General features: G+C 63.7%; 213 protein-coding genes, 1 tRNA gene, 7 pseudogenes and 1 riboswitch (2 of these 222 running past the window's edge). Of the genes and pseudogenes, 91 read left to right on the top strand and 130 right to left on the bottom strand.

The features are described from left to right. The 4 genes from HGP13_RS16435 to HGP13_RS16420 form a co-directional block, all read right to left on the bottom strand. On the bottom strand, window positions 1-130 hold the 5' end (the start) of the coding sequence (locus HGP13_RS16435) for an ABC transporter substrate-binding protein (RefSeq protein ID WP_172227277.1). 842 nt of this gene lie to the left of the window's left edge; the window shows 130 of its 972 coding nt (coding positions 1-130); the start codon lies at window positions 128-130; the stop codon falls past the left edge of the window. Window positions 131-169: 39 nt separating this feature from the next. Beyond that, the gene (locus HGP13_RS16430; protein WP_172227275.1) at window positions 170-1,324 is read right to left on the bottom strand and encodes an ABC transporter permease; all 1,155 of its coding nucleotides are present in this window, start codon (window positions 1,322-1,324) and stop codon (window positions 170-172) included. Continuing rightward, a complete protein-coding gene (locus HGP13_RS16425) occupies window positions 1,321-2,199 on the bottom strand; it encodes an ABC transporter permease (RefSeq protein ID WP_172227273.1) in 879 nt (292 codons plus the stop codon). The genes HGP13_RS16430 and HGP13_RS16425 overlap by 4 nt, the downstream gene beginning before the upstream one ends. Window positions 2,200-2,524: 325 nt before the next feature. Next, window positions 2,525-3,316 (bottom strand): ABC transporter ATP-binding protein, encoded by a 792-nt coding sequence (locus tag HGP13_RS16420; RefSeq protein WP_172227271.1) that lies wholly within the window; start codon window positions 3,314-3,316, stop codon window positions 2,525-2,527. 130 nt (window positions 3,317-3,446) lie between these two features. On the opposite strand from HGP13_RS16420, the gene HGP13_RS16415 reads away from it, so the two are divergent. Then, entirely contained in the window at window positions 3,447-3,851 is a 405-nt protein-coding gene (locus tag HGP13_RS16415) for a cupin domain-containing protein (RefSeq protein WP_172227269.1), read from the top strand. 17 nt (window positions 3,852-3,868) lie between these two features. On the opposite strand, the gene HGP13_RS16410 is transcribed toward HGP13_RS16415, so the two are convergent. The 6 genes from HGP13_RS16410 to HGP13_RS16385 all read right to left on the bottom strand — a co-directional run bounded on the left by HGP13_RS16410 (window position 3,869) and on the right by HGP13_RS16385 (window position 9,497). After that, on the bottom strand, window positions 3,869-4,246 hold the full coding sequence (locus HGP13_RS16410; RefSeq protein ID WP_172227267.1) for a hypothetical protein: 378 nt from the start codon (window positions 4,244-4,246) through the stop codon (window positions 3,869-3,871). 39 nt (window positions 4,247-4,285) lie between these two features. Continuing rightward, window positions 4,286-4,648: a hypothetical protein gene (locus HGP13_RS16405; protein ID WP_172227265.1), complete on the bottom strand. Its 363-nt coding sequence runs from the start codon at window positions 4,646-4,648 to the stop codon at window positions 4,286-4,288. 2 nt (window positions 4,649-4,650) lie between these two features. Beyond that, window positions 4,651-6,102 carry a dihydropyrimidinase gene (gene hydA, locus HGP13_RS16400; RefSeq protein ID WP_172227263.1) on the bottom strand — a complete coding sequence of 484 codons (1,452 nt, stop codon included), beginning with the start codon at window positions 6,100-6,102 and terminating at the stop codon, window positions 4,651-4,653. Window positions 6,103-6,150: 48 nt separating this feature from the next. After that, window positions 6,151-6,843 carry a hypothetical protein gene (locus tag HGP13_RS16395; RefSeq protein WP_172227261.1) on the bottom strand — a complete coding sequence of 231 codons (693 nt, stop codon included), beginning with the start codon at window positions 6,841-6,843 and terminating at the stop codon, window positions 6,151-6,153. A 4-nt stretch (window positions 6,844-6,847) separates the two neighbouring features. Beyond that, window positions 6,848-8,098: a Zn-dependent hydrolase gene (locus tag HGP13_RS16390; protein ID WP_172227259.1), complete on the bottom strand. Its 1,251-nt coding sequence runs from the start codon at window positions 8,096-8,098 to the stop codon at window positions 6,848-6,850. 70 nt (window positions 8,099-8,168) lie between these two features. Continuing rightward, entirely contained in the window at window positions 8,169-9,497 is a 1,329-nt protein-coding gene (locus tag HGP13_RS16385) for an aspartate aminotransferase family protein (protein WP_172227257.1), read from the bottom strand. Window positions 9,498-9,739: 242 nt separating this feature from the next. Between HGP13_RS16385 and HGP13_RS16380 the strand changes: the two genes are divergently transcribed. Next, window positions 9,740-10,375, top strand: coding sequence for a TetR family transcriptional regulator C-terminal domain-containing protein (locus HGP13_RS16380; protein ID WP_172227255.1), 636 nt, complete (start codon window positions 9,740-9,742; stop codon window positions 10,373-10,375). Between the two features lie 16 nt (window positions 10,376-10,391). Here the strand turns inward: HGP13_RS16380 and HGP13_RS16375 are convergent, their stop codons facing one another. Continuing rightward, a complete protein-coding gene (locus HGP13_RS16375) occupies window positions 10,392-11,264 on the bottom strand; it encodes a helix-turn-helix transcriptional regulator (protein WP_172227253.1) in 873 nt (290 codons plus the stop codon). Between the two features lie 104 nt (window positions 11,265-11,368). Between HGP13_RS16375 and HGP13_RS16370 the strand changes: the two genes are divergently transcribed. Next, a complete protein-coding gene (locus HGP13_RS16370; protein WP_172227251.1) occupies window positions 11,369-12,208 on the top strand; it encodes an SDR family oxidoreductase in 840 nt (279 codons plus the stop codon). Next, a complete protein-coding gene (locus tag HGP13_RS16365; protein WP_172227249.1) occupies window positions 12,205-12,927 on the top strand; it encodes an SDR family oxidoreductase in 723 nt (240 codons plus the stop codon). The genes HGP13_RS16370 and HGP13_RS16365 overlap by 4 nt, the downstream gene beginning before the upstream one ends. A gap of 9 nt (window positions 12,928-12,936) precedes the next feature. On the opposite strand, the gene HGP13_RS16360 is transcribed toward HGP13_RS16365, so the two are convergent. The 7 genes from HGP13_RS16360 to HGP13_RS16330 all read right to left on the bottom strand — a co-directional run bounded on the left by HGP13_RS16360 (window position 12,937) and on the right by HGP13_RS16330 (window position 18,876). Then, complete coding sequence (locus HGP13_RS16360) at window positions 12,937-13,314, bottom strand: DoxX family protein (protein WP_172227246.1); 378 nt, start codon at window positions 13,312-13,314, stop codon at window positions 12,937-12,939. Window positions 13,315-13,381: 67 nt separating this feature from the next. Then, a complete protein-coding gene (locus HGP13_RS16355; RefSeq protein WP_172227244.1) occupies window positions 13,382-13,840 on the bottom strand; it encodes a carboxymuconolactone decarboxylase family protein in 459 nt (152 codons plus the stop codon). Window positions 13,841-13,851: 11 nt separating this feature from the next. Continuing rightward, window positions 13,852-14,382: an Rrf2 family transcriptional regulator gene (locus HGP13_RS16350; protein ID WP_172227242.1), complete on the bottom strand. Its 531-nt coding sequence runs from the start codon at window positions 14,380-14,382 to the stop codon at window positions 13,852-13,854. 108 nt (window positions 14,383-14,490) lie between these two features. Then, the gene (gene preA, locus HGP13_RS16345; protein ID WP_172227240.1) at window positions 14,491-15,804 is read right to left on the bottom strand and encodes an NAD-dependent dihydropyrimidine dehydrogenase subunit PreA; all 1,314 of its coding nucleotides are present in this window, start codon (window positions 15,802-15,804) and stop codon (window positions 14,491-14,493) included. Between the two features lie 12 nt (window positions 15,805-15,816). Further along, window positions 15,817-16,659: a methyltransferase domain-containing protein gene (locus HGP13_RS16340; RefSeq protein WP_172227238.1), complete on the bottom strand. Its 843-nt coding sequence runs from the start codon at window positions 16,657-16,659 to the stop codon at window positions 15,817-15,819. Window positions 16,660-16,664: 5 nt separating this feature from the next. After that, complete coding sequence (locus HGP13_RS16335) at window positions 16,665-18,020, bottom strand: NAD(P)-dependent oxidoreductase (protein ID WP_172227236.1); 1,356 nt, start codon at window positions 18,018-18,020, stop codon at window positions 16,665-16,667. Between the two features lie 121 nt (window positions 18,021-18,141). After that, on the bottom strand, window positions 18,142-18,876 hold the full coding sequence (locus tag HGP13_RS16330) for a gamma-glutamylcyclotransferase (RefSeq protein WP_172227234.1): 735 nt from the start codon (window positions 18,874-18,876) through the stop codon (window positions 18,142-18,144). Between the two features lie 166 nt (window positions 18,877-19,042). Here HGP13_RS16330 and HGP13_RS16325 point away from each other — a divergent pair, with 166 nt between their 5' ends. Next, complete coding sequence (locus HGP13_RS16325; RefSeq protein ID WP_172227232.1) at window positions 19,043-19,819, top strand: VOC family protein; 777 nt, start codon at window positions 19,043-19,045, stop codon at window positions 19,817-19,819. Window positions 19,820-19,861: 42 nt separating this feature from the next. Here HGP13_RS16325 and HGP13_RS16320 read toward each other — a convergent pair whose 3' ends face one another. Further along, window positions 19,862-20,365: a hypothetical protein gene (locus HGP13_RS16320; protein ID WP_172227230.1), complete on the bottom strand. Its 504-nt coding sequence runs from the start codon at window positions 20,363-20,365 to the stop codon at window positions 19,862-19,864. 187 nt (window positions 20,366-20,552) lie between these two features. Between HGP13_RS16320 and HGP13_RS16315 the strand changes: the two genes are divergently transcribed. After that, complete coding sequence (locus HGP13_RS16315) at window positions 20,553-20,945, top strand: DoxX family protein (RefSeq protein WP_172227228.1); 393 nt, start codon at window positions 20,553-20,555, stop codon at window positions 20,943-20,945. A gap of 22 nt (window positions 20,946-20,967) precedes the next feature. On the opposite strand, the gene HGP13_RS16310 is transcribed toward HGP13_RS16315, so the two are convergent. Next, the gene (locus tag HGP13_RS16310; RefSeq protein ID WP_172227226.1) at window positions 20,968-23,394 is read right to left on the bottom strand and encodes an FAD-dependent oxidoreductase; all 2,427 of its coding nucleotides are present in this window, start codon (window positions 23,392-23,394) and stop codon (window positions 20,968-20,970) included. A gap of 57 nt (window positions 23,395-23,451) precedes the next feature. Continuing rightward, on the bottom strand, window positions 23,452-24,990 hold the full coding sequence (locus HGP13_RS16305; RefSeq protein WP_172227223.1) for a trimethylamine methyltransferase family protein: 1,539 nt from the start codon (window positions 24,988-24,990) through the stop codon (window positions 23,452-23,454). Between the two features lie 221 nt (window positions 24,991-25,211). Here HGP13_RS16305 and HGP13_RS16300 point away from each other — a divergent pair, with 221 nt between their 5' ends. Then, window positions 25,212-25,802, top strand: a complete 591-nt coding sequence (locus tag HGP13_RS16300) for a transglycosylase SLT domain-containing protein (RefSeq protein WP_172227221.1) — start codon at window positions 25,212-25,214, stop codon at window positions 25,800-25,802. A 14-nt stretch (window positions 25,803-25,816) separates the two neighbouring features. Here HGP13_RS16300 and HGP13_RS16295 read toward each other — a convergent pair whose 3' ends face one another. From HGP13_RS16295 to HGP13_RS16270, 6 genes are all read right to left on the bottom strand, one after another. Next, entirely contained in the window at window positions 25,817-28,138 is a 2,322-nt protein-coding gene (locus HGP13_RS16295; RefSeq protein WP_172227219.1) for an ABC transporter ATP-binding protein, read from the bottom strand. A gap of 63 nt (window positions 28,139-28,201) precedes the next feature. After that, window positions 28,202-29,359 carry an ABC transporter permease gene (locus HGP13_RS16290; protein WP_172227217.1) on the bottom strand — a complete coding sequence of 386 codons (1,158 nt, stop codon included), beginning with the start codon at window positions 29,357-29,359 and terminating at the stop codon, window positions 28,202-28,204. Between the two features lie 12 nt (window positions 29,360-29,371). After that, on the bottom strand, window positions 29,372-30,406 hold the full coding sequence (locus HGP13_RS16285; protein WP_172227215.1) for an ABC transporter permease: 1,035 nt from the start codon (window positions 30,404-30,406) through the stop codon (window positions 29,372-29,374). Between the two features lie 227 nt (window positions 30,407-30,633). After that, window positions 30,634-32,292, bottom strand: a complete 1,659-nt coding sequence (locus HGP13_RS16280; protein ID WP_172227213.1) for an ABC transporter substrate-binding protein — start codon at window positions 32,290-32,292, stop codon at window positions 30,634-30,636. A 253-nt stretch (window positions 32,293-32,545) separates the two neighbouring features. Further along, window positions 32,546-38,599 carry a translocation/assembly module TamB domain-containing protein gene (locus HGP13_RS16275; RefSeq protein ID WP_172227211.1) on the bottom strand — a complete coding sequence of 2,018 codons (6,054 nt, stop codon included), beginning with the start codon at window positions 38,597-38,599 and terminating at the stop codon, window positions 32,546-32,548. Between the two features lie 2 nt (window positions 38,600-38,601). Continuing rightward, window positions 38,602-40,530: an autotransporter assembly complex family protein gene (locus tag HGP13_RS16270; protein ID WP_172227209.1), complete on the bottom strand. Its 1,929-nt coding sequence runs from the start codon at window positions 40,528-40,530 to the stop codon at window positions 38,602-38,604. A 280-nt stretch (window positions 40,531-40,810) separates the two neighbouring features. Between HGP13_RS16270 and HGP13_RS16265 the strand changes: the two genes are divergently transcribed. The 7 genes from HGP13_RS16265 (at window position 40,811) to HGP13_RS16235 (ending at window position 53,353) form a co-directional block, all read left to right on the top strand. Next, window positions 40,811-46,309, top strand: a complete 5,499-nt coding sequence (locus tag HGP13_RS16265) for an alpha-2-macroglobulin family protein (protein WP_172227207.1) — start codon at window positions 40,811-40,813, stop codon at window positions 46,307-46,309. A gap of 105 nt (window positions 46,310-46,414) precedes the next feature. After that, complete coding sequence (pbpC, locus tag HGP13_RS16260) at window positions 46,415-48,505, top strand: penicillin-binding protein 1C (RefSeq protein ID WP_246707411.1); 2,091 nt, start codon at window positions 46,415-46,417, stop codon at window positions 48,503-48,505. Continuing rightward, entirely contained in the window at window positions 48,498-49,229 is a 732-nt protein-coding gene (locus HGP13_RS16255) for a M15 family metallopeptidase (protein ID WP_172227202.1), read from the top strand. Before pbpC ends, HGP13_RS16255 begins: the two co-directional genes overlap by 8 nt. A 290-nt stretch (window positions 49,230-49,519) precedes the next feature. Further along, on the top strand, window positions 49,520-50,548 hold the full coding sequence (locus HGP13_RS16250) for a sulfate ABC transporter substrate-binding protein (protein ID WP_172227200.1): 1,029 nt from the start codon (window positions 49,520-49,522) through the stop codon (window positions 50,546-50,548). Window positions 50,549-50,570: 22 nt separating this feature from the next. Continuing rightward, window positions 50,571-51,422: a sulfate ABC transporter permease subunit CysT gene (gene cysT, locus HGP13_RS16245; protein ID WP_172227198.1), complete on the top strand. Its 852-nt coding sequence runs from the start codon at window positions 50,571-50,573 to the stop codon at window positions 51,420-51,422. Continuing rightward, complete coding sequence (cysW, locus tag HGP13_RS16240) at window positions 51,415-52,299, top strand: sulfate ABC transporter permease subunit CysW (RefSeq protein ID WP_172227196.1); 885 nt, start codon at window positions 51,415-51,417, stop codon at window positions 52,297-52,299. Before cysT ends, cysW begins: the two co-directional genes overlap by 8 nt. A 13-nt stretch (window positions 52,300-52,312) precedes the next feature. Next, window positions 52,313-53,353: a sulfate/molybdate ABC transporter ATP-binding protein gene (locus tag HGP13_RS16235; protein ID WP_172227193.1), complete on the top strand. Its 1,041-nt coding sequence runs from the start codon at window positions 52,313-52,315 to the stop codon at window positions 53,351-53,353. A 53-nt stretch (window positions 53,354-53,406) separates the two neighbouring features. Here HGP13_RS16235 and HGP13_RS16230 read toward each other — a convergent pair whose 3' ends face one another. Both HGP13_RS16230 and HGP13_RS16225 read right to left on the bottom strand, forming a co-directional pair. Continuing rightward, window positions 53,407-53,892: a GNAT family N-acetyltransferase gene (locus HGP13_RS16230; RefSeq protein ID WP_172234742.1), complete on the bottom strand. Its 486-nt coding sequence runs from the start codon at window positions 53,890-53,892 to the stop codon at window positions 53,407-53,409. After that, window positions 53,892-54,173, bottom strand: coding sequence for a DUF1778 domain-containing protein (locus tag HGP13_RS16225; protein ID WP_172227191.1), 282 nt, complete (start codon window positions 54,171-54,173; stop codon window positions 53,892-53,894). Before HGP13_RS16225 ends, HGP13_RS16230 begins: the two co-directional genes overlap by 1 nt. 241 nt (window positions 54,174-54,414) lie before the next feature. Between HGP13_RS16225 and HGP13_RS16220 the strand changes: the two genes are divergently transcribed. Both HGP13_RS16220 and HGP13_RS16215 read left to right on the top strand, forming a co-directional pair. After that, window positions 54,415-55,401, top strand: coding sequence for a sulfate ABC transporter substrate-binding protein (locus HGP13_RS16220; protein WP_172227189.1), 987 nt, complete (start codon window positions 54,415-54,417; stop codon window positions 55,399-55,401). A 249-nt stretch (window positions 55,402-55,650) separates the two neighbouring features. Continuing rightward, entirely contained in the window at window positions 55,651-56,100 is a 450-nt protein-coding gene (locus HGP13_RS16215; protein ID WP_172234741.1) for an Rrf2 family transcriptional regulator, read from the top strand. An 83-nt stretch (window positions 56,101-56,183) separates the two neighbouring features. Here the strand turns inward: HGP13_RS16215 and HGP13_RS37930 are convergent, their stop codons facing one another. After that, window positions 56,184-56,411 carry a hypothetical protein gene (locus HGP13_RS37930; RefSeq protein WP_246707410.1) on the bottom strand — a complete coding sequence of 76 codons (228 nt, stop codon included), beginning with the start codon at window positions 56,409-56,411 and terminating at the stop codon, window positions 56,184-56,186. Here HGP13_RS37930 and HGP13_RS16210 point away from each other — a divergent pair. Continuing rightward, window positions 56,392-57,414: a hypothetical protein gene (locus HGP13_RS16210; RefSeq protein ID WP_246707409.1), complete on the top strand. Its 1,023-nt coding sequence runs from the start codon at window positions 56,392-56,394 to the stop codon at window positions 57,412-57,414. The two genes, HGP13_RS37930 and HGP13_RS16210, sit on opposite strands and share 20 nt — an antisense overlap. Here HGP13_RS16210 and HGP13_RS16205 read toward each other — a convergent pair. From HGP13_RS16205 to HGP13_RS16165, 9 genes are all read right to left on the bottom strand, one after another. After that, entirely contained in the window at window positions 57,409-57,957 is a 549-nt protein-coding gene (locus tag HGP13_RS16205; protein ID WP_172227185.1) for a gluconokinase, read from the bottom strand. The two genes, HGP13_RS16210 and HGP13_RS16205, sit on opposite strands and share 6 nt — an antisense overlap. A gap of 2 nt (window positions 57,958-57,959) precedes the next feature. Then, window positions 57,960-58,946 carry an ABC transporter permease gene (locus HGP13_RS16200; RefSeq protein WP_172234740.1) on the bottom strand — a complete coding sequence of 329 codons (987 nt, stop codon included), beginning with the start codon at window positions 58,944-58,946 and terminating at the stop codon, window positions 57,960-57,962. 14 nt (window positions 58,947-58,960) lie between these two features. Then, window positions 58,961-59,941, bottom strand: coding sequence for an ABC transporter permease (locus HGP13_RS16195; RefSeq protein ID WP_172227183.1), 981 nt, complete (start codon window positions 59,939-59,941; stop codon window positions 58,961-58,963). Next, a complete protein-coding gene (locus tag HGP13_RS16190; protein WP_172227181.1) occupies window positions 59,938-61,485 on the bottom strand; it encodes a sugar ABC transporter ATP-binding protein in 1,548 nt (515 codons plus the stop codon). Before HGP13_RS16190 ends, HGP13_RS16195 begins: the two co-directional genes overlap by 4 nt. An 80-nt stretch (window positions 61,486-61,565) precedes the next feature. Beyond that, window positions 61,566-62,693 carry a sugar ABC transporter substrate-binding protein gene (locus tag HGP13_RS16185; RefSeq protein WP_172227179.1) on the bottom strand — a complete coding sequence of 376 codons (1,128 nt, stop codon included), beginning with the start codon at window positions 62,691-62,693 and terminating at the stop codon, window positions 61,566-61,568. 309 nt (window positions 62,694-63,002) lie between these two features. Beyond that, window positions 63,003-64,031 (bottom strand): LacI family DNA-binding transcriptional regulator, encoded by a 1,029-nt coding sequence (locus tag HGP13_RS16180; RefSeq protein ID WP_172227177.1) that lies wholly within the window; start codon window positions 64,029-64,031, stop codon window positions 63,003-63,005. 134 nt (window positions 64,032-64,165) lie between these two features. Beyond that, window positions 64,166-65,395, bottom strand: a complete 1,230-nt coding sequence (locus HGP13_RS16175; protein WP_172227175.1) for an MFS transporter — start codon at window positions 65,393-65,395, stop codon at window positions 64,166-64,168. Window positions 65,396-65,580: 185 nt separating this feature from the next. Next, window positions 65,581-66,357 carry a FadR/GntR family transcriptional regulator gene (locus HGP13_RS16170; protein ID WP_172227172.1) on the bottom strand — a complete coding sequence of 259 codons (777 nt, stop codon included), beginning with the start codon at window positions 66,355-66,357 and terminating at the stop codon, window positions 65,581-65,583. Between the two features lie 103 nt (window positions 66,358-66,460). Beyond that, window positions 66,461-67,357: an NAD(P)-dependent oxidoreductase gene (locus HGP13_RS16165; RefSeq protein WP_172227170.1), complete on the bottom strand. Its 897-nt coding sequence runs from the start codon at window positions 67,355-67,357 to the stop codon at window positions 66,461-66,463. A 68-nt stretch (window positions 67,358-67,425) separates the two neighbouring features. On the opposite strand from HGP13_RS16165, the gene HGP13_RS16160 reads away from it, so the two are divergent. Next, entirely contained in the window at window positions 67,426-68,415 is a 990-nt protein-coding gene (locus HGP13_RS16160) for an NAD(P)-dependent oxidoreductase (protein ID WP_348647137.1), read from the top strand. A gap of 20 nt (window positions 68,416-68,435) precedes the next feature. Here HGP13_RS16160 and HGP13_RS16155 read toward each other — a convergent pair whose 3' ends face one another. Both HGP13_RS16155 and HGP13_RS16150 read right to left on the bottom strand, forming a co-directional pair. Continuing rightward, window positions 68,436-69,218: a FadR/GntR family transcriptional regulator gene (locus HGP13_RS16155; protein WP_172227167.1), complete on the bottom strand. Its 783-nt coding sequence runs from the start codon at window positions 69,216-69,218 to the stop codon at window positions 68,436-68,438. 182 nt (window positions 69,219-69,400) lie between these two features. Further along, window positions 69,401-70,390: a substrate-binding domain-containing protein gene (locus HGP13_RS16150; protein WP_172227165.1), complete on the bottom strand. Its 990-nt coding sequence runs from the start codon at window positions 70,388-70,390 to the stop codon at window positions 69,401-69,403. A 487-nt stretch (window positions 70,391-70,877) separates the two neighbouring features. On the opposite strand from HGP13_RS16150, the gene HGP13_RS16145 reads away from it, so the two are divergent. From HGP13_RS16145 to HGP13_RS16095, 11 genes are all read left to right on the top strand, one after another. Beyond that, window positions 70,878-71,618 carry an ATP-binding cassette domain-containing protein gene (locus HGP13_RS16145; protein ID WP_172234739.1) on the top strand — a complete coding sequence of 247 codons (741 nt, stop codon included), beginning with the start codon at window positions 70,878-70,880 and terminating at the stop codon, window positions 71,616-71,618. A 36-nt stretch (window positions 71,619-71,654) separates the two neighbouring features. Then, the gene (locus tag HGP13_RS16140; RefSeq protein WP_172227163.1) at window positions 71,655-72,653 is read left to right on the top strand and encodes an ABC transporter permease; all 999 of its coding nucleotides are present in this window, start codon (window positions 71,655-71,657) and stop codon (window positions 72,651-72,653) included. A 179-nt stretch (window positions 72,654-72,832) separates the two neighbouring features. After that, entirely contained in the window at window positions 72,833-73,660 is an 828-nt protein-coding gene (locus HGP13_RS16135; RefSeq protein ID WP_172227161.1) for an AraC family transcriptional regulator, read from the top strand. A 120-nt stretch (window positions 73,661-73,780) separates the two neighbouring features. Further along, complete coding sequence (locus HGP13_RS16130) at window positions 73,781-74,224, top strand: SRPBCC family protein (protein ID WP_172227159.1); 444 nt, start codon at window positions 73,781-73,783, stop codon at window positions 74,222-74,224. Between the two features lie 11 nt (window positions 74,225-74,235). Continuing rightward, window positions 74,236-75,030 carry an FAD binding domain-containing protein gene (locus HGP13_RS16125; RefSeq protein ID WP_172227157.1) on the top strand — a complete coding sequence of 265 codons (795 nt, stop codon included), beginning with the start codon at window positions 74,236-74,238 and terminating at the stop codon, window positions 75,028-75,030. Between the two features lie 61 nt (window positions 75,031-75,091). Further along, the gene (locus HGP13_RS16120; protein ID WP_172227155.1) at window positions 75,092-75,574 is read left to right on the top strand and encodes a (2Fe-2S)-binding protein; all 483 of its coding nucleotides are present in this window, start codon (window positions 75,092-75,094) and stop codon (window positions 75,572-75,574) included. An 11-nt stretch (window positions 75,575-75,585) separates the two neighbouring features. Then, window positions 75,586-76,953, top strand: coding sequence for a xanthine dehydrogenase family protein molybdopterin-binding subunit (locus tag HGP13_RS38570; RefSeq protein ID WP_172227153.1), 1,368 nt, complete (start codon window positions 75,586-75,588; stop codon window positions 76,951-76,953). 1 nt (window position 76,954) lies between these two features. Beyond that, window positions 76,955-77,959, top strand: a complete 1,005-nt coding sequence (locus tag HGP13_RS38565) for a molybdopterin cofactor-binding domain-containing protein (protein ID WP_172227151.1) — start codon at window positions 76,955-76,957, stop codon at window positions 77,957-77,959. Window positions 77,960-77,967: 8 nt separating this feature from the next. Beyond that, window positions 77,968-78,849: a MoxR family ATPase gene (locus HGP13_RS16105; RefSeq protein WP_172227149.1), complete on the top strand. Its 882-nt coding sequence runs from the start codon at window positions 77,968-77,970 to the stop codon at window positions 78,847-78,849. Between the two features lie 5 nt (window positions 78,850-78,854). Next, on the top strand, window positions 78,855-79,973 hold the full coding sequence (locus HGP13_RS16100; protein ID WP_246707455.1) for a VWA domain-containing protein: 1,119 nt from the start codon (window positions 78,855-78,857) through the stop codon (window positions 79,971-79,973). Beyond that, complete coding sequence (locus HGP13_RS16095; protein WP_172234737.1) at window positions 79,973-80,860, top strand: amidohydrolase; 888 nt, start codon at window positions 79,973-79,975, stop codon at window positions 80,858-80,860. Before HGP13_RS16100 ends, HGP13_RS16095 begins: the two co-directional genes overlap by 1 nt. A 47-nt stretch (window positions 80,861-80,907) precedes the next feature. Here the strand turns inward: HGP13_RS16095 and HGP13_RS16090 are convergent, their stop codons facing one another. From HGP13_RS16090 to HGP13_RS16030, 13 genes and pseudogenes are all read right to left on the bottom strand, one after another. Continuing rightward, window positions 80,908-82,173 carry an ABC transporter substrate-binding protein gene (locus HGP13_RS16090; protein ID WP_172227146.1) on the bottom strand — a complete coding sequence of 422 codons (1,266 nt, stop codon included), beginning with the start codon at window positions 82,171-82,173 and terminating at the stop codon, window positions 80,908-80,910. 40 nt (window positions 82,174-82,213) lie between these two features. Further along, the gene (locus tag HGP13_RS16085; RefSeq protein ID WP_172227143.1) at window positions 82,214-83,050 is read right to left on the bottom strand and encodes a carbohydrate ABC transporter permease; all 837 of its coding nucleotides are present in this window, start codon (window positions 83,048-83,050) and stop codon (window positions 82,214-82,216) included. Continuing rightward, window positions 83,047-83,970, bottom strand: a complete 924-nt coding sequence (locus HGP13_RS16080; RefSeq protein WP_172227140.1) for a sugar ABC transporter permease — start codon at window positions 83,968-83,970, stop codon at window positions 83,047-83,049. Before HGP13_RS16080 ends, HGP13_RS16085 begins: the two co-directional genes overlap by 4 nt. Then, window positions 83,963-85,120, bottom strand: a complete 1,158-nt coding sequence (locus tag HGP13_RS16075; protein ID WP_172227137.1) for an ABC transporter ATP-binding protein — start codon at window positions 85,118-85,120, stop codon at window positions 83,963-83,965. The genes HGP13_RS16080 and HGP13_RS16075 overlap by 8 nt, the downstream gene beginning before the upstream one ends. Then, window positions 85,117-85,952, bottom strand: a pseudogene (locus tag HGP13_RS16070) (metallophosphoesterase). The gene HGP13_RS16075 and the pseudogene HGP13_RS16070 overlap by 4 nt, the downstream one beginning before the upstream one ends. Before the next feature lie 208 nt (window positions 85,953-86,160). Next, window positions 86,161-86,691 carry a GNAT family N-acetyltransferase gene (locus tag HGP13_RS16065; RefSeq protein WP_172227134.1) on the bottom strand — a complete coding sequence of 177 codons (531 nt, stop codon included), beginning with the start codon at window positions 86,689-86,691 and terminating at the stop codon, window positions 86,161-86,163. A 26-nt stretch (window positions 86,692-86,717) separates the two neighbouring features. Continuing rightward, window positions 86,718-87,125 (bottom strand): carboxymuconolactone decarboxylase family protein, encoded by a 408-nt coding sequence (locus tag HGP13_RS16060; protein WP_172227131.1) that lies wholly within the window; start codon window positions 87,123-87,125, stop codon window positions 86,718-86,720. A 326-nt stretch (window positions 87,126-87,451) separates the two neighbouring features. Further along, on the bottom strand, window positions 87,452-88,948 hold the full coding sequence (locus HGP13_RS16055) for a sugar ABC transporter ATP-binding protein (protein WP_172227128.1): 1,497 nt from the start codon (window positions 88,946-88,948) through the stop codon (window positions 87,452-87,454). After that, window positions 88,948-89,997: a hypothetical protein gene (locus tag HGP13_RS16050; RefSeq protein WP_172227125.1), complete on the bottom strand. Its 1,050-nt coding sequence runs from the start codon at window positions 89,995-89,997 to the stop codon at window positions 88,948-88,950. Before HGP13_RS16050 ends, HGP13_RS16055 begins: the two co-directional genes overlap by 1 nt. Next, window positions 89,994-92,117, bottom strand: a complete 2,124-nt coding sequence (locus HGP13_RS16045) for an SMP-30/gluconolactonase/LRE family protein (RefSeq protein WP_172227122.1) — start codon at window positions 92,115-92,117, stop codon at window positions 89,994-89,996. Before HGP13_RS16045 ends, HGP13_RS16050 begins: the two co-directional genes overlap by 4 nt. Before the next feature lie 75 nt (window positions 92,118-92,192). After that, window positions 92,193-93,218: a sugar ABC transporter substrate-binding protein gene (locus HGP13_RS16040; RefSeq protein WP_172227119.1), complete on the bottom strand. Its 1,026-nt coding sequence runs from the start codon at window positions 93,216-93,218 to the stop codon at window positions 92,193-92,195. A gap of 87 nt (window positions 93,219-93,305) precedes the next feature. After that, a complete protein-coding gene (locus HGP13_RS16035; protein WP_140892781.1) occupies window positions 93,306-94,292 on the bottom strand; it encodes an ABC transporter permease in 987 nt (328 codons plus the stop codon). A 268-nt stretch (window positions 94,293-94,560) separates the two neighbouring features. Continuing rightward, on the bottom strand, window positions 94,561-95,994 hold the full coding sequence (locus tag HGP13_RS16030) for a DHA2 family efflux MFS transporter permease subunit (protein ID WP_172227116.1): 1,434 nt from the start codon (window positions 95,992-95,994) through the stop codon (window positions 94,561-94,563). Window positions 95,995-96,115: 121 nt separating this feature from the next. On the opposite strand from HGP13_RS16030, the gene HGP13_RS16025 reads away from it, so the two are divergent. Both HGP13_RS16025 and hutH read left to right on the top strand, forming a co-directional pair. After that, window positions 96,116-97,117, top strand: a complete 1,002-nt coding sequence (locus tag HGP13_RS16025; protein WP_172227113.1) for an ornithine cyclodeaminase family protein — start codon at window positions 96,116-96,118, stop codon at window positions 97,115-97,117. Then, window positions 97,114-98,622, top strand: coding sequence for a histidine ammonia-lyase (hutH, locus tag HGP13_RS16020; protein WP_172227111.1), 1,509 nt, complete (start codon window positions 97,114-97,116; stop codon window positions 98,620-98,622). Before HGP13_RS16025 ends, hutH begins: the two co-directional genes overlap by 4 nt. Here hutH and HGP13_RS16015 read toward each other — a convergent pair whose 3' ends face one another. From HGP13_RS16015 to HGP13_RS15995, 5 genes and pseudogenes are all read right to left on the bottom strand, one after another. Continuing rightward, on the bottom strand, window positions 98,623-99,426 hold the full coding sequence (locus HGP13_RS16015) for a 3-methyl-2-oxobutanoate hydroxymethyltransferase (protein ID WP_172227108.1): 804 nt from the start codon (window positions 99,424-99,426) through the stop codon (window positions 98,623-98,625). It lies immediately after the preceding gene. 152 nt (window positions 99,427-99,578) lie between these two features. After that, window positions 99,579-99,935 (bottom strand): annotated as a pseudogene (locus HGP13_RS16010) (Gfo/Idh/MocA family oxidoreductase); the annotation flags it as partial. A gap of 95 nt (window positions 99,936-100,030) precedes the next feature. Then, window positions 100,031-100,471 carry a DUF126 domain-containing protein gene (locus HGP13_RS16005; RefSeq protein ID WP_172227105.1) on the bottom strand — a complete coding sequence of 147 codons (441 nt, stop codon included), beginning with the start codon at window positions 100,469-100,471 and terminating at the stop codon, window positions 100,031-100,033. After that, window positions 100,468-101,718: an aconitase X gene (locus HGP13_RS16000; RefSeq protein WP_172227101.1), complete on the bottom strand. Its 1,251-nt coding sequence runs from the start codon at window positions 101,716-101,718 to the stop codon at window positions 100,468-100,470. Before HGP13_RS16000 ends, HGP13_RS16005 begins: the two co-directional genes overlap by 4 nt. Continuing rightward, window positions 101,708-102,679, bottom strand: coding sequence for a LysR family transcriptional regulator (locus tag HGP13_RS15995; RefSeq protein WP_172227098.1), 972 nt, complete (start codon window positions 102,677-102,679; stop codon window positions 101,708-101,710). The genes HGP13_RS16000 and HGP13_RS15995 overlap by 11 nt, the downstream gene beginning before the upstream one ends. A 93-nt stretch (window positions 102,680-102,772) precedes the next feature. Here HGP13_RS15995 and HGP13_RS15990 point away from each other — a divergent pair, with 93 nt between their 5' ends. Continuing rightward, entirely contained in the window at window positions 102,773-103,717 is a 945-nt protein-coding gene (locus HGP13_RS15990) for a DMT family transporter (RefSeq protein WP_172227095.1), read from the top strand. 8 nt (window positions 103,718-103,725) lie between these two features. Here HGP13_RS15990 and HGP13_RS15985 read toward each other — a convergent pair whose 3' ends face one another. The 19 genes from HGP13_RS15985 to HGP13_RS15895 form a co-directional block, all read right to left on the bottom strand. Beyond that, window positions 103,726-104,793, bottom strand: coding sequence for an ABC transporter ATP-binding protein (locus HGP13_RS15985; RefSeq protein WP_172227091.1), 1,068 nt, complete (start codon window positions 104,791-104,793; stop codon window positions 103,726-103,728). Further along, window positions 104,793-105,581, bottom strand: a complete 789-nt coding sequence (locus HGP13_RS15980) for an ABC transporter permease (protein ID WP_172227088.1) — start codon at window positions 105,579-105,581, stop codon at window positions 104,793-104,795. Before HGP13_RS15980 ends, HGP13_RS15985 begins: the two co-directional genes overlap by 1 nt. Then, entirely contained in the window at window positions 105,581-106,450 is an 870-nt protein-coding gene (locus HGP13_RS15975; RefSeq protein ID WP_172227085.1) for an ABC transporter permease, read from the bottom strand. Before HGP13_RS15975 ends, HGP13_RS15980 begins: the two co-directional genes overlap by 1 nt. Before the next feature lie 68 nt (window positions 106,451-106,518). Then, complete coding sequence (locus HGP13_RS15970; protein ID WP_172227082.1) at window positions 106,519-107,580, bottom strand: ABC transporter substrate-binding protein; 1,062 nt, start codon at window positions 107,578-107,580, stop codon at window positions 106,519-106,521. A gap of 38 nt (window positions 107,581-107,618) precedes the next feature. Beyond that, window positions 107,619-108,602 carry a PfkB family carbohydrate kinase gene (locus HGP13_RS15965; protein ID WP_172227079.1) on the bottom strand — a complete coding sequence of 328 codons (984 nt, stop codon included), beginning with the start codon at window positions 108,600-108,602 and terminating at the stop codon, window positions 107,619-107,621. Continuing rightward, window positions 108,599-109,642 (bottom strand): ADP-ribosylglycohydrolase family protein, encoded by a 1,044-nt coding sequence (locus HGP13_RS15960; RefSeq protein ID WP_172227076.1) that lies wholly within the window; start codon window positions 109,640-109,642, stop codon window positions 108,599-108,601. The genes HGP13_RS15965 and HGP13_RS15960 overlap by 4 nt, the downstream gene beginning before the upstream one ends. A gap of 3 nt (window positions 109,643-109,645) precedes the next feature. After that, entirely contained in the window at window positions 109,646-110,371 is a 726-nt protein-coding gene (locus tag HGP13_RS15955; RefSeq protein ID WP_172227073.1) for a GntR family transcriptional regulator, read from the bottom strand. Window positions 110,372-110,512: 141 nt separating this feature from the next. Beyond that, window positions 110,513-110,998, bottom strand: coding sequence for a pyridoxamine 5'-phosphate oxidase family protein (locus tag HGP13_RS15950; protein ID WP_172227071.1), 486 nt, complete (start codon window positions 110,996-110,998; stop codon window positions 110,513-110,515). A gap of 17 nt (window positions 110,999-111,015) precedes the next feature. Continuing rightward, window positions 111,016-111,189, bottom strand: a complete 174-nt coding sequence (locus HGP13_RS15945) for a hypothetical protein (RefSeq protein WP_172227069.1) — start codon at window positions 111,187-111,189, stop codon at window positions 111,016-111,018. 273 nt (window positions 111,190-111,462) lie between these two features. Then, entirely contained in the window at window positions 111,463-111,627 is a 165-nt protein-coding gene (locus HGP13_RS15940) for a DUF3309 family protein (RefSeq protein ID WP_172227067.1), read from the bottom strand. A gap of 299 nt (window positions 111,628-111,926) precedes the next feature. After that, window positions 111,927-112,535 (bottom strand): hypothetical protein, encoded by a 609-nt coding sequence (locus HGP13_RS15935; RefSeq protein WP_172227065.1) that lies wholly within the window; start codon window positions 112,533-112,535, stop codon window positions 111,927-111,929. Between the two features lie 528 nt (window positions 112,536-113,063). Then, window positions 113,064-113,798 carry an isoprenylcysteine carboxylmethyltransferase family protein gene (locus tag HGP13_RS15930; protein WP_172234736.1) on the bottom strand — a complete coding sequence of 245 codons (735 nt, stop codon included), beginning with the start codon at window positions 113,796-113,798 and terminating at the stop codon, window positions 113,064-113,066. 129 nt (window positions 113,799-113,927) lie between these two features. Next, window positions 113,928-114,944, bottom strand: coding sequence for an ABC transporter substrate-binding protein (locus HGP13_RS15925; protein ID WP_172227063.1), 1,017 nt, complete (start codon window positions 114,942-114,944; stop codon window positions 113,928-113,930). Continuing rightward, on the bottom strand, window positions 114,937-115,704 hold the full coding sequence (locus HGP13_RS15920) for an ABC transporter ATP-binding protein (RefSeq protein ID WP_172227061.1): 768 nt from the start codon (window positions 115,702-115,704) through the stop codon (window positions 114,937-114,939). Before HGP13_RS15920 ends, HGP13_RS15925 begins: the two co-directional genes overlap by 8 nt. Beyond that, entirely contained in the window at window positions 115,701-116,519 is an 819-nt protein-coding gene (locus HGP13_RS15915) for an ABC transporter permease (protein WP_172227059.1), read from the bottom strand. Before HGP13_RS15915 ends, HGP13_RS15920 begins: the two co-directional genes overlap by 4 nt. 43 nt (window positions 116,520-116,562) lie before the next feature. Continuing rightward, complete coding sequence (locus HGP13_RS15910) at window positions 116,563-117,171, bottom strand: YkoF family thiamine/hydroxymethylpyrimidine-binding protein (protein ID WP_172227057.1); 609 nt, start codon at window positions 117,169-117,171, stop codon at window positions 116,563-116,565. Then, window positions 117,162-117,275, bottom strand: a riboswitch (TPP riboswitch). It overlaps the preceding gene by 10 nt. A gap of 60 nt (window positions 117,276-117,335) precedes the next feature. Beyond that, window positions 117,336-118,373, bottom strand: coding sequence for a formyltransferase family protein (locus HGP13_RS15905; protein ID WP_172227055.1), 1,038 nt, complete (start codon window positions 118,371-118,373; stop codon window positions 117,336-117,338). Between the two features lie 323 nt (window positions 118,374-118,696). Further along, window positions 118,697-119,215 carry a peptide-methionine (S)-S-oxide reductase MsrA gene (gene msrA, locus HGP13_RS15900; protein ID WP_172227052.1) on the bottom strand — a complete coding sequence of 173 codons (519 nt, stop codon included), beginning with the start codon at window positions 119,213-119,215 and terminating at the stop codon, window positions 118,697-118,699. 173 nt (window positions 119,216-119,388) lie between these two features. Then, complete coding sequence (locus HGP13_RS15895; RefSeq protein WP_172227049.1) at window positions 119,389-120,957, bottom strand: glycosyltransferase family 39 protein; 1,569 nt, start codon at window positions 120,955-120,957, stop codon at window positions 119,389-119,391. Between the two features lie 176 nt (window positions 120,958-121,133). Here HGP13_RS15895 and HGP13_RS15890 point away from each other — a divergent pair, with 176 nt between their 5' ends. Beyond that, window positions 121,134-121,841 carry a hypothetical protein gene (locus tag HGP13_RS15890; protein WP_172227046.1) on the top strand — a complete coding sequence of 236 codons (708 nt, stop codon included), beginning with the start codon at window positions 121,134-121,136 and terminating at the stop codon, window positions 121,839-121,841. A gap of 103 nt (window positions 121,842-121,944) precedes the next feature. Here the strand turns inward: HGP13_RS15890 and HGP13_RS15885 are convergent, their stop codons facing one another. The 3 genes from HGP13_RS15885 to HGP13_RS15875 form a co-directional block, all read right to left on the bottom strand. After that, window positions 121,945-122,415, bottom strand: coding sequence for a GNAT family N-acetyltransferase (locus HGP13_RS15885; RefSeq protein WP_172227043.1), 471 nt, complete (start codon window positions 122,413-122,415; stop codon window positions 121,945-121,947). Between the two features lie 161 nt (window positions 122,416-122,576). Continuing rightward, the gene (locus HGP13_RS15880) at window positions 122,577-122,906 is read right to left on the bottom strand and encodes a hypothetical protein (protein WP_246707407.1); all 330 of its coding nucleotides are present in this window, start codon (window positions 122,904-122,906) and stop codon (window positions 122,577-122,579) included. Continuing rightward, on the bottom strand, window positions 122,899-123,312 hold the full coding sequence (locus tag HGP13_RS15875) for a hypothetical protein (RefSeq protein WP_172227040.1): 414 nt from the start codon (window positions 123,310-123,312) through the stop codon (window positions 122,899-122,901). The genes HGP13_RS15880 and HGP13_RS15875 overlap by 8 nt, the downstream gene beginning before the upstream one ends. Before the next feature lie 485 nt (window positions 123,313-123,797). On the opposite strand from HGP13_RS15875, the gene HGP13_RS15870 reads away from it, so the two are divergent. The 3 genes from HGP13_RS15870 (at window position 123,798) to HGP13_RS15860 (ending at window position 124,674) form a co-directional block, all read left to right on the top strand. Next, window positions 123,798-124,067: a hypothetical protein gene (locus tag HGP13_RS15870; RefSeq protein ID WP_172227037.1), complete on the top strand. Its 270-nt coding sequence runs from the start codon at window positions 123,798-123,800 to the stop codon at window positions 124,065-124,067. Between the two features lie 50 nt (window positions 124,068-124,117). After that, the gene (locus HGP13_RS15865; RefSeq protein ID WP_172227034.1) at window positions 124,118-124,279 is read left to right on the top strand and encodes a DUF3309 family protein; all 162 of its coding nucleotides are present in this window, start codon (window positions 124,118-124,120) and stop codon (window positions 124,277-124,279) included. Window positions 124,280-124,368: 89 nt separating this feature from the next. Beyond that, on the top strand, window positions 124,369-124,674 hold the full coding sequence (locus tag HGP13_RS15860; protein ID WP_172227031.1) for a hypothetical protein: 306 nt from the start codon (window positions 124,369-124,371) through the stop codon (window positions 124,672-124,674). Between the two features lie 9 nt (window positions 124,675-124,683). Here the strand turns inward: HGP13_RS15860 and HGP13_RS15855 are convergent, their stop codons facing one another. Beyond that, entirely contained in the window at window positions 124,684-125,109 is a 426-nt protein-coding gene (locus HGP13_RS15855) for a DoxX family protein (protein WP_172227028.1), read from the bottom strand. Between the two features lie 229 nt (window positions 125,110-125,338). Here HGP13_RS15855 and HGP13_RS15850 point away from each other — a divergent pair. The 5 genes and pseudogenes from HGP13_RS15850 to HGP13_RS15830 all read left to right on the top strand — a co-directional run bounded on the left by HGP13_RS15850 (window position 125,339) and on the right by HGP13_RS15830 (window position 127,934). Continuing rightward, a pseudogene (locus HGP13_RS15850) lies at window positions 125,339-125,706 on the top strand (VOC family protein). 682 nt (window positions 125,707-126,388) lie between these two features. Continuing rightward, complete coding sequence (locus HGP13_RS15845; protein ID WP_027052489.1) at window positions 126,389-126,568, top strand: DUF3606 domain-containing protein; 180 nt, start codon at window positions 126,389-126,391, stop codon at window positions 126,566-126,568. 259 nt (window positions 126,569-126,827) lie between these two features. Continuing rightward, entirely contained in the window at window positions 126,828-127,283 is a 456-nt protein-coding gene (locus HGP13_RS15840; RefSeq protein WP_172227025.1) for a GFA family protein, read from the top strand. Between the two features lie 119 nt (window positions 127,284-127,402). Beyond that, entirely contained in the window at window positions 127,403-127,639 is a 237-nt protein-coding gene (locus HGP13_RS15835) for a DUF982 domain-containing protein (protein ID WP_172227022.1), read from the top strand. 49 nt (window positions 127,640-127,688) lie between these two features. Continuing rightward, on the top strand, window positions 127,689-127,934 hold the full coding sequence (locus tag HGP13_RS15830) for a DUF982 domain-containing protein (protein WP_172227019.1): 246 nt from the start codon (window positions 127,689-127,691) through the stop codon (window positions 127,932-127,934). 108 nt (window positions 127,935-128,042) lie between these two features. Here HGP13_RS15830 and HGP13_RS38560 read toward each other — a convergent pair whose 3' ends face one another. Beyond that, window positions 128,043-128,177 carry a hypothetical protein gene (locus HGP13_RS38560; RefSeq protein WP_281410996.1) on the bottom strand — a complete coding sequence of 45 codons (135 nt, stop codon included), beginning with the start codon at window positions 128,175-128,177 and terminating at the stop codon, window positions 128,043-128,045. Between the two features lie 91 nt (window positions 128,178-128,268). After that, entirely contained in the window at window positions 128,269-128,556 is a 288-nt protein-coding gene (locus HGP13_RS15825; protein WP_172234735.1) for a hypothetical protein, read from the bottom strand. Between the two features lie 271 nt (window positions 128,557-128,827). Between HGP13_RS15825 and HGP13_RS15820 the strand changes: the two genes are divergently transcribed. The 4 genes from HGP13_RS15820 (at window position 128,828) to HGP13_RS15805 (ending at window position 131,508) form a co-directional block, all read left to right on the top strand. After that, window positions 128,828-130,345, top strand: coding sequence for a WD40 repeat domain-containing protein (locus tag HGP13_RS15820; RefSeq protein ID WP_172227016.1), 1,518 nt, complete (start codon window positions 128,828-128,830; stop codon window positions 130,343-130,345). Then, a complete protein-coding gene (locus HGP13_RS15815) occupies window positions 130,326-130,685 on the top strand; it encodes a hypothetical protein (RefSeq protein WP_172227013.1) in 360 nt (119 codons plus the stop codon). Before HGP13_RS15820 ends, HGP13_RS15815 begins: the two co-directional genes overlap by 20 nt. A gap of 418 nt (window positions 130,686-131,103) precedes the next feature. After that, on the top strand, window positions 131,104-131,400 hold the full coding sequence (locus HGP13_RS15810) for a hypothetical protein (RefSeq protein WP_172227010.1): 297 nt from the start codon (window positions 131,104-131,106) through the stop codon (window positions 131,398-131,400). A gap of 34 nt (window positions 131,401-131,434) precedes the next feature. After that, window positions 131,435-131,508 (top strand) — tRNA-Gln (locus HGP13_RS15805). Between the two features lie 1,199 nt (window positions 131,509-132,707). Here HGP13_RS15805 and HGP13_RS15800 read toward each other — a convergent pair. Continuing rightward, window positions 132,708-132,872: a hypothetical protein gene (locus tag HGP13_RS15800; RefSeq protein WP_172227007.1), complete on the bottom strand. Its 165-nt coding sequence runs from the start codon at window positions 132,870-132,872 to the stop codon at window positions 132,708-132,710. A gap of 212 nt (window positions 132,873-133,084) precedes the next feature. Here HGP13_RS15800 and HGP13_RS15795 point away from each other — a divergent pair, with 212 nt between their 5' ends. Further along, a complete protein-coding gene (locus HGP13_RS15795) occupies window positions 133,085-133,291 on the top strand; it encodes a hypothetical protein (protein WP_172227004.1) in 207 nt (68 codons plus the stop codon). A 5-nt stretch (window positions 133,292-133,296) separates the two neighbouring features. Here the strand turns inward: HGP13_RS15795 and HGP13_RS15790 are convergent, their stop codons facing one another. Next, a complete protein-coding gene (locus HGP13_RS15790) occupies window positions 133,297-134,454 on the bottom strand; it encodes a PAS domain S-box protein (protein WP_172227001.1) in 1,158 nt (385 codons plus the stop codon). Between the two features lie 79 nt (window positions 134,455-134,533). Continuing rightward, window positions 134,534-134,773 (bottom strand): hypothetical protein, encoded by a 240-nt coding sequence (locus tag HGP13_RS15785; RefSeq protein ID WP_172226998.1) that lies wholly within the window; start codon window positions 134,771-134,773, stop codon window positions 134,534-134,536. 270 nt (window positions 134,774-135,043) lie between these two features. Between HGP13_RS15785 and HGP13_RS15780 the strand changes: the two genes are divergently transcribed. Together HGP13_RS15780 and HGP13_RS15775 are read left to right on the top strand one after the other, a co-directional pair. Beyond that, entirely contained in the window at window positions 135,044-135,349 is a 306-nt protein-coding gene (locus HGP13_RS15780; RefSeq protein WP_172226995.1) for a hypothetical protein, read from the top strand. A gap of 193 nt (window positions 135,350-135,542) precedes the next feature. Further along, window positions 135,543-136,544 carry an aldo/keto reductase gene (locus HGP13_RS15775; RefSeq protein WP_172226992.1) on the top strand — a complete coding sequence of 334 codons (1,002 nt, stop codon included), beginning with the start codon at window positions 135,543-135,545 and terminating at the stop codon, window positions 136,542-136,544. Between the two features lie 35 nt (window positions 136,545-136,579). Here HGP13_RS15775 and HGP13_RS15770 read toward each other — a convergent pair whose 3' ends face one another. Beyond that, window positions 136,580-136,822: a hypothetical protein gene (locus HGP13_RS15770; RefSeq protein ID WP_172226989.1), complete on the bottom strand. Its 243-nt coding sequence runs from the start codon at window positions 136,820-136,822 to the stop codon at window positions 136,580-136,582. A 95-nt stretch (window positions 136,823-136,917) separates the two neighbouring features. On the opposite strand from HGP13_RS15770, the gene HGP13_RS15765 reads away from it, so the two are divergent. Continuing rightward, window positions 136,918-137,904, top strand: coding sequence for an AraC family transcriptional regulator (locus HGP13_RS15765; protein WP_172226986.1), 987 nt, complete (start codon window positions 136,918-136,920; stop codon window positions 137,902-137,904). A gap of 108 nt (window positions 137,905-138,012) precedes the next feature. On the opposite strand, the gene HGP13_RS15760 is transcribed toward HGP13_RS15765, so the two are convergent. Beyond that, window positions 138,013-138,543, bottom strand: coding sequence for a dihydrofolate reductase family protein (locus HGP13_RS15760; RefSeq protein WP_172226983.1), 531 nt, complete (start codon window positions 138,541-138,543; stop codon window positions 138,013-138,015). Window positions 138,544-138,783: 240 nt separating this feature from the next. On the opposite strand from HGP13_RS15760, the gene HGP13_RS15755 reads away from it, so the two are divergent. Beyond that, window positions 138,784-138,966, top strand: coding sequence for a hypothetical protein (locus HGP13_RS15755; RefSeq protein WP_246707406.1), 183 nt, complete (start codon window positions 138,784-138,786; stop codon window positions 138,964-138,966). A gap of 175 nt (window positions 138,967-139,141) precedes the next feature. Here the strand turns inward: HGP13_RS15755 and HGP13_RS15750 are convergent, their stop codons facing one another. From HGP13_RS15750 to HGP13_RS15740, 3 genes are read right to left on the bottom strand one after another with little or no spacing between them, the layout of a single operon-like run. Beyond that, window positions 139,142-139,501: a hypothetical protein gene (locus HGP13_RS15750; protein ID WP_172226980.1), complete on the bottom strand. Its 360-nt coding sequence runs from the start codon at window positions 139,499-139,501 to the stop codon at window positions 139,142-139,144. An 11-nt stretch (window positions 139,502-139,512) separates the two neighbouring features. Next, entirely contained in the window at window positions 139,513-140,289 is a 777-nt protein-coding gene (locus HGP13_RS15745; RefSeq protein ID WP_172226977.1) for a nuclear transport factor 2 family protein, read from the bottom strand. 31 nt (window positions 140,290-140,320) lie between these two features. Then, entirely contained in the window at window positions 140,321-141,115 is a 795-nt protein-coding gene (locus HGP13_RS15740; RefSeq protein WP_172226974.1) for a VOC family protein, read from the bottom strand. Window positions 141,116-141,217: 102 nt separating this feature from the next. Here HGP13_RS15740 and HGP13_RS15735 point away from each other — a divergent pair, with 102 nt between their 5' ends. Continuing rightward, window positions 141,218-142,096 carry a LysR family transcriptional regulator gene (locus tag HGP13_RS15735; RefSeq protein ID WP_172226971.1) on the top strand — a complete coding sequence of 293 codons (879 nt, stop codon included), beginning with the start codon at window positions 141,218-141,220 and terminating at the stop codon, window positions 142,094-142,096. Between the two features lie 188 nt (window positions 142,097-142,284). Here HGP13_RS15735 and HGP13_RS15730 read toward each other — a convergent pair whose 3' ends face one another. From HGP13_RS15730 to HGP13_RS15715, 4 genes are all read right to left on the bottom strand, one after another. Then, on the bottom strand, window positions 142,285-144,279 hold the full coding sequence (locus tag HGP13_RS15730; RefSeq protein WP_172226968.1) for an AI-2E family transporter: 1,995 nt from the start codon (window positions 144,277-144,279) through the stop codon (window positions 142,285-142,287). A gap of 209 nt (window positions 144,280-144,488) precedes the next feature. After that, the gene (locus tag HGP13_RS15725) at window positions 144,489-145,562 is read right to left on the bottom strand and encodes a D-alanine--D-alanine ligase family protein (protein WP_172226965.1); all 1,074 of its coding nucleotides are present in this window, start codon (window positions 145,560-145,562) and stop codon (window positions 144,489-144,491) included. 15 nt (window positions 145,563-145,577) lie between these two features. Further along, the gene (locus HGP13_RS15720) at window positions 145,578-146,195 is read right to left on the bottom strand and encodes a C39 family peptidase (protein WP_172226961.1); all 618 of its coding nucleotides are present in this window, start codon (window positions 146,193-146,195) and stop codon (window positions 145,578-145,580) included. 105 nt (window positions 146,196-146,300) lie between these two features. Then, window positions 146,301-146,816 carry a hypothetical protein gene (locus HGP13_RS15715; protein WP_172226958.1) on the bottom strand — a complete coding sequence of 172 codons (516 nt, stop codon included), beginning with the start codon at window positions 146,814-146,816 and terminating at the stop codon, window positions 146,301-146,303. A 260-nt stretch (window positions 146,817-147,076) separates the two neighbouring features. Here HGP13_RS15715 and HGP13_RS37920 point away from each other — a divergent pair, with 260 nt between their 5' ends. Then, the gene (locus tag HGP13_RS37920; RefSeq protein ID WP_246707405.1) at window positions 147,077-147,487 is read left to right on the top strand and encodes a hypothetical protein; all 411 of its coding nucleotides are present in this window, start codon (window positions 147,077-147,079) and stop codon (window positions 147,485-147,487) included. A gap of 203 nt (window positions 147,488-147,690) precedes the next feature. Further along, a complete protein-coding gene (locus tag HGP13_RS15705) occupies window positions 147,691-148,584 on the top strand; it encodes a protein-L-isoaspartate O-methyltransferase (protein WP_246707404.1) in 894 nt (297 codons plus the stop codon). Between the two features lie 19 nt (window positions 148,585-148,603). On the opposite strand, the gene HGP13_RS15700 is transcribed toward HGP13_RS15705, so the two are convergent. From HGP13_RS15700 to HGP13_RS15690, 3 genes are all read right to left on the bottom strand, one after another. Beyond that, entirely contained in the window at window positions 148,604-149,803 is a 1,200-nt protein-coding gene (locus HGP13_RS15700; RefSeq protein WP_172234732.1) for a PLP-dependent aminotransferase family protein, read from the bottom strand. A gap of 132 nt (window positions 149,804-149,935) precedes the next feature. Beyond that, the gene (locus HGP13_RS15695; protein ID WP_172226955.1) at window positions 149,936-150,388 is read right to left on the bottom strand and encodes a GNAT family N-acetyltransferase; all 453 of its coding nucleotides are present in this window, start codon (window positions 150,386-150,388) and stop codon (window positions 149,936-149,938) included. Between the two features lie 207 nt (window positions 150,389-150,595). Further along, window positions 150,596-151,348: a pyridoxamine 5'-phosphate oxidase family protein gene (locus HGP13_RS15690; protein ID WP_172226952.1), complete on the bottom strand. Its 753-nt coding sequence runs from the start codon at window positions 151,346-151,348 to the stop codon at window positions 150,596-150,598. A gap of 35 nt (window positions 151,349-151,383) precedes the next feature. Here HGP13_RS15690 and HGP13_RS15685 point away from each other — a divergent pair, with 35 nt between their 5' ends. After that, window positions 151,384-152,820: a PLP-dependent aminotransferase family protein gene (locus tag HGP13_RS15685; protein WP_246707403.1), complete on the top strand. Its 1,437-nt coding sequence runs from the start codon at window positions 151,384-151,386 to the stop codon at window positions 152,818-152,820. A gap of 50 nt (window positions 152,821-152,870) precedes the next feature. Here HGP13_RS15685 and HGP13_RS15680 read toward each other — a convergent pair whose 3' ends face one another. Further along, complete coding sequence (locus HGP13_RS15680; protein ID WP_246707402.1) at window positions 152,871-153,365, bottom strand: hypothetical protein; 495 nt, start codon at window positions 153,363-153,365, stop codon at window positions 152,871-152,873. A 111-nt stretch (window positions 153,366-153,476) separates the two neighbouring features. Between HGP13_RS15680 and HGP13_RS15675 the strand changes: the two genes are divergently transcribed. Further along, window positions 153,477-154,076, top strand: coding sequence for a DUF922 domain-containing protein (locus tag HGP13_RS15675; RefSeq protein ID WP_172226947.1), 600 nt, complete (start codon window positions 153,477-153,479; stop codon window positions 154,074-154,076). 12 nt (window positions 154,077-154,088) lie between these two features. Here HGP13_RS15675 and HGP13_RS15670 read toward each other — a convergent pair whose 3' ends face one another. Next, complete coding sequence (locus HGP13_RS15670) at window positions 154,089-154,622, bottom strand: alpha/beta fold hydrolase (RefSeq protein WP_172226945.1); 534 nt, start codon at window positions 154,620-154,622, stop codon at window positions 154,089-154,091. A gap of 108 nt (window positions 154,623-154,730) precedes the next feature. Between HGP13_RS15670 and HGP13_RS15665 the strand changes: the two genes are divergently transcribed. Then, on the top strand, window positions 154,731-155,210 hold the full coding sequence (locus HGP13_RS15665; RefSeq protein ID WP_172226943.1) for an Lrp/AsnC family transcriptional regulator: 480 nt from the start codon (window positions 154,731-154,733) through the stop codon (window positions 155,208-155,210). A 10-nt stretch (window positions 155,211-155,220) separates the two neighbouring features. On the opposite strand, the gene HGP13_RS15660 is transcribed toward HGP13_RS15665, so the two are convergent. Beyond that, a complete protein-coding gene (locus HGP13_RS15660; RefSeq protein ID WP_172226941.1) occupies window positions 155,221-156,753 on the bottom strand; it encodes an acid phosphatase in 1,533 nt (510 codons plus the stop codon). A gap of 191 nt (window positions 156,754-156,944) precedes the next feature. Here HGP13_RS15660 and HGP13_RS15655 point away from each other — a divergent pair, with 191 nt between their 5' ends. Next, window positions 156,945-158,207, top strand: a complete 1,263-nt coding sequence (locus HGP13_RS15655) for a cytochrome-c peroxidase (protein ID WP_172226939.1) — start codon at window positions 156,945-156,947, stop codon at window positions 158,205-158,207. Between the two features lie 160 nt (window positions 158,208-158,367). Further along, entirely contained in the window at window positions 158,368-160,803 is a 2,436-nt protein-coding gene (locus tag HGP13_RS15650; protein ID WP_246707401.1) for an EAL domain-containing protein, read from the top strand. Window positions 160,804-160,856: 53 nt separating this feature from the next. Here the strand turns inward: HGP13_RS15650 and HGP13_RS15645 are convergent, their stop codons facing one another. Further along, on the bottom strand, window positions 160,857-161,306 hold the full coding sequence (locus tag HGP13_RS15645) for a hypothetical protein (RefSeq protein ID WP_172226937.1): 450 nt from the start codon (window positions 161,304-161,306) through the stop codon (window positions 160,857-160,859). A 119-nt stretch (window positions 161,307-161,425) separates the two neighbouring features. Then, a complete protein-coding gene (locus HGP13_RS15640) occupies window positions 161,426-162,130 on the bottom strand; it encodes an SDR family oxidoreductase (RefSeq protein ID WP_172226934.1) in 705 nt (234 codons plus the stop codon). Window positions 162,131-162,257: 127 nt separating this feature from the next. Here HGP13_RS15640 and gcvA point away from each other — a divergent pair, with 127 nt between their 5' ends. Both gcvA and HGP13_RS15630 read left to right on the top strand, forming a co-directional pair. Further along, window positions 162,258-163,157: a transcriptional regulator GcvA gene (gene gcvA / locus HGP13_RS15635; RefSeq protein WP_172226931.1), complete on the top strand. Its 900-nt coding sequence runs from the start codon at window positions 162,258-162,260 to the stop codon at window positions 163,155-163,157. Window positions 163,158-163,248: 91 nt separating this feature from the next. Continuing rightward, entirely contained in the window at window positions 163,249-164,379 is a 1,131-nt protein-coding gene (locus HGP13_RS15630) for an FAD-binding oxidoreductase (RefSeq protein WP_172226928.1), read from the top strand. 108 nt (window positions 164,380-164,487) lie between these two features. Here HGP13_RS15630 and HGP13_RS15625 read toward each other — a convergent pair whose 3' ends face one another. Next, window positions 164,488-165,051, bottom strand: coding sequence for a cytochrome b (locus HGP13_RS15625; protein ID WP_172226925.1), 564 nt, complete (start codon window positions 165,049-165,051; stop codon window positions 164,488-164,490). A gap of 234 nt (window positions 165,052-165,285) precedes the next feature. Here HGP13_RS15625 and HGP13_RS15620 point away from each other — a divergent pair, with 234 nt between their 5' ends. After that, complete coding sequence (locus HGP13_RS15620) at window positions 165,286-165,969, top strand: YoaK family protein (RefSeq protein WP_172226922.1); 684 nt, start codon at window positions 165,286-165,288, stop codon at window positions 165,967-165,969. 7 nt (window positions 165,970-165,976) lie between these two features. On the opposite strand, the gene HGP13_RS15615 is transcribed toward HGP13_RS15620, so the two are convergent. After that, window positions 165,977-166,474, bottom strand: a complete 498-nt coding sequence (locus tag HGP13_RS15615; RefSeq protein ID WP_246707400.1) for a MarR family transcriptional regulator — start codon at window positions 166,472-166,474, stop codon at window positions 165,977-165,979. Window positions 166,475-166,574: 100 nt separating this feature from the next. On the opposite strand from HGP13_RS15615, the gene HGP13_RS15610 reads away from it, so the two are divergent. The 3 genes from HGP13_RS15610 to HGP13_RS37910 are packed head-to-tail and all read left to right on the top strand — an operon-like array spanning window position 166,575 to window position 168,935. Further along, window positions 166,575-167,390: a p-hydroxycinnamoyl CoA hydratase/lyase gene (locus tag HGP13_RS15610; protein ID WP_210266364.1), complete on the top strand. Its 816-nt coding sequence runs from the start codon at window positions 166,575-166,577 to the stop codon at window positions 167,388-167,390. Window positions 167,391-167,421: 31 nt separating this feature from the next. Next, the gene (locus tag HGP13_RS37915) at window positions 167,422-168,318 is read left to right on the top strand and encodes an AMP-binding protein (protein ID WP_246707399.1); all 897 of its coding nucleotides are present in this window, start codon (window positions 167,422-167,424) and stop codon (window positions 168,316-168,318) included. Continuing rightward, entirely contained in the window at window positions 168,315-168,935 is a 621-nt protein-coding gene (locus tag HGP13_RS37910) for an AMP-binding protein (RefSeq protein WP_246707398.1), read from the top strand. Before HGP13_RS37915 ends, HGP13_RS37910 begins: the two co-directional genes overlap by 4 nt. A 5-nt stretch (window positions 168,936-168,940) precedes the next feature. Here the strand turns inward: HGP13_RS37910 and HGP13_RS15600 are convergent, their stop codons facing one another. Further along, the gene (locus HGP13_RS15600) at window positions 168,941-169,660 is read right to left on the bottom strand and encodes a 3-keto-5-aminohexanoate cleavage protein (RefSeq protein ID WP_172226919.1); all 720 of its coding nucleotides are present in this window, start codon (window positions 169,658-169,660) and stop codon (window positions 168,941-168,943) included. A 630-nt stretch (window positions 169,661-170,290) separates the two neighbouring features. Here HGP13_RS15600 and HGP13_RS15595 point away from each other — a divergent pair. Together HGP13_RS15595 and HGP13_RS15590 are read left to right on the top strand one after the other, a co-directional pair. After that, window positions 170,291-178,024 (top strand): autotransporter-associated beta strand repeat-containing protein, encoded by a 7,734-nt coding sequence (locus HGP13_RS15595; protein ID WP_172226916.1) that lies wholly within the window; start codon window positions 170,291-170,293, stop codon window positions 178,022-178,024. 164 nt (window positions 178,025-178,188) lie between these two features. Further along, window positions 178,189-178,383, top strand: a complete 195-nt coding sequence (locus HGP13_RS15590) for a hypothetical protein (protein WP_172226913.1) — start codon at window positions 178,189-178,191, stop codon at window positions 178,381-178,383. Here the strand turns inward: HGP13_RS15590 and HGP13_RS15585 are convergent, their stop codons facing one another. After that, on the bottom strand, window positions 178,384-180,483 hold the full coding sequence (locus HGP13_RS15585) for an EAL domain-containing protein (RefSeq protein WP_172226910.1): 2,100 nt from the start codon (window positions 180,481-180,483) through the stop codon (window positions 178,384-178,386). A gap of 251 nt (window positions 180,484-180,734) precedes the next feature. On the opposite strand from HGP13_RS15585, the gene HGP13_RS15580 reads away from it, so the two are divergent. Then, window positions 180,735-181,184: an ester cyclase gene (locus HGP13_RS15580; protein ID WP_172226905.1), complete on the top strand. Its 450-nt coding sequence runs from the start codon at window positions 180,735-180,737 to the stop codon at window positions 181,182-181,184. A gap of 287 nt (window positions 181,185-181,471) precedes the next feature. After that, the gene (locus HGP13_RS15575) at window positions 181,472-182,542 is read left to right on the top strand and encodes a phosphatase PAP2 family protein (protein ID WP_172226902.1); all 1,071 of its coding nucleotides are present in this window, start codon (window positions 181,472-181,474) and stop codon (window positions 182,540-182,542) included. Window positions 182,543-182,641: 99 nt separating this feature from the next. Here HGP13_RS15575 and HGP13_RS15570 read toward each other — a convergent pair whose 3' ends face one another. After that, on the bottom strand, window positions 182,642-183,178 hold the full coding sequence (locus tag HGP13_RS15570; protein WP_172226899.1) for a hypothetical protein: 537 nt from the start codon (window positions 183,176-183,178) through the stop codon (window positions 182,642-182,644). A gap of 115 nt (window positions 183,179-183,293) precedes the next feature. Then, window positions 183,294-183,620, bottom strand: coding sequence for a DUF1330 domain-containing protein (locus HGP13_RS15565; protein ID WP_044550660.1), 327 nt, complete (start codon window positions 183,618-183,620; stop codon window positions 183,294-183,296). Window positions 183,621-183,797: 177 nt separating this feature from the next. Between HGP13_RS15565 and HGP13_RS15560 the strand changes: the two genes are divergently transcribed. From HGP13_RS15560 to HGP13_RS15540, 5 genes are all read left to right on the top strand, one after another. Next, a complete protein-coding gene (locus HGP13_RS15560) occupies window positions 183,798-184,490 on the top strand; it encodes a helix-turn-helix domain-containing protein (protein ID WP_172226896.1) in 693 nt (230 codons plus the stop codon). 66 nt (window positions 184,491-184,556) lie between these two features. Further along, a complete protein-coding gene (gene ada / locus HGP13_RS15555; protein WP_172234727.1) occupies window positions 184,557-185,669 on the top strand; it encodes a bifunctional DNA-binding transcriptional regulator/O6-methylguanine-DNA methyltransferase Ada in 1,113 nt (370 codons plus the stop codon). 20 nt (window positions 185,670-185,689) lie between these two features. Next, window positions 185,690-185,899 carry a hypothetical protein gene (locus HGP13_RS15550; protein ID WP_246707397.1) on the top strand — a complete coding sequence of 70 codons (210 nt, stop codon included), beginning with the start codon at window positions 185,690-185,692 and terminating at the stop codon, window positions 185,897-185,899. Window positions 185,900-186,050: 151 nt separating this feature from the next. Beyond that, complete coding sequence (locus HGP13_RS15545) at window positions 186,051-186,599, top strand: methylated-DNA--[protein]-cysteine S-methyltransferase (protein WP_172226890.1); 549 nt, start codon at window positions 186,051-186,053, stop codon at window positions 186,597-186,599. Then, complete coding sequence (locus HGP13_RS15540) at window positions 186,596-187,339, top strand: 2OG-Fe(II) oxygenase (RefSeq protein WP_172226887.1); 744 nt, start codon at window positions 186,596-186,598, stop codon at window positions 187,337-187,339. Before HGP13_RS15545 ends, HGP13_RS15540 begins: the two co-directional genes overlap by 4 nt. Window positions 187,340-187,347: 8 nt before the next feature. Here HGP13_RS15540 and HGP13_RS15535 read toward each other — a convergent pair whose 3' ends face one another. After that, the gene (locus HGP13_RS15535) at window positions 187,348-188,250 is read right to left on the bottom strand and encodes a LysR family transcriptional regulator (protein WP_172226884.1); all 903 of its coding nucleotides are present in this window, start codon (window positions 188,248-188,250) and stop codon (window positions 187,348-187,350) included. A 121-nt stretch (window positions 188,251-188,371) separates the two neighbouring features. Here HGP13_RS15535 and HGP13_RS15530 point away from each other — a divergent pair, with 121 nt between their 5' ends. Beyond that, window positions 188,372-189,286 carry an alpha/beta hydrolase gene (locus HGP13_RS15530; protein ID WP_172226881.1) on the top strand — a complete coding sequence of 305 codons (915 nt, stop codon included), beginning with the start codon at window positions 188,372-188,374 and terminating at the stop codon, window positions 189,284-189,286. A gap of 72 nt (window positions 189,287-189,358) precedes the next feature. On the opposite strand, the gene HGP13_RS15525 is transcribed toward HGP13_RS15530, so the two are convergent. The 4 genes and pseudogenes from HGP13_RS15525 to HGP13_RS15515 all read right to left on the bottom strand — a co-directional run bounded on the left by HGP13_RS15525 (window position 189,359) and on the right by HGP13_RS15515 (window position 191,985). Further along, on the bottom strand, window positions 189,359-190,012 hold the full coding sequence (locus HGP13_RS15525; RefSeq protein WP_246707396.1) for a sigma factor-like helix-turn-helix DNA-binding protein: 654 nt from the start codon (window positions 190,010-190,012) through the stop codon (window positions 189,359-189,361). Between the two features lie 44 nt (window positions 190,013-190,056). Further along, window positions 190,057-190,140, bottom strand: a pseudogene (locus tag HGP13_RS37905) (hypothetical protein); the annotation flags it as partial. Window positions 190,141-190,354: 214 nt separating this feature from the next. Beyond that, the gene (locus HGP13_RS15520) at window positions 190,355-191,296 is read right to left on the bottom strand and encodes an alpha/beta hydrolase (RefSeq protein WP_172226878.1); all 942 of its coding nucleotides are present in this window, start codon (window positions 191,294-191,296) and stop codon (window positions 190,355-190,357) included. A 104-nt stretch (window positions 191,297-191,400) separates the two neighbouring features. Next, window positions 191,401-191,985 carry a dihydrofolate reductase family protein gene (locus tag HGP13_RS15515; protein ID WP_172226875.1) on the bottom strand — a complete coding sequence of 195 codons (585 nt, stop codon included), beginning with the start codon at window positions 191,983-191,985 and terminating at the stop codon, window positions 191,401-191,403. A gap of 111 nt (window positions 191,986-192,096) precedes the next feature. Between HGP13_RS15515 and HGP13_RS15510 the strand changes: the two genes are divergently transcribed. From HGP13_RS15510 to rsgA, 3 genes are all read left to right on the top strand, one after another. Beyond that, a complete protein-coding gene (locus HGP13_RS15510) occupies window positions 192,097-192,513 on the top strand; it encodes a helix-turn-helix domain-containing protein (RefSeq protein WP_172226872.1) in 417 nt (138 codons plus the stop codon). A gap of 138 nt (window positions 192,514-192,651) precedes the next feature. Further along, on the top strand, window positions 192,652-193,899 hold the full coding sequence (dinB, locus tag HGP13_RS15505; RefSeq protein WP_172226869.1) for a DNA polymerase IV: 1,248 nt from the start codon (window positions 192,652-192,654) through the stop codon (window positions 193,897-193,899). Window positions 193,900-194,305: 406 nt separating this feature from the next. Next, window positions 194,306-195,346, top strand: coding sequence for a ribosome small subunit-dependent GTPase A (rsgA, locus tag HGP13_RS15500; RefSeq protein ID WP_172226866.1), 1,041 nt, complete (start codon window positions 194,306-194,308; stop codon window positions 195,344-195,346). Window positions 195,347-195,429: 83 nt separating this feature from the next. Here rsgA and HGP13_RS15495 read toward each other — a convergent pair whose 3' ends face one another. Further along, entirely contained in the window at window positions 195,430-195,960 is a 531-nt protein-coding gene (locus HGP13_RS15495; RefSeq protein WP_172226863.1) for a sterol desaturase family protein, read from the bottom strand. Window positions 195,961-196,145: 185 nt separating this feature from the next. On the opposite strand from HGP13_RS15495, the gene HGP13_RS15490 reads away from it, so the two are divergent. Beyond that, a complete protein-coding gene (locus HGP13_RS15490; protein WP_172226861.1) occupies window positions 196,146-196,616 on the top strand; it encodes an NUDIX domain-containing protein in 471 nt (156 codons plus the stop codon). A gap of 23 nt (window positions 196,617-196,639) precedes the next feature. On the opposite strand, the gene HGP13_RS15485 is transcribed toward HGP13_RS15490, so the two are convergent. Continuing rightward, on the bottom strand, window positions 196,640-196,780 hold the full coding sequence (locus HGP13_RS15485; protein ID WP_172219733.1) for a hypothetical protein: 141 nt from the start codon (window positions 196,778-196,780) through the stop codon (window positions 196,640-196,642). Between the two features lie 44 nt (window positions 196,781-196,824). Between HGP13_RS15485 and HGP13_RS15480 the strand changes: the two are divergent. The 3 genes and pseudogenes from HGP13_RS15480 to HGP13_RS15465 form a co-directional block, all read left to right on the top strand. Beyond that, window positions 196,825-197,040, top strand: a pseudogene (locus HGP13_RS15480) (ABC transporter permease); the annotation flags it as partial. 126 nt (window positions 197,041-197,166) lie between these two features. After that, a pseudogene (locus HGP13_RS37900) lies at window positions 197,167-197,793 on the top strand (IS110 family transposase). A 461-nt stretch (window positions 197,794-198,254) separates the two neighbouring features. Next, window positions 198,255-199,271: a spore coat protein U domain-containing protein gene (locus HGP13_RS15465; protein WP_172226857.1), complete on the top strand. Its 1,017-nt coding sequence runs from the start codon at window positions 198,255-198,257 to the stop codon at window positions 199,269-199,271. 25 nt (window positions 199,272-199,296) lie between these two features. On the opposite strand, the gene HGP13_RS15460 is transcribed toward HGP13_RS15465, so the two are convergent. The 4 genes from HGP13_RS15460 to HGP13_RS15445 form a co-directional block, all read right to left on the bottom strand. Beyond that, the gene (locus HGP13_RS15460; RefSeq protein WP_172226854.1) at window positions 199,297-201,663 is read right to left on the bottom strand and encodes a fimbria/pilus outer membrane usher protein; all 2,367 of its coding nucleotides are present in this window, start codon (window positions 201,661-201,663) and stop codon (window positions 199,297-199,299) included. A gap of 20 nt (window positions 201,664-201,683) precedes the next feature. Then, on the bottom strand, window positions 201,684-202,385 hold the full coding sequence (locus HGP13_RS15455) for a fimbria/pilus periplasmic chaperone (protein WP_246707394.1): 702 nt from the start codon (window positions 202,383-202,385) through the stop codon (window positions 201,684-201,686). Between the two features lie 68 nt (window positions 202,386-202,453). Then, window positions 202,454-202,939: a spore coat U domain-containing protein gene (locus HGP13_RS15450; protein WP_172226850.1), complete on the bottom strand. Its 486-nt coding sequence runs from the start codon at window positions 202,937-202,939 to the stop codon at window positions 202,454-202,456. 337 nt (window positions 202,940-203,276) lie between these two features. Next, entirely contained in the window at window positions 203,277-204,848 is a 1,572-nt protein-coding gene (locus HGP13_RS15445; RefSeq protein WP_172226848.1) for a pilus assembly protein, read from the bottom strand. Between the two features lie 469 nt (window positions 204,849-205,317). Here HGP13_RS15445 and HGP13_RS15435 point away from each other — a divergent pair, with 469 nt between their 5' ends. The 4 genes from HGP13_RS15435 to HGP13_RS15420 all read left to right on the top strand — a co-directional run bounded on the left by HGP13_RS15435 (window position 205,318) and on the right by HGP13_RS15420 (window position 208,241). Continuing rightward, window positions 205,318-205,689: a hypothetical protein gene (locus tag HGP13_RS15435; RefSeq protein WP_172226845.1), complete on the top strand. Its 372-nt coding sequence runs from the start codon at window positions 205,318-205,320 to the stop codon at window positions 205,687-205,689. A gap of 365 nt (window positions 205,690-206,054) precedes the next feature. Further along, the gene (locus HGP13_RS15430; protein WP_172226842.1) at window positions 206,055-206,231 is read left to right on the top strand and encodes a hypothetical protein; all 177 of its coding nucleotides are present in this window, start codon (window positions 206,055-206,057) and stop codon (window positions 206,229-206,231) included. 139 nt (window positions 206,232-206,370) lie between these two features. After that, window positions 206,371-206,937 carry an OsmC family protein gene (locus tag HGP13_RS15425; protein WP_172226839.1) on the top strand — a complete coding sequence of 189 codons (567 nt, stop codon included), beginning with the start codon at window positions 206,371-206,373 and terminating at the stop codon, window positions 206,935-206,937. Beyond that, entirely contained in the window at window positions 206,937-208,241 is a 1,305-nt protein-coding gene (locus HGP13_RS15420) for an NAD(P)-binding domain-containing protein (protein WP_172226836.1), read from the top strand. The genes HGP13_RS15425 and HGP13_RS15420 overlap by 1 nt, the downstream gene beginning before the upstream one ends. Before the next feature lie 28 nt (window positions 208,242-208,269). Here HGP13_RS15420 and HGP13_RS37895 read toward each other — a convergent pair. Then, window positions 208,270-208,698 (bottom strand): annotated as a pseudogene (locus HGP13_RS37895) (hypothetical protein); the annotation flags it as partial. 185 nt (window positions 208,699-208,883) lie between these two features. Here HGP13_RS37895 and HGP13_RS15415 point away from each other — a divergent pair. Further along, the gene (locus HGP13_RS15415) at window positions 208,884-209,906 is read left to right on the top strand and encodes an aminopeptidase (protein ID WP_246707454.1); all 1,023 of its coding nucleotides are present in this window, start codon (window positions 208,884-208,886) and stop codon (window positions 209,904-209,906) included. 85 nt (window positions 209,907-209,991) lie between these two features. Here the strand turns inward: HGP13_RS15415 and HGP13_RS15410 are convergent, their stop codons facing one another. Next, entirely contained in the window at window positions 209,992-211,518 is a 1,527-nt protein-coding gene (locus tag HGP13_RS15410) for an alpha/beta fold hydrolase (RefSeq protein WP_348648970.1), read from the bottom strand. 200 nt (window positions 211,519-211,718) lie between these two features. Here HGP13_RS15410 and HGP13_RS15405 point away from each other — a divergent pair, with 200 nt between their 5' ends. Then, entirely contained in the window at window positions 211,719-212,354 is a 636-nt protein-coding gene (locus tag HGP13_RS15405) for a class I SAM-dependent methyltransferase (RefSeq protein ID WP_172226827.1), read from the top strand. Window positions 212,355-212,372: 18 nt separating this feature from the next. On the opposite strand, the gene HGP13_RS15400 is transcribed toward HGP13_RS15405, so the two are convergent. The 4 genes from HGP13_RS15400 to HGP13_RS15385 form a co-directional block, all read right to left on the bottom strand. Beyond that, complete coding sequence (locus HGP13_RS15400) at window positions 212,373-213,194, bottom strand: hypothetical protein (protein ID WP_172226824.1); 822 nt, start codon at window positions 213,192-213,194, stop codon at window positions 212,373-212,375. Further along, window positions 213,194-214,699, bottom strand: a complete 1,506-nt coding sequence (locus tag HGP13_RS15395; protein WP_172226820.1) for a glycosyltransferase — start codon at window positions 214,697-214,699, stop codon at window positions 213,194-213,196. The genes HGP13_RS15400 and HGP13_RS15395 overlap by 1 nt, the downstream gene beginning before the upstream one ends. Before the next feature lie 740 nt (window positions 214,700-215,439). Further along, entirely contained in the window at window positions 215,440-216,507 is a 1,068-nt protein-coding gene (locus tag HGP13_RS37575; protein ID WP_210267856.1) for a DUF5666 domain-containing protein, read from the bottom strand. Beyond that, window positions 216,504-217,373 carry a DUF6502 family protein gene (locus HGP13_RS15385; RefSeq protein WP_172226817.1) on the bottom strand — a complete coding sequence of 290 codons (870 nt, stop codon included), beginning with the start codon at window positions 217,371-217,373 and terminating at the stop codon, window positions 216,504-216,506. Before HGP13_RS15385 ends, HGP13_RS37575 begins: the two co-directional genes overlap by 4 nt. Window positions 217,374-217,758: 385 nt before the next feature. Here HGP13_RS15385 and HGP13_RS15380 point away from each other — a divergent pair, with 385 nt between their 5' ends. Then, window positions 217,759-218,148, top strand: coding sequence for a MucR family transcriptional regulator (locus HGP13_RS15380; RefSeq protein WP_172234724.1), 390 nt, complete (start codon window positions 217,759-217,761; stop codon window positions 218,146-218,148). Window positions 218,149-218,179: 31 nt separating this feature from the next. Here HGP13_RS15380 and HGP13_RS15375 read toward each other — a convergent pair whose 3' ends face one another. Both HGP13_RS15375 and HGP13_RS15370 read right to left on the bottom strand, forming a co-directional pair. Continuing rightward, entirely contained in the window at window positions 218,180-218,995 is an 816-nt protein-coding gene (locus HGP13_RS15375; protein ID WP_172226814.1) for a hypothetical protein, read from the bottom strand. A gap of 7 nt (window positions 218,996-219,002) precedes the next feature. Then, on the bottom strand, window positions 219,003-220,508 hold the full coding sequence (locus HGP13_RS15370) for an ATP-binding protein (RefSeq protein WP_172226811.1): 1,506 nt from the start codon (window positions 220,506-220,508) through the stop codon (window positions 219,003-219,005). Window positions 220,509-220,894: 386 nt separating this feature from the next. On the opposite strand from HGP13_RS15370, the gene HGP13_RS15365 reads away from it, so the two are divergent. Next, entirely contained in the window at window positions 220,895-223,468 is a 2,574-nt protein-coding gene (locus HGP13_RS15365; protein ID WP_172226808.1) for a caspase family protein, read from the top strand. A gap of 53 nt (window positions 223,469-223,521) precedes the next feature. Here HGP13_RS15365 and HGP13_RS15360 read toward each other — a convergent pair whose 3' ends face one another. Further along, window positions 223,522-224,163 carry a glutathione S-transferase family protein gene (locus tag HGP13_RS15360; protein ID WP_172234723.1) on the bottom strand — a complete coding sequence of 214 codons (642 nt, stop codon included), beginning with the start codon at window positions 224,161-224,163 and terminating at the stop codon, window positions 223,522-223,524. 237 nt (window positions 224,164-224,400) lie between these two features. Between HGP13_RS15360 and HGP13_RS15355 the strand changes: the two genes are divergently transcribed. Further along, window positions 224,401-224,709 carry a hypothetical protein gene (locus tag HGP13_RS15355; RefSeq protein WP_172226805.1) on the top strand — a complete coding sequence of 103 codons (309 nt, stop codon included), beginning with the start codon at window positions 224,401-224,403 and terminating at the stop codon, window positions 224,707-224,709. A gap of 55 nt (window positions 224,710-224,764) precedes the next feature. Further along, window positions 224,765-225,033 carry the 5' end (the start) of a LacI family DNA-binding transcriptional regulator gene (locus HGP13_RS15350; protein WP_172234722.1) on the top strand. It continues 739 nt past the right edge of the window, so the window shows 269 of its 1,008 coding nt (coding positions 1-269); it begins with the start codon at window positions 224,765-224,767; the stop codon falls past the right edge of the window.

The following is a 225,033-nucleotide window of genomic DNA, read 5'->3' as shown; positions in this document are numbered from 1 at the left end:
CGACATAGTAGCCGGCAAACTGGGCCTGTGTGACCCATTTCAGCTGCAACGTCACCTTGTCGGCGGCCATTGCCTGGAACGCGGCCAGCGACATCGCACCGGCCAGAACGGGAATAATCAGTCTTTTCATTTTTCTACCCTCTGAAGTTAGTGCCCTAAACCCACCGCCCTATCCACCACGGACAGAGGGATGCCAAAACGTGACGGCTCTTTCGACAAGAGCGACCACGCCATAAAAGACCGAACCCGCAAGTGCTGCAACTGCGATTTCGGCCCAGACCATGTCGATGTTCATCCGCCCGACCTCGGTCGAGATGCGGAAGCCCATGCCGACGACGGGCGTGCCGAAGAACTCGGCGACGATGGCGCCGATCAGCGCCAGCGTCGAGTTGATCTTCAGCGCGTTGAAGATGAAAGGCGCCGCGGCCGGCAGCCTGAGCTTCAGCAGCGTCTGCCAATAGCCCGACGCATAGGTGCGCATCAGGTCGCGCTCCATATGGCCTGACGCCGCAAGGCCTGCGACCGTGTTCACCAGCATCGGGAAGAAGGTCATGATGATGACGACGGCCGCCTTGGACTGCCAGTCGAAGCCGAACCACATGACCATGATCGGCGCCACGCCGATGATCGGCAGCGCCGAAACCATGTTGCCGATCGGCAAGAGCCCGCGCCGCAGGAACGGCACGCGGTCGGCGAGCACCGCGGTGATGAAGCCGGCGCCGCTGCCGACGACATAACCGAAGATCACCGCCTTGAAGATCGTCTGCCGCACATCGGCGCCGAGCACCGGCAGCGAACTGGCGATGCGCGTGCCGATGGCGCTGGGCGGCGGCAGCAGAATGAAGGGAATGCCGGCGCCCCGCGTCACCGCTTCCCAGATGATCAGGATCCAGGCGCCGAAGATGGCCGGGATGATGAGCCGAAGGGCGGTCCGTTCCCAGTTCGCCATCGGGCGAAGTCCCGACAGCACCGCGACGCAACGCCAGCCAAGCAGCCAGGCAGCCGTGAGCAGCAGGAAATACGGCGCCCGCGCCTGACCTTCGAAGCCAGCGATGCCACCGATCAGCAGCCAGGCCACGAGATGCGCGCCGATGAAAAGCACGGCAGCTTCGACGATGGACGGTATTCTGGCCATGGAGATCAGAGCAGCGAGAACCAGGGCGCCGAAAATCAGCCAGCTTGTCGCCGCATAGGGATAGATCAACGTCCCGGCAGGCTGCGCCAGCGGATCCACTTTTGGCGCGGCGATCGCGCCGAGCGCGACCGCGATCAGGCACAGCACGATCGCTAGCACCGCTTGCCAGGAAGGCTTCAGCCAGTTCATGCCGGCCTCCCGCCCATGGCGCGGTCGACGAGGCGCCCGACAATGCCGACCACCATGACCAGCAGTGCCGCCACGATCGAGCCGGCGACGAGCGCCGACCAGATGTCGATGGATTGGCTGTAATAGGCGCCGGCGAGCAGCTTGGCGCCGATGCCGGCGACCGCACCGGTCGGCAGTTCGCCGACGATGGCGCCGACCAGGCTTGCCGCCACCGCCACCTTCATCGAGGTGAACAGAAACGGCACCGAGGCCGGCACGCGCAGCTTCCAGAAGGTCTGCGAGGCGCTGGCATTGTAGGTATGCATCAGGTCGAGATGCATGATCTCGGGCGAGCGCAGGCCCTTCACCATGCCCACTGTCACCGGGAAGAACGACAGATAGGTCGAGATCATCGCCTTCGGAATCAGGCCGGTGATGCCGACTGCCGCCAAAACCACAATGATCATCGGCGCCACCGCCAGGATCGGAATGGTCTGCGAGGCGATGATCCACGGCATCAGGCTGCGGTCGAGCGTCGCCACATGCACGATCCCCACCGCAATGATGATGCCGAGCGCGGTGCCGAAGCCAAAGCCGAGCAGTGTCGACGACAGCGTGACCCAGGCATTGTAGACGAGGCTGCGGTTCGAATTGATGGGCCGCAGAAAGGTGTTCTCGAAGAAGTTCACCGCCACTTGATGCGGCGCCGGCAGCGTCGGCTTGGGCTGCGACAGCGTCTTGCCTATGAGTTGGCTGAACGTGGAGGTCTCATTGGCACGGCGGTCGAGGTCGCGCTGGAACGGCGTGTTCAGAATGACGGCGAAGACGTACCAGAGGATGACCACGCCAGCGAGGATCGAGGTGACGGGAACGAGCTTGTCGCGAAAGGTGTCCATCTAGCGCTGCCCTTCTCCTCTCCCCGCCGGGGAGAGGGTGGCCGGGGCGAAGCGAAGGCCGGTTGCCCTTCTCTTCGTCATCCTAGGGCGGAGCAAGGAGCGAAGCGACGCGGCGCAGACCCTAGGATCCATGCCGTTACCTCTGTGCTCCGCAACGGTGCAGAACACACCTCCCTGCGCCTCGCTGTGTTTGGTGCGTATTTTCAGCCGCTTGCGCCCTGCGGCTAATGTCACGGCATGGATCCTAGGGTCTGCGCAAGCCGCTGCGCGCTTGCTTCGCCCTAGGATGACGAAGGCGTGGTTAGTCGCTCGCTTGTCAGGGCCCTCAATCATCATAGCTGTGCCCTGCCCTCAAGCCATCGCGCACGCGCGCTGCGATCGCCAAAAACTCCGGCGTCTCGCGGATGTCGAGTGGCCTTTCCTTCGGCAGCGTCGATTCGATGATGTCGCTGACCCGGCCGGGCCGCGGCGACATGACGACGATGCGCGTCGACAGATAGACGGCTTCCGGGATCGAGTGGGTGACGAAGCAGATCGTCTTGTTCGTCCGCCCCCACAATTCCAGCAATTGCTCGTTGAGGTGGTCGCGCACAATCTCGTCCAGCGCGCCGAACGGCTCGTCCATCAAAAGCAGATCGGCGTCGAAGGCCAGCGCGCGGGCGATCGAGGCGCGCTGCTGCATGCCGCCGGACAGCTGCCAGGGGTATTTCTTCTCAAAGCCCGAGAGGTTGACGAGGTCGAGCGTGCGCTTGATGCGCTCCGCCTGCTCCGCCCTGGGCAGGCCCATGATCTCCAGCGGCAGGCCGACATTGCGCTCGATGGTGCGCCACGGAAACAGGGCGGCGGCCTGGAAGACATAGCCATAGGCGCGTTTCTCGCGCGCCTGTTCCGGCGTCATGCCGTTGACCGAGATCGTGCCCGAGGTCGGCTTCTCCAGATCGGCGATGACGCGCAGCAGCGTGGTCTTGCCGCAGCCGGACGGTCCGATGAAAGAGACGAACTCCCCCTTGCCGATCGTCAGGTCGACATTGGACAGCGCCTGCACCGGCCCATCATTGGTCTGGAAGGTGAGGCCCAGTTTGCTTGCCGCGACGACGGCTGGCGAAGTCCCGGTCATCGGCTACAGCCTGCCTGTTCCCGCCCCTGCGGCGCTGGCCGGATTCCGATTGCTTTTATCGCGATGTTGTTTTCCACTCGCCCAGTCCCATTGGTCTTGTTCCACTCAGATCGACGCCCGGAGTTCCCCGATGTCGCCCAAACCCACTTGTCATCTTATCCGCCCTGAAAGCACTTATGAAGGCAAGCAGGGTTTGACTTATTTCGCCGGCATCGCCACCGAGTCGGTCGGCTCTTCCGGCATCTGCATGCATGTGCTCACCATGCCGCCCGGCGCGCGCGCCAAGGCGCATCTGCACGAGAACCATGAAACGGCGATCTACGTGCTCTCCGGCGAGGTCCATACCTGGTATGGCGACCGGCTCGAGAACCACATCGTCGTCAAGGCCGGTGACCTCTTCTACATTCCGGCCGGCGTGCCGCATCTGCCGGCCAATCTGAGCAACGCCCCGTCCTCGGCCGTCATTGCCCGCACCGATCCCAACGAGCAGGAAAGCGTCGTCCTGCTGCCGGAACTGGATGCGCTGGTCGCCTGAGACTGACGGGATCGCCGTCATTTGCACCGCGAGACTTCCCCCATCACATTGCCGTCAGCATCGGTGATCGTCAGCTTCTTGGCGTTCTTGGCGCTGTGCTTGATGGTAAACGTGGTCGGCTCCTGTCCATCTTCGCCTTCCGCCTCGCATGTCGCTGTCACCACCAGCGATCCGTCAGCCTGCGCCTCCGTCTTCGAGAACGTGCAGGCGCTGGCGGCGGTGATCAATTCCTTGTCCGTCAAAAGCAGCATCTGATCGGCGGCGACTTCCTGGCCGTTGCGGTTGATGCAGCCATATTTGTCGCCATAGGGTTTCGACAGGTCGATGCCTGCGGCGGAAGCCTGACCGGCAGCCAGCACAAAAATCATCGCAACAGACAAACCAAAAGCGCGCATGCTCATCCCCAAATCCCCCAGATCCCAATGCTCAAAACGTCAAGAACATGATTGAAGCGGCCCCAGTTCCTCAAGGCCGGGAATGGTGACGAAGAAACCATCCTCTCCCTTGTTGGTGACCACGATGGTTTCGATTGTCGTCCCCGCCTCGCCCTCAGCGGAACAGGTTGCATCAAGCGATTGCGTACCCGGCGCTGTCGTCAGTTGCTGCTCGAACCGGCAACCACTACCATAGGTCTCGATGCCTTCCGCGGTCAGCAGGATATAGGCATCGCTGTCCTGATATCCGGCCTTCACCCCGGCACAGCCGACATCATTGCCCCAAGAGCCGGCTAGCACGACAGCCGCGGCCGCCGGACCACCGGCCAGGACCACCGAGATGAGCGCGGCCGAGCGCGCCAAGCTCAAACCCCGGTCGCCGGAATGCCTGACCGTTCGACCTTGCGCGGCGCGGTAATGTCTTTCCACGTCGACAGCGCCCGGTTGACTGCAGCGTTGGGCTCACGGCCGACGAACTGGCCATGGCCGGGCTTGGCCTTGACCTCGGCTTCCTCGATCGACAGCTCGCCGCGCGAGAAGACGAAGCGCGGCAGGCCGGTCACTTCGAACCCTTCGAACACGTTGTAGTCGATGACCGACTGTTGCTTCTTCGAAGAAATCGTCTTCTTCCGCTTCGGGTCCCAGACGAGGATGTCGGCGTCGGCGCCTTCGACGATGGCGCCCTTCTTCGGATACATGTTGAGGATCTTGGCGATATTGGTCGAGGTCACCGCGACGAACTCGTTCATCGTCAGCCGGCCGGTGTTGACGCCGGTCGTCCACAGCACCGGCAAACGGTCTTCCAGACCGCCGGTGCCGTTTGGGATCCTGGTGAAATCGCCGACGCCGTTGCGCTTCTGCTTGGTGGTGAAGGCGCAATGGTCGGTCGCCACCACTTGCAGCGATCCAGCCTGCAGGCCGGCCCACAGCGAATCCTGGTGCAGTTTGTTGCGGAAGGGCGGGCTCATCACGCGGCGCGCCGCATGGTCCCAGTCCTTGTTGAAATATTCGCTCTCGTCGAGCGTCAAATGCTGGACCAGCGGCTCGCCGAAGACGCGCATGCCCTTCTGCCGCGCCCGGCGGATGGCCTCGTGCGCCTGCTCGCACGAGACATGCACGACATAGAGCGGCACGCCCGCCATGTCGGCGATCATGATGGCGCGGTTGGTCGCTTCCCCTTCCACTTCCGGAGGCCGCGAATAGGCGTGCCCCTCCGGTCCGTTGTTGCCGGCGGCGAGCAGCTTCTGCGACAGCGCTGCAACCACGTCGCCATTCTCGGCATGCACCAGCGGCAGCGCACCAAGGTCGGCGCAACGCTGGAACGACGCATACATCTCGTCGTCATCCACCATCAGCGCACCCTTGTAGGCCATGAAGTGCTTGAACGAAGTGATGCCCTTGTCGACGACAGTGGCCATCTCGTCGAACACCTGCTTGCCCCACCAGGTGATGGCCATGTGGAAGGAGTAGTCACAGGCAGCCTTGGAGGTCTTGTTGTCCCACATCTGCAGGGCTTCGAGCAGCGACTGCTGCGGCGCCGGCAGGCAGAAATCGACCACCATGGTGGTGCCGCCGGCAAGGGCTGCCCGCGTGCCGGATTCGAAATCGTCGGCCGAATAGGTGCCCATGAACGGCATTTCAAGATGTGTGTGCGGGTCGATGCCGCCCGGCATGACATAGCAGCCGGTGGCGTCGTACTCATGGTCGCCATGCAGGTCCGAGCCGACGGCGACGATCTTGCCGTGGCTGAACAGCACATCGGCCTTCCAACTGCGGTCGGCGGTGACGACGGTGCCGTTCTTGATGACTTTGGTCATTTTCTTGTTCCCTTGTGCTGTCACGCTTCTTACGAGCGCTTGCTCGATTTAGATCAGGTACGGCGCTGCGGCTTCATCCAACGCCAAAGCTCGCCCCTTTTGCGATAGAGCATAGTCGTGTGCCAAGTCGAAGAAGCTGGTCGATCTCATGCGCCCTTGGGCATCAGGCCTAGCAACGTTGATGGAAACACCCTTCGCGAAATTGCCGGTCAGAAAGGATATCGCGTCGTCATATTTCTCCTCGTCCAACAAGGACAAAACCCTCGTCGTCGAAAGCATTCCGACCGAATCCTTCGCTGCCATTGTTTCCAAGATCGTCGAGAACGGTTTCAATGGCAGTTCGTGCAAGATTGACGACCTCTCGGAAGTTGCAAATTGCACAAAATCAACTGCCATCTGTTCTGGAGCCCCGCATTCAACGATTTTCTCCGCAAAGATTGGTGGTTCACAAGTAAATGTACCCCACTTCCTGAATGACAAAGGCTGCGTGTCGTTGCCCTGAGCACCTATAATCTCCCATAGTAATGGGTCCAGCGTCATCGGCTTGGCCTGCAGAAGAAACTGCAGCCTGCGCGTCGGCCAGAGCAGAACGCATTCCGCGCAGATGAACCACAGTCCATCCCGCCTTGAAATCGAACTCCAGTACTTGCGCCATCCCTTTCCCTTCATCGCCGGTCGCAGCCCGGCCTCCCAGGCCTTTCCGTACGCCTTGCGCTGACGATCGTCTTCCCGCACGCCCACAGATTCACTCCACGATGACAGCCGTCTCCACCACCGCATGGAACAGCACATCGGCGCCTGCGCTCGCCCATTCCTTGGAGATTTCCTCGGCCTCGTTGTGTGACAACCCGTCAACGCAGGGGCACATCACCATCGCGGTAGGCGCGACGCGGTTGATCCAGCAGGCGTCGTGACCGGCGCCCGAGACGATGTTGCGGTGGGAGTAGCCAAGGCGGTCTGCGGCATCGCGGATCGCCTTGACGCAACCGGCATCGAAGGTCACGGGGTCGAACGCACCTACCTGTTCGACCTTGTACTGGATGTCGAGCGCCTCGCAGATCGTGTCGATGCCTTCGCGGATGCGGCCGTCCATCGCGTCCAGCACTTCCTTCTCGGGCGAGCGGATGTCGATGGTGAAGACGGTGCGGCCGGCGATGATGTTGCGCGAATTGGGAAACACCTCCATGTGGCCGACCGCGCCGACGGCGTCCGGCTGATAGTCCATGGCGATCTCGTGCACCAGTTCGATGACGCGGGCCATGCCGAGGCCGGCATTGCGGCGCTTGGGCATCGGCGTCGAGCCGGTATGCGCCTCCTTGCCGGTCAGCGTTACCTGCAACCATTTTAGGCCCTGGCCATGGGTGACGACGCCGATGTCGATGTCTTCGTCCTCGAGGATCGGTCCCTGCTCGATATGCAGTTCGAAGAAGGCGTGGATCTTGCGATCGCCGACTTTCTCGGTTCCCTTCCAGCCGATACGCTCCAGCTCCTCGCCGAATTTCTTGCCGGCCTTGTCAACATGTTGGTAGACGTCGGCCTGGTCGAGCACACCGGCGAACACGCCGGATGCCATCATCGCCGGGGCAAAGCGCGAGCCTTCCTCATTGGTCCAGTTGGTCACGACGATCGGGTGTTTGGTCTTGATGCCGAGATCGTTGAGCGAGCGCACCACTTCCAGCCCGCCCAGCACGCCGAGCACGCCGTCATATTTGCCACCGGTCGGCTGCGTGTCGAGATGGCTGCCGACATAGACCGGCGGCAGGCTGGGATCGGTGCCTTCGCGGCGGGCAAACATCGTGCCCATCTCGTCGAGGCCCATTTCGAGCCCCGCCGCCTCGCACCAACGCTTGAACAGATGCCGGCCCTCGCCGTCCTCGTCGGTCACAGTCTGGCGATTGTTGCCGCCGGCAATGCCGGGGCCGATCTTCGCCATCTCCATCAGCGAATCCCACAAACGATCTGAATTGATTCGCAGATTCTCGCCGGGTGCGGCCATTCAACATCCTCTCACTCATGACATCGGCCCGGGGGGGGGGGCCCCCCCCCCCCCGGCCGATGGAAACAGTTTAGTCTATCGACCGCAGCACGTCGCGCACATGGTCGATCAATTCGTTGATCTGGCCCTTGGTGATGATCAGCGGCGGCGACAGCGCGATAATGTCGCCGGTGGTGCGGATCAGCGCGCCGCGCTCGAACGCCTTGACGAAGGCCGAGAAGGCACGCTTGGTCGGCTGTCCTGCGATCGGCGCCAGTTCGATCGCACCGATCAGGCCGATGTTCCTGATGTCGATGACATGCGGCTCATCCTTCAGCGAATGCAGCGCGTCTTCCCAATAGGGCGCCAGTTCCTCGCCACGGGTGAGCAGGCCCTCTTCCTTGTAGGTGTCGAGTGTGCCGAGTGCCGCAGCGCACGCAATCGGATTGCCCGAATAGGTGTAGCCGTGGAAGAACTCGATCATGTGCTCGGGGCCGGTCATGAAGGCGTCGTGGATTTCCTTCTTCACGAACACCGCGCCCATCGGGATGACGCCGTTGGAGACACCCTTGGCGGTGGTCATGATGTCGGGCGTGACCCCGAAATAGTCGGCCGCAAACGGTGCACCGAGACGACCGAAACCGGTGATGACCTCGTCGAAAATCAGCAGGATGCCGTGCTTGGTGCAGATTTCGCGCAGCTTCTGCAGATAACCCTTGGGCGGCAGGATGACGCCGGTGGAGCCGGCGACCGGCTCGACGATGACGGCAGCGATGGTCGAGGCGTCATGCAGCGCAACGATGCGCTCCAGCTCGTTGGCGAGCTCCGCGCCATATTCCGGCACGCCCTTGGAGAAGGCGTTCTCCTCCGGCAGATGCGTGTGCGGCAGGTGGTCGACGCCACCGAGCAGCGTGCCGAACATCTTGCGGTTGGTGACGATGCCGCCGACCGAGATGCCGCCGAAATTGACGCCGTGATAGCCGCGCTCGCGGCCGATCAGGCGGGTGCGCGCGCCCTCGCCCTTCACGCGGTGATAGGCGATCGCCATCTTCAGTGCGGTCTCGACCGATTCCGAACCGGAATTGGTGAAGAAGACGTGGTCCATGCCCTTGGGCGCCAGGTCGACCAGGCGGTTGGCCAGTTCGAACACGATCGGATGACCCATTTGGAAGGCCGGCGCGTAGTCGAGTTCGGCGGCCTGGTGCTGGATCGCCTCGGTGATCTTCGGCCGGCAGTGACCGGCATTGACGCACCAGAGGCCAGCGGTGCCGTCGAGCACCTTACGGCCGTCGCTGGTGGTGTAGTGCATGTCCTTGGCGGACACGAACATGCGTGGCGCCTGCTTGAATTGCCGGTTTGCCGTGAACGGCATCCAGAATGCGCTGAGATCGTTCGGCGTGACTTTCAGCCGGTTGGACATGACCAAGACTTCCCCTTGTAAACTGTTTCGGTGCGTCCAACGCTTGGCCTTTGCCGCGCTTTCATGCTACGCAAATTTTTGACCGATTGGACAAACGTTAGCACCGCCCTGTCGGCGGTCAAGGGATTACTAGCGGAAATGCGGCTCCTGAAGTGCGTTCCACAGGCTAGGGAAAAACTGGTCCAGAGAATTGGTCCAGATGATCTTGAACGCGAGATTTGGCAACACGAGGGTTCGCAAAGGTGAACACCGGCACGGAAGCCCCTCGCCGCACCCGCATCCAGCAGGAAAAGCGCGAGCTCATCCTGGAGGCGGCGCTCGAGGTGTTCTCCACCAACGGTTTTCGCGGCTCGACCATCGACCAGATCGCCGAGGCCGCCGGCATGTCGAAGCCCAACCTGCTCTATTACTTCCGCCGCAAGGAGGACATCCACGAGACATTGATGCAGCGCCTGCTCGACACCTGGCTGGCGCCGCTCAGGGAACTCGACGACATCGGCGACCCGATGACCGAACTCAGGAGCTATATCAGGCGCAAGCTTGAAATGGCGCGCGATTTCCCGCGCGAGAGCCGGCTGTTCGCCAACGAGATCCTACAAGGCGCGCCACGCATCATGCCGCTGTTGGCCGGCGATTTGAAGACGCTGGTCGACGAGAAAGCCGCCGTCATCAAGGGCTGGATGCGCGCCGGCAAGATCGCCCGCACCGACCCTTGGCACCTGATCTTCTCGATCTGGGCAACGACACAGCATTATGCCGATTTCGACGTCCAGGTCCGCGCCGTGCTCGGGCCGAACCGCGGCGGCGACGGCCGCTTCGAGGACGCTGCGAGGTTCCTCGAGCAATTGTTCCTTGAGGGGCTGAAGCCGAAGCCCTGATCGCTGCCGCGACGACTCAGGCGCTGCGCCGCTCGGCCGGCAGCGCGTCCAGCAAGGACTGCAGCTTGGCAATCGAGTTCTGCTCGGCGAGCGGCGTGTAGACGATCAGCTTCATGTCCGAGCCGTCATCGATCGACAGGCTCATATGCTCGAACACCATCGCGCCGGCGATCGGGTGGCGCAGATGCTTCATGCCGGACAGGCGGTGCACCACATCGCGCTGCGGCCACCATTCACGGAACTCGGGACTTGAGCGCATCATCAGCGCGATCAGCCGCTCGAAATCCGGATCGCCGACATATTTCGCGCTCTCAGCCCGGAACGCGGCAAGGGTTGCACGTGCCAGCTGCTCCCAGTCGACCAGCAAATGCCGCCGGTGCGGGTCGGTAAACACGCCGTGGATGATGTTGCGGGCGTCGCCCTCCAACAGACCGTAATCGCCGAAAATGGCAACGGCCCCGTCATTCCAGGCCAGCACGTCCCAACGCGGGCCGACGACATAGGCGGGCTGCAGGACAAGGCTTTGCAGCATATGCAGCAGGGGACCTTCGACCTTTCCAGCCGCGATGCGCCGCCGCTCCGGCTGCTGGCGGCCGGCAAGCGTGAACAGATGCCGCTTCTCGGCGGCGTCGAGGCGCAGCGCCCCGCACAGCGCCGTCAGCACCTCCACGGAAGGGCGCACATCCCTGCCCTGTTCCAGCCAGGTGTACCAGGTGGTGCCGACGCCGGCGATCATCGCCACCTCCTCACGACGCAGGCCCGGCGTGCGCCGCCTGAGACCAGTCGTGATTCCGGTTGCCGAGGGCGTCAGCCTTTCGCGGCGCGAGCGCAGGAAAGCACCGAGTTCGCGCCGGCGGCTGTCTTCGGCGGAATGAGAGGGAGCATCCATGATGCCTATTATAGCAGTACTGATACCAGGATAAAGTTTGAACTGCTTGAGATCCGTCAGGCGTCCCATCTTGCGTCTGGAGCAACAGACAGGAGGCTCCCGACATGGATCTGAAAGACAAGACAATCCTCATCACCGGCTCGACCGACGGCGTCGGCCGCGTCGTGGCGCAAAGGCTGGGTGCCGCTGGCGCCCGTGTGCTGGTGCACGGTCGCGATGTAACGCGCGGCAAGGCAGCGGTCGCTGAAATCGAAGCCGCCGGCGGCAAGGCCGAGTTCTTCGCCGCCGACCTCGCCTCGCTGGCCGAAATTCGCCGCCTCGCCGAGGCCGTACGCGCCCGAACGGACCGGCTCGACATCCTCATCAACAATGCCGGCATCGGCACGGCAGGCGCCAAACGGCAGATCAGCGCCGATGGCTACGAACTGCGCTTCGCCGTCAACTATCTCGCCGGTTTCCTGCTGACCTCGGAACTTCTGCCGCTGCTTAAGGCGAGCGTTCCGGCGCGCATCGTCAACGTTGCCTCGGCCGGCCAGCAGGCGATCGACTTCAGCGATGTCATGCTGACCCACGGCTATAGCGGCGTGCGCGCCTACTGCCAGAGCAAACTGGCGCAGATCCTGTTCACCGTCGATCTGGCGGAACAGTTGAAGGGCACCGGGGTCACCGTCAACGCGCTGCATCCGGCGAGCTACATGGACACCACCATGGTCCGGCAGGCCGGCGTGACGCCCTGGAGTTCGGTCGAAACCGGCGCCGCCGCCATCGTCAATCTCGCCACCTCACCCGCGCTCGAGGGACGCGCCGGCCTCTATTTCGACGGCCTGCGTGAATCCCGCGCCGACGCCCAGGCCTACGACGCCAGGGCAAGACAACAATTGCGAAGCCTGAGCCTCGACCTTGTCGGCTTGGCTTCCCCAGAACAGAAGGAACAGCATTCATGACCGACAGAACCGAACACACAGTCATCATCGGCGGCTCGTCCGGCATTGGCCTGGCGACCGCGCGCAAGCTGATTGGGCCCGGCATGAAGGTGACCATCACCGGCCGCAACCAGGACAAGCTCAACAGCGCCTGGAAGAGCCTCGGCGGCGCCGCCGACAAGGCCGCCTTCGATGCTTCGAAGCCGGATGAAGTCCGCCAATTCTTCGAGAGCCTCGGCCCGTTCGACCACCTCGTTCTGGCCGCAAGCGGCGGCAAGGGGCTCGGCCCGTTCGCGACCCTCGACCTTGCCGACATCGGCAGCGGCGTCGAAGAGAAGGTACGGCCGCAACTGTCCTGCCTGCAGGCCGCTTTGCCGACGTTAAACAAATCCGGATCGGTCACCTTCATATCGGCGGTGTCGGCTCAGGTCACCATGCCCGGCGTCGCCGGCATCGGTGCCGTCAACGGCATGCTGCTGACCGTGACGCCGATCCTGGCTGTCGAACTGAAGCCCTTGCGCGTCAACGTCGTGGCGCCCGGCGTCATCGACACGCCGTGGTGGGACTTTTTGCCGGAGGAGCAGCGGCAGGCGGTCTTTGCCGAATATGCCGGCAAGACGCCTGTAGGCAGGATTGGCCGCGCCGAGGACGTCGCCTCGGCGATAGCCTTCCTCGTCTCCAACGGCTTCATGACCGGCCAGGTGCTGACCTGCGATGGCGGCCTGCGGTTTGCGGCGTGACTCCGCCTCTCAAAGAGACTGTGCGATCAGCGTCAGGAACCCACCGCTCAGCGCGACATTGCCGACGAAGCCGTTGATGCGCGCCGCGCGGTCGAGGCCCTGATGGTCCCAGAAATTGTGGAACATCGGCATGGCGACGATCAGGAACAGCACCAGCACCGCGCAGGCGATCGCAGTCCACAGCCCAGCGATCATCAGCACGCCGGCGATGACCTGCAGGACGATGCCGGCCCACAGCGCCAGCCGCGCCTGCGGCACGCCGCGCGCGGCCATCAGCCCGGTCAGGAAGGCCGCGTTCTGGATGTTGCGCAGGCCGGCGAAGACGAAAGCGCCGCCAAGCAACAGGCGGCCGAGAAACAACAACGTCGAAGGCAAATCGACAGGCATAAAACACTCCCTTTGAAAACAATTGGAGCGCCGCCTCCTCGACGGCGCTCCCATGGCGATAGAAAAATCAGGCCGCCTTGGCGGCCGGCATCGGATGAATGGCGTGGAACGGAATGCACAGCCGGTTCCAGGTGTTGATCATGCCGAGCGCGACGGACAGCTTGACCAGTTCCTCTTCCGAGAAATGCTCGAGCGTACGGGCATAGAGTTCATCCGACACGCCATTGTTGGCGATCAGCGTCACCGCCTCGGTCCAGGCGAAGGCGGCGCGTTCACGCGGGGAAAACAGCGGCGACTCCTTCCAGGCCGCGACGAGATAGAGCCGCTGCTCGGTCTCGCCATCGCGCCTAGCCTCGCGGCTATGCATCTCGACGCAATAGGAACAGCCATTGATCTGCGATGCTCGGAGCTTGATCAGGTGCAGCAGGCTGACCTCGAGCCCGCATTCGTCGACGGCCTTGTTGAGCGCCGATACCGCCTTCATGATCTCGGGCGCCTTGGCAAAAAATTGCATCCGCTGTCTCATCTTGATGTCCTTCACTTCTGCTTTGGGGTTTGCGGGTTTGAACTGGGTTTCTGCGGCCGCTGGTGGCGCGCTACGAAGGCGCAGCTGGCGGCAAACGACCTCGGGTCGCCCTCCGCCGCGTAGTCCGCCGCGATGTCGGACAGCCTTGTTTCGGCAAGCGCCGCCCGATAGGCGCGCTCGGCTTTCAGCATCGCGACATTGATGCCGCAGGGTTTGACATAGGCCGAGGCATCGATCTTGACCGGACCGTTGCGGCGGATTTCGCCGCAGCGAAACGCCGGCTCGCGCCCTTCGACCGCCAGCACGATGTCGAGCAGCGTGATGCGTTCGGCCGGCTTTGCCAGTCTATAGCCACCCGCCGGCCCCGGCACCGATTCCAGGATACGGGCAGCGGTCAGCATGTTGAGATGCTTCAGCAGATAGCTCGGCGACAGGCCGAACGCCTCGGCGAGCGCCGCACCCGGCATGGTGCTGTTGCCCGCGACGCCTGCCAGCGTGGCCGCGCAGTGGATGGCCGCTTCAACCCCCTCGCCCAGCTTCATGGCGCCAATCTCCTATTCATGGATATACATTATCGTGGATAGTTTTTATCTGCAATAGGAAAATGAAAACCGGCGCCCTAAGGCGCCGCTTTTTGTTGAATGTCTACCCTACTCCGCCGCCACCTTGGCCATCGGGTTGTTCGGGTGCGTCGTCCAGTTGGCGTAGATCGGCGACACCGGCTTGCCGGTGCGCTGGTCCATCACGCCGACCGCCAGCGGCTCCATGGTGATGCAGTTCTCGACCGGGCAGACATTGACGCACAGATTGCAGCCGACGCATTCGGCCTCGATCACCTCGAAGTGCCTGACGCCGTCGACCATGCTGGTGATCGCCTGGTGGGAAGTGTCCTCGCAGGCGATGTGACAGCGGCCGCATTTGATGCAGGCGTCCTGGTCGATACGCGCCTTGGCGATGTAGTTGAGGTTGAGATACTGCCAGTCGGTGACGTTGGGCGTGGCGCGGCCGACGATATCATCGAGCGAGGCATGGCCCTTCTCGTCCATCCAGTTTTCAAGACCGGCAATCATCTCCTGCACGATCTTGAAGCCATAGGTCATCGCCGCCGTGCACACCTGCACATTGCCGGCTCCGAGCGCCATGAATTCGGCGGCGTCACGCCAGGTGGTGATGCCGCCAATTCCGGAGATCGACAGGCCCTGCGTTTCCGGATCACGCGCGATCTCTGCCACCATGTTCATGGCGATCGGCTTCACCGCCGGGCCGCAATAGCCGCCATGCGAACCCTTGCCGTCGATGGTCGGCTGCGGCGCGAAACTGTCGAGGTCGACGCCGGTGATCGAGTTGATGGTGTTGATCAGCGACACCGCGTCGGTGCCGCCGGCAAGCGCTGCCCTCGCCGGCTTGCGCACATCAGTGATGTTGGGCGTCAGCTTGGTGATGACAGGCATGCGGGTGTTGGCCTTGCACCAGCGCACCACCATTTCGATATATTCCGGCACCTGGCCGACGGCGGCGCCCATGCCGCGTTCAGACATGCCGTGCGGGCAGCCGAAATTGAGCTCGATGCCGTCAGCTTCCGTCTCCTCGACCACCGGCAGGATCGCCTTCCAGCTCTCCTCGACGCAGGGCACCATCAGCGAGACGACGATGGCGCGGTCGGGCCAGTCCTTCTTGACCTGCTTGATCTCGCGCAGGTTGACCTGCAGGTCGCGGTCGGTGATCAGTTCGATGTTGTTGAGGCCAAGCAGGCGCCGGTCGGCGCCCCAGATCGCGCCATAGCGCGGGCCGTTGACGTTGACGACAGGCGGCCCTTCCTCGCCGAGCGTCTTCCACACCACCCCACCCCACCCGGCCTTGAAGGCACGGATGACGTTGTAGGCCTTGTCGGTCGGCGGCGCCGAGGCCAGCCAGAACGGATTTGGCGATTTGATGCCGACGAAATTGTTGCGGATGTCAGCCATGACAGGTCCCTTTCAGCCGAGACGAAGGATCAATTCGACGGGTGCAAGAATGCCGCCTTCAAGCGCGGCGGTGATATTAGCGATCTTGGTGCGGGCACTCTCGCCCATGATGAGGCCGACGCCGGGCGGCGGTTTTTTGCCCTCTGCTTGCGCGCCGGCCATCCGGGCACGCACAGTGGCGAAGAATTCGATGGCAAAGGCGCCGCGTGGCCGCTCGGCGGTTACCGAGAACCCCGCGGCTGCAGCGGCCGCGCGATAGTCACCGGGCGTCGCGACGAAGGACATGGTTTCATCCGACGCCCATGGCAGCGGATAGGTCAGCGCGCCGGCCTTCAGCCGCATCACATCGTAGACGGCAAAGACGCCGCCCAGGCGCAACACCCGCGCGGCCTCGGTCATCAGTTTTTTCTTGTCGGGAAGGTTCATGCCCACATGCAGGATCATTGCCGCGTCAAAGCTGGCGTTTTGCAACGGCATATCCAACGCGCTGCCTTGCACGAAGCGCGTCCTGTCCGCCATTCCCGTGCGCTTCGACAGGCTGGTCGCGATGTCGACATAGCTTTGCGTGAGGTCAATGCCGGTGACATCTGCGTCGGCGCTGTTGGCGGCAAAGCGGGCCGGACCACCTATACCCGATCCGATGTCAAGAAGCCTGGCTGTCGGCTTCAAAGCCATCTGATCGACGAGTTCCCGGGTTGCTGCCACGCCGCCAATGTGGAATTCGTCGACCGCTTCGAGATCGCCAGCGCTCAGATGGGCAATGTCCACGCCGGCATCGGCGAGCACGGCAAGAATGTGCTGCTCAAGACCCGATACGTCGTAGTGACGGGCGATGCCCGATTCCACCGAGGCCATGATCTCTATCCCTGTGTCAGACTCCTGTTGATGCTCTCGGCAGCGTCGCGGCCCTGCGCCACTGCCGAGACGGTCAGGTCGTCGCCACCGAAGATACAGTCGCCGCCGGCCCAGACTTTCGTCAGCGAGGTGCGCCCTTCCGCATCGACCTTGATGCGGCCCGCTTCGAGCTCTATCGACGCTCCGCTGCCATTGAGGGCGGCCGGGACAAAACTCTGGCCGATGGCCTTGAACACCTGGTCGGCAACGAGCGTCAGCGTCTCGCCGGTGCCGGCAAGCTTGTCACCCTTCAGTGCCGTGTATTCGAGCTCGATGCCCGACACCTTGCCGCCTTCGGCGATGACCCGCTTCGGCTGCAGCCAGTGGCGGATTGTGACGCCGTTGGCGGCGGCCAGATCCTGCTCGAAGCCGGAAGCGTTCATGTGCTCCTGGCCGCGCCGGTAGCAGATCGTCACCTCCTCGGCGCCGAGCAGCTTCGACTGCACCGCGGCGTCGATCGCCGTCATGCCGCCGCCGATGACGACGACGCGGCGGCCGACCGGCAGGCCCGAAAGATCGCTGGCCTGGCGCAGTTCGGCGATGAACTGCACCGCATTGGTGACGCCGGTTGCATCCTCGCCATCGGCGCGCAGCGCGTTGACACCGCCCAGCCCCATGCCGAGGAACACCGCGTCGTAATTGCGGATCAGGTCGGAGAGCTGGTAGTCGCGGCCGAGCGCCTTGCCGTTCTGGATGTCGATGCCGCCGATCGCGGTGACATAGTCGACCTCGGCCTGGGCGAAATTGTCGACGCTCTTGTAGGCGGCAATGCCGTATTCGTTGAGGCCGCCGGCCTTCGGCCGCGCCTCCAGTATGGTGACGTCATGGCCATGACGGGCGAGCCGGTGCGCGGCGGCAAGGCCGGCCGGGCCGGCGCCGACCACGGCAACCGACTTGCCGGTCGGCTCCGGGCGCGGATAAAACTGCTTGTTCTCGGCCATCGCGACATCGGTGGCGTAACGCTGCAGGCGGCCGATCTGCACCGGCTTGCCCTCGGCGATCTCGCGCACGCAGACTTCCTCGCACAGCGTCTCGGTCGGGCAGACGCGGGCGCACATACCGCCCAGTATGTTCTGGTCGAAGATCGTCTTGGCCGAGCCGATCGGATTGCCGGTCGAGATCTGGCGGATGAACAGTGGAATGTCGATCGAGGTCGGACATGCATTCATGCACGGTGCGTCGTAGCAGAAATAGCAGCGGTCGGATTCGACCAGCGCCTCGTGATGATCGAGCGGCGGATGCAGATCGGAAAAATTGTCGGCGTACTGGTCGGCCTGGAGCCGGCCACCGACAATACCCTCTTTGAACTGGCCTTCTGGCATTGTCAGTTCCCCATGTTTTCGTTTTGGGGAAGGCTAGCACGTTTTATTTTTTTATCAATTGGTCAATTTTCGCAGCAAGCCACTGAAAAGGCTAGACAAAAACATGATTACTTTACTCATGTTATGCTGTGGATGGCTGCTCTTGCCGGGGCGGGTAGCCCTCGTCGACCGGCCGGTCATGGATAGCCCGGACCTCGTCCGCCACCAGTTGCTGCAACCGCCACAGATTGCGGTCGTGGATGCCGAATGCTTCGAGATGGCTGACCGTGTTGTAGAGATATTCGGCGCCGGAGCCGATATGGCCGCAGGCCCTGGCCAATATGCTCGCCACCTTGTCCAGCGGCTGGTTCGGTGATGTCCCCCTGCCCTTCACGCCGACCCAGAAGCCCAGCGCCCGCAGCCCGCTTTGCGCCGTATGCACCGGCAGCCACCGGACCGAGCTGATGCTCTCATGGTCGCTGATCTCGCGCCGCAGCAGCCTTTCGATCTGCGCCGGCTTTTCGCCCTCCGGCAACCGGTAGATCACTCCGTTGCAGCGTCCGCCCCGTTCGAGCGCCATCATCAGCCCCGGTTGCTCGGCACTGCCGCGCCAACGCACCATGTCGAGGCAGAAGGAGCGGTGCCAGCCGAAGGCCGTCGCAAGCCGTTGCTCGACCGATTCGAATTCCGGCTTCCAGATCAGCGACCCGTAAGCGAACACCCAGAGCGGCCCCTCATCCGCTTCAGCGGCAAGCCGCATGGCGAGGGTCCGGAAATCCGCGTCGGTCAGCTCGGTCCAGCTCGGGTCCGGGCCGGGATCGGCCTCTTGCCGATGGCACAGTGCAACAAGCTCAGGCGTGAGCGACATCTGGCGCATGAACAACCCCCTTGCCGTACAGAAATCGAAAACCGCAAGGCATGCAACCGGGGAACGCATGTCATGGGCAGACATTATTGTTTGGGCGGTTGTCGGATTTCCGTCGCCAGGATCGTCCTGCGATGGATCGAACAACGATCGATGCTGAACGGTGAGGAGACCGACCATGCCGAAATCCCCGATGCCCTTCTTCTGGTACGAACTGATGACATCCGACCTCGATGCCGCCGAGGCCTTCTACACCAAAATTGTCGGCTGGACGGCTGAACCTTTCGACAAGGCGCCGGGCATGCCGCGCTATGTCGTTGTGAACTCCGCCGAACGCGGCGTCGGCGGGCTGATGACGCTGCCCGATGACGCCGCCAAGATGGGTATGCCGCCGGCCTGGGTCGGCTATATCCACACGAGGGATGTCGATGCCTCGACGGAGGCGGTGAAGGCCGCCGGCGGGGCTGTGCACCGCCAGCCCGACGATATCCCTGGCGTCGGCCGCTTCTCCGTCGTGGCGGACCCGCAAGGTGCGACCTTCATGTTCCTGAAGCCCAATCTCCCCGACCAGCCGACCCTGCCGGCTGCGACGCCAGGCCATGTCGGCTGGCATGAGCTCTATGCCTCGGACCGGCAGGCTGCGTTCGACTTTTATTCCAGCCAGTTCGGCTGGACCAGCGCGGGTGATTTCGACATCGGCGAAATGGGTGTCTACCAGACCTTCAAGGCGGGGCCTGAATCAGGCGGCGGCATCATGAACAAACCGCCGCAGCTCGCCGTTCCCGTCTGGCTGTTCTATTTCAACGTCGCTGCCATCGACACCGCGGCCAAACGCGTCACCGACAATGGCGGCAAGCTCGTCATGGGTCCGATGGCCGTACCGACCGGCCAGTGGATCGTGCAGTGCCAGGACCCGCAAGGCGCGTATTTCGCGCTTCTGGCGCCAGCGCGATAAAGGTTCGCGCCAGTCGCGGATGTCACGCTTGCTGGCGTCGGTTCATTCCGGCGTCAGCACCGCGACCTTCAGCTCAGCCTTTTTCGCGCCACTGAACTGGACAGTGGCCGGGCCGGCCGCAAGCTTGAAACGCACGCTCTTGCGGATGCCAGGGCAGGTTTTCACGCCGCTATAGCCCGCCGACTTGATGGCCTTGCCATCCTGGATGACATCGATCCAGGCCTCGCCGGACAGGCTGATCTGAATGGCCCCTCCAGGCGGCACCTGCACGCTGGCGATGGCGCCAAACGTGCCCTCTGCCGATGCGCGTTCGGGCGGCAGCGCAAAGCCGGCTTTCTCCGCCGGGACGAGGACCAGATCCGCGGCAGCGCCCACCGTCAGCGTCGTTCCGGACGGTGTCGAGGGCGGTGCGGCAAACAGCGCCTGTTCCCGCGTCACCGGCCATTTGAAGGCCTCGCAGCCGGCGTCCTCGGCCATGGCCAAGCTGGTGCCTGCAAGGAGTGCGAACAGGCTGATGATGATTTTTTTCATGGCAAGGGAACCCATATGTTCAGAGTGTCCGTATCAATACAACCATAGCGATATAAATGCAACCCAGACGAGAACAACATCAAAGGGCATACCAGGGAACATTTCCAATCACCGATTGTTGATGGCATGCCATGGGAAGTGAGTGGTCGATGGCCGGGCGATAATTTATGGCCGGGCCGGGAGGGTGAAAATGGAGTTTCAGATGAAGCTTTTTGAAGGCCTCTCCAAATACCAGCCGCAGGCGCTCGGCGTCCTGCGCATCATGACCGCGCTGCAGTTCATCGAGCATGGCAGCCAGAAACTGTTCAACTTCCCCGTCAGCGCCGAGCCTCACACCCTCAACGGGCTGACGACGGCCGCCGGCATTCTCGAATTCGCCGGCGGCATCCTGCTGGCGCTTGGCCTGTTCACGCGGCCCGTGGCGTTCCTTCTGGCCGGCGAAATGGCGATCGCCTATTTCATGGCACACATGCCGCGCGACTTCTTCCCGGCCAACAATGGCGGCGACGCGGCAATCTCCTTTTGCTTCATCTTCCTCTATCTGGTCTTCGCCGGCGCCGGCGCCTTCGCGCTGGACAACCGCGGCAACGCCTGAGGTCGCATGCGGGGGTGAGCCCTCACCCCCGCATCCGCTCGAAATTGGCATCGAACAGCGGCGCAGCCTGGATGCGCGCCGCGTGGCGTTTGCCCAGCAGCTCGATTTCGAAGCCGTCACTCTCCTCGGCGATGTCCTTCGGCACATAACCGACGGCGACCGACTTTTTCGAGTGATGGGCGTAGCCGCCTGACGTGACCCAGCCGCGCACCGAGCCGCCGAACCAGATCGGCTCGTCGCCGATGACATCGGCGTCGTCGGCGTCGACGATGAAGCTGCGCAGTCGTAACTTGCCGCCCTGCTTGCGCTCGGCCAGTGCCGCCGCCTTGCCGATGAAGTCCGCCTCCTTGCCATAGGCGACGAAGCGGTCGAGCCCGGCTTCCAGCGGCCCGTAGATCGGCCGGTATTCGCGTCCCCATGAGCCATAATTCTTCTCCAGCCGCAGCGCGTTCAGCGCGCGCGAGCCGAACAGGCCGATGCCGAATTCTTCGCCCGCCGCCATCAGCGCCTGATAGGCCGCACGCTCATATTCCGGCGCCACCCAGATCTCGTAGCCGAGATCGCCGGTGTAGCTGACACGGCCGACCAGGCACGGCGCCATGCCGATATCCATCTTTGCCGCCGCCATGAACGGAAACGCCGCGTTGGAGACATCGGCGCGGCTGACCTTGGCCAGCACTTCCCGCGCCTTCGGGCCGGCAATCGCAAGGCCGGTGAGTTTCGCTCCCAGCGCTTCGATATGAACCGAGCCGTCGCCTGGCAGATGCGACTCGAACCAGCGCATGTGGTACTGCTCGGCAATGCCGGAGCCGGCGAGGAACCAGCCATCTGTGCCCAGATTGGCCAGCGTGAAATCGCCGATCAGCCTGCCGTCTTCTTTCAGCATCGGCGCCAGCGTCATGCGGCCGGGTTTCGGCAACTTGCAGGCAAGCATCTTATCGAGCCAGGCAGCCGCCCCCTCACCCGTCACCTTGTATTTGGCGAAGCTCGAAATCTCCGACAGGCCGACGCCATCGCGAACAGTCGCAACCTCTCCGGCAACATGGGAAAAATCGCTGGAACGCCGCCAGGAGAACTCGTCCTTGATGCCTGCCGGCGCATACCACAGCGGCACCTCCAGCCCATAAGCGACGCCAAACTGCGCGCCCTTGGCCGACAACAAATCATAGACCGGCGTCGTCTTCAGCGGCCGCCCTGCAGGCAGTTCCTCGTTGGGGAAGCGGATCGAGAAGCGCCTCGAATAATTCTCGCGCACCTTGGCGTTGGTGTAGGCCATCGTCGCCCAGTCGCCGTAGCGCGCCACGTCCATGGCCCAGATGTCGGCGCCGGGATCGCCCTCGATCATCCAGTTGGACAGCGCAAGACCGACCCCACCGCCCTGTGAGAAACCGGCCATGACACCGCAGGCGACCCAGAAACCGGGCAGGCCGCGCACCGGCCCGACCAGCGGATTTCCATCCGGCGCAAAGGTGAAGGGCCCGTTGATGATTTGCTTGATGCCTGTGTTCTGGAAGGCCGGGAAATGCCTGAACCCGACCTCCAGCGACGGCGCGATGCGATCGATGTCAGGCGCCAGCAATTCATGGCCGAAACTCCACGGCGTCTGATGCTCGGACCAAGGCTTGTTGGCCTTCTCATAGGTCCCCATCAGCATGCCGCCGCGCTCCTGGCGCAGATAGAGTTCGCCGTCGAAATCGACCGCATGGATGATCTCGGTGCCGGTCTTGGCGTTCCAGGCGGCGACCTCCGGCATGTCCTCGGTGATCAGGTACATGTGCTCCATCGCCAGCACCGGCAATTCGAGCCCGACCATGCGGCCGACCTCGCGCGCCCACAGGCCGCCGGCATTGACGACATGCTCGGCCACCACCTCGCCCTTGTTGGTGATGACGCGCCACATCCCGTCGGGCCGCCGAACGATGTCCTCGACCTTGGTGAAGCGTTCTATTTCCGCTCCAAGTTTCCGCGCCGCCTTGGCATAGGCATGGGTGACCCCCGACGGATCGAGATGGCCGTCCTCCTTGTTCCTGACGGCACCGACGAACTGCTTGGGGTCGAGCAGCGGCATCAGTTCGGCCGCCTCATTCGGCGAGATTTCCTCCAGCTCGATGCCGAGATAGCGGCCCTTGGCGACGACGCCGCGCAGCCAGTCCAGCCGCGCCTCGGTCGCCGCCAGAAGCACGCCGCCGGTCAGGTGCACGCCGGTCGCCTGGCCGGAAAGCTCCTCGATCTCCTTGTAGAGGTTGATGGTGTATTTCTGCAGCTTGGCGACGTTGGGGTCGCCATTGATCGTGTGCATGCCGCCCGCCGCGTGCCACGTCGAGCCCGATGTCAGTTCGTCACGCTCCAGCAGCACCACGTCGGTCCAGCCATGGCGGGCGAGATGGAACAGCACGGAGCATCCGACGACGCCACCGCCAATAACCACGACCTTTGCATGCGATTTCATGGATTCTTCTCTGATATCAATGGATTGGATGGGTGAGATGAATCAGGATGGGAGGCATCACGGCTCGCCCTGCCCGATCGCTTCCTTGCGCCTGGCGACATACGCCTCAAGCTCTTCACGCACGGCGACATCCATCGCCGGCTCGACATAGTCATCCAGCGCTTTCGTCCACAGCCGCGTCGCGCGCGCCGTGGCGTCGAGGCTGCCGGCCTCCTGCCAGGCCTCGTAATTCTGCCAGTTGGAGAGCATCGGCTGGTAGAAGGCGGTGGCGTAGCGCTCCAGCGTGTGCGGCTCGCCGAAGAAATGGCCGCCCGTCGGCACCGCGCCCAGCGCCTCGACGGCAAGTTCCGCCTCGTCGACCACGATCGGGCGCAGGAATTCCATCATGTGCTGGATCATCTCGACATCGATGATGAATTTTTCGAACGACGCCGTCAGCCCACCCTCCTGCCAGCCGGCGGCGTGGTAGACGAGATTGCCATGGCCAAGTATAGCGCCCCACAGCGCCATCAGCGTCTCATAGGCGCCTTGCGCATCGGCGGCGTTGGAGGCCGAGCCCGGCGTCGTGCGGTATGGCAGCCCGTAGCGCCGCGCCAACTGCCCCGAGGCGACGTTGGCCTTGGTATTCTCCGGCGTGCCGAACGCTGGCGCGCCCGACTTCATGTCGACATTGGAGGTGAAGGCGCCATACATGACCGGCGCGCCCGGCCGCACGAGCTGCGTCAGTACGACGCCGAACAGCGCCTCCGCATTCTGCTGCGCCAGGGCACCCGCCAGCGTCACCGGGCTCATCGCCCCCATCAGCGTGAACGGCGTCACCGCCACCGACTGGCCGAACTCGGCCATGGTCATCAGGCCCTCGGCCATCATCTCGTCGAAGCGGCGCGGCGAGTTGACCGAGATGATGGTTGCGATGCCGGGATCGTCGCGCAGTTGGTCCAGCGTCAGCCCGCGCGCGATCGCCATCATCTCGATGCCGTCCAGCGCCCTGCCCCGGCCGATCGCCGAGACATGGAAACTCTTGTCGGTCAGCGTCAAGTTGGTGAAGTAGGTGTCGAGATGGCGCGAGTTGGCCGGCAGCTCAACCGGTGCGCAGACCTGGTTGCCGAGCATGTGGACGCAGTTGAAATGCTGCGCCAGCCGGGTGAGATCCGCGTAGTCGCGCAGATTGCCGGCGCGGCGGCCACGTTCCATATCGTGCACATTGGGCGGCCCGGCAACGAGGGTGAAATTGATGGTGCTGCCGCCGAGATGGATCGTGTTGGCCGGGTTGCGTGGGGTCAGCGTATAAACGGACCGTGTGGTCTTCAGCGCCGCGTCGACCATGCCGCGATCGATGCGGACATTCGCCGAGGCGTGATCGACCACGGCACCCGCCTTCTCGAACAGCGACAGCGCCCGCGGACTCATCACCTCGATGCCGAAATTTTCCAATATATGCATCGATGCCTGGTGGATCGCCTCGATCTGGTCGGGCGACAGCAACGCCATCGGCGGATAGGGATTGATCACCCGCCTTTGCGGCAGCTGCGGGATCGGCACTGGGCCCCGATTGCTGGTGCGCTCGGCGCCGCGCTTGCGTCTTGGTTCGTTCATGCCAGGCATCAAAGCCTTGGCAAACAGGGCAAGCTGTCAGAAATACGCCGTTTACAGGCGTGATTTTAGCCACGGCGGCATTTATGCAGTTTCATTTTATAAAAAGCGGCAGAAAGCGTCGTAATATCAATACGGCATTTTTTCCCGAGATCGCTCGTCCCGGCGAAGCGTTAACGGATGCAGCAAGATTCCTTTTATGATTTCGGCCTATTGCTCATCCCATGCGTAGGTCGAGTTTTAGTAAAATTGTAGCGGTTGGCGTTCTGCTGGCGTTGTCGGCCTGCGCGACAGCGCCCAGCCACATCAACAATGTCTGTGCCGTCTTCGACCAGAATGACGGCTGGTTCGACAACTGGCAGTCGGCCGCCGAACGCGCCTCGCAGAAATACGGCATTCCCGTCCCCGTGCTGATGGCGACGGTGCGCAAAGAATCCGGCTTCAAGAGCAATGCCCGTCCCCCGCGCACTAAGCTGCTCGGCTTCATTCCGTGGAAGCATGTCTCGTCGGCCACCGGCTTCTCGCAGGCGCTGGACGGCACCTGGTCGCAATATCAGCGCGAGACCGGCAACTGGGCGGCGCGGCGCACCAAATTCGCCGACGCCGTCGATTTCGTCGGCTGGTATCACTCCAAGACAGCCGACACATACGGCGTGGCCCGCAACGACACCTACAATCTCTACCTCGCCTACTATCTCGGCTGGACCGCCTATGGCCGCGGCAACCGCGGCGACGCCGGCGTGCAGGGCTACGCCCGCGCCACCGACAAGATGGCGCGCGACTATGATGTGCAGCTACGGCAATGCGGGAGCTGACACTCAGCCCTGGGTCAGTGCCGCCTTGTCGTATCTTTCGGCTTTGAGACACCGGTTTCGGAAATCTCGTCGCGGACTTCGTGGCGACGGGCTCGCAAGACGGCGTCCGCGTCCTCGGCAGCCTTTCCGGCCGCATCGGCTTCCGCATTGGCGTTTTTGCCGCTCGGCCGCGCCGGCGGCGAACCGGCAAAGCCTGGACCTTCGCCATGCGGCGCGTCTTCCGGCACGCCCTCATGCGCAGCATGTTCCTTGTCGAACTTGATCACCGGCTCCATCGTCGCCAGCACGTCGTCGGCCAGCCAGCACAGGCTCATATGGCCATCGCCGAGATGCTTGACCGGTGGCACCTTGGTCTCGCACAGATTGTCCGGCACTAGCTTCTTGTAGCCGCAGCGCGTCTGGAACGGACAGCCCGACGGTGGGTTCATCGCCGACGGGATATCGCCCTCCAGCACGATATGCCGCTTCACCACGCTGGTGTCGGCGATCGGGATCGCCGACAAAAGCGCCTCGGTATAGGGGTGATAGGGCGGCGCGAAGATCTGGTCGGTCGTGCCCTGCTCGACGATGTAGCCGAGATACATGACGACGACGCGGTCGGCGATGTAGCGCACGACGGACAAATCGTGGCTGATGAACAGCATCGTCGTCTTGTTCTTGCGCTGGATATCCATCAACAGCTCGGTCACCGCCGCCTGCACCGACACGTCGAGCGCCGACACCGGCTCGTCGGCCACCACCACCTTGGCGTCGCCGGCAAAGGCGCGCGCCACGCCGATGCGCTGCTTCTGGCCGCCCGACAGCTGGCGCGGTTTGCGGGTCTCGAAGGCCCGCGGCAGCTTCACCAGGTCGAGCAGTTCCAGCATGCGCTTGCGGCGGTCGGCGACCGTCTTGCCGACGTTGAATTTCTCCAGCGTGCGGATGATCTGCGAACCGACCGAATGGCTGGGGTTGAGCGTGTCGAACGGATTCTGGAACACCATCTGGATCGACGACACGGTTTCGACACTGCGGCTCTCGATGCCGGTTGACTGGATCTCCTTGTTGCCTAGCGTCACCGTGCCGGCACTGGCAGTCTCCAGGCCAAGCAACACCTTGGCCAGTGTCGACTTTCCGCAGCCGGATTCACCGACAATGGCGACGGTCTCGGATTCGCGCGCCATGAACGAGATCGTCTCGTTGGCCTTGACGACGCGGCCTTCACTCGACCCGAACACCTCGCTGCCGCCAACCTTGTAGTATTTCCTCAGATCCTCGATCTTGAGCACCGGCGCGCCGGGCACGACGCGCTCATTGACCTTCTTGGCGCCGGGCGGCAGCGCTTCCCAGTCGATCTCGTTGAAGCGCACACAGCGCGAGAAATGGCCCTCGTGGCCAGCGACCTCGATCATCGGAATCTCGGCGGCGTTGCAGACGCCCTCGACGAAATGGTGGCAGCGCGGGCCGAAATTGCAGCCCTTCGGCCGCTCATGCGGCAGCGGCAATTGCCCCGGGATGGAGATCAGCGGCCGCGAATTCTTGTCGGCGCCCGGCAGCGGGATCGAACGGAACAGCCCTTGTGTGTAGGGATGGCGCATCCGGTCGAACACGTCCTTGATCTTGCCGGTCTCCACCGCTTCGCCCGAATACATTACCGTGATGCGATCGCAGGTCTCGAGGATGAGGCCGAGATTGTGCGACACGAAGATCATCGAGGTGCCGAACTTCTCGCCGAGCCCCTTGACCAGTTCGACGATGCCCGCCTCCACCGTGACGTCGAGCGCCGTCGTCGGCTCGTCGAGCAGAAGCAGCGCTGGCTTCGACAGCAGCGCCATGGCGATGACGATGCGCTGTTGCTGGCCGCCGGAAAGCTGGTGCGGATAGGAGCGCATCATGCGCTCGGGGTCCGGAAGCTTGACCGCGCGCACCATGTCGAGGGAGCGTTTGTAGGCCTCTTCCTTCGACACCTTGTCGTGGATCAGCGGCACTTCCATCAGTTGCTGGCCGACCTTCATCGCCGGGTTGAGGCTGGCCATCGGCTCCTGGTAGATCATGGCAATCTTGTTGCCGCGGATGGCGCGCAGCTCCTCGTCGGAGAGTTCGCCCATATCCTTGCCCTGGAACTTGATCTTGCCGCCGACGATCTTCCCGATGTTGGAGAGGTCTCGCATGATGCCGAGCGACACGGTCGACTTGCCGCAGCCGGACTCACCGACGATGCCCATCGCCTCACCCGGCATGACCGTGCAGGAAAAATCCATGACGGCCGGTATCTCGCCCTTGCGGGTGAAGAAGGAGATCGACAGATTTTCGATCTCGATGATCGGCTCTGCGGGATTTCGAACTGCCTCGTTCATGGGTCGCTCCAATCCTTGGTTCTCAGGTCCGGCTCTTCTCACTTGGGGTCGAAGGCCGCTCCATCAGTCTTTCATCGATTGCTCGCGCAGGGAATCGGCGAGCAGATTGAGCCCCAAAACGAAGCTCATCAGCGCGATCGTCGGCGGCAGCGCCGGGTGGATGAAGGAGCGCAACAAGCGGCTGGCGTCCTTGATCGCCGTGCCCCAGTCAGGACTTTCCGGCGCCAGGCCGAGGCCGAAATAGCCCAGCGTACCGAGCAGAATGGTGGTGTAGCCGATGCGCAGGCAGGCATCGACGATCAGCGGTCCGCGCGCATTGGGCAGGATTTCCCACAGCATGATGTACCAGGGCGATTCACCGCGCGTCTGCGCCGCCGCCACATAGTCGCGCGTCTTGATGTCCATAACCAGGCCGCGCACGATGCGGAACACGCCGGGGCTGGAGGCAAACACGACCGCCACGAAGATGTTGAGCTGGTTGGGATCGATGTGGACGATGTGCAGCGGGTCCCTGTCGAAGACAAGGCCGAGATAGATCCAGCCGCCTATGATCAGCGTTAGGCCGAGCAGGATGTAGATCCGGTCGGGCCGGTTCTTGTAGCGCGTCCAGAACAGCACGCTGAAGAAGATGATCGGAAACAGGAAGAACACGCCGGCCATCGCATAGGGGATTGGCGTGTCCATGATGCCCGGGGTCACCAGCAGGTAGAACAGCAGAATCACCGGGAACGCCAGCACGAGGTTGGCCAGGAACGACAGCACGGTATCGATCTTGCCGCCATAATAACCAGCCGGCAGGCCAAGCGTGATGCCGACCATGAGCGCGAAGCCGGTCGCCGCCGGCGCGATGATCAGCACGATCTGGCTGCCGTAGACCATGCGCGAAAACACGTCGCGCGCAAGCTTGTCGCCGCCGAACAGATAGACCAGACCTGACTGCGGCTCCACCGCGCCCGGCAGCACGTCCTTCATCACGGGGATCTGGGCCAGCGGATCGAAGGGCGAGATGGTCGCCGCGAAGATCGCCGTGAACAGCCAGAACAGGCAGATACCAACACCGACGATGCCGACGCCGCTGTCGAACAGCTGTCCGTAGAGCGCGAGCTTCTTCTTGTAGGCGAAGCTCGCCCCCATGACGATGATGAGCGCGATCCAGACCGGCCAGAAGCGCGACAGCACTTCGAGAACGACGGTGAAGGCACTGATATATTGGACCTGCATCCGCTTCGCCCCCTACTGAACTCTGATACGCGGATTGAGAAACGCGTAGCCGACATCGGAAATGAGCTGCGTGATCAGGACGATGAACACCGAGACCAGCGAGCAGCCCAGCAGCAGGTCGATGTCGTTGTTGCCGGCGGCCTCGACCAGCGTGTAGCCAAAACCCTGGTAGCGGAACATCACCTCGACGATGACGACGCCGGTGAGCAGCCAGGGAAACTGCAGCATGATGACGGTGAACGGCGCGATCAGCGCATTGCGCAGCGCATGTTTGACCACCACGCTGCCGAAGGAGAGACCCTTCAACCGGGCGGTGCGGATATATTGCTGCGTCATCACCTCGACCATCGAGGCGCGCGTCATGCGGGCGATATAACCGATGCCGTAGATCGCCAGCGTCATGACCGGCAGCGTGAAATTGTAGAAGGTGATGCCTTGGCTCGCCGACGCGGCCGAGCCGTTCAGCCAGCCAAGCCAGGAGGCGAAGATCACGGTGAAGATGACGCCCGACACATATTCGGGTGTCGCCGTCGAGGCTATCGAGGCCACCGACAGCACCCGGTCGGTTCGCGAGCCCTCGCGCATACCGGCCAGGATGCCGATCAAGAGCGAGATCGGCACCATCACCACCAGCACCCAGAACATCAGGATGCCGGTCGCACCAAGGGCAGGGAACAATTTCGAGGCGACCGTTGCCTTGAACTTGGTCGAGCAGCCGAAATCACCCTCGAAAACGCCGGCGAAGGTCGGCACGATCGGATCATTGCAGAACGAGAAACGCTGCGCCGGCTTGCCGGTCGCCGGATCGGTCACCGGCTGCTTGGGCATGATGCCCAGCCACTGCCCATAGCGGACGAAGAAGTTCTGCCGGTAGCCATGCCCGGCCAGCCAGCTCTCGAGCTGCTCGGCCGACGTATGCATTTCGGTCTGGCTGATCGCCAGCTTCTTCAGATTGGGTTCAAGGTTGATCAGGAAGAAGACGACCATGGTCAGGCACAGCATCGTCAATGCCATGGTGCCAAGACGCCTGATAACGAAGGAAAGCATGGCGGCCCCCTGCCGATGGGTTGGGGTTTGAGCCGGCTATGAAAGCCAACCCTGCCGTGACCGGCGAGGCTGGCTGTCAAACAGGCCTTCGGATGCGATCAACCCTGTTTTTGTTGCACGACCTCGCCCGGGAGTCCGCAACTTTTTTGGAGAAGCGCGGACCAACGGGAACAGATGATGCAAACAGCAGGGAAAGAGGCTGACGCCCCTTTCCCTTGTCTGTGCGATCAAGCCTGGTCGAGCCAGATCTTGCCGTAGTCGCGCTCGAAGGTCGGGTGCATCTTGTAGTTCTGCACCGCCTTGACCGAGTGGCTGTAGAGCTTGCGCCAGTAGGGTTGGATGATGATGCCGGAATCCTGCAGGATCTGCTCGATATCCTTCATCATTTCCTTGCGCTTGGCAGCGTCGGCAACGGCAAGCGCCGCATTGAGCTTGGCATCCCAGTCGGGGTTCGACCAGGCAGCCTCGTTCCAGGCCTCGCCGGTGCGATAGGCCAGCGCCAGAACCTGGACGCCGAGCGGCCGCATGTTCCAGTTGGTCATCGACAGCGGATACTTCAGCCAGTCGTTCCAGAACGTCGAACCCGGCAGCACGGTGCGCTTCACCTTGATACCGGCGTCGCGCAGCTGCGCGGCAATCGCATCGCCGGTGTTCTTGTGCCAGTCCTCGTCGACGGTGATCAGTTCATGTTCGAAATCGGCCTGGCCGGCTTCCGCCATCAGCGCCTTCGCCTTGGCCGGGTCACGGGCAACCTTGGGCAGCTCGTAATATTCCGGATGGATCGAGCAGACATGGTGGTTCTCGGCGACCGAACCGGCATTGCCGTAGCCGAGCTGGAGGACGACGTTGTTGTCGACTGCAAGCTGCAGCGCGTTGCGCACCTTCTTGTCGCCGTAAGGCTTGTTGTTGACGTTGGTGCGGCACACGATGGTCGAGGCGGTGACGACCTCGGACTTGACCAGGTTCATACCGTCGAGGATCGACACATAGTCGGCCGAGGTCTCGAAATTGGTGTGCACTTCGCCGGCTTCGAAAGCGCTGACCATGGCTGCCGGATCGGTGCCGTAGTCAATGAACTCCAGGCCATCGAGGAACACTTCGCCGTCCCACCATTTGTCGTCGGCGCGGCGCTTGTAGACCACTTTCTGGCCGACATCATAAGAGACGAGTTCGAACGGGCCGGTGCCGATCGGGCAGGCCTTGAAGTCGCCGCCCTTTTCGTCGAAGGACTTGTGGACGATGAGAGCAACATAGTCACAAATGCCGGGAATGATCGAGATGTCGGGCTTGGTGAGCAACAGCTTGACAGTCATGTCGTCGACCTTGGTAACCGCGCCTTCACGCAGCTTGCCCGTCTTGTCGTCGAACAGCGTGCCAAGACGGCCGGGCATGGAATTGCCTTCGGCGGCCTTCTCGCCCCAGCGGTTGAAGTTGTGTATCACGTCATCGGCGGTGAAAGCATCGCCGTTGTGCCAGGTCACGCCCTTGCGCACATGCAGCGTGTACTGCGTCGCGTCGTCGTTGACGTCCCAGCTTTCCAGCAGATAGGGGCGGAACGTGTATTCGGTGGTGTACTTGACCAGCGGCTCGAGCGCCTGGCGCTCGGCATTGGCGATTTCCGACCAGTCGGCCTTGCGTGGGTCCTTCGGATCCTTGATCCACTGGGCGATCTTGAGAGTGCCGCCCTTCTTGCCCTTTACCTCATCCGCCTTTGCCGGCGTCGGGTCGGCGAGACCGAGCAGGCCATAGGCCATCGCCGTCGAGGCGCCGAAGACGCTGGCGAGCGCCAGGAATTCGCGGCGGTCGACATTACCTGCCTTGGCTTCTTCGGCCATGGCCAGGATGTGATCCGGAACGCTGTCGCCATTACTCTTGTAGATCGTCATGACTAACTCCCATTGTTGGCTTTCCGCCGATTAACATTCCGCATCCAGGCCATGATGTCAAAGCCGGCATGGATTGGGAACATGTTAGCGAATGTGCAACTTTGGAAGGAGAGCGGTTCGCGTGATAACGACAGTCTTGGCGCAAAATTGCTAGTGTGCCCAGATTCCGCCAAAATCTCCTTGGGCGATTAAACTGAGACATTTGCACCGGTTACGACAGCGCCAGTTCCAGCCGGGATAAGGGCCAGCCTCCTCAATATTCCTTCTCGTAGAAGATGCCGCCCTTGGCCTCGCCGGCGTCCGTCGCCTCGCCGCGCAACTTGACGCCGCGCCCGACATTGAGGTCGATGGTCGCCTTGCCCGAACCCGGCTTGTCGCCCTTCTGGATGGTCACGTAGGTGCGATCGTTCAGGTACTTGCCGGCCGAGACCGCCGTGCCGCCCTTGTCGTCGGTGGTGACATCGAGATCGTCGACACCGATGGCGCTGCGCAGGTTCTCCAGCAGCGACGTCGAGCCGCCGACGCCGGCCAGTTGCCCGGCCGCTTCGGCCAGCTGCGCGATCTGCAGCGGCGACAGGTTCGACATCGAACGGCCGAAGATCAGCTGCGCCAGCACCTCGTCCTCGGGCAGCGCCGGCACCGAGAAGAAGGTGAATTTCGGATTGGTCGCCTCACCCGACACCACGATGGTGACGGTGGCGCTCGTCGTTGTCGTTGTCGCGGTCAGGTTGAGATAGGGCACCAGCGAGCCGGAGAAGCCGACGGTGCCCTCGGTGAAGGTCAGCCGTTTCCCGAGGATCGACAGCCGGCCGCGCTGCAGGGTGAAGGTGCCGACTGCCTGCGGCGACGAAGCAGGGCCGGTCAGCCTGAGCGAGCCGCCGAGCTCGGCATCGACGCCCCTGCCCTGGATGAAGATCTGGTTCGGCGCGTTGACGGTGACATCGAGCGCAAGCCCGCTGCCGCCGCTCTTGCCTGACGTCGTCGCCGGGCGCAGCGCCTTGTCCTGCGCCTTGACAGCGCCGGGCGCGTTCTTGTGCTTGACGTCGAGCGCCGAGAGCGAGCCCGGCAATTTGTCAGGAACCGTGATGACGGTCTTGGCGAGGTTGACGGTGCCGGCAATCGCCGGTGCCGATGTCAGCGGCCCCTTTATCGTCAGGTCGCCGCCGAGATTGGCGGTCACCACGCGCCCGTCCGTATAGCGGCCGTCGGTGAGCTTGATCGACAGGTCGGCCGGAAAACCTTGCGCCGGGTTGATGCCGACCGTGCCGCTGGCCGACAGGCTGCCGCGCGTCGACAAGGTTCCGGTCAGCCGGTTGATCTTGGCCACGCCGCCGCCGATCGAGACATCGGCCGTGAGATCGTTGACGGCCAGCCCCGAGCGCGCATCGACCAGCCGCGCACCCGAGGTGCTGACGCTGCCGCCGATGACGGGCGATGTCGCCGGACCACGCACCTGGACATTGACATTGGCGGTTCCCGTCAGCGCCAAGCCTTGCGCGGCCAGCTTCTGGCTGAGCATGCCGAACGGCACGGCGCCATTGAAGTCGAGCACCAGCGCCGGCGTGCCCGCCGTCGTCACCGTGCCGCCGCCCTTGAGGCCAAGGCCGGCGCCATCGCTGACATTGGCGTTGAAGGTCAGCTTGTTTCCGGCAAAGGTGCCGGACGAGGAAACATTCACCGCCCCGACACCGGCGCCTCGGGTCTGGGATGTCTGCACGCCCGCCGCGTCAATATTGAAGGCAACCGCCGGACTGGCAGGCGCGCCGGTCACCTTCACCGTGCCGGAAATCGACCCGGCGGCATCGAGACCCGGCGAGAAACTGTTGGCGAGCGACATCGGCACCTTCGCCAGCGTCGCATTGATATCGAGCGCCTGCCCGACCTTGCCGGTCACCGTCGCCGTGCCGCCGCCGAGGTTGAGCACCAGCCGGTCCAGCGTCGTCGTGCCGTTGGCGATGCTGACGGTCGAAGCCTGGGCGATGGCCGCCTTGATGCCCTGCACGGTCGCCTGGCCGGAAGCGAGTTCGATGGTGGTGGTGCCATTGGCCACCTTCACGCGGCCCGCGGCCTGCGCCGGAATGCCCTTGACCGTGGCGCCGCCGGAAAAGCCGGTCCAGTCCCCGTCGCGCTTCAAATCGACATTGATGCCGCTGATCACGGTGCCGCCCGATGTGACAGTGTCGGCGCGGATCTTGCCCGAGATCACCGGAGCGGCGAGATAGTTGGCGATCAGTGCGTCGATGGAAACCGCCCTGGCCTGCAAGTCGCCGCGCGTGATCGAACCGGTGGCCGCCTTGATGGCGACCTGGGGTGCTGCGCCGTTTTTCGAGAAGGCGATCGTGCCGCGCACATCGCCTTCGGCCTTTTCCAGCGCCAGCGCGGCGAGCGGCCCGATATCGGGCAGATCGAGCGAGATGGTGCCTACCGGCACGAACTTGTCGTCCAGCGCCAGATCGCCCGAGATCTTGTTCTTGCCCAGCGACAGGAGCAGGCCGTTGATGGCGCTCTTGCCGTCCGCCGTTGCCAGCACAGCGCTGCCTTGCAAGCCTTGTCCCGCGACATTGCCGGTCAGCTGTACATTCGCCGCCGGGTTCGCGGCATCGGCCTTGCCGGTGGCCGTCAGCTTCAGCCCGATGATCTCGCGCTCCGCCACCAGCAGCCGATCGCTGTTGATGGTCAATGACAGGTCGGGTGCGATGGCCGGCCCCTGAGCGTTCAGGGCAAAGGCAATGGCGCCCTTGGCGTCCTTGGACAACAGCGACATGTCGGTGAGAGCGCCGGTGATGTCGGCGGCCAGCTTATTGTCGGCAAGGCTCGCCTGCCCCGCCGCACTCAGCGCGCCGGAGACCAGCTTCAACCCCTCGACATTGATACCGCCCTTGGGATCGCGCTTCAGCGTGGCGCTGATCTGAGCGCGTTCGCCAAGCACGCCGCGCGCCGCCGCCGGCAAGGCCGATGACGGGGCATCCGCACTCAGCTTCAGATCTATGGCACCGTCGCGCAGCGATACCTGGCCCGCGACCTGGCTGTTCAGCGCATCGCTTTTGAGCGAGCCGCTGTCGATGGCGACAGCGTCCGATGTCAGCCGCGCGTTGAGCGCGGCCGTGACCTTGCCGGCGATCAGCGGCGCGATCGCGGCATTGTCGAGACCGACCTTGTCCACCGACACCGTGCCGGAAACCGGTCCGGCGCGGTTCTTGAGATCGAACGCGTCCGAGTGCAAGGCCAGGGCAAGCCCCTCCACCTTGGCCGGGCTGGTGGTAACCGAAGGCAGGATCGCGGAGACGTCCAGGCGGGCCTGCGTGCTCTCGCCCGCCACCTTTGCCGACAAGGACTGGACCTCGATCTTCACCGGGCTCTGAGCGCTTCCGAAGGTCAGCGGCAGGCTCGGGCCGGATGAGGTGAGATCAAGCGCAAAATCGCTGGCGCCGTTCGGATTGATCGTGCCCGTGGCCTTGCCGGAAATCTTGTCGCCGGACAGCGTGGCATGGTCGAGGGCGACGCCTCCGGCCAAAGTATAGGCGCCGGCCGCATCGACAGCGAGCGGCCCGAGCCCAGCCTGACGGGTCTGGCTGGTTTCGACGCCGGCAAGCTGCGCATTGAACCGAACCTCCGGCGCAGCCGGCGTCCCGGTGACTTGCGCTGTGCCGCCGAGCGTACCCACGGCATCGAGGCCGGGCGCAAAATCATTGGCAAGGGCCGCTGGCAGCGCCGAGAACTGTGCCGCTAGATCGAGCGTCTGGCCGGCGCTGCCCGACAGCGTCACCGCGCCGCCGCCGATGTCGAGCGCCAGCTTCTCGATGCTGGTGGTGCCATTGGCGATGGTCAGGGCCGAGGCTTCAGCGATCGCTGCCTTGATGCCGCGCACCGTCGCTTCGCCCGAGGCGATCTCGACGCTGGTGGTGCCCTGGGCGATCTTGACCCGGCCGGCCGCGGTCGCCGGAATGCCCGCAATGGTGGCGCCACCGGTGAAATTGGTCCAGTCGCCGTCGCGCTTCAGGTCGACGCCGATGCCGCTGATTCCGGTGGCGCCGGATGTGACCGAGTCAGCCTTGATGGCGCCCGAGATCGCCGGTGCCTTGAGATAGTTTGCGATCAGCGCGTTGACGGCGATGGTCTTGGCCGTCACCTCGCCACGCGCGATCGAGGTGCTCCTGGCATCGATGGTGACTGACGGCGTCTCGCCGTCCTTGGCAAAGCCGATGGTGCCGTTAATGTCGCCGGTCACCGCCTGGCCGGCGAGTGCCGCCAATTGGCCGATGGCCGGTGCGGCGAGCGTCAGCGTGCCCAGCGGCATGAACTTGTCGTCGAGCGCCAGGTCGCCCGAAACCTTGTTGTCGCCCAACGAGACCAGGAAACCGTTGATCGAGCGCTTACCCTCGCTCGTCACCAGCGCCGCCTTGATGTCGAGTGGCTGGTCGTTGACGGTCCCGGTCAGCGAAACATTGGCCGATGGGCTTGCTATGTCGGCCTTGCCGCTGGCTGTCAGCTTGATCGCCTTCACCGTCCGGCCCGAGGCCGTCAGGCTGTCGCTGTCGGCAGAGACCGTGAAATCCGGAGCTGTCCTGGCGCCATTGGCCGACAGGGCGAAATCGACGCCGCCGGCAACCGGCACGCCGACCATCGGCGACAGCACCGAAACATCGCCCAGTGTGCCCTTGATGTCGGCCTGGATGTCGCTGCCTTGCGCGCTGGCGGTGCCGCTGGCGCTGAGCGACCCGGAAGTGAACGAAATCGAATTGGCGGCGAAGGCCCCCTGCGGATCGCGCGTCGCGGCTGCCGAGAATTTCACCCGCTCACCCAGCACTGAGCTGATCTGCGGCGGCAAGGCGGTCGACACGGCATCGGCATTCATCTTGAGCTGCATCGACAGATCAGCAAGCGCCACCGTCATCGTCAGCGAGGCGTTCAGCGCATCGGAGCGCAACGTGCCTTGATCGATGGTGATGGCGTCCTTGCTCAGCGATCCCGCGAGGTCGACATCGACCTTGCCGGTGATCAGCGGCGCCAGCGTCGCCACGTCGGTCTTCAGCCCACCCGCCGTCAGCTTGACGGCAAACGGCCCGGCGCGGTTCTGAATATCGAAGCCGTCGGAATGGATCTGCGCCGCAAGATCGTTGAGCTGGGTACCGCCCGCCACCACCGAGACCAGCGAGGCACCAATGTCGATGATCGGCGCCTTGCCGTCGCCAAGGGCGCGGGCAGTGATGTTCCTGATGACCACCGTGATCGGCTGTGCCGCATTGCCCACGGTGATCGGCACAGGTGCGCCCTTGGCGGCAATTTCAACCGACAGGTCGCTGGCGCCCGCAGGGTCGGCGATGCCGGCCGCGGTGCCATGTATCGCATCGCTTTCGATGTTGGCGCGGTCGACGGTGATGCCACCGGCCGATGTGGTGGTGCCGGCGACATCGAAGCTGGTCTTGCCGGCAAACAGCGGCCTCAGATTTTCCGGCAGGAAAGGCGCGAACTCGCCGTCGCCCTTGGCCTCGACGTGATTGCCCTTGTCGGTGAGCTGATGACGGCCGGTCAGCTGGGTGACGATCTTGCCGTTGACCGTGAACGTGGCGACACCGTTCCAGTTGGCAAGCGGTCCCGTGCCCGAGACGGCTATGTCGACCGGCGGCGTGTCGGGCAGCTTGAGCAGATTGGCGATGATGCCGCCTGATGGTTCCGACGCCTTGAGATCGAGGTCGAGCCTGTTGTCGTCAGGCGCAAAGTGGATTTTGGCGTCGACATTGCCTTGCTTGCCGTCATGGCGGGTGACGTTGAGCACCGTCTCGACCGCCAGCGGCGCGGCATCGGCCTTGAGCATTCCCTTGGCGGCAAGCTCGGCGATGCCGCTGCCGGCCAGTTGCTGGCCAAGCGCGATTTCCGGCAGGTCGATCTCTCTGATGTCGATGGAGACCGGCAGCGTCGTCGTGCCGCTCTGCGCCGGCGGCTGCTGACCTGCCACCGGCAGGCGTGCCAGTTCGATGCGCTCGGCAGCTATGCGGTCTGCGCTGAAGCTTTTCGACAGCAGCGAAAGCGGCGACCAGTCGACGGCGACCTTGCGCGCCACCAGCCAGGCGCCCTGGCGGTCTTCCAGCACGACATGATCGACGCTGAGCGCGCCCGACCAGATGCCGTCAATGCCGCTGACCGTGATCTTGCGGTCGTCGGTTGAGGCCAGCTTCGAAATGATGCCGGCGAGATTGTCGCGCCCGCGCTCGGTCTTGGTCAGAACGACGAGCGCGCCGATGGCGCCCGCGACCACGATCAGCAGCGTGTAGAGAACAATGCGAAGGATGCGCCAGACCGTTTTCATCGTCAGAATGCCTGTCCGATGCCGGCATAGATGCCGAAATGCGGATCACTGGGATCACGGTTGAGCGGCACGGCCGCATCGATGCGCAACGGCCCGAACGGCGTCACATAGCGCAGGCCGACGCCGGCGCCGACCTTGACGTCGGAGAAGTTGGGAACCGCCTTGGTCGACACCGTGCCGGCGTCGACGAACGGCACGATGCCGATCGTGTCGGTGACGGCAATGCGCATTTCGACCGAGGTCTCGAAGAAGGACAGGCCGCCGATTGGCTGACGGTTGAAATCCTTGGGGCCGATGCCTTGATAGGCATAGCCGCGCACCGAACCGCCGCCGCCGGAATAGAAACGCCGGTCGGCCGGAACATTCTCCAGCCCGGTGCCGACGATCGAGCCGGCGGCGACGCGCTCGGCCAGCACGAACTTCGAGGCCGTATCCAGCGACTGATAGGCCGATCCCTCGCCCTTCAGCTTGAGGAAGGCCGCACCACTCATGATGTCGTAGCTCGGCTCGGCATAGGCCAGCACCCGGAAGCCCGTGGTCGGGTTCAGCCGGTTGTCTCTGTTATCGTAGACATATTGCAGCGGAATGCTGGCGATCAGGTATTTGTGCTTGCCGAATGCGTCGTGGATCCGAGAGTAGTCGAGCGCGACCTCGGCTGAGACGGTCTGCTTCTTGTCGAGTTCGTAGGACAGGCCGGTGCTGCCCTTGACCGAGAAATGGTCGTAGGCGTCCGGATGCTCGAGCACCGTCTTCACACTGGCAAAGAATTTCGATGCCGGCCCGATCACGCCGGGTTTCTCGAACATGATGCCGGCATTGTAGTTCAGATCGGACAGATTGTTGCTGCCGATACCGCTGATGGCGCCGTCGATGCGCAGCTTTTCGGCGTGACCAAACAGGTTCCGGTGCCCCCAATAACCTTCCAGGCCAAGGCCCTCGGTATTCGAGAAGGTGCCGCCCAGCCCGAAATAGCGCGGCTTGCGCTCGCTGACCTGGACGCCGATCGGAATGTTGCCGTCGGCGTCGAGCTTGTCGGCTTCCTTGAATGTCACGCTGTTGAAGACCTCGAGCGCCAGCAGCCTGTCGCGCGCGTCGCTGATCTCCTGCGGCGAGTACTGCTTGCCGCGCTTCAGCCCGGTCATGTATTCGGTGAAGTCGCGGTCGACCTTCTCGGTGCCTTCCACCGTCGTCGCGCCATAGCCGGCGACCGGGCCGGCGGCGACCGTCAGCGTCACGTCGAGCGTCGAGGTGGCATGGTCGGCGACAATCTGCCGGTCGGTCACCTTGGCCAGCGGCCTGCCCTGCTCCTTCAGCGTCCGCACGATCAGCGCCTCGGCCTTGAGCACCGCGCCGGATCCGGCGTCGCCACCCGATATCAAGCCATAGTCGGCGCTCATCAGCCCCGCCGCGTCACCTTCCAGCCTGATATTGCCGAGGGTGAATTTGGGGCCGGCGGCGATAGAAATCGCCACTGGAATCGGCTGTGGACCCTTGAATTCGGCGTCCGGCGGCAAATCGTCGAGCGGCTTGCCGTCGATGGTGATGGTGACCACACCTTCGTAACGGGCATCGGCATAAAGGGCCGCGACCAGCTGTTCACGGTCGCTGCGCGCTTTGGCCATCAGCCCGAGCGAGCCTGAAACCGGCCGATCCTCGTCGCCCTTCAGCGCCGAGGCGTTTTCGAGCTTCTTGACCAGATCCTTGTCGGCATCGGGCACAGCGATGGTCACAGCATAGCGCAGCGGGTCGACGATGTCGGCGTCCGCGTCGCTGGAAGAGCCCCAGAGCTTGATACCAAAGATCGAGAAGGCGGCTGCTGGCCTCGGTTCGGCGGCCAGCGCGGTCGCGCACATCATGGCCAAAAGCAGGGCGCGCGGAAGAACGCGCCCTGGCGCGGTCCTTCCTGACATCTGCTTTTCATGCGCCGGCATTAAGACAACCTAGGTTACAAAACTAAAATTGGAATGAAGTTCTGAAGCGCCCGTAAAGGGGCCACAATCCAATTGTCTGAAATAGGACGGGCTTGGAATTCACACCTTCTGCGTTTCCGCAAGAAAGCGTGATCCCCTGTCCCGTGGAGGTTACTGTTCGCATACCGGTCCTTGGCCGGGAAATAAACCGTTGGCAGGCGGCACCTGCCGCGTTCGCGCGTTGACAAGCTTGACTGAAGCTTGAACATGCCCGGACGTCTGCACTTGTCTGGAGGGTGTTATGGCAATGCGCGCGGCTCGTGGTCTGTCTATCCTGATCCTTCTTTTCTTTGCCTGGGCCAATGTCTTAGCCTGGAACGGCGTCGCGCAAGCGGCCGAGGCGCGGCGAATCGCAACATCAGACAATTCCGACTATTTCGGTTTTGATCTCAGATCCGACCAGAATGTCACCCTCGACCAGTGCAAGACGACATGCCTTGGTGATTCGGCCTGCCGCGCCTTCACCTACAACACCAAGGCCAAATGGTGCTTTCTCAAATCCGACTACAACCAGCTGAAGCCGTTCAATGGCGCGGTTGCCGGCAAGGTCGTCAACATTGACGGCGACCCCGATATCGGCGCGCCGCCGGAACTCGCCTTCTTCCCCAACTGGATGGCCGACCAGGCCCAGCAATACCGCAACCGGCTGCTCGGCCCCGCCTTTGACAAGCCAACCGAGGGCATGGCGGCCCTGATCAACGCGGCCGAACAGGCCGTTCTGACCGGCGACCATCGCTCCGCCATGCAGAAATACGAGGCCGCTGTCTCGGTGATGCCCGACGATGGCCAGCTCTGGCTCGACCTGGCGCGCGAAACGCTGGCCGTGCAGCCCACAGCCAGCACCGTGGAAGTATCCATGTTGCCGATGAACGGCACTTCGGCCGCTTTCAACGCCTACAAGCTGCTGCGCACCACCAAGACGCGCGCCGACGTGCTGGCGCTGCTCGGCAACGGCCTCGACAAGCGCGATCTCTACCGACCGGCGCTGCAGGCCTATGAGGCGAGCCTTGCGCTGGTCACTTCGCCGGCCGTGCAGGCCGACTATGCCGATCTGAAGGCCCGCAAGGGTTTCCGCGTCATCGACCACAGCGTCGATGCCGACACCAGCGCGCCGCGCATCTGCGCGCAATTCTCCGAGGAACTGGTCAAGACCGGTGTCGACTACGCGCAGTTCGTCACCGTCGACAACGCGCCGCCCAAGGGTGTCGAGGCCAAGGACAAGCAGATCTGCGTCGAAGGGCTCGAACACGGCCAGCATTACGACGTCACTTTCCGCGCCGGCCTGCCGGCCGCGATCGGCGAAGTGACCGCCGCTCCCGTGGTGCTGTCGATCTATGTGCAGGACCGCGCCCCGTCCGCCCGTTTCACCGGCGACAGCTTCGTGCTGCCGGCCGGCGCGCGCCGCGGCATTCCGGTCGTCACCGTCAACATGAACGCCGCCGAGATGAAGCTCTACCGCATCGGCGACCGTTCGCTGGCGCAGCTTCTGTCGGGCTACCAGTTCCTGCACCAGCTCGACAGCTATGACATCTCCAACATTACCGAACAGATGGGCGCTCCGGTCTGGCAAGGCCAGATCGACATCGTCAACGACCTCAACAAGGAGGTCACCACCTCCTTCCCGGTCGACCAAGCGCTGCCGCAGCGCAAGCCCGGCGTCTATGTGCTGACCGCCAAGGCGGTCAACGACAAGAGCGACGACTCCGGTCAGATGGCCACGCAGTGGTTCGTCGTCTCCGACATCGGCCTGTCGACCTATACGGGCCAGGACGGGCTCAATGTCTTTGCCCGTTCGCTGGGCTCAGCCAAGCCGATTGCCGGCGCCGAACTGACGCTGGTTGCCAGGAACAACGAGGTTCTCGGCACCGCGACGTCGGATGCCAACGGCCACGCCGTCTTCAACCCCGGCCTGACGCGCGGCGACGGCGGCATGGTGCCGGCCGTGCTGATGGCCAAGCAGGGCGACAATGATTTCGTCTTCCTCGACATGTCCAAGGCCGGCTTCGACCTGTCCGACCGCGGCGTCACCGGACGCGCCGCGCCCGGCGCGCTCGACGTCTATGCCTGGACCGAACGCGGCATCTACCGCGCCGGCGAGGATGTCCATGTCGCGGCCCTTGCCCGCGACGGCGCAGCCAAGGCGGTCGAGAACCTGCCGCTGACCTTCATCTTCTCGCGCCCTGATGGCGTCGAGGACCGCCGCATCGTCAGCGACGGCGCCTCGGCCGGCGGCCACGCCGTCGACTTGCCGCTCGAAGCCAACGCCATGCGCGGCACCTGGTCGGTGTCGATCTACACCGATCCCAAGCAGCCGGCCGTCGCCAGCCAGATGTTCCTGGTCGAGGATTTCGTGCCGGATCGCATCGAATTCGACATGAAGGCTGACAAGCAGGAAATCGAGCGCGGCGAGACCGCCAACATCAACATTGACGGCCGCTTCCTCTATGGCGCGCCTGCGGCAGGCCTGGCCCTGGAAGGCGAGTTGACGCTGTCGACGGCGCGCGACTGGGACCGCTTCCCCAACTTTTCCTTCGGCCTCGCCGACGAGCAGTCGGCGGAGCCCACCGTCACGCCGCTGACCAACCTGCCGGTGGTTGGCGATGACGGCAAGGCGACCTTCCCTGTTACCGTGGACCAATTACCCTCGACCACCAAGCTGGTCGACGGCAAGGTGACGGTGCGCATGCGCGAAACCGGTGGCCGCGCCATCGAGCGCTCGCTCAACATCGGCATCCGGCCGCAAGGCCATATGATCGGCGTCCGTCCGGACTTCGCCGATGGTGAGGTGCCGCAGGGCGGCACCGCCAAATTCAGCCTGATCGCCGTCGATCCCTCCGGCAAGCGCGAGGCGCTGAAAGGCGCGCAGTGGACGCTGGTCAAGGTCGAACGCAATTACCAGTGGTACCGCTCCAACAATTCGTGGAACTACGAGCCGGTCACCTTCACCAAGTCGATCGCCAACGGCCAGATCGACCTCGGCGCCGATGGCGATGCCACCGTCTCCGTACCGGTCGACTGGGGCCAGTACCGGCTCGAGGTCGAAACCTCGGACCCCGAGGGGCCTGCGACCAGCTATGAGTTCGACGCCGGCTGGTATGTCGCCTCGACCACCACCGAGACGCCTGACGGCCTCGAAATCGGCCTCGACAAGGACAATTACGCCGCCGGCGAAGTGGCCAAGCTGAAAGTCTCGCCGCACTTTGCCGGCGAACTTCTGATCAATATCGGCTCCGACAAGCTCTTGAAGACCATCACGGCGACTGTGCCGGCCGGCGGCAGCACCGTCGACATCCCGGTCGGCGACGACTGGGGCGCCGGCGCCTATGTCACGGCAACCCTGTTCCGGCCGGGCGATGCGCAGGAGACGCGCATGCCGGCCCGCGCCATCGGCGTGAAATGGCTGACGGTGGATCCGGGCTCGAAAAAGCTCGCGGTCACCTTGACGCCGCCGGACAAGACGATGCCGCGCCAGCAGCTGTCGATCCCGGTTTCCGTGGCCGGCGTAAAGCCAGGCACCAACGCGTACGTAATGGTTGCCGCTGTCGATGTCGGCATCCTCAACCTGACCAACTACAAGGCGCCGGACCCGGAGAACTGGTTCTTCGGCCAGCGTATGCTGGGCATGGAGATCCGCGACATCTATGGCCGCCTGATCGATGGCTCGCTCGGCACCACCGGCAAGCTCAGGACCGGCGGTGACGGCGCCAACATGCAGGCGCAAGGCAGCCCGCCCACCGAAAAGCTGGTCGCCTTCTTCTCCGGACCCGTCCAGCTCGATGCCGACGGCAAGGCACGGATCGACTTCGACATCCCGCAGTTCAACGGCACCGTGCGCGTCATGGCCGTCGCCTGGACCAAGGAAGCGGTCGGCCATGCCCAGTCGGACGTCATCGTGCGCGACCCGGTGGTGATCACCGCCGGCCTGCCGCGCTTCCTGGCACCTGGCGACAACGCCGTCATGCGGCTCGACGTCGCCGACACCGACGGCCCTGCCGGCGACTATGCCTTCTCGATCGACACGACGGGCGATCTGTCGACCGGTGACAAGCCCCTGCCCCAGAAGCTGACGCTAGCCCAGGGCAAGCGCCAGACGCTGACCGTGCCGCTGATCGCAAGAACGCCAGGCAATGCCTCGCTCACCATCAAGCTGGCGCATGCCGACGGCACCAAGGTCGAGCAGACGCTTTATGTGCCGGTGCGACCGGCGCAATTGCCGGTCACCACGCGTCTTGTGGTCGACCTCAAGGGCAATGGCGGCGCGCTGCGCGTCGACAAGGAACTGCTTGCGGCAAGCCTGCTTGACGGTGCCTCCGTCAGTGTCGGCGTTTCGCAGGCGGCTGCCTTCGACGTGCCTTCACTGCTGATGACGCTTGATCGCTACCCCTATGGTTGCGCCGAGCAGACCACCAGCCGCGCCATGCCGCTTCTCTATGTCAACGAGATGGCCTCGGGCGTCGGCATGGAAAGCGACCCCGACCTGCATGGCCGCATCCAGGATGCCATCTACAAGGTTCTGAGCTACCAGTCCTCATCTGGCAGCTTCGGCCTGTGGGGTCCGGGCTCCGGCGATCTGTGGCTCGATGCCTATGTCAGCGAGTTCCTGACCAGGGCGCGCGAGCAGAAATACGATGTGCCGGCGCTTGCCATGAACCAGGCGCTGAGCAATCTGCAGAACTCGCTCGGCTACGATCAGAGCGTACAGGACCGCGGCAGCGAGATCGCCTACGCCCTCTACGTGCTGGCCCGCAACAAGAAGGCCTCGATCGGCGATCTGCGTTACTATGCCGATACCCAGCTCGAAGCCTTCTCCAGCCCGATGGCCGTTGCCCAGCTGGCGGCGAGCCTGGCGCTCTACGGCGACACCCAGCGCTCGGAGGCGACGTTCAAGACCGCGCTGCAACTCGCCAAGTCGCAGACCGACTACGACTGGTATCGCTCCGACTACGGCTCGGCGCTGCGTGACGGCGCGGCGATGCTGTCGCTGGCGGCGGAATCGAAGCCGGTGTCGACGATCGTGCCGGAACTGATCAAGCTGGTGACCAGGGAACGCGCCGAAGTCCGCTGGACCAGCACCCAGGACGATTCCTGGATGCTGCTGGCGGCCCGCGCGCTGAAGGAAGGCAATGATTCGATCACGCTGACCGTCAATGGCGCGCCGCATTCGGGCGGCTATTCGAACCAGGTCAACGGCTCCGAGCTGGTCGACAGCCCGCTCGAAATCGCCAACACCGGCAAGACCCCGCTGCAGGCCGTCGTCACTACCGTGGCGTCGCCGATCCAGCCCTTGCCGGCCGGCGGGGACGGCTTCACCATCGACCGCACCTACTACAAGCTCGATGGCACCGAAGCCAATGTGACGGAGGCCACCCAGAACGAACGTTATGTCGTCGTGCTCAAGGTCACCGAACAAAACAGCTGGCCGTCGCGCCTGCTGGTCACCGACCTGCTGCCGGCCGGCTTCGAGATCGACAATCCCGGCCTGGTCTCCAGCGCGCAATTGACGAACTTCTCCTGGCTGGCACAGACCGACGCCGCCCATCTCGAATTCCGCGACGACCGTTTCGTCGCGGCGTTCAACCCGGCCGACGGCGATCACGACCACAATCTGACGCTCGCCTATGTCGTGCGCGCCGTGACGCCGGGCACCTACGCCCATCCGGCGGCAACGGTGGAAGACATGTACCGGCCGCAGTTTTCGGCCCGCACCGCCACCGGCATGATGGAGATCAAGGCGCCGTAAGGCGCCTGTTGTGACGATCATGCAAATGGCGGTTGCGCTCATGACAGCTCGCTTCTCCCCGTTCTACGGGGAGAAGGTGCCGGCAGGCGGATGAGGGGCAGCGCCATGCTCTCCAGAAAACTCTTTCGTCGCGCCGCCATAACCGCAGCTGCCTGCGCTGGTCTTGCGGTCCTCTCCGCAGCCTCTCTCTGGGAACTCGACCGCGCTTTCCCACCACCCTTGCCGGCGGAACTCACAGTCTCCACCGAAGTCCAGGACCGCGATGGCCAGCTGTTGCGCGCCTTCGCCACGCCGGACGGCTACTGGCGGCTCGAAACCCGGCTCGACCAGGTCGACAAGCAGTTCGTCGACATGCTGGTCACCTATGAGGACAAGCGTTTCTGGGACCATCAGGGCGTCGACGTGCTGGCGCTTGGCCGCGCCGCCGGCCAGCTCATCACCAGCGGCCACATCGTCTCCGGCGGCTCGACGCTGTCGATGCAGCTGGCCCGCCTGATCGAGCCACGCGAAAGCCGCAGCCTCGGCTCCAAGATCAAGCAGATGCTGCGCGCCATCCAGATCGAGCGGCAGCTGTCCAAACGCGAGATTCTCGAACGTTATCTGACGCTGGCGCCCTATGGCGGCAACCTTGAGGGCGTGCGCGCCGCCTCGCTTGCCTATTTCGGCAAGGAACCGAAGCGGCTCACCGTCTCCGAAGCAGCTTTGCTCGTCGCCTTGCCGCAATTGCCTGAAAAGCGCCGGCCCGACCGCAACCTCGAAATCGCGCATGCCGCCCGCGACCGCGTGCTGACCCGCATGGTTTCGTCTGGCCTGATCGGCGAACGCGAGGCCGCGCGCGCCGCACTTGACGACGTGTCGGGCCTGCGTCGCACCTTGCCGGCGCTTGCCGCGCATGCCGCCTATGCGATGCTGCCCAGGGCCGTTCCCGGTCAGCCGCTCAAGCTGACCATCCGCAAAAGCGTCCAGGAAGGGCTTGAACGGGTTGCACGCGACGCCGCCACCAAGCTTGGGCCGCGCCTGTCGGTCGCCATGGTGTTGGCCGATTCCCGCACCGGCGACATTCTGGGCGAAGTCGGCTCGGCCAATTTCTTCGATGCCAGCCGTTCCGGCTGGATCGACATGACCAAGATCGTGCGTTCGCCCGGCTCGACGCTAAAACCGTTCATCTATGGCCTCGCCTTCGAACAGGGACTGGTGGCACAGGAAACGTTGATCGAGGACAGCCCGGTCGATTTCGGCGGCTACCGGCCAAAAAATTTCGACATGGGCTACCAGGGCGATGTCAGCATCCGCCAGGCGCTGCAGCTGTCGCTCAACGTGCCGGCGATCCGCGTGCTCGACGCGGTCGGGCCGGCGCGGCTGACGGCGCGCTTCCGCCAGGCCGGCGTCAACCCGATCCTGCCGGTCAACGAGGCGCCGGGCCTGGCCATCGGCCTCGGCGGCGTCGGCGTCACGCTGCGCGATCTCGTCCAGCTCTATACGGGGCTCGCCAATGGCGGCAAGACGCACACGCTGCATGACGGCACCGAGCCGGCCAATGCCGAACGCACCACCGCCACCATCCTCAATGACCAGGCCAACTGGCAGATCATCGACATCCTCTCGGGCGTAAAACCGCCGGAAGGCGCCTTGCAGCGCGGCATCGCCTACAAGACCGGCACCTCCTACGGCTACCGCGACGCCTGGTCGGTCGGCTTCGACGGCCGCTATGTGCTTGGCGTTTGGGTCGGCCGGCCGGATGCCGGCGCGGTGCCGGGCCTTTCCGGCTATGTCTCGGCCGCTCCCATCCTGTTCGAGGGCTTTGTCCGTTCGGGTCTGGCCACCGTGCCGCTGCCGGGCAAGCCGCCAGGCGCCTTCACGCCCAAGCGCGAGGATCTGCCGGTGACGCTCGCCCGCTTCGGCGCCGGCGCCGACGGCCTGGTGCAGGCGACGCCGACCGAGCCAGCCCCAACCATCATCTTCCCGCCGGACGGCGCCCGCGTCGACCTCGCCACCAATTCGGCCGATGCCTCGCCGCTGGTGCTCAAACTGCAAGGCGGCCGTGCGCCCTTCCGCTGGCTGGCCAATGGCAAGCCGCTCTCCGGCATCGACCGCCGCCGCACCGCGACCTGGCTGCCCGACGGCGCGGGTTACTCGACGCTGACCGTGATCGACGCGGCGGGACGGGCGGCGAGCGTGAAAGTGTTCGTTGAATAGAATCCGCCAGGCGATTCTGCGCGTTGGCTTTTGTGTGCTGACGGTTGCCGCTCCCGTTCTCCCCGCTTCCGCCGATCCCCTGCCCGCCGGCTTCGTTCGTCTCGCCGATATCGCCCCGTCGATCCGCCAGGACATCCGCTACGCCGGATCGGACGATTTCCTGCACCGCAAGGTGAGCGGCTACGACGCGCCGGTCTGCATCCTCACCGAACAGGCGGCGAAAGCTCTTGCCGGCGTCCAACAGGTGATCGCAGCAAAAGGCCTGACACTGGTCGTGTTCGACTGCTATCGCCCTGCCCGCGCCGTCGCCGACATGGGCAAATGGACGCGAGAGGGCGGGCCGCCCGATTCGCAATGGTATCCCACGGTCCAACGCGGCGATCTCATCGCCAAGGGCTATATCGGCGAGCTCTCCAGCCATTCACGCGGCTCGACCGTCGACCTCGCCATCGCCGAAACAGACAAGAAGGACTCGGCGCGCCCGGCCTGCGGCGCGCCGGACGTCGGCACCGTCGATTTCGGCACCGGCTTCGACTGCTTTGATCGCAAGAGCGAAACCGCCAGTGCCTTGATCGGCACTGAGGCAGTAGCAAATCGCAAAATGCTGCTGGCAGCCATGCGTGCCGCCGGCTTCCGCAACTATGCTCGCGAATGGTGGCACTTCACGCTGAGCAAAGAGCCTTTCCCAAAACAGCGCTTCGATTTTCCGGTGACGGCAAACTAGAGCAATTCCGGAAAAGTGAGACGCGGTTTTCCGTTCGGAATTGCATGGAAGAAAGAGCTAGGGCGGTTCGCCGTTTTCATGAAACGGTGAAACGCTCTAGGCTGGCGCCTTGCCACAACCCGGACCGGTCCTACTTAGACCCGCGTGCCACTTCGCATGTTGAGGAAATTGTTTCCTCTTTTGACCCAAATCCGGCGAAAAATTGTTTCCCGAAGGCAAAAAAGGCAACATTCGATGCATCTAATTTCTATCAATTCGGTAGATTTGGCGCGGGTTCAACGGAGGCAGAAATGACCAAACCTCATTTCAGGAAACTGCTCGGCGCACTGGTCGTCACATCGGTTCTATCAGGCACGCTCGGTTTCGCGTTTGCCGACACCACTATCCTCAACGTGTCCTACGATCCGACCCGTGAACTCTACAAGGCCTATGACGAGGCCTTTGCGGCCCACTGGAAGGCCGAGACTGGCGAGACGGTGACCATCCAGCAGTCGCACGGTGGATCGGGCGCCCAGGCCCGTGCCGTGATCGACGGCCTCGACGCCGATGTGGTAACGTTGGCGCTCGAGGGCGACATCAACGCCATCGTCTCCAAGTCGAAGAAGATCAACCCCGACTGGCGCAAGAAATTCGAAAACAATTCAGCGCCTTACACCTCGACCATCATCTTCCTGGTCCGCAAGGGCAACCCCAAGGGCATCCACGACTGGAGCGACCTCGTCAAGGATGGCATCCAGGTGATCACGCCTAATCCCAAGACTTCGGGTGGCGCGCGCTGGAACTACCTCGCCGCCTGGGCCTACGCCAACGCCCATGATGGCGGCGAGGAAGCCAAGAACAAGGAGTTCGTCGGCAAGCTCTACGCCAATGCCCCGGTGCTCGACACCGGCGCGCGCGGCTCGACCGTGACCTTCGCGCAAAAGGGCATCGGCGACGTGCTGATCGGCTGGGAAAATGACGCCTATCTGGCGCTCGACGAATTCGGCGCCGACAATTTCGAGATCGTCTATCCGCCGACCTCGATCCTGGCCGAGCCGCCGGTGGCGATTGTCGATGCCAATGTCGATGCCAAGGGCACGCGCAAGGTGGCCGAAGCCTATCTCGGCTGGCTCTATTCCAAGGAAGCGCAGACGATCATCGCCAAGAATCACTATCGTCCCGCCGAGCCCGAACTCGTGGCCCCGGCGGATATTCCGAAGACCCCCGATATCAAGCTGATCTCCATCGACGACCCGCTTTTCGGCGGCTGGAAGAAGGCGCAGCCTTATCATTTCGGCGACGGTGGTATATTCGACCAGATCTACAAGCCGGCCCAGTGAGCTAAATCTAGATCAGGACGACATGACCACAGCACCCGCGCAGGCGGGGTGGCGATTCAGACAGCCGAGCGTCATTCCGGGTTTCGGATTGACGCTCGGCTTCTCGCTTGCCTACCTCACCCTCATCATCCTCATTCCGCTCTCCGGGCTGGTCTGGCGCTCGGCATCTCTCGGCTGGGTTGAATTCTGGGCGATCGCCACCGACCGCCGCACCCTCAACGCGCTGGAAATCAGCTTCGGCACCGCCTTCCTCGCGGCGATCGTCAATGTCGTCTTCGGCACGCTCGTCGCCTGGGTGCTGGTGCGTTACCGCTTTACTGGCCGTCGCATTGTCGACGCCATGGTCGACCTGCCCTTCGCCCTGCCGACGGCGGTCGCCGGCATTGCGCTGACCACGCTCTATGCGCCCAATGGCTGGATCGGCAAATTGCTGATGCCGCTCGGCATCAAGGTCGCCTACACGCCGCTCGGCATCGTCGTCGCACTCGTCTTCATCGGCCTGCCCTTCGTCGTGCGCACCGTGCAGCCGATCATGGAGGAAATCGACAAGGAGGTGGAGGAGGCAGCCGCCACGCTTGGAGCCAGCCGCTTCCAGATCATCACCCGTGTGCTGTTTCCGGGCCTGGCGCCGGCCATCATCACCGGCTTTTCGCTGGCCTTCGCGCGCGGCGTCGGTGAATACGGCTCGGTCATCTTCATTGCCGGGAACCTGCCATACAAATCCGAGATCGCGCCGCTTCTGATCGTCATCCGGCTGGAGGAATACAACTATCCGGCGGCGACCGCGATCGCGGCGATCATGCTCGCTCTGTCGTTCATCATGCTGCTGGTCGTCAATCTCGTGCAGACATGGAGCCGCAAGCGCTATGGCTGATCCCGAGATCAAATCCTACGAACCGTATCACGAGAGCCAATCGGCGGCGGTAACCGAAAGCCGTCCGGCACAAGCCGTGCTGATGGCGATCGCTTTCGCCTTCCTCGGCATCTTCCTGCTGCTGCCGCTGATCATCGTCTTCCACGAGGCGCTGGCGAAAGGCGTCAGTGCCTATACGCAAGCACTGGGTGAAGCGGACGCACGCTCGGCCATCCATCTCACGCTGCTCGTCGCGGCGATCTCGGTGCCGCTCAATGTCGTCTTCGGCATCTCCGCCGCCTGGGCCATCGCCAAGTTCGAGTTCAAGGGCAAGGCGTTTCTCACCACGCTGATCGACCTGCCCTTCTCGGTCTCGCCGGTCATTTCGGGTCTGGTCTATGTGCTGCTGTTCGGCGCTCAAGGACTGCTTGGAGCATGGCTGAAGGGACACGGCATCCAGATCCTGTTCGCCGTACCTGGCATTGTGCTGGCCACTGTCTTCGTCACCTTCCCCTTCGTCGCCCGCGAACTGATCCCGCTGATGCAGGAACAGGGCAATGGCGATGAGGAGGCAGCCCTCTCGCTCGGCGCCAATGGCTGGCAGACCTTCTGGTACGTGACGTTGCCCAACATCAAATGGGGCCTGCTCTACGGCGTGCTCCTGTGCAACGCCCGCGCCATGGGCGAATTCGGCGCGGTATCGGTGGTATCAGGCCACATACGCGGCCTGACCAACACCATGCCGCTGCATGTCGAAATCCTCTATAACGAGTACAACGCGGTCGGCGCCTTTGCCGTCGCTTCATTGCTTGCCGGGCTGGCGCTGGTAACGCTGGTCTTGAAAACACTGCTCGAGATGCGCTACGGCGCCGAGCTTGCCGCGACGCGCGGACATTAGCAGAGGGATTTGTATGGAAGTTCGCGTTGCCAACGTGCGCAAGGAGTTCGAGCGGTTTCCCGCACTCCACGACGTGTCGCTCGATATCAAGTCGGGCGAACTGATCGCGTTGCTGGGGCCGTCCGGCTCGGGCAAGACGACCTTGCTCAGGCTGATCGCAGGGCTGGAACGGCCGACCCGTGGAAAGATCTTCTTCGGCGACGAGGATGCTTCGCAGAAGTCGATCCAGGAGCGCAATGTCGGCTTCGTCTTCCAGCACTACGCGCTGTTCCGGCACATGACGGTGGCCGACAATATCGGCTTCGGTCTCAAGGTCCGGCACGGGCCGTCACGGCCGCCGGCGCAGGAAATCCGCCGCCGCGCCTCCGAGCTTCTCGACCTCGTCCAGCTTTCCGGTCTCGAAAAGCGTTACCCGGCACAGCTCTCGGGCGGCCAGCGCCAGCGCGTCGCGCTCGCCCGCGCCATGGCGATCGAACCCAGAGTGCTGCTGCTCGACGAGCCGTTCGGCGCGCTTGACGCCCAGGTGCGCCGGGAACTGCGCCGCTGGCTGCGCGAGATCCATGACCGCACCGGCCACACCACCGTCTTCGTCACCCACGACCAGGAAGAGGCGCTGGAACTTGCCGACCGCGTCGTGGTGATGAGCCAGGGCCGCATCGAGCAGGTCGGCACCGCCGACGATATCTACGACACGCCGAACTCACCCTTCGTCTACGGCTTTATCGGCGAATCGAGCTCGCTTCCCGTCAAGGTCGAGCATGGCGAGATCTGGCTCGCCGACCGTCCGATCGGTCTGTCGGCACCGCACGCGCCCGAGGGCGACGCTATACTGTATTTCCGCCCGCACGATGTCGAACTTCTCGACGGCTGCAGCGGCTGCATCGCCGGCACGGTCGCCGCCAGCCGCCGCGTCGCCGGCACACGCCGGGTGGAACTCGAGATCGGCGGCGAGCGCCAGCGGGTCGAGATCGAACTGCCGGTCGGCCATCCCGCGGCACAGAAGAGTCGCGTGGCGTTCCGACCGGGGCGTTGGAAGCTGTTTCCGGCGGCTTGAGAGCACGGTGATCCTGGTATGCCAAAGCGACATCTCGGTCCGATGGCAGTGATCTACCCTTTCACCAGGCCTTTCAACGACAGCACCAAGGTCATCGGATTTTTCGGCGAAGCCGCAAAACCGTAGCGCTGATAAAAGGCTTTCGCCTCATCCGATACGGCATGAACAAAAATGCCGCGAATCCCGAGGATCGTTGCGGCATGGCCAGCGCGCAGAACGGCGTCTTGCAGCAACGCTGCGCCCAGCCCCTTTCCCTGCCAGCCTGCATCCACGGCGAGGCGCCCGAGCACAACTATTGGGATGGGATCCGGTATGTTGCGACGGATGGGGCCAGGCGCCGACGTGAGATCAAGGCCGCCCGAAGACAGACAGTAGTAGCCGACAACGCGTGCGCCTTCCGCCACCACATAAGTTCGCGACGCGCCACCGACCTGGTTGGCCCGTGCCCTGCGGCGAAGCCATTGGTCGAGGCTTTCGGTACCACTTTGGAAAAGTTCGAGATCGTGGTTTTCAGCCAGCGGCGTGGGCGCCGATAGCATCAGTCCTGCCATGGCCTGGGCGCGTTCATAAGGCGCCCAAAACCTTCCCCGCCTGGCGGTTCATCAAGGATGTCCAGATAATGCCGGTAACTCTCGGGATCCACCTTGATCAGGGCTTGATTTAGCAACGTGTCCTCGGCTGCACGGTAAGCGGCATCGATCATGAAGTCGGAACGGGTTTTTCCGCGTAATTTCGCTGCACGGTCAATCAGTATGCGCATGTCCTCTCGGATGCGCAGATTGACGGGCTTGGCATGGGTCTCAGGTGCGGCCTTCGTCATGCAAGACTCCTTTACATCACCGTAGCACTCTGCATACACAATGTGTATCTATTTGTCACCTTCGTCAGGGGCTGAAGGCGATCGGCCGAGACTCCACTTGAAAGAAAATCCTACGATCCGCCTGTTCGGGCAACGGTTTTTCTAGCAAGGAGCGCCAAGCTCTGGAGCCCATGCCTCGCCCTGCCCCCTGCGCCACGGTTATGGTCTGGAGATAAACGCATTGCATCCGGAGCTTTTTTTCATGAAGCGATTTTTCCTCGGCGTTGCCACTGTTGCCGGCCTGTTCCTCGCGTCCTCCCAAGCCTGGTCGGCCGACAAACTGCTCAACGCCTCTTATGACGTCGGCCGCGAATTGTTCGTCCAGGTAAACAAGGCCTTCGTCGCCGGGCATCCAGGCGTGAGCATCGACCAATCGCATGCCGGCACCTCGGCGCAGGCGCGCGCCATCGCCGAGGGCCTTGGCGCCGATGTCGTCACCTTCAACCAGGTCACCGACATCGACTTCCTCGTCAAGAAGGGGTTTGTCTCGGCCGACTGGCAGAAGGATTTTGCCAACAACGCCTCGCCCTTCTATTCGCTGCCGTCCTTCCTCGTCCGCGCGGGCAACCCCAAGCACATCAAGGACTGGAACGATCTGGTACGCGACGACGTGCAGGTGATCTTCCCCAATCCGAAGACATCGGGCAATGCGCGCTACACCTATCTGGCGGCCACCGCCTACGCCAAGGAAGCCTTCAAGGGCGATGATGCCAAGGTGAAGGAGTTCATCACCAAGCTGTTCAACAATGTGCCGATCTTCGACACCGGCGGACGTGCCGCGACCACCACCTTCGTGCAGCGCGAAATCGGCGACGTGCTGATCACCTTCGAATCCGAGACGCGCGGCATCCGTAAGGAGTATGGCGACGACAAGTTCGAGCAGGTCACGCCCTCGGTCAGCCTGCTGGCGGAATTCCCGGTGGCAATCGTCGACAAGGTCGCCGACGAGCACGGCACCCGCGATCTGGCCAAGACCTATCTCGATTTCCTCTACACGCCCGAGGGCCAGGACATCCTGGCCCAGAACGGCAACCGTGTGCGCGACGCAGCCGTCGCCGCCAAATACAAGGCCGATTTCCCCGAAGTGCGCCTGCTGACGGTGGAGGACGTCTTCGGCGGCTGGGACAAGATCCAGAAAGAGCATTTCACCGCCGGCGGCCTGCTCGACCAGGCCTATGGCAGCCGCTGACGGCTTCAGCATACAAAGAACAGATGAGGGAAAGCCGGCAACAAGCCGGCTTTCTTGGTTTTTGCCATCAGCCAACCCGAATACGGCGCCATCCCTGCAAAACGTTACAAAGAATCAACGCGTTTGTGCCTAACGTGCCATTTGGCGTCTTGTTTTCGCGAAATGCCTTCGCGCGGCGAAATCGTCATTATTTGCACACAAACAGCCGCCAGATGCGGGTGGTTGGGGCTTTTATGGGTTGACTCGGGCATGCTGACAAAAAAAGGCAAATACGGCCTCAAGGCCCTCGTGCATCTTTCCGGCCTTCCGATTGGCCAATTGGCCTTCGTCAACGACATCGCGGTCGCCAACAACATCCCGAAGAAATTCCTCGATGCCATTCTGGGCGAGTTGCGCAATGCCGGCTTCGTGCAGAGCCGCAAGGGCAAGGAAGGCGGCTATCGCCTCGCTCGCCCGGCCTCCGAGATCAAGATCGGCCATGTCGTGCGCGTGCTGGACGGGCCGCTGGCGCCGATTCCCTGCGCCAGCCGCACGCAGTACCAGCGCTGCGAGGATTGCGACGAAGCCACCTGCCAGGTCCGGCACATGATGCTGGAAGTGCGCCAGGCGATCGCCGAGGTGCTGGATAACAGAAGCCTCGCCGCCATGCGCGATGCCGACAACGACGATTTCCCGGTCGAGCTGTCGTCGCAAATCTAATGCATGTCGCCCAAAAGGGACCTCGGTTTTGGGAGAACGACATGCGTAACAACAAAGATCCAAAGCGCATCGCATGACGCGCTTTAGATCCACGGCTGGCGATCGGCGCTCATCACTGTAAGATTGCGCGATGCGCGCAGGCGCATTGCAGCAACAGGAACGATGGACGCCCGCGGGATGAGGCTGTCGAAGTTCGCGAGATCCCGAAAAACTGCCCCCAGGCCAACCGCCACGGCCAGATTCCAGACTGAGATCATCGCCGACGTCCCCGTGCCGGAAAGGGCTGAGGACGTGCGCTTCTTCAGCCGCAAGGTGGTCCACCCCGGCAAGGTGCGCCGGTTCTCGAACCAGGACCTGCGCGAAAGCGCGATGGCTCTCTTCTATCTCCTGGTCGCGGCTTCAGTGCCGGTGCGCTGGTGGGCATCGATCTGCGATCGGATGTCCAGGTTTCGCCTGAAGCGCCATATGCGCAAGCAATTTCCAGGCTATGCCGCCGCGACGCACGCAGTGCTTGGCAAGGATATCGATCCGCGCGGCCTGTTCGAGGCATTGCTCGCGGCGCGCCATCGCCGCCGGCTGCAGCTTGCCGCACACCTCGCCGGCTTCCGATGGGTGCCGACAATCCGGCTGGAAGGACAGGAAGGACTGCACGCAGCGTTGCGGCGCGGCCATGGCGCCATCGTCTGGTGCGATCAGTTCACCTCCCAGACCATCTTCGGCAAGCGCGCCCTGCACGAGGCCCGCATCGAGGCACACCAGGTGAGCGTCAATTCCCACGGTGTCTCGGAATCGATGTTCGGTCTGCGTTTCCTGAACCAGCCGCTGGTCAAGGTCGAGAACCGCTACCTCAAAAGCCGCATCGTCTTCGAGCGCGACGACGCCTATCAAGTCACCATCCGAATCCAGAAGATTCTGAAGCGCAATGGCGTGGTGCTGATGACCAACACCATCCACGCAGGCTCGACCTTCACCGAGGTCGCGCTCGGCGAAAGCGGCTGGACGCATCTTGCCTCGGCGCCAGCGAATTTCGCCGCAAGGGGGAAGGCGGCGCTGTTCGCCATGTCGACCTTCGAGACCGTTCCCTTCCGCGAATACCGGGCCGTCATCAGCCCGGAGCTGTTGCCGGTTGAAGCGCAGATGGGACGGGACGGAGCCAAGGACATGGTGCTGCAGGCACGCTACATCCTGCTCAAGCGTGACCGGTTGCTCGAAGCGCTGAAACTGTTTCCCGAACAGATGCTGATCTGGTCCGGCAGCCGGCGGATGACCGAAGCCTCGGACGAGGCCCTGATCGGCGACGATACCGGCTCATGACGTGGCCCGCAGCCGCATCGCATCGCCAACGACATCGGCAACGGGTCGCGTCGCGTCGATTGTCAGGGCCCGCTCATCCCTCCCTGGCGGCTCCAGAATGGCGAATTGGCTGTCGACCAGGCTTGCCGGCATGAAATGACCCTTGCGGCTGGCAACGCGCCGTCGCGCAGTGGCAGGATCGATCTCCAGGTAGAGGAAGACGATGTCAGAGCAAAAACCGCGCAGCCGTTCGCGATAACTGCGCTTCAGCGCCGAGCAGGCCGCGACCACGCCCTGCCCTTTGCCGACCGATGCCGCGATGCGCTCGCCGATGGCGTCGAGCCAGCCTTCGCGCAACTGGTCGGTGAGCGGCTCGCCGCTGGCCATGCGCGCTACATTCTCTGGCGGATGGAGCCGGTCGCCCTCGATGAAGACGGCGTCGAGGGCGGCCGCCAGCGCGATACCGACAGCCGACTTGCCACAGCCGGCGACCCCCATCACCACGATGGCCGGAGGCACTGAACCGGGAGCGCCCGTTGGCGCTTGCGCTGCCTCTTCGTCCACTGTCAGCGGCTTGCCGGCGCGCGGCCATAGAGCAGCAGCATGGCGACGATGACGACGCCATAGATGATCTGCCGGCCCGCCTCCGGCATCTGCATGACCGACAGGATGGATTGCAAGAGCGTGATCAGGATGACGCCGGCGACGGTGCCGAGATAGGAGCCGCGCCCGCCGAGGATCGAGGTGCCGCCAAGCACCACAGCCGCGATCGACGGCAAGAGATAGGCATCGCCCATCGACTGCGCCGCCTTGGATGCATAGCCGGCCAGAAGCACGCCGCCGAAGGCGGAGAGCCCGCCGGAGACAGCGAAGGCGATCATCACCACACGCCTTGTGTCAATGCCCGATAGATAGGCGGCGCGCTCGCGGTTGCCGATGCCATAGACGGTGCGGCCGAAACCGGTGCGGGTCAGCACGAACACCATTGCCGCGCCGATGACAGCCCAGATGATGACGGCGTTGGGCACGCCCGGAATGGCAAAGCCGGTGGCAAGGTAACGCATGGCGGGGGTCGCCGAATCCTGTGGCGAGAAACCGCCGGTATAGACCACCATCAACCCTTGCGCGACGGCGTTGGTGGCGAGCGTGATGATCATCGAGGGAATGCGCAGATAGGCGACGCCGATGCCGTTGACGATGCCGATCAGGACGCCGCAGAAGATGCCGAACGGAATAGCCAACACCACCCCGGCCGGACCGTAGGCGGCCGCAGCGCAGGCCATCATCGCCCCGGCCGCCACCGACCACGGCACCGACAGGTCGATCTGGCCGAGCAGGACGACCAGCATCATGCCGGTAGCAATGACGCCGAGGAACGAAGCGACCTTGAGCTGCTGCAGCAGATATTCAGGCGACAGGAAGCTTCTGGAATAGAGACTGCCGAGGAACAGCAACAGGACGATGCAGGCAAAGGCCGTCAGCACCGCCGGATCGGCGCGGCGGATGAACTTCGGCATGCGGCCGGCAATGCCGCCGTCGCTTTTCCCAACCATCGGCGTCGTTTCGCTCACAGGAACCACTCCAGCCGGTTGCGGACCCGAAACAGGGCGAAGGCGCCGAGACTGACGGCGATCAGCAGGATAACGCCCTGGAACAGCGGCTGCCAGAGCGGATCGAAATCAAACACGAACAACAAATCACCGATGGTACGGAAGGCAAGAGCGCCGAAGATGGCGCCGATGGCGCTGCCCTTGCCGCCGAACAGCGAGACGCCGCCCAGCACCACGGCGGCGATCGAGAACAGCGTGTAGGCGTTGCCGCTGGCATAGGCCGCGTCACCCGTATAGGTGAAGAAGGTGAGGAACAGCCCGCCGATCGCGGCCAGCAGCCCGGCCAGCGTGTAGGCGGCGAACTTGCCGCGCCTTATCGGCACGCCGGACATGTAGGCCGCCGTCTCCGAAGACCCAGCCGCATAGGCAGCGCGGCCAAGCACCGAGCGGCTGAACGGCACCCAGATCACCAGCACGATGGCCAGCAGCACGACGAGGCTCGCCGGCACCACATCGAACACGCGACCGGTCATCGCATCGGCCAAATCCTCATTGACCGAACCGCCAGGGAAGGGCCGCAGCAAAAGGCCGATGCCGTAATAGACCGCCCCGGTGGCGATGGTGGCGACGATCGGCTGCAGCCGGCCGTAGATGACAATGGCGCCGTTGATGGCGCCACAGAGAAGGCCAACCGCCAGCACGGCGATGACGCCGAGCCCCGTCTGCATCGGCGTGCCCACCACCAGCCAGGAGGCCAGGCAGTTGGTGAGGAGAAAAATCATGCCGACGGACAGGTCAATGCCGGCGGTGATCACCACCAGTGTCTGCGCCATGGCGACGAAGGCGAGCAGCACGCCCTTGTTCGCCGCCGTCTGCACCACATTGGCGGTGAAACCGGCCGGATGGTTCGACGTGTAGATGACGAACATGACGATGAAGATGCCGAGCGCTAGCAGCGTTCCGCGCTGCTCGGCCAGCCAATAGCGCCAATCCTTCACGCTTCTGCTCCCAGGCCCACGGGGCTCTCCTCGCCATGGATGTTGAGGGCGCTTGAAATCAGCGCCCGCTCGGTGATCTCGGCGCCGACCAGCTCGCGCTTGACGGCGCCGTCATAGAGCACCAGCACCCGGTCGCAGCAGCCGATCAACTCGTCATAGTCGGTCGAATAGAACAGGATCGCCGCCCCGGCATCCGCCAGCTTGCGCATCAGCTGGTAGAGTTCCTGCTTGGTGCCTACATCGATGCCACGCGTCGGATCGTTGAGCAGGATGATGCGCGGCTGGCGCATCAGCCATTTGGCGATGACCACCTTCTGCTGGTTGCCGCCCGACAGCGCGCCGACCGGAATGTCGAGGCCCGCCGTCTTGATCGCCAGAAGGCCGACCATGTCGTCGATCAGCCGCTGTTCGGCGGCGCGGTCGATGATGCCGCCCCTCGACAGCCGGTCGAGCGCGGCGAAGGACAGGTTTTCGCGCACCGTCATCGGCAGCATCAACCCTTCGGTCTTGCGGTCTTCCGGGATCAGCGCCATGCCGATGCCGTCCTGCCGCGCCTTGGCCGGACTGCCGATCTTCACCGGCTTGCCGTCGATCAGCACCTCGCCGGAAAGGCCGCGCAGCACGCCGAAGAAAGCGAGCAGCAATTCACGCTGGCCCTGGCCGTCGAGACCGCCGAGGCCGACCACCTCGCCTGCCCTGACGGTCAGCGAGATCTTGTCCAGCCGATCGGTCCACGACAGCTTGCGGGCTTCAAGCCTGGGTGCAGCTGTGGCTGGCACGGTCGCCGGCTTGGGCGGGAAGATGTGACTGTATTCGCGGCCGATCATCAGTTCGACCACCTCATTGTCGCTCTTCGAGCCGGCCTTGTAGCTGGCAACGTTGCGGCCGTTGCGGAACACCGTGCACTGATCGGCGAGTTCCGCGATCTCGTTCATGCGGTGCGAGATGTAGAGCAGCGCCAGCCCTTCCGAGCGCAGCCGCTTCAGCACGCCAAAAATGTTCGAGACATCCGCCGCGGTGAGCGCGGATGTCGCCTCGTCGAGAATCAGGATGCGCGGCTTCCTGGCCAGCGCCTTGGCGATCTCAACCATCTGCCGGCGCGACAAGGGCAAGTCCTTGACCAATGCCAGCGGATGGATGTCTGCAGCCCCCGCGCGCGCCAATGCCTCCTCGGCGATGCGGCGCTGCGCCTTGCGGTCGATCATGCCGAAGCGTTTGGGCGGGTCTGATATGACGATGTTGTCGGCGACGCTGAGTTCGGGAACCAGCGACAGTTCCTGGAAGATGCAGACGATGCCTGCCTTGTTGGCGGCAGCCGGCGAAGCGAAGGTCACCTCGCGGCCATCCAGCATCATGCGGCCTTCGTCGGCCGCGACGACGCCCGCCATCACCTTGATCAGCGTCGACTTGCCGGCGCCGTTTTCGCCAAGGATGGCGTGGATGCTGCCGGACGTGACGACAAGCTCCGCCTTTTCCAGCGCTCGCACGCCGCCATAGCGTTTGGATATGCCTTCCATCTGGAAGAGCGGAACCGCACCGTCCATCGGCCCTCCCGAGGCACTTTGACGACCAGGGATTCGAGTGGCCGGCGCCGCAGGAGATCCCACGGCGCCGGGTGTGCAGCCTACTGGTCAGCCTTGGTCTGACCCATGATTTCCTGCGCCGTGAAATTGATGCCGCAGGTCGGGAAGGAATTGCCGACGAAGAAATTGTCGGACTGGTCGGGGAAGAAATCCTGACCAGCCTTGAAGTTGGGATCCTCGACGATCGCCAGCGGCAGCTTGACCGACTGTGGAACGACATTGCCTTCAAGCGCTGCGATCGCCGTCTTGATGGCAACCGCCACTTGCGCCGGGCCGGTACCGGCTGACGAGCATTTCAACCCGTCGGCCGCGTGGGCCGCGCAGAACTTGCGGAAGCCGTTCTCGGTCTCGCCGCCGAACGGCACGAACGGATGCTTGGCATCGATCATCGCCTGCACGATGCCGGTGTCACCGCCCTGTCCAGTGACGCCGTCGAAGGGGCCGTTGGTGGCGATCGCATCGGCCGAAGCCTTTTGCGCAACGCCGTCATCCCACTTGCCGACGACCTCTGTGACGGCCCATTTCTTGCCGGAGGCGTCGAGAACTTCGTGGATGCCATTGTGGCGGTCGGTGTCGACAGACGTCCCGGCAACGCCGCGCACCTCAAGCACCTTGCCGCCATTCGGCACATGCGAAACCAACCACTTGCCCCACAGCTCGCCAAGGCCTTTCTGGTCGACGTTGACGTTGATGGCGTCCTTGGTGTCGAGAATGTTGTCGAAGGCAACCAGCACGACGCCGGCCTCCTTGGCGCGCTTGATCACCGGCCCGAAGGCGGTCGGATTCTGCGCGTTGACGACGATGGCGTCATAGCCGGAATCGATGAAGTTGTTGATTGCCGAAATCTGCGCCGGCACGTCTTCGCCGGTCGAGACGACCTTGAATTCCTTCAGCTTCGCGGCGACATCCTTCTGCGCCGCATAGGCCTTCGCCGTCTGCACCATCTGGATACGCCAGGTGTTGGCGATATAACCGTTGGCGAGCGCAATGCGGTATGGGCCGGCCTTCTTGGGGAACTTGAAGAACAGCGTGTCCGCGGCCCAGGGTGAGAAGCAATCTGGCTCGGCCGCCGGGCCCTTGACGATTTCAGGGCCCGCGGCAATCGCCGAAGAGCTCAACATGACGAATGCAGTGGCGGCAACGATGCCACCAACGAGTGACTTGATCATCGATAATCCTCCCGATTGCAGTTCTGATTTGTCGGTTCAGTTTTTGTGGAATTTTCGCGTTTCTGGGCGGCTCCTCCGCCTTGCCCAGTCGCGCCTGCCAGGTGCCGAAGACCTCTGCGATCCCTCCCCTTGCCGCCCCCCTTCAGCGGCGTGAAACCTATCATATTATACATAATAAACAAGCATGAGCTGTTGCTTATGTATAATAAACAGGCTCGGCGTCTAAGCGACGATGCCAGCTCAATGAAAATGGTAGCGCTACCATGACGTTGTGTAAAGCGCCATTTGCGGGCGGTCTCGAAAGCATGTTCAGCGAGCCGTGCTCTCGCGGCGCTTGAGCTCGAAGCCAAGGTCGACGATCCGCTCTTGCGGCCTGGCGCCGGCGATTGCCGCCAGCGCCATGGCGACCGCGCGCCTGCCGATTTCGTAGCGGTAGGTGCGGATGCTGGTGATCGAGGGAAACGCCACCTGCATCATGTCGAGATCGTTGAAGCCGACGATGCCGATGGTTTTCGGCACGTCGATCGCGGCCCGATGGCATTCGAACAGCACGCCGAGCGCGATGTCGTCATTGTTGCAGAAGACACCGTCGAGCGTCGGCATCTTGGCCAGTGCGTCGCGGAACAGTTCACGCCCGAGCGGCACGCTGGACAGCACCGGCGTGGTGGTGACCAGGCGCGGGTCGAACAGGCCGGCTTTCTCCATCGCCGCGCGGTAACCGGCCAGGCGCCGCTGCGAGCGCGGGTCCATGCGCGCGCCGATAAAGCCGATGCGGCGGTAACCCGCCTCGATGAGGTGCTCGGTCGCCGTCCTGCCACCGTCGAAATGCGAGAAGCCGACCAGCATGTCGACGGGATCAGGCCCTGTCTCCATCACCTGGACCACCGGGCAACCGGCATTCTCCAGCAGTTTTCGCGAGGTCGGCGTCTGGTCGATGCCGGCCACGATGAGTGCCGCCGGCCGCTGCGAGCCGAAAAGCTGCAAGAGCCGCTCTTCCTCGAGGCCTGAATAATGCGTGTTGCCGAGCTGGATGCGGAACGGGCCGTCCGACAGGCTGTCATAGATGCCGCGGACCACTTCGGCGAAGACGTTGTTGGTGAGCGACGGCACCAGCACGCCGAACACTTCGGCACGCGCCGAGGCCAGCGCCCGCGCATTGGGATCCGGCACATAGCCAAGCTCGTCGACGGCTGCCTGGATCTGGCGGCGCAATTCTTCAGAGACACGCTCCGGCTCGCGCAATGCGCGCGACACGGTGATGGCGCCGACGCCGGCCTTGCGCGCGACATCCGATATGGTCGGGCGGCCGCCGCCCCGGCGCGAGCGTGGCTTGATCAAGGCCACTGCCCGCAGTCGCCGAACCGCGTCCGCAATACGATTATCTCAGCTGTCGCCATCTCTCACCGGCCTGCTGCCTCACCCCTTGGCCCCTGGGGTCGCGCAGTGCCTGCCGCTTGTCAAGCCGAGGTGCCTCAGGCTGCCATGACGGCCCTGTCCCTTGCCTTCCACATGAACAGCCCGACGGCCAGTATGTTCAGCAGATTCCAGGCGATGCCGTTGAGGAAGGCGGCGGCGTAGGAACCGGTCAGGTCGTAGATCCAGCCCGACATCCAGCCGCCGATCGCCATGCCGAAAATCGTCGCCATCATGACGATGCCGATACGCTGGCCGGCCTCCTTGGCCGGCAAGTATTCACGCACGATGATCGCATAGCAAGGCACGATGCCGCCTTGCGACAGGCCGAACACCAGCGACACGACATAGAGCGAGGCGAGCCGGTCGAACGGGATGTAAAACAGCAGCGACAGGCATTGCAGCACCGAACCGATGATCAAGGTTTTAGCGCCGCCGATGCGATCGGCGATAAAGCCGGAGGCAAGCCGGCTGACGACACCAGCCGCCATCATGATCGACAGCATGTCGGCGCCATGCGCAATGCCGTAGCCGAGATCCATGCAATAGGCGACGATATGCACTTGCGGCATCGACATCGCCACGCAGCAGCCGAGGCCGGCGATGACCAGCAGCACCTGCAATGCCGCAGGCGACATCGGAATCGGCTGCACTGGCCGGCTTCCCGGCGAGCCGGCGGCTGCCGCATCCGGGGCACCGCGGCGCAGCAGCAGCACCAGCGGCACCATGGTGACCAGGCAGAAGATGCCGATCGCCGCATAGGTGAAACGCCAGCCTTCCGCCTTGATCAGCGTCGGCATGATGGTGGGCCAGAGCGCGCCGGCGAGATAGTTGCCGGCGGCCGCCGCCGTGACGGCAACGCCACGCCGACGGTTGAACCAATGCGAGATATCGGCGATCAGCGGCCCGAAGATCACCGACGTGCCGACGCCGATCAGTACCCCCTGGGCAAGGGTGAATTGCAGGATCGAGGTCGACAGCGCGGCAAGCAGGAGGCCTGCGGAGAGCGCAACGGAAGAAATCAGCGCCGGGATCCAATAACCCATGCGATCGATGGCGCGGCCGACCAGCACATTGCCGGCGGCAAAGCCGACCATGGTTGCCGTGTAAGGCATGGATGCCGCGGCGCGGTCGACACCGAACTCCGCCTGCACGGCGGGCAGCACAACGACGACGGCCCACATGCCGACCGCGCCGATCGTCGCCAGCACCATCGAGATGGCCAGCCGCATCCAGGCGTAGGAGCTGTCGATGCCGGGGCTCGGCCGGCTCAAGTCGGTTCGGGTCAAAGGCGTTTCCTGTCGACAGTCTCGAAAACCGGCTGCCGTTTGCGCCACTATCGGCGCATTCTGAGGACGCAGCAGCGCCACGGCGGGCAAATCCGTGGCTCCAGACCCGAAGTATGTGCAAAGACCTACCGCCGGGATCGCGCGCAAAATAGCCGGAGCAATCCTGCCGCGGGCTGATTGGTTGTCTAACGCGACTTGATCACATGGTCGGTGTTGGCCAGCAATTTCCGCACCGCGGCGCGCGCGGCATCCGGCCGCTGCAGGCGGATGTTCTTCTCGATCGCCTCATGCAGCTTCTGCGCATGATTGAGATCGTCGACCGCCCGCGTCGTATAGGCGAACAGGTGATCGAAGGCGGATTCGATCAGCACGCCGAGCGGCACCAGCAAATCGTTGCCCGAGGCGCGTAGGATGGCAAGATGAAAGCGCGTGTCGGCGCGGGTGCGCTCCTGCAGGCTGGTCGCCTCGCCCATCTCGAGGCAGGCCTGGCTGATCTCGGCCATCTGCTCGTCGGTCCGCCGCATGGCGGCGAAGGCGGTCGCCTCCGGCTCGATAATGTGGCGGAACTCCTGCACCGTTTTCAGGAACACCTCGCGGTCGGGCGACGTCGCATACCAGGCGAGCACGTCGCGATCGAGCAGGTTCCAGCGCTCCTTCGGCTCGACCCAGCTGCCGATCTTGGGGCGTGAGGCCAGCAGGCTCTTGGCCATCAGCATCTTGATCGCTTCACGCACCGCCGAACGGCTGACGCTGAAGGTCTCCGACCACTTTGCCTCATTGGGCAATATGGTGCCGGGCGGATAGTCACCGCGCACGATCCGCAGGCCAATCTCGCTGGCCAGCGACGTGTGCACGCTTGAGCCCGGAATGCGCGCCGCACCAGCCCGGCGAACACCGGCCGGGCGCTCGGCAGCGGCCGCCTTTTTCGGCGATTTTTCCTTGTTCGGCTTCGCGTCCCGCATACGCCTCAGAAAGGCCGGTTTACGGAAGCTGTCAAGCACCACCGAACGGTTGAGCCGCAAAGCGCGTCGCTATGCACAGCCCAGCCCGCGTCTGCCTGCTAGCTCAGGCGGTTTTGACGTATTTGCGCCAGCTATGCTCCGGGCGGAAACCCAGCATGTCGCGTGCCTTGCGGTTCGACAGCAGCGTCTCGTATTCGCCGAGTTCGGCCTTGACCGGCACGTTGGGATAGAACCGCTTCAGGAGTTCGGCCGTCGGCAGATCCGACGAAGTGTCCTCATTGGCGGCGTTGAACACCTGGTAGCCGAGCCCGTCCTTCTCGACGGCACGCAACGTGATCTGGCCAAGATCGCGCGCGTCGATGTAGCTCCAGGCGATACGCTTGCGGAAACCGGGATCGGCGAACCATTTCGGGAACAGCGAATATTCGTGCGGCTCGATGACATTGCCGATGCGCAAGGCATAGATGTCGGTGCCATTGCGCTGCGCGAAGGCACGTGCCGTCTTCTCGTTGACGACCTTGGACAGCGCATAGCTGTCCATCGGGTCGACGTCATACGCCTCGTCGAGCGGGAAATATTTGGGATCGCGCGGCTCGTTGGCGAACACCAGGCCATAGGTCGTCTCGCTGGAGGCGATGATCACCTTGCGGATGCCGAGCTTCACTGCAGCCTCGATGACATTATAGGTGCCCATCGCATTGATGCGGAACACCTCATTGTCTGGCGTGATCATGATGCGCGGGATGGCGGCGAAATGCACCACCGCATCCACCGGCTGCGGACGCAGCGACGGGTCGAATTCGTGCAGGCCCATATAGCTCGACAGCGCGTTGAACACCTGGCCGCTATCGGTGATGTCGGTGATCAGCGTGCGCACCTTGGGATTGTCGAGCGGCTTGGTGTCGATGTTGAGCACCTGGCAGCCCTGCTCGACAAGATATTGCACGACGTGACGCCCAGCCTTGCCGCTGCCGCCGGTGAACATGATCCGCTTCGTCATTCTGGTCTCCATGACAGGCTCTGGAATTCCCGTCTATTGTCAGACAATATTGCTTTCTGCAACCGTATATGGCTAAAACGGCGGCGCAATTATCGATAATCCGGGATAGGAACGACGACATGAACACCACCGCCGCGCGCGAAAAGATCGGCTTCATCGGCCTTGGCCTGATGGGGCACGGCATCGCCAAGAACATCGTCGACAAGGGCTATCCCCTGACATTCCTTGGCCGCAAGAACCGCAAGCCGGCGGAGGATCTGCTGGGCCGGGGCGCCAAGGAGGCAGCCACCTCGCGCGATGTGGCCGTGGCATCCGATATCGTGTTCATCTGCGTCACCGGTTCGCGCGAAGTCGAAGCCATCATCCGCGGCCCCGGCGGCCTCAAGGAAGGTTTGAAGAAGGGCTCGGTCGTCGTCGATTGCTCGACCTCCGACCCGGTCTCGACCGTGGCGCTCGCGGCAGAACTGAAGGAGGTCGGCGTCGACTTTGTCGATGCGCCGCTGAGCCGCACGCCAAAGGAAGCCTGGGAAGGAACGCTCGATGCCATGGTCGGCGCCCCCGACGCTCTCTTTGCCCGGATCAAGCCGGTGATCGAAACCTGGGCCGGCCGCATCGTCCATATCGGTGACACCGGCGACGGCCACCGCATGAAGCTGCTCAACAATTTCATCTCGCTTGGCTACGCCGCCATCTATTCCGAAGCATTGGCCTTGGCTGAAAAGGTCGGCATCTCGCCGCCGCGTTTCGACAGCGTCATCCGCAACGGCCGCATGGACTGCGGCTTCTACCAGACCTTCATGCGCTGGACGCTGGAAGGCGACCGTGACGCCCACAAATTCACCATCGCCAACGCCTTCAAGGACCTGACCTATCTCGAGTCCATGGCGGGTGCCGCCGGCATCGCCAACCCGCTCGGCAATGCCACCAAGAATTCCTTCGCCGGCGCCCATGCCACCGGTCCGACCGAGCAGTTCGTACCGATGCTGGCAACGCATATCGCTGAGGTGAACGGCGTCGACCTGATGCCGATGAAGGACGGCAAGAAGCAGACGATCTGAAGCGCGAACGGCCGGCCGGTCTACCGCCGCCGGCTTCCGATCCCCTCATCGGTGTCGGCGAGCAGCTTGTGCACGGCATTGCGGGCCGCTGCGGGACGCTGCAGGCGGATGGCCTTCTCGATCGCCTCATGCAGTTTCTGCGCTCGCCGCTGGTCGCCGACCTGTCGCGTGGTGAAGACGAAAAGATGGTCGAGCGCGGACTCGATCAGCACGCCGAGCGGCACCAGAAGGTCGTTGCCCGAGGCCCGCAGGATGGCGAGGTGGAAGCGCGTGTCGGCGCGGATGCGTTCCGGCAAATTCGCCGCCTCGCCCATCTCACGGCAGGCTAGGCTGATCTCAGCCATCTGCTCGTCGCTGCGTCGCATGGCGGCAAAGGCCGAGGCTTCCGGTTCGATGATGTGGCGGAACTCCTGCACGGTGCGCAGGAACGCTTCGCGGTCGGGTGCGGTCGCGTACCAGGCAAGCACGTCGCGGTCGAGCAGGTTCCAGCGCTCCTTCGGCTCGACCCAGCTGCCAATCTTGGGGCGCGATGCCAAAAGGCTCTTGGCCATCAGCATCTTGATCGCCTCGCGCACCGCCGAGCGGCTGACATTGAAAGTTTCGGCCCATTTGGCCTCGTTGGGCAGGATACTGCCGGGCGGATAATCGCCGCGCACGATCCGCAGGCCGATCTCGCTGGCGAGCGAGGTATGGACGCTGGACCCGACAAAGTGCGCCGCATCCGCTCTGCGCACGACCGCCGGACCGCTGCTGGCCTGCGCCTTGGCCCGGCTGGCTTGTTTGTTTGCCTTCTCGTCCGGCATCCACGTTCCAATAGGTCGGCCCGTCAGTCGCCCGGATCGATCCGGAACTGCACGGCACCGATCCTGTTGCCGAAAATCCAAACCACGGACGCGTTAAGGCCGGAGCCTGTTGCCCCTCGCCACGGCGTCTCGCTCAGGAATTGACGGGGCGCCCGTCAGCCGAGCGCCCCGGATCGAAAGACTTACTTCTGGATACAGGTGTCGACCGTGTCCTTGGTGCATTCGTCGAGACCGGTGAACACCGGATCGGCGACCTTGGTGCCCTTGATGAGATCGATCATCACCGAAGGCGCCTTGTAGCCCATTTCGAACGGCCGCTGGCCGACCAGCGCGGTGACAAGGCCGTCCCTGGCGATCGCCACTTCGTCGCCGATCGTGTCGGCGGCACCGATGACGAAGTCGTTCTTGGCCAGCCGGTCCTTCAGCGGTCCGACCAGGTCGCGATAGGGCTGCGGCGCGCCGAACAGCGGCCAGCCGCCCATGATGCCGAAAGCATCGAGCTTGGGGTTGGCGGCGAGGATGTCGGTCATCGCCTGCACGCCCTTGGCGCCATCGTCATTGGTGAACACTGGGCAGCCGGCGACTTCGGTCCAGCCGCCTTCGCCGGCAAGTGCCGCGAGGCCTTCCTTGCCCGACAGCGCGTCACGCATGCCTTGCGCGCGGCGCAGGATGTTGTCGGCTGCAGGGTTGCCCTCGATGGTGCAGATCGTTCCGCCCTTCGGCTTGCCCTTCTTGATGTACTCGCCGATCTTCTTGCCCATCAGATAGTTGTCGGTGCCGAGATAGGTCTTGCGCAGGGCTGCGTCTGCCTTGGCAAGATCGGCGTCGATGGTCATTATCGGGATCGTCGGATTGGCGGTCTTGATCGTCTGCGCGATCAGCGGCGCGTTGGACGGCGAAATCGCCATCGCCACCGTGTCGGCCTTGCTCAGCATATCCTGGACGATCTGCGCCTCGCCGGCCTCGTCGGAAGTCGATGCCGGGCCGGTGTAGAAGCATTCATATTCCGAGCTGGCGTTTTCCTTGTTCCACTTCTCGCAGCCCTGGTGGATGGCTTCGAAGAACGGATTGTCGAGACCTTTCACCACGATGACGAGTTGCTTCTTGGCCAAAGCCGGCCCGGCGCCCAGCGCCATGGCGGCGACGGCAGCGAGCAAAACTGTTTTCCTCATATCAGTCCTCCCTTGGAAACAGACGGACACGGCGTGCCCGCCACACAGACCAACCCGGGGGCGATGACAGAGGATCGTTATGCGAGCGCTCGTGTCACCAAGCCGGGTCGATAAGCATTTTCAGTTCGGTCAGCCAAATCCAGCGCGGGCTGGCAAGGACCGACAATTGTCCACCAGACCTCGCACGGCAAACCGGCAACAGGGTCGGTGGAGTACTCCTCCAAGGCTCAGCTAATAACGGCGCGAAGCCAACGTCAATGCCATTTGTCCTACAAAACGGATTTTTCGAAATGGCAAAACCTGCGTCGCGGATGTCGCCTACCTTATTTCTCCGACAATTGCCGGTTCTTATTCGTCTGACAATTGACGCCCGCGCGGGCATTTGCGTAAATGCCGCCATCGCCGTTTCCGGGAGGAGCTGGGGAGAGCGATGCGAACGCCGCACCCTGTCCTGGGCATGCGGCAGACACGGGGAGGCAATAGGCTGGTGGCGGTTCTCGAACTCACCAATATCTCGAAGCATTTCGGCGCCATCCAGGCGGTCAACGACGTGTCGCTGTCGATCGAGCCCGGCCAGGTCGTCGGCCTGATGGGCGACAACGGCGCCGGCAAATCGACGTTGGTCAAGATGATCGCCGGCAATTTCCGGCCGAGCCATGGCTCGATGCGCATGGATGACAAGGAACTGATCCTGCACAAGCCGGTCGAGGCGCGCCAGCACGGCATCGAGATCGTTCACCAGGATCTGGCGCTCTGCAACAATCTGACCGCGGCGGCGAACGTCTATCTCGGCCGCGAATTGCGGCGCGGCGTCGGTCCGTTCCGCATCCTCGACTACGCCTCCATGTACAAGCGCGCCGGCCAGATTTTTGCCGAGCTGAAGTCCGAAACCCGGCCGCGCGACCTCGTCAAGCAGATGTCCGGCGGCCAGCGCCAGGCGGTGGCGATCGCCCGCACCAGGCTGTCGCAGGCCAAGATCGTGCTGATGGACGAGCCGACGGCGGCGATCTCGGTCAGGCAGGTCGCCGAAGTGCTGAACCTGATCCGCCGGCTGCGCGACCAGGGCATATCAGTCGTGCTGATCAGTCACCGCATGCCCGACGTCTTCGACGTCGCCGACCGCGTCATCGTCATGCGGCGCGGTCGCAAGGTGGCCGACAAGACGATTGCGTCGAGCTCGCCCGAGGAAGTCACCGGGCTGATCACCGGCGCCATCGAACAGGTTTGATTCTCAAGCGTTTTCTCTATGGGATAAAGGTCGACGATGGCACTGACAATTGACCAGCCGATCGTGCAAAAGCAGCAATCCTTGCTGACAAGGATGTTCGCCAGCCAGACCTTCTGGGTGGTGATCGCCGTGATCCTCGCCTGCCTGTTCCTGTCTTTTGCCACCGACGCCTTCGCCACCTCGAAGAACCTCTACAACATCACCCGCAATGTCACCTTCGTCGCCATCATCGCGCTCGGCATGACCTTCGTCATCATCACCGGCGGCATCGACCTGTCGGTCGGTTCGGTGCTGTGCCTGTCGTCGATGGTGCTGGCCGTCACCATGCATGCCGGCTACTCGATCGAAATCGGCATCCTGGCCTCGATCGCCACCGCGCTCGCCATTGGCGCCTTCAACGGCATCCTGATCGCTTATATCGGCTTTCCGCCCTTCGTGGTGACGCTTGGCATGCTGTCGATCGCCCGCAGTCTGGCCATGGTTGCCTCCAACAACACCGTCGTCTTCCAGTTTGGCCCGGACCACAACAAGCTGCTGGCGCTTGGCGGCGGTGCCTGGGTATTCGGCATCGCCAATCCGGTGCTGTACACCATCATACTGGCGCTGATCACCGGTTTTACCCTGCGCTGGACCAAGTTCGGCCGCCACATCTTCGCCATTGGCGGCAATGAGCACGCGGCAACGCTGACCGGCGTCCCGGTGAAGCCGATCAAGGTCGCGGTCTACATGATCTCGGCGCTGGCGGCCGGCATTGCCGGCATCATCCAGACCGGTTGGCTGGGTGCGGTGACCACCAATCTCGGCACCGGCATGGAGCTGCAGGTCATCGCCGCGACCGTCATCGGCGGCGCCAATCTGGCCGGTGGCGTCGGCACCGCCTTCGGCGCCATTGTGGGTGCTGCCCTCATCGAGGTGATCCGCAACAGCCTCGGCCTGCTTGGCATCAACGCCTTCTGGCAAGGTGTCTTCATCGGCGGCGCAATCCTCCTTGCCGTGCTGTTCGACCGAATCCGCAACTTCCGCCGCAGCGATTGAGTGCCGGTCGTCGCCGAAGCTCTATTCGTTCCGGTGCCTATCGCTCAGTCTGAAAATCGGCTGAAGCTGCCTGCCACGGCGACCGGCCGACAGCCTATGCCTTGACGGAGACCGAAAACCGGCCGCACAATCCTCGATGCAGGCGAAGGGAGGCCAGTCGCCTGCGGGAGGTTATACCCATGACGGACGCGATCAGGCTCTACTGGGGCCGGTTCGGACATGTTTCTGTCCTGAATGTCGCAAGCGACTTCGTCACCCATGCCCATGTCGAGGCCCATCTGATCATCTGGCTCGAAGGTACCGCCGGCGAGATGACCATCGGCCGCGAGACGGTCCGGCTCGGCCCCTGCACCGCCGCCGGCATCAATTCCTTCCAGCCGCACAGCCACGTCCTGTCGCAGAACGGCAGGCCCGGCCTATTCCTTGCGTTCTACATCGATCCCGACTGGGCGCGGCGTCGCCGCGACCTGCCCTCCTCGGCGCCGCTGTTTTCGCAAGCGGCGATCACGCTGGAGCCCTGGCTGCACCAGGCCGCCGCCAGCCTGCTGGACCATCTGACCGACAATGAAAGCGTCGACGACGTCGCCAATTACGAGATCGAGCGCTTCATCGATTCGGTGCTCGATGCCGCCGATGCCTCGGCGCCGCACGAAGCGCGCATCCGCATCAACACCATGCAGGATTTCCGCGTCCGCAAGGCGATCCAACTGATGAAGGCCAATGTCAGCGAGCGCATCTCCTTCGACGACGTGGCGCGCAGCGTTGGCCTGTCGCGGCCGCATTTCTTCGCCCTGTTCAAGGAACAGACCAATCTGACGCCCAATGTCTACTGGAACACGCTTCGCATGGAGGAAGCGGTGCGGCAGTTGCAGTGGTCGCAGGAGCCGCTGATGTCGGTTGCCTGCAATCTCGGCTTCACCACGCAGGGCAATTTCTCGCGCTTCTTCCGCGACCATGTCGGCGTGCCGCCGACGCTCTACCGCGAGGCCGCACGGGCGAATGCCTGAGCCGGCCTGCCGAGCCCGCTTTTTCAGACTCCTTGATACGCTCACAAGACGCTTTGATAAGCGTCACCGCAACCGGCGCCCTACCCTTGCCCAGCTGCCGCATTCGCGAGGGAACGTCCTATGGCCAAAGTCACCATCTCCAGCGTCATCGACGCGCCGGTCGAAAAGGTCTGGGCGCGCATACGCGACTTCAACGGCCTGCCGGGCTGGCATCCGCGTATGGTCGAGAGCCATATCGATGACGGCAAGGACGCCTCAACGATCGGCTGCGTGCGCAATTTCGAGCTCGCCAGTGGCGCCCGCATCCGCGAAAAGCTGCTCGACTTCTCCGATGAGAACTTTCTCGTCAGCTACTCTATCCTGGAGACGCCGCAGCCGCTCACCAACCACAAGGCGACGCTGCAGCTCAGGCGCGTCACCGATGGCGACCGCACCTATGCCGAATGGACCGCCAGCTTCGATGCGGCACCCGAAGAAGCCGACAAGATCGCCGCCGGCATGGGCGCCAACGTCTTCCAGGGCGGCTTCAATGCCCTGAAAAGCCACTTTGCCGGCCAGAGCTGAAGGAGCGGGCCATGGCGCTGGCACTCCAGACTTTCGCAACGGTGAAGGACGCCAACACGGCGCTGAGGGCCCAGGGTACGCGCTATCTCGGCGGCGGCACGCTGGTCGTGCGCGCGGCCAATGAAGGCGATGTCTCCGTCTCCGGCCTTGTCAGGTCGACCGACCCGGCCCTATCGGCCATCGCGGTCGCCGGCGGCAAGGTCCGCATCGGCGCTTCGGTGACGATGGCTGCAATCGCCCGTCATCCGGATCTCGGCGCGCTCGCCAAGGCCGCGCGCTCCGTCGGCGGTCCGGCGATCCGCAACATGGCGACCGTCGGTGGCAATCTGTTCGCGCCTGCGCCCTATGGCGACTTCACCGTTGCCCTGCTGGCGCTCGATGCCACGGTCGGCACCGAGGACGGAGAGACACCGATCGGTACCTTCCTGGCCGGGCGGGACGGCAGCCGTGCCATCGTCACCTCAGTCAGCTGCACGCTGCCGAAGGCCGACAGCTTCCGCTTCCTGAAAGTGTCGCGGGTCAAGCCCAAGGGTGTCTCGGTGCTCAGCATCGCGGCTATTCTGGAACAGGCTGCCGACGGCACCGTGTCTTCGGCGCGGATCGCGCTCGGCTGCATGGCCGACCGGCCGATCCGGGCCAAGTCGGCGGAAAAGGCGCTGCTCGGAAAGTCGCTCGACCAGAACGGCATCGCCGCAGCGCTGGCCGCCGCCACCGAAGGCATCGCGCCGATCACCGATCCGATCGCCAGCGCCTGGTATCGCGCTGAAGTCCTGCCGGTCCATCTCGGCCGGCTGCTGCTGACTTGAAATCACCCGTTGGGGGGCGCGCGTCTGTCCGATCCGTCGGGCAGGCGCGCAAGGAGAAAACATGGCAAAGGTCCCGGTCCAGTTCACCCTCAACGGCTCCGAGAAAGCCGAATTCATCGACAGCGGCACGACGCTGCTCAACGCCTTGCGCGACAAGGTCGGCGACACATCGCCGAAAGGCGGCTGCCACCAGGGCACCTGCGGCGCCTGCTCCGTCATCATCGACGGTGAGCTCCGGCTGTCCTGCCTGACGCTGGCTGAAACCTGCAACGGAACAACAATCACCACGACGTCGGGACTGTCGGAAAGTGGCGTGCTGCATCCGCTGCAGCGCGCCTTCCTCGACACCTTCGCCACGCAATGCGGCTTCTGCACGCCGGGCATGATCATGGCCGCCAAGGTGCTGCTCGACCACACGCCCAACCCCAGCCGCGACGAGGTGGTGGAAGCGCTTTCGGGCAACATCTGCCGCTGCACCGGCTACGAGCCGATCATCCAGGCGGTGCTCACCGCGGCCCGTGCCAATTCGCAGAACGCGGCCTGAGGGGAAGCAATATGGAACTGCGCAAGAACTACTTCGCCGATGTCCGCAAGGACGATCTGCACGAGATCGGCCAGCCGAGGCCGCGCTCGGATTCGCCCGGCCATGTCACCGGCAAGACCGCCTTTTTCGCCGACCGCAACTTTCCCGGCATGCTGCACCTGAAGATGGTGCGCAGCCCGCACCACCACGCCCGCATCCGCTCGATCAACACCTCCGAGGCGGTGAAGTATCCGGGCGTGGTCAAGGTGCTGACCGCCAAGGACGTGCCGCACAATGTCTACACCATCCTGATCCTGATCCAGATCGGCCCGGAGGACGAGACGGTGCTGGCCGACGGCAAGGTGCGCTGGAAGGGCGAGGCCGTGGTGGCGGTGCTGGCGGAGACCGAGCGCGCCGCCCAGGAAGCCGCCGCCAAGGTCAAGGTCGACTACGAGGTGCTGCCGGCCGTCTTCGACATGGAGGAAGCGCTGAAACCAGGCGCGCCGCTGGTCAACGAATATCACGGCCAGAACTATTATCTCTATGACAGCGGCGAATGCCGAAAGGTGCGTTTCGGCGATGTCGAGGCGGGCTTTGCCGGCGCCGATCACATCCTTGAACAGAGCTATCAGTCCTCCCCGATCGAGCATGCGCCGACCGAGACCACGGGCTGCGTGGTGGCGCCCGAGGGCAATGACCGCTTCACCTGCTACACCAACACGCAGGCGATGTTCTTCACTCTCGACAACGCCTCGATCATCCTGCAGATGCCGGGCAGCAAGCTGCATTTCGTCGGCGGCACCGTCGGCGGCGGCTTTGGCGGCAAGGTCGACGTCATCGTCGAGCCGATCGCCATCCTCGGCGCCAAGCTCACCGGCCGCCCGGTATCCTTCATCTACAGCCGCGAGGAGGAGATGCAGATTTCTTCACCCCGCGCCGCCGAAAAGGTCGTCATCAAGGACGGCGTGATGAAGGACGGCCGCATCGTCGCGCGCAAGGTTACCGGTTACACCGATGCCGGCGCCTATTCACGCCACTCGCCTTACGGCGCGCAGAAGGGGGCCGGGCACTATCCAGGCCCCTACACCATCCCCAATGTCTGGATCGACACCTACTGCGTGTACACCAATCGCACGCCGTCATCGGCCATGCGCGGCTTCGGCGTCACCATCGGCGACTTCGCACTGGAGGTGCAGATGGACAAGCTGGCGCGGCTGATCGGCATGGACCCGCTCGAATTCCGCTTCATTAACGCCTACCGCGACGGCGACATGAAGGCGCATCGCCAACCGACCGAGGGCGCGGCGCTGATCGAGTGCATGCAGGAAGCATCGCGCGCCGCGAACTGGCCGGTGGCGGAGAAGTACATGGCGATGTCTTCCTACAAGAACGGAGCTTGAAATGGCGATCCGGCGCGGACGCGGCGTTGCCGCGATCAACTATCCCACGGGCATGAACCTCGGCGGCGACCCGACCCAAGCGCTGGTGCATTCGACACCGACCGGCAATTTCATGGTGACGCTGTCCTCGGTCGATCTCGGCCAGGGCATGAAGCAGATCATGGCGCAGATCTGCGCCGAGACCATCGGCGTGCCGACCGACCGCGTCGTCGTCGACACCGCCGACACCGACACCGGTCCGCACTGCATGGGCACATTTGCCTCACGCGGCACGCACCGCGCCGGCAATGCCGTCATCCAGGCGGCCAGGGAAGCCCGCCAGGTGATGCTGGAAGTGGCGGCCGAGGAACTGGAAGTGAACGCCTCCGACCTCGAGACCGACGGCCAGGGCAACATCCTGGTCAAGGGCGCACCGCAGAAATCGATCTCGATCTTCGATGTCGCTTTGTCGGCGCATTTCAAGCGCGGCCGCTCGATCTCAGGCCGCGGCATGTTCCTGATCCCGCGCTCCTATCCGGAGAAAGACACCGGCGCGATGAAGCCGTCGACCTGCTACGCGCATGCCTGCACCGTGGCCGAGGTCGAGGTCGACGACGAGACTGGCGAGGTCACGGTTTTGACAGTCAAGAACGTCTTCGAGATCGGCCGCGCGCTGAACCCCAGAATGGTCGAGCAACAGCTGGTCGGCGGCTCCTGGATGGGCATCAGCCACGCGCTCTACGAAACCACCGAGCCTTATTATCCCAACCGCGATCATGGCGGCACCGACTTCAACCAATATCTGATGCCGGGTCCGGGCGATCTCGCCGAGACCGAGATCATCGTCCTGGAGCGGCCCTCGGCCGACGGGCCTTATGGCGCCAAGGGGCCGGGCGAAATGTGCGCCAACCCGCAGATACCGGCGGTTGCCAACGCCGTCTTCGACGCCGTCGGCGTGCGCGTCGATACGCTGCCGATCACGCCCGAGCGCATTTTGCGCGCGCTCAAGGCGCAAGCGGCGAATTGAGAGACGAGATGTCCGGAGTGAATGCAGAGACTGTCGCGACCTCGCCGGAGGCGGTGGCGCAGCATCTCGCCGCCTCGCGCTATCTGGCCGATGACAGCCTGGCGACCGCCATCTTCTTGGCGATCCGGCTGGGCAAGCCGCTGTTGCTCGAAGGCGCGCCGGGCGTCGGCAAGACGGAGGCGGCGAAGGCAATCGCCGAGCTGCTCGGCCGAGATCTGGTTCGGCTGCAATGCTATGAAGGCATCGATGCCGCACACGCGCTCTACGAATGGAACTACCAGCGCCAGCTGCTCGCCATCCGCCATGCCGGTGAACACGAAATCGACATCTACGACGACCGTTTTCTCATCGCCCGGCCGCTGCTCCAGGTGCTACGCGCACCGGAGCAACGCGTGCTGCTGGTCGACGAGATCGATCGCTCGGACCATGAGTTCGAGGCGTTGCTTCTGGAGTTCCTCTCCGATTTTCAGATCAGCATTCCCGAGCGCGGCACCATCCGCGCCGCTGCCCAGCCGATCGTCATCCTGACCTCCAACCGCACCCGCGAACTCGCCGAGGCGCTGCGGCGGCGCTGTGTCTACCACTGGATCGGCTATCCCGACGCCGAGCGCGAAGCCGCCATCATCATGCTGCGCGCCGGCGATGTGGCTGAGGCCACCGCACGCGCCGTGGCCGCCGCCGTGCAGACCATCCGCGCCCGGCCGCTGGCCAAGCCGCCCGGCATCGCCGAGGCAGTTGAATGGGCCAATGCCGCCACCATCCTCGAAAAAGGCGGCAGCCCGTGGCCGGAAGCCTTCCGCCGCGCCATCGGCGTGCTGATCAAGGACGAGGAAGACCTGTCCTACATCGCGCCGGAGCTTGGCCGGATTGTCGACGAGGCGCTGGTGTGAGCGCGCTGCCCCGCGCCGCAGCGCCCCTGCTCGGATTCGGCCGCCTGCTGCGCCGCTACGGCTTCGCCATCGCCCCCGAACAAATCTCCAGCTTCATGCAGGCCGTAACCCTGCTCGGCCCCCGCTCGATGGCCGACATTCGCGAGGCCGCCCTTGCTACGCTCGCGCCACCACCTGACCGCCGTGACGAATTCGAAGCGCATTTCCAGAGCCATTTCTACGGCAACACTTCTGCCGTGGTCGAAGGCGACGCCGACGAGGAAACCCGCATCAAGGATAATGGCGGCGCCGACGACCAGCGGATTGAAGCCGAGCACAGCCAGGAAGGGGGCGAACTGTCCTCGGCCCTGGAACAATTGAGCACGCGCGATTTCCTGCGCGACGACGACAGGCTGACCGCCTTCCGCCGCAAGCTCTCCACCGCCCTGCCCGCCCGCCGCTCCTTCCGCACCGTGCGCACCCATTCGCGCGGCAAGCTCGATTTGCGCCGATCGCTCAGGGAAATCGTCAGTGCCGACGGCGACGTCCCCTCGCCGCTGCTGCGCCGGCGCCAGACCGTGCCGCGCAAGCTGCTGCTGCTGATCGATGTCTCCGGCTCGATGAAGCTGCATACGGCCGATTACCTCAAGCTGGCGCATGCCGCCGTGCAGGGCGCGGACCGCGCCGAGATTTTCACCTTCGGCACGCGGCTGACCCGCATCACTACCGCACTGCGCATCCGCGACCGTAGCCAGGCGCTGGCACGCGCGGCCGCCCAGGTCGACGACTGGGACGGCGGCACCCGGATGGGGCCGACATTGCTCGCCTTCCTCTCGGTGCCACGCTTCTCGTCCTTCGCGCGCGGCGCCGCGATCGTCATTCTCTCCGACGCGCTGGAGCGCGGCGACCATGTCGAGCTGGAGATGGCGATGCGAAGGCTCAGCGCCCGCGCCTTCCGGCTGTCGCTGGCCACACCTTTGGCCGGCGACCCGCGTTTCCGCCCAGTGACGGCTGCTCTCCGTGCCATCCTGCCGGCGCTGGACGATCTGGTCGACGGCTCCTCGCTCGCCGGCCTCACCGATTTCATCCTGTCGCTTGCCCGCCCTGCTCCGGCGGCGGCGACAATCTGGAAAAGGGTTTCGTGATGCAGAAAGCCATCGACGCGCATTTCCACATCTGGCGCCAGAAGGACCAGCCCTGGCTGGTCGGGCCGATGGTGCCGCGGATTTTCGGCCCCTACGAGCCGATCCGCCGCGACTATCCGATCGAGGAATTCCTTGAAGACCAGAAAGGCTCGGGCGTCGAGAAGGCCGTTTATGTCCAGACCAACTGGGCCAAGGAGGATTTCGAGAAGGAAGTCGCCTTCCTGCAGAAGACGGCTGATGAAACCGGCTGGCCGCACGCGATCGTCGGCTATGCCGACATGACGCTGGATGATGTCAGGCCGCAGATCGACCGGCTGACAAAGTACAAGCTGCTGCGCGGCGTGCGCATGCAGTTGCACTGGCACGAAACACCGGCCTTCCGCTTCGCGGCCTCTGCCGATCAGGTCATCGACCCCAAGGTGCGCGCCAATGTCGCCAGGCTGAAGGACTATGGCCTGTCCTTCGACCTGCAGCTCTTCCCTGCCCAGATGAAGGATGGACTGACGCTGGTCGGCGAAAACCCGCAAACCAATTTTATCCTCACCCATGCCGGCATGCTGACCGGCATGGAGCCGGAAACCACCGAGGCGTGGAAGGCCGGCCTGCGCACGCTGTCGGCAGCGCCGAATTTTTACGCCAAGCTGTCCGGTCTCGGCACCTTCGTCCACCGCAACGATCCGGCGCTCATCGCCTATATCGTCGACAACGCGATCGATGTTCTGGGCCCGGACCACCTGATGTTCGGCTCGAACTTCCCGATCGAGAAGCTGTGGACCAGCCACGCCGAGCTGATTAAGGCGCACCGCGATGCGGTGGCGAAGCACGGCGCGGCGGCCGAGGCCGACATCTTCTGGAACACGGCCGAGCGGGTCTACAGGCCGGTCTGACACAGAGCAGCCGCCCCGCGGGCGCGGCGGCTGCTCTGGAAAAAACCTTACTGCGTCGGCAGCATGCCTTCGACGTCGCTGGCCGCGTCCGTAAGCGCTTCCTTGGGTGAGGCCGACTGGTCGACGATGCGCGACAGGTTGTCGACGATGGTCTGCGTTACCTTGACCCCGTTGGTGCCCGGGAAAGCATACCACGGAACCATCAGCGGCATCTGGCTGAGCCCGGCCTGGAAGAGCGGGTTCTTCTTGTAGAAATCGCGGAGATAGTCTGACGATTTCGCCGCGAGCTCATTGTTGGGAACATAGCCCGTGCCCGGCACAACAACGGAAGCGCCATAGGGGCCGGCGGCGAATTTCGCGAACTTCCAGGCGCCTTCCTGTTTGGCCGCGTCCTTGGTCAGGATGACCACGGCATTGCCGCCGGTCGGCAGATGGCCGTTGACCGGATCGATCAGCGGGATCTTGGCGGTGCGCAGCGTGAACTTGTCGCCGACATTCTTGATCGTGTTGACCAAGGCACCGGTGGTCTGGAATTCGAAGCCGACCTTGCCGGCCGCGAAGGCCTGCTCGCCCGCTGGCTTGGTGAAGACCGGCATGCCGCCCTCCTTCACCATCCGCTCAAGGATCTCCACCGCCTTCTCGCCTTCCGGCCCGTTGAAGGCGACCTTGCTTTCGTCCTCGTTCAGCATCTTGCCGCCGGCGCCGAACAGCAGCGCCGAGAACATCCAGTCATCGCCCTGCCAACGGAAGTCGATGCCGTCGACGCCGTTGCCGAAAGCCTTGATCTTGCCGCCGAGCGCGATGACCTCGTCCCAGGTCTTGGGGGGATTGTCCGGATCGCCGCCGGCCGCTTTCACCAGGTCGGCATTGTAATACATGATCGGGTTGGACGTGGCGAAGGCGAGGCCAACCTGCTTGCCGTTGACCTGCGCCAGCTTCAGGATCGTGTCGGAGAAGCCGAGCTCCGCCATGTTGCCTTCCTTCTTGACCAGCGGGCCGAGATCGACGGCAACATCACGCTCATTGAGCATGCGCAGGCGGTTGAGGCCGATGAAGGTGATGTCGGGCATCTCGTCGGTGCCGGCCTGGCGAAGAATGGTCTGGATGCCTTCCTCATAGGTCGCCGACGGGCTGGCGAACTGGATATTGATGTCGGGATTTTCCTCCATGAACTTCTTCGAGATCGTGTCCATGACGTTCTTGAAGAAGCCGGGCATCGGGTAGTGGACCGTCAGCGTCGTCTCGGCATAGGCCGGAAGGGCCGCCGCCAGCGACACCGCCGCCGCCGCAAAAATCCTGGAGAAATGCTTCATTGGTCGTGCTCCTTGTTGGCCCAGTCAGTTATTGGCAAATTCAGCCTTTGAGACCGGTCATGGTGATGCCCTCGACGAAGCGCTTCTGCGCGAGCAGGAAGGCGGCGACGAGCGGGAGGGTGATGATCAGCGTGGCGGCCATCAGCGCGCCGTAGTCGTCGCCGGCCTCGGCGGCGCGGAAATACATCAGGCCGAGCGGCGGTGTGGCGTAGGCCTGCTTGCTGACGACGATCCGCGGCCAGTAGAGGTCGTTCCAGTGCGCAACGACGGAGAAGATGGCGAAGGCGGTGACCGCCGGCCACGCATTGGGCACGATGACGCGGGCGATGATGCCGAGTTCCGACATGCCGTCGAGCCGCGCCGCGTGCAGCAGGTCGTCGGGCATGGCGCGGAAGAACTGCAGGAACATGAAGATCGCGAACACCGATATGGTGAAGGGCGCGGCCAGCGAAGTGTAGCTGTTGAGCAGCGACATCTTGTCGAAGGCGACATAGAGCGGCAGCGCCGTCGCATGGATCGGCACCAGCAGGCCGAGCATGACCAGCACCATCATCAGCCGCGCGGCGCGGAACTTCAGTTTGGCCATCGCGTAGGCGCAAGGGATGGCAACCACCACCTGGAAGAAGAAGATCAGGCCGCAGACGACGACACCGTTCCACAGCAGCGTTGCCATCGGCACCTTGGCAAACGCCTTGGCGAAATTCTCGGCGAAGTAGAAATGCTGCGGGATGAGCGTCAGCGACGAAGTGAAGATGTCGCTCTGCGTCTTGCCCGCCGTCGAGATCATGACGATGTAGGGCGCAAGGATAATCAGCGCGCCGAGCGAAAGCAGCGCGAAGCGGACGATGCGGCCCGCCGGGATGGCGGTGCTGCTCATGTGTAGTGCACCCGCCGGTCGAGCACGCGGTATTGCACAAGCATCAGCACGACCAGGATCGCAAGGAACACGACCGTCATCGCCGAGGCGTAGCCGACGCGCAGATAGACGAAACCCTCCTGGTAGATGGTAAAAAGCAGCACTTCGGACGCCTTGTTGGGGCCACCATCGGTCAGCATCTTCACCGTTTCGAAAACCTTCACCGCGTTGGTGATGCTGATGGTGACGACGAACAGCGTCGTTGGTCCGAGCATCGGCCAGGTGACCAGGAAGAACCGGTCGAGCGCCGATTTCGCGCCGTCGACGTGAGCGGCGGCGTAGAGCTCGCGCGGGATCGCCGTGAGCCCCGCCAGGAACAGCACCATGTTGAAGCCGACCGACTGCCAGATGCCGGTGATCGACAGACTGTAAAGCACCGTGTTCGACGCGCCGAGCCAGTTCGGGCCGGGAATGCCGACCAGCGAAAGCAAAGCGTTGAGCGGCCCGATCGTCGGGTGGAAGATGTATTGCCAGACCGTCGCCATGGCGACGATCAGCGAGGCCACGGGCAAGAAATAGACGGTGCGGAAAAAGCCGCGCGCCCGCCCCTCGCCTTCGATCAACAGGGCAACGCCGAGGCCAAGCGCGATCGAGACCGGCGCGACGATGGCCGTGTAGACCGATGTGTTCCACAGCGACCGTCGGAAGGTGCGGTCGTTCAGGAGATGCGCATAATTCTCGAAGCCGACGAAGCGAAACTTGCCGTAGCCGAGTTGGAAATCGGTGAAGCCGAGGAAGATGACGGCGGCCACGGGCAACAGCACGAACAGCAGCAACAGCACGATAGCCGGCGCCGCCAGCAGCCAGGCAGTGCGGTCTTCGCTGCGTGCACGAAGCGCTGCGGCGCTCGGGGCATTGCCCGCCAGCGCGACGCTAGACATACGCCGGCTCCTGCCGTGCGCCCGCCACATCAGCAATCCGCAGCCGCTTTCCCTCCGGCCCGAAGACCATCGCTTGTTCCGGCGGCAACAGGACTCCCACCGGCATCCCGGCAATCAGGTCCCTGGCTTCATGCGGCGCCAGCTTGGCAATGACGCTGTCGCCGGAGGCGTCGAGACGGCAATGGGCAATGACTTCCGAACCGAGGAATTCGAGGCGGTCGATCCGCGCGGCAAGGCCGCTCCGCCCGTTGGGAGAAAGTTTGACGAATTCGGGCCGGATGCCGAGACTGACCGGGCCGTTTGCCACCTTCTCCAGCAGGGCCAGCCGGATGTCGTCAAAACCGACGCGGCCGTTTTCGGCCTGCGCCTGGATGATGTTGATCCGCGGCTGGCCGACGAAACGCGCGACCTCGATATGGGCGGGATCGTTGTAGATCACCTCGGGCGCGGCGAGCTGCAGCAGATTGCCGCCGATCATGACGGCGACGCGGTCGGCCATCGAAAGCGCCTCGGCCTGGTCATGCGTCACATAGAGCGTCGGCACGCCGGCGCGGCGGTGCAGCTCGACGATCTCGCCGCGGGCATGGACGCGCAGATTGGCGTCGAGATTGGAGAGCGGTTCGTCCATGAGGAAGATGCTGGGATGGCGCACCATGGCGCGCGCCAGCGCCACGCGCTGCCGCTGGCCGCCCGACATCTGCCCCGGCTTGCGGTCGAGCAGATGGTCGATCTTGAGCAAACCCGCCATCTCGCGGACATCGCGCGCGATGCCGGTGCGGATCGCTTTCTGGCCGGGCAGCAGGGAGCCGACCAGCGGCAGGCGCTGCGACCGGCTCAGCCGCTTCATGGCAAGCGGCACGGCGATGTTCTGACCCGCCGTCAAATGCGGATAGAGCGCGTAGGACTGGAACACCATGGCGATGTTGCGGTCGGCTGCGGCAACCGGCGACATGTCCCGGCCACCAACGAAGATGTCGCCGCTGTCGGCATGGTCCAGCCCGGCCAGGATGCGCAGCAAGGTGCTCTTGCCGCACCCGGAAGGGCCGACGAGCGCAATGAACTCGCCGGCTTCGACATCGAGGCTGACGCCATTCAAAACGGGGTTGCCGCCGAAGGATTTCTTCAGGCCGCGAAGCGACAGCGCGCTCATGAGGCGACCCGCTTTCGAACCTTGTGCGCCTCGTGCGGATAAACCTCAGCCACCACATCATCGAGGACGTAAGCCGTCATGCCGGGGACGGCGACGATCTCGCTGGCGACCGTGTCGCCGAACTGGTGGATGACGGCACCGAGCAGCCGCTCGCCCGGCATCTCGCGCTCCATCTCGCCAACCACGAAGGCCGCCGACGGACCCCATACCAGCGACGTGTTTTCGTATTTGCCTTGCCAGGCCCGGTGCAGGTGGCCGCTTGCAAACAGCGCGACATCGTGAGCCGCGATCAGGTCGTAGAGGCGCTGGCGTTGCGCCGGCCTGACACTCCAGTAGCCGGTATCGCCCTCGCCAAGCCGATCGACGAACAGCGGCTTGTGGGCGAAGAGCGCGATGCGCCGGCCACCGCGGCTTTCCAGCACGGTCCGCAGCCAGTCGAACTGCGCCTCGTCCTCGGCATCGTCAAACCCCATCAGCAGGCTGTCGAGCCCGACGAGGCGCCAGCTTCCCGCGTCCTCCATCCAATAGTCAGGGCCAACCAGCCGCCGCCAGCGCTCGAGGCGTCCGGCATTGACCGCTGCAGCGAACCGGGGGGATGGCCGACATCGTGATTGCCGGGCACCAGCAGCATCGGCGTGGCGACTTCCCGCATCAGATCCATGCAGAAGGTGATGTCGTCATCCTTGTCGGCGCCGTCGACGCTGAGGTCGCCGGTGTGGATGACGAGGTCGGCGCCGCTTTGCTCTATCCAAGCAGCCAGCGGCTCCCAATTGCCGTTGAAGTGCGGCTTGTTCGGGCTGAAATGGGTGTCTGTGATCTGAACGATTTTCATGCCGGCTCCACCATGCGAGCCGCGCCCCAGGCGAGCGGCATCGCACGGGGCTTCCTTAGTGCCGTTCCATGTCACTTCCTTAACAGCGGCTGGGCAAACTGTGGACTATCGACCGCGGGAGCCTCAGCGGCGGCCACCAATAGTCACTATTCGAAACATGCGAGGGTGCCGGATGGATCCTCCCCCCAAGACGCACCAACGGATGTGCTCACAACGATCGGCCCAAAACCTGCACCATATGCCGCTTGGAGCCGATGCTGATCGGCCCCGTCGTTCGCACTAGACCAAACCCTTGCCCCCGCCAAAAGCGAAGCGCCTGCTCATTCTCCGTCAAGACGCCAAGCTCCACGCGGGTGACCCGCCGGGTTATCAACCACTTGAAAAAGTCGTCGCAGAGGGCACGTCCCACCCCTTGTCGGCGAAGGGCTTGATCGACCATGAGCAAGGCAATCCACCAACATCCAGCCTGCGGATAGTCGCGGTCGCAAGCCATAATGCCGACAAATTCGCCATCGATGGCTCTCAATCCGAATACGAACTTGTCGGCATCCGTCCGGTTGGGGGGAAAGCTTTCGAATTCCTCCCTCGCGCTGTCGGCATTGGGCGGCTCGCCTCGTTCCAGCACGGCATAGTCCGCGCAGGCCTTGTATAATTGCACCAATCGTGGAGCATCATCTCCGACCAGCCCTTCAATCTCATAGCCGGAGAGCGAAGTTGGAAATGTGGTCGTCTTGTCCATGAAATTTCCGACCCTGATGCTGCTCCTTATTTCACCTCGAATTGCGGATCGACCGGAATCTGCATCGCCGTCACCAGATGGTTGGTCTGGCCGGCGAGCCCGATGATCGACACCAGCTCGCCGTGCTGCGCATCGGTCATACCCTTGGCCCGTGCCGCCGCCGTATGCGAATGGACGCAGTAGGAGCAGCCATTGGCGGTCGACACGGCGATGTAGATCATCTCCTTGGTCAACGGATCGATGGCGCTATCGGCAACCATCACCACCTTGAGCTGCTCCCACACCCGCTTCAATGACGCCGGATCATTGGCCAGCCCACGCCAGAAATTGTTGACGAAATCGGATTTACGCGTCGCGCGGATGTCGTCGAACACGGTCTTAACGGCCGGGATCTTTTCGACCTCAGCATCGCTCAGGAGTTTTGTGGTGGCCATGGTGTTTCCTTTCGTATGAATTTGAATCAGGTCATGAGCAATTGCGGTCAATCGTCTTGGATGATTCAGTTTTTGCAGGTCGGCGCCCCAATTTCGTCATCCTCGGGCGAAGCAGGAGCGAAGCGACGTCGCGGAGACCCTAGGATCCATTCCGAGACCTCAGCCATAGAGCGGAGCGGAGCAGAATTCTGCACCGTAGCAGCGCTTCTGAGTCCCGGCATGGATCCTCGGGTCTGCCCTGCGTCGCTACGCTCCTTGCTCCGCCCGTGGATGACGAAGGGACAGGCGTCTCGGCCAATTGTCGACGTACGCACCGGCCAGCACCCCTAATGCACCGCCGCGTACATGATCTTTTCCTCCGTCGCCTCCGCTGGTGAGAACTCTTCCACAATGCGCCCCTGGCGGCAGACGAGAATCCGGTCCGACAGGTTCATGATCTCCGGCAGGTAGGACGAGATGACGACGACGGCCAATCCCTCGTCGGCCAGCCGGTTGATGATCTGATGGATCTCGGCGATCGCGCCGACATCGACGCCGCGCGTCGGCTCGTCGAAGATGACGATGCGCGGCTGCTGCACCAGCCCCTTGCCGATCACAACCTTCTGCTGGTTGCCGCCGGAGAGCTCGACCACGCGGGCATTGTCGTTGATCGCCTTGATGTTCAGCGTCTTCGTCCATTCGGCTGACAGCGTGCGCATCTCTTGCTGGTTAATCACCCAGGCCTTTTCGCGGCCCGCCGCCAGCAGCCCGCCGAACAAGTTTTCGGCGATGCCCATCGTCTCGAAAATGCCTTCGCTCTTGCGATCCTCGGTGACGTAGACGATGCCGTCGGCGACCGCTTCGCTCGGCACGAGATAGCGCACCGGTTTGTCGTCCAGTTCGATCGCGCCACCGTGCAAAAAGTCGCGTTTGTAGATGCCGGAGACAATCTTGAAGGTCTCGGTGCGGCCCGAGCCGATCAGCCCGAACACACCGGTGATCTGGCCCTCGAAGATCGAGAAGGAGTTGTTGCGCACGACATTGCTCATCGAAATGTCCTGCACCGACAGCACCTTCTTGCCCGCCTTGCGCAGCTTGGCCTCGTCGCGCTGGCGATAGATCTGCCCCGACAGTGTGCGCCCGACCATGGCGGCAACGATCTTGTCGCGGTCGAAGGCCGACGTGTCGTCGGTGATTACCAGTTCGCCATCGCGCAAAATGGTGATGCGGTCGGCGATGGCAAGCGCCTCTTCCAGCGCGTGGCTGATAAAGACGATCGACACGCCGCTCGCCTTCAGCCGGCGGATCAGCGCGAAGAAGTGGCGCTTCTCCTCCGGCGTCAGCGTTGCCGTCGGCTCGTCGAAGATGATGATCTCGGCATTGTGGTGCACCGCGCGCGCGATCTCGACCATCTGCCGCTTGGCGGCACCCAGCGTTGCCACCATGGCGTTCGGATCGACCGGGAAATTCAGCGACTGCAGGAATTGCTGTGCTGAAATATACGTGCCGCGCAGCCGGTTGAGGAATTTTTCGGTACCGAGATAGAGGTTCTGCGCCACCGTCATCGACGGCACCAGGCTGGTCTCTTGGAACACCATGGCAATGCCGGCCTCGAGTGCCGCATGCGGCGAGGCGTAGGCGATCTCCTGCCCCTTGTGGAACATCTTGCCCGACGTGGCGTCGACGACACCGGCGATGATCTTGGTCAAGGTCGACTTGCCGGCGCCATTCTCGCCGAGCAGCGCATGGATTTCGCCCTTGCGCAATTCGAAGCTGACATTCTTTACAGCGGGTACGCCACGATAATTCTTGGTGACATTCTCTAGGCGAACGATCGGTTCCATCAGAAACCTCCCGTATCGACGGCCAGCACACAGTCGCCGCCCCTGGAAGCGATGAACAGCCGGCCGTCCTTCTCCGCCACACTGCAGATGCCGTGGCGCGTGCCGTTGGCGCGGCTGTGCAGGCTGAATTGCGGCTGCATTTTTGGATCGAGCCTAACCACCAGCCCATAGGAGCGGCTCGGCGACCACGGCTTGTGGATGCCCATGGTGCGGATGCCGCCGCATTGCAGCGGTTCGAGGAAACTGCGGCTGGATGCCAGCGCCGGCGCGATCCAGTAGGCTGGGGGCACCTGGTCGATCATGTCCTGCCGGTAGTGCGTCTCCTGCAGCACGAATTCGATCAGCCGGTTGCGCGGCGCGAACAGCGCCAACCAGGCGCCACCATCGGTGGACGGCGACAGCCGCGCGGGGTAACCAGGCAGATGCGTCAACACAGTCGAGCGGTTGCCGGTCGCGCCATCGAAACGGATGAGCTGATGGCGCCAGCTCTCGCTCACCAGCACATCCCTACCGACGGGATGAAGCCCATAGGGAAAAGCGATATCGCCGGCCAGCTTGCGGAACTCGCCGCCTGCTGGGTCACGCTTCCAAAGCGAACCGGAGACGCCCTTCTTCATCAAATCGGCGGCCCATCGCGACGCCGCATGCTCGGCCGAGCCGTTGGCCAGCCACAGCGTGCCGTCCTCGGCATAGGCAAGCGCGGTGATACAGCGAACTTCGACCGGCAACGAAAACTCCTTGCCGCCAATCAGCAGCTTGCCGCTTTCCAGCCCAACCGTGAGCTCGCCCAACGGCGACAGAGCCAGTGCCGTGATCAGAGACGGAAAGGTCTCGACAACCTTGGGCTCGGCTCCGGCGGCAAGCGAATAGATGGCGTTGCCGCTGGAGGCGAGCAGCCGGTCACCGTCGGCCAGCAGATTGTCCGGCTCGCTCAACTCCGCGAAAGCCGGCGCATCATCCAGCCGCGTGTTGGGCCGGAAAGCGCCGTCGAGCGGCGGGATTGTCACCGCCTTGCCGCGAAACATATCCAGGATCGGATCGAGGATCATGGCTTTGCTCCCCAATAGGAAGCCGAGCTGGTCCAGTTCGGGTCGGCGCCCGAAATCTTGTAGCGGCCGATGCGGTTGTTGAGGATGCCGCCGACGAACAGATATCCCTTGTGCTCGCGCATCGAGGTCACCATGGGATGTGCGCCGCCGCTGAGGTCGCCCATCGCCTCGACGATGCCGCCCGTCTCGTTGAATTTCACCACGCCGCCGGTGTTGATGTTGGGAAACAGCCATTCGTCCTGCGGCAGCCGGCGCGTCATGCGCTTGCGCATGTCGGGATGGCGCAGCGACAGGTCGAAGCTCGGCGTGCGCATGCCGAGCCACGCCATCCAGTAATTGCCGTCGGACGCGCGGTTGATGTTGTCGGGATAGCCCGGCATGTCGCGGATGACGCATTCGGCGGTGCCGGCTTTCGGCCCCTCCAGCCAGTAGCGGTGCACGCGGCAGGCCCAGCTCTCGGCGAAGAACAGCGACTTGCCGTCATGCGCCATGCACACACCATTGGTGTAGCGGTAGCCGTCGAGCAGCGTCTTCGTAGACCCGTCCCTCAGGTCATAGACCAGCAGCCGGCCTGTGGCGCGGTTCTCGATCGAATCCAGCGCCCAGTCATGCGCATCATAGCGCTTCGTAGAGTCGGTAAAATAGATGCGGCCATCCGGTGCGATGTCGCAGTCATTGGGATCGCGCAGCCGCGCATCGTCGACGATCGAGGTCCAGGAGCGCGATGTCTCGGCGGACAGGCGTTTGACCTCCCGATCAGGCGAGACGGAATAGAGCCCCATGGCACCGACACAGCTGATCAGATTGCCTGATTTGTCGAAGGCCAGGCCCAGCGGAAAACCGCCGATGTGGGCAAACACTTCCGACTTCACATAGTCGGGCGCGAAGAAGCGGACGATCTCGCCATGGCGCGTGCCGCAATAGAGGTTATCGTCGCGGTCGAGGATGACGTCTTCCGGCCCTTCCAGTTCGCCAAGCCCGATATGGTCGGCCGCCGACAACCGGTTGTCGAGCGCGTAAGGCGTGCCGGAGCCTGGAACGGCCGACTGCGTCTCGCCCATCTTGAGATACACCGGCGCGACATAGACTTCATTGAGCACCTTGTGGCGGTTCTTCAGCCAGCGGATGTCGATGGTCACCGCGACCGCCAGCATGATGCCGAGCACCATCTGGTTGGTACCGGTGCCGTAGCCAAGCCGGATCAGCCCATTGGTCATGGTCAGCACGATGATGGCGCCCATCAACCCCTTGATCACCGAGCCGCGCCCGCCGCCGAGGCTGACACCGCCGACCACCGCCGCCGTCAGCGCCATGATTTCGAGGTTGAGGCCGGTGCCCGGCCCTGCCCCGCTCAGCCGGCAAGCGATGAGGAAGCCGCCGATTGAGGCGCAGAATCCGGAGAAGACATAGGTCATGAACACGGTGCGGCGCACGCGGATGCCGGCATTGTGCGCCGATCGCCGGGAGCCGCCGACCGCCAGCACATGCCATCCCGGCCGCGAGCGCGTCAGCGCGATATGGGTGATGATGGCAAGGATGGTCGCCAGCCAGACCGAAACGGAGAGCCCCCAGAAAGTGCTGTCGCCGATGAAGTCGAGCACGTCCGAAGTGGCCTGGGAAAGCTGCACGTCAGCCGCATAGGTGGTGACCAGGATGTCGAACAGCGCCCGGCCGAAAATGAAGGTCACCAGCGTGGTGAGAAAGGCGCGCAGCCGCAGATACCCCACGAGATAGCCGTTGATGGCGCCGAAGACGAGACCGGTGGCGAGCGAAGCGGCCAGCGCCAGCCAGATCGACTGTTCGAGAATGAAGAAGACATAGACGGCGGAGAAACAGGACAGTGCGAAGATCGAGCCGACCGAGAGATCGATGCCGCCGCCCAGCATCACCACCGTCATGCCGGTGACGACCATCGAGAATTCGCCGAGCTGGCGGGTCGATTCCTGCAGCGCGTTCAGCTTGAAGAAGCCCGGAATGACCGAGCCGAAGGTCGCCAATGTCACCACCAGCGCCAGGAATGGAATGGCGTTGTCGGTCCAGCGTTTGGTCAGGATCTCGCCGACCAGATGGTCGGGCACGAGATTGTAGCGCCAGGACTGGAGGCGTTCGCGAAAGGACATTGGCTGCCGCTGCTCAAGAGAAAGAGGTGGCCGAACTGATCCGGCCACCTCGTGGTGTCTATTCGACGGCGCGGCTTACTTCGCCGCTGCTTCGGCCTGCAGCGCCTTCAAATCCCAGCAGCTGTCGGGCTTGAGGTCGGCTTTGGTCGTCGCCTTCTCCAGCGTGTAGATATAGGTGTGCGAGGTGCCGGCCGGCTGGCCGCTCTGCAGCAGGAACTTGATGATGGCGTTCATGTCGCCCGACTGGCGGGCAAGATCGGTCATTACAACAGCGCCATAAGTGCCGTCGGCCAACTTGTCGCAATCGGCCGCCTTCTCGCCGCCGCCGGTGGTGACCAGGAACACCTTGCCGTCGAGCTTGGCGTCACGGATCGCGGCCGATGCGCCGGTGGCGTCACCATCCCAGAAATCGATGATCGAGCAGATGTCCGGATTCTGCTGCAGCATCGTCGTCGTCACATTGCGCGAGGTCGTCGCATCCCAGTTGGAGTCGGGCTTCGCCACCACCTTGAAGTCGGGATGCTTGTCCAGCACCTTCATGATGCCGGCATACTGATAGAGACTGGAGGAGTTCGCCTGATCGCCCTGCACCAGGCCGATCTTCTTCGACGAGTTTTCACCGCAACCCTTGATCGCCGCTTCGGCCTCGAGCTGGCCAAGCCGGTCCCAGTCGCTGCCGACGAAGGCATCGGCCGGGAAGTTGGCGGGATTGTCGACCAGTATGACGTAGGTGCCGGCGGCCTGCGCCTTCTTCATCAGCTTGGAATAGGAGTTCAGATCCGGCGCGTGGATGATCAGCACGTCAGGCCTGGTGTCCGACGAGATCGCGTCGGTGATCGCCTGCGCACCGGCATCGACGACCCAGTTCGGATCGCGCGTTTCGAACGTACCGCCCCAGGCGTCGACTTCCTTCTTCAGGTAATGCGCCCAGCCCTGCGCCAGGTCGAAGCCCATCGCCAGCGGCACCAGCATGACGCGCTTGCCCTTGAGCGCCTGCGCGTAAGCCGCCGGGCCGGGATCGTCGGCGGCGAAGGTCGGCGCCACGAAGGCGGTAACGGCGAGCGCCGTTGCGGCGGCTATAAGTGTCTTGATCAGTCTCATGTCACGTCCTCTGGTTCGGTTTTCATTGCCGGCCGATCGTCGCGATCGCGCCGGGTACCCCGAGCAAGATGGGCTAGCCCATCTGCCCTAAATGTCGCCCTGTTGCGCAGTCTGTTCGTCACGCGGATTGATGATGCCGTCGACGATGATAGCGCCGAGCAGAATCGCCGCCTTGATCAGGTTCTGGTAGAGCAGCGGAATGTCGATGATGGTCATGGCGTTGAGCAGGATGCCGATCAGCGCCGCCCCGACCAGCACATTGCGCACCCCGCCTCGCCCGCCCGACAAGCCGATGCCGCCGATCACGGCCACCAGCACGATGTCGTAGAGCAGCGTCGAATTGACGATGCGGGTGTTGATCGAATGCAGGCTGGCTGCCGTCAGCAGGCCGGCGATCAGCGCCACGAAAGCGGAGAGCACATAGCGCAGCACCAGCATCGGCCGCACCGGAATGCCGATGTTGCGCGCCGCGACCGGGTTGTCGCCGGCGAAATAGATGTAGCGGCCCCATTTTGTGTAGCGCAGGAACAGGAAGAACAGGAAGGCAAGCCCGGCGAAAACGAACACTTCGATCGGAATGTCGAGGAAGCGCAGGCCGCCGAGCAATTCGACCCAGTGGCCCTGCGGCACCGGCACCGCGTCCTGCGTGATCAATTGTGAGCGCACATAGCCGAAGACGAAAGAGCCGGTCGCCAGCGTCACGAAGATCGCCGGCACATCGGCATAGGCGACGAGAAAGCCGTTGAGCAGGCCGATGGCGAGCACGCCGGCCAGCACATAGGCGAAGGCCAGCCCATCCGAGGTCCCGGTGTTGAGCAATTGCAGATACCAGGCGACCGACATCGCCATAATCGCCACCGCCGACAGGTCGATGCCGCGCCCGATGATGACGACAGCCATGCCGAGCGCCAATATGCCCAGCACCGACACCGAACGGACGATGGCGACGAGGTTGTTGGGGTCGATAAAACCCGGCAGGCCTATGGCCGCGGCAACGAACAGCACCACCGCGATGGCAAAGACAATGCCTTCCTGATTCAGGCTCCTGAGATTTAGCCAGCCAATCGCGTTCATGTCTGCATTTGCCCCGATGGCAGCGCTGCCATCCCGAACGCAGAGCTAATCGCCTCGGCGTCGTTTCGTCAAATGAATCCGCGTTCAGAACGACGCTTCTTGCCGAGATTCGTCGAGTGGACGCATCGATTGCCGAAACTGGCGCAATGCTTGGAAACTGCTGCATTTTTGGCAATCAATTGCGCCATCACAGCACTTCGCGAAAGTGTTGCATCAAGGCGAAAGGATGAGGCGGAACTTATGTCCGCCAAGGCCGAAAAATTCGACTTCAGTTCCCCGGCGTATGACCGGAAACCTCTGCCCCAGCAGCGGACGGCAACACCAGAAAACGCAGCGCCGCCACCAGCCCGATGGCCCCGATGACGAGAAAGGCGATTCGAAAATCCATGAGGTCGAGTGCCGGCTTGGCTCTCACGATCTGCGACAGATTGAGGATCGCCGCCGCCACGGCAACGCCGAACAGCATCGCCACCTGCTGCAGCATCGAGGATAACGTCGCCGCCGAACTGCGCTGCGCCGCATCGATATCGGCGAAGGCCAGCGTGTTGAGCGCGGTGAACTGCATCGAGCGCGACAGGCCGGCTATCAGCATCAGCGCCACCACCAGCGCCTGCGGCGTCTGCGGCGAGATCGCCCCGCAAGCCATGATCGACGTCGAGGCGATGATGCCGTTGACCACCATCACCGGGCGGAAGCCGAAACGCCGCAGCGTTGGCGTCGTCACCGTCTTCATGCCGAGATTGCCGAGGAAATAGGCCAGGATCATCAAGCCGGCATCGACGGGCGAGAGGCCGAAGCCGACCTGGAACAGAAGCGGCAGCAGGAAAGGCGTGGCGTTGATTGCCACCCGGAAGATCGTTCCGGCGGCAAGCGTCGAGATGGCGAAGGTCAGCACCCTGAACGAAGAGAGATCTAGCAGCGGGTGCGGAGCGCGCCGGAGATGCCGCACCGCCAGCCAGCCGATGACGATGCCGGCGGCGATCAGCAGCACCGTCGGCGGCACGCCATCCTCCGGATGCGCGATGCGCTCGAGGCCGTAGAGCAGGCAGGCGAGCCCGAGCGAGGTCAGCACGAAACCTGGCCAGTCCAATGGCTTGGGGTCGGCGTCGCGGTCGCCAGGGATGAACCGGGCGATCAGCGCCAATCCGACCACGCCTAGCGGGATGTTGATGAAGAAGTTCCAGTGCCAGGACAGATAGGTGGTGATGAAGCCGCCGAGCACCGGCCCCACCACAGGCGCGAACAGCGCCGGCCAGGTGATCAGCGCGGTGGCGTTGAGCAGCTCGGATTTTGAGGCATTGCGCAGGACGAGAATGCGGCCGACCGGCGTCATCAGCGCGCTGCCCAGCCCCTGCACGGCGCGAGCGGCGACGAATTCGGTCAAATTCCCGGAGAAGCCGCAGGCGAGGGAGGCTAGCGTGAACAGCGCGATCGCGGTGAGAAAGATGTTGCGTGCGCCGAACCGGTCGGCGAGCCAGCCCGAAAGCGGCACGAACACCGCCATGGTCAGCATGTAGACGGTGATGCCGATGCTCATCGCCACTGCCGGCACGCCGAAGGATTCCCCCATTTGCGGCAACGAGGTCGAGATGATTGTCGAATCCAGCAGTTGCATGAAGAAGGCGATGGCGACGATCAGCGCCACGCGCCGCGCATTGGTGGCCGTTTCTGCTAAGGCTTCAGTCTCGGGAATGGCAGTCATGACGGTAGCGGTTTGAACAGCATTTGGCCGGCTGCGTCCAGACACAGCGCAACAAACTTTCGTGTCGCGCCGCGGCCTGCTATGGGATGGGCGGGGCGACCGAGGAAAGTGCGCGCGTAAAATGAAGCCCATCTACATCGACTATCTCAATGCCCTCGACATCGAAGCGCTAGATATGACCGATGGCGAAATCATCGCCGCCGTCGAGGCTGGTCTCGTCGCCCAGGGCAAGGGCCAGGCGGTGATCGAGCCGCGCGTCCATCTCGAACCGGATCCGTCCTTCCATGGTCATTTCAATGTCCTGCGCGGCTATGTGGCGCCGCTCGACACGGCGGGCGTGAAGATCGTCGGCGACTATGTCGACAACTATCTGCATGGCCTGCCCTCGGAATTCGGCATCCTCAATTTGTTCGATCCGCGCACCGGCACGCCGCGCGCCATTCTCGACGCCACCGTCATCACCGACATGCGCACCGGCGCCGTCACCGCCATCGGCGCCAAACACCTGGCGCGCAAGAATTCGAAGGTGCTGGCCCATATCGGCGCGCGCGGCACCGCCTACTGGAATGTGCGCCTGCTCGACCACCTGTTCGACTTCGATGAGATCCGCGTCCATTCGCGCCGCCCGGAAAGTCGCGACGGCTTTGCCGCCAAGCTTTCGGCCGATCTCGGCAAGACAGTGACGGCCGTCGCCGACTGGAAGAGCTGCATCGAAGGCGCCGACATCGTCGTCGAGGCCTCGCGGCTGCCGGAACCGCAGCCATTGTTGAAGACCGAATGGATCAAGCCCGGCGCACTGGTCGTGCCCTATGGCACGATAAGCGCGGTGGAGCTGTCGCTGACTGACATCATGCAGAAAATGGTGGTCGACGACTGGGGCCAATGCAAGGGCGGCAAGTTCGGTTCGCTGCGCGCCCATGTCGAGACAGGACGGCTGAGCGAAAAGACGCTGCATGCCGAGCTCGGCCAGATCGCCGCCAGTCTCAAGCCAGGACGGCAGAGTGACGACGAGACCATCCTGTTCTGGCATCGCGGCCTCTCGCTGTCCGACATTGCGTTGGGCAAGGCGATGCTGGCCAAGGCAGGCGAAAAAGGCATCGGCCAGAGGCTGCGTTTCGCATGAGCGCGCTCGTCCTCACAGGAACCGGCGTCAGCGTCGGCGATGTCGCCAGCGTCGCCCGCAAAGCCCGCAAGGTGGAGATCGGACCCGATGTCGTCGCCAAGCTGGAAAAGGCGCGCAAAGTGCTCGACCAGGCTGCCGCCTCCGGCCAGCAGATCTATGGCCTGAACACCGGCCTCGGTGCCAATCTCGGCACCTCCGTTGAAGGCGACGCCAGCGCCTTCCAGCGCCAATTGCTGGAGGGCCGCAGCGGTGCGGTCGGCGAAGCGCTGCCGGTCGAGGCGGTGCGCGCAACCATGCTCGCCCGCCTGGCGATGCTGTCGGCCGGCGGCTCCGGCCTTTCGCCCGCCGTCTTTGTCGCTCTGGTCGATGCGCTCAATGCCGGCGTCCATCCGGTCATGCCCTCGCTCGGCTCGATCGGTGCCGGCGACCTCGTGCTGATGACGGCGCTTGCCCGTGTCCTGATCGGCGAAGGCGAAGCCGACTATCAGGGTCGGCGCATGCCTGCGGCCAAGGCGCTGATGATGGCCCGCCTCGCACCCATCAGCCTGGCGCCCAAGGATGGGCTGTCGCTGATCAACGCCTCGGCGGTCTCCGCCGGCAGTGGCGCGCTTTGCGTTACGGATGCGCTGTCGGCGCTGGCCCAGCAGCAGCAGGCCGGCGCGCTGACGATGGAAGGTTATGGCGCCAACCGCACCATCCTCGATCCGCGCCTGCAGATGGCGCGGCCGGCCGCCGGACAGCAGGAGGCGGCGAAAGCCTTGCACGACCTTCTAGCCCGCGACGAGATGCCGGCGCCCACCACCTTGCAGGACCCGCTGTCGATCCGCTGCATGCCGTCGATCCATGGCGCGCTGATCGAGGCGATCGGCCAGGCGAAGCGCGCCGTCGAGATCGAGCTCAATGCCGCCGCCGACAACCCGCTGGTGCTGGGCGATGACGAACTGGTGCTGTCGACCGGCAATTTCCACACGGCCGCACTGTCGCTTGCCTTCGAGACGCTCGGCCTGGCGATCGCGCAATGCGCCGCCGCGAGCGTCGCCCGCTTCATCCAGCTCAGCGGCTCGGGCCGCAACGGCCTGACCAGATATCTCTCGCCCATCGGCGGCGCGTCGGCCGGTTTCGTGCCGCTGCAGAAGACGGCGACATCGATCCTGGCCGCCATCCGCCACAAGGCTAATCCGGTGATGCTCGATTTTCTGCCGGTTTCGGAAGGCGTCGAGGATCACGCGACCCAGTCCCCCCTCGCCGTCGCGAAATGCGCCGGAATGATCGCGCTGTGGAGGCGGCTGATCGCCTTCGAGCTGATGGCGGCGGCCCAGGCGGTCGACCTGCGTGATGGATTGACGCTGGCGCCGCGCACCGGTGCGATCTATGCGGCCGTGCGCGCGCACGTATCGATGCTCAAAGAGGACAGGTCGCTGGGGGCCGACGCCGAGGTGCTCCACGCCATGCTCGCCGATGGAACATGGCAAGGCGCTGCGGCGGTCGGCAAAGAACCCGACTAATCAGCTCTTTGCGTCCACCTTTTTCATGAACAGGCTGAGCTCGGCCGGGTCCATGTGCACGATATGCCTGTCCTCGGGATAGGCGCCGCTGTTGACGTCGGCGACATACTCGGAAAATGCCGCTACCCGCTCGGCCTGCAGCCGGTCATATTCGGCGGCGAAGTTGCGGTAGACCTTGGAGTGGCGAGGCATGTGGCCCCGGTTCTGGCCAAGAATGTCGTCGGCGAACAGATATTGCGCGTCGCAGCCGGTGCCCGCCCCCATCGACAGCATGATCAGCGAGGTGCGCTCCGAGATCGCCTTGGCCACCTCGACCGGCACGACCTCGATCTCGGCGCCGACGGCGCCCGCCGCCTCCAGTTGCTTCACCGCCTCGAAAACCTGGATGGCGGCGTCGGCGGTCTTGCCGACCGCCTTGAAGCCGCCGGTCCAGGTGGCGCGCGATGGAATGAGGCCGACATGGCCGATGACGGGAATAGCGTCGTCGGCCATGCGCTTGATCGTGGCGTAGCCGGCGCTGCAATAGACCGCGTCGGCGCTGGCTCTGTAGAGCCGGAAGGCCCAGCGGACAAAATCATCCGCCGTGCCTACCTCGAAGAAATTCTCGCCCGGCATGGTGAACAGGCTGGGCGCCGCGTCGCGGTACTGGGGGTTGAGCACCAGTTCGGGTGGCACCGAGACGATGTCGACCCCTGCCCGTTCGGCGGCCTCCGCCTCGTCCAGGTTGAGCACGCGCAGCATGGTCAGCTGGCGCTTGCCCTTCATCGCGCGCAGATCGGCCACGGTCGGTCTCTTTCGGCTCATTAAAACGTCCCCTCTGTGATGCTGGATCGGTTGCCACGCGTCAGATCCGGATCATCACCTTACCGGCCTCGATCTTGGCCGGATAGGTCGCGAGATTGACGCATGAACTCGCCGACGCCACGGAAAGTCAGCCCCGCATCCGCATCCGCATCTTCCTCGACCGAAAGCGCCAGCGGCTTCTGCGCCAGGATCGCCTTGATGTGTCGCTGCTTCAGCGCGTGGCGGATCAGTGCCGGCTGCTGGTCCGGCGGGAACGCCAGATCGACGATCTCGATCTGACTGTCCTCGATCAGTTGTTTCGGCGTGTCGTGAACGGTCGCAATGGCCCAGCGTTTCGCCACCTTCTCGGCGCTGGCCTTCGTCCGCGAGGCGATCGCCACCACCGGAAAACCGGCCTGCGCGTAGGCGGCAAGACGGCATTCGGCCATGATCATGCCGGCGCCGATGCAACCGATGCGGTATTCCCGGGTGCGAACCGTCACATCCGGTTCGAAATCCATGCCTGCCATCCATTCCTCCCTGGAGGACAGCATATAGCGCCGTGGCTTACCGATCAGCCAAGGCACGCACCATCATTTCCCATCAGAAGCGGACTACGGTTGCTTCAAACCTTGCGGATGATCGCCTTGCCATCCCTGCCGACACCGATCGAGATACGATCGCCGGAAACAAATCCGGCAATGTAGCACACGACCAGCGGCATGCGGATCTCGTATAGAAACTCGGCCACGATCGCCCCCACCGCCAGGATCGGGTCCGGCCGTTCCATCAGGATGCCGGCCGGCGCGGTGCCCCTGCGGATCGCTTCAGCCAGAACCGAGGACGAGGAGGACGACCCCCGCCCGCTCGGCATGACCAGGATCTTGCCGGTGACATTCTGGCCGAGGCCCGGATGCGAGTGGTCAATAATCTCACCGGTCTCGGCATCGATACCACCCCAAAAGCTGAGCGGCTGCGAGAACACCAGAGCCAGGCCATCGGCCTCGCCGGCAAGTTGGAAAGTGCCTGACTGTTCGACGGCTCCCGTTGCAACCGGCTGCGTCATGAGGCGCTCCGCACGACATGCCCGGCCGCCGCGGAACGGATGCAATCCTTCATCTCGGCGAAGGCGACGATCACGCCGATATTGCCCGGTGCGTAATGTGCCCACTTGCCGGAATTGGTCATCACCACGCCGTCGAGCCGCTCGAGGATGGAGGTGACATAGGTGCAGGTGTCGGCGACAGGGATTAGGCCGTAAGCCTCCATGCCGGCTAGCGCGCCCTCCTCCTGCAGCCGCGTCAGCGTCGCGCGACCGGTGTTGACGTAGATCGGGATGCCCCGGCCAGGGGCTGTCTCGCGCAGCAGCGGCAACAGGCGCATCCATTCCTCATGCGAGAAATGCGGCGTGCCCAGTGAGACCGCCGAGAGAAGCGCGCCGTCAGGCACCATCGACAGCCTTGCAAGCGCATGATCGAGATCGGCACGGGTGATGCGGATTGTCTCTTCCGGCACCTGGCCGTGGAACGCCTCATCGAGGGTCCTGGCTTCCGGCGTGATGCCGACAGCATGGAACAGCGCCACGGCACCCGTCGTCGCGGCCGCCGCGCCCAGCGCCTTCAACTGGTCCTCGTCGCGTGGCTGCGGCAGGCCTGCGATCACTGGAACACGGTCGCCGCTGGTTTGCCCGATGATCAGCCCGACACCGACGAACAGGCTGTCGCTTGGTTCGGCCTCAGCTATGTCCAGGCCGAACAGGGTGCGGCCACGCCGGTTTTCGCTGAGATGCAAGCCCCAGGCCGGCGCCCGCCCGGTCATGGCGCAGCACAAATCGATGAAATCGCCATAGCGGTTGGTACGCGCGCCGATCACCGAATTGGCGAAGACGATAGCGTTGGATTCGCCCCAGGCGATCTGTTGCCCGAAACTGGGCCGAAAACGCGTCTGATACGGCGCGCAAGTGAAGGTCGCCTGGCAGCCGAGCTCCATATGCGCCTTCATCAGCCGCCGCGCCGGCGCCTCTTCCGCCGCCGGCATTTTCACCATGCCGGGATGGATCAGGTCGAACGAGCCGACATTAAGCGTCGTCGGCACCTGCACGCGCCCGCCGCCCTCGACCAGCCTTTCGACGAAATCGAGACCGGCCCTGCCATGGTAGAGGCAGCCATCGATGTGAGCGCCTGATATATCGAGCAGACTGGCTGCGCCGATGGCGTTGGAAAAGGCGACGAGGATCTTCATCGCGGCGGCCGCGGACGGGCCTTGCCCGCCGTCGAGCATGGATCGGTCCTGTGCGGTCAGCTCAAGCGTCATCGTCAGCCCCCCATTGAGCATTCCGGGATTGCAGTCCGCTTGGCAAGCCGGAGGACGACTCGGACATCAGGCCTGCAGTCCCGAAGTGATCGATAAAAGCCCTGAGAAGACCGAGTCGCGCCAGCGGTTTCGGAAAATACAGGAAGAAACCAGGACGGCCTGCGCTATAGGTCGGCAAGACTTCCACAAGATCCCCTCGCCTCACATCCTCCGCAACACCCTCGCGCAACGACCAGCCGATACCCAAGCCTTGCTTGGCTGCCTCCACGATCGTGCGCAGATCGTTCAGCACAAGCCGCCCGGTCACATCGACTGACACTTCGACCCCATCCACCAGAAAGCGCCACTCGGCGATGCGCCCCGAAGAAATTTGCCGGTGCCGGATGCAGCGGTGTGACAGCAGATCGCTTGGCTTCGTGGGTTTCCCGTGCCGGTTCAAATAGTCGGGCGAGGCAATATAGGCTCCCTGCTGGGGCGGCGTCAGCCGCCGTGCGATCATTTCGTTTTGAAGGTGGTCGCCGAGCCGAATCCCGGCGTGAAAGCCCCGCGACACGATATCGACCAGCCCCTCGTCTATCGAAAGATCCAGTTCTACACCGGCATGGGCGGCTTCGAACGCAGCCAGTCGGGGAGCGATGATCAATTGCCACGCCCGGTAAGGCAGCGTGATGCGCAATTGCCCCGATCGGGCCTTGCCAACCTCCCGCGTGGTATCCAGCGCGTCTTCGATTGCGCCGACCAGATGACGCGTGCTGAGGAAAAGCGCCCGGCCGGCATCGGTCATCGTGACGGACCGGGTGCTGCGAGTGAAAAGCGCGGTGCCGAGCCGGTCTTCGAAAGCCTTGAGCTGCAGCGAGACCGCCGGCGGATTGACGCCGAGCATGCGCGCCGCCGCTCGCAACGATCCATGCTCGGCGATGGCCAGGAAGGTCTGGAGGCCAGGCAGTTCTACCCGCGCCATTGATTAAAAAACCCAATCATTTTGATACAATAATAGCGTCTAGGCGAATTTATCAACCGTGGCGAGACTGCGGATTGTCCCTGGAGGCAGTCGATGACCACCCAATCGAACGAACGCGCTTTGCCGGTCACCGGTGTGATTGTCATTCTCATGACCGTGTTTGCGATGGCCTTGACCGACGCCTTTGTGAAGTTCTCCAGTGCCAATCTCACGCTCTGGCAGATCTATGTCCTGCGCTCCGTCATCGCGACACCGGTCCTACTGCTGCTCACACGCGGTGCCGTCTGGCCAGTTGCGCTCGGTTGGGTAGCACTGCGCAGTGTCGCGCTCCTGCTGATGTATCTCGCGATCTACGCCGCGATCCCGGTTCTTGATCTTTCGGTCATCGCCGCCTCGCTCTACACCGCGCCCTTGTTCATCGTGCTGTTGTCGTCGCTCATGCTCGGCGAGCGGATCGCAAGGTATCAATGGGCAGGCATCGCGTTGGGACTTGCCGGTGTGCTGTTGATCGTGCGCCCAACAGCCGTCGCCTTTTCTCCGCTGCCTTTGATACCCGTTGCCGCCGCGTTCCTCTATGCGATTGCGGCGATCGTCACGCGCGCAAAATGCGCGCGGGAAACGCCCATGACGATGGCCCTGTGGCTAAACATAACGCTGCTGGCGGCCGGGACCATTGCAAGCCTTGTTATTGGCTTTGCCGGGCCTCTGCCCGCCTATCCCTTTCTGTTCGGACGCTGGGCCGCCATGGGCATACAGGAGTGGCAAACCATCGCCATCCTTGCAGCCTTGATCGTCAGCGTGAGCATCGGGTTGGCCCGAGCCTACCAGTCACCGAAACCTCAGATTGTCGCGACATTCGACTACGCCTATCTGATCTTCGCGGCATTCTGGGGCTATGTGTTCTTTGGCGAGGTCCCCAACCTGACAACGATTGCCGGAATGGCGTTGATCGCGTTGGCTGGCGTCATGGTGCTGTGCGCTGTATCCTCGGCAAGTTCGGCCGGACAAGCCGGACCAGTCAGGCCTGTCAACGAGTGACGTTGGCCTTAATTGGCAGCGATCAACACCGTACTGTCCGGCGACCAGCGCAGCACCACATCCTGCCCTTCAGCCAGCCTGTCGGCACCGGTGTTCTGCACGATGACCTTCAGCGTCTGGCCGGCACGCTCGACAAAATACGTGCTGTTGTTGCCGGCGAAGATGCGCTTGGAGACCTGGCCCTTGAGCACGTTGGCATTGGCGGCATCCGGAACCCCGGCATCTGTGGCGATCCGGATGCGCTCCGGCCGCACGGCACAGCTCGCCTTGGCGCCGGCGGCAAGCGTCGCGCCCACGCCGGCAACGATCGCGGTGCCATCGGGCAGCCGGATGCCATTACCCGTCGAGTCGCCGCGAAAGATGTTGGCGTCGCCGAGGAAGGTGGCGGCGAATTCGCTCTTCGGCCGGTCGTAGATTTCCTCCGGCGGCCCTTCCTGCACCAGCCGGCCATCGCGCAAGATGCCGATGCGGTCGCTCATAGTCAGCGCTTCTTCCTGGTCGTGGGTGACGAAGATGGTGGTGATGCCGATCTCGCGCTGGATGCGCTTGAGTTCGATCTGCATGTCGACGCGCAGTGCCTTGTCGAGTGCGCCGAGCGGCTCGTCGAGCAACAGCACGCGCGGCTTGGTGACGATGGCGCGGGCAAGCGCCACGCGCTGACGCTGGCCGCCGGAGAGCTGGTGCGGACGGCGGACGCCGAGCTTGCCCAACTGCACGAGGTCGAGCGCGCGCTGCACTTCCATCGCAATCACCGCCTTGGCCTCGCCGCGCACCGACAGGCCGAAGGCGACATTGTCGGCGACGCTCATATTTGGAAACAGCGCATAGTTCTGGAACACCATGCCGATGCGCCGCTTCTCGACCGGCACCCGTTCGACGCTCTCGCCGCCGATGGCGATGCGACCGCTGTCGGGAAAGTCGAAGCCGGCGATCTGGCGCAGCAGCGTGGTCTTGCCGCTGCCCGAGGGCCCGAGCAGCGCATAGAAGCCGCCATCGGCGAAATCGATGGAAACATCGTCCAGCGCCTTGTGCGCGCCAAAGCTGCGCGAGACGTTGGATACCTGCACACCGGCCATTATTTCTCTCCGCCGAATTTGAAGAAGCGCGCCGTCAGCAGCATCAGCGCCATCGACACGACAATGATGATGGTCGAGACCGCATTGATCTCGGGCGTGAAACCCTTGCGGATCGCGGCGTAGATTTCGACCGGCAATGTCGTCTGTCCAGGCGTTGCCAGGAAGTACGAGACGACGAACTGGTCGAACGACACGGCGAAGGCAAACAGCCCGCCGGCGATCACACCCGGCATGATCCACGGCAGCGTGACGCGCACTGTGACCTGCCACTGGTTGGCGCCGAGCGAGCGCGCCGCTTCTTCCAACTCGGGCGCAAAAGTCTGCAGCCGCGCCGAGACGACGACGATGACATAGGGCAGCGCCAGCGCGACATGGCCGAGCAGGATGGCGAACAGGCCGCGCCCGATGCCGACGCCGAAGAAGAAGATCAGCATCGCCGTGCCGGTGATCAGCCACGGAATGGCGATCGGCGGGAACAGCAGTGCCTGCAGCACTTTCTTGCCTGGGAATTCATAGCGATAAAGCGCCAGCGACGCCGCCGAGCCGAGCACCACGCTGATGATGGTGGTGATGGCGGCGATCTCGAGGCTGTTCCAGGTGGCTGCGATTAGCTGGTCGTTCTGCCACAGCGACGCGTACCATTCCGTCGTCCACTCGAACGGCAGCTGGTAGAAGGGCGAGACGTTGAACGACATCAGCGCCATGATGATGATCGGCAGATAGAGGAAGGCGAGCAGCAGTCCGATATAGAGGCGGCCAAGTCCTTCCAGGATGCGCGTCGTCATCATCACGCAGCCCTCCGCAGCACCGGCGAGGCAATCGCCAGGATGACCAGCACGACAGCCAGCAGGACGAAGGACAGCGCCGCACCCAGCGGCCAGTTGAAGACGGCAACGAATTGGTCCTCGATCACCGTGCCGTAGAAGGTGCCGGTGCGGCCGCCGAGGATGCGCGGCTCCATGAAGGAACCGACGACGGGAACGAAGATCAGCGCCGCCCCCGCCACCAGGCCAGGCATCGACAGCGGGATGATCACCCGCTTCAGCACCTGCAGCCGCGACGCGCCGAGCGAGCGCCCGGCCTCGATCAGCGAGTCGTCGATCGCTTGCAAAGTGAGATAACAGGTCAGCACCATGTAGGGCACGTAAGAGTGCACCAGCCCGATGATGACGGCGGGATAGGAATACATGAGATCGATGTTGATCTTGACCGGCAGCACCGCATTGAGCGCCGTATCGAGAATGCCGCCCTCGCGCAGCACCATTGCCCAGGAGAAGATGCGCACCAGCCCGTTCGACCAGAACGGCAGGATGACGAGGAGAAAAATCGCTTCGCGGCTGCGCCCCTTCAGCACCTTGGCCAGTACGTAAGCGGCGGGATAGCCGATGACGATGCACCACAAAGTCACTTCGAGGCCGAGGCGCAGCGAGGCGAGCAGCAGTGTCAGATAGAGGCTCTGCGAGAAGAAGGCGGCGTAGTTGCCAAGCGTGAACGCCCACGGCTTTCCCGACAGTGGCAGCTCGGTCATGAACGAGAAGAAGACCATGGCCGACAGCGGCAGGAAGATCGCCACCGTCAGCCAGAGATAGGCCGGTGCCAGCAGCGGCAGCGCCGATCTCAACCCGCTGCGCGATGCGGTAGCGCTCTGTGCTGCCATGCCACCCTTCCTCCCCAGGATTGAAGGACCAGCCGGCGCGAACCGCCGGCTGGTGCGGACGCGAACTTTTACTTCACGTCGACCTTGAGCTGCTGCCAGAGCGCCAGATAGGCCTCGCGCTGGGCGTCGGTGACCGGCGCTTGGAACTGGATGCGCTTGGCGACCTCGGGATCACCCATCACCTTGCGGTTGAAGGCATCCTCCGGCAGCGCGTCCACCGCCTTGGTGTTGGCCGAGACCGGCGCGCCGACCTTGGTGACCCATTCGACATAGAATTTCGGGTCGATCATCCAGTTGATGAAGGCTTGCGCACCCTCGACATTCTTGGAACCGGCCGGAATGGAAAAGGCATCGAGCCAGGCGACGGCGCCTTCCTGCGGAATGACCAGCGAAACCGGCAGCTTGAAGTGGGTCTTGGCGCGGTCGGCCGAGCCGCTCCAGTAGGTGCCGATGTCGATCTGGTTGGAGGCGACCATCTGGTTCCAGTCGTTCTCCGAGCTCCAGAAGGTCTTGATCTGCGGCATCAGCGAGGTCAGCTTCGTCTTGACCGCATCCATATCCTTGATGTCGTTGATGTTCTGGCCGGTGGCGATGGCACCGAACTGCACCGCCTCGACGGCGTCGTCGCGGATGACGACGCGGCCCTTGTGGGCGGGATCCCACATTTCCGCGATCGACGTCGGCGGCTTGTCGAAGGACTTTTCGTTGATGGCGAGCGCCGTCAGACCCCACACCCACGGCACACCATAGACCTTGCCGTCATGGTCGAGCATCGGCGAGCCGGCCTTGTCCTTGCTGATGTCGGCATAGTTCGGCAGTTTCGAGGTATCGATCGGCTGGATCAGCTTTTCCGCCATCGCCTGGTCGTTGAAGGCGGCGTTGATCATGACGACGTCATAGAGGCCGGGATTGGTCCGGATCTTGGTCAGCATTTCCTGTTCGGAATTGAAGAAGTCGTTGACGACCTTGTTGCCGGTCGCTTTCTCGAAGGCCTCGACGGCCCAGGGCTCGTCGGCGCCGTAGCCTTTCCAGTTGAGCACATGCACTTCAGCGGCACTGGCGGCCAGCGTGAGCGCGGTGGTGAAGACGGCGGTCGCCGTCAGCAGAGCAGTCAGTCTTGGCATGCGCATGTTGGTTCCTCTCTCTGTTTGCCCGCTTCCCGGGCTTGTCAGGCTGTCTGATGGGCCTTCTGGTTCTGGCCCGGCGTGCCGGTCGAAGGACCATTGGCCTGGCTCAGGAAAGTCTGGATTTCGGCATCGGTCGGCGCCGATGAACCGCCATGGCGGGTGACCGAAATGGACGCCGCCGCATTGGCGTAGCGCGCCGCCTCGAAGGGTGGCGCGCCGCGCGCCAGCGCGCTGACGAAAGCGCCGATATGGGTATCGCCGGCGCCGTTGGTGTCGATGGCGTCGACCTTGAACCCGGCGATGGTCTGCGCCGTGCCGTCGGCCAGCCTGATATGGCAGCCCTTAGCGGCGCTGCGGATGACGACACCGGCCGCCTGCGGGCAATGGTCGGCAAGCAGCCGCGCCGCGAGGGTCTCGACATCGCCAGGGCCGGCGATCTCGGCGGCTTCCGTCGTGTTGCAGCTCAGCCATGTGGTGCGGGCGAGCACCCGCGATAGGATCGGGCGTGGAATGTCTGAAATGACCGGCGTCGGGTCGAAGACAAAGGGAATGTCTTCCGGCAGCGCCTCGATCCAGTCGGTAAGCGCATCGCGGCTGCCCGGATAGCTCAGCGTATAGCCCGAGGTGAACACCCAATCGCCCGGCGCCACCGATACCGGCGCCATCATGTCGAGGCTGAGCACGCTTTCAGCACCTGGCCACGACACGAAAGTGCGTTCGGCATCGCTCGAGATCATGGCAACGCAATTGCCGCTGTCCATCACAGGCGATGGCGGCGTCAGCGTTTCGATGCCCTCGGCGGCGAAGGCAGCGCGCAGGAAATCACCGTTCGGCCCGCTGCCGAGCTGGCCGCCAAACACCACTGTCATGCCGGTTCGGGTGGCCGCGACCATCATGTTGAAGCCGCCGCCGGCGACCTGGGCAAAGCTCGATGCCGTCTTCTCGGTGCCCGGCGCCGGCAAGGCGTCGATGCGGTAGACATAGTCGACCACCGCGCTACCGATATGAACGAGACGCCCGCTCATGCTGCAGCGTCCTTGCCGGAACCGGTTTTTGGCGTAAGGCCTTTGGACGTCCGCGCCTCAACCAGGTCAGCGGCCAGCGCGCGAACCTGTGCCATGTCGATACCCCTGAGGCCGGTGACGCGATCCCCAGGCAACTGCGAAAGCCCGGCGCACGCGCCGGCCATGCCGGCCGCGATGGCGCCGATCGTGTCGGTGTCGCCACCGAGATTGGCGCTGATGACCGCTGCATGCCATGGGTCGCCGCCGGCGACTTCCAGCACCGCGAAGGCCGCCGGAACCGATTCCTGGCTGGCGACGCCGGTGCCGACCAGATCGGTGATCAGCCGGATCGCGTCCCTCATCACATTGCCGCGCACCAGGTCCCGCGCCCAGACGATACGCGCGGCGATGTCGCCGCCGGTCACCCAACGGCCAAGCGTCGCCCCTCGTCTGGCAGCAGCGACAGCAGTGTCGGAGGCGGCGCGCCAGTCGCCGCCGGCAACACCGCAGCTGACGGCGGCAGCGACCGCTGCGGCCGACGCTATGGCGATCGAGGTGTTGTGCGTCGCCCGGCAGGTCTCGGCCACCTTGGCGACGAATGCATCGAGCGGCTCCAGCGGCATCATGATGCCGACCGGCGCGATGCGCATGGCCGCTCCATTGGTGTCGCCGCTGCGTCCCGCCTCCTCCGCCGGCACGCCATTGTTGATGGCATCGATGGCACGCTTGGTCGATGGCCCCAGGAGATCGTAGCTGCCGCGCGCCTTGACCTCGCGCTCCCAGTCGAGCAGCGCGTTGACCCAGCGCGCATGGTCGAAACGCTCGCCGGACTCAACCAGGATGCGGCCGAGCAGCAGCGCCTGTTCGGTATCATCGGTAATGGTGCCGGCCGCGAGCCCCTTCGACACCGGATGGTCGGCGAAGGGCGCGATGAAATCCTCGACATGGCCGTAGAGCTCTGCAATCCGGGCCGGCGACAAAAGCTGCGTCGGCATGCCGAGCGCGTCTCCCAGCGCTCCGCCGACAAGCGCGCCCATGGCGCGATCAAGCGTGTCCGGCATCGCTCAGAACCTCATATGCAGCGCGAAATGAGCAGGATTGAGCAGGCTGGTGACATACTCGATCGGCCGGTCATCGGCGGCGCGGGTCAGCCGGCGGCCGCGCAGGAACGGCGTGCCTTGCGGGCAACCGAGGATGGCCGCATCCTCGGCGTTGAGCATCTCGATGCCGACCCATTCCTCGCCATGGTCGGGGATAAGGCCGGCACCGCGCAGCGTCTGGTGCAGCGAGCCCTCGCGCAACCCGCGCAGCGGCACATCTTCCAGCTCCGGTGACAGCGGTAGGCGGCTGCGCTCGATCGAGATCGCATGGCCATCGCTGGCATTGGTGCGCACCCGGTCGACGGCGATGAAGAACGGCCTTTCGATGCCAAGCAAGGCAGCGAGATCGGCGTCTTCAATGACCTCCAGCCGAAGCGTCCTTGTCTCGGCATTGGCGCCGGCATTCGCCAGCGCCCGTGACCAGCCGATCGAATCGTCGACCGGCTTGCCGTCGAAGGTGACGAAGGAGCCTATGCCGACCTTGGTGGTGATCAGCCCGCGGCTGGACAGTTCCTCGAGGCCCTTGCGGACCGTGTTGCGGCTGACGGAGAAGCGCTGGACGAGCTCGTTCTCGCTTTGCAGGCGGTCGCCGAAGCCGAGAACGCCGGAGCGGATTTCATGCTCCAGAACGGTAGCTATCTGCTCGGGCTTGCCCGTGCCGGGAGACAGTTGAACCGCGCGCCGCTTCATATGCATACCTGTTCAGTGAACCTGTATAGTCCTGTTCAATATATGGCGACAAAACGCTTGTCAATGCGACGCCGAATGCAACTCAATGCAGGCAGCGGTTCCGGAGACCCCCAGCAACGTGTACCGCGCGCAGCGTAACTGCTACCACGACGCCTGTCTTCCCGACATCGCCTCGATCCTGACCTGATAGAAGAGATGGCTGCCCGAGGGCGCGAGGGTCTCGCCGGGCTTCAGCGCTCCCGGCTCCCACCAATCGGCATGCGCGGCAAGAAGCGACCAGGCAAGCCGGCGGTCGCCATCGACCTGAACGGTCATCCTTTCGACGCCGGTCATGCCGGCGTCCGGATCAGGCGCTTTGGGCAATTCCTCGAACAGGCCTTCCACCACAACGCTGCTCCAGCCATTGACACCGCCGACATCGTCGACTTGAAGGCAGACATTGGGATTGGCCCGCATCCAGTCGACTTTCCTGCCGGGAAGCGAGAAACTGAAAATGGAATTTTCGCCGAAGGCGAAATGGACCGGCACCACATAGGGTTTGTGGTCACGCACGCAGGCCAGGCGACCAAGGCGCTGCGTCTTCAACAGGGCGACGCAGTCCTGCCGCGTCATCTCCTTGATGTTCATCCAATCCTTCTTCCTGTTCAGGCCGCGCGATCGATGCGCCTGATAACCTTGATAGCCTCAGCTTCCGCTATGCCGATCAACGCGTCTATGCCCTGGATGGTCTCTATATGGCCGCGAGCCGCCACCATCCGCCGCAGGATGTGAAGATCATCGCGAATTTCACAGAGTGTCGTTCTGAGTGTTGCGGACATAGGGCAGCCTTCCGCAAACTCAACTGTCTCGACGCAAGCCGGTTCCCTCGGCGTCAACGCAAAAGCCCGCTCCGGCATGCCGGGGCGGGCCTTGGAGGAGGATGAAGGGGTGGGACCCTATCCTCTTGTTTCCACGGGGGGTGTGGACCGAAATCAACATACGGGATTCGAGCCGGGATTCGGATCACAAGCCGGCTTGCTTCCATCACAATCCGGTGCGTTCCGATCTCGACGCGGTCACGAGATCGCGATTGTCCGAAGGCTTTCGAACGTCTAGATCCGCCCTAGCACGACAAGGACAATGATGATCAGCAGCACCAGGCCAAGGCCGCCGCCGCCATAGTAGCCGGTGCCATAGAATGGGCCACCGCCGAAGCCGCTAAAGCCGCCGAGCAGCGCGATGACAAGAATGATGATGAGGATGGTGCCGATGCTCATGGTATTTTCCCGCTCCTGTAGGCGCTGACACGCCGGTTTGAACATCGTCGCATGCGATGTTTCGAAGACCAGAACGTTCGAGCAGCCTTACCGTTCCGCCATATTGTGACAGCGCATCCGCACCAAAGAAGTTAACGCGGAAAAGAGCCGATTGCCCGCGGTAGATAAGGGAGCGAATTGAAATCCCTACGCAGCAGAAAGCCCGCCGAAATGGCGGGCTTTCCGACCGGCCGGAGGCCAGGAGAGTGCTGTCAAGCCTCACGGCTGGTTGTGCACTTCCGTTCCTGGCGATCCTGCCCTCAGCGGCGGGCGATCAGCAGGCAGAGCTGACGCAGGTCACGGTCATAGGTGCCCTCACTGCTGAGCACGTCGACGCAGCGCTTCTTCATGCGCGCCACCTGGCCGCTGGACATCTGGGCCACGACACCCGGCAGGCTCGGATTGCTCGGGTTCGAGGGATTGCTGGGGTTGGACGGATTGCTGGGATTGGTTCCGGTACCGATGCCCACGCCGACACCGACGCCGATGCCACCCGTGCCGCCGACATTGGCCCCGAGCCCTGCAGTAACGCCGCCTGTGCCACCGACATTGGCGCCCACCCCGGCATTGACGCCATTGCTGCCGCCGACGGAAGCGCCGAGCCCGGCGCTGACGCCGTTCGAGCCGCCAACATTCGCACCCGCCCCGGCATTCACGCCGTTCGAGCCACCGACAGAAGCACCGACGCCGGCGTTGACGCCGCCGCTGCCACCGATTGAAGCGCCGACGCCGGCATTGATGCCGCCGCTGCCGCCCACGGAGGCACCCACGCCGACGCCGAGCCCAGCTGAGCTTGCCGGCATGGAAAGAACGAGGACCATTGCACTACCTGCCAACACACTGGCGACTGTTTTGATGGTAAAAGCCATAACACTCTCCTGTTGTCGTTGCGCTAAGGCAGCCGGCGTACAACCGGCTGTAAATTCAGCCACGAGGCAGGTGAGATTCAGTTTCAAATCAGCGCATACTTGCGCAAATGATGGTATTCATTGATACAATACAAAAACTTTAACAGTAATAAAACTCTAATACATATGTAGAAACAATTCTATACCAGAAAGGTATATTATCGACATATTCGATCGCATCAAATGAAAAACGATTCTCGGAAACTCGCTCCTTCGGCGGCAAACATCTCCGTCTGGTGCATAGCGTAAGCATTGGGAGTCAGCCACGATGGCGAGCCCGCCAGCAATCTGCAATACCCGGGGGAGGCATTGAACAACCAGGCAGTCGACCGACTCAGCAGGCCCAGGAAATGTGAGAACCGGTTTGCCCACAGGAAGGGAGCGGTCAGCGTTTCCGTGAACGGCGAACCGCCCTGAGGCAGCGCGGTTAGCCGACCCCAAGCCAGATGGGATCAGCCACTCCAGCCTTCTTCATCGACGGTCTTGTCCTCAGAATATCCGGTAGAACAGCCTGTAGTGCACACGCTCCATGTAAGCGCGATACTCCGGCGCGGCGGCAAGCAGGGCCTCTTCGCGCAGGATACGATACAGTTGCAGATAGGTGATCACCGCATAGACCGCGAGGTTGTGGAAGGAAAAGGCCGACAGCAGATAGAGCACATGGCCGGCAAGGTAGCCGGCATAGATCGGGTGCCGCACAAGCCGGTATGCACCGCCCGTCATCACGCCGCGATTGGCCGGCAGGATGGCGAAGGACCGGCCCAGCGATATCTTCCCCCAGATGACAAACAACAGCGCAACCAACTGCAGCGGCGCAGCAACGTAGACCGGAACAAGCACCACGCCGGGTTCGAGGCTAATCAACGCAACCCCGAAACTGGCGGTCACGGAGACGATGACCGTGAGCGGATTCCAGTCACGCGACACTGGACGCCGCGACAACAGCAGCCAGGTGAAGGTGAGTATCTCGGAAATCGCCACCAGCGCGGCGTTGAGCCGGGTCGGATCCTCCACGACCTGATACACGCCGCGATAGACGAACAGCGCCGCGCAGGCCAGGGCGCAGAGGCGAAAGAAGCCTTCGCGTAGGTCGACCAGCAGGTCACGCCGTCGCGCGGCGGAGAAGTACCCGCCCCCGTTATTATGCGAAAGCGCTTCACTTTTTGACGTGAGCAAAGGCAAGCACCCCGATGATCCCTCGAAGGGACCATTGCACGCAACCATTGCCGGGCAGTTAACCGGCAAGATCGGATCAGCATCAAACAGGGGCAACGCCCTCGAAACATGCGGGGGAGGATGCACCCCAGATGCCAATCCGGGGGCCGTGCGCTACCGAGTGAAGGGCATCCAGCCTCACCCCAGATGTAGATTTGCGAAATACTCCGCGAAATCAGGGCGCTGCGCCAAGACTTTGCCATCGGCGTCGCGCAAAATGCCAACTGAGAAGAGATAGTCGCCGATCGCGACCATCTTGGCCGGGTCCATCGTGCCGATGGCGCCGTTTTCTCCGCGCAGATAGTGCCCGTCGATCAGCGCGCTCAGCGACGCCTCGATCAATGCCGGATTGGTCAGGGCATCCTGGTTGGCGGCGATCAGCAGCGTCGCGGCTTCCCCGGGATGATCGACGGTGAACTGATAGCCGCGCCGCGTTGCCTGGACAAAGGCCGCCGCCAGTGCCGGGTTTGCCTGGAGATAGGCTTCGCTCGACGAGATCAGCGTCGTGTGCTCGTCGGGCACGCCGTAGTCGGCGTAAACGAAACTTCGCTGCTTGATGCCTTTGAGTTCGGCCTCGACGCCCTCCCAGGTCGAAACCTCGAGCGTGAAATCGACCGAGCCATTGGCCAGCGCTTCATAGGCCGAGGTGCCGAGCGTCACCGTCTCGAAATTGCCCTTACCGCCATCGTGGCGGATGATGGTCGAGATCAGCGCATTTTCCCAGGCGCTGCCGAAACCGCCATAGGTCAGGCCGTCAAGGTCCCTGGGGCTTTTGATCTCGCTACGCCCCGCATTGAACACCACTCGGCCGGTCTCTGACTGCACCACCGCATAGACGGCCTTCAAGTCGGCACCGGCGGTCTTCTGGGTGAACAGGCTGATGGTGCCGTTGATGCCGAAATCGGCGACACGGTTGGCGACCAGTGTGCCGGCGCCGGTGTCGCTGTAGGGCAGAATGTCGACTTCGAGGCCGGCCTCGCGATAAAACCCTTTTTCGCGGGCGACGAACAGCCCGACGTGGTTGGTGTTGACGGTCCAGTCGAGCGCGACGGTGACTTTTTGCGTTGCCGCGAAGGAGCGGCTCGATCCGGCGATCAGCGGAAGACCGCTGGCAAGGGTAAGCAGCAGGGCCTGTCGGCGCGTCAAGTCAGTCATGGTCATGTCCTTTGGAGGGTTGCGGGTCGAGCAAAATGTCGAGGATCTCGGCCTCGAGTGCGCTGGCCTGGCGCGCGGCGGCGCCGGTCGGATCGCGCGGGCGCGGCAACGGCACCCTGATTTCACGCAACACACGCGCTGGGCGCGCCGACAGCACATAGATGCGGTCGGACAGGAACACGGCCTCGTGCACATCATGCGTGATCAGCAGCGCCGTCCAGCGATGATACCGCCACATCTGCTCGAGCCAGCGCTGCATGGCCGCGCGGGTCAGTGCGTCGAGCGCGCCGAACGGCTCGTCGAGCAAAAGCATGTCGCGCTCCTGCACCACCGTGCGCAGCAACGCCGCGCGCTGGCGCATGCCGCCCGAAAGCTGTGCCGGAAAATGCCGCTCGAAGCCGGCAAGCCCGAACTCGGCAAACAGCGGCGCGACGCGCGCCCGTGCCGCCTTGCGCCTGACGCCTTGCACTTCGAGCCCGAGCGTCGCGTTGTCGAGGATACGCCGCCACGGCATCAGGGCGTCGCGCTGCGGCATGAAGGCAAAATGCCTGCCATGGTCGTGGAGTGGCGCGCCGTCGAAAAACATCTCGCCCTCGCCATGCTCCGCACCCGTCAGAAGCTGGAACAGCGTCGACTTGCCGGCGCCCGAAGGCCCTAGGATCGAGACGAATTCGCCGGCACCGACGTTGAGCGAAATATCGGCGAGCACGTCGAGCACGCCAAACGCCTTGCGCACATGCCGCAATTCGAGCCGGCTCATCGCCCCGGCCCATTTTCTGCCGGCTGCCGGCCGACCCGCTCCCAAGGCATGGCGAGGCGCTGCAAAAGCACTGTCAGCCCAAACAGGATGAGCGTCAGCGCGGCGCTGACGCCGACCGCGGCCAGCACCAGATCGGGGCGGAAATTGTTCTTGGCGTTGAGCATGTAGATGCCCAGCCCTTTGGCCGCGCCGGCATATTCGGCGAAGATGGCGCCGACCACGGCATAGGTGATGGAGATCCTCAAGCCCGCGAAGAAATAGGGCAGCGCCGAAGGCAGCCGTGCCAGCACGAAGACGCGCCACCGCCCTGCCCCCATGGCGCGCAGCATTTGGCCGATCTCGACCTCGGTCGCCTCATACCCCTCGACCAGAGCCACCAGCATCGGAAAGAAGGTGACCAGCGCCACCAGCATGATCTTGGGGGTCAGCCCGAAGCCGAACCACAACACAACCAGCGGCGCGATCGCCACCAGCGGCAAGGTCTGGCTGACAATGAAGACTGGAAACAAAGCGCGCCGCAACGGCCGGAAAAAATCGACCAGCATCGACAGAACGAAGGCGGCGCTCAGCGAACAAGCAAAGCCGACCAGCGTGGCGCGGATGGTGGGAATGGCGTTGTAGATGAGCGCCTCATGATTGAGCATCGCCTGTTCGAAGACGCGTGACGGCGCCGGCAGGATCGTTGGTTTGATGCCGGAATAGGTGGCGTAGAGTTCCCACGCCACAAGGAGCAACCCGACCGAGATGACGGCGGGCACTGCCTTGGCAAGAGAACCCGCGAGCTGGCGCGGGCAGCTGGTTGACGATGAGACCACGAGAAGACAACCTTGACGGCGGCGTGTAGGAAACGCGTTCTGTTCAGACAGCAGACGGGCTGTTGGCCGAAATCGTGACATCAAGGGTTACGTGGCCGGCACCCGGCCCGAAGCGGCAGAAGGCCTCATTCAGCGCCGAAAAGATCGCGCCCGTATCGCCGCGCAGTTTGGTGCAGAAGTTCTTGGAGCGATCGTAGACGCCTGACTGTTTCAGGAAATCGATGCAGCCGTAGATCTCGTCCATGTGGTCGCCGGTGCCCATCACGTAGAGCGAGAACTGCGCCGCCGCCGGCTGGCCGGTGGCAGGGGCGTTGCGCACGGCGCTGATGGCGGCTTCCTTGCGTGGGCCGAGGGGCCCGGCAGGCCCGCCAAACGCGTCGGAGCGGCAGATCGGATCGTCCGGCTCGCCCGGGCAGCCGCGCGAAATGGCCGCCGACAGCACGCTATGCTTGCCGCTCAGCGCCGCCGCGACGAACAGGTCGCGCAAAGCCGGGAACAGCACCTCCGGCGGCCCGACCAGCAAGGTCGAGATGTCGTCGGTCTCGATCCTGAGCCTGTCCCGGTAGGGATCGAGCGCGCCGAGCGCGCCAAGGATGACGCCGACGAAATCGTCGGTCATGGGGTATAGGGAAATCTGTGCGCCTGAAAACATCGCCCGCCTCGCTCCGCTGGTATTACCCAGATCAGCTTCTAGGGTCTGTGGGCTTGCCGCCCCCGTCTCAGCCCCGACCGTACGGAGCACCCCTGTGGATGGGCGCGTTAAAGCACCATTCGAACGGTAGGGGAAGCCGTTTCTTCAGCGCACTGCGCCAGATGTTACGTCTGCCCATCTTCCGCCTTGCCGAAAACCCGGATTTCAGGGGACGGCTTTCTGACTCGAGGGCGCGCGAAGGTAGCATGCAATTTTACGAGCCGTTTGAGCAGGCGGCCATAGGTGAAGTACCGGACCCTGCCATCGGCAAGATCGAACTCCACGATCCCCCACCGCCGGACTGGCGCCTTGCCCGTCGGCGGGCCTAGCCGTCTGACCTGGAACGCCAGCCTGATCTTGTGCCCGGCGACATCGAGATAGATGCCAGGAACAGTGCCCAGCACATGCCACATCAGGGCAACATGCTCGACCGACATGTCAGGCGAAATCATTGTGTGGGCCGCCTCAAGCCGCGCCCAGACAAAATCGCCGGCCGGCTGCCGCATCCCCTTCAGGCTGCCTTTGCAATAGGCGGGCGCTACCTCGCTCACCAGCGCGCACATCGCGGTCGCCATGCTGTCGGTCAGGGCTTGCAGCGACACCCAGTCTGCTTCGGAAAACGGCACTTGCCCGAGAATGTCGCCATCATCGAAACCGGCAGACATCTTGTGCAGCGTCACACCACCATGAACGGCGTGCTGGCCGTCGACGGCCAGGCGATGGATAGGGTGCGGACCCCGATAATTGGGCAGCAACGCTGGATGAAGATTGAGCCCGCCCTTCGGGAAAGCACCAAGCAACTCCGCTGGAATGAGGGCCGCAAACGCAAAGCAGATCAACACATCGGCATTGACCTCCGACAATTGGCTGCCGAGTGTGCCCCAATCATAGGGCCGGCCAAATTCGATCACCCTTGCCGGCGTGTTGCCGATATAGCGTTTGAGCAGCAGTTTGCGCCTCAGCCTTCGGCGAAACTTGCTGGTGCTGAAATGTTTCTGGCGTTGCCGGGATCCCGGGACGACAATCGCACGGATGTGATGACCTGCTTCAAGCCATCCTGCCAGTAGCGGCCCGGTGTAAGGGGTTATGTCGAGTACGAATACGGCCGAAACCCGGCTAGAGCCGGTCTGCGGGCTCAACAGCGCCAGCCGTTCAAGGCGCACATCAAGCCGATCCCCATCGGCGGGCATTCAGACGGCAAGCCAGCCTCATCGGTTGGCCTGACCGGTTTGCAAAGTAAGTCCGTCGGTCAGGGAGCCTTGACAATTGAAGACGGCACCGTGGCGGTAACATCGGAAAGGCGGCCGCCTTTCACGAGAACTGGCTTCTCATAGACTTTCTTCATGCGTATCTCCTGAAGCAAATCAGCCTGCACAGTTGGCCAGCAACGCCGCCAACTGTCAATCACCAGGCGGCGGCTGACAGTTGGCATTCACGCGGTCACGGGAATTACGCCGCCCTGCTCCTCGAAAACGACCCCTAAACCTTATGACACGGCCTTTTCTCGAACCGGCAGCTTCCAGCCTGGCCTGACGAAATGGCAGGTGTAGCCGTTGGGATATTTCTCCAGATAGTCCTGGTGTTCGGGCTCGGCCTCCCAGAAGGCACCAACTGGCGCGACTTCGGTGACGACCTTGCCGGGCCACAGGCCGGAGGCATCGACGTCGGCGATGGTGTCTTCGGCGACGCGCTTCTGCTCGTCACTGGTATAGTAGATCGCCGAACGGTAGCTCATCCCGACATCGTTGCCCTGGCGGTTGCGCGTCGTCGGATCGTGGATCTGGAAAAAGCGCTCCAGCAACATCCGATAGCTGATCACCGCCGGATCGAAATTGATCTCGATGGCTTCGGCATGGGTGCCGTGGTTGCGGTAGGTGGCGTTGGGCACATCTCCACCGCTATAGCCGACACGGGTGGAGATGACGCCGTGATAACGCCGTATCAGATCCTGCATGCCCCAGAAACAGCCACCGGCCAGCACTGCGCGTTCGATCGAAGTCGCCATGTCACGTCTCCTCAAAAGGCAATCCCAGCAGTGTAGCGGTTTCCCGTGCGGAATTGCGCAGACAAAATTGGATTTCCCAATAGATGGGCATTCTCGTCTGCTTCGTCCAGTCGCATGGAACGAACGCGGCCATGCGCGAACGATATCACGACCCGGTCAGGGATAGAACCGCTTCAGCTGCGCGGATGCCGGGTCCGGCTGTCGGCGTCGATCGGCAGATACCGTGTGCCGGGCGGAATGGCGGCAAAACTGATTGGCACGGGCGGCGCCTTGCGCGACCAGTTGAAAAGAACGGTCTTGACCGGGAGGTTGCCCAGCCATGCCTGCAGTTGCGGCGGTACGCCATTCCCAGGCCAAACCATCAGCATGCCGTGCTCGCGCAACCGCTGCCTGGTGATCCAGGGCGCGAGCCGCATATCGAGTTCGGTGAAGATCGACGGCTTGTCATAAGCATTGAGGCCCGCCAGCATGGCCAGATCTGCATCACCACCGACGATGTCGAGCCGACCGGGTGCCGCCGCGTGCCAGACCGCCTCGGCCTCGTCCGAGATCGGCTGCGCCGGCCAGCAGACCGGTTCCATGTGCCCCCACACATTACAGGTCGTCCAACGCATGGCCGCGTAGGCGCCGGACATGCTGACGATGCAGATCAGCGCGCAGATCGCCAGCCTTCGCATCTCGATGGCGCCAAGCCGATGACCCACAAGGGCGAGCACCAGGACACCGACAAGATTGTACATCGGCGCGCCCCACGCCTCGCCGGTACCGGTGAACAGTGAAGCCACCATAATGAGGATCGCTGGTCCAAGCCCCATCCACGTGAGATAGACGAGCGTGCCGCGTTCGACAGGCTTATCCGGCGCGGGCGAGCGTCGCAGTAATCCGGATATCGCCAGCACCAGAAGAAAGCCGGAAAGGCCAGCCAGTTGGACGCCGATATAATAAAGGCGTGCGCGGTGCTCCATCACCCATTGGTCACGGTCGGCGAAATAGGTCAGCGGCAGGAAATCGATGCGGTAGAGCGCGATGGCCAGTGGCGAGGCAACCGCGAAAAAAACGGCGAGACCGAACCAGGGCCAAGGCGTCGCAAGGCGGCCGCGTGCACGCGCATCGGACAACAGCCAGAGAGCACCGAAGGCAAGCAGCAGGCCGGTGGAGAACTTGGCATAGAGGCCGACGCCCGACACCAGTCCGAGCGCCAGCCACCAGCCCGGCCCGCCACCGCGGCCAGCCCGCCAGAGCAGCCAGCAGATGGCCGCCCAGAACGGCATCTGCGCATAGTCGTGATTGAACTGCGGCGTCGGCCAACCGAAGAAATAGATCGACGGCATCAAGAGCACCGCGGCCAACGCGCGGTTTCGCCCAAGCATGTCGCGGGCCAGCAGATAGACCAGCACGAAGGTCGAAGAAATTGTCAGCTGGGCGAGCAGATATTGCGGCCAGCGGAACGATCCGGTCAGAAGATGGCTGGTCTCGAGCAGCCAGCCGGGAAGCTGCGGATGCTTGTAGGTCAAGAGCACCCATTCGCGGCCCCACATGAAGCCTTCGACGACATCGCGAGGCGGCGCGGCGTCGACCAGTGCGGGCACCACCGTCCAGCAGGCGATCTGCACCAGGCATAAAATCGCCAGCAAATACCAGGGATGACGGATGAGACCCCGCCAGACTGATGACCGGTCTATGCCCGCGAGAGGCGACCTGGCCGGCAGCCAGCCATCTATGGACTCGTCAATTCCCGACATGCGGTGCTTAAATCACACCGACCGGTTTTCCGAATAGTGCCGATATCAAAGCTTACGAAAATGTATACTTGCACCGCCATTGCGGGGCCAAATTTGAGCAGGACATTCGCCGCTTCCTGCCACGCCCGGGCAAGACGGCCTGTGCATCACCCCTGTCCGAAGCTTCTGGATCCATAATGCGTCACAAGCACGCCGTCATTCACTACCGCGCGCTCGACTTCTGGATGGCGCGTGCGGCCGTCCTCGTCATCATCTGCCTGCAGCTTCTCGTCATCAACAACCTCTCCTTCGGGCCGCGCTGGCTGGCTCCGGCGCTAGAGGCCGCCCTGCTCCTGCCCCTCTCGGTGGCGACGGCCTGGACGCAGGTCGCCACCAGAAAGGCGGTCGAGGATCACGAGTGGCATGCGATTGGCCAGTTTCGCGTCATGATTCGCCGGACGGCTCTGACCATGACCGCGATCATCAGCGTCATGAATTGCGGTTCGCTGGTCTTGCTGGTGCGGGCATTGCTGGAGGGCCATGCCGGCAACAGCGGCACCACGCTGCTGATTGATGCTCTCAACATCTGGGTAACCAACGTCATCGTCTTCGCCTTGTGGTTCTGGAGCACCGACCGCGGCGGGCCGCCGACCTGTGGCCTCGTGAAGCTGGCGCAGGCCGATTTCCTGTTTGCACAGATGACCTTGAATGACCGCGAGCTTAGCCACTGGCTGCCGGGCTTCGTCGACTATTTCTTCCTCGCCTTCACCAACGCGACGGCGTTTTCGCCGACCGACACCTTGCCGCTCTCCCAGCGCGCCAAGCTTTTGATGATGGCCGAGGCGATGATCTCGCTGCTGACGATCGCACTGGTCGCGGCCCGCGCCGTCAATATCCTGGCCTAGGCCCAGAAACGCAAAAATAGCCCGCCTGGCGAACCGGGATGGGCTATTGGATTGTCTGCGATTGTCCCGAAGCCGGGGCGCAGGGGTGAAGGATCCACCGCTCTCAATCCGCGCCGAGGTCGCGTTCGAAGATCACCTGGTCGCGCAGCGGAATGCCGTTGACAGCCGAGCCTTTGGGGTAACCGGTCGATGGTCCGAACGCATCCTGCACGATGCGACACATCCGAAAGCCCTGTCTTTGGTAAAACCGCAGATTGCCGATATCGGCCGTCGCGGTCGCAACGATCAGGCGCCGGCCGTTGCGCTCGCGGCTACGGGTGATTGCCGCCGCGATAAGGGCACGCCCCAATCCCTCGCTCTGCCTTGCCGGGCGGACCGCCAGGCTCTTGAGTTCGAAGACGCCGCCCTCGCCTGTCTCGATGACCTGCACATGGCCGACGATCCTGTTGCCATCGCGCGCAACCAGCACCTCGCCCTTATCGATATAGTTGGATATCTGCGTCGGAGAATCGTCGGCAAGCGCAAACAGCGGCCGTAAAGCCTCGCGGTCCCCGTCATATCGTTCAATCTGCATCGAATAGCCCGGGCTGGATCAACGCCACCGCCAGTTCGGCAGCCTTCCGCCAGGATATAGCAGCGGCCAGTCAGGAGCCACAAACGCAAAAAGGCCCGCCCCGGCATGAGCCGAGGCGGGCTTTGGCTTCCCGGACGCAGGACAAAGCCTGGAGCTATTCCTCAGGAGTTGGCCCTAAACTTCCGCACGATCACCTCGAACAGAATATCCGATAGGGCATCCAGATGGTTTATGGCGACATCGAAATCTTTGGGCAGCACCGAAAGCACGATCTTCAGATACTGGTCCGGCTTGCCGGCCCGCACCTCGGCGATGACGCCGGCGCCATGCGCCCGGAAATCGGCGCGAACGGCAGCGAGGAAATCATCGCCCAGCGTTTTCTTCGTCCGCTTCGGACGGGGTTCTTGCGCAACCGAGGCGCCGCCGGCGGACTTGCGCCTTGCCGGCCTTGCCTTGCGGCGTGCCGGCCCGCGGGCGGCTTCGTCAACCATCGACCTGGTCCATCGCCTTCGCGGCGGTATCGCTGGGGAAAACAACCTCGACCGCCTTCGGCATCGATCTGGCCGACTTCTTCGAGCGGACGGTTTTCTTTCTGCCCCTCTTGGCGCGCTTCGGCTTTGCCGCCGCTGCGGGTTTTAGCGCGACGGCACGTTTCGCCACGCTGGCCTTGGCCTTGAGCCTCGCCATGACGAGACCGACGGCCTGGCTGGCGACACCCAGTTGCTCGAAACAAAAGCCACCGGCCGCATCGCGCACCATGCCGATCAACACGCTCGGCGCGACTTGTTCGACACGACCCAGCCGCGCCTGCGGCGCCGCACCCTCGAACGCGCCAATGGCACTGACGATTTCGCGGCCGTCATCGTCGGTGATGATCGTGGCGTAGCGTGTTGACATGAGGGCCTCGCGGAGTGGATCGTCAGATGAAAGGCAGCGCTCTACGGCGCCCCTCTGTCCTGCCGGCGTTCAAGATCGGCAGCGGCAGCGCCGTCACCTAAAGGATCGCCAGAAACACAAAACCCGCCTCGGCGGCGGGTCGTTGGCGCAAATCAGCACCATGGACAAATATGTAGCATGGCTGCCCTCACCCGGTCAAGGAAAAAATTCCTATTACGTTTTCGGCATCAATGCAAAGAGGCAGCCGGCACCCGCTCGGGCTCGCGGAAAAAACAAAAACCCGCCTCGGCGGCGGGTCATCGGCGCAAATCAGCACCATGGACGAAATCGTAGCACAACTGTCCTCACCCGACAACCGGATGGGCGCCAACCGGCCGCCTCCACCCCCGCATTGGCTAGCCGGCTTTTCATGAACCGACGGCTGTGAGACCATCAGCTGAAGCTCATGGAATGATTCGCGTCGCACCGCTTTGTCGGAGAGGACGATGGACAGACCAGCCATGGCATCCGTGTTCAGGATGCGGCATGCTCCAGCCTCGGTTTCCGGTGTGCGCAGCACCGGTCAGGGCCAGGCCGATCCTGTGGTCCGCGTGAACTCGCTCGGCGATGCGATCCGCTTCGTCGCCAGTGCCTTTCCCCACTACGACATCAGCGCCGTCGCCATCACCTGCAACGATCCGTCGATCCCGCGCCTCGACGGCCTGGACGTCAAGGCGCTGTGGCGCGAATATGGCGAGCGCCTGGTGCAGGAATAGGCTATTTCCCCTTCAGCCCGCCTTCCACCTTCCCGACATCCGGACAGAGGATGACCGTCCCCGGCGCCTTCACCATCATCACAATCATGCTGGTCCTGGTCGGCGTCCTGCCGATCTGGCCGTGGTCGCGCGGCTGGGCCTGGCGGCCGGCCATCGTCTCGGCTGCGATCCTGCTGGTGTTGCTGGTCCTGCTGTTCACCAACAGGATCTAAGCCGAGCCAACCCCGGCGCCCCATCCCTCCATTGCGGATCGGAAACGCCGCTGGTGCGTTTCACCTTTGGTCAATGGAGGGAGAGCACCATGAACGTCGCCAATCTGCAACTCGAAGGCCTGCTGATGGCCGTCGCCTCGATCAACCACGTCCTGGTCCGAAAAGGTATACTGACATCGCAGGAGATCGACATCGCGTTGCGCAAGGCCGAGGCCGGCGAAACCGGTGAGGAGCGATCCGGCGGCATGTCGGCCTCCAGCCGCGACGCCGTCAATTTCCCGATCCGGCTGCTGGAACTCGCCAACCAGTGCCAGCCCGAGGCCGACATGCCCTCTTTCTCGAAACTGGCCCGCCTGGTCGGCAAGATGAAGGAACCCTACAACGACCAGCTGTAGGGGCGCGCCTCAAGCCCTGCCCGGCCAGCCCAGGTTCAGCGCCAGCACCCTGCCCGGCCCGTGCACGGCGGCGAACAGCAGGCCGGCCATGAACGAAAAATGGTCGACGAAGAAGCCGAACTCGGCCTGGTTGCCGGCCCAGTGGCCGGGGCCGTGGAAAGAGAATCCCAGGAACAGCACATAGGCCGCGGCGACCAGGGCCGCCTGGGTGAAGAAGGCGCCGCTCAGGAAACACAGCACCAGCGCCACCTCCAGGATCGCCGCGCACCAGGCGAGGAAGAGCGGGAAGGGAAAGCCTGCGGCGGCGATGAAGCTAGCGGTATCGCCCATGCCCATAAACTTGAACGTCACCGCCATCAGGAAGACGGCGGCAAAGATCAGGCGGGCAATGAGTAGGGCCGCGGTCTGCCACGGCGATTGAGTGATGTCCGGCATGCTGTCTCTCCAGGGTTTTTGATGGCTTTCGACCCAAGGACGAGCGACCCTGTGCGGTTCCGACACCGGCCTGAAATTTTTTGTCCGCAAGCGCTGCCGCGCCGGATGCCGGCACCGGCCTTGGCGGTCGCGGACAGGACGCCGTGCCGGGGCTCCAAGCTTGCCGCCGCCTGCCCCGGAGGCTATTCATCGCAAGGGGTGCGTGATGTTTTATGAGGAGAGCCAGCGGATGGCGACGGTCCGGTATCTCGTCAACGATGTCGAGTTGGCGATAGCATTTTACACCACGCATCTGGATTTCGTGCTGCAACAGCAGTTCGGTCCAGCGATGGCCATCCTCAAGCGCGACGACCTGACGTTCTGGCTTGCCGGCCCGATGGCACGGCGGCAAGGCCGATGCCGGATGGCCGCACGCCCGAGCTGGGCGGCTGGAACCGCATCGTGCTGCAGGTGCAGGACCTGCCGGCGCTCGCCGCCCGGATGCGCGAGGCCGGCGTGCCGTTTCGCAACGAGATTGTCGACGGCCCGGGCGGCCGCCAGATCCTTTGCGAAGACCCGTCCGGCAACGTCGTCGAGCTCTTTGAACCAAGAGCATGATCCCTGCCGAACCGCGGGTTCGGGGTCATGGTCTGGATCGTTGGCGCTGCGCACTCCTTCCGCGCCAGTCGAAGCCGCCGGCCGGGAGCGGCCAGGCCGCTTCGGCCCTCATCTGTCTCACCGCCAAGCGGCTGGGGCCGACCTGAGGCAAGAGGGGCAAGCCCGGCGCGTCTGACCTGCCGTGCGGCATTCACGAACAATTAATGATCAAGAAACTTGTTCGTAACCGGCAACGTGCTACTTTTAAGCCGGGGCTAATGCACAGGCATGTCGGGTGCTGCTATTGGGGTGGGTTGCGTTGTGGGCGCGAGCGTAAGGTTCGGGACGAAGTCCTATCTGGTTCAGTCATCGGTTCTGGAATGTAGCGGCTGCGGCGGCACCGGGCAGGTTTTCCAATGCCCGCGCTGGACAAGCTCCAACGGCCTTTGCTGCCCCGCCGGCACGCATAACCGCGGCTGTCCTGGCGCCAGCGCGCCTTGCGCCGATTGCGGCGCCACCGACCAGCACGGCGCCGACGCGACCCGGCCATCGGCCTGAATCGGCAGCTTGCCATCCAGGCCTTGTTCGGCCCGCCCGCCGCTTGCCGTGGAACCGGCAGCACAAATCTCTGTTATGTCTGATCGCGGCATCCCATATACCGGTGTCCGCGCCACCGTGCGGCTGACAGAAAGTGAGGCACGCCATGCCCGACGACAAATCGAAGATCAAACAGGACCGCAAGCTGGTTTCAAGCGAGGAGACCTATGAGGTCGCCGCCTTCGCGCGCAAATACGGCATCCCGCAGAGCGAGGCCCAGACCATCATCAAGCGCTACGGCCCGTCGCGCAAGAAGCTCGACAACCACATGGCCGCGCGCGGCTAATGCATGTAGCCCAAAAGTGACCTCGGTTTTGGGGGGACGACATGCATAAAAACAAAGACCTAAAGCGCGTCGCATGAATCCGCCGCGACGCGACGCGCTTTAGACGGCGGTGGCGCGCCGCAACCATTTCGCCGGCATGGGCGTTGAAGGGTCGACCGGGCTTGGCGGTGCGGGTGAACGAAATGGCCGACGAGCCTCTGTCCCGCCCGGCCCGTAGCGTGCCAGACTGACGAAAGCCAGACTGAGGGAGGCTGCAACCATGTCCGACACCATACGCAGGACCGGCAGTTGCCTGTGCGGCGGCGTGCATTTCGTCGTCACCGGCCAGCCGACGCGGGTTGGTCTTTGCCACTGCAAGGACTGCCGCAAGGCGGGCGGCTCGGTCTATTCGGCCTTCGCCATCTGGCCACGCGACGTCTTCAAGACATCGGGCGAAGTCGCCAGCTACGGCACGCGCAGCTTCTGCCCGACCTGCGGCAGCCGTGTCGCGTGGGTCGGCGACACCGAGGTCGAGGTGATGCTCGGCAGCCTCGATGTCGCGCCGACCGACCTGGAGCCGCAATACGAATTGTGGATCACCCGCCGCGAGGCCTGGCTGCATGCCTTGCCCGGCACCGAACAGTTCGAGCATGACCGGCCCGATGACCTGCAAACTCCGGAAGCTGCCGATCAGCCGGCGCCGAGACCTTTGTCGGACGCCGTCGCGCACGACTGAAATTTCGTCGTTCGGGGCTGGAACCCTCCCCTCACGGCTACGTTATCCGGCGCCCCTTGTGAGTGGCGTTGTTGCACAAGCGCTGCTCGCTGTCGGGCGACATGCCACGGAGACTTCAGTTGAACGACAAGATGTTCCCCCGACCGATCCGCCTGAAATTCGCCTCCGAGCGCGAGCGCGTGGTGCGCAGCGCCTGGGAGGGCCTGGAATGCCTCGGCGACTGGCCCGCCGGCCAGGGCCGGCAATACCGGGCGGCGTTGCGCAGCTGCCGCGACGCGCTGGATGGCTGGACACCGCCGGAAAAAGCGATGCGGGCGATGATCGACGCCGCACGCGAAGCCCACATCCTCCAATAGTGGGCCTACCTCCTCCAATAGCGGGCCCACATCAATAGCGGGAAAGACAATGGCTGATGTAATGCTGTCGACACCGATGCGGATCAAGCCGCATGGCGCCGACACAATCCGCGAGGTGGCGACGCTTCAGGACGCCAGTGAAATCCTGATCGACTGGCCGCATGCCAGCCGCGGCCCTTTCTACCAGGCGGCGCGAGAGAAGATCGAGGCGGCGCTGGAAAACAAGGACGCCGCAGCGCAGGCGCAGGAGGCCTTCACGGCCCTTTGCGATCACGCCGGCGTGCTGGTTCGCTGAAGCCCAGCCAAGAGACAGTTATTGTTTCCGGAAGGATGGCATTTCGGCTTCTCACCAAACAAAAAGCAGGCGAGATTCTCGCCTGCTTTTTTTCTGAACCGCTGCCAGCTATTTCGTCGGCAGATCGCCGTTCACGATCGGACGGGAAGTATCGAAGCCGAAACTCTTCGGTGCCATGAACATCAAGACGATGACGATGGCGATAGAGGCAAGAAACGTGGCGGTGCTGGCAATGTCTCTCACGGTCCCATCCTTTTACGAATTCAATTCGTAAACAAAACGTTTCGCGCAGGGCGAGGTTCCGTTGCCCGGTGACAATGCCGCGTAATGTCCTTTATTGCTTCGGCGGCTGTGCCGGAACTTCGCCCGGCTTGATCACCGGTGTCTTGCCTTCGTCGGGCGCCGGCGCGGCCATGCCCTGATCGCCGGTGGCCGGCGGCTTCAGCACCCCGCCGCAATCGTTGAGCTTTTCGGTCAGATTGCCGTTGCCGGACTGCTGCTTGCCGCCTTGATCCGTCTGTATCCGGCATTTGTCGGCCTGCTGCGCCGGATTCTGCTGCGTCTGCGCGGCCGCAGGTACGGCCAGGGCCAGCATCAGCGACGCGATAGTGAGAGGTTTCATCTCGGCCTCCTTTTCTGCGATGGCCACCCGCGGCGGCCTTGCCTTCGCAGGGACAACGCCCAACCGCGCAAAAGGTTGGCGCCGCCAAAAGGTTGGCCAATGAATCCAGGAGGGAAACCATCGCATTAACAATCCGGGCCGCGATCCCGACGACTACTACCAGATGATGGTGGCGCGGGACCATGAAGGCCGGCTATGCTACATTGCGAGTGGCAATCGCTCCCGGCGGGCAATTGAGCAGCCTGACGAGACAGCAGGAGGCCAATAAGACATGCGTACTCTTTGCGGACTGGTCTTGGCTGCCGCTATCCTATGTCTGGGCGCGGCGATCGCCACAAGCCGCGTGAACGCCGCCGAAATCTATGCATCGCGTGTGTTCAGTGTGGATGAGACAGTCTATGCCGTCCGCTTCAGCCCGGCTGGAGACCGTGTCGCACTCGCCACCGACGCCGGTACGATCATCTTCGATACGTTGGACGGCAAGCAGGTGGCCGAATTGAAGGGCAAGGCCTCCTCCGTAGCCTGGAGTCCGAACGGATCGGTGTTGATGGTGGCGACCGCGGACGCGTTGCGCTTCTGGAATGTCGCCGATTACTCAAAGGAATTGGCGGCGATCCCCCGGGATGCGCAGACTCTCATCTTTGGCCTTCCCCGAGAGCCGTTCAGCCCGGACGGCCAGTCCATCGTCGTGCTTAGGCAAGATCACACGGCGGCGGTCTGGCGGATCGAAGGCCCGCGACAGGCCGCCATCCTGGATGGACATTCCGCTGCGTTGACCGATGCCGGCTTTAGTCCCGACGGTAGGCTTGTCGCCACGGCCGCGGAAGACAAGACCGTGGTCGTGTGGGACGTTGCCGCCGGCAAGAAGATCGCCAAGCTGGAAGGACATGAGAAAGCCATCGACAACGTCAGCTTCAGTCCGGATGGAACGCGCATCCTGACGATCGGGCGGGATCAGACCGTGCGGGTCTGGGACGCCGCGAGTGGACACGAGATCGCGGCACTGCGGCACCAGGCTGACGTGGAAGCCGCGGCGTTCGACCGTGACGGCAAGCGTATCGTGACCGGCGCGGACGACGGTGCGGCGCATGTCTTCGACGCCGCCAGCGGCATAGAGATCGTTACGTTGAAGGAAGCCGGCGTGGAAAAAGTGCTGTCCGCAGCCTTCAGCCCGGATGGCGCCCGTATCGCCACAGGCGCGTCGGACGAATATGTGCGTATCTGGGACGCGGGTTCCGGGAAGCAGATCGTCAAGCTGAACAGTCTCTCCGAAGGCTACGGCGTCGGCTTCATTGACGATGCAAGGATCGTGGTGAGACCGCACGGCACGATGGGCGTCGTCTATACGTTGCAGCAGCAGCAAGATGCCATTCACCTGGCGGACGGAATGGCCGGCATGTGGGCCTTCGGGCCACCCGATGACGTCGACGCCACTCCGGATGTGATGCACCTCATTTGTTCGACCAGCCCCTATATCATCCACCCGGACGGGCTCGTCGAATATCTTGCCGGCGGTGAAGACCAACTGCTTGAGCCCCGCCAGTTCATGCGCTGCAAGGCCGGCATGACATGCGACGTGTTCGAGGGCGCGGCGCATTCGCTGGCGGCCGATCCTTCGGACAAGGCGACGTTCAAACTGGCCGATGGCAAGGGCACGATGTGCATGGCCAGCGATCCTGACAACTGCCAGACCCTTCGCAAATGCTCGAAGCTGGAATGGGACGACGCAGCGCGCGCCAGCGGTCATGCCCAGCAATGGGAGAAGCTGTTTGCGGCCTCTGCCAACTGAACTGCGCAAGTTTATCGGGTATCTTTGTGCAATCGCGATTGCCGCCTACGCGATACACGGCATCGTCACAGACGACCTGGTCATGCTCTACCGTCTGGGAACTTGGCGCCAGAAACATTTTGGCGATCTCCATCTGCGCGGCATATGGGCAATTGGAGGCTCGGCCTGCCTCCTGCTTGGCGCCGCCGGTTTTGCCGTTCTGGCTTACGGCGTCATTGGCACGAAACCGGGCGCAGATCCCAGAGCGAGATTCTACAGAAATCTGGCTACCCCATTGATCTTTATCGGCGCCGTGTTCTTCCTCGGAATATCATGGTTCGCCGAGTGGTTTGTCCGATGAGGATCGCGGCGGCTGCGCCGTCATATTCGGTGCTCGGGGCTTGCAAGGCGAAGGCGAGGACATCCGCGCGCACGGCCTATGGCGGCGCACAGCGTGCGCGAGGAGAAACGGTGGTCAGATCAGCGAAATTTCTCTGCGTCGTCCTGGAACGGGACATCTGGCGGATAGGCTCTTTGCGGGCACGCCTCGTAGCGGTGCTCGCGGCTGCCGCAGAAGGAACAGCACATGGCTTCGCGGCCTTCGTTTCCCGGCCACCATTGCGGCGTCTCGTAAGGTTTCCTGCTGTCCATGCCCAGCAATGCGCGACGCGTGATTTGGTTGCGCGGCACGCGCGGTCGACGCCCCGTCATGGAACCAGCGGACAGGTACCGGGTTTTGTGGAACAGTACATAGCTGCGTCAAGAGAAGAGTGCCCGCCATGTCTGCTCGCCATCTTATCCTGTCGATGACCTTGGGCGCTGTGCTTGCGGCGACCGGGTTGGCCGAGGCGCGGCCCGACAGCCGCAGCATGAGCTGCGGCGAGATCCAGACCATGATCCAGAGCCGCCGCGCCGTGGTGCTGACCACCGGCCCGAACACCTATGACCGCTATGTCAGGCAGTTCGGCAATGAATGCGACCGGCCCGAAATTCCGATGTCGGCCTACATCCCGGCGCGCGATGGGCACTGCCCGGTTTACCGCTGCGACGAACCGGTAATAGACTTCCCGAATTGACGGCACGCCGTGCCGGCTGCATAACCGTACCAGCTCCCGCTTCGTCTAATGGTAGGACAGCGCCCTTTGAAGGCGTGAATCGTGGTTCGAGCCCATGAGCGGGAACCAAGCCAACCTCACCACTGGTTTTGTCGTCTCAGCCGTCGAACGGCGGTCAGGACTGCTTGTCCCCGTTTGGATTGGGTGACGGCGCCTCTCGCACGTCTCGCGGTGGCGGATCGACATGTCGGGGTTCTGGCGACGCTTCCTTGTCGGGACGACGGACAGGTGTCTCCTTCGGGTCGGGTCGCAATGGGTCTTTGATCTTGTTTGGCATATCCACTTCCTCCCATCCTCAGAAAACCGGGCCGCTCCCCTCTTGTTCCCGACAGCCTTTAAAAGGCCCCGCCACCCCGGAGCCAGCGGGCCGCCAGCCTGGTGCAACAAACATGGGCCATAGCGCGTTGAAGCGTCCGAATGGAGCTTCAACAATGGATCTGGCAACTTCCGCGGTGATGGTTCTGCTCTCTTGCAACCCTGGCGCCCCATCCGTCTGCAAGCCGAGCGATATGCCTCCCACCACTTTTGCATCGCTCGACGAGTGCCAGCTCGCATTGGCTGCCAGGCTGGCAGGCGCCCCTGACGGGGAAATGGTCGGGCGGTGCCGTTCGGTCGACCCATCCGCAACAGCTTCACTGCCTGCCGGCTATAGGACGGTTGTCGTCACACGAGGCAAAGGGGCGGATGCCGTGAGCAGCCGGTATATCGTCCTGCACAAGGACTGAAGCCCGCCGCAGGCTCGCCGAGAAAACCCCAACGAAATCTCAGCGAGCCAGCCGCCCCGGTACAAGGGACAAAAGGCGACCAATTGATCTACGAGTCCGTCATCCACAAAGTTGCCGGAAATCGTCAAGCCGCCCCCGAGTCCAAAGCCCGGCTTCCGCGATCACACCATAGGCTAGGGCGGCAATGAGGTTCACAGTATGACCACAAGCGGTCGATTCCTCAGGGATGTAGCCACTTAGAAAGCCCGCCGCGGGTCGCTCCCGTGGCGGGCTTTTCCTATTGGACCAAGGTCTTGGTGCCCTGCCACAAAGGTCTGACATAACCGCTTTGGTTCCGGTATCGTCCATTGGACGTTCCGTTATTTTATCCAATCGCAATATAGGGTGATCAGGCTTTGCGGGCTGGCATAGACCCGCCGCCCCATTCACGGCGGCGGCGGGCGCCCCTAGGGATCGCGGGACTTGCCGGAGCGTTGGAACCCCTGCCGCAAAAATAACTCTCAACGCCGCCTGTGGTTCCAGCGCTCACTTTGGCGGGCGCATTCAACGCGTCCTTGGCTTCGGCGTGATCTCGTCGACCCGCACCTTGTCGCCGATCTCTTTAGCCAGCGCCAAGGCCTTGGTTTTGTCCTTGGTGGTCAAGACCGTACGCCAGCTAGGCTTTTCAAAGACGCTCACGACGTAGGTTGTGGCCGGCTCTTCAGTCATCGATAGCCCTCACCTGCTTCGTTTGCATGCTTCATCTATATTAGCAATAGAGCACATAATTGTCAGCCGGCAGCCCCATGCCGGTTAGGCCCGGCTTACGGTGAGCGGGGAGCAGCCCTCCGCGGCATCCCCGGGCTTTGAACCGATCTTCCTGAAACCATTTCATCGACCCTGCGTTGACCACCGGGCATGGCCAGACACAGGAGACATTCATGACCGTCAACTGCCGCATATCCATAGACAACCGGCCGGACGCCACCGACGCCATTTTCCAGGCGGTGCCACGGATTGGAGAAAGCGTTTCGCTGTCGGTCGACGGAAGTCCGCAGGATCTCCGGGTCTCACGTGTCGTGCACGTCCCCGGCGGCACGTTGGAAGGCGCCGCCATTGTCGTCGAGGTGACAACCAATATTCTCTGAAGAGGCTAGATGCCGAAGCCCAGCGCGGAGGCGCCATCGTCGTCTTCGACGCCGGCTTGGGGCACGATGATCGATGCCAGCGGCGCGCTGAGGCGCCAGTTGAGCTGGCCGGGCGAGCGCTCCAGTTTGGCCGAGCCGCCCAGCGACTGCGGCGCCACGCGCTGCAGGACGACGGTGCCGAACCCCTTGCGCACGCCGTCGTCGAACCGGTCTCCGGCACGCGGCGTGGATGTCTCGGTCCAGAGTAGCTGGAACTCACGCCCGCCCGAAACGCTTGAACTCTGGGCACCGGTACTTGTGGCAGCGGAGCCCAGACCACCTGAGTCCTGGGCGCCGGACTCGATTGTCCAGGTGATCTCGACGTGGCCGTCTTCGCAGCCCAGCGCGCCATATTTGGACGAGTTGGTGCCAAGCTCATGGAAAGCCATGCCGAGATTCTGCACCGCATTCGACTGCAGCGTCAGCAGCGGGCCGGAAAGCAGGATCTGCTCCTCACGGCCGAACGGCTTCAGATGCTCCTGGATCAGGTCGAACAGGCTGGCGCCGGCCCACTCCGAGGTGACAAGCAGATCGTGAGAACGCGACAGCGCCATGATGCGGGCACGAATCAGTTCCTCGAATTCGCGCGGATCGCTCGAGCGCTTGCTCGTTTCCCTGACCATCGACAGGATGACCGCGAACTGGTTCTTGACGCGATGATTGACCTCCCGCATCAAGAGCCTGATGCGACGCTCGCTTTCCTTGGCGGCGGAAATATCGCGGGCGATCTTCGAAGCCCCGACGATCTCGCCATGGGCGTTCTTGATCGGCGAAACCGTCAGCGAGACGGAAATAAGCGTTCCGTCCTTGCGCTTTCGTGTCGTCTCGTAACTGGCCACGCGATCGCCGGCGCGGACCCTGCTGATGATCTCGGTCTCCTCGCTCTTGAGGTGATCGGGGATGAGCATGAGGATCGACTGGCCCACCGCTTCCTCCGCGCTGTAGCCGAACATGCGTTCGGCCGCCAGGTTCCAGCTGGTGATGATGCTGGTCAGATCCTTGCTGATGATGGCGTCGAAAGAGGAATCGACGATCGCCGCGAGGCGTGCGTCGGCGGTCGCGGTCTGTTTTGGGTTGCCTGTTGCGATGTCAGCTGTCGCCGCCACGATGTCGCTCATGTGCATGAGGTAGCGCGCGAGCGGATCAAGGCAATCTCCGCCCGGCGCAATTCGCACAGGCGGCGCGTCACTACCGGAGCTGGATTCACTCCGAAGGCCGATCGTTCGTCTTGCCTTCGCCGTCGGGCAGCACGCCGAAATCCTGCGATTTGACACCTTGTTCGGCCATCAGGAACCCGTCCGAGGCGAGGCCGCGCCGCAACAGCTCCCTGACCGCGGCCGAGCGGCTTGGCATACGCTTTTCGAAGCGCCAGTTTTCCAGCGCCGCCAATTCGTCGGCAGTGAGCATGATCTGCAATCGTTCGGGGCGTTCCAGTTCAGCCATGGCGCTTCCTCGCTCAGGACCAAAAATACGTCGAGTTAGTATCTAACTCATTCAGCGTATAGTTAGGATAACTCTCATATTGCGTCAAGACCGGCCACTACGTGGTCCACACATCACGCTCATGATGCGGGTCAAGCGCCGGCCGCGCATTTGTGTAATTCTACTAACTTATTGATTTATTTGACTCTTTAACAGATTTTTACTTGTCATTGATCAGCGTCGGACGCATCTTGCACCCTGAACAGAAAACCGTTCCCCCGGGAGGTTTCAATGCGGTACGAATACTCCGCGCAGTTGCGCGAAGACGTCCATTCAGCGGTCCAAAGGGCATTCCAGACGGCAGGTATCGTCAACATCACAGCGACGGCCGAACAGGTCAGGGTCAGGAATCTGGCCGAGAATGTCGCCCTCGAGGACATCGAGTATCTGGTGCTAAAGGCTGCCCAACTGCTTGGCGCGGCGATCGAATTCGACGCCTTGGGCAACGGGTTGGCGCTGTCTGGAAACGACGATGTCGATGGTGAAGAACCAGCGATCAGCCCCCATGTTTTTTCGCAGCCGGCCTCGATCCAATAATGTCGCTCTGACGCCGCGCCCTCCAGTTGCGGCGCCGCGTTCAACATCTGAATGAACGCAGTGCGGCTTTCCACCCTCGGCCGATCCGGCACCGCGCCAGGATCACAGTCGGTTGAGACGGCGCCGAACACCTTTGGGAATCGAAGGCGCGCTCTATATGGTGTTGCAAAACCCCAACCGGAGCACCGCGGCCATGACCCTCGCCACACGCAAACTCGGCAGCCAGGGACTGCACGTCTCGGCCATCGGCCTCGGCTGCATGGGCATGAGCCAGTCCTACGGCCCGGCCGACGAGGCCGAATCCATTGCCACGCTGCACCGCGCCATCGAGCTTGGCTGCACCTTCCTCGATACCGCCGAGGTCTATGGCCCCTACACCAACGAGGCGCTGCTCGGCCGGGCGCTGAAGGGCAAGCGCGACCAGGTGACCATCGCCACCAAATTCGGCTTCCGCATCGAAAACGACAAGCAGGTCGGGGTCGACAGCCGGCCGCAACACATCCGCGAGGTTGTCGAAGCCTCGCTCGGTCGGTTCGCCACCGACCATATCGACCTGCTCTACCAGCACCGTGTCGACCCTGATGTGCCGATGGAGGAAGTCGCGGGCGCGGTCGGCAGGCTTGTCGCCGAGGGTAAGGTGCGCTTCTTCGGCCTGTCGGAAGCCGGTGGCGCCAACATAAGCCGGGCGCATGCCGTCTTTCCGGTCTCGGCAGTGCAGAGCGAATATTCGCTGTGGGAGCGCAATCTGGAACCCGAGATCATCCCGCTGCTCCAAAAACTCGGCATCGGCCTGGTGCCGTTCTCGCCGCTCGGCCGCGGCTTTCTCACCGGCGACGTCAAGCGCGCCGAGGACTATCCCGAGAGCGACTACCGCCGCAACGACCCGCGCTACCAGGGCGAAAACTACGACGCCAATGTCGAAGCGGCCAGCAAAGTGCGCGACATCGCTGCCGCCCGGGGCGTCAAGCCAGGCCAGATCGCGCTGGCCTGGCTGCTCGGCAAGGGCAGCGATTTCGCCATCGACATCGTGCCGATCCCCGGCACCAAGCGGAGAAAATACCTGGAGGAGAACATCGCTGCCGCCGCGCTGAAACTCGACGCCGCCGAGATGGCCGCACTCGACGAGGCGCTGGCGCCAGGGAAGATCGCCGGCCCGCGCTATGGCGAGCGCGGCATGGCGATGGTGGATCGGTGACGTAGGTGTTCCAATCGGCGAGCGGCCAACGAAAGCTAGTTTTGGGCTTGGGTGGCTGGGGATGGCGTAAAGACGCCTGCCTCGTTGTGCCTCCTTCGGCTTTCCGCCTCTCGATAAACCAGCAGCAGCATTAACATCTCGGCGGTTCCGGCAGGCGCCTTCGCTGGCAGGCTTAAAGCCAACGCTTTGAGCATCAGGTCACTCATTGATGAGATATGGCGTTTTAGGGCGTCTATCTGGTCGCCAAGGTCTGAGAGCAAAACGGTTGATTTCTGCATGGAAGTCTACCCCGCTATGATAAATTTGATCATTAGACGGTGTGATTCGACTGAATCTGCTACTCAAGAAGCGCATTGCGGCTCGGATATGGCATATGCAAACCACAGCCCTATCGCTAAGTCAGTTTCCGATCGTGGACACGCATGATAGCGAGGTCATGCGCGAGATTATGATGACCCGCTACGGGGCCGCTCATTTTGAGTCGTCTAAATCGAACCACTTTCTTGGCCGTTCCGCGGTGGCAGGTCTCGGATCGGCGTCGTTGATAATGTGCGCCTACGCCACTCGATCGCTGGCAGATTTTTCGGAGGCCGGCTTTGTCAGATTGCAAATCGCTTTTGCTGGCACCGCGCGGACCACTATAGCCGGCCGGGCTTTTGAGGTGGGTGCTGATCAATCATGCGTCACGCCAGCAGGCCGCCCCTGCAGGATTGAGTTCGGGGCCGGTTACCAGCAGATTCTCATCCGTGTTGAGCAGGGCGCAATGGAGCAAAGAATTGCTGCTCTGCTTGGCGCCAAACCGCGGGGTCGCCTGGAATTCTCTGCTTCAACTCTCGGCAAAGGTCATGTGCACCTAGATGGTCTCAAAAACCTGATACGGTTCGTGGCCGGAGAACTCGCGACGCCTCGGGTTCAAATGCCTCACTTTTTGTCGCGGGAATTTGAAGACACGCTTTTGGTGGCATTTTTGAAGGCAATTCCAAACTCCTTCAGTGACTTTCTGCATCGTCGGCCAAGCATTGATACGGCCGCACATGTGCGCCGGGTCGAGGAGTATATCGATGCTCATTGGCAGCTACCAATCTCCGTTGAGAAACTTGCCGATGTGAGTGGGGTTGGCGCGCGGACCATCTTCGCGACATTCAAACGTCATCGCGGCTACACGCCACTCGGCTATGTGAAAATGGTTCGGCTGAAAAACGCGAACAACTTACTCCAAGCTCCGACTGAAACCACCTCGGTCACCAATGTGGCATTGAGTTGTGGGTTTTCGAATCTCGGGCATTTTGCAAATGACTACCAAGATACGTTTGGTGAACTGCCATCGCTGACCTTGGCCAGGGCCAGACGCCTCCAATAATAGTCCGGCGCCGGAAAATCTCCTGCCCGCGCTATGGCGAGCGGCGATGGTCGACCGGTAGGGATCGGAACGCGATCACGAAATCCGTTCCGTCCGGCGAGTAGAGGATCAAGCGGGAATGTAGGTCAACCTGATCACATCCCCGGCAATCCGATCATGAGCAATGAGGCGGAGCGGCGGCCGGGGCCCGGCGAAATACGGCTTGCCGCCACCAAGCACGACGGGATGCAGGTAGATCCGATACTCGTCGATCAGGCCAAGGTCCGTGAGGCTTCGCGCCAGGTTCGGGCCGGCAACTTCGATCTCCCCGTCGCGCTCGGCCTTGATCGCACGGATCGCGCTCTCCAGATCACCCTCGACAAGCCGCGCGTTGGGCCCGACCGATGTCAACGTGCGCGAGACGACCCATTTCGGCTGCTTGCGCCACGCCGCCGCGAAGGCGTGCTCATCCGCATTCCATTCGGGACGATCATCGTCCCAGTAACGCATGACCTCATAAATCTGGCGGCCGTACACACTGCCCGCCTGCCGCTCCGCCTCCTCGACAAAGTGTCGAAACAGCGCAGGGCCTGGCGCGAATCCCGTATGGTCGACGTAACCGTCCAGCGACTGGTTCATTCCGAACACAAGCCTGGCCATGCTCACTCCCTTTCCTCGCGCGTCGTATCCGAGTGAATCCGATTGCATTATGCAATCGGTTATAGGCCATATCGCCCGAGCTTCGCAATTGGTTTTTGCCGTCCATGAACGCCTTACGAGCCTGGTTGGCCGTTGCCGTGTCCTGAAGATCGACCGCTCCCGGTGCACGCCGTCGCGACCGCCCGGGTCGACAAGCCAGGCCAGATTGATCTGACCTGGCTGCTCGGCAAGGGTAGCGATTTGGGCGTCGACATCGTGCCGATTCCCGGCACCAAGCGGAGACAATATCTGGAGGAGAACATCGCCGCCGAGGCGTTGAAACGCGACGCCGCTGAAATTGGCGCGCTGGACGAGGCGCTGGCGCCAGGAAAAATCGCCGGCCAACGCTATGGCGAGCGTGGCATGGCGATGGTGGATCGGTAGCGTTCAAGTTCGTTCCATTCATCGGAACGGGCGATGAGCGCCGAGAGCGGGCGCTTTGCCGCAAAGCTCTCGACGTCTCGATCTGTGCCGACTGCCGACGGTCCGCCGCTAGCGCACGCAAGGCCGAAGCGGACACACGACCACCTGATGCCAAAGAACGCTCAGGCGCGGGCGCTTAGCGGTTGACGTCGTAACGCGTCATCGTCATTGAGGATGCGTCGATCATGCTCATGAACTTCGCCGCAGCCGGTGCCTTGGCGAAGCTGTCCATCGAAGCCTGCGCGGCATCGACCGACTTCCAATGCACGACAACGAGCCACTTGCGCCCGCTGACGGCCGTCTCGCGCGAAACGAAGCCGGGTTGCTTGCTGACATGCTGATCCTCGATGGCCTTGTCGACCGGGGCGAAGGCCTCGACCGAGACGCCGTCTTTCAAATTCATCGTCACGATTTCTACAACACCCTTGTCTTGGGCCATCACTGCACCTGTCATGGAGGAAAAAAGAATGAGACTGGCGAACAGAACGGATTTCATAATGTCCATCCTCAGAACTTGCCGTTGCCATGCGCCATTTGGGCCGGGATAGCGGAAATCGTATCCCAATGCTCGACGATCTTGCCGCCCTCGACGCGGAAGAGATCGAAGAAGGCTGTCGGTGTGTCACCCAGCTTGCCTTCCGACGCGGTGAAGACAAAATTGCCCTCCGCCACGATCAGGTGCCGCTTGGTGTAGGCCAAAGCCTGCCCGGCTTCCGCCATCGCCTTGAGCGCGGCACCGAGACCGTCAAGCCCATTGCCCACCATCGGATTGTGCTGGGTGTAGGTCGTGGTCGAGATATAGTCGGTGATCTTCTGTGGTGCGGCGCCAAGCAGGACGTCATTGACGAAGGCTTCAACCAGCGCACGGTTCCCGGCGGTCTTGTCGATATCCTGGATTTCGGTCGCGCCGTCCGTCATCGAATTGCCATTGGCTGTCTTCGATGCTGGGACCGCTGCCTGCAAATTGTCCCAATGCTCGGCGACTTTGTTATCCTCGACCCGGAACACGTCGAACGCCACCATGGTCTGGCCGCCAAAGGCCTGCGCATTGTCATAGGTCGAATGCACGACCACCAGATCCCCTTCCGACAGGGCGCGATGGGTCTTCACGGTCAGGCCAGCGTCCTTGAGCACAGGCAGGAAGCCGAGAATTGGAGCAGCCCCTGTCGGCACACCGGGGTTGTGCTGGATGTAATCTTCCTTCAGCAGCTGGCTTGCCGACGCCGGGTCAAACTTGGTGAAGAGGGCGGTTACAGCGCTCAGTACGGTTTCCTTCGGGGTCATTATCAATCCTTTTAGTTGGGCTGGGTTGAGTTCAAAGGGTGAGGGTTTGGGCTGCGGTGATGGTGAATTTCGTGCCCCACGGGTCCTCGATCACACCGACAGGCAGGGTATGCGGCTGCACGAGGAGTTCTATTTCCGCTAGTCCCGTCGATCCTGGACTACGCTGTTTGGCGCCACGGGAGTGCCAGACATTGCCTGCAAGGTGGTGGTGGTAGCCGCCCGAGCCGTACCAGCCTGCCGAGGGCAAGCGCGCCGTTCGCGTCAAGCCGAGTGGGCCGGTCATGAAGGCATCCGCCGTCTCGACATCACCCACCCGCATATGCACGTGGCCGATCACTGTTCCGTCCGGCGCACTCGCCCAATCGCCCGAAACTTTGGCGAGATCGGAGAGATCCAGCGGCAACGTGGCCATCTCGATCTCGTCACCGTGGCGGATCCAGTCGGACCGAGGCCGATCGACATAGACCTCGATCCCGTTCCCTTCCGGGTCATTGAGATAGAGCGCCTCACTGACGAGATGGTCCGACGCGCCATCAAGCTGCACACCGGCTTGCCGAATGTGCCGTGTCCAAAGGCCAAGATCGCGGCGAGAAGGCAGCAGGAAGGCCGTGTGAAACAGCCCCGCTTCGGCCGGGCGGCGTTGTGCCGCCATGTCTTTGCGCAGTTCGACCAATGGCAGGCCATTCACTCCCAGAAGCGCGGATTCGCCGTCACGACCAATCGGGGCCAGGCCGATGACGTCTTCATAAAACGCCGCCACGACATCCAGGTCGTTCACGGTCAGAGCAATCCTCCCGATCGAGAGCGGGGTTTCGGAAGCACTCATCTTCGGTCTCCATTTCTTGTATTGACGCTGATCTAGCGCTAGCCATTATTCGCCAAAATGGCGATTATAGCGCATCAGTTTCGCCACTATGGAGACAATCGGGTGGACAGGATTCAGGGGATGCGCACCTTCGTCGCGGTGGTTGAGGCCGGATCGTTCGCCGCCGCCAGCAAACGCCTCGGCATCACCGGAAAGCTTGTCAGCAAATACATAGCCGCGCTTGAAGCGGAACTCGGGATGAACCTGCTTCACCGCACCACCCGGTCGATGTCCTTGACGCATGACGGGCGGATCTACCGGGAGGGGTGCCGCCGCGTTCTGAATGAGATCGATCTCCTGGATATCTCGCTCGAATCCTCTCGCGGCTTGAAGGGAACACTGCGCGTGGCGGCACCGCTTACTTTCGGCGAAACGACCGTCGCCGCAGCCGCGCTCGAGTTCATGGAAACCCACCCGGAGGTGACGATCGAACTGCAACTATCCGATGAATATGTCGATCTTGCCGAGGAGGGTTTCGACCTCGCTGTTCGCATCGGCACGCTGAAGGACTCGAGCCTTGTTGCCCGAAAGCTCGGCGAAGCAAGGCTGCTGGTTGTCGCCGCCCCGTCCTATATCGAGCGGCATGGTGCGCCGGTCCACCCCGACGAACTCTCGGCTCACATTTGCATTCGCGACGCCAACAATCCCGACCCCAACCGCTGGCCCTTCCTCATCGATGGCCAGCAGGTCCAGATACCGATCAGCGGCCCCTTCCTCGCCAATAGCCCTCCTGCCTGCCTGCTGCCCACGTTGGCAGGCAAGGGCATCTTCATCTGCCCGCATGTTTTTCTGGGTGATGACCTCGCCCAAGGCAGGCTCGTTCATCTCCTGCCAGGCTTTCCCTCGCGGACGATCGCCATCCAGGCGGTCCAGTTGCCATCGGCCTTTAGAAAGCCAAAGGTCGCCGCTTTCATCGACATCCTGAGAAGGCACATCAGATAGGCAGGCAACCGGATTCGCGCTTCTCTCGCGGCTGCCGCAATTCCAGTTTCAGACAGGAGCTGCGCCTGCATAAGGGGCGACGAAACTGTTCCAAACGACTATCATGAGGCGCGGACATTCTTACGCGACGCGGCGTCTGCAGCCAGCTTCAGGCCCAACTCGGTCGTTCTAAGCGCTCCGATTTTGCCTTAGCTCGCCGCCGCCGCAACCTTCCTCGGCGCCGCCCGCTGCCGTCTCGCGCGGCGTTTGGCGACCAGCTTCAGCGCAACCGGCGGCTCGTTCGACAGCGCGCCCGTCACGGCGTCCACCATGCCGTGCGCGACAAAATCCGCGTTGATGTCCTGCGCCAGCCTGGCGGCCGCTTCCTTGTCGTCATTGCCGGTTTCCGACCAGAACACGATGCCCACCCTGAGGGCCGCCTTCGCCCGCTTCAGCCGGCGCACCAGGAAGCGGGCGTGCTTGACGGAATCGCGGTTGAGGAAGCCGACCACCACGGTGTCGACGATCTCGAGATCGAGGCCGCGGATGCTTGACGGCTCCATGTCGGCAAAGCCCACCTTTGACGCCGTCGCACCCTGGACTTCCAGCACCTGCGCCAGCATCGCGGCGGCCGCATCGTCGAGTTCCCCTCGCCCGCCGGCGCAAAGCACCGACATACCAGTGCCATCGGGCAGGTCGGCCGCGTCCTCAGCGGCGGCATCGCTGGCCTCGGCCGCCTCCCCGGACTCCCCTGCGACGTGCGGCGCATCCTCCTCACCCGCTTCCTCCTTCGCGTCGTCGTCGAGATTGGCCACCAGCGCGAGCGCGCTGGCCGCCACTTGCCGCCTTTGCAGGTCGCCCATGACGCCGCGCACGCGGTCGCGCTCGCCCAAAAGAAGTGCGGGAATGGCCACCTTGTCGTAGAAGTCGACCAGATATTTTTCCTCGAGCATTTCCTCGGCATGGTCGGTGGCTTCGTCCGGGTCGCCGGCCAACAGCCGCTGGTAGAGCCGCGCATGCGGTTCGAGCACCGGCTCGTTGCCAAACAGCACGTCGAGGAACTCGAACTGCGGCACGTGCCTGCCCAGCACCACCAGGCAGACGGTGAGCGGCGTCGACAGCACCAGCCCGAGCGGCCCCCATAGCCATGTCCAGAAGATCGCCGCGACGATGATCGCCAGCGGCGACAGTCCGGTTCGCGACCCGTAGAGCCAGGGTTCGACGACATTGCCGGTGACCAGTTCCATCACCACGAACAAAGCAGCCGTCCACGCGACGAGCGACCAGCCGGGCGCCACCGCCAGCGCCAGGAACAGCGGCAGCAGCGCGCCGATGACCGGGCCGATATAGGGAACGAAACGCAGCGCCAGCGCCAGCAGCCCCCACAGCAAGGCATTGGGAATGCCGAGGACCCACAGACCGATCGCGATCGGTATGGCGTAGACGATGTTGACCATCGTTTGCATCAAGAGATAGCGACCGACCCTTTTTCCCGCATCGCGAAGCGCCTCGGTGGTGCGATGAAGGTCGCCATAGCCGACAAGCCGGATGAAGCGGTCGCGCAAATCCTCCCGCTCGAGCAGCATGAAGATGACGACGACGATGATCAGCCCCGCCGAGCCGAGCGGGCTGAGCAGCGGGCCGACGATGTTCTGCAGGACTTCGAGCGGCCTTTCCCGCGCAACGATCTCGACCGGCACCGGCTCGCGCGGCGGCTTGTCCGGTGTGGCGGCCGGCAGCGTGGCGTCCTGCTTGTCGATCTCCTGGCCGACACGCTCGACCACGGTGCTCAATCTCGAAATGATCCCGCCGCCGACGCCGGTTTCCTTGAGCGAGCGGATCTTGGCCAGGATGTTGGTCTGGTAGACCGGGATATTCTGCGCCAGTTCGCTGACCTGCGTGGCGACGATGAAGCTGAACAAGGCAAGGGCCGCGAAGGCGCCGAGCACACTGGCGATGACAGCGGCGATCCGGGGAATGCCGACCCGTTTGAGCGCCGAGACAAGCGGCGCCAGCGCGAAGGTCAAAAGCAGCGCAATGGCGATCGGCAGGAACACCTCGCGCCCGAAATAGAGTGCGGCCACCGTGGTGACGGTGGTCGCCACATTGGGCAACGCGGTTCGCGGGTGGGGTGCCGCGGCCGCAAGAATGTCATCCAGCCCAGGCGCCGGAGACGCCGTCCCGTTTCGACGATTGGCCGCCACTTGATGTCTCTCCCCCTGCCGGCGGCCATGGTCTGATATATTGAGCCGGCGTGCAACCTTCGCCGGCATTCCGCTGGCTACCCTTCAATTCCGGGCGGGCCAGTATGTTCCCTGCGGCCCAAGGCAATGGAAAGAAATGACTTATCCGCCCGTCGGAATTCGCCTTTCAAGGCCGGCGGCAGGCTTGGCATGATGCTGCGCAGGGCAGCTTATCGCGCCGCATGCCTGGCCAGCGCATGCTCGATCAGCACGTCGATGACGCTGCTGTAACCGATGCCTATCGCCGCCAGCGCCTTGGCGTACATCGAGATGTCGGTGAAGCCGGGCAGTGTGTTGACCTCGTTGACCAGCAGCGAACCGTCGGCGCGCAGGAAGAAGTCGACGCGCGCCATGGCCTCGCAGCCGAGCGCCCGGAAAGCTTGCGTGGCCATCTCGTTTGTCCTGGCGACAACATCGGCCGGTACGTCGGCGGGCACTTTGACCACCGCGCCGTCGGCGTCGAAATACTTCGCTTCGTAGGTGTAGAAGCCGTGCTTGTCGGCCGGGATGATTTCGCCGGGCGGCGACACGGTGAGTAAGCCATCGGCCCGCTCCAGCACCGAGCACTCGATCTCGCGGCCGGCGACGAATTCTTCCACCAACAGTTTGCTGTCGTGCCGGAACGCCGCCGCGACCGCTGTGGCGAAGCTGGCGCTGTCGGTCGCCTTGCTGACGCCGAAGGACGAGCCCTGGCGCGCCGGCTTGACGAACACCGGCAGGCCGAGCCGTGCCGCGATATCCTTGAAGGCCACGGGCTCGCCGCGCCGCAAGGTGACCGAGCGGGCAACGGCAAGCCCGGCCTCGCGCAGCAGCCGCTTGGCGGCATCCTTGTCCATGGCGGCTGCGGAAGCCAGGATGCCGCAGCCGACATAGCCAACATCGGCAACCTCGGCATAGCCCTGAACCGAACCGTCCTCGCCGAACGGCCCATGCAGCACGGGAAAGACGACATCGACAGGGCCAAGCTGTTCGCCTCCCCTGGTGACAGCCACCAGCCGGCCCTTGCCGCCGGGCAGCAGGGCGACCTCCACGCCATCCTTCGACACCGCAGCCCCTGCCCCGTCGCCGCCGGCCTCGGATGACTTTTGCAGCAGCCATCTGCCGTCCCTGGTGATGGCGATCGGCACCACCTCGTAGCGCGTCCGGTCGATCGCCTTCAGCACATTCGCCGCCGACAGCCGCGACACGTCATGCTCTGCCGAGCGCCCGCCATAGAGGATGGCAACCCTTGTCTTTTCAGTCATTGAAAACCCTCGAAATCAAATGGTGACGGCAATACCGCGATTGGCAAAGAAACGATCGAAATCGGCTGGCGCCAACACTGCGTTTGCCTGTGTGGCGCTGTTGTGGCCGGAGGGATTGTGGAACCGGAAACCCTCATCCGACGCCGCCGTCACCAGCACCAGGTGGCCGCCCTTCGACGGCGGCTCGCGCTCTGGCCAGCGGATCGCACTGCTGACCGAAGCGATGAAGAACCGCGACCGGCCAAGGATAGCCGGAATGTCCGCTGTCGCGACATTGGTCATCACCTCAGCCTGCAGGCCGAATTCCGCCTGCACGAAGGTGACGAAGGGCGCGTAGATCAGCCCCTTGATCGAGCCTTCACCGACGACATAGCCGCCATATCCGGTGCAGCGCCTCGCCAGTTCGATCGTCGGCACGATCTCGCCGCGCGTCGCCAGGATCATTTTCAGGCACGCCATGCCGCAGATGTTGGCGGCCCAGACCGCGTATTCGTCCAGGCTCGCGGCGCCTGACCCCCGCCACAGCGGATCCCGCCTGAGTGCCGCCTCGGCGCCGTCGGCCAGCACAGCCAGCGTCATATCAGGCGTCTCCCACTGGCTGAAAAACGGCACGGTTTCAGGCAACGGGTTCATGGATTTCTCGGGCTGCTCGCATCAATCTCGTATACGAGAATACGAGATTGATGAAAAGCCGCTTAAGGTCTGTTTCGAAATTCGCTTCCGATTGCCGCGCCCCGCTCACTCAACCTTCGTCCAGCCGAAGACCTGCCAGGCGTATTTCGATTTTTCGTCGGGCTCAGTGGTGTACGTCATCTGCATATCCCCGTCCTTGGCGTAGATGTCGAGCCTGGGCGCGGTGTCGAGTTCGAGCCACAGCGAACTCTTGCTGAAGGACCAGGTTCCGCACCAGACGCAAGCGCCCGAATTCGGGTCGCCCGGCTGATGGAAATTGTAGCGGCCGTCCGCCGTGATCTCGAGATAGTCGAACGCACCGTAGAAGGCGGTCACCGTCTGCTGGAACTCGGTGGCCGCCGCTTCCTGTTCCGGCGTCGGCGCATCGGTCATGTCGCGCGGCGGCCGGATGGCGGAGCCGCTCAGTTTCCATTTGCCGACAAAGTCCTTCTCGGTCGGAAGATATTCCTCCTGAGCCCGCGCTGACGAAATATAAGCAACAGATGATATTCTGGGCAGACCGATGGCCCCGGCCACAAGTAGAAGCGCGCCAGCACAGATCGCCCTGGTTGGGTTTTGCATAAAAAATAGTCCTCGACTGTAAGGTAATGGATCTCAGTTCGGGAGTTCTATTGAGCAATTTTTGGCGCGCGTTGCCTCGATGCCGATTCCCGCCGCCATTTGCACGGTTAGCATTGAGGCCATCAATCTGGCAACGCAAAGACCGGCCTTGCAGACTTGCAAACGAAAGCCCGCCAGGAGGGGGATCCGGCGGGCTTTGGGAAAGCTGATTTCCAGCTTTCAGATATCTGACGGGGGATCAGACGTGGTGATAACTTCTATTGACCGCAGAGGTTCCACCAGAAACAAAAGAATGCCGGCGGCTCGTTCAAATCCACGGAATTCAAACGGTGGCAGCGATTTCTTTTCGCGGGACCACGTCCACTGGAACCTTCCACTGCCGCCCGAGTTTTCTCACGCGGTCGGGAGGACTTGAATTGGACAGTTTTCAGAGGCTCGAAGCGCTGCTCGATAGCGCCGGCGGCGATGGCATCGACGAAGCCAACGCCTTGCTGCGCCGGTTCAAGGGCAAATCCCAGGAGATTACCGCAGCCATCGATGAGTTCATGCTCGACTTCAAGACCTTGGTTTTCGTTGTTGAGACCGGCGAGGCAGGGTCCCAGAAATCGCTACGCGAGCTGGCGCGCGTCAGGCTTACAAAGCTCCGGCAACTGATGAACGTGGCGGCATAGGGAACCTTCAGCAGCGGTTCCATTGCGCCGGAGAGCCGCGGCTTGTTTTGCCCCGCATCGCGGACATTGACCCTGGCACGGAACCCCGCCTTTCGGTGACCTTACCGAATTGTATGGACCGCCCGATTGTCAAACCGTCGGATCGGGACGAAGCTTGGCGGGGCCTGTCGGCCGCGCGATGCGCTGCCATGAAGGATCAACAGATGCCCATCGAGGCCAGCAGCAAGCGCTTGCGCATGGACCGCCGGCAAGTCCTGCTCGGCATCGCTGGCGCGCTGCTGGCCAGACCCGCCATGGCCAATGTGCCGGAACCCTATGACCCCAACGCGATGCCGGCGATGGACAGCCGCGCCGGCTTCATCGACTGGATGAAGAAGAACCGGGGCGAGGATGCCGGCTTCCTCGGCCAGCGCTGGGACCGTTTCCAGGCCCTGCTCTCCCACAAGGACGTCTGGGACCAGCGCGACAAGCGCGCCTATCTGATGACGCCGCGCGAGGAGTTCGTCACCAAGGCCAATCTCGGCCGCGCCTATGAATGGCACTATCTCGATATCGGTTACGGCGTGACGATCACCGGTCCTCATAGCGTCGCGCGCATGACCAATTCGCTCGAGATAAAACCCGGCGACAAGGTGCTAGAGATCGGCACAGGATCCGGCTACCAGTCGGCCTATCTGTCCAACCTCACCGACAAGGTGTTCTCGATCGAGATCATCAAGCCGCTGGCGGCAAGGACACGCGCACTCTACGACGCGCTGATCGCCAGGGGGTATTCCGAATACAAGGCGATCCACACCCGCAACGCCGACGGCTATTATGGCTGGCATGAAGAAGCGCCGTTCGACAAGATCATCGTCACCTGCGGCATCGACCACATCCCGCCGCCGCTGCTGCAGCAGCTGAAGCCGAACGGCATGATGGTCATCCCGGTCGGCCCGCCCGGCGCCCAGCATGTGCTGAAAGTCACCAAGCATCAGGAAGCGGATGGGACGTTCCAGGTTACGCGCGCCGACATCTACAATGGCGGCACGCTGTCCTTCGTGCCGTTCACCAAGCTTGAAGGCGACGCCATCAAGGGCACGCATAACGGCCCCTGACCCCCTTGGGCGGGGGAATTTACCCCTTCAGCAGCGCCGCCAACCTTGGAATGCCCTCGCTCACCGCGCGGCGGTCGGCCAGCGTGAAGGATAGCCGCAGCGTGTTGCGGCCGGTGCCGTCGGCATAAAAGGCATTGCCGGGCACGAAGGCGACGCGCGCCTCTTTCACCGAGCGTGCCAGGAGTTCGGTGGCATCAGCCCCTTCCGGCAGCGTCGCCCAGACGAACATGCCGCCTTCCGGACGGCTCCAGCTCACGCCCTCCGGCATGTTGGCTTCGAGCGCGCCAAGCAGGCCATCGCGGCGCTCGCGATAAGCGCCGATGAGTTTTTCGACCTGGCCGTCGAACACGGCTTCGGCGACGCGGTGCATGACCAGCTGGTTGATCGACGGGCTGTGCAGGTCCGACGCCTGCTTCATCAGCACCAGTTTCTCCACCACATGGCGCGGCGCGCACACCCAGCCGACGCGCATGCCCGGCGACAGGATTTTCGAGAACGAGCCGCAATAGAGCGTGCGCGCCTTGTCGATGCCGCCGGAGCGCGCGCAGTCGAGCGCCAGGATCGGCGGCACGCCCTCGCCGTCATAACGCAACGCGCGATAGGCTGCGTCCTCGATGACGGCGATGTCAAGTTCGCCGGCAAGGTCGAGCACCGCTTCGCGCTGTTTTTTGTCCAGCGTGTTGCCGGTCGGGTTGGCGAAATCAGGCACCAGATAGGCGAACTTGACCTTGCCGCCATTCGCCGCTGCCGCCGCGCGATAGGCATCCGGCGTCATGTTGCCGCCTTCAGGCCGCAGCCGGTCATAGCGCGGCTCATAGGCGTTGAACGCCTGCAGCGCGCCGAGATAGGTCGGCCATGTCACCAGCGCGGTGTCATTGGGCGACAGGAACAGCTTGCCGAGATAGTCCAGCGCCTGCTGCGAGCCGGAGGTGATGAAGATGTTGCCCTCGTCGCAGGCAACGCCGAGCTTGCCCATCTGCCCGGCGAGCCAGCGCCGCAGCGGCAGATAGCCTTCCGAAACCTGGTATTGCAGCGCCGCCCCGGCCTCGGCACCACCGAGCACCTCGGCATAGGCATCGCGGATGGCCTCGGCCGGAAACAGCGCCGGATCGGGAATGCCGCCGGCGAACGAGATGATGTCAGGCTGGTCGAGCAGCTTCAGCAACTCGCGGATTTCGGAGGCTTTCATGCGCGACGAGCGCGAAGCCAAGAGGTTCATAAGGGTCAAGTCACGCCTCCCCAGACGATTTTCATATAGGTCAACCTGACTGACCTATATCCGCTTTGCCAGGCAATTCAAATAGTGCCTGAATGCCTTGCGCTATACGCCAGTCGCTGCAGGGGCGGAACGCTACAGTGCTTTCTTGTAACCAATATGGCTGCCGGTAAAGCCGAGGCTGTCATAGAAGCGGTGCGCGTCCGCCCGCCCCTTGTCGGTGGTCAGTTGCACAAGACTACAGCCGCGCGCCCGGCATTGATCGATCGCCCATTCGCACATCAGCCGGCCGATGCCGCCCGAGCGCCGCTGGCCGGCAATACGAACCGCCTCGATCTGCCCGCGCCAGGCGCCCTTGCGCGACAGTCCGGCGAGGAAGGTGATCTGCAACGTGCCGATCACCTCCGCGCCATCCACGGCCACCGCCAGCAACTGGTTGGGATCGGCGTCGATCGCGTCGAAGGCATCGACATAGCCTTGCGCCAGTGGCAACGAGGCATCTTCACGGGCGGCACCCAGCGGATCGTCGGCCAGCATGGCGACGATGACAGGCAGGTCGGAGGCTTGCGCCTTGCGGAAGGTGATCATGGTGGGGGGATAGCGCGAGGCACTGGCAGCGGCAAGGTGCGCCCTTCCTTCCCCCCTTGTGGGGGAAGGTGGATCGGCGCGCAGCGCCGAGACGGATGAGGGGTGCTCCAGCGGAGTGAGGCGTTGGTGTTTTCTGGAACACCCCTCATCCGACCTCGCTTCGCGAGGCCACCTTCTCCCACAAGGGGAGAAGGGAAGAAGCGCAGGTTATGGCTCGCCCTCATACACCGCCTGCGCCTCTATCAGCGCGCGATCCAACCTTTCACCCTCGGCATACCCAGCCAGATTCTCCGGCCGCTCGATATCAGGCAGCAGCCTCGGACAGGGCTCGGCCGCGCCGATCACCATGCGCACCGGGATGACGCCGGCCCACACCGGGTGGCCGTAATCCTCCTCATCGTCGGCGACGCCCTTGGCGCGCACTTTCGCCGATGCCTCCTCGATGCGCATGCCGATGACCGTCGTCGCCTTGGCTTCCTGCGCCGAGATCGGCCGCAAGGTTTCGCTGCGGCCGGGGTAGAAGCGGTCGACGACGCCGGCCAGCGCCTTCATCTTCTCCTCCGGCTCGTCGACGATGCGCGCCGTGCCGAAACACATCGCCGACCGGTAGTTCGCCGAATGGTTGAAGCCGGTGCGCGCCAGCACCAGCCCGTCGAGATGCGACACGGTGAGACAGGCCGGCGTGCCGCCGCGCAGCTGCCGCAGCATGCGGCTGGCGGACGAGCCGTGCCAGTAAAGCATGTCGCCCTCGCGCCAGTGGATGGTCGGCGTGCAATAGGGCTGGCCGTCGAATGTATAGGCGACGTGGCAGAGCAGCCCGGCATCCAGCACCGCGAAGACGGCCGCGTGATCGTAGCTGCCGCGCTCATGCAGGCGCTTGACCCGGTTGCGGCTGGTAGTCGGAAAGCTGGCGGCGACGTCGTTCACGGCTTGCATCCTTGTCTCTGGCCTGCCAACCATGCGCTGTGATATTGGTCGATAAAAGGACCAATCCAGTGGATAAAAATCAGACCAATATGCCGGATTGGTCGGCGCTGATCCCGGTGCTGCCGGGCGACGGCCCGCGCAGCCGCGAGCTCTATGCGGCACTGCGGCGGCTGATCGAGACCGGCGCGCTGGCCGCCGGCGCCAAATTGCCGACCACCCGCGATCTTGCAGGGCGTTTCGGCCTGTCGCGTTCGGCAGCGGTCGCCTGTTTCGAAATGCTGATCTCGGAAGGTTTTGCAACAGCCAAGGTCGGCGCCGGCACCTTCGTCGCACCAGACGTGCCATATCTGCCGACAACACTGGCCAAGGCGCGTCCGCCCGAGATCGATGCCGCCACGTCGCTGCCTTGCGCCCTTGGCGTGGCGGCGTCCGATCCGCGCACACTCAACCTGTTCCGCATCCTGCTGTCGCGCCACCTCGCCCGCCCCGGGCCGGAGCATTTCCGCTACGGCGATCCGCGCGGCGGCATCGCGCTGCGCACCGCGATTGCGACCTATCTGCGAACCGCGCGCGGCGTGCGCTGCGACGCCGGCCAGATCGTGCTGACATCGGGGACACAGCAAGGGCTCGACCTTCTGGTTCGCGCGGCGCTTCGCCCCGGTGATGCTGTCTGGATCGAAAACCCCTGCTATCCCATGGCGCATGCGGCGCTGGCCGGTGGTGGCGCCAAGGTGGTTGGCGTGCCGGTCGACGCCGAAGGGCTCGATCCCGAGATCGGCGAAAGCCTTTGCCCGAACGCGCGCGCGGCCTATGTCACGCCCTCGCATCAATATCCGCTCGGCGTGACGATGACGATGCGCCGCCGCCTGGGCCTGCTCGACTGGGCGCGGCGCAACGATGCCTGGATCATCGAGGACGATTACGACAGCGAGTTCCGCTATGCCGGCCCGCCGCTGACCTCGCTGCAAGGCATGGATGGTGCAAACCGCGTCGCCTATCTCGGCACGTTCTCAAAGGTGCTCTTCCCCGGTCTGCGCATCGGCTATGTCGTGGTGCCCGAGCCGCTGCTCGATGCCGTCATGGCGGTCCGGGCGCGCTCCGACCGCTACCCCTCGACGCTGGCCGAAGGCGCGCTGACCGACCTCCTCAACGAAGGCCATTTCGCCGCCCATCTCAGACGCGTACGCCGCCGCGTGCAAGCCGCGCGCGATGTGCTGGTGGCAGGGCTCGAGGCGCATTGCGGCGATAAGCTCGACGTGACGGTGCCTGAACAGGGGCTGCATTTGATGGCGATGCTGAAGGGCGGCGGGCCGGACACGGCAATCGTCGAAGCGGCAAAAGCGGTGGGGGTCGGCGCCCGGGCGCTGTCCGCCATGTTCGTCGACGGAATGCCGAGACACGGGCTGGTGCTGGGTTTCTCCGGGTTTTCGGATGAGGAGTTGGGGGCGGCGACGGTAGGGTTGGGCGGGGTGATGCGGCAGCTTCCCCTCCCTTCGTCATCCTAGGCGAAGCAGGAGCGGAGCTCCGTCGCGGAGACCCTTGGATGACGAAGTCCTCAATCCCCGTCAGCCGCGGGCTTCGCCTTGCCGCATTGCGCCAAGGCCTTGCCGATGGCCCCGCTCGACCCCTTCAGCGGAAAACTGATCGCGCCAAATTTGGCAGCGCTGACCGTCACATCGCCCTTCGAGCGCAACAGGTCCAAAAGCGGATCAGCCTTGGCCAGATTGACCACGAAATAACCGTACATTTCCTCGAGCTGCAGCGTCTTGGTCACCGTCTTGCCGTCGGCCTTGAAGTCGAACGCGCCGCTCATGCCGGGCTCCGTCTGCTGGCCGCTGGCGCCCAGATCGTAGCTCAGCACCGGCGTGTCGAAACAGGTCAGCATCAGTTGCGCATCGCCCTTCGGCCCGCCGCAGACCGAGGCGGTCAGCACCTTGCCGCCTTCGTCTTCCTCCATCTTCGCGCTCCAGCCGCTGCACGACGCGGCAAAAGCCGGCTGTGCGGCCTGCAAGGCCGCCACGGCACCGGCGACGACGAGATATCTTCTCATGACTTCCCCCATTGTCTCTCTCTAAGACCCATTTGCAGCACCGGCCGGCAGCATATAGGAAAAGCCTTCCGCTGGCATTGCCTGTTCGGTTCCGGTCTGGAGAGTGTGGTGTTGAGAACCTGTGTTCGTCTGTTTCTTTTGACGGTCGCGCTGATAGCCTTGCCGCTCACCGCCCATGCCGAATGGAAGCCGGTCGAGAAGGTCGAGACCTACGCCATTTCAGGCCAGTCGGGGCTGGAGCTCTACCGGTCGATCGGCGAGAATGGGCCGAATGTCGGTATTACCCGCGCCATCGCCTACACCAACTTCAAGCTGACCTGGGGGGTCAGGGACTACAAGCCCAGGGGCAAGGACTGCGTGCTGACGGCGAGGAATCCGAAACTGGTCATCACCTACACCTTGCCAAGCCCTTCCGCGCCGCTGCCGCCGGCCGTCCAGAAGAAATGGGAGGTGTTCATCGCCGGCGTCAGCGCCCATGAGAAGGTGCATGGCGCCAGCATGATACAGATGGTCCATGACATCGAAGCCGTGACAGACGGCCTGACCGTCACTGACGATCCCAAATGCAGCAAGATCAGGGCCGAAGTTGTCCGTCGGCTCGACGCGATCTCGAAGGCGCGCATACAGGGCAGCCGCGATTTCGACCGTGTCGAACTCGGCCAGGGCGGCAATCTGCAGAAGCTTGTCCTCGCTTTGGTGAATGGCGGCTGAGCGCCACCACCTTCAAGCCTCGGACACCAGACCCTCAAGCAGCGCCAAACCTTCCGGCCAGTCGCCCAGGCCGCTTTCGGCATTGATGTGGCCGAACGGACCGATGACGGCGATGCGGCTGCCCCATTGCGTCGCCCTCGCCTGCGCATAACCCGCCGAGCCATAGGGATCGTTGGTGCTCGTCACCACAAGCGAGGCAAAGCGCAGCCGGCCCTCGGGAATTCTGGCGAAAGCCATGCCGTACCCGGGAAAGACCGCGGACTTCGGGTCGGGCACGCCGACCAGCAAGGCCGCCTTCACCGGCCTTCGCGAAATCTTCTGCCAGTGCGCGATCAGCAGGCAGGACAGGCTGTGCGCGACCAGCACCGGCGGCTCCGGCGCCGCGATCACCGCAGCTTCCAGCGCCGCCAGCCAGTCGGTGAAATCGGGCAAATCCCAGCTTGACGGCTGGAAGCGCCGCATCGCCGGATTGACGCTTTCCCAGCGCGATTGCCAATGGCCCGGACCCGAACCGCCGCTTCCCGGCAGGTTGATGAAATGCGTCATGTCGCCTTGCTCCAATCGATTGAGGGCGCATGGTGGCGTCTTGCGTTGGCATCGAGAATGGGAAACCATCGGAAAAATCACGTCCTTGCCGATGGATTCAAGGTGCCCATGAAGAACAACGCTGAGCGCACGCCGCTCGACCCGACCGACGTCGCCATTGTCGAAACCATGCAGGAGAATGGCCGCATCGGCATGTCGGAGCTTGGCCGGCGGGTGGGGCTGTCGCAACCGGCGACGTCCGAGCGGGTCAAGCGGTTGGAGGAGCGCGGCGTCATTGCCGGCTACACCGCGGTGATCGATCCGGCGGCGCTCGGTCTCGGCATGATGGCCATCATCCGCGTGCGCACCACGCATGAGCACATCCGCCCCTGCCTGAAGCAGTTCGCCGCAATGCCCGAGATTACCGAGGTGCACCGGCTGACCGGCGAGGATTGCTTCATCGTGAAAGTGGTCGCGCCCTCGCCCGCCCACCTGGAAACCATCGTCGACGCCGTGGCGCGCCATGGTGCTGTCACCACGGCGCTGGTGCTGCGCAGCGAGGCGCCGAAGCCGATCGGCCGCGACCTGATCCGCAGATCAGGCGGTTAGCGGCCCCAGCCTACCGGCTGAGGTCAAGCGCGGCGGAGAGATCGCCGATCGGCGGCTCCCCATTGCCGGCAAGCGCCTTGTCGCGGGCGACGATGCCGGAGAGCACAGGCAGATCGTAGCGCGCGGTGATGAAGCGCAGGATCGACGTCGTGTCATATTGCGTGTGGTCGACCGTGCCCATCTTCGCATAGGGCGAGATGATGAAGGCCGGGACGCGGTTGCCCGGCCCCCAGCGATCGGCCTTCGGCGGCGCGACATGATCCCAGAAGCCGCCATTCTCGTCATAGGTGACGACCACCAGCATGTGACCCCATTGCGGGCTCTTCTCCAGATGCGCGACGAGGTCGGCCAGATGCTGGTCGCCGCTCGCCACATCGGTATAGCCGCCGTGCTCGTTGAGATTGCCTTGCGGCTTGTAGAAAGTGACGGCCGGCAGCTTGCCGTCGTCGATCGCCTTGATGAATTCGGTGCCTTCCAGGCCGCCATCCCTGAGATGCGTGGTCCGCGCGGCCGTGCCGGGCGCATAGGCAGCGAAATAGTTGAACGGCTGGTGATGGAACTGGAAGTTCGGCACCGGCGTGGCGTTCTTGCCGTCGAGCGTGGCCTGCCAGGCGCCGGCATACCAGGCCCAGTCGATCCCCTTCAGCGACAGCAGGTCGCCGATGGTGATGTCGTGCTGCGGCGGCAGCGTGCTGGCCACGGACGGATCGGCCAAGGCCGGGTCGCCGCCCGCGGCCGGCTTGTTGTTGCTCGGCTGATAGGGCGGCTGCATGGTGTTGACGGCGTAGAAGTCCGGCGTGATGGCGCCGTCATTGACAAATTTCGGCGCGCCGCCAAGGGCTGAGGCCGGCGAATTGTCGGCCACCTTCAGCGTCTTGCCGTCAGCCTCGACGACGGCGATCTGCCCCTTCACCGGGCTGGTGTCGGCGTTGGGATAGACCGGAACGCAGGCGCAGGCGAGCTGGAAGTGGTTGAGGAAGGAGCCGCCAAAGGCACCCTGGAAGAAATTGTCGGCCAGCACGTATTTCTTCGCCACTGCCCACATCGGCAGGCCGGAGCCGTCATAATGGCCCATCACGAGGCCGCCGGAATCGGCCCAGGCGGCGAACTTGTCGTTCCGGCCAGCGTCGATCTGCATCTGCTCCTGATAGAAGCGGTGCCAGAGATCGCGCGTGATGACGGAGGTCTTCTCGTTGAAGCCGGCAACATCGTCGATGGCGAAGCTGGCATTGGCGAGATGCGCTGACTGCGCTTCGGTCACCGGTGGCGTCACGCCCTTGGCGGTCAGCCCACCCCAGGCCGGCGGCAACTCTGAAAGCGGCTTGCCGTCGCGGTCGAGCTGGCGCGCCTGGTCGGCCGAGACATTGGCCAGCCCATTGGCGCCGGGGAAGCCGCCATAGAGATTATCGAAGCTGCGGTTCTCGGCATAGATGACGACGACGGTGTCGATCTTGTCGTAGCCGGGAGGAGCGGCGTGGGCCGCGCCGGCGAACGATGCCAGCGCCGTCGAGGCGAGGCAAAGCGAGAGAAAGGACCTGGTCATGGGAAGATGCCTCGTGGCTGGCTGGAGGACGGCACGCATGGGCAACGAAATACAGGACTGGAGCTACTTCCATGCCTTGTCACCTTTGTGACATTTACCGACCCGTCGAACACGGTTTCGTGAACGCCAGGCCAGGTCATGAATCCGTTGCACAGGATACTTAGTTGCGGGATCGAAACCGGACTTCAGGCATGGCAACGGGACGATGGAAAAGCCGGGCGGCAGTGATCGCCGCGGCATCGGTGGTAAGCTTCGCCGCGCCCGCAAACACGGCGGCACCGGATGGCGTCCACCCCGGCCCGATGTCGCGCGCCCAGGCCTACGCGCGCGCCGAGGCGCTGACCACGCTTGGCAAAGAAATGTTCTTCGATCCGGCCCTGTCAGCCTCGGGCAAGCAGGCCTGCTCGTCCTGCCATGATCCGCACCACGCCTTCGGCCCCGCCTCGGCCTCGCCGGTCGAGATGGGCGGGCCAAACCTCGACCAGCCGGGCGTGCGCGCCGTGCCGTCGCTGCGCTATCTCCAGGCGGCGCCCGCCTTCACCGAGCATTTCTACGATTCCGAAGACGAAGGCGATGAGAGCGTCGACAATGGCCCGACCGGCGGCCTGACCTGGGACGGCCGCGCCGACCATGGCAAGGACCAGGCCAAGATACCCCTGCTCTCGCCCTTCGAGATGGCCAACAAGGATGAGGCCGCCGTCGCCGCTGCCTTGCGCAAATCGGCCTATGCCGACGCATTCAAGGCAACCTTCGGCGCAGACGTGTTCGAGCACCCGGGTGACGCCTTCGATGCCGCCGCCGAAGCGCTCGGCACCTTCGAACAGAGTGCTGCCGATTTCTATCCCTATTCCAGCCGCTACGATGCCTTCCTCGCCGGCAAGGCAGAACTCACGGCGCAGGAAATGCGCGGCCGCGCGCTGTTCGAGGACGAAACCAAGGGCAATTGCGCCAGCTGTCACCTCAGCGAACCCGCCAATGACGGCGAACCGCCGCAATTCACTGATTTCGGCCTGATCGCCATCGCCGTGCCGCGCAATGCGGCGATCCCTGCCAACGCCGATCCGGCCTATGTCGATCTCGGCCTGTGCGGCCCGCTGCGCACCGATTTCAAGGGACGGAGAGAGTATTGCGGCCTATTCAAGACGCCTACCTTGCGCAACGTCGCGCTGCGCAAGAGCTTCTTCCACAACAGCACGTTCCACACGCTGCGCGACGCGGTCGCCTTGTACGCCAGCCGTGATACTGATCCCGGCCATTGGTACCCCAAAAATGCCGACGGTACGGTCAGGCAATATGACGATTTGCCAAAGGCTTACTGGCCGAACTTGAATCGGGACCCGCCCTTCAACGGCAAGAAGCCTGGCGACAGACCGGCGCTCAATGATGCCGAGATCGACGACATCGTCGCCTTTCTCGGCACGCTCACCGACGCCGACCAGCAGGCAGCGAACTGAAAAGCCCTGCTCATTTGGCCTGCACGCTGGCAAGGAAAGGCTTCTGGATTGGCCGGATTTGATGCGCCTTAACGCTTGGGGCCGGTAAAGAAAGACATATCCCATTAGCGCTTCCTAAACCGCTCTAGGATAACCCTCGTCACTCGATGGTGGGACGCAGATGAACGCATTCGGGCGAGCGGCCGGATTTGTTGTGATCCTTTTGACCGGCGCGGCGACGCTGGCGGCGTTGCATATCGACGCCCAGCGAAACTACGCGCTGGCCAAGGAGCGCTATCTCGAGAATTCCCAGGCAGCTTCCAGAGCGACGGCCAAGACCGTCGAAGACGCCTTGCGGGCCGTCTATGAAAATGTGCGGACCTTGACCTATCTGCCCAGCGTCCGAAACCTCGACCGGCACGGCACCAATCTGGGCGACGAAGGCCGCGCGACAATCCAGCAGATCTACAACAACCTCGCCACCAATGTCTCCATTTCCGAGGTTTACTTCCTGCCGCTGGATTTCAACCCGGACCGCTTCGACGCGGTGACCGGCAAGCTCGAGGAGCCGATCCTCCAATTCGACCAGTTGATCGTGAATGCCAAGGCGAGATCCGAGGTCGCCGCGGACGCGAGGCCCGGAAAGGTGGACCAGAATGCCCTGGTCCGCCCCCCCGAGGAGATCGAAACCTATGAATACCATGAGCTGGCCAAACAGCTTGCCTGGCTGAAGGCGAACTATCCGAATTCCAGCGCCATCGACGGGCTCAACGTGCCGATCATAGGCACCAAGGAACTCATCACCTGCGATAACACCGATTTCATCCATACTGGCAATGATGCCGATCGCTCCGGCTTCATCCTCTCGGTTCCGGTGTTCGGCCAAGACGGCAGCCTGCGCGGCTCCGTCTCGGCGATCATGCTTACCTCGGCGCTGCGCAAACTGTTGCCGAGCAGCGACTATGTCATCGTCAATTCGGGCTACGGCTTTGAATCCGACCAGCACAAGATGTCGACGGCGCTCGCGGCCGATTCCCATGCCTTCACGACGGCCGACCCCAACCTGATCTATTCCGAAGTCATCCCACTCTCGCTCAACGATCCCAGAAGCGCATGGCGTCTTTGGGCTGGTTTTCCCAACAGCCGGTTCGACGCCAACATGGACGCCCAGTCCGTGCGGGAATTCGAGCTGGCCGGCTATGCGGCGGTCGCGGTGGTCACGCTGCTGGCGCTGGCCTGCTGGTATGCGATCGGGCGCGCGATGATGATGCAGGCGAATGCCGCCTCGACGTTGGAACTGCGGGTCGAGGAACGCACCGCCGAGATCCAGCACCTCGCCACGCATGACATTCTCACCGGTCTGCCCAACCGCGGCCTCCTGGCCGACACCATGGACGAAGCGCTGAGAAGCCTCAGGGATGGCGAGAAGCTGGCCGTCCATTGCGTCGACCTCGATCGTTTCAAGCCGGTCAATGACACGCTCGGCCATCCGGTCGGCGACGAGCTTCTCGGGGCGGTGGCGAAGCGGCTGAAACAGTATGCCGGCGAAACCGCAATGGTGGCGAGAATTGGCGGCGACGAGTTCGTCATCCTTCAGCTCCTGCTCGACGGCAACGACGAGGCCGGCGTGCTTGCAAGCCGCGTCATTCATGCCCTGTCCGACGAATTCTCCATCCAGGGCCACAAGATCAACATCGGCGGCAGCATCGGCATCGCCGTCTTCCCCGACGACGGGCAACGTTCGGAAACCCTTATCCGCAATGCCGACCTTGCTCTGTACAAGGCCAAGATGGAGGGTCGTGGCACCTGCAGGTCGTTCGAGCCGGGAATGGATGCAAGGCTGCAGGAGCGGCGCCTGCTGGAATCCGAACTGGCTCTCGGCGTCACCATAGAGCAGTTCGTTCTGCACTATCAACCGCTGCACGACGCAAAGACCTCCAAACTCACCGGCTTCGAAGCGCTGGTGCGATGGAACCATCCGCGCCTCGGTCTGCTGGCGCCGTCGGAGTTCATCCAGTTGGCCGAGGAAACGGCTGTCATCGATGCGCTTGGCGAGTGGATCCTGCGGCGTGCCTGTGCCGACGCCGCGAAATGGCCCGCGCCCGTCAAGGTCGCGGTCAATCTCTCGCCGGCCCAGTTCAAGCAGCAGGGGCTATCGCTTCAGGTTGCCTCGGCGCTCGCGGCTTCGGGCCTGCTGCCGTCGCGGCTCGAGCTGGAGATCACCGAGTCGGTGCTGCTGGCGAACAACGAAAACACGGTGAGAACGCTGCACAGCCTGCGCGACCTCGGCATCTCCATAGCCATGGACGATTTCGGCACCGGCTACTCCTCGCTGAGCTATCTCAGGTCGTTCCCGTTCAACCGCATCAAGATCGACCGCAGCTTCGTCAGCCTGATGTGCGAGAGCGCCGAAAGCCGGGCGATCGTCAAGGCCGTCGCCGAACTCGGCACCACGCTCGGCATGACGACGACCGCCGAAGGCGTCGAGACCGAGGACCAGTATCGCCTGGTCCGGGAAAATGGCTGCACGGATGTGCAGGGCTGGTTGTTTGGCCGCCCGATGCCGGCCTCCGAACTTCATAGGCTTTTCGAACAGCCGGAGGCCCTGACCGCGTAGGCGCACCAACAAGGGTTGTCGACCTGAAAGCGCAGAAGGCTATTGCTGTCCTCTCATAGATGCTGCCAGATCACCTTCAGCGGCGAGCCCATGGCTTGCTCGATCGTCCGCAATTGCTCGCTGGCCAGGGATGCCACACCGGGATTCACCACGGTCAGCGCGCAGACCCCGAACGCCGCCGACCAGACATAGCGCAAATCGTTTAGCGACGTGGCCTTGTGACAGCATGGCGTGGTGACCGAAAGGTCTTCGAAGCGTGACGCGGCGGCCTGGTCCATTGCCTCGCCCCACCAGTCCTCCAGATCGCTGCCACAAAACGGGCAATGGATGCTTTCCGTGTTGGCTCCGGCGTCGAAGAACGTCACGCCTTCCTCATATTCGACGGTGACATGTTCGGCCAGCGGGAACAATCCGCAGGCGATCGTCACGGCTTCCGTGGCGGCCGCTTCGTCGGGATGCCAGTGTGGCTCATAAGGCACCAAGTGCAGAAAGGTGTCGGACATGGCCCCTCCTATTCATGGGCCGAGGATGACCGTTCGAAGCATGTCGCGCAATGGTCGAACGCCGGTTGCCGGGTTCGACCACCCGCGATATCAGTGCCCGCCGAGATGCGGCACCAGCCTCACAGCGCCCTGATAACACCCCCATCCACGCGGATGTTCTGCCCGGTGATATAGCCAGCGCCTTCCGACGCCAGGAAGGCAATCGTCGCCGCGATCTCCTCACTCGTGCCGTAGCGCTGCATCGGCACGTTGTCGCGGCGCTCTTCGGTCGCCGGCAGGCTGTCGATCCAGCCGGGCAGCACATTGTTCATGCGCACATTGTCGGCGGCATAAGTGTTGGCGAAGATCTTGGTGTAGGCTGCCAAGCCGGCACGGAACACCGCCGACGTCGGGAACATCGGGCTCGGCTCGGCGACCCAGGCGGTCGAGATGTTGATGATGGCGCCACCCTTCTGCTTGACCATCTGCGGTGCCACGATCCGCACCGGCCTGACGACATTGAGCAGGTAGACATCCATGCCGGTGTGCCACTGCTCGTCCGTGATCTCGAGGATCGGCGCGCGCGGCCCGTGGCCGCCGCTGTTGACCAGCACGTCGATGCGGCCGTAGCGCTCCAGCGTCAGGTCGGCGAGCCGCTGCAGATCGTCATTCGACTGGTTGGAGCCGGTGACGCCGAGCCCGCCCAGCTCCTTCGCCAGCGCCTCGCCCTTGCCCGAGGACGACAGGATGGCGACCTTGAACCCGTCCGCCGCCAGCCGCTTTGCCGCCGCCGCGCCCATGCCACTGCCACCGGCCACCACAACAGCCACTTTTTCTACACTCATTAGGTTTTCCTTTTCGAGTTGGCGGGCACCGCAACCGGTGATTTTGGATCGTCGGCGCTGATATAGCTGGTTTTTCCACCCGGTTCGAACCAGAATGCCTGAAATTAAGCTGTAGAAAAACTCCTGCATGCCCGAAGCCTTCCTGAGCCTGCCGCCATTGAATGCGCTGCGCGCCTTCGAGGCCTCGGCGCGCCATCTCAACTTCCGCATCGCCGCCGAGGAGTTGAACGTCACGCAAGGGGCGGTCGCCCAGCACATTCGCGGGCTCGAGGCCGATCTCGGCACCAAACTGTTCGAGCGGCGGCCGCGCGGCCTGGCGCTGACCGACGAGGGCCGCGCCTATGTGCCCAACATCCGCCGCGCCTTCGACCTGATCTCGGAGGCAACGCTGCTGCTGCGCCCCGAGCCGGCGCGGCTGACGATCAGCGTGACGCCGAGCTTTGCCACCAAATGGCTGATCCCCAGGCTGCAGGACTTCGTGACACACAATCCGCTGGTCGACCTGCGCGTGCTGGCCAGCGAAAACCTGTCGAGTTTCCAGGCCGACGGCGTCGACATCGCGGTCAGGCAAGGCCGCCCGCCCTTCGGCGCCGGCCTGATCGTCGACCTGCTGTTTCCCCAGCAGATCGTCGCCATCTGCAGCCCGGCCCTGCTGCCGGCCGGCGCAACCGAAATCGCCGCGGCCGAAATCCAGCATCATGTCCTGCTGCACGATGCCCACAATCTGTGGCCGGAATTCATGGAAAAGGCCGTCGGCCTGAAGATGACGACCGAGCTCAAGCGCATGCGCTTCAACCAGACGAGCCTCGCCATCGACGCCGCCATCGCCGGCCAGGGCATAGCGCTGGCCAGCCGCTTCCTCGTCGCCGCCGACCTCGCCGCCGGCCGGCTGGTCCAGCCGGTCAGCGGCGAAATGCGCGGCACGCAGGATTTCTATGTCGTGATGCCGAGAAAACAGCGCCATCCCGAGCCGACGCAAGCCGTGCGGCAATGGCTGCTCGATGCGGGGGAAGGCACGCCGGTCTAGACAGGCGGCGAGGCGTCGGGCTTCAAGGCGCAAACGACCACGGGAAGTCGCGCAGTTTGACTGGGTACGAAATCATTTTTACGACTGTTGGATGCATTCGAATCCCTCCCCAAAAATCGTCGTCATCGGTGGTGGCATTGCCGGCCTGTCGCTGGCTGCCGCCGTCCGGGACTGGGCCGCCGTCACCGTCCTCGAGCGCGAGCCGCATCTCGGCTATCACGCCAGCGGCCGCTCCGCCGCTTTGTTCACCGAGACCTATGGCAACCGGGTGGTGCGCGCGCTGACGCTGGCCAGCCGGCAGCAAATAGTCGAGGGCGGCTTCGTCGCCCATCGGCGCGGCGCGCTGCATGTCGGCTGGCGCGGCGACGCCGCCACGATCGACAGACTGACCGGCGAATTGCAGGCGCTGGTGCCCAGCGTGCGCCGCCTGTCGGCGGCCGAGCTGCACGCGCTGGTTCCGGTCATTGCCACCGAGGCAACCTGCGGCGGCGTCTATGAACCGGACGCGGTGGATGTTGATACCGGCAAGATGCTGGCAGCCTGCGCCTCGGCGCTGAAGGCGAGCGGCGGCATCATCCGCACCGGCGAGGAGGTCCGCGCCATTACGCCCGACGGCGGTGGCTTGCGGGTCGAAACGAGCGCCGGTGTCTATCAGGCCGACATCGTCGTCAACGCCGCCGGCGCCTGGGTCGATGTCGTCGCCGGCCTGGCCGGGCTCTCCAGCCTCGGCTTCCAGCCCAAACGACGCACCGCCTTCCTGTTCGACCCGCCTTTAGGCACCGACATCGCCAGCTGGCCGCTGGTGGTCGACCTGCACGAACAATTCTACTTCAAACCGGATGCCGGCAGGCTGATCGGCTCGCTCGCCGACGAAACCGATTCCGAGCCTTGCGACGCGTATCCGGAAGATCTCGACGTCGCCATCGGCGTCGACCGCATCGAACAGGCGACCTCGATGCGCATCGGCCGGCCCTCGACGCCGTGGGCGGGCCTGCGCACCTTCGCGCCCGACCGCACGCCGGTCGCCGGCTTCGACCCGCGCCTGCCGGGCTTCTTCTGGCTCGGCGGCCAGGGCGGCTACGGTTTCCAGGTATCGCTGACCTTGGCCAGGCTGAGTTCGGCGCTGATGCGCGGCAAGCCCTTGCCCGGAGATGTCACGGCCCTCGGTGTCACCCCCGAGGCTCTGGCGCCCGACCGGTTCCTGGTCGCGGTGACGCCATGAAGTTTATGCCTTGCCTCAACCCATAAAGTGTCATCAGGAGCGTGCCTCCAGGCCAGCGGGCTGCACCCGGTCGATCATGCGATCCGGACTATTCTGAATTGACCGCGCTCAGCCACCCTGCCCGGAGGACGGATCAGGCAAGCCGGGCAGCATCTGGCTCAGCACACGATCACGAAGGAAGACGTGATGGAAGACGGCTGCGGCGGCATGCAGGCCCGCGAGCCACATGATGACATCGCCGAGCGTGCCATGGATTTCCGCCAGCGAAGCGCCCCAGTTGCTGGAAAACGGGCCGATCGCTCCCAGGCCGTAGACCGTTACCGGGTGACCGCCGAACCAGGCCCCAAGCATGGCGGTGACCGGAACCGCGAACAGCAGCGCGTAGAGCGCCCAATGCGTTGCCTTCGAGGCGACCTCCATCCAGGTGGGCATGGGCGGCGCCTCGGGAATGCGGTCGAACAGGCGCCAGACCAGACGGATGACCAGCAACCAGAAGACGGCGAAGCCAAGCGACTCATGCAGCAGGAGCGTGGAGGCTCGGGCCGCTGAATAGACTCGCTCCGGCGGACCACCTGCCGAGACCAGGAAGGCGATAAGCACGAGCAGAGCCGTCAGCCAGTGCAATGCCTGGGCGAGGCCTCCGTAGCGGGTTGTCGTACCGGACAGCGACATGCGAGAGCTCCGAAACAGTTGGACACGTTCCTCCCGCACCCGTCCATGAACGTGCCCTTGTTTCGATTGTTCCTCAAGTGCGTTCTAATAAGTTTGTGATGCGGCGACTTAAATGACCGCATGTCTCGCCGGCAGCCGGAAAAGGTGCCGCGCTCGTGACCGCAAGAGCCGCACGGAACTGGCATGCCGCGCCGGGATATGAGACGTTATCTGATCCCCGACGCGAGATGCGACATGAAGCCCACACTGCCGCTGCTGTTGAGCCTCAATGGCGGCTATGTCGATACGGCCGGCTTCCTGGCGCTGCAGGGCCTGTTCACCGCGCATGTGACGGGGAATTTCGTCACCCTCGGCGCGTCGCTGGTGCTCGGCATTTCGGGCGTGCTGGCAAAGCTCCTGGCGCTGCCGGTGTTCTGCATCGTCGTCATCCTGACCCGGCTGGCCGGCGAACACTTGCGCCGGCGGGGACGTCAGGCGCTCGGGGTCCTGCTGGCGACCAAACTGGCACTGCTTGTCATAGGCGCTGGACTGGCGATCCGCTTCGGCCCCTTCGCCAGCGGCGACAGTGCGGCCGCGATCGTCACCGGCATGGTGCTGGTCGCCGCGATGGCTATCCAGAACGCGGTGCACCGGGTCCATCTGGCGGCCGCCCCGCCCTCGACGCTGATGACCGGCACCACCACCCAGATCATGATCGACCTCGCCGACCTCATCGGCGGCACGGCACCGGAGGCCCGCCCTGCCCTGATCGCCCGCCTGCGGCGCATGGCGGCAGCGGTCGCCGTCTTCGCCGCCGGCTGCGCCGCAGCCGCCCTCGGCTACGCCTTCGCCAATGTCTGGTGCTTCGTCGTCCCGCCGGTGATCGCGCTCGCCGCGCTGGTGCTGCGGCTTTCGGCACCCAATGAAGAAGCTAGGTAGGTGGCTCTCAGTCTTCGTCCGTCCAGATCATTCGCAGCATGCGCAGCAGCGTTGCCCGCTCCTTTTTCGTCAGTCGATGCAGGAACCGGTCCTCGTGCCGGCGAACCTGTTGCCGCCATCCCGGCATGGCTTCTCTTGCAGCCCGTGTCAGGGTCAGCATCCGCACGCGCTTGTCCTGCGCATGGTCGTCGCGCTCGACCAGTCCGCGCTCTTCCAACTCTGCGAGCAGCGGCGCCATGTTGGCGCTCTTCATGCCGAGCAGGCGGCAGAGCTCGGCCGCGCGGATGCCGGGCCGCTCATCGATCAGCGCCAGCATCCCGTAGGTCACCGGGCGCAGCGCCGCATCGGCCAGGTCGACCGCAAAATCGTTGAGCGCAAAGGCCGAGGCACGCCTGAGATTGTAGCCGATCTGCGCGTCGAGCGCGTCCTCGGCCATCGCACTTCGCGCGGCGCTGCTGGCGTGAACCTCTGCGTCATCCATGCTGCAACCGATCGCCGCGATCATCCCTCTTGTCAAGCGAAAAAGACTATGCGACATAGCAATAAGGATAGCTATGCTGCATAGCAATTTTCCATAGCTGTGGTGAATCGGGAGGACACTGACCATGACCGACGAGACCGTTGCCTTCGATGTCGAGAATGGCATCGCCTGGGTGCGCTTCAACCGGCCGGACAAGCGCAATTGCATGAACCCGGCGCTCAACCGGCGCATGATGGAGGTTCTCGACGAACTCGAGTTCCGCGACGATGTCGGCGTGCTGGTGCTGTCGGGCGAAGGCAGCGCCTGGTCGGCGGGCATGGACCTCAAGGAATATTTCCGCGAGACCGAGGCCAAGGGTCTTGGCGCCATCCGCAAGGCGCAGTCCGAAGCCTATGGCTGGTGGCGGCGCCTGCGCTGGTATGGCAAGCCGACCATCGCCATGGTCAATGGCTGGTGCTTTGGCGGCGGCTATGGTCCGCTCTTCGCTTGCGACCTCGCCTTTGCCGCCGACGAGGCGCAGTTCGCGCTGTCTGAGATCAACTGGGGCATCCTGCCCGGCGGCGGCGCCACCAAGGTGGTGGTTGACCTCCTGTCGATGCGCGATGCCATGTACCACGCGCTGACCGGCGAACTGATCGACGGCAAAAAGGCGGCCGCCTGGAAGCTGGTCAATGAAAGCCTGCCGCTGGCCGAGTTGAAGTCGCGTGTCACCGAGGTCGCCAACACCTTGCTGAAGAAGAACCCGATTGCGCTCAAGGCGACGAAGGACGCCATCCGCCGCGTCGCCGAGATGACCTACGACAATGCCGAGGACTATCTCGTCCGCGCCCAGGAGGCGGCCAACTTCCATGACAATTCGGGCCGCAAGGAAGGCATCCGCCAGTTCATCGATGAAAAGAGCTACAAGCCTGGGCTCGGCGCCTACGACAAGGCCAGATGACAGCATCGACGCTATCTGGGAGGAGATGCGAATGCCGGCCTGGACAACGCCCGATCCCGTGGCCCTGCACGCCAGGGCGCAACCGGATCGTCTCGCTTGTGTCGACCTCGCATCCGGCCGACGCTGGACCTATGCCGCGCTCGACGAGGCCATCCAGCGCGCCGTCGGCGTTCTCGAAACCGGCTACGGCTTCGAACCGGGACAACGGATCGCGACGCTTGCCCGCAACAGCGCCGAACTGCTGATCCTGCAGCAGGCCACGATGCGGCTCGGCGCCATCTTCGTGCCTATCAACTGGCGGCTGGCCGCCGCCGAACAGCAGGCGATCATCGAGGATTGCGACCCGGTGTTGCTGGTGCATGACACGGCAATCGACCTGGCGCTGACCAGGCGCTGTATGCCTGTCGAAATCACGGCCTTCGCGAAAGCAGTCGAGGCGCAGGCAGCCGCGCCGCGCCGTCCCCTGCCCGCCGGCGATGCGCCATCGATCATCCTCTACACCTCAGGCACGTCGGGCCGGCCGAAAGGCGTCATCGTCAGCGAGCGCAATGCGTTGGCCACGGCGGTCAATTTCGGCGTGCTGGGGCGGGTCGGCAATGCCAGTGTCTTCCTCTGCGACGCGCCGATGTTCCATGTCATCGGCCTCATCACCAATTTGCGTCCGCCGCTGCTGCAGGGCGGCACGGTGCTGATCTCGTCCGGCTTCGACGCCGTCGCCACCAACCGGCGCCTCGCCGATCCAGCCCTTGGCGTCACCCATTATTTCTGCGTGCCGCAGATGGCCAGCATGCTGCGCGACCACCCGGATTTCGCGCCGGCGAACTGGACCACCCTGACCGCCATCTTCACCGGCGGCGCGCCCAACCCGGCAGCCGACATCAACTGGTGGCTGGCGCGAGGCATCCGCATGGTCGAGGCTTCGGCATGACCGAAGCCGGCACCGTGCTTGGCATGCCTGTCGAAGCCGACCGCATTGCAGGCAAGGCGGGCTCGGCCGGCCTGGCCGCGCCGATGATCAGCCTACGCATCGTCGACGACGAAGGCGGCGACGTCGCGGCCGGCGAGCCAGGCGAGATCTGGCTGTCCGGCCCCTCGATCACATCAGGCTACTGGAACCGGCCGGAAGAGACGGAGCGCGCCTTCACCGCCGATGGCTGGTTCCGCACCGGCGACATCGCGCGGCAGGATGATGAAGGCTTCGTCACCCTCGTCGACCGCCGCAAGGACATGTTCATCTCCGGCGGCGAGAACGTCTATCCGGTCGAAATCGAGATGGTGCTGCTCGACCATCCCGACATCGCCGAGGCCGCGGTGATCGGCGTCGACGACGAACGCTGGGGCGAAGTCGGCCGCGCCTTCGTCGTGGCGAAAGCCGGTTGCGTTGTCGATCCGGCTGATCTGGCGAGCCATTGCGGCGCCCGCATCGCCCGCTACAAGGTGCCAAAGGCGTTTCTGGTCACCGAGGCGCTGCCGCGCACCGCCTCCGGCAAGATCCAGAAACACATCCTTCGCACATGGACAGCACCAGCCGGCGGCCAGGACTGAGCCATTCAGCCGGCCGACCGGAAGATAGCGACGGCGGCCGCAACGATGTCCGCATTGTCCTTGGCCACCGTTTCGTCAGCCAGTGTCTTGCCGTCTTCCAGGCCGACGCGCGTCGACCAGCGCTTTTGCTGCGCCAGCCTCACGAACGGCCAGACGGTGGCGTCGACGCCATGCAGCAGGATCGGCCGCCGCGCTTCGGCGCGCTCCAACACGGCGGCGATGCCTTGCGCCTCGTCGAGTGCGGCGGACAAATCCTGGATGTCGATCTCGATCAGAATGCGCAACACTTGGCTGTGCTCGGCAAGTGCGACGAAGCGCTCGGCATCGGCGACAGTGGCAAGCCCTGCCTCGATGCCGACGCCGCGCTGGCGCAACAGGTCCATCACGGCAGGCGCGTCGGCCTCCGACAGGTTGACCGAGGCATAGTCGGGCAGCTCGCGCCAGCCGGCAATCGCCGCGCGGGTGCGCGAAACATCGTTCTCGATCCAGGCGCCGGTCGACACGCCGACAAATGTGCCCGGACAGGCCCGGCGCACGGCAAGCACCGTCGCGTCGACGGCGCCCAGGCTTTCGCGCCCTTCGGCACCGCGCGGATGGATGTGCAGTTCGGCGGCACCGGCGGCAACGCAGGCCGCGGCATCGGTGGCCATGGCCTGCGCGTCGAGCGGCAGCTTCGGATGGAAATCGCGCGGACGCGCGCCATTGATGCAGGCCTGTACGATCATGGTCCCTCCTCGGTCCCTCCTCTGAAAAACGGCAGTCTAGCCGTGCCGCCAGGCATGGCAAAGCTTTGGGCAGCTGCCCCGACAGCTGGTTGTCGAGGCGAACCACTGCCATTGACCACGAGAATGGATGGGCACGCCCGAAGCAGCATCCCAGACAAATACCGGCCACTGATTCGGTCTCGCCGTCCATGCACGAGCTTTTCGCCTCATCCGCTTGAGATATTTTTTATCTTGAAAACAAAGATAATCGATATTATTGGAGAAGTTACGCTAAATTAGCATTATATTAGGCTGCAAAGTAAGAATTTACGCGACTTTAGACCAAAGAAAATTGAGTATGCAAAATCTCTAAAGTACATAGATATTTTTGCTTTCTACTTGTAGATCCTGACCACTGGTGTTAACTTTTCGTTAACTATAAAGAACATAAAGATAGAGAGAGATAATCTTGAAGTAAGCCTGAAAGCGGGAGGGCAAATCATGCCTGGGCAGACTCGTTCGTGCCGCTCCAATCGAATTGCTCTGCTTCTGGGTGTTTCGAGTCTCGCTATAGCAATCGCATCGGTCGCCGGGCCGGCATCCGCGCAAGACGCGACATGGACCGGCGCCGGCGGTACATGGAACAGCGGCTTGAGCTGGAACCCGATCGGCGTTCCAACTGGAACCGCGACGTTCGACACGCTGGGAGTTCCTGCCGTCGCCTTCACGCCGGGGTCGTCGACCACGATCGGCGGCATATCGTTCACCGCCACCGCGCCGGTCTACACGTTTGCCGTCACCGCTCCGGCCTTGAACACCTCTCTGACGCTGACGGGCGCCGGCATCCAGAACAGTTCCGGGCTCACGGCGCCGATCTTCAACATGTCCGGCACGCTTGGCGGCACCGGGACACTGACCCTCAACGGGGCCGGCACCAGCGCCGGCAATGCCATCGTCAACGCCAGCCTGGGCGGCATCGTCAATTTCGCTGGCACCAGCACGGCCGCCAACGCGGTTATCACCGCCAGCGCCGGCGGTGACATAAATTTTGCCGGCAACAGTCTCGGCGGAAACGCCCAGATCATCGTCGGCGGCGCCGGCAGCACGCTCAATTTCAGCGGCTCGAGCAGCGCCGACAATGCCGCCATTTCGGTCAATGTCGGCGGCGCGGCGAATTTCGCCGGTACCAGCACCGGCGGCAATGCCGCCATCACCCTTGCCGGCGGCAGCCTCGGCCTTTCCGGCTTGACATCCGGCGGCATGAGCATCGGCTCGCTGGCGGGCACGGGATCGGTCGATCTCGGCGCCAAGGCGCTGACGCTTGGGGGTATCGGCGGCAACACCAGCTTCAGCGGCACCATTACCGGCGTCGGCGGCTCGCTGATCAAGATCGGCACCGGCTCGCTGACCTTGTCCGGCGCCAACAGCTTCACCGGCGGCGTCGCCATTGGTGCGGGCACCCTTGTCGCCGGCAACAACGGCGCGCTCGGCACCGGTGCCGCTTCGCTTGCCGGCGGTGCCACGCTTGGCCTCGCCAGCGGTGTCACGCTCGGCAACACCATCAGCCTGACCGGCGCCGGCAGCGCCACGCTTGATGTTGCACTCGGCACCGGGACACTGAACGGTGCGATCAGCGGCGGCACCGCCCTGGTCAAGACGGGCGCCGGACAGCTCACGCTGGGCGGTGTCAACACCGGCCTCACTGGCGGCCTGACCATTGGCGCCGGTGGCGTGCTGGCAACGAACGTCGACGCACTGGGCAGCGGCCCCGGCGGCATCGGCCAGGTCACGCTCGGTGGCGGCGCCGGGCTGACACTGGGCACCAATGGCACCTTCAACAACGCGCTCAATATCGGCGCCGGGCTCGGCGGCACGCTGTCGGCCGGCACTGGCCTCAATGTGACGCTGGGCGGCGGGCTGAACATCGGCGCCGGAGCGACGCTTGGATTGGGCACGGCGGCTTCGCTGGGCAGCCTGACGCTGGCGGGCGTCTCCACCATCGGCGCCAATGCGACCTTGTCCGCCGATTTCGGCTCGGTGAAGTTTGGCGATGCCTCGATCGGTGCACAACTGGCCGGCGCGACGCTCAACATCGGTGCTGCCGGCGCGGTCGACATCAACGGCTTCGGCGCGACGATCGGCAACCTGACCGGCGCAGCGGGCGCAAGTCTCACCAATACGGGCGGAGCGGCCACCCTCAACATCGATGCCGGCAATTTTGCGGGCGTCATCTCCGGTAATATGGGGCTGAACAAGATTGGCGCCGGCACGCTGACGCTGTCGGGCGTCAACACCTTCACTGGTGGCGTGTCGATCAGCGGCGGCGGCTCGTTGGTCGTGGCCAACAATCTGGCGCTGGGATTGAACGCGGTGAGCCTTGGCGCCGGCACGTCGTTCGGCATCGGCGCCGGCACCATACTCACCAATGATCTCAACATCGCAGGCGCTGCGTCGCTCGACGTCTCCGCTGGCATCGGGACACTGAACGGCGCCCTCACCGGTGCGGCTGCGCTGACCAAGACCGGCGCGGGGCAACTCACGCTGGGCGGCGTCAACACCGGCTTCACCGGCGGGCTCACCATCGGCGCCGGCTCCGTGCTGGCAACCAACGTCAATGCGCTAGGCAGCGGCCCGGGCGGCATCGGCCAGGTCACGCTCGGCTCCGGCACCGAACTGACCCTGGGCGCCAACGGCACCTTCAACAACGCGCTAAATCTTGGTGCCGGACTTGGCGCCACGCTGTCGGCAGGCCCCGGCATTGCGGCGACGCTCGGCGGCGGACTGAATCTCGGCGCCGGCGCCACGCTCGGCATCGGGACAGTGACCAACAATGGTGTCGTCGCCCTGGCGGGTGCCAGTACGATCGGCGCCGGGGCAACGATCTCGGCCAATTTCGGCACGCTGCAGCTTGGCGACGCGGCGATCGGCGCGGCACTTGGCAATGCGACGCTCAATGTCGCCGCCACCGGTGCGGTCGACCTCAATGGCTTCGGCGCGACGATCGGCAACCTGACCGGCGTCGCCGGCGGCACCATCGGCAATGCCGGAGCAGCCGCAACACTCGACGTCGCCGCCGGGAATTTCGGCGGCGCGATCACCGGCAACATCTCGCTCGACAAGACCGGCGCTGGCACGCTGACACTGACCGGCAACAACAGTTTTGCCGGCAGCGTCACCATCGGTGGCGGCACCCTGATCGCCGGCAGCAACAATGCGCTCGGGCTCGCCGCCAATCCGGTGTCATTGGCCGGGGGTGCCGCGCTCGGCCTCGGTGCCGGCATTTCGCTCGGCAACAATATCGGCCTGACCGGCGCCGGTAATGCCTCGCTTGATGTTTCCGCCGGCATCGGCACCTTGACCGGTATCATCTCCGGCGGCGCTGCCAACGGCCTCATCAAGACCGGAACCGGTACGCTGGCGCTGAACGGCGCCAACACCTTTGCCGGCGGCATCGATATCACCGCCGGCACTGTCATCGCCGGCAACAACACAGCGCTCGGCACCGGCGCGGCCACCTTGGCCGGTGGCGCCACACTCGGCCTCGGCGCCGGCATCACGCTGGGCAACGCCATCGGCCTGACCGGCACCGGCGACGCCACGCTCGACGTCGCGCTCGGCATCGGTACGCTCAACGGCATCATTTCCGGCGGCGCCGCGAATGGCCTGATCAAGACCGGCGCCGGAGTTCTGGCGCTCAACGGCGCCAACACCTTTGCCGGCGGGATCGATATCACCGCCGGCACTGTCATCGCCGGCAACAACACCGCTCTCGGCACCGGTGCCGCAACGCTTGCCGGCGGCGCCACCCTCGGCCTCGGCGCCGGCATCACGCTCGGCAACGCCATCGGCCTGACCGGCGCCGGCGATGCCACGCTCGACGTCGCGCTCGGCACCGGCACCTTGACCGGCATCATCTCCGGTGGCGCAGCCAATGGCCTGGTCAAGACCGGTACCGGCACGCTGGCACTCAACGGCGCCAACACTTTTGCTGGCGGGCTCGACATCACGGCAGGCACCGTCATCGCCGGCAACAACCTCGCTCTCGGCACCGGTGCGGCTTCGCTTGCCGGCGGCGCAACGCTCGGCCTCGGTGGGGGCATCACGGTCGGTAATGCCATCGGTCTGACCGGTGTCGGCGATGCCACGCTCGATGTCGCACTCGGCACCGGCACACTCAACGGCATCATCTCTGGTGGCGCCGCCAATGGCCTCATCAAGACCGGCGCCGGAACGCTGGCGCTGAACGGCGCCAACACCTTCGCTGGCGGTCTCGACATCACCGCCGGCACCGTCATCGCCGGCAACAACACCGCTCTCGGCACCGGTGACGCCAGCCTCGCAAGCGGTGCCACGCTCGGCCTCGGCGCCGGCATCACACTCGGCAACGCTATCGGCCTGACCGGCGCCGGTGACGCCACGCTCGACGTCGCACTCGGCACCGGCACACTCAACGGCATCATCAGCGGCGGCGCCGCCAACGGACTGATCAAGACCGGCGCCGGAACGCTGGCGCTGAACGGCGCCAACACCTTCGCCGGTGGCATCGACATCAACGCTGGCACCGTCATCGCCGGCAACAATCTCGCGCTTGGCATTGGTGCTGCTTCGCTCGCCGGCGGTGCCACGCTCGGCCTTGGCGCCGGCATTACGCTCGGCAACGCCATCGGCCTGACCGGCGCTGGCGATGCCACGCTCGACGTGGCGCTCGGCACCGGCACCTTGACCGGCATCATCTCTGGTGGCGCTGCCAACGGTCTCATCAAGACCGGCGCCGGGGTCCTGGCGCTCAACGGCGCCAACACCTTTGCCGGCGGTATCGACATCAACGCCGGCACCGTCATCGCCGGCAACAACACCGCTCTCGGCACCGGAGCGGCAACGCTCGCCGGCGGCGCTGCGCTCGGCCTCGGTGCGGGCATCACGCTCGGCAACGCCATCGGCCTTACCGGCGCTGGCGATGCCACGCTCGACGTCGCGCTCGGCACCGGCACTTTGACCGGCATCATCTCGGGCGGCGCTGCAAACGGCTTAATCAAAACCGGCGTAGGCACACTCGCTTTGAACGGCGCCAACACCTTTGCCGGCGGGCTCGACATCACGGCAGGCACCGTCATCGCCGGCAACAACAGCGCACTCGGCACCGGCGCGGCCACATTGGCTGGCGGCGCGACGCTCGGCCTCGGCGCCGGCATCACGCTGGGCAACGCCATTGGCCTGACCGGCACCGGCGACGCCAGGCTCGACGTCGCGCTCGGCACCGGAACGCTGAACGGCACCATTTCCGGCGGCGCCGCGAATGGCCTCATCAAGACCGGCGCCGGGGTCCTGGCGCTCAACGGCGCCAACACCTTCGCCGGCGGTATCGACATCAACGCCGGCACCGTCATCGCCGGCAACAACACCGCTCTCGGCACCGGTGCCGCAACGCTTGCCGGCGGCGCCACCCTCGGCCTCGGCGCCGGCATCACGCTCGGCAACGCCATCGGCCTGACCGGCGCCGGCGATGCCACGCTCGACGTCGCGCTCGGCACCGGCACCTTGACCGGCATCATCTCCGGTGGCGCAGCCAATGGCCTGGTCAAGACCGGTACCGGCACGCTGGCACTCAACGGCGCCAACACTTTTGCTGGCGGGCTCGACATCACGGCAGGCACCGTCATCGCCGGCAACAACCTCGCTCTCGGCACCGGTGCGGCTTCGCTTGCCGGCGGCGCAACGCTCGGCCTCGGTGGGGGCATCACGGTCGGTAATGCCATCGGTCTGACCGGTGTCGGCGATGCCACGCTCGATGTCGCACTCGGCACCGGCACACTCAACGGCATCATCTCTGGTGGCGCCGCCAATGGCCTCATCAAGACCGGCGCCGGAACGCTGGCGCTGAACGGCGCCAACACCTTCGCTGGCGGTCTCGACATCACCGCCGGCACCGTCATCGCCGGCAACAACACCGCTCTCGGCACCGGCGATGCCAGCCTCGCAAGCGGTGCCACGCTCGGTCTCGGCGCCGGCATTTCGCTCGCCAACAATATCGGCCTGACCGGTACCGGCGATGCCACGCTCGACGTCGCACTCGGCACTGGCACGCTTGGCGGCATCATCTCGGGCGGTGCAGCCAATGGCCTGATCAAGACCGGCGCCGGTACGCTGGCGCTGAACGGCGCCAACAGCTTCGGCGGCGGTCTCGACATCACGGCCGGTGTCGTCATTGCCGGCAACACCGGCGCGCTCGGCACCGGTGACGCGACGCTCAGTGCCGGAACCCAGCTGATCCTCGGCGCCAACGGAACCTTCAACAGCGGGCTCGCCCTGGCCACAGGCACGGCGGCTACGCTTTCCGCCCAGGCCGGCATCGACGCCCTTCTTGCCGGACCGCTGACGCTCGGCGCCGGCGCGGATCTGCATATCGGTTCGGCCGGCAACACCGGCACGGTCGCGCTCGACGGCGCCGGCGCCTCGGTTGGAGCCGGCACGACACTGTCGGTCGACTTCGGCACCTTGCAGCTTGGCGATGCGGCCGCCGGCACGCTGACAGCGGGGACCGGCGCAACGCTCGATGTCGCCGCGCAAGGCACATTCGACCTGAACGGCTTCGGCGCGACGGCCACCAACCTGACCGGAGCAGCCGGCGCCACCATCACCAATGACGGCGGGGCAGCGGCAATCCTCAGCGCCGGCGCCGGCAGTTTCGCCGGCACGATCAAGGACGGCGCCGGCGGCCTTGGGTTGGACAAGATCGGCAGCGGCCTGCTGACACTGTCTGGAACCAACAGCTACACCGGTACAACCATGGTGCTTCGCGGAACGCTCGACATCGCCGGCTCGATCGCCAATTCGGATGTCACCATCAATGCCGGCGGAACGCTGGCCGGCATCGGCACCGTCGGCGGCATCGATGCGGGAGCCGGAGCAACGGTCGCGCCGGGCAGCCCGACCGGGACAAATCCGATCGGTACATTGACCGTTGCGGGCGACGTCGCCTTCGGCGCGGGCTCGACGCTAGCGGTCAATGTGACGGGGACTGGTACCAGCGACCTTATCGCGGCAACCGGCACGACCACGCTCACCGGAGGCACGGCCAGTGTCAGCGGCATGCTCGCCGCCAACACCGCTTACACGCTGATCACTTCAGGCACCGGCGTGAACGGCACGTTCGACACGCTGCTGGCGGGTGGCGGTTCAGCCTTCCTGACGCCGACGCTGGTCTACCAGCCGGACGCGGTGGTGCTGCAAGTGGACCGCAACGACGTCTCGCTTGGCGGCATTGGCCAGACCCCCAACCAGCAAAATGTCGGCGCCGCGGTCGACACACTCGATCCTGCCAATCCGATCCTGATCGCGGTTCTCAACAGCTCGGAGGCGCAGGCGCGGGCGGCGTTCGACCAGCTCTCGGGCGAAGTCCATCCGAGCGCGACCAGTGCCCTGATCGACGAGACACGTTTCCTGCGCAAGACCATGGCCGACCGCATCATCACTGGCCTTGCCGGCGACGCGCGAGACCCCGACTCCTATGTCGACCTCAAGGATCCGCTCTTGAGCCGCTCCGCGGCCACCCCCGCGCCTGAGCGCTTCGCGGTGTGGTCACAGGCGATCGGCAGTCGGGGGAATTTCAGCAGCGACGGCAATGCGGCCGAACTCAACCATTCCCTCGGCGGGCTGCTGATCGGTGTCGACGGACCGGTTGGTGACAACTGGCTGGTGGGTGCAGCCGCGGGCTACTCGCACTCCTCGTTCGACGTCGATGACCGCCGGTCCTCGGCTTCCGCCGACAGCTATCACATCATGGCCTATGCCGGCACGCAGCTCGACAAGATCGGCCTGCGCTTCGGCGCCGGCCACAGCTGGCACACGGTGAAGACCGACCGCACTGTCGATTTCCCAGGCTTTGCCGACCGGCTGAGCGCCGACTACGACGCCTCGACGACCTATGCGTTCGGCGAGATGGGCTACAGCATGAGCGCCAACGGCATCGACTTCGAGCCATTCGTCAACGCTGCCTATGTCCATCTCGACGCCGACGGCTTCACCGAGACCGGCGGCCCGGCGGCATTGACCAGCGGCGGCATCACGCGCGACGTGCCGTACACCACGCTCGGACTGAGAACGGCGACCGACATCACGACCGGCGCGACGATGCTGCGCGCGCATGGAATGGTCGGCTGGCAGCACGCCTATTCGGATGTGGTGCCGACCGAGACCTTTGCCTTAACCGGCAGCGATGCTTTCGATGTCAGCGGTGTGCCGATCGCCCGCGAGGCGCTGGTGCTGGAAGCGGGTGCGAACTGGCACCTGACGGAAAAAACCAGCCTTGACCTCACCTATAGCGGGCAGCTTGCATCCGGCGCGCAGGAGCACAGCCTCAAGGGTACGCTCAGCGCCAAGTTCTGACGACACGAGCAAGGCAGCCAGCCCAGGGGCGGCGCGGACAGGCTCCGTGCCGGTCTCACGCCGGCATGGTTCGGCGGCATTTGAATAAAAAGCGGCTGTGGATATTTACCTCGCGTTCCGCCGGGCCGGCCAAGATACATTAGGGCGGGATCATGGAGGGACCATTGACCAGCGATTTTTCAGCCGCCCGTATCCATCTCGAACGCGCCTACCACTATCTGCGCGGCAATGACGAGACGAGCCGCCTGACATGCGAGGCCCTCGACCTCTTGATCGAGACGGTGGCGGAAGCCCAGCACCGGCGGCCCGAGACCGGGATGCTGGAATTTCCGCATCAGACCATGCGGCAATCCAGCTGATTAGGATGCCTTGCGCGCCGGTGCCCGGCTTGCCGGCCCGGTCGCACGCGCCACGATCTGCTCCAGCGGTTCCGGCCGGTGCAAGAGAAAGCCCTGACCGAAATCGACGCCCATCGCCTGCAGGATGCCGAGCGTCTCTGGTTCCTCGATCTTCTCGGCCACGACGGCGCAGCCGACGCTGCGGGCAATGCCTGATATGGCCGAGACGATCTCGCGGTCGAAGCGGCTTTCGGCGATGTGCTCGATAAAGGAGCCGTCGATCTTGATGGCATCGACAGGAAAGCGCCTGAGATATTCGAACGAGCTCATGCCGGCGCCGAAATCGTCGAGGCTGACCTTGCAGCGCCGCTCGCGCGCCTTGCGCACGAACGTCTCGGCGGCGTCGAAATTGGTGACGGCTGCGGTTTCGGTGATCTCGAAACCGATGCCGGAATGCGGCGCCCCGGTTTGCTCGATGATGCTGTCGACGAAGTTCCACAGCCCGGGATCGCTCAGCGTCTGCGCCGACAGGTTGAAGCCGAGCGTCAGCGCGCCCGAGCGCAACGCCGCGCCATGCAGCGACAGCGCGGTGCGGATGATCCAGCGATCGAGCCTGGCGGCAATGCCGAAGCGCTCCGCCGCCGGTATGAATTCGCCGGGCGGGATCAGCTTGCCATTACGCCCGACAAGGCGTGCCAGCACCTCGACATGGCGGTTTTCCTGCCATGGCCGGCCCAGCCGGTGGATCTCCTGGCCGAACAGTTTCAGCCTTCCGTCCTCCATGGCGTCGACCGTGTCGGCGGCGAGCCGCGCCGCGTTGAGGCCGCCGGAATTGGCCTCGGCCGAAAACACCGCGAAGCGATCGCGCCCGGCGGCCTTGGCCGCGTAGCAGGCGTCGTCGGCACAGGCCAGCGCGTCGGCCACCGTGGTGGCCCGGTCGTTGACGATGGCGATGCCGATGCTTGCGGCGAGCCGCCGCGCGGTCGCGGCAAGACCGAGATCGGCGCCGCGCACAGCCGTCAGTATGCCGCCGGCCAGCCGCTCGGCCTGCGCCGCGTCGCAATGGGGCACCAGCAGGGCGAACTCGTCGCCGCCGAGGCGCGCCGCATGCGCTGATGGCGGCAGGCAACGGACAATGCCGGCCGCCACGCTCATCAGCGCCAGATCGCCGGCGGCGTGGCCGGCGAAGTCGTTGAGCGCCTTGAAGTAGTCGAGATCGACATAGAACACCGCCAGCGGCACGCCCGTGGCGATGTGGTCGGCAAGCAGCCTGTCGAAGGCGGAGCGGTTCCACAGGCCGGTCAGCGCATCGTGACGGGCCGCATAGGCGAGTTCCTGCTCGCGCAATTTGTCCTCGGTGATGTCGCGCACCGTGCCGAGGACCTGGCCAGCAGCACCGGCAGAGGCAATGAAGCGCACCAGCGATTCGACGTGGCGGACGACGCCGTCGCGCCTGATGATGCGGTACTGCGAGGCGGTGACTGCGTCCGAGCCTGGCGTCGGCAAATGCGCCTGCTCGGTGGCTTCCCTGTCGTCGGGGTGCAGGAAAGTATGCCAGAGGTCCGCCGTCACCTCGTCGGTGTCGGCGACGAGGCCGAATATGTCCCTCGTGCGGGCATCCCAATAGCTCTTGCTGGTGGCGATGTCGTGGTGCCAGATTCCGGTACCGCTGGCGGCGAGCGCCAGGCGGAAGCGCACATTGACCTGTTCGAGCTCCGCCTCGGCCGCCTTCTGCTTCGAAATGTCGGTCTGCACGCCCATCAGCCGCAGCGGCCGCCCGTCGGTGTCGCGCTCGACGATGCCGCCGCGGTCGAGCACCCACACCCAGTGACCCAGCTTGTGCTTCAGCCGGAGTTCGGTCTCGATGGCCTCGGTCTGACCGGCAATGTGGGCGTTGCCGCTGGCCAGTGCCCGCTCGCGGTCGTCCGGATGCGTCAGTCGCAGCCAGAGATCGGCCGTGTCGACAAGCTCGCCCTCCTCATAGCCGAGCATGCGCCACCAGGTCGGCGAATAGAAGCAGCTGCCGTTTGCAATATCCCAGTCCCAGACGCCGAGATGAGCGCGTTCGAGCGCCAGCGCCCAAAACTCTCCATTGCGACTTTTCTTACCCTGACGCGCCATCTTCCGTTTCGCTCATCCCCGCCAACGGGCAATCTGCGACAGAACCAGAGAAGAAACAGTTACCGGACGCGGCCACACGCCTCGTCGCCCGCCCATGTTCGTGGCACCCGTCTTTCGATTGGCCGGCAAGAACCGGAGTTTTGCGCGCAGCCAATCGTCCTACTGCTTGCCTCAGGTCATCGGCCAGTCCGGTGATCCCGGATCCATCGGCAGCGCCGATGATCACTAGCAAACAGGAAGAGTACCTCCCAATGACCAAGCAAGAAGACAACAAGGCCGTCGTCGTCAGATGGTTCACCGACTTCTGGGGTGAAACCTGCGATCTGTCCGTCGTCGACGACATCGCCGCGCCCGACATGCTGCTCAGATATTCCTTGCATGAGCCGCGCCGCGGCCGCGACGACATCAAGGCCTTCATGACCGATTTCCGCGCCGCCTTCCCGGATCTCAACTTCTGGGCCACCGCCGATCTCATCGCCGAGGCCGACTATGTCGTCGGCCAATGGGAGGGCGGCGGCACGCATACCGGCCCGGCCTTCGGCGATTTCCTCGCCGGCTCGCTGCCCGCCGCCACCGGCCGCGCCATGCGCTTCACCGGCACCACCGTGCTGAAGGTGATCGACGGCCGGATCGTCGAGGAGATCGGCCTCGACGACGGCATCGCGGCGCTGACCCAGCTCGGCCTGATCAGGATCGCCTGATTTACAAGACCGCCTGATTTACAGGGGCCATCGCCGCCCAGGCGATGGCCTCCTCGATCCCGTCGAAGTTCGGCAACCTTTCGGGGTGCCCGGAAGCGGCAACGGCGTCGTCAATACTTACGCATTGCCTGGCGACATCTTTGTCAGCGATTTCTTGACGGAAGTAGCAAATTACATGTGTCTAATATTTGAAATTTTTGTCTTTTCTAAAGTGAAACTGAATAGTAATACTTCATAGGCGAAAATACCGTGAATAATCCTTCGGGCAGCTGGCGGGATGTCCTTCGATGAGTATGCGTACCGGGCAGCCGGACGGCGATCGCCGCTCCTTTGCCATTTTTGACCTGGACATCGCCGCGACCAGGAGCGGCTGGCTGTTGACCATTCTGTGCCTGGCCTACGCGCTGGCCGCGCTTTGGCTGCAGCCGGGCCGCTATTTGTACCTGGCGCAATCCTACGCCCAGCCGTTCGCCTTCTTCCTGCCCGCGCTTCTTGCCGCCGGCCTTGGCCTGTTGGCACTGACGTTTGCCCGGCAAAGCCCGACAAGGTTCATGCTCGATATGCTGAGGCAGCGCTGGCTGGCCGCCGCACCGGTGATCCTCCTGTTCTTTCTCGGTATCACCGCATTCACCGCCTTCAAGATCACCATTCCCGCCATCGTGCCGTTCTATGCCGACCGCATGCTGGCGGAGCTTGATCGTGGGCTGCATGGCGGCGATCCCTGGATATTTGCGCACAGCGTCGTTGCCGAACCCATCTCGGCCGTCATTTTCCTCGGCTACGGATATGGCTGGCACGTGCAATGGTTCGGCACCTTGCTGTTCGTCGCCTTCTGGAACAACCCGGCAGGACGTTTGCGTTATCTCTGGGCGCTCGCGCTGACGACGATCCTGTGCGGCACCGTCCTGGCCATGGCGCTGTCGTCCACCGGCCCGATTTTTCATGACCAGTTCTACGGTGGCGACCGGTTTGCCGCATTGCAGACCGCGCTGGCGCAGAACGGCTACGCCGCATCGGTCCACGTCTATGCCAACTATCTGCTTACGGCTCACGCAAGCGGCCGCCCCGAACTCGGCGGCGGCATCTCCGCCATGCCAAGCATGCATGTCGCCTTCGTTACGCTCAACGCGTTCTTCCTGAGCGGTTTCGGGCGCCGCTGGGCCATCGCCGGCTGGTCCTTTGCAGCATTCATCATGTTCGGCTCGGTTTACACCGGCTGGCACTATGCCGTTGACGGCTACCTCTCGATCCTGGTCGTGTCCGTGCTCTGGTACCTGACGGGCCGTTTCGTTCTGCCGCAGGCGAGCCGCGACACCGCCGGGATCGGACTGCCGCTGCCCGAACCGTCGTCGCATTGACCGCATCTGGCTGAGGCCGGGGCAAACCAATGCCGCCACGACCCTCCGGGAGAGTACCAGGCGGCATAAGGCGCCGCCTGGTTTCATTGCTTGCTGAGCCTACTGGCTTGGCGCCATCGCGTGTTCGCACGACACTTTCGGGTTCATATCGGCGAAAGTGCCGGTCGGGTTGCCCTTCCAGGCCCAGACATGCAGTTCGTAGAATTCACCTAGGCCATAGCGGTTGGGCGCGCTGTTGAAGTTGAACAGCTGTCCATCGAGCGACGCCGGGCCCTTCGAGGTGATGTACTCGACCGCCACCAGCTTAAGCCGACCGTCGGCCATCGGTTCGTACATCACGGCTTCAGGCCGGGCGATGTCGATCTTGTCGTCCTTCAGATACTGGCCGTTGACGTAGTGGATACCCATCGCGCCGCCGTTAATGCCGCTGGCGCAGGGAATGGGCGCATAGCCCTCGGCCGTCGCCGCCTTGACGTCAAGGAACCGGCTGTTCGCGGCCCGTACTTTGTCGGCCAGAGGGTTGGGGCCGGATGCGGCCTCAGCGGCTTCCTGATGCGCCCAAGCGAAGTTGGTGCAGACGGCCAGCATGGCCCCCGCCATGACGAGCCTGTTGCGAAGATTTGATTTCATATTCATTCCATTCTTCTTGAAAAAGCACGGCTGGCCGGCCGCCGGAAATACGGAGGCCCGGCAGGCAAGCGCCGTGACTGTTGTTGCTTGGTGATCCCGAAATCGATGTATCGTGGAAGGATCATCCCTTCGGCAGGTACGGGATCGTCCCCGCCAGATCGGTGTCGTCGATCAGCTGGAAGCGGCTGTCACTGCCACCCTGACGCGCCGAGACGAAAGGCGCGTAGGCCGGATCGTTGGTGAAGGCGCGCGCCGCCGCTTCCGACGGGAACGCCATCAAGGCGATCAGCGTGGTATCGAGCGGCTTGCCTTCAAGCGTCTTCACATTGCCGCTGCGCGACAGATATTTGCCGCCATGCTTGTGGACGATGTCGTGCACCGAGGCGGCGTAGGCCGGCACCCATTTCGGATCCTTCATCTTGATGTCTGCGATAACGTAAGCGGTCATGGGTAGTCTCCTGGTTGCGGCGCACAGGGGTATCCCGTGCACCGGCCAAAGGGCTCGCATGGCTGGGCTCTCGCCAACCAGTCCGCGATCTGTACTGGGCCGGTACAGTTTCTGTACTCGTCGCTTCAATCATGAAGGGCTAATGTTCATCCCAGCTTCGAGGGAGAACCACCAATCATGACCCAGCACGGATACAAGCAGTTCTGCCCGCTATCGATGGCCGCCGAGGTGCTGTGCACCCGTTGGACGATGGTGCTGCTGCGCGAATTGGTGACGGGTTCGACCCGCTTCAACGATTTGCGCCGCGGCGTGCCAAAGATGTCACCAACCCTTCTGTCGCAACGGCTGAAGGAGCTCGAGCTGGCGGGGATCGTCGAGCGCAAGGAGATCCCGGGCGAGAAGGGGATCTTCGACTACCGGCTGACCGAGGCCGGCCGCGATTTGCGCCCCGTCGTCGAGGCGATGGGTTTCTGGGGGCAAAAATGGGTCGAGTCCCGGCTGTCGCTCAAAAACCTCGATCCCTCGTTGCTGATGTGGGACATGCGGCGCAATTTGAACCCCTCGCCGCTACCCGAGGGACGCACGGTGATACAATTCCTGTATCAGGATCTCCCGGCGTCCAAACGGTCGTGGTGGCTGATCGTTGAGAAGCATGGCGAGGTCGACCTGTGCTGGTACGATCCGGGCTTCGATGTCGACCTCTACGTCTCGACGGACCTGCACACAATGACGGCGATCTGGATGGGATTGCTCACCGTCGAGAAGGCCGGCGCGAAGGTTTCCCTGACCGGCGACCAGGCCATCGGCAAAAAGATGCAGACCTGGCTTGGGTTGAGCCCGTTCGCGGTGGAGCCCAAGCGCGCGGCGTAGGAGAGTCGAGAGCCGCTTGGCAGGAAACGGGTGGCGGGACCGTCTTTCAGCGGCTTCAATGCGGCCATGTTCATCACCCTTGCCAAGAATCTGAAATCCACGCCGTTGCCGGTCACCGACGATCCGCGCTGGGCGCGCGTCGTCGCGCGCGACAAGTTGGCGGACGGCGCATTCTGGTATTCGGTGGCGACGACCGGTGGCTATTGCCGGCCCTCCTGCCCGTCGCGGCGGGCCAACCCCGGCAATGTGCAACTGCACGACACGCTGGCTCAGGCGAAGGCGACCGGCTTTCGCGCCTGCCGGCGCTGCAATCCGGATGGCCCTTCGCTGGAGGCCGGCAATGCGGCGATGGTCGCCGATGCCTGCCGCAGGATCGAGCAGAGCGAGGCGGAACCGTCGCTCTGCGAACTGGCTGATGCCGCCGGCCGCAGCGCCGGCTATTTCCACCGCGTCTTCAAGGCGATCAGCGGGCTGACGCCGAAGGACTATGCCGCGGCACACCGCGCCGCCCGAGTCCGCCAGGGGCTCGAAGACGGCGCCAGTGTGACCACGGCGATCTACGATGCCGGTTTCAATTCCAGCGGGCGCTTCTACGAGAAGTCCACCGGCATGCTCGGCATGACGCCGACGCGCTACCGCGCCGGCGGCGCCAACGAGGACATCCGCTTCGCCGTCGGTGAATCCTCGCTCGGCGCCATACTGGTCGCGTCGAGCCGAAAGGGCGTCGCCTCGATCCTGCTCGGCGACGACCCGGACGCGCTGGTGCGCGACCTGCAGGACCGTTTCCCCAGGGCGCGGCTGATCGGCGGCGACCGCGACTACGAGGCGCTGGTCGCCCGCGTCGTCGGCTTCGTCGAGGCCCCACGGCTCGGTCTCGACCTGCCGCTCGACGTGCGCGGCACCGCCTTCCAGCAGCGCGTCTGGCAAGCCCTTCGGGACATCCCGGTCGGCAGCACGGTTTCCTACGCCGAGATCGCCGAGCGCATCGGCTCGCCCAGAGCAACCCGCGCCATCGCCGCCGCCTGCGCCGCCAACGCGCATGCCATGGCCATTCCCTGCCACCGCGTCATCAGGAATGACGGCGCCCTGTCCGGCTACGCCTGGGGAGTCCAACGCAAGCGCGCGCTGCTCGACCGCGAGGCAATATCCGATAAAGCCCACCAGTCTTCGCGGACCTGAGAGAACCGGCGATGCGCACCATGGCAAGGACTTCCACCGCCGGTGCGCATATCGAGATCACCAACGGCGCGGCCATCGATGCGAAGTCACAGGTCTTCGCCGCCATCGGCGAGCTTGTCGATGATGGCAAGGCCGAATGGAGACGCACCGCGAGTGGCGAGATCGAGCTGCGGCTGTTGAGCGGAGAGGTGTTCGTGCTGGGCGAGGTGTCCGTCACCCGCGTCGCATAACATCCTCGGGCGAAGTACGAATGGTCCAGATCAGCGCTCTACGGCGCCGACCTTGCCGTTCAGCTCCGAGATTTGAATTTGAAAGCAAGCATCGGAGTGAGCGCCACCCGGCACGTGGCTAGGGTTCAGGCACACAGAAGGAGTGAAGGCAATGAACCTCATGCAAACCCACATGCCGGCGAGAGCACCCGCCGCCCTCGACATCATCACCTACGCCATCGGCCAATCCGCGATCGGCAACATCCTGGCGGCGCGCAGCCATATTGGCGTCTGCGCCATCCTGATCGGCTCCGATGCCGATACGCTCGAGCAGGACCTCGCCAATCGCTTCCCCGGTAGGGTTCTAGTCGAAGACAAAACCGGGCTGCGCGACGATCTCGCGGCCATCGCCCGCTTCATCGAAGCGCCCGGCGTTGGCCTCGACCTGCCGCTCGACATGCGCCACGGCACGCCGTTCCAGCAGCGTGTGTGGAACGAGCTGCGCGCCATCCCTTGCGGCGCCACCATCACCTACACCGCGCTTGCCCGGCGGCTTGGCCAACCGAACGGCGCTCGCGCCGCGGCAACCGCCTGTGCCGCCAACGCGATCGCGCTCGGCATTCCTTGCCACCGTGTGGTCCGCGCCGACGGCACGCTGTCGGGCTACCGCTGGGGCATCGAGCGCAAGCGCGGCTTGCTGGACCTGGAGGCCGCGGTATGAACGCCCACACCAAGGTTGCCACATCCGTGGTGGAAGCCGCCGAGACACGCATCGCCGGTTACGACTGGCCGGCCCTGACCACCGAACTTGACGGCTTCGGCTGCGCGGTGATGGAAAAGCTGCTATCATCCGAAGAGTGCCGGCAGATCGCCGGCCTCTACCCTGAGGAAAAACATTTCCGCAGTCATATCCACATGGCCAGGCATGGTTTCGGCAAGGGCGAATACCGCTATTTCCGCTATCCCTTGCCCGACCTCGTCGGCGGGTTGCGCAGCGCGCTCTATCCCCGGCTCGCCGAGGTCGCCAACCGGTGGAACGAGCGTATGGGGATCGCCTTGCGCTATCCCGGCACGCATGCCGCGTTTCTCGACCAGTGCCATGGCGCCGGCCAGGTCAGGCCGACGCCGCTTTTGCTGCAATATGTCCCCGGCGACTTCAACTGCCTGCACCAGGACCTATATGGCGACCTCGCCTTCCCCTTGCAGGTGGCGGTCCTGCTCTCCGAACCGGGCGAGGATTTCACCGGCGGCGAGTTCGCGCTGACCGAACAGCGGCCGCGCATGCAGAGCCGGGTGGAAGTGGTGCCGCTGCGCCAGGGCGACGCCGTGGCCTTCGCCGTCCACAACCGGCCGGTGCAGGGAACCAGGGGCAATTACCGCGTCAATCTGCGCCACGGCGTCAGCCGCCTGCGCTCGGGCATGCGCCACACCGTCGGCATCATTTTTCACGATGCGAAGTGAGCGCCGATTCACGCTTCCCAATAGGGCGGATCGCCAAAGGCATCGCGTAGCCATGCGGTGAGCGCGCGCAGTTTGGCGGATCCGCGCCTATCCTCGGGCCAGGCGATATAGAGCGTAGCCCCTTCAGGCTCTGCACCGACATCAACGACCGTCAATCGCTTGTCGGCGATCTCGGTGCGAATGAAGTAGGTGGGGAGCAGCGCCAGGCCGAGGCCGGCAAGTGCCGCGTCACGCATCAAAATCCCATTGTTGACGCGCAGCGCGGTTTCCGGGCGGATCGTCACCAGCCGCCGCGAGATCTTGAACCGCCAGTCGGCGGCACCCCGGATGGAATAGATGATGCCCTTGTGGCGTTTCAGCTCGTCGGTGGTCGCGGGCAATCCGAAGCGCTCGATATAGTCCGGTGAGGCCACGAGGAAGCGACGGCTGGAGGCAAGCTTCCTGACGATGACAGGTCCGTCATCGACGACCGGCCCGTGACGCACGATGGCATCGCAGCCATCGGCCACCACGCTGACGAAACGGTCGTCGAGATCAAGCGTCAGTTCGATCCCCGGATGCCTGGCCAGGAAGCCATACAGCGCCGGGCCGAGATGGAGGATGCCAAAACTGGTCGGCGCCGATATTCTGAGCGGTCCAGCGAGTTCGCCGCGACGTTCGGCGATTTCGGCGCGGGCGTCGGTCACCTCCTGCATGATGCGCTTGGCGCGCTCGTAAAAACCGCGCCCCGCTTCGGTGATGGAGAGTTTGCGGGTGGTGCGGTCCAGCAGCCTTGTGCCGAGGCTGCGCTCAAGCTCCGACAGCCGCTCGCTGATGACGGACTTGGACAGGCCCATACGCCTGGCCGCTTCGGTGATCGAACCGGATTCCGCGACCGCGACAAACGCGGCGGCGGATTCAAACTTCAGCATTGTTCGGTTTTCCCGAATTCATAATCAGGCGACCGGTGCCTGACGAAATCAAGGGCATGGTGCCATAGTCGAAAAGACCGCGATATGGCGGCGGCAGAATAAAAGCTTGGGGTAGTGCATCATGTTTCGTCCTTTGGTCATCATGCTTGGTCTGCTGTTACTCGCCGGTCCGGCCGCCGCGGGCGTGACCCCGTTTCCGACCGGCTTCAAGACGCAGTCGATCGAGACCAACGGCACCAAGCTTTATGTGCGCATCGGCGGACAAGGACCCGCTGTCGTGCTGCTGCACGGCTTCGCCGATACCGGCGACATGTGGGCGCGGGCCGCGGTGAAGCTGATGAAGGATCACACGGTGATCGTGCCGGACCTGCGCGGCATGGGCCTTTCGGCGCATCCGGACAGCGGCTACACCAAGAAGAATCAGGCGGTCGATATCGCCGGCGTGATGGACGCGCTGAAGATCGACAAGGCCGATCTGGTGACACACGACATCGGCAACATGGTCGGCTATGCGCTGGCCGCGCAATATCCCAAGCGCATCACGAAATGGGTTGTCATCGACGCACCGCTGCCGGGCATAGGCGACTGGGACAAGATCAAGCAAAGCCCGCTGCTCTGGCACTTCAACTTCCGCGGCCCCGACATGGAGCGGCTGGTGGCGGGTCGCGAGCGCATCTACCTCGACCGCTTCTACAACGAACTGTCGGCCGACCCGAAGAAGATCGACGAGGCGACGCGTGTCCATTATGCAAAACTCTATGCACGGCCGCATGCCATGCATGACGCCTTCGAACAGTTCAAGGCATTCGACCAGGACGCCATCGACAACCCTGCGATGCTTTCCACCGGCGGCAAACTGGCCATGCCGGTGCTGGCAGTCGGCGCGGAGAAATCGGCAGGCACGACACAGGCCGACACCCTGCGCTTCGTCGCGGCGGACGTGACGGGCGCCATCGTGCCCGCATCCGGCCACTGGATCATGGAGGAAAACCCGGATGCCACGGTCAAGCTTATCACCGATTTCCTCTCCAAATAACGGCGCGAAGTGGCCGATATTATTCTGGCGACCGCCGACTCGGTGAAATAGGACGCCGCCGGATAAAATCCGTCATCCATCGGCGGCCACCATGTCCAGGATCCACGGACACGCATAATAGTCGGTGATGCGGTCGATGACGCCGCCCTCGGCATGGACCCGCACCACATAGGCCGGCCGCCAGACCTCGTCTTGCCGCCTGTCGACGACCAGCACGGCCTCCCCTTCGACCACAGCTGGTCGCATGCGCCAGGGCTCGCCGCGCTCATATTCGACGAAATAGGGCGAGTTGGAGAGCAGGCCATTGTAGCAGTCCGAAACCCGCAGCCGGGCATCGGCGCTGGTCAGCGCCCGCACCCCGTCCCAGTCCCTGGCATTGAAGAGTTCGACATAGCGGCTGAGCAGCCGCTCCACGTCCGGGTCATGGACGGGCGCCGCGACCGGCTGCGCCGGCAGAGCGGCGAGCTTGGCGCGGCCACGATTGAGCGCCGACTTGACGCCGCCTGATGTCGAGCCGACCAGGCCGGCGATCTCGTCCAGCGAATGGTCGAAGACATCCTTGAGCAGCACGCAGGCGCGCTCCTTCGGCGGCAGGTGCACCACCAGCCGCTCGATGGCGCGGCCGGCGCCCGGGCCGGCGGGCTCGACCGGCAGCACGATCTCATCGCTGGCATAGCCTGCTTCGGCCTTGAGCCGCGTGCGCCGGGTGCGATGAAGTCGATGCACCTGTTATGGGCGATGCGGAACAGCCATGGCCGCAGCGCCTGTGCATCGTCGAGCAGCCCGATCTTGCGATAGGCCTCGAACAGGGCCTCCTGCATGATGTCCTCGCCGTCGAGAGCCGAGCCGGTCATGCGCGCGCAATAGCGGTGAAGGCGGACACGCAGATGCGAGACCGTCTCCAGGAACGCCCTGTAGCGCAGGTCGAACAGGCCTTCGGGGTCGAGGCGCGGCTCAAAACCTTGCCTCGTCTCATGGGAATTGCGGATCTGCTGGTTCATCGCGGCACGTCGCTCGGCGTTGCCACAGCATCGCGCAAGCGCCGTGCATGCACAAGCCGGCACATGGTCAGGCCGCCCTGTTGTCGGCAACCTTGCCGCCGGCATCCGGCAGGCCAAGCTTCGGCCGCACCCAGGCGGCGAAGCGGCCGGTCGCGTCGTCGGCTTCCGGCGCCCGGCCGGCCATCATCTGGAAGGAATGCAGCATGCCGTCGAAGACGTCGAGCCGCGTCTCAACGCCAGCATGCCTGGCGCGCTCGGCAAACATGCGGCTTTCGTCGACCAGCGCCTCGTCGGCGCCGGCCTGCAGGAACACCGGCGGAAAGCCGGACAGGTCGGCATAGAGCGCGCTGACCTCCGAATCGAGCCGGTCACCGTCGCCGATGAAGTTGGTCACCAGCCAGTCGACGGTGGCCCTGGCGAAGGCTGGATCCTTCTCGCGGTTGGTCTCATAACTGGCGCCGGTCAGCGCCATGTCGAACCAGCCGGAGATGATCAGCGTGGCAGCCGGCAGCGGCCGGCCCTGGGCACGCAACCGTTGCAGCACGCCATAGGTCAGCACCGCGCCGCAGGAATCACCGGCAAGCGCGATCCACCTGGTGTCGAAGCCCTGGTCGACGAGCCAGTTCCATGCCGCCATCGCCGCATCGAGCTGGGCCGGGTGCTTCGCCTGGTGCGCCAAAGGATAGTTATAGACCAATGCCCGGCAGCCGACGGCCTTGGCCAGATGGCCGACCATCTTGCGGTGCGTGTAGAATGAGCCGCCGAGGAAGCCGCCGCCATGCGCGTAGAGCAGCACCCGCTGCTCGTCCGCGCCCTTCGGCACGACCCATAGCGCCGGCACGCCGCCGGCATCGACTTCGATATAGTCGACGCCGCCGGGTTCGCCGGTCAGCGCCGTCCAACTGGTGTCGTTGAAATCGATCATCGCCTGCGGGCTGTTGAACGTGCCGGCATTGGCGACGATCGCCGCATAGTGGTTCCTGTTTGCCTCGCTCTCAATGCTCGCCATGATGGTCTCCCAGGGGTTGCGGATCGCGGCTGCGCGACCTTCCAAAGCCAAGGACGGACGGGCGGACAAAAAGGATACGTGACGGCAGATGTTTTTCTCTCGCCTCAACCCGGCGCGTAGCGGTTAACCACCATGCCGCAGGCATAGGCCTTCGAGCCGACCAGCCGGAGGTTCTGAAAACCGCCCTGGTCGAAGATGCGGCGTCCGGCGCCCAGCACAGCCGGGTTGATGAAGAGCTGGAATTCGTCGACCAGTCCGGCCGCGATCAGCGACGAGGCGAAGCCGGCGCCGCCGAAGACTGCCATGTCGCCGCCCTCGCCAACCTTCAGCGCCGTGACCTCGCGCGGCAGGTCGCCGCTCACCACCCTCGTGCGCTCCCACCGCGAGGCTTTCAGCCTGTCGCTCGGTACCACTTTCTTCGCGTCGACGATGCGCTGGGCGAAGGCATAGAACGGATCGGCCGGATACTTCTTCGCCGCATGGCCCCAATGGCTGAGATAGCCCTCCTCGGCCATCTTGCGGCTGAGCAGGATAGTGTCGATACCGGCAAAGAACGCGTTGAAGTCGCGTTTCAGGTCCTCGTCCCAGCCTATGTCGTCGCCCCATTCCCAGAGCTGCCAGGTATGGTCCTCATTGGCGCCGACAAAGCCGTCGACCGACATCTGCATCTGAAGGATGAGCATTTTCACCGTCGTCTCCTTGCTGGCCGGCTTAAAAGGAAATTGATTTACTTTTGGAACCATTGACGCAAGCAAAAAATGATGTCAATAGTAAAGTGATTTAAAAATGGAACCATAGACATGTCGACGCACGAAAGATCCGGCTGCCCGATCAGCCTGTCGCTGGAACTGCTCGGCGACCGCTGGACGCTGCTCATCATCCGCGACCTGGTCTTCGCCGGAAAAAAGCATTTTCGCGAATTCCTTCAGTCCGATGAAGGAATCTCCTCGCGCACGCTGGCCGAGCGGCTGCAGACTTTGCAGGAGGAAGGCATCCTCACCCGCAGCGACGACCCGAGCCATGGGCTGAAGGCGATCTACCGGCTGACCGAGGCCGGCATCGACCTTTTGCCGGTGCTGGCCACGCTCGGCGCCTGGGGCAGCAAGCACCGCAAGGCCGACGATCATCTCGCCGGCGTTGCCGACGAACTGGCGGCCGGCGGCGCACCGGCGTTGGAACGGATGAAGGCGGCGCTAAGGGCGGAGCATATTGGGTAGGTAGTAGGGCGGCGTACCCTTCTCCCCTTGTGGGAAAAAGTGGAGTTTTCCACAGCCCCGCTTGACAATTGTCCCCTTTTGTCCCCTTTTGTTCCCTATTCGTTCTTGTCCCATCAGCAACCTCGGATATGCGGCCGGTTGGAAACGACAGCGACCATCCTGCATGCCGATCTCGACGCGTTCTATGCCTCGGTCGAGCAATTGCTCGACCCATCGCTGCGCGGCAAGCCGATCGCGGTCGGCGGCGGCGTGGTGCTCGCCGCCTCCTATGAAGCGCGCGCCTTTGGCGTGCGCGGCGGCATGCCGGGGCGCAAGGCGCGCGAGCTTTGCCCGCAGCTGATCTTCGTCGGCGGCAATTTCAGCCACTACCAGCGGCTGGGCGACGCCGCGATCAAGGTGCTCGATGATTTCACGCCGGTGGTCGAGCGCATTTCCATCGACGAGGCCTTCGCCGATGTCGCCGGCTGCACGCATCTGTTCGGCCAACCGCAAGAGATCGCCACGGCGATCCGCCGCCGCGTGCGGGCCGAACTCGGCCTGCCGATCTCGATCGGTGTGGCCCGCACCAAGCATCTGGCCAAGATCGCCTCGCAGGTCGCCAAGCCCGACGGGCTGGTGGTCGTCGATCCCGGCACCGAGCTGGCCTTCCTGCACGATTTGCCGGTCGGCCTGATGTGGGGCGTCGGCCCGGCGACCAAGGCAAGGCTGGCCGAGATCGGCGTCGAGACCATCGGCCAACTGGCGAGGACGCACAGCGGCGCGCTGACCCGGCTGCTCGGCCCCGCTGCCGGCGAAAAGCTCGCCGCCCTGTCATGGAACCGCGACACGAGGAAACTGGAGACCAAGCGCCGCGCACACTCGGCCGGTGCGCAATCGGCACTTGGCCGCAAGCCCGCCGTGGCTGATGTCATCGTGCCGACACTGTTGCATCTGGCCGACCGTGTCGCAAGCCGGCTGCGCGCCAAGGCGCGGCCCGGCCGCACGGTGACGGTGCGCGTGCGCTTTGCCGACCTCAGCGCCGTCGCCCGCTCGATCACGCTGGACCAGCCGATCTCGGCGACCACCATGCTGGCCGAAATCGCGCAGGACCTGGTACGTGGCGTACTCGCCGACCATCGCCACGAAAAGACGATCTCGCTGCTGGCCATCTCGGTATCGCATCTGGAGGAGAGCGCCGAGCTGCAACTCGACCTGCCGCTCGGCCTGACCGACGATAAGCGCCGGCCGGGCAGCAAAAAAGGCCTCGCCCGCTTCGGCGCCGATCGCGCCATCGACAAGATCCGCGAGCGCTTCGGCAAACAGGCCGTCGGCTACGGCACGGTGGCGCTGGAAGCGGCGCGCTCCGTGCCCGACGAATTCAGGGAACTGGCGGAAAAGGAGCTGTGAGCGTGGGAAGCGTCAGGCTACTCGCGCTACGGCTTCCTGATCAACGCCCGGAAGTGGCAGGCGCGGCGGTCACGGCGGACAGCATCTCGCGCTTCACCAGCACCGGCTTCAGATATGTCTTCTTCACGGCAAGTCCCCCAGCCCAAGCGGCTGGCGGCAGTAACATCCGGCCAGCACAGCTTGTCAAGAAAATGCGGATTCCGGCCTGGTGAGCGGCTTCTCGTCTTGAGGCTCGCCTGGTTATCATCGCGGCAATCGAGGTCGCTGACGGGTGAGCCCGGCCGTCGCCGTGAAATGCTTGCCAAATCGCGCCATGCCGCCCATACAGCGGCGTGGGTGGATCGCCCGGCACGGGAGGTCCGCGCCTCTCATTTTATCGGGGGTACTGCTCAATGCCTGCGACGCCGTGCCCTTGGTCGAAGCCGTGACGGCCTCCGCAATCTCGCTTGCCAGCCTCGGCTGGTCGGATTTCTTCGGCGATCAGCTTGAGCCCGATGACGCAGGCCTGATCCCGACGCGCATTGCCATGGTGCATCGCGATCGCCTGAGTGGCCTGTCCCAGACGGGGCAAACCGACCTGACATTGCCGCCACAAGCCAACACAGGTGATTATGCCGTCGGCGATTGGGTGCTGGTCGAGCCACATGATCAGCTTGTGAAGCGGCGCCTGACCCGCAAGACGGTTCTGGAGCGCCGCACCCAGGGTGGCCGGGTGCCGCAACTGGCCGCGGCCAATGTCGACACGCTGTTCATCGTCACCTCCTGCAATGCCGACTTCAACATCGCCCGGCTCGAGCGCTATCTGGCGCTGGCCAACGAGGCCGGAACGACACCGGTCATCCTGCTGACCAAGGCCGACACGGCTGAAGACGCCGAGGCGTATCAACGCCAAGCCGCCGCGCTGCAGCGCGGATTGGCCGTGGTGACGCTGAACCCGCGCACGTCGGATGCCGCGACGGCGCTGGCCGCCTGGTGCGGCGCGGGCCAGACGGTGGCGCTGATCGGTTCCTCCGGTGTCGGCAAATCGACACTGGTCAACACGCTGGCCGGATCGGCGCAGCAATCGCCGCAACAGACCGGCGCCATTCGCGAACACGACGCCAAGGGCCGCCACACCACCACGGCGCGCTCGCTGCATGCCATTGCCGGCGGCGGCTGGGTGATCGACACGCCGGGCATGCGCACTTTGCAGGTCAGCGACGTCGGCTATGGCATCGACACGCTTTTTGCCGAGATCACCGAGCTTGCACCGCTGTGCAAATTCCGCGACTGCACCCATGTGCACGAACCGGGCTGCGCGGTGCAGGCCGCCATCAAGGCCGGCACGCTCGATCCCGAGCGCCTGGCCCGCTGGCGGAAACTCTCGGACGAAAACCAGCACAACACGCCGGTGCAGAGCGGCCCTCGCGGCGCCAAGTCCCCCGCCACCCGCGGCAAGCGGCGCTGAACGGCCGCCCTACTGCCCTACTGCCCTACTGCCCTACTGCCCTACTGCCCTACTGCCCTACTGCCCTACTGCCCTACTGCCTCTCAAAGCCGCGCCGTGCCAAAAACCCGGTCCCACAACAGCGACGTCACGCCGAAATTGGCGTTGTCGTCGATATGGTGGTGCACCGCGTGGCGGCGCTTGAGCGTGTAGAGATAGCTGGGGTGGGCGGGATGCCAGTGATGGATCATGTGGTGGACGCTGACATACCAGAGATAGCCCAGCATCAGGCCGCAGCCGACCGCGCTGGCGGTCGCGAAACCGGAAACCGGCCAGACGGGCAATGCGATCAGCGCATGCACGCCGAGACTGAGCCAGGTCGGCGTGCCCACCGGACTGCGTTCCTCGACATGGTGACGGTCGTGCAGATCCCTGATGTAGGGGACGTGATGCAGGACGAAGCGGTGCAGGACGTATTCGATCAACGTCCACAGAACGAGACAGATCAGCACCGTGCCGATCCACTCCGGCGCGCCCTCTTCCCCGGCCTCGACCAGCCCGGCCACCCCCAAGAGGGCGATCGCCAGCGGATAGACCACGAAGTCGCTGTAGTAGCCGATCAGACTGAGTTGCATTCCGGACGTCCCACCTGGCTTTCGACGCCGCCCCAGAAAAGATGTATCAGATTGCCTAACTCGCGGCTGAGGTGCAATGCGGATGAATCTGACATAGCGTCGCAATTTCCCGGTGCAAGTTCGGCACGCATGATCCCTGAAGAATCGGCCGATCTCGCACCAGCGCCGCAAACGGACATGCAATCATGGCGAAACGCAGTGCGGGCCTGCTGATTTATCGTCGAAGCGATGGGAATATCCGGGTGCTTCTGGTTCATCCCGGCGGCCCGTTCTGGGCGAAGAAGGACGATGGCGCCTGGTCGATCCCGAAAGGCCTCGTCGAGGAGAATGAGGACGAACTGGCAGCCGCGCGACGTGAGACCGCGGAAGAACTCGGCATCACCGTCGAAGGCCCATTCGCACGCCTTGGCGACTACAAGCAACCGGGCGGCAAGATCGTCATCGCCTGGTCGGTCGAGGCACGGGCCGAGATCGGTGTCGCCGCCATCAAGAGCAACAGTTTTACGATGGAATGGCCACCGCGGTCCGGGTCGATGAAAGCGTTTCCGGAGGTCGACAGGGCCGGCTGGTTCAGCCTGCCCGAGGCCGAGGTCAAGATGCTTGCCGGGCAAAGGCCGATGCTGGCTGACTTGGCAGGCCAGATGGGGGCTGGATAGCTGCCAGCCATGTCCCAGCTCCGTCACGCCGTCTCGCGCAGGATCACTGTCGGTACCATCAAGACCATCCGGCGCGGCTGCGTGGGATCGTCGAGAAAATCGATCGGTGCGCCGATCGCCAGAGTGCCGGCCTCGGAAATGCGCCGCTCGATCGTTCCCGGCAAACGTTCACCTACGTCAATTCAATGCAGTTTCGGGCGATGGACAGGTCCTGCCCTCGGTCGCCGCCGCCGTGATCGGCAGCACCTCCATCTTCGGTAGCCGCGGCAGCTACACCGGCACCATCATCGGCGCGCTCATCGTGACCGTGCTGACGACGCGGCTGACGATCCTGCAGATGCCGGAAGGAGCAAGGCGCATCCTGTTCGGGCTGATCGTGCTGTTCGTGACGGCCGCTTGTTTGTGGATTGTGGAGGAGCGGTAGGGGGCGGAGCCATGTGGCAGAGCTTTTGATCCAAAGTCGACTTTCGCCGACCGAACTCTGGATGGCTGCTTTGCGCCTAATCTCGGTCGTAGAGTTCAATTTTGCAGTTGCACGCAACTGGTGAATATGATCCGCGGCCTGTTGGCCGAGTTCGGCATCGATATTCCCGAAGGTTTGGAGCGGGCGCCTAAGCTGGCGCGCCAGATAGCCGCGAAGAAATCCGCATTGGATGTACCGGCAATGGCACTGCAGGTTCTGTGTCTCCTGTGCGAGCAGGTGCTCGACACCCATGCCCGGCTCCAGACCATCGACCGGTCGATCCTTGCCCAGCAAAGAACGAATGATGTGGCACGGCGTCTATCGACGATACCTGGCATTGGCCCGATCGGTGCCACTGCGTTGGCGGCGTCGGTTGCTGATCCGGGTCGGTTCCGCTCGGGTCGAGAGTTTGCCGCCTAGCTCGGGCTGACACCTTCGCAAAACTCGAGCGGCGGAAAGGACCGTCTCGGGCACATCACCAAGATGGGCGACCGGTACCTGAGAAAGCTCCTTGTGATCGGCGCGACCTCTCTGATCCGACGGGCAAGGCATAAGCCCGAGGCTGCGGACCCGCGCCTCCTCGCGTTGCTCGCCAGGAAGCCAGCGCGCGTGGCGAGCGTAGCTATGGCAAACAAGATGGCCCGCGTGGTGTGGGCTATCATGACGCGCGGCGAAACCTATCAAGCGCGTCATGCTCCGAACCTTGCAGCGTAAGTTGCGCAGCAGACGAGACACTGAAGCAGAAATCAGATCGAGCTGATCAATCGGCTCCATGAGGTTGTAAGAGCGACGCGATGTGATGGCGAGACCGGTCAGGCCGGGAACATGGACAACCCATGCGATGTCTGAGGCATCATAGCCTGCAAAGCAGATTGGGACCTTGTTCGCGGACCCCATCAGGGCCAGCAGCTTCGAACGGCTGCATGAACAGGCCGGACAGGAGACTGCACCCGACCAATGCGCCAGAACAACGAATTACCTCTTGCAATACGGGAGCCATCCACAGAAGACATCTCCAGCGACCACACTGGAAGTCACGGTTACGCCAGAAGCAGTCGTCGCGCTTCGACGGCGTCGACTGGGGTTTACGCCTCATACCGCCGCACTCACGCAGGAGCCGCGTCAACGGTTGAGCCTGCTTTGAATTGCTCTCGGCCCCGTGATAGGCAGACTCCATGGAAGGCAACGGATCAGGTCTCTGGAAACTTCGACGGCTATGCCGTTCGCTTCGGTGGACAGCTCAGCTGCGGGCAGTGCTGGTCACAATACTCCTCGCTTCGAGTCTGCAGCCAGCCCGATCGCAGAGCTGCTCTATTACGGCCGCCAATGGATCGTACGGAGCGGTGGACATCCTGAGCGGAGCCGTTGATGACACGACGGCGACCTTCTCGATCAACTGCACCGGCACGGCCAACCAGACCGTGCGCCTTTGCGTGGAACTTTCACCCGGCCAGACCAACGCGGCCGGCAACCGCCGGCTGGCGTCCGGCTCCGAGCGACTGGTCCACGAACTCTACAGCGACCCGTCGCGAACGACGATCTGGGGGTCCTGGGGTCTGGCCACGACCAGTTACGGGCTCTATCCCATCGGGACGACCTACGATCTCGCTTTGGGTTCCTCGGGCAGCGCCGGCACCACGCTGACAGTCTACGGCAGGGTCTTCGCCAATCAGACCACCGCGGGACCTGGATCGTATGTCTGGACCATGACCACCGCGCCGGCCGCCGGCTATGACTACAAGACCGCCGCGGTTTGCCCGACAGGCGCCAGGCAGGCGATATCCAGCGGCTCCACCTGGACCGCGACAATCAACGCGAACTGCAACGTCTCGGCCACCAACGTGAACTTTGGCTCCGTCGGGGTACTGGCGTCCAATGTCGATTCGACGGGTTCGGTCACCGTTCGCTGCACCGACTCGACGCCCTACAATATCGGGCTCAGCGCGGGCAGCGGTTCCGGCGCCACGGTCGCCAGCAGGAAGATGACGAGCGGCGTCAAGACCGTCACCTATTCGCTTTACAGCAACAGCGGCAGGACCACTGTCTGGGGAAATACGATCGGCACCGACACCTCTAGCGGCACCGGAACCGGGCTGGACCAAGCGTACACCGTATACGCCCGCGCCCCGGCTCAGACCACGCCCGCGCCTGGAGCGTACACCGACACGATCGTCGTGACAGTGACTTACTGACAGGCCCCCCACGGCCGGTCGGGCGTCAGCGGCAGACGACCGGGATGACCACTTGCTGGTTTGCTTTCGGTGTGTAGCTGAACGATGCCTGGCACGAACCCTTGGCGGTCTCGGCAACGACGGTGTTCTTTTGCGCCAGTCCTTTTACATAGGCACGCCCGTCATAGCCGATGACGAAGTCCTGCTTGCCGTTGATCGCAGCGTGCGACCCGACCTCGAGCTTCTGTCCGTCTGGACCCGACAGGACCAGGACCGCGGCACCGACGTTGGTGCGAACCCGAAAATCGACTCGCACGCCGGCTCGATCGGCTGGTGCGATGACGTCCTGCGTGCTCGCGACATCGGCATCGACGGGCAGATTGGTCGTTTCGATGGCAACCTTGTTCCGCTGATAGGCGCGCAGGCCTGGCACCAGCAACCGACCCTTTGCATCGGTGACACCTATGGGGCGGTTTTCATAGAGCACGCCGACACCGGGCAAACCGGTTTCAACAATGGCGAAACTATCGTCGATCCTGTCCGTCAGGAAGATGCCGGATCCCATCGTTGCGATTGCCCCGTCGAACTGGGCTGTCGCCGTGGTGCCCGAGCTTGAACGCCCGACGGTGGCATCGGCACGTCCATGGGAAGAGCGATAAGAGATCGCCGCGGAACCCTCCGAAGATCGGCCCTGGCTGAGGCTGGTCCGCCAGCCGACACTGCCCGGTTCCTCGCCGAGCGGCTTGCTCACGTCGGCGATCGCCTCGACCCCGTGCCTGTCGGCTGAAACAGCGCTCGATGCCATTGCATCGCCGCCGATGGGGATGGACAGTCCGGCGAAGAGGCCGGCGTTGCGTCGCCCGCCAAGTTCGGCGAAGGCGGTAGCGTTGAGATAGCCGAAAGGCAACGTTCGCGAATAGGAGGCGGTGAGTATCCTGGAGCTCTCGCCGCTGGCCGGTGTCAGGTCGATGTAGCTTGCGCTGATGCTGCCGCTGTCGAAAGACAACGGCGTTCCGACGGAAATGCTGTTCACCATCCTCGGCGGCCTGGATCGGGACCGGGCATCCGCGCCTCCGGGATCGAATGACAACAGATTGAAGAAGGCTTGGCCAGGCGTTCCGCTGTCCTGAAGCCGGTCGGTCTCCGAGGCGAGATCGTCATAGGAACCGAAGGTCATTTGCGAACTGGCATTTACGCTGAGGGTGCCGACCCTGATCTCGTAGGAGGCATAGGACTGCAGCCCACTGCCGGCTCCGCTATGACTGCCGGCCAGAGCAAACGAGGCGACGCCAAGCGAGCCGGTACGCATCACCATGCCCAATCCGCCATTGACCAGATCCTTGCCGGCCTCCGTGTGGCCTTCCAGCGTCAGCCAGTCATAGATGCCTTTGCGCAAGCTTGCCGACACGACTGGCTGGTTGACGGCATAGGCATCCGACGTCGTCGCGTATCCTAGCCTCGGCAGGCCGGCCTCGAGCGAGAAGTCGAACAGGCCTGGCCGCAGCAGGCTGGGCGAGGCGTAGAACGGCACACTCGTGCGCGTTTCACGGCCAGCCGCATCACGCAGTACGACAACTGCCTGCCCGCCGCCGGTGGTAACGGGAATGTCGGTGATCTGGAACGGGCCGCTGTCGACGGCGTGTGAATAGGTCTTGAGGTCATTGACATAGACGTCGACCGTCGACGGCACCGCCGCGCTGCCGCTCACCGATGCGAGCGGTTGGGTGATCAGATCGGTACGAAGACCGAAATTGCGGCGCGCCTGAAGCCCGCCGATGCGGATCGGCCTGGTCCAGGCGAAACCGCCGGAAATCGCATCACCAGCCTGATACGTCATCAGCGACGCCGGATCAGAGTAAGTATAGGCGGTGTCGAGCCTTAAGGCATCGGCGCGACCGTCCTCCGCCAGCCGCACTATCGCCGACTGGCTGAACGTGCCCACCGGCGAGAAGACGCGCGCGTCGAGGGTGGAGGAAACGCCACTGAAGGTGAAGCCGCCGGCATCGGGCTCCTGCCGCGACGCCGCGAACAGATTGTAGTTGAGGACACCGCCGAACCCCGCCCGAACGTCGGGCGCGGCCTCATGGCCTGGCGTCGCGTCGTAGGATATCGTCCCGCGCAAGCCATTGCTGATCGTCAGGAAAACGCGCTGCTCCTGCACCTCGTAGCGATAGGCCAGCCCCCGCACCGTGTCGAGCATGATGGGGACTGCCGCTGACCGGACCTGCTTGCCAAGGTCCAGCCCCAATGCCTGCAGCTCGTCGGGCGTTGCGCCAAGGTGCTGGCCGTCTGGAGACACGAAAGCCGCGATCTGGTTGGTGGCGGCGCCATTGATGAAGACGTCGAGCTGAAGCTGCTGGACCGCCCCGGCTGCTTGGTTGGACTGTGTCAGCGTGGCAACAAGTATCGACAATGTCAGGAAACAAGCCGCATTCACGGCGCGGCGACGACCGGCGCCACGGCGTTAATCGTGCCCTCGTTGCCCTGAGCCGAGATCGACACCGATCCCTTGGCGGCGAATTTGCGCCCACCGGTCGGTGCCGCCCATCGCATTGTCGACTGGCCGAGCGCGTATCCGACAAGACCCCCGCCGAATGATATCTTGTGCCCGCCGGCATCGCGCAGCGACAGCGCGGAGATGCGCAGACGCTTGCCGCCCTTGTTGCGGGCCGAAACGATCAACCGGCCGTCCTGCCTTGATACCGTCCAGTCCACGGCCGGAGGTGTCCTGTCCGGCGAACCGAAGAAGACCGGGATCGAGTGGCGAACCAGCAGCTTCACCGTGCCGGTCTTGACCCGACTGGCGTCCGGAAGCTCATCGACGAGCAGGCGATAGGCCTCCTCGGCCGCGACCGGCCGCTTGGCCACCCGCACGATTCGGGCGACATAGTCGGTGCCCGGCAGCAGCGTGACGGCTGGAGGAGAGGCAACCACATCTTCCGTGGGCTGCAGCATTTCCTGACCATTGGACTGTGACCAGCGAAAGACACGTATCTGCACGTTGGTGGGCGTCGGCCCTTCGTTGCGAAGCGTGATAGTCGACGCCGCGCCGGGCGCGAGGACATCGACGAGAGCAGGTTGTACTTGAAGCGAATCCGCGCGGACCTGCACACCGCCGAACAGCAATGCTCCCACCAAAGCTGGAGCCAGCTTTGCCCAATTCATTTGCCACCCCCTGGCATCGACCGTCGATACGGCCGACCTTAATAAGTTACAGTGACCGTCACCGTATCCGTATAGACGGCTGGCGCTGGCGTTGCCTGCGCCGGCACGCGTCCATACACGGTAAAGCTCTGGGCAGAGCCGCTACCGGTCGCCGAAACCGTGTTGGTGCCGATCGTGTTTCCCCAGACGGTCGTTCTGCCGCTATCGCTGTAAAGAGAATAGGTGATCGTGGCGGCGCCGTTTGTCATCTTGCGGGCAGCGACGGTCGCACCCGTCCCCGTACCCGCGTCAAGACCGATGTTGTAGGGGGTCGTGTTCGTGCATTGAACCTGGACCGTGGACGTCTGGTCGACGTTGGCCGCAATGACGCCTGATGAACCGAAGTTCAGGGTCGAAGCGCTGCTGATGGTACACGACGCGGTGATCGTCATCTGCACGACCATGGGCGTGGTTGTTGTCGTAGCGCGAGCCTCGCCGCCGAAAAGTGCCAGGATCGCCAGGCACGCCGCTGTTTTTCGCCACATTCGACGATGGTCCTTTGACAGCTAGAGAGAGGGTTGATCGATGTCAGGCCGTGGACTGAGTCGGAATATGTTCGATCTTGGTTAATGAGTGATTTATTATTTAGCTAAAACTAAAGTATGATTCCGACCAACAGCCATCGCTTCCGGTGTGTAGCCCGATGGGCTTTTGAACGGGGTAAGGCGACCTCAATGCCTCTGCGGCGCAATCTCTATGCCGCAAAAAAGGCAGGCCGGGACCGCATCGAGATGGCTGCTTAGGTGAAAGCAATACGTCTCGGCGGCTTTACCAGAGGCGGCGCGAACGACCGTTACATTGCAAGGCCGAGCCCGCACGCACCTAGTTGACCAGTTGGAGTGTCGTGAACTTTCCAGCGATCGTCTGGAACACGTTCGGCAGTTTGCTGGGATCGTTGACGGCGTAGTAATCGGACGGGTTCGTCGCGCATTTGCTGTAGAGTGTCCGGTTCGCGGCCGTGTCGGATTGCAACGTGATTGTGTAGATCTGGACCTGCTGAGCCTTCAGTTTATCGCAGACGTCAAGCGTCCATCGATCCACGGCGCGCGCGGCGTCCGTCTGGTTGCTCGACCCGAAGCGGCCGGATGCGAGATAGCCATAGGACGTGTAATCCGACTTTTCCGGTTCGTTGCTCGCCCCATAGACGACGTTTTCGCCGTCGGTAAGCAGAACCACGATTTTGCTCGTGTTCGGAGTCTTCCAGGGCGCGCCGCCGGTGTAGGGGGCGTCCGGTGAAAGCACCCGCATGCCCCACGAAAGCCCTTCGGAGACATTGGTGCCAGATCCGTTCCACTCCTGCATCTGGGCGGCGGCGGTCCGCAACTTGTCCAGGTCAGTGGTCAACGGGACCACCGGCGTCGGGCAGGCACGGTTAGGGCCGACTGTCAGAGGCGCATATTTGTCGTTGATCTTTTTCGCCTTGGGGTTCTCGTATTTGGCGATCTTTTTGTCTTTTCCCTTGGTGTCGGTACCGTCCAAGACGTCATCGGAAAGATACGAGTTGTTGTAAACCTTGGCGTCGTTGCCATAGCTCGCGGAAGGACTGGTGGCGTCGCCGGGGTCGTCTGGGGCGAAATAGGGCACGAACAAGGTGTTACCGTCGGCTTGGTCCGGCGCTACATCGGAAGTGGCAGCGCTTCCCGGACGTGCCTCGACACAGCCCTTCCATCCCGTGCCTTTCCAGCCGGTCCCCTGTGCCAGGTCCTTGAACAGGTCCATGTGATTTACACGGTTGCCATCGGGCAGCAGAGGAAAATTCACGCCGTTGTTCGGCGATTTGCCTTCCATGTCTATCCAGGAAGGGTCAAACTCATCGCCATTTACGTTGACAGCGGTGACGAACGGCACAATCGCGGCGGTCACCTTCCGATTGGGTGACTTTGCTCCGTCCAGATCATCCAGAAGTGCTTTGGTGGCGTCCCTGAGAGCCTTGATCTTGGCGCCGGCCATGGAACCAGTGTTGTCCAGCACCATCACGACCTCGAGGTTGTTCGTCGCCTCTACGCCACCGGCATCAACCTCGATGTGCTGGTTATCGCCGAACAGGAAAGCAAAATTGAGGTTCACGTCCGCGGAAGCGACCGCCTTGGTCTTGACGTAGTTGAATCCCTTGTCGACCGACAAGGTCACTTTCGCGTTGGTGAGTTCGGGGTGATTGGCGACGTTGGCCTGAAAATAGCTGTCGAATGCCAGCTTTCGGTTCGCTTCGCTGTCTGACAGGTGCGACGAGGATAGGGTTGCAGAGTCCAACGAATTCTGCAGATTGACCTTTGCTCGCATGACGGTGGATACGTCTGTTGCGAAAGCAACTGCCGCAAGTATTGCAGGCGCCGCCAACGCAAACAACAAGGCAAAATTGCCGGCTTCCGACCGCCAGAACCTATTGATGACCATGACCCGCCCCTCGACTTATAAGGCATATGACCGAGTGTTGGTTTACGGGCGGTTGATTTATTAGCAATCGCGCATGAGGAGGCAAAACTTGGTAAACTAAGTTCTGAGGAGACCAAGCGCGTGTTCGGCCAGGAGGCTTACAGATCACTCCAACGACGGATGGATGGTTCCTCCGCAAGCCAAGACCCCCACCCGATTCGGGATGCTTCGCCATCCAACCCGTGGTTCATGATGTGCGACGATCTGCGATCGATAGCCGTCGAACCTCACCTCATCTGCCCGCGCCCCACCGCCTCACCCACCCGCACCATCCCCCCAATCCCCTCCAGCAATAGCCCCTGCAGAGGGGTGACAAGGTACTGGATGTCGGATGTGGATGGGGTGAAGCGACGCTCGAGATAGCCAAGCGGGTCGGGCCAACTGGCGCGGGCGGGCCGACAATCCCTGGCTTACGCTCTCCAGGGAAGTCGTGCTGCGCTATCTGCCGCCGGTGAAAGAACGCGCGGCAACATGCGGGCCGGGGCCGTTCTCCATGGCCGACACCGAGGTGGTCGCCAAGCAGTTGGAGATCGCCGGTTACACGGACATCAATTTCGAGCGCATCGATGCCGACGTACTGGTCGGCCGCGACATCGACGAAGCCGTGGCCTTCCAGCTGGCGATAGGGCCAGCGGGCGAAGTCGTGCGTGAGGCTGGCGAGGAAGCCAAGCGACGATACCCGGAACTGGTCACCGGCCTGAAGGACGCGTTGGCTGAATTCGTCCGCCCGGAGGGTGTGATGATGAAGTCGAGTTCCTGGCTCGTAACCGCGCGAAATCTCCCCGACGTCGCCTCGCACTGACAGTGCGCCTCGATGCGATCACGAGCGGCTTGCAAGGAGGCACCACGTCGATACTGAAATGCTGAGCCGGTGTGGTGGGGCCTCCAAGGACGCTCTCGCAGCGCAAAAGACACGGCGCTTACTGGGTAGCCTGCCGCCAGACCTCCAAAAGGACATTGGCTGGCCGATCACGCCGCACCGGCGACGGCTCGCAGCAAACAACTATCTGACGACCCGAACCCACCGGGATATTTCACATCACGTGATCTGGTTACCGAGCATCCGTTTTGGTGGAACCTTCCAGAAACAAATGTGGAGCATTCAACATTCGTCGAACGGGTGCCTAAGCAAATCCAAGGCGTCCAATAGTTCTAAAGGAGAACAAAATGTCGATGTTTGAAACGCTCGCCCGCTATGGGGCGGCCTTCAAGAACGCCCGCGAAGCACGAAAGTCGGAACGCGTTCTGAACAGCCTGCCGATGGAAATTCAAAAAGACATTGGCTGGCCGGTATCACATCGCCCGAAAAGGCTCTCGTCAAACACCTGGGGCAGGATTCTCTGAACGCGGCCCCCGCCCGAATTGCCTTCACGTCTTGTCGGCGATTCCATGCCCGGTCCCACGCTGGGTCCAACACGCGCATGATGAGACAGTCCGTTCGCTGAGAGACTCGACCCACCACCCATCAACAGGAGTAACACATATGACCAAACACACAGAAACCGCCAAGAATGGTGTCAACGTAGCCGCCCTGCTTGGCGCCCGTGAGGCCTTGAAAGATGCCCCGGAGGCCGCTCGCTTCAAGTGGAGAGCGACCAGCGAATGGGTAAAAGGGACCCACAACCGGGCCACGGTTCACGGATTTTTCGGCCTAGGAGCGCAACAGCAGCATCGGCAGACCTACCAATTCGAGTCCGATCACCCGGAAATCTTCGCGTCGGAAGACAACGGCGCGACGCCGGTGGAGTTTGTGCTGGTCGGCCTGGCCGGTTGCCTGACCGCGGGCATCGCGGCTGTCGCGCAAAACCGTAACATCCAGCTCCACTCGGTCAAGGCAACGCTCGAGGCCGGCATGAATATCCAGGGTATCCTCGGCATCGATCCGGATGTGCGCAACGGGTTCGACGGCATCAAGGTGCACTACGATATCGACGCTGACGCTAGCGCGGAAGACATAGCCGCTCTCGTCGCGCAGTCGCAAAAACGTTCGGCCGTCTTCGACGTGATCGCCAACCCGACCGATGTCACGGTTACGTCGAGAAAGTGCTAATGAACGAAAGAACATCGCGCGGGATCGCCGGCACCGTTGACGTCGTCGTCATCGGTGCCGGTCACTCAGGCCTGGCGCTGAGCTATCTGCTCGGCCAGCGCTCGCTCAGCCATGTTGTTCTGGAGCGAGGCGAGGTCGCGAACAGCTGGCGTACGGAGCGCTGGGATTCGCTGCGGTTGCTCACGCCCAACTGGATGGCACGGCTCCCCGGCTATCCATACCAGGGCGACGACCGGGACGGCTACATGAGCGCCGGCCAGCTTGCGGATTTCATTTCCCGCTATGCCGCATATATATCGGCACCGGTTCTGACGCGCACCCCTGTCGGTAGAGTTGCGCGGAGCACCCATGGCTTTCGGGTGGAGACCCCATATGGCGACTGGCTGTGTCGCGCGGTTGTGCTCGCCACTGGCGCCTTCAACAAGCCGGTCACACCGAGATTCGCCGAGGCCATGCCGGCCACTGTCGAACAGCTATCGGCCCACACTTACCGCAATCCGCGGCAACTTGGCGCCGGCGGAGTGTTGGTGGTTGGCGCATCGGCGACAGGCCTGCAATTGGCGCAGGAGATCCGGCTGAGCGGCCGGCCTGTAACGCTGGCGGTCGGAGAACACGTTCGGCTACCGCGCGTCTATCGAGGTCGCGATATCCAATGGTGGATGCTCGCGACCGGCGTGCTCGACCAGCGCATCGAAGACGCGGATGACCCCGACCGCGCCCGAAGAGTGCCATCGCCGCAGCTTGTCGGCACATCGGAGCGCGCCACGCTCGATCTCAATGTCTTGCAATCGCAAGGCGTTAGAATCGTCGGGCGACTAATGGGCATTCGCGGCTCCGTGGCCCAGTTTTCCGGATCGCTGCGCAATGTTTGCGCGCTTGCCGACCTGAAGATGAACCGGCTGCTCGCGTCGATCGACGAATGGGCGGAGGCGAATGCACCGTCCGGCATCGGTCCCATCGAGCGCTTTGCCCCCACCGTAATCGGCGAGCCGCCACAACTGGAGATTGAACTTGGCGAAGACATTCGCACGGTGCTATGGGCCACCGGTTTTCGGCCGGACTTTTCATGGCTGGACTTGCCGGTCTTCGATCGCAAGGGCGAGCTCAAGCACGATCGCGGCGTTGCCGACGTTCCCGGGATCTATGTGTTGGGCTTGCCATACCTGCGCCGCCGGAAATCGAGCTTCATCCACGGCGCCGAGGACGACGCTAGGGAACTCGTCACGCATTTGACCGGCTATCTCGACAGAATGGCCAGGCGTGACCCGCCACTGCGCGCCGCGTTGCGGCGGTTGCCAGGCTGAACATACTGGTTTGAGGCGGGAGAGGTGATCACCCTTTTGAACCGCCGGACAAAGCCAGATGGCGATGAAGAAGACCAAGCCGTGATTCTCCCCCTCCACTAGGAATTACGGTTACAGAGCACTCCCTACATCGCCTTATCGGCCTCCTACCCCGCACCATCCCCCCCAATCCCCTCCAGCAACGCCCCCCTGCTCCCCCACCCAGAACCAGTGATCCTCCCCCCTCCCCTCGACAAACCGCGCCCCCCGGTATCCGCGCCGCCAGATACCGACCGGCCTCGATCCGCACGGCCCGGTCACCCCTGCGGTGCAGGACCAGCGTCTTGGCCGAGACTTTTGACAGCAGCGGCCGCACATCGGCGTCGCTCAGCGCTTGCAGCAGGCCGGCGACCGCGCCGGGGCTGGAGGCGGCCCGGAGCAGGCCGGCCCACCAGGCGCGCGCCTGACGGTCGGAGGCCCGGCGCGAAGGTCTCGAATGGCCGCCTTGCCAGTCCTGCCAATTCGAAAGTCCGACCTGCTGCCAGGTCTTGACGAAAATCGGTGCGCCTGACACGAGGGCAAATGGGGCATTCGCGCCGTGGACGACGAGCAGGCGGTGGGCAAGCTGTGAAGCGCTTTTTTCGATTGCTTGCCGCTGTGGTCATGGCGTCCGGCGTGGCCGGGTGCACCAGCGTCTCCTACTACGCGCAGGCGCTGGAGGGCCATGTGCAGATCATGGCCGCGCGGAAAAATGTCGGAAAGCTCATCAACGATCCCTCGACGCCGGAGGCATTGCGCGCGAAGTTGACGTCGGCGAGCGCCATGCGTCGCTTCGCCACGGATGAGCTGGCGCTGCCCGATAACAGCAGCTACCGCAGCTATGTCGACATAGGTCGGGACAACGTGACCTTGGCCGTTTTTGCCGCGCCGCAATTCTCGCTCACGCCGATAACATGGTGCTTTCCGGCCTTCGGCTGCGTTCCGTACCGGGGTTACTTTTCCCGGAAATCCGCAGCTGAAAGTGCTGCCGAACTGCAGCAACAAGGCCTGGACGTTTACGTGTCGGGCGTCACCGCCTATTCCACGCTTGGCTGGTTCAGCGACCCGCTGCTCAGCACCATGCTGCGTCAGGACGCCATGTATCTCGCAGGCCTCATCTTCCATGAACTGGCGCACCAGAAAATCTATGTGAACGGCGACTCCGCGTTCAACGAGGCTTTCGCGGTCGCCGTCGAAACCACCGGGGTGAGGAAATGGCTGCGCGCCACCGGCAATCGCGCCGGATTGCGCAGTTACGAAATCGATCGCCAGCGCAAAGCGGATTTTCTCGGACTTATAGCGAAAACGCGGGACGAGTTGAGGCAGGTCTATGCCAGCCCCCGCACCTCGCAGCAGATGGCGGCCGCAAAAACAGCCGCGATCGACAGGCTGCGGGTGCGCTACCGGCAAATGCGCGACAGGCGCTGGGCCGGATACCGCGGATACGACGCCTGGTTCAATAGCCCCATCAACAACGCAAAGCTCGCCGCGACTTCCGTCTACGGCGAACAGGTTCCGGCGTTCCTTCGCCTTTATGACTTGTGCTCAGGCGATTATCCAAGGTTCTATGCTTCCGTTCGGCGGATCGCGGCATTGCCCGAGCCTTCCCGTGCGGAGGCACTGAGGAACGCGACGACGTGTAATTGACGTCGACCAGCACGGCGGCCGGCCTCGCAAGCTCGGCCGTGACCAACGCCGGTTCTGGCCGACAGGCGCGGCAGCGGGGCCTGCCTCACCGTCCGCTCGTCATCCCCCCAATCCCTCCAGCAGCACCCCCTGCTCCCCCACCCAGAACCAGTGGTCCTCCCCCCTCCACCTCGACAAACCGAGCCCCAGGAATCTTCGCGGCCAGATACCGCCCGGCCTCGATCCGCACGGCCCGGTCACCCCTGCGGTGCAGGACCAGCGTCTTGGCCGAGACCTTTGACAGCAGCGGCCGGACATCGGTGTCACGCAGTGCCTGCAGCAGGCCGGCGACCGCGCCGGGGCGGGGGGCGGCCCGGAGCAGGCCGGCCCACCAGGCGCGCGCCTGGCGGTCGGCGGCGACGCTGGGCGCAAAAGTTTCGATTTCGGCCGGGCCGCCCCAGCCGGCGAGCAGGCGCTGCTGCCAGAGGTCGTATTGCGCCGATGTCAGCGCGAAGGGATAGTCCGGCGTGCGACTGCCCTTGGCGAGCGAGCCCCAGAGAACCAGGCCGATCAGCCGGTCAGGGTGGTCGACGGCAAAGCGGATGCAGCCCGGCCCACCCTCCGAGGCGCCGACCAGCACGGCGCGGCGGCTGCCGGCGGCATCCATCACCGCCAGAATGTCGCGCGCGGTGGCTTCGACTGTCGGGCGGGCGCCGACGCGGTCGGACAGACCCATGCCGCGCCGGTCGAACAGAATCAGCCGGCCGAGCCGAGATACTGAATTGAGCCAGGCGCGGCAGCTCCGGTCTTCCCAGATGCGCTCGACATGCGAGATGAAGCCGGGCACCAGCACGATATCGGCCGGGCCGCTGCCGATGGTCTGGTAGGCGATATGGATGCCGTCCACCGCGACATAACGGGTTCTCGGCACCTCGGCATCGCTCGCGCGCAGCAAAGCGAGCGTGGCGGGGTCCGGCGCCACGCCGAGTTCGTCGCGCAGCAGCCGCGTGCAGATCTCGCCCTGGCGCTCGGCCGCCGCCCGGTCGCCGGCCGCCAGATGGGCGCGGATCAGGTGGCGGTGCGCGCTTTCGCTCAAGGGATCGAGGGCGGCAAGGCGGGTGGCGTGCAGCACAGCGCCGCGCGCATCGCCCCGGCCGATCTTGGCTTCGACCAGCCGCTCCAGCGTCTGCACCAGCCGGCTGCGCAAGGCCTCGCGGCGGAAGAACACCCATTCCTCGAATTCCGGACAATCCGGCAGCGAGAAACCGGCGAGATAGTCGCCGGCGTAGAGGCCGGCGGCATCGTCGAGAAGACCGGCGTCGCAGGCGTGGTCGAAGGCGCGCGAGTCGGCCTCGATGGAGACCCCCGGGCGCAGGCTGAGCGATGCCGCGCTGGCTGCAATGACTTCCTCGCCGAACGCAATGCGGATCTTGTAGAGCGTACGCCGCAGGCGGGCGCGGGCGGCTTCCGCGTCGGCTTCGGGCCACAGCAGCGTGGCGGCGACCTCGCGCGCCACTGGCCCGCCGGCCTCGGCGAGATAGATGACCAGCGCCGCCGCCTTGCGCAAGGCGAGCTCCACCGACCGTCCGTTCAGCCGGAACTCCGGAAAACCCAGAAGTCGGAGTTGTATCAACTCCATCGAATCCGCACGCGGCCGCCCGGTCAGAGGACGTTGAGGGGACGCCGGCCTTCTATCCATCCCCGCGAATTCGAGCCGATCCGGCCCGATCAACTCCCTTGGAGCGAGAAATGTCACCGGTCAATACATCAAGCCATCGCACATCAGAACCGCTAGCCGACGGCGTCCCGGCCGCCGGGCATGGAGGCTGAGCCATGTGCCAGACCTGCCTCTCCTGGTATGCGCGCTGCGTTGCCCCCTATTTCGTCCACGTCGGCTGTTCGGCCGGAGCTTTCACGCATATGCGCAGGCGCGTCATCCCGAGGGCCAAAGGTGTCGTCGTCGAAGTCGGCTTCGGCTCCGGCCTCAACCTGCCCTATTACGATGCCGCCAGGGTGGAGCGGCTGATCGGCGTCGACCCAGACGGCACCATGCTTGGCCTCGCCGCACCGAAGAGCAGCGCCTCGCCCTTCCCGGTCGAATGCATCCGCGCCGGCGGCGAAAGCTTGCCTTTGGCCGATGGCTTCGCCGACACGGTGGTCGTCACCTATGCCTTCTGCACCATTCCCGACCCCGAGGCCGCGCTCGGCGAAATCCGCCGCATCCTGAAGCCGACGGGCGGGCTGATCTTTATCGAGCACGGCCAGGCCGAGGGGCCGCGCTGCCGCCGGTGGCAGCAGCGCCTGAACCGGCTGTGGGGATCGATCGCCGGCGGCTGCCACCTCAACCGGGATCCGCTGCGCCTGATCGGCGGGGCGGGTTTTCGACTTATCGAAGTGCAGCACGGGCGCTTCCCACTGCCCCTCTGGCAATTGGGCAGCCACCACGCCGGCATCGCGGCGGCAGGCTGAGCGGTCTTCACTGGTGCCTCACCAGAAGCCGACGAGCGACCTCAGTATGGCGGCCGGGCCAACCGCCTCGCGGCAGGTCTGGCGAAATCCGGACCGGCCCGTGGCATCCAGCACGTCGTCGTCGACGGCGCGCAGGATGGCGCGGGCATTGCGCCATCCCATCCTGGCCAGCGCCGATGTGAGCTCGGCGCGCGCGGGGTCGAAAATCTTCTCATCCGCCGGGCTTTGCGCCGGGTCAAAATCATTGCTCGCGCCGAGCGTGTGCCTGGGGAGAGCCACCACCCGGCGGTCATCGAAGACCGAGGCAAGATCGAGAAAACGCAAGGTCGAACCGAGACACTCGGCCGGTTCTGAAACCAGCTGCTCATAGCGCACAAAATGCACCGGCGCGCCGGAGCGGCGAAGCGCATCCATGGCGAAATAGAACTGGTTCCAGTAATCGGCCGGCGAATGGAACCTGTACTCCATGCGCTTCGGCGCGGTGAAATCCTGCCTGACGTCGAAGGACTGCGTGAGAAACGAGCCGAGATTGCCGTTCGGCTTGAAAATCGTATCGTTCCTGGCAAGGCGGAACCACGACAGGATCTGGCTGACGGGATCCTTGCTGAGGACGACGATGGGCAAGTCGCCATACTGAATGTCGCGCCCGTTCACCAGCGCCGGAAAGACCCCGTGCTTCCAAAAGCCGTGATCGAAGACGATTTGCACCCCGAGGTAACGTTCGAGCAGATATTTCGCCAGATTGGTGCCGGAACGCGGCGTCCCCATCACCCGCACCGCAACAGTGCCGGAGCGCTCCCGCGCGCCGCCGAGCGTCGACATATCGACAATGCTTCCCATCACGCCCCACGAAATGCCGGTTGGTCGGCGGCCAATGCGCTGGGCTGCCTGACCTGCCCTGCCGCCGCCGGCCCGTAAATCCTCGGCGCGAAATCGTCGAAGGCGATCTCAGCGACAGGGTCGGTCTCAGCGTCGGCTTCCGCGACAGCGTCGATTGCCGCGACGTGGTCGACAATGGTCGCGAAAAATTCTCGCTCGCGGATCGGGCGGTAGCGCGTCGCGATCGTGTGGCGCAATTCCGCCAGCCAGACCGGATCGGTGCAGGCCTTGGCGACCGCGGCACACCAGCCTTCGACGTCGTGCGCGGGAATGGTCGGCATCAGCCCTTGCGTCGCCTCCGTCAGCGAAGGCGCGTCCGAAATCAGCACCGGCAGTCCGAAATCGAGGCACTCGGCGGCGCCCAGCCCCCAGCCTTCGACCGCTGAGGGGTAGACGCTGAATTCGGCGTCCCGGTAGAGTTCCGCCAGCTCCCGGTCGCTGAGGTTGGAGCGAAACTGGACATGCTCGGCAAGTTCGGGATGCTCAGCCATGAAGGCGGTGAGTTCCTCATACATCCAGCCCCAGCGGCCGCACAGCACGAGCGTCGGCAGCCGCTCTCCTAGCAGCGGCAAGAGCCGCTGCCAGACCTTGAGCAGCAGGATGTGGTTTTTGCGGATCTCGATCGTCGAGCAGTAGAGGACGAATCTGCGGTTCCGGTTTTGCCGCTCAGTGGACATTTCCCGGTCGCTGACGCCTTCCCTCAGGAACGCGCCGGGCGATGCAACCGCGACCCGCGGGACCCGGCCAATGCCGGAGGCCTTGGCATGGCATTTCACCCTGTCGGCGGTGTATTTCGACACGCAGACCAGCAGCTGCACATTGTCCAGCTGCCATGCCGTGTTGCGCACGAAACCGCGCGCGTGATGCGGACCGACGAATTGCGGAAAATCGATCGGAATGAGGTCGTGCATCAGGGTGAAGATGCCGCTTTTTGCTTTTCTCCTCGCGAACTTGCCCGAGGCCAGTTCGTGGACGCTGGCGCTGGACAGAAAGCAGATGGCGTTTTCGTCTTTCAACGGATCGCCGCTATCGAGCCTGCTTGGGCGCAGCGCCGACTTCACGATCTTGAACAGCCGGATCGCCGTTTTCGACAGCTGAAACTTGACCCCGCGTCTCTTATCGGACCCCGAGAGGAAGATCGCCGCCACGCGATCGAACTCGCGTCCGGCGGCGAAGGGCGCCGCCCGCATGATCGACAGCACTTTCCACAGCCGCGCCAGATACGAGCTTCCCTCGCTGCCAATCGGTTGCAGCAGGTCGCCGTCGACCAGCCGACGGAGATAGCGAAGTTCCGTTTCATCGAGCCTTTGACCGTGCCCCCAGGCGTCGACGATGAAGAAGCCGACCGGCGAACCCTTCCATCGCAGCGCCTGACGGATGAGCGCCGTTTCGACGCGCGGGATACCCACTGGCGGATGCGGCCCCCAGCGAAACGGCAGGGAGGGATCATTATACAGTTTTTTCAATGGTTTACCTTCGAGGGTTGCTGCACCGAAAATCAACTCGATCCGGAGGCAACGAAATCCGTCGCGGCCAAAGCCGCATCATTTCGGCCGCATCATTTCGGATTGTCTTGCCTTGTTCCGAGGCCCGAGGATCGGAAATGATCGTCCTCAGGTGTCAATTTCATGTATGCGGGAAATTTACCCACGTCAAGAGCACACAGTTGACTTATGGGTAATTTTCCCACATGTTGAGTCCGTCAGCGACTGCGAGAGGAAAGGAAGCCAGGACATTCCATAGGATTCAGCGGACCGTCCGCCCCCCGTATGGTCCGCGGAAAGCAGCCGTACCAAAAAAAGCTTACGCCCCAACCCAACGAGCCCCGTACGGCTGTGCCGGCCGGTTCTGTCTATCGCAAAGGACGGACCGGCCGGATCGTTGCTTCCTCCAGAACGCTGGCAGAAGCGCGAGGGGTGTTCCCATGCGAAAATGCGCAAAGCTAAGGAAATGGAGGCGTTCAGCGTTTGCTGAAACGATGGACCATTCCGCCGCGCCACAACGGCCAGCCGTTTGCGCTGCCCCTCATCTGGCTGCCGCCATCTTCTCCCCGTAAACGGGGCGAAGGACGCTCCCATCTCTGCTTTCGCCAATCATCAGTACTGCTGAGATGGCGCGGCATCGAGGCGAGCCCCTCTCGCCCCGTTTACGGGGAGAGATGTCCGGCAGGACAGTGAGGGGCAGCGCCAACGCCGGAGATTTGCTGCTAAGGCGCGCCCGGCCCACCAGGGCCGCCTGGTCCCCCGGCCCCCCCAGGTCCGCCCGGTCCAGTCGGTCCCCCCGGCCCGGTCGGTCCCCCCGGCCCGGTCGGTCCGCCGGGAGGCGGACCCGGCGGCATGCCGGGCTGGTTCGGTGACGGCCCGCCGGCATTGTGCCCACGCGACGCCGAAAGGACATTGCCCGCGCGATCGAACCCGACCTCGATAAACGCCCGGACGGCAGCCGTCGATGTCACATCGCCGTTCTGATTGTCGACGGCGATGCCCAGACCCGATTCCAGCCGATGTCCGCGGCGCTGCAGGAACGTCTCGTAGAGAACATCGGCGACATGGGCCTGCGGCACCGGTGCTTCCGCTTCCAGATGCACGATCTTGTATCCGTCCGTGGCCTTGGCGAGGGTCAGTTGCACGCGTCGATTTGCCAGCGGCGATGATCCCTGTCCGATCTTCAGCCGCCCGACCAGCAACGCGCCCGACCGCACCACCGCCAGGCCGCGAACCAGATAATGCGTTTCATCCGGCCTGGCCTCCACCAGGCTGGCAACGATTTTCCCGTCGGGCCGGCGAATGCCGTGGACGGCGACGATATCGCCCACCCCGACCGTCGATGCCTCCGCAAGCTGGCTGATGTCGACCTGCTGTCCCAGCACCCGCATCGAGCCGGCGGTCTTGCGCTCGACCGGTCCCACAACCTCGCTGGTAACATGGATGGCGGAGGTCATCACGCGGTCGGTCTTTTGGACCACCGCGACGCGAACGACATGCCCGACCTTCAGCCTGTTCGAGGCGACACGGACGCCGTCGACCCAGACCGGCACGTCAGGCTGGTACTGAACCCGTACGCCGTTGACGAAAATGCTGCCGAAGCGCTGGATCGTGCCGACGATGCCGGTGCCGCCGATGCCCTGGTCGCCCTCGGTCCCCGCTGTCCAGCCGGTGCCGCCAACGCCCTGGTCTTTCGGCTGTTCGGTCGCCCGCGCGAGCAGGCTGAAGAACACCGCCGGCACGGTGGCTGCGAGCGTCAGGAAACCCCGTCTCGTCGGCCTGCCGCTCATGCCGTCTCTCCGCCGGCATCCTTGATCTCAGGCGATTCCTCGGCAACCAGCGACGTGCCGTCGGCGGTGAGGATATAGACGCCCCAGTTCCAGCGGCTGTTCCCGCCCGGGTCGTTTTGAATGGCCTGGTTTGCGTATTTGTTGAGGCGCAGCAGCGTTTCGACCGCGATCTCGCGGCTGTAGGCCTCGAGCGACCGGGCAAGCTCTTCCGACAGCCCGTCATAATGGACGGCGCGCTCGAGGAAGGGCGGAGCGTCAGCCAGAACGTTCTCGACCGAGGCGGCCGCATGATCCCCGAGATTGCGGGCAAAGTAGTAAAGCCGGACCTCGCCGTCGCCGCGCGGCACCATCGCCCCTTCCATCAGGACGATGCGATCCTTGCCGTCGATTTCGACCAGCTCTCGGTCGAGCCAGTCGTCGAGAACGGCGCGCGGCCTGAGATCGCGGGTAACCGATTCCACCAGGCCGGCAAAGGACGGCTCTCCCGCCTCGCTCGTCCGCGCCAGCGGCAACGGCACGCCCTTGGCGTCGACGAACAGCGGATCGGCCAGCCAGCGCGCGACGATGGCGCTCGTCCGGGACACGGAATCGGGCACCACCCGCACCGGCGCGCCCGCCCCTCTCAGCCGGCTGACTTCCTTCCTGTGGACGCCCGTCAGCAGGCTGACCCTGGAGTCGGTCTGCTGCTTGTCGGGCAAGGCGAATTCATGCTCGGCCACATTGACGTAGAGTTGGCGCAACAGATCGACGAAGGCCGGAAAGGTCACCCCGCACTTGATGGCGAGCCGCACCAGCGGGCGAAGAACCCGGTTCAACGCGCCCTGGACGCCTGCGGCATCCAGATATTGTCCCGCCGATTTGCTCATCGTCGCCTTCACTTCTCAATCGCGAGATCGATCATCCATCCCTCGGAAATTCCTGCCGAAAATAGCTTGTGGGAAATGCTTCCACAAGGGCGCCGGCCAAAGAAGCGACATCGGCGGTCCTTCTGTCGCGTAGTTCGGTTGCCCGCACCCCGATGGGGAAAGACATCTCGACTTGGCCAAATCATCTTGGTTTACGCCAGTTGACACGTGTGAAATTTTCCCACAACTATACCAAGCGGATGTAACCACCAGACCATGCTCGTCCAGGAGAAGCCTTTTGAAGAAGCCTTATGTCAGACCAACCATCGTTCGGGGCGGGGGGATTTTCGAAGAAACGCCTGATGAAGTCAGCGGCGCCGGCGCATACGCCGGAAATGGAACGCATATCGATCCGGTTATTTCCATAACCGCCGACATTGTCTCGTCCTATGTCTCGAACAATCCCATTCCCGCCGCCGAGCTTCCCGACTTCATCGGAAAAATACACGCATCGATCCGGAATATTTCGGATGGCGTTGCCGATGGCGGGCCTGACGAGATCAGATATGCCGTCCCCGTGAAAAAATCCGTCACGCCGGATTTCATCATCTGCCTGGAGGACGGCAAGCGTTTCAAATCGCTGAAGCGGCATATCGAGACGAACTATGGCCTGACGCCGGACCAGTATCGAAAGAAGTGGAACCTGCCTTCCAGCTACCCGATGGTGGCGCCAAACTATTCCGCAACGCGCTCGAAACTCGCCAAATCCATGGGGCTGGGCCGAAAACAGAAATAGACCGTCGGAAGCGCGGCGTGGCGCACCACCCTCACCAGAAGCCGATGAACGACCTCGCTATCGCCGCGGGACCAATCGCTTTCCGCCAGGTTTTGCGAAATCCGGCCCGGCCGGTTGCATCGAGCACGTCATCGTCGATGTCGCGCAGGATGAGGCGGGCATTGCGCCATCCGATCCTGGCGAGTGCCGATGCCAGATCCGCGCGCGAGGGATCGAACGGACCCTGCTTGGCGGCCGGGCCCGTCGGCCGGTCGATGTCATTGCTCGCGGCGAGCGCATGCCGTGGGATGGTCACCGTGGCGCCGGCGTCGAAAGGCGGGGACAGGTCGAGAAAACGCGAAATCGAAGCGAGGCAAAGCGCCGGCGTCGAAACGAGCTGCTCGTAGCTGACGAAATGCACCGGCGCGCCGGTGCCGCGCAAGGCTTCCAGGGCAAAGTAGAACTGGTTCCAGTAATCGGCAGGTGTGCGGAACCTGTAGGTCATCCTGGGCTGCGTGAAATCCTGCCTGATTTCGAAAGGCCCGCTCAAGAACGGACCGAGATGTCTGGCCGGCCTGAAGAGGCTGTCGTTCCTGCTGTAACGGAACCATGACAGAAGCTGGGTAATGGGATCCTTGCTCATCACGATGATGGGCAAGTCGCCATATCCAAGGTCGCGTCCGTTCATCAGCGCCGGAAAGATCCCATGCTTCCAAAAGCCCTGGTCGAAGACGACAGGCACGCCGAGATGGGTTTCGACCAGGAGCTTGGCGAGATTCGTGCCGGACCGCGGCGTCCCCATGATGCGCACCCGGGCGGCATTGCCGCCAGGCTGTGTCTGCGATCCGCCAGGAGTCGAGCGCGTCATAGCCCCCTCACAGCGCCAGGCTCCCCTGCTCCACCTCCTCGGCGTTGGGGTCGCCGGGGGCCGTGGCCCAGGCCAGTTCGACCAGCGTCACGGTGCGCTTTCCCGTGCCGTCGAGCTGGCAGACAATCAGGCCTTGCTCCTCGATATAGGTCAGGAGACGCCGGGCGCGGCGCAGCGAGTGCGAACCATAGGCGCGCGCGATCGCGGCGTCGCTCGGGCAAGGCCAGCCCTCCTTGGCCGCTCGCGCGATCATCATAAACACGCCCTGCATGTCGTCGGGCAGCAACGACGCGCGGACGGAAACGTCCCGCCAGGCGTCGTCTCCCGCTGCCATGTCGGAGCCGAGGCCCGCGCGGGCGCGCGTCAGCATGCGGCGGAACTCCGGTAAGTCAGGCACGACAGAGGCGAGGCCCTCTATGCGGCAGCGCACCACGAATTCCTGGTAGAGCACGCCGATCACCCGAAACCCTGCATCGGGCTGCGCCAGAATGGCGCGCAGCACGCGGTCCACCCGCTCGCGCCGCTCCGCCAGGTCCTCGGCGCTGATTTGCGGCTCCGCCGGTTCGGGGCGGATTTCCAGCGCCGCCGACTTCGCCGCCATCAACTGGTCGAGCAGGTCTGGTGACGCCACGCGGCGCGGCGCGCGCATCGTCTCGGGCGGGGGTGCCGCCAGGATGATGGCGCGGGCGTCCTCGAGGGCTGCCTCCGGCATGGCCATCAGCCGTGGCGTGCCGTTGCGCGGGCTTGTATCGGTCGGGCCGATGCGCAAGCCGAGCGGCCGGCGCGACAGCGCGGGGCCGAGCGCCATGAACTGCCCGCGCTCCAGGTCGCGAAAAGCCTCCGCCTGGCGCCGCTCCATGCCGAGCAGATCAGCGGCGCGCGCCATGTCGATGTCGAGGAAGGTACGGCCCATGAGGAAATTGGAGGCTTCCGCCGCGACGTTCTTGGCGAGCTTGGCCAGCCGCTGCGTGGCAATAATGCCGGCAAGCCCGCGCTTGCGGCCACGGCACATCAGGTTGGTCATGGCCCCCAGCGAGAGTTTTCGCGCTTCGTCGGAAACCTCGCCGGCCACAGCCGGCGCGAACAGCTGCGCCTCGTCCACCACCACCAGCATCGGGTACCAGTGGTCGCGGGCAACCTCGAACAGGCCGCCGAGGAAGGCGGCGGCGCGCCGCATCTGGTTCTCCGCGTCGAGCCCTTCGAGATTGAGCACGGTGGAGACGCGGTGGATGCGTGCCCGCTCGCCGGCCGCCTGCAGGCCGCGCTCGGTATGCTCCTCGGCGTCGATCACCAGATGGCCGTAGCGCTCGCCCAGCGAGACGAAGTCGCCTTCGGGATCGATGATGGTCTGCTGCACCCAGGGTGCGCTCTGCTCGAGCAGCCGGCGCAACAGATGCGACTTGCCGGAGCCCGAATTGCCCTGCACAAGAAGGCGGGTCGCCAGCAGCTCCTCGAGATCAAGGTTCGCTGGGGCGCCCGCATTGGTGTGTCCCATCTCGATCGCAACGGTCATGTCTCGACTCAAAAAGGTCTCCTGCGCGGCATGGGGCTTAGCAACCCAGGTGCTGCCCGTCGAGCGCCTATGGCCGGCCGTGCGGTGTTGCACACAGCTGTGAGCGACAACGAAGAGCCCGAAGGGTGGTTGCCGACCTGTGGATAGTAACCACCTGTTTACCATGGGCCGGTGTTCCGATTGAAGCCGTCCGGCATCCGAGTAGCCTGACCTTGCACCGCGCCCCAAACGTGATGCACCCCAACGCCCCAAACGGCGGCCGGCGTTTTCAAGTTCATTTTGTGTATACGCCGGTCGTCAGTTTTTTCACCCCTAGGCAAATTCGATCCGTCATTGAGCCGCCACTTTATGCCGGTTAGCATGGGTTGGGCTTATCGGGGTTTTGCATGGCGGGTTGGCATCGCTTTGCTTTTTGCGCTGCATGGCTGCTGCTGGCGCTGCAGGCTTTCGTGCTGGCATGGCCGGCACGGGCCGATGACGTCAGGCCGTTGCGCGGCGTGGCACTGGTCATCGGTGAATCGCAATACCGTTCCCTGCCCGCGCTTCCCAACCCGGCCAACGATGCGCGCGCCGTCGCCCAGCTTTTGACCAGCCTAGGCTTCGAGGTCAGCTCCATTCCCGATGGCGATGGGCCTCGCCTGGCGCGCGGCCTCAAGCATTTCGTCGAGGACGCGGCCGGCGCCGATGTCGCCCTGCTCTACTATTCCGGCCACGGCATCGAGGCCGGCGGCGAGAATTACCTGGTGCCGGTCGAGGCGGACGCCTCCTCGCTTGCCGATCCGGCGAATCGGCTGGTGCCGGTCTCCGCTCTGTTGGCTGAACTCAAAGCCAGAGTGCCGGTGGCGATCGTGCTGCTCGACGCCTGCCGCTCCAACCCGTTTCCGCTGGACGCGACGCTAGCCGCCCCGTCCGGGCCGGCGCCGGTCGCCGCCGCCGGGCTCGATCTCGCTCGGGGTGCGGCTCCCCTTGCGGATGCATCCGGCGCGCCGCAGAGCTTGGGCGAGGTCATCGGCTTTGCCGCCGAGCCCGGCCATGCGGCGCTCGACGGGGAGCCCGGCGGCAACAGCCCCTATGCCGCCGCCCTTTTGAAACATCTCGCTGCCGGCGGCTTCGCCTTCGGCGATGTCATGACCATGGTTGCCGAGGAGGTCTATGTGAAGACCGGCGGCCGGCAATTGCCCTGGACGAACGCCAGCTTGCGGCGCCTGCTCTATTTCGGCCAGGCGCCGGAGGAAACCGGCAGCGACGAGGCCTCGATCCGTTCCGCGCGGCGCAAGCTCCTGCTGACCATCGCCGCGACACCGGCCGGGCAGCGCTCGATGGTCGAGACCGTGGCGGCGCAGAACGAGGTGCCACTCGACCAGCTCTACGGCATGCTCGGCGCCTTGCAGGTCGACACATCGGCCGGACCCGCCGATTTGCAGGCGCAGCTCGCGGCGGGTGCACAGAAGCTGCGCGAGATCCTCAACCGCCACGACACCGAAACCCGGCAGGATCCGGAATTGATTCGGCTTTCCGGCCTTGCCGACCGCGCGCAATCGGAAGGCGCGATCAATTTGGCGCTGACCTTCCGCGCCAGGGCCAGCGCCCGTGCCGAGGAGATCAGCAAAGAGCTCGACGAGGCCGAGGCTGATATCAGGCAGAGGCGGCTGGAATTGGCTGGCACTTTCGCCGACCATGCCCGCACCGCGATCCTCAACTTCGACTATCGCACCGCCGCCGAGCGTTACGAGGACGCCTTCCGCCAGACCGAGCGCTGGGACCCGAAGGCCGCCTTCCTCTACAAGGTCTTCGAGGCCGATGCATTGACCGACCAGGGCATGGTCAAGGGCGAGAACGCGGCACTTCAGCAGGCCGTCGATGTCTACGAAGCGGCAAAGCTTCTGCCCGGCGTCACTGTTTTCGGCGGCCCCGCCGGCGTCGCCATCAACGAAGGCATCACGCTGACGGCACTGGCCGAGCGCGAGAACGGCACCGCGCGCGTCGAGCAGGCAATCGGCGTCTATGAAGATGCGCTCAAGGTCTTCACCCGCAAGCGCAATCCGCAGGAATGGGCAACGGTGCAGATCAATCTCGGCAACGCCTACGATCTGATGGCCCAGCGCGCCGGTGGTATGGCCTACTACAACAAGGCCATAGAGGCGTTTCGGCAGGCCCTGAAAGTCTACAGGAAAGAGATCGACCCCGACGCCTGGGCGGGGCTGCAGAACAACATCGGCAACGAACTCTCCGCCATGGGGGATGCAGGCAATGCGAAGAAGAACCTGAGCCAGGCGATCGAAGCGTTCCATGGCGCGCTGACCGTCTGGACGCGCGAGAAGGTGCCGGTGCAATGGGCGATGGCCGAGGCCAATCTCGCCGTTTCGATGCGCCAGCTCGGCGATCTGCAGGATGGCACCGAGATGCTCGAGGCGTCGGTCGCGGCGTTCGAAGATGTGCTCGAAGTCCGCACGCGCGACAAGCAGCCCGTCGATTGGGCATCGACCGAAAACAACCTTGGTGCTGCTCTGTTGGCGCTTGGCCAGCGCGGAAAGGGCTCGGACTATTTCAGACAGTCGATTGACACGTTCGACAAGGCGCATGAGGTGATCACCCGGGCGCGCGATCCCTTCACCTGGGCGACCATCACCTACAATATCGGCCGCGCCTATCGCTTCATGGGAGACGCCGAAGACAGTGTGCCGCTCTACCGCAAGGCGCTGGAGCAGATGGACCTGGCGCTCACCGAACTGAAGCGCGACAAATCGCCGGTCATCTGGGGCAAGACCCATTCTGTGCGCGGCGAAATCCTGCTCGCCATCGGCACCAGGACCCACGACAAGGCCAGCCTTCTGGCCGCCCGCGACGCCTTCATCGCTGCCCGCGACATCTTTCGCGAGCAGCAATATTCCTCAGGCTTCGAAGGGTTCTACGAGAAGGAACTCGGCCTGGTGGAACAACAGCTAGCGCAGGCGAAGTAAGCGCAGGCCGCTCAGGTCGTGTCATTGGCACAGAGCGCTTTTGGCGCAGCGCCTCAGGTGGATTTCACCGGCGGCAGTTCGGGCGCATCCAGCCCCTCGAAAGGGTCGCGCCAGGCGTCGATGGCTTCGAGCCGGCGATACCAGCCGGCAAGCCCGGGATAGTCGCCAAGCGGCAGGCCGCCGACTTCGTTGAAGGCCAGGAAGGTCGCCATGCGGAAATCGGCATAGGAAACCGAACTCCCCACCAGCCATTGCCGGTTGCCAAGCTCTGCCTCAAGGATCGCAGCCGTCTTGTGAAACAATGTCAGCCCCTCCTCGACCAGTTGGTGATCGATCGAGCCTAGATGATAGCGCTGCTTGGTGCCACGCTCGAAATGCACCATGTCGCAGGCCCGCGCAAAATTCTCCTTGCCCCAGCTCAGCCAGCGGATCATCTCGGGCTCGTCATCACCGGTGCGCCAGAAATCGGAACGCGCCCCGCGCGACAGCCGGCAGGCTATGGCGTCCGCTTCCCAAAGACTGCCGCCCGGCCACGCCAGTATGGGCAGGGAAAGGTTGGGATTGAGCGGCCGGAATCGCTCCGCTTGCCCCGGCGCGAACGGTGACGCGAATTCGAAGGTCACCTCGGCCTTGAGATGTCGCGCCACCGCGACCGCCAGGCGCGGATTGGGATTGCGGCTGAAGAACAGTTTCATTTCGCCCGCAGCCGGCATCGGCTCGACCTTGTCACTCATGAATGCCTCTCCTTGTCCTGGCGAACATCGCCAGACCAAGGACGAAAGCAACCGATGGTATCCGACATTTCAGTCATTCCAAGGCCGACTGAGGCGCTTGGCTGCCAATCGAAACAGGACGGATTGCGCAAAGTTTGGGTTGACCGCCCCTGATGGCGAGGCGACACTTCACCTCGGACCAAGGCAGGAGGAATTGCGATGGACGAGCCCGAACGGTGGCGCCACATGTCGAGCGCGCCCAAGGACGGCAGCCGGATCCTGGTCACGGTCCGTCCGTCCGAACAGGGGCCGGCGGAAGTCGACCTCGCCTACTGGGCGCGCGGCGACCAGTTCGCCGGCGAAGGCTGGCGCGCATCGGACTCCTCGCCAGGCCGCGTCGTCGAATACGCCGACCCCGAGCTGAAGTGCTGGATGCCCCTGCCCTCGGCCAACCTCAGCCGCGGCGCCTCGCTGCCGGCGCCCTGGGAAGGCGAGGACGCGCAGCAGTTGGATGGGTCGGGGATTTGAGGGTTCCCAGCAAGATATGATATCTCCCCTGATCAAATCAGATCAGGAGCCCGCCATCACCAAGCCGACCTTCGCCGCCATTGCCCGCCGCGCCGGCGTCGGCACCGCGACGGTCGAGCGCGTGCTCAACGGCCGGGGCGGCGTGCGACCCGAGACGGTCGAGAAAGTGGTCGCCGCCGCGCGCTCGCTCGACTATCCGCGCCGGCTTCCTGAGGCCCATCGCGGCATCATCCGCATCGAGGTCATCCTGGTGCGGCCGGACTCGACCTTTTTCTCGCGCCTGTCCCGTGCCTTCGAGCGCATCGCCGCCACGCTCGACCGCAC

Origin of the sequence: Mesorhizobium sp. NZP2077, assembly GCF_013170805.1 — a bacterium.
Taxonomy (GTDB): Bacteria; Pseudomonadota; Alphaproteobacteria; order Rhizobiales; family Rhizobiaceae; genus Mesorhizobium.
This window is presented reverse-complemented; position numbering and strand designations above follow the sequence as displayed.

What these genes read in the sequence shown, in the direction of transcription:
- HGP13_RS16430 (WP_172227275.1), bottom strand. Translation starts at nt 1,324, where the DNA reads ATGAACTGGCTGAAGCCTTCCTGGCAAGCGGTGCTAGCGATCGTGCTG.
- HGP13_RS16425 (WP_172227273.1), bottom strand. Translation starts at nt 2,199, where the DNA reads ATGGACACCTTTCGCGACAAGCTCGTTCCCGTCACCTCGATCCTCGCT.
- HGP13_RS16420 (WP_172227271.1), bottom strand. Translation starts at nt 3,316, where the DNA reads ATGACCGGGACTTCGCCAGCCGTCGTCGCGGCAAGCAAACTGGGCCTC.
- HGP13_RS16415 (WP_172227269.1), top strand. Translation starts at nt 3,447, where the DNA reads ATGTCGCCCAAACCCACTTGTCATCTTATCCGCCCTGAAAGCACTTAT.
- HGP13_RS16410 (WP_172227267.1), bottom strand. Translation starts at nt 4,246, where the DNA reads ATGCGCGCTTTTGGTTTGTCTGTTGCGATGATTTTTGTGCTGGCTGCC.
- hydA (WP_172227263.1), bottom strand. Translation starts at nt 6,102, where the DNA reads ATGACCAAAGTCATCAAGAACGGCACCGTCGTCACCGCCGACCGCAGT.
- HGP13_RS16390 (WP_172227259.1), bottom strand. Translation starts at nt 8,098, where the DNA reads ATGGCCGCACCCGGCGAGAATCTGCGAATCAATTCAGATCGTTTGTGG.
- HGP13_RS16385 (WP_172227257.1), bottom strand. Translation starts at nt 9,497, where the DNA reads ATGTCCAACCGGCTGAAAGTCACGCCGAACGATCTCAGCGCATTCTGG.
- HGP13_RS16375 (WP_172227253.1), bottom strand. Translation starts at nt 11,264, where the DNA reads ATGGATGCTCCCTCTCATTCCGCCGAAGACAGCCGCCGGCGCGAACTC.
- HGP13_RS16370 (WP_172227251.1), top strand. Translation starts at nt 11,369, where the DNA reads ATGGATCTGAAAGACAAGACAATCCTCATCACCGGCTCGACCGACGGC.
- HGP13_RS16365 (WP_172227249.1), top strand. Translation starts at nt 12,205, where the DNA reads ATGACCGACAGAACCGAACACACAGTCATCATCGGCGGCTCGTCCGGC.
- HGP13_RS16360 (WP_172227246.1), bottom strand. Translation starts at nt 13,314, where the DNA reads ATGCCTGTCGATTTGCCTTCGACGTTGTTGTTTCTCGGCCGCCTGTTG.
- HGP13_RS16355 (WP_172227244.1), bottom strand. Translation starts at nt 13,840, where the DNA reads ATGAGACAGCGGATGCAATTTTTTGCCAAGGCGCCCGAGATCATGAAG.
- HGP13_RS16350 (WP_172227242.1), bottom strand. Translation starts at nt 14,382, where the DNA reads ATGAAGCTGGGCGAGGGGGTTGAAGCGGCCATCCACTGCGCGGCCACG.
- preA (WP_172227240.1), bottom strand. Translation starts at nt 15,804, where the DNA reads ATGGCTGACATCCGCAACAATTTCGTCGGCATCAAATCGCCAAATCCG.
- HGP13_RS16340 (WP_172227238.1), bottom strand. Translation starts at nt 16,659, where the DNA reads ATGGCCTCGGTGGAATCGGGCATCGCCCGTCACTACGACGTATCGGGT.
- HGP13_RS16335 (WP_172227236.1), bottom strand. Translation starts at nt 18,020, where the DNA reads ATGCCAGAAGGCCAGTTCAAAGAGGGTATTGTCGGTGGCCGGCTCCAG.
- HGP13_RS16330 (WP_172227234.1), bottom strand. Translation starts at nt 18,876, where the DNA reads ATGCGCCAGATGTCGCTCACGCCTGAGCTTGTTGCACTGTGCCATCGG.
- HGP13_RS16325 (WP_172227232.1), top strand. Translation starts at nt 19,043, where the DNA reads ATGCCGAAATCCCCGATGCCCTTCTTCTGGTACGAACTGATGACATCC.
- HGP13_RS16320 (WP_172227230.1), bottom strand. Translation starts at nt 20,365, where the DNA reads ATGGGTTCCCTTGCCATGAAAAAAATCATCATCAGCCTGTTCGCACTC.
- HGP13_RS16315 (WP_172227228.1), top strand. Translation starts at nt 20,553, where the DNA reads ATGAAGCTTTTTGAAGGCCTCTCCAAATACCAGCCGCAGGCGCTCGGC.
- HGP13_RS16310 (WP_172227226.1), bottom strand. Translation starts at nt 23,394, where the DNA reads ATGAAATCGCATGCAAAGGTCGTGGTTATTGGCGGTGGCGTCGTCGGA.
- HGP13_RS16305 (WP_172227223.1), bottom strand. Translation starts at nt 24,990, where the DNA reads ATGAACGAACCAAGACGCAAGCGCGGCGCCGAGCGCACCAGCAATCGG.
- HGP13_RS16300 (WP_172227221.1), top strand. Translation starts at nt 25,212, where the DNA reads ATGCGTAGGTCGAGTTTTAGTAAAATTGTAGCGGTTGGCGTTCTGCTG.
- HGP13_RS16295 (WP_172227219.1), bottom strand. Translation starts at nt 28,138, where the DNA reads ATGAACGAGGCAGTTCGAAATCCCGCAGAGCCGATCATCGAGATCGAA.
- HGP13_RS16290 (WP_172227217.1), bottom strand. Translation starts at nt 29,359, where the DNA reads ATGCAGGTCCAATATATCAGTGCCTTCACCGTCGTTCTCGAAGTGCTG.
- HGP13_RS16285 (WP_172227215.1), bottom strand. Translation starts at nt 30,406, where the DNA reads ATGCTTTCCTTCGTTATCAGGCGTCTTGGCACCATGGCATTGACGATG.
- HGP13_RS16280 (WP_172227213.1), bottom strand. Translation starts at nt 32,292, where the DNA reads ATGACGATCTACAAGAGTAATGGCGACAGCGTTCCGGATCACATCCTG.
- HGP13_RS16275 (WP_172227211.1), bottom strand. Translation starts at nt 38,599, where the DNA reads ATGAAAACGGTCTGGCGCATCCTTCGCATTGTTCTCTACACGCTGCTG.
- HGP13_RS16270 (WP_172227209.1), bottom strand. Translation starts at nt 40,530, where the DNA reads ATGCCGGCGCATGAAAAGCAGATGTCAGGAAGGACCGCGCCAGGGCGC.
- HGP13_RS16265 (WP_172227207.1), top strand. Translation starts at nt 40,811, where the DNA reads ATGGCAATGCGCGCGGCTCGTGGTCTGTCTATCCTGATCCTTCTTTTC.
- pbpC (WP_246707411.1), top strand. Translation starts at nt 46,415, where the DNA reads ATGCTCTCCAGAAAACTCTTTCGTCGCGCCGCCATAACCGCAGCTGCC.
- HGP13_RS16250 (WP_172227200.1), top strand. Translation starts at nt 49,520, where the DNA reads ATGACCAAACCTCATTTCAGGAAACTGCTCGGCGCACTGGTCGTCACA.
- cysT (WP_172227198.1), top strand. Translation starts at nt 50,571, where the DNA reads ATGACCACAGCACCCGCGCAGGCGGGGTGGCGATTCAGACAGCCGAGC.
- cysW (WP_172227196.1), top strand. Translation starts at nt 51,415, where the DNA reads ATGGCTGATCCCGAGATCAAATCCTACGAACCGTATCACGAGAGCCAA.
- HGP13_RS16235 (WP_172227193.1), top strand. Translation starts at nt 52,313, where the DNA reads ATGGAAGTTCGCGTTGCCAACGTGCGCAAGGAGTTCGAGCGGTTTCCC.
- HGP13_RS16230 (WP_172234742.1), bottom strand. Translation starts at nt 53,892, where the DNA reads ATGCTATCGGCGCCCACGCCGCTGGCTGAAAACCACGATCTCGAACTT.
- HGP13_RS16225 (WP_172227191.1), bottom strand. Translation starts at nt 54,173, where the DNA reads ATGACGAAGGCCGCACCTGAGACCCATGCCAAGCCCGTCAATCTGCGC.
- HGP13_RS16220 (WP_172227189.1), top strand. Translation starts at nt 54,415, where the DNA reads ATGAAGCGATTTTTCCTCGGCGTTGCCACTGTTGCCGGCCTGTTCCTC.
- HGP13_RS16215 (WP_172234741.1), top strand. Translation starts at nt 55,651, where the DNA reads ATGCTGACAAAAAAAGGCAAATACGGCCTCAAGGCCCTCGTGCATCTT.
- HGP13_RS16200 (WP_172234740.1), bottom strand. Translation starts at nt 58,946, where the DNA reads ATGGTTGGGAAAAGCGACGGCGGCATTGCCGGCCGCATGCCGAAGTTC.
- HGP13_RS16190 (WP_172227181.1), bottom strand. Translation starts at nt 61,485, where the DNA reads ATGGACGGTGCGGTTCCGCTCTTCCAGATGGAAGGCATATCCAAACGC.
- HGP13_RS16185 (WP_172227179.1), bottom strand. Translation starts at nt 62,693, where the DNA reads ATGATCAAGTCACTCGTTGGTGGCATCGTTGCCGCCACTGCATTCGTC.
- HGP13_RS16170 (WP_172227172.1), bottom strand. Translation starts at nt 66,357, where the DNA reads ATGCGGGACGCGAAGCCGAACAAGGAAAAATCGCCGAAAAAGGCGGCC.
- HGP13_RS16165 (WP_172227170.1), bottom strand. Translation starts at nt 67,357, where the DNA reads ATGACGAAGCGGATCATGTTCACCGGCGGCAGCGGCAAGGCTGGGCGT.
- HGP13_RS16160 (WP_348647137.1), top strand. Translation starts at nt 67,426, where the DNA reads ATGGCTAAAACGGCGGCGCAATTATCGATAATCCGGGATAGGAACGAC.
- HGP13_RS16155 (WP_172227167.1), bottom strand. Translation starts at nt 69,218, where the DNA reads ATGCCGGACGAGAAGGCAAACAAACAAGCCAGCCGGGCCAAGGCGCAG.
- HGP13_RS16150 (WP_172227165.1), bottom strand. Translation starts at nt 70,390, where the DNA reads ATGAGGAAAACAGTTTTGCTCGCTGCCGTCGCCGCCATGGCGCTGGGC.
- HGP13_RS16140 (WP_172227163.1), top strand. Translation starts at nt 71,655, where the DNA reads ATGGCACTGACAATTGACCAGCCGATCGTGCAAAAGCAGCAATCCTTG.
- HGP13_RS16135 (WP_172227161.1), top strand. Translation starts at nt 72,833, where the DNA reads ATGACGGACGCGATCAGGCTCTACTGGGGCCGGTTCGGACATGTTTCT.
- HGP13_RS16130 (WP_172227159.1), top strand. Translation starts at nt 73,781, where the DNA reads ATGGCCAAAGTCACCATCTCCAGCGTCATCGACGCGCCGGTCGAAAAG.
- HGP13_RS16125 (WP_172227157.1), top strand. Translation starts at nt 74,236, where the DNA reads ATGGCGCTGGCACTCCAGACTTTCGCAACGGTGAAGGACGCCAACACG.
- HGP13_RS16120 (WP_172227155.1), top strand. Translation starts at nt 75,092, where the DNA reads ATGGCAAAGGTCCCGGTCCAGTTCACCCTCAACGGCTCCGAGAAAGCC.
- HGP13_RS38570 (WP_172227153.1), top strand. Translation starts at nt 75,586, where the DNA reads ATGGAACTGCGCAAGAACTACTTCGCCGATGTCCGCAAGGACGATCTG.
- HGP13_RS38565 (WP_172227151.1), top strand. Translation starts at nt 76,955, where the DNA reads ATGGCGATCCGGCGCGGACGCGGCGTTGCCGCGATCAACTATCCCACG.
- HGP13_RS16105 (WP_172227149.1), top strand. Translation starts at nt 77,968, where the DNA reads ATGTCCGGAGTGAATGCAGAGACTGTCGCGACCTCGCCGGAGGCGGTG.
- HGP13_RS16095 (WP_172234737.1), top strand. Translation starts at nt 79,973, where the DNA reads ATGCAGAAAGCCATCGACGCGCATTTCCACATCTGGCGCCAGAAGGAC.
- HGP13_RS16090 (WP_172227146.1), bottom strand. Translation starts at nt 82,173, where the DNA reads ATGAAGCATTTCTCCAGGATTTTTGCGGCGGCGGCGGTGTCGCTGGCG.
- HGP13_RS16085 (WP_172227143.1), bottom strand. Translation starts at nt 83,050, where the DNA reads ATGAGCAGCACCGCCATCCCGGCGGGCCGCATCGTCCGCTTCGCGCTG.
- HGP13_RS16080 (WP_172227140.1), bottom strand. Translation starts at nt 83,970, where the DNA reads ATGTCTAGCGTCGCGCTGGCGGGCAATGCCCCGAGCGCCGCAGCGCTT.
- HGP13_RS16075 (WP_172227137.1), bottom strand. Translation starts at nt 85,120, where the DNA reads ATGAGCGCGCTGTCGCTTCGCGGCCTGAAGAAATCCTTCGGCGGCAAC.
- HGP13_RS16065 (WP_172227134.1), bottom strand. Translation starts at nt 86,691, where the DNA reads ATGGACAAGACGACCACATTTCCAACTTCGCTCTCCGGCTATGAGATT.
- HGP13_RS16060 (WP_172227131.1), bottom strand. Translation starts at nt 87,125, where the DNA reads ATGGCCACCACAAAACTCCTGAGCGATGCTGAGGTCGAAAAGATCCCG.
- HGP13_RS16055 (WP_172227128.1), bottom strand. Translation starts at nt 88,948, where the DNA reads ATGGAACCGATCGTTCGCCTAGAGAATGTCACCAAGAATTATCGTGGC.
- HGP13_RS16050 (WP_172227125.1), bottom strand. Translation starts at nt 89,997, where the DNA reads ATGATCCTCGATCCGATCCTGGATATGTTTCGCGGCAAGGCGGTGACA.
- HGP13_RS16045 (WP_172227122.1), bottom strand. Translation starts at nt 92,117, where the DNA reads ATGTCCTTTCGCGAACGCCTCCAGTCCTGGCGCTACAATCTCGTGCCC.
- HGP13_RS16040 (WP_172227119.1), bottom strand. Translation starts at nt 93,218, where the DNA reads ATGAGACTGATCAAGACACTTATAGCCGCCGCAACGGCGCTCGCCGTT.
- HGP13_RS16035 (WP_140892781.1), bottom strand. Translation starts at nt 94,292, where the DNA reads ATGAACGCGATTGGCTGGCTAAATCTCAGGAGCCTGAATCAGGAAGGC.
- HGP13_RS16030 (WP_172227116.1), bottom strand. Translation starts at nt 95,994, where the DNA reads ATGACTGCCATTCCCGAGACTGAAGCCTTAGCAGAAACGGCCACCAAT.
- HGP13_RS16025 (WP_172227113.1), top strand. Translation starts at nt 96,116, where the DNA reads ATGAAGCCCATCTACATCGACTATCTCAATGCCCTCGACATCGAAGCG.
- hutH (WP_172227111.1), top strand. Translation starts at nt 97,114, where the DNA reads ATGAGCGCGCTCGTCCTCACAGGAACCGGCGTCAGCGTCGGCGATGTC.
- HGP13_RS16015 (WP_172227108.1), bottom strand. Translation starts at nt 99,426, where the DNA reads ATGAGCCGAAAGAGACCGACCGTGGCCGATCTGCGCGCGATGAAGGGC.
- HGP13_RS16005 (WP_172227105.1), bottom strand. Translation starts at nt 100,471, where the DNA reads ATGACGCAGCCGGTTGCAACGGGAGCCGTCGAACAGTCAGGCACTTTC.
- HGP13_RS16000 (WP_172227101.1), bottom strand. Translation starts at nt 101,718, where the DNA reads ATGACGCTTGAGCTGACCGCACAGGACCGATCCATGCTCGACGGCGGG.
- HGP13_RS15995 (WP_172227098.1), bottom strand. Translation starts at nt 102,679, where the DNA reads ATGGCGCGGGTAGAACTGCCTGGCCTCCAGACCTTCCTGGCCATCGCC.
- HGP13_RS15990 (WP_172227095.1), top strand. Translation starts at nt 102,773, where the DNA reads ATGACCACCCAATCGAACGAACGCGCTTTGCCGGTCACCGGTGTGATT.
- HGP13_RS15985 (WP_172227091.1), bottom strand. Translation starts at nt 104,793, where the DNA reads ATGGCCGGTGTGCAGGTATCCAACGTCTCGCGCAGCTTTGGCGCGCAC.
- HGP13_RS15980 (WP_172227088.1), bottom strand. Translation starts at nt 105,581, where the DNA reads ATGATGACGACGCGCATCCTGGAAGGACTTGGCCGCCTCTATATCGGA.
- HGP13_RS15975 (WP_172227085.1), bottom strand. Translation starts at nt 106,450, where the DNA reads ATGGCAGCACAGAGCGCTACCGCATCGCGCAGCGGGTTGAGATCGGCG.
- HGP13_RS15970 (WP_172227082.1), bottom strand. Translation starts at nt 107,580, where the DNA reads ATGCGCATGCCAAGACTGACTGCTCTGCTGACGGCGACCGCCGTCTTC.
- HGP13_RS15965 (WP_172227079.1), bottom strand. Translation starts at nt 108,602, where the DNA reads ATGAGCGGGCGTCTCGTTCATATCGGTAGCGCGGTGGTCGACTATGTC.
- HGP13_RS15960 (WP_172227076.1), bottom strand. Translation starts at nt 109,642, where the DNA reads ATGCCGGACACGCTTGATCGCGCCATGGGCGCGCTTGTCGGCGGAGCG.
- HGP13_RS15955 (WP_172227073.1), bottom strand. Translation starts at nt 110,371, where the DNA reads ATGAAGCGGCGCGCGGTTCAACTGTCTCCCGGCACGGGCAAGCCCGAG.
- HGP13_RS15950 (WP_172227071.1), bottom strand. Translation starts at nt 110,998, where the DNA reads ATGAACATCAAGGAGATGACGCGGCAGGACTGCGTCGCCCTGTTGAAG.
- HGP13_RS15945 (WP_172227069.1), bottom strand. Translation starts at nt 111,189, where the DNA reads ATGTCCGCAACACTCAGAACGACACTCTGTGAAATTCGCGATGATCTT.
- HGP13_RS15940 (WP_172227067.1), bottom strand. Translation starts at nt 111,627, where the DNA reads ATGAGCATCGGCACCATCCTCATCATCATTCTTGTCATCGCGCTGCTC.
- HGP13_RS15935 (WP_172227065.1), bottom strand. Translation starts at nt 112,535, where the DNA reads ATGGCTTTTACCATCAAAACAGTCGCCAGTGTGTTGGCAGGTAGTGCA.
- HGP13_RS15930 (WP_172234736.1), bottom strand. Translation starts at nt 113,798, where the DNA reads ATGGTTGCGTGCAATGGTCCCTTCGAGGGATCATCGGGGTGCTTGCCT.
- HGP13_RS15925 (WP_172227063.1), bottom strand. Translation starts at nt 114,944, where the DNA reads ATGACTGACTTGACGCGCCGACAGGCCCTGCTGCTTACCCTTGCCAGC.
- HGP13_RS15920 (WP_172227061.1), bottom strand. Translation starts at nt 115,704, where the DNA reads ATGAGCCGGCTCGAATTGCGGCATGTGCGCAAGGCGTTTGGCGTGCTC.
- HGP13_RS15910 (WP_172227057.1), bottom strand. Translation starts at nt 117,171, where the DNA reads ATGTTTTCAGGCGCACAGATTTCCCTATACCCCATGACCGACGATTTC.
- msrA (WP_172227052.1), bottom strand. Translation starts at nt 119,215, where the DNA reads ATGGCGACTTCGATCGAACGCGCAGTGCTGGCCGGTGGCTGTTTCTGG.
- HGP13_RS15895 (WP_172227049.1), bottom strand. Translation starts at nt 120,957, where the DNA reads ATGTCGGGAATTGACGAGTCCATAGATGGCTGGCTGCCGGCCAGGTCG.
- HGP13_RS15890 (WP_172227046.1), top strand. Translation starts at nt 121,134, where the DNA reads ATGCGTCACAAGCACGCCGTCATTCACTACCGCGCGCTCGACTTCTGG.
- HGP13_RS15885 (WP_172227043.1), bottom strand. Translation starts at nt 122,415, where the DNA reads ATGCAGATTGAACGATATGACGGGGACCGCGAGGCTTTACGGCCGCTG.
- HGP13_RS15880 (WP_246707407.1), bottom strand. Translation starts at nt 122,906, where the DNA reads ATGGTTGACGAAGCCGCCCGCGGGCCGGCACGCCGCAAGGCAAGGCCG.
- HGP13_RS15875 (WP_172227040.1), bottom strand. Translation starts at nt 123,312, where the DNA reads ATGTCAACACGCTACGCCACGATCATCACCGACGATGACGGCCGCGAA.
- HGP13_RS15870 (WP_172227037.1), top strand. Translation starts at nt 123,798, where the DNA reads ATGGACAGACCAGCCATGGCATCCGTGTTCAGGATGCGGCATGCTCCA.
- HGP13_RS15865 (WP_172227034.1), top strand. Translation starts at nt 124,118, where the DNA reads ATGACCGTCCCCGGCGCCTTCACCATCATCACAATCATGCTGGTCCTG.
- HGP13_RS15860 (WP_172227031.1), top strand. Translation starts at nt 124,369, where the DNA reads ATGAACGTCGCCAATCTGCAACTCGAAGGCCTGCTGATGGCCGTCGCC.
- HGP13_RS15855 (WP_172227028.1), bottom strand. Translation starts at nt 125,109, where the DNA reads ATGCCGGACATCACTCAATCGCCGTGGCAGACCGCGGCCCTACTCATT.
- HGP13_RS15845 (WP_027052489.1), top strand. Translation starts at nt 126,389, where the DNA reads ATGCCCGACGACAAATCGAAGATCAAACAGGACCGCAAGCTGGTTTCA.
- HGP13_RS15840 (WP_172227025.1), top strand. Translation starts at nt 126,828, where the DNA reads ATGTCCGACACCATACGCAGGACCGGCAGTTGCCTGTGCGGCGGCGTG.
- HGP13_RS15830 (WP_172227019.1), top strand. Translation starts at nt 127,689, where the DNA reads ATGGCTGATGTAATGCTGTCGACACCGATGCGGATCAAGCCGCATGGC.
- HGP13_RS15825 (WP_172234735.1), bottom strand. Translation starts at nt 128,556, where the DNA reads ATGAAACCTCTCACTATCGCGTCGCTGATGCTGGCCCTGGCCGTACCT.
- HGP13_RS15820 (WP_172227016.1), top strand. Translation starts at nt 128,828, where the DNA reads ATGCGTACTCTTTGCGGACTGGTCTTGGCTGCCGCTATCCTATGTCTG.
- HGP13_RS15810 (WP_172227010.1), top strand. Translation starts at nt 131,104, where the DNA reads ATGTCTGCTCGCCATCTTATCCTGTCGATGACCTTGGGCGCTGTGCTT.
- HGP13_RS15800 (WP_172227007.1), bottom strand. Translation starts at nt 132,872, where the DNA reads ATGACTGAAGAGCCGGCCACAACCTACGTCGTGAGCGTCTTTGAAAAG.
- HGP13_RS15795 (WP_172227004.1), top strand. Translation starts at nt 133,085, where the DNA reads ATGACCGTCAACTGCCGCATATCCATAGACAACCGGCCGGACGCCACC.
- HGP13_RS15790 (WP_172227001.1), bottom strand. Translation starts at nt 134,454, where the DNA reads ATGCACATGAGCGACATCGTGGCGGCGACAGCTGACATCGCAACAGGC.
- HGP13_RS15785 (WP_172226998.1), bottom strand. Translation starts at nt 134,773, where the DNA reads ATGGCTGAACTGGAACGCCCCGAACGATTGCAGATCATGCTCACTGCC.
- HGP13_RS15780 (WP_172226995.1), top strand. Translation starts at nt 135,044, where the DNA reads ATGCGGTACGAATACTCCGCGCAGTTGCGCGAAGACGTCCATTCAGCG.
- HGP13_RS15775 (WP_172226992.1), top strand. Translation starts at nt 135,543, where the DNA reads ATGACCCTCGCCACACGCAAACTCGGCAGCCAGGGACTGCACGTCTCG.
- HGP13_RS15770 (WP_172226989.1), bottom strand. Translation starts at nt 136,822, where the DNA reads ATGCAGAAATCAACCGTTTTGCTCTCAGACCTTGGCGACCAGATAGAC.
- HGP13_RS15765 (WP_172226986.1), top strand. Translation starts at nt 136,918, where the DNA reads ATGCAAACCACAGCCCTATCGCTAAGTCAGTTTCCGATCGTGGACACG.
- HGP13_RS15760 (WP_172226983.1), bottom strand. Translation starts at nt 138,543, where the DNA reads ATGGCCAGGCTTGTGTTCGGAATGAACCAGTCGCTGGACGGTTACGTC.
- HGP13_RS15750 (WP_172226980.1), bottom strand. Translation starts at nt 139,501, where the DNA reads ATGAAATCCGTTCTGTTCGCCAGTCTCATTCTTTTTTCCTCCATGACA.
- HGP13_RS15745 (WP_172226977.1), bottom strand. Translation starts at nt 140,289, where the DNA reads ATGACCCCGAAGGAAACCGTACTGAGCGCTGTAACCGCCCTCTTCACC.
- HGP13_RS15740 (WP_172226974.1), bottom strand. Translation starts at nt 141,115, where the DNA reads ATGAGTGCTTCCGAAACCCCGCTCTCGATCGGGAGGATTGCTCTGACC.
- HGP13_RS15725 (WP_172226965.1), bottom strand. Translation starts at nt 145,562, where the DNA reads ATGACTGAAAAGACAAGGGTTGCCATCCTCTATGGCGGGCGCTCGGCA.
- HGP13_RS15720 (WP_172226961.1), bottom strand. Translation starts at nt 146,195, where the DNA reads ATGAACCCGTTGCCTGAAACCGTGCCGTTTTTCAGCCAGTGGGAGACG.
- HGP13_RS15715 (WP_172226958.1), bottom strand. Translation starts at nt 146,816, where the DNA reads ATGCAAAACCCAACCAGGGCGATCTGTGCTGGCGCGCTTCTACTTGTG.
- HGP13_RS15705 (WP_246707404.1), top strand. Translation starts at nt 147,691, where the DNA reads ATGCCCATCGAGGCCAGCAGCAAGCGCTTGCGCATGGACCGCCGGCAA.
- HGP13_RS15700 (WP_172234732.1), bottom strand. Translation starts at nt 149,803, where the DNA reads ATGAACCTCTTGGCTTCGCGCTCGTCGCGCATGAAAGCCTCCGAAATC.
- HGP13_RS15695 (WP_172226955.1), bottom strand. Translation starts at nt 150,388, where the DNA reads ATGATCACCTTCCGCAAGGCGCAAGCCTCCGACCTGCCTGTCATCGTC.
- HGP13_RS15690 (WP_172226952.1), bottom strand. Translation starts at nt 151,348, where the DNA reads ATGGTTGGCAGGCCAGAGACAAGGATGCAAGCCGTGAACGACGTCGCC.
- HGP13_RS15680 (WP_246707402.1), bottom strand. Translation starts at nt 153,365, where the DNA reads ATGAGAAGATATCTCGTCGTCGCCGGTGCCGTGGCGGCCTTGCAGGCC.
- HGP13_RS15670 (WP_172226945.1), bottom strand. Translation starts at nt 154,622, where the DNA reads ATGACGCATTTCATCAACCTGCCGGGAAGCGGCGGTTCGGGTCCGGGC.
- HGP13_RS15665 (WP_172226943.1), top strand. Translation starts at nt 154,731, where the DNA reads ATGAAGAACAACGCTGAGCGCACGCCGCTCGACCCGACCGACGTCGCC.
- HGP13_RS15660 (WP_172226941.1), bottom strand. Translation starts at nt 156,753, where the DNA reads ATGACCAGGTCCTTTCTCTCGCTTTGCCTCGCCTCGACGGCGCTGGCA.
- HGP13_RS15655 (WP_172226939.1), top strand. Translation starts at nt 156,945, where the DNA reads ATGGCAACGGGACGATGGAAAAGCCGGGCGGCAGTGATCGCCGCGGCA.
- HGP13_RS15650 (WP_246707401.1), top strand. Translation starts at nt 158,368, where the DNA reads ATGAACGCATTCGGGCGAGCGGCCGGATTTGTTGTGATCCTTTTGACC.
- HGP13_RS15645 (WP_172226937.1), bottom strand. Translation starts at nt 161,306, where the DNA reads ATGTCCGACACCTTTCTGCACTTGGTGCCTTATGAGCCACACTGGCAT.
- HGP13_RS15640 (WP_172226934.1), bottom strand. Translation starts at nt 162,130, where the DNA reads ATGAGTGTAGAAAAAGTGGCTGTTGTGGTGGCCGGTGGCAGTGGCATG.
- gcvA (WP_172226931.1), top strand. Translation starts at nt 162,258, where the DNA reads ATGCCCGAAGCCTTCCTGAGCCTGCCGCCATTGAATGCGCTGCGCGCC.
- HGP13_RS15630 (WP_172226928.1), top strand. Translation starts at nt 163,249, where the DNA reads ATGCATTCGAATCCCTCCCCAAAAATCGTCGTCATCGGTGGTGGCATT.
- HGP13_RS15625 (WP_172226925.1), bottom strand. Translation starts at nt 165,051, where the DNA reads ATGTCGCTGTCCGGTACGACAACCCGCTACGGAGGCCTCGCCCAGGCA.
- HGP13_RS15620 (WP_172226922.1), top strand. Translation starts at nt 165,286, where the DNA reads ATGAAGCCCACACTGCCGCTGCTGTTGAGCCTCAATGGCGGCTATGTC.
- HGP13_RS15615 (WP_246707400.1), bottom strand. Translation starts at nt 166,474, where the DNA reads ATGATCGCGGCGATCGGTTGCAGCATGGATGACGCAGAGGTTCACGCC.
- HGP13_RS15610 (WP_210266364.1), top strand. Translation starts at nt 166,575, where the DNA reads ATGACCGACGAGACCGTTGCCTTCGATGTCGAGAATGGCATCGCCTGG.
- HGP13_RS37915 (WP_246707399.1), top strand. Translation starts at nt 167,422, where the DNA reads ATGCCGGCCTGGACAACGCCCGATCCCGTGGCCCTGCACGCCAGGGCG.
- HGP13_RS37910 (WP_246707398.1), top strand. Translation starts at nt 168,315, where the DNA reads ATGACCGAAGCCGGCACCGTGCTTGGCATGCCTGTCGAAGCCGACCGC.
- HGP13_RS15600 (WP_172226919.1), bottom strand. Translation starts at nt 169,660, where the DNA reads ATGATCGTACAGGCCTGCATCAATGGCGCGCGTCCGCGCGATTTCCAT.
- HGP13_RS15585 (WP_172226910.1), bottom strand. Translation starts at nt 180,483, where the DNA reads ATGGCGCGTCAGGGTAAGAAAAGTCGCAATGGAGAGTTTTGGGCGCTG.
- HGP13_RS15580 (WP_172226905.1), top strand. Translation starts at nt 180,735, where the DNA reads ATGACCAAGCAAGAAGACAACAAGGCCGTCGTCGTCAGATGGTTCACC.
- HGP13_RS15575 (WP_172226902.1), top strand. Translation starts at nt 181,472, where the DNA reads ATGAGTATGCGTACCGGGCAGCCGGACGGCGATCGCCGCTCCTTTGCC.
- HGP13_RS15570 (WP_172226899.1), bottom strand. Translation starts at nt 183,178, where the DNA reads ATGAATATGAAATCAAATCTTCGCAACAGGCTCGTCATGGCGGGGGCC.
- HGP13_RS15565 (WP_044550660.1), bottom strand. Translation starts at nt 183,620, where the DNA reads ATGACCGCTTACGTTATCGCAGACATCAAGATGAAGGATCCGAAATGG.
- HGP13_RS15560 (WP_172226896.1), top strand. Translation starts at nt 183,798, where the DNA reads ATGACCCAGCACGGATACAAGCAGTTCTGCCCGCTATCGATGGCCGCC.
- ada (WP_172234727.1), top strand. Translation starts at nt 184,557, where the DNA reads ATGTTCATCACCCTTGCCAAGAATCTGAAATCCACGCCGTTGCCGGTC.
- HGP13_RS15550 (WP_246707397.1), top strand. Translation starts at nt 185,690, where the DNA reads ATGGCAAGGACTTCCACCGCCGGTGCGCATATCGAGATCACCAACGGC.
- HGP13_RS15545 (WP_172226890.1), top strand. Translation starts at nt 186,051, where the DNA reads ATGAACCTCATGCAAACCCACATGCCGGCGAGAGCACCCGCCGCCCTC.
- HGP13_RS15540 (WP_172226887.1), top strand. Translation starts at nt 186,596, where the DNA reads ATGAACGCCCACACCAAGGTTGCCACATCCGTGGTGGAAGCCGCCGAG.
- HGP13_RS15535 (WP_172226884.1), bottom strand. Translation starts at nt 188,250, where the DNA reads ATGCTGAAGTTTGAATCCGCCGCCGCGTTTGTCGCGGTCGCGGAATCC.
- HGP13_RS15530 (WP_172226881.1), top strand. Translation starts at nt 188,372, where the DNA reads ATGTTTCGTCCTTTGGTCATCATGCTTGGTCTGCTGTTACTCGCCGGT.
- HGP13_RS15520 (WP_172226878.1), bottom strand. Translation starts at nt 191,296, where the DNA reads ATGGCGAGCATTGAGAGCGAGGCAAACAGGAACCACTATGCGGCGATC.
- HGP13_RS15510 (WP_172226872.1), top strand. Translation starts at nt 192,097, where the DNA reads ATGTCGACGCACGAAAGATCCGGCTGCCCGATCAGCCTGTCGCTGGAA.
- HGP13_RS15495 (WP_172226863.1), bottom strand. Translation starts at nt 195,960, where the DNA reads ATGCAACTCAGTCTGATCGGCTACTACAGCGACTTCGTGGTCTATCCG.
- HGP13_RS15490 (WP_172226861.1), top strand. Translation starts at nt 196,146, where the DNA reads ATGGCGAAACGCAGTGCGGGCCTGCTGATTTATCGTCGAAGCGATGGG.
- HGP13_RS15465 (WP_172226857.1), top strand. Translation starts at nt 198,255, where the DNA reads ATGGAAGGCAACGGATCAGGTCTCTGGAAACTTCGACGGCTATGCCGT.
- HGP13_RS15450 (WP_172226850.1), bottom strand. Translation starts at nt 202,939, where the DNA reads ATGTGGCGAAAAACAGCGGCGTGCCTGGCGATCCTGGCACTTTTCGGC.
- HGP13_RS15445 (WP_172226848.1), bottom strand. Translation starts at nt 204,848, where the DNA reads ATGGTCATCAATAGGTTCTGGCGGTCGGAAGCCGGCAATTTTGCCTTG.
- HGP13_RS15430 (WP_172226842.1), top strand. Translation starts at nt 206,055, where the DNA reads ATGTCGATGTTTGAAACGCTCGCCCGCTATGGGGCGGCCTTCAAGAAC.
- HGP13_RS15425 (WP_172226839.1), top strand. Translation starts at nt 206,371, where the DNA reads ATGACCAAACACACAGAAACCGCCAAGAATGGTGTCAACGTAGCCGCC.
- HGP13_RS15420 (WP_172226836.1), top strand. Translation starts at nt 206,937, where the DNA reads ATGAACGAAAGAACATCGCGCGGGATCGCCGGCACCGTTGACGTCGTC.
- HGP13_RS15415 (WP_246707454.1), top strand. Translation starts at nt 208,884, where the DNA reads ATGGCGTCCGGCGTGGCCGGGTGCACCAGCGTCTCCTACTACGCGCAG.
- HGP13_RS15405 (WP_172226827.1), top strand. Translation starts at nt 211,719, where the DNA reads ATGTGCCAGACCTGCCTCTCCTGGTATGCGCGCTGCGTTGCCCCCTAT.
- HGP13_RS15400 (WP_172226824.1), bottom strand. Translation starts at nt 213,194, where the DNA reads ATGGGAAGCATTGTCGATATGTCGACGCTCGGCGGCGCGCGGGAGCGC.
- HGP13_RS37575 (WP_210267856.1), bottom strand. Translation starts at nt 216,507, where the DNA reads ATGAGCGGCAGGCCGACGAGACGGGGTTTCCTGACGCTCGCAGCCACC.
- HGP13_RS15385 (WP_172226817.1), bottom strand. Translation starts at nt 217,373, where the DNA reads ATGAGCAAATCGGCGGGACAATATCTGGATGCCGCAGGCGTCCAGGGC.
- HGP13_RS15375 (WP_172226814.1), bottom strand. Translation starts at nt 218,995, where the DNA reads ATGACGCGCTCGACTCCTGGCGGATCGCAGACACAGCCTGGCGGCAAT.
- HGP13_RS15370 (WP_172226811.1), bottom strand. Translation starts at nt 220,508, where the DNA reads ATGACCGTTGCGATCGAGATGGGACACACCAATGCGGGCGCCCCAGCG.
- HGP13_RS15365 (WP_172226808.1), top strand. Translation starts at nt 220,895, where the DNA reads ATGGCGGGTTGGCATCGCTTTGCTTTTTGCGCTGCATGGCTGCTGCTG.
- HGP13_RS15360 (WP_172234723.1), bottom strand. Translation starts at nt 224,163, where the DNA reads ATGAAACTGTTCTTCAGCCGCAATCCCAATCCGCGCCTGGCGGTCGCG.
- HGP13_RS15355 (WP_172226805.1), top strand. Translation starts at nt 224,401, where the DNA reads ATGGACGAGCCCGAACGGTGGCGCCACATGTCGAGCGCGCCCAAGGAC.